This window comes from Desulfovibrio sp. (genome assembly GCA_016208105.1).
In the GTDB taxonomy this organism is placed as follows: Bacteria; Desulfobacterota; Desulfovibrionia; order Desulfovibrionales; family Desulfovibrionaceae; genus Fundidesulfovibrio.
Window position 1 is genome coordinate 1 of sequence record JACQYS010000009.1, and the last position, 230,686, is coordinate 230,686.

212 protein-coding genes, 3 tRNA genes, 1 other RNA gene and 2 pseudogenes (1 of these 218 cut by a window edge) are annotated in these 230,686 nt (G+C 59.9%); 123 read left to right on the forward strand and 95 right to left on the reverse strand.

Annotated elements, in window-relative coordinates; genetic code table 11:
* The first annotated feature begins 206 nt into the window (after positions 1-206).
* A complete protein-coding gene (locus HY795_04095; GenBank protein MBI4804399.1) occupies positions 207-833 on the forward strand; it encodes a helix-turn-helix domain-containing protein in 627 nt (208 codons plus the stop codon).
* Between the two features lie 73 nt (positions 834-906).
* Positions 907-1,758, forward strand: a complete 852-nt coding sequence (panB, locus tag HY795_04100; GenBank protein MBI4804400.1) for a 3-methyl-2-oxobutanoate hydroxymethyltransferase — start codon at positions 907-909, stop codon at positions 1,756-1,758.
* Here the strand turns inward: panB and HY795_04105 are convergent.
* Positions 1,738-2,124, reverse strand: a complete 387-nt coding sequence (locus HY795_04105) for a TraR/DksA C4-type zinc finger protein (GenBank protein ID MBI4804401.1) — start codon at positions 2,122-2,124, stop codon at positions 1,738-1,740. The genes panB and HY795_04105 overlap by 21 nt on opposite strands.
* Before the next feature lie 273 nt (positions 2,125-2,397).
* Between HY795_04105 and HY795_04110 the strand changes: the two genes are divergently transcribed.
* Both HY795_04110 and HY795_04115 read left to right on the forward strand, forming a co-directional pair.
* Complete coding sequence (locus HY795_04110; GenBank protein MBI4804402.1) at positions 2,398-3,726, forward strand: tetratricopeptide repeat protein; 1,329 nt, start codon at positions 2,398-2,400, stop codon at positions 3,724-3,726.
* A 103-nt stretch (positions 3,727-3,829) separates the two neighbouring features.
* Positions 3,830-4,627 carry a prolipoprotein diacylglyceryl transferase gene (locus tag HY795_04115; protein ID MBI4804403.1) on the forward strand — a complete coding sequence of 266 codons (798 nt, stop codon included), beginning with the start codon at positions 3,830-3,832 and terminating at the stop codon, positions 4,625-4,627.
* 10 nt (positions 4,628-4,637) lie between these two features.
* Here the strand turns inward: HY795_04115 and HY795_04120 are convergent, their stop codons facing one another.
* Positions 4,638-4,880, reverse strand: a complete 243-nt coding sequence (locus HY795_04120) for a hypothetical protein (protein MBI4804404.1) — start codon at positions 4,878-4,880, stop codon at positions 4,638-4,640.
* On the reverse strand, positions 4,877-5,629 hold the full coding sequence (locus HY795_04125) for a glutaminyl-peptide cyclotransferase (protein MBI4804405.1): 753 nt from the start codon (positions 5,627-5,629) through the stop codon (positions 4,877-4,879). Before HY795_04125 ends, HY795_04120 begins: the two co-directional genes overlap by 4 nt.
* Before the next feature lie 429 nt (positions 5,630-6,058).
* Between HY795_04125 and HY795_04130 the strand changes: the two genes are divergently transcribed.
* The 3 genes and pseudogenes from HY795_04130 (at position 6,059) to HY795_04140 (ending at position 9,586) form a co-directional block, all read left to right on the forward strand.
* The gene (locus HY795_04130) at positions 6,059-6,628 is read left to right on the forward strand and encodes an outer membrane beta-barrel protein (GenBank protein MBI4804406.1); all 570 of its coding nucleotides are present in this window, start codon (positions 6,059-6,061) and stop codon (positions 6,626-6,628) included.
* Between the two features lie 161 nt (positions 6,629-6,789).
* A pseudogene (locus HY795_04135) lies at positions 6,790-8,805 on the forward strand (DEAD/DEAH box helicase).
* A gap of 34 nt (positions 8,806-8,839) precedes the next feature.
* Positions 8,840-9,586 carry a L,D-transpeptidase family protein gene (locus HY795_04140; GenBank protein ID MBI4804407.1) on the forward strand — a complete coding sequence of 249 codons (747 nt, stop codon included), beginning with the start codon at positions 8,840-8,842 and terminating at the stop codon, positions 9,584-9,586.
* A 164-nt stretch (positions 9,587-9,750) separates the two neighbouring features.
* Here the strand turns inward: HY795_04140 and HY795_04145 are convergent, their stop codons facing one another.
* The gene (locus HY795_04145) at positions 9,751-12,288 is read right to left on the reverse strand and encodes a hypothetical protein (GenBank protein MBI4804408.1); all 2,538 of its coding nucleotides are present in this window, start codon (positions 12,286-12,288) and stop codon (positions 9,751-9,753) included.
* A 3-nt stretch (positions 12,289-12,291) separates the two neighbouring features.
* Positions 12,292-13,347 (reverse strand): hypothetical protein, encoded by a 1,056-nt coding sequence (locus tag HY795_04150; protein MBI4804409.1) that lies wholly within the window; start codon positions 13,345-13,347, stop codon positions 12,292-12,294.
* A 186-nt stretch (positions 13,348-13,533) separates the two neighbouring features.
* On the opposite strand from HY795_04150, the gene HY795_04155 reads away from it, so the two are divergent.
* The 7 genes from HY795_04155 to HY795_04185 all read left to right on the forward strand — a co-directional run bounded on the left by HY795_04155 (position 13,534) and on the right by HY795_04185 (position 22,222).
* Positions 13,534-14,331 (forward strand): type III pantothenate kinase, encoded by a 798-nt coding sequence (locus HY795_04155; GenBank protein ID MBI4804410.1) that lies wholly within the window; start codon positions 13,534-13,536, stop codon positions 14,329-14,331.
* Between the two features lie 32 nt (positions 14,332-14,363).
* On the forward strand, positions 14,364-15,662 hold the full coding sequence (eno, locus tag HY795_04160) for a phosphopyruvate hydratase (protein ID MBI4804411.1): 1,299 nt from the start codon (positions 14,364-14,366) through the stop codon (positions 15,660-15,662).
* A gap of 228 nt (positions 15,663-15,890) precedes the next feature.
* A complete protein-coding gene (locus tag HY795_04165) occupies positions 15,891-16,988 on the forward strand; it encodes a response regulator (GenBank protein MBI4804412.1) in 1,098 nt (365 codons plus the stop codon).
* Between the two features lie 24 nt (positions 16,989-17,012).
* Complete coding sequence (locus tag HY795_04170) at positions 17,013-17,252, forward strand: hypothetical protein (GenBank protein ID MBI4804413.1); 240 nt, start codon at positions 17,013-17,015, stop codon at positions 17,250-17,252.
* Between the two features lie 54 nt (positions 17,253-17,306).
* A complete protein-coding gene (locus HY795_04175) occupies positions 17,307-18,575 on the forward strand; it encodes an Nramp family divalent metal transporter (GenBank protein MBI4804414.1) in 1,269 nt (422 codons plus the stop codon).
* 65 nt (positions 18,576-18,640) lie between these two features.
* On the forward strand, positions 18,641-21,394 hold the full coding sequence (gene uvrA, locus HY795_04180; protein ID MBI4804415.1) for an excinuclease ABC subunit UvrA: 2,754 nt from the start codon (positions 18,641-18,643) through the stop codon (positions 21,392-21,394).
* 93 nt (positions 21,395-21,487) lie between these two features.
* Positions 21,488-22,222 (forward strand): tetratricopeptide repeat protein, encoded by a 735-nt coding sequence (locus tag HY795_04185; GenBank protein MBI4804416.1) that lies wholly within the window; start codon positions 21,488-21,490, stop codon positions 22,220-22,222.
* 369 nt (positions 22,223-22,591) lie between these two features.
* Here the strand turns inward: HY795_04185 and HY795_04190 are convergent, their stop codons facing one another.
* The 18 genes from HY795_04190 to HY795_04275 form a co-directional block, all read right to left on the reverse strand.
* Complete coding sequence (locus tag HY795_04190; GenBank protein ID MBI4804417.1) at positions 22,592-22,942, reverse strand: hypothetical protein; 351 nt, start codon at positions 22,940-22,942, stop codon at positions 22,592-22,594.
* A gap of 301 nt (positions 22,943-23,243) precedes the next feature.
* Entirely contained in the window at positions 23,244-23,636 is a 393-nt protein-coding gene (locus HY795_04195; GenBank protein ID MBI4804418.1) for a CBS domain-containing protein, read from the reverse strand.
* Positions 23,637-23,911: 275 nt separating this feature from the next.
* Positions 23,912-24,799 carry a flagellin gene (locus tag HY795_04200; protein MBI4804419.1) on the reverse strand — a complete coding sequence of 296 codons (888 nt, stop codon included), beginning with the start codon at positions 24,797-24,799 and terminating at the stop codon, positions 23,912-23,914.
* Positions 24,800-24,975: 176 nt separating this feature from the next.
* Positions 24,976-26,343, reverse strand: coding sequence for an exopolysaccharide Pel transporter PelG (gene pelG, locus HY795_04205; protein MBI4804420.1), 1,368 nt, complete (start codon positions 26,341-26,343; stop codon positions 24,976-24,978).
* On the reverse strand, positions 26,331-27,869 hold the full coding sequence (pelF, locus tag HY795_04210; protein ID MBI4804421.1) for a GT4 family glycosyltransferase PelF: 1,539 nt from the start codon (positions 27,867-27,869) through the stop codon (positions 26,331-26,333). Before pelF ends, pelG begins: the two co-directional genes overlap by 13 nt.
* A gap of 2 nt (positions 27,870-27,871) precedes the next feature.
* On the reverse strand, positions 27,872-28,951 hold the full coding sequence (locus HY795_04215) for a hypothetical protein (GenBank protein MBI4804422.1): 1,080 nt from the start codon (positions 28,949-28,951) through the stop codon (positions 27,872-27,874).
* Positions 28,929-30,338, reverse strand: a complete 1,410-nt coding sequence (locus HY795_04220) for a GAF domain-containing protein (GenBank protein ID MBI4804423.1) — start codon at positions 30,336-30,338, stop codon at positions 28,929-28,931. Before HY795_04220 ends, HY795_04215 begins: the two co-directional genes overlap by 23 nt.
* The gene (locus HY795_04225) at positions 30,335-32,101 is read right to left on the reverse strand and encodes a tetratricopeptide repeat protein (GenBank protein ID MBI4804424.1); all 1,767 of its coding nucleotides are present in this window, start codon (positions 32,099-32,101) and stop codon (positions 30,335-30,337) included. The genes HY795_04220 and HY795_04225 overlap by 4 nt, the downstream gene beginning before the upstream one ends.
* 14 nt (positions 32,102-32,115) lie before the next feature.
* Complete coding sequence (locus HY795_04230) at positions 32,116-35,028, reverse strand: hypothetical protein (protein ID MBI4804425.1); 2,913 nt, start codon at positions 35,026-35,028, stop codon at positions 32,116-32,118.
* On the reverse strand, positions 35,025-36,458 hold the full coding sequence (locus HY795_04235) for a hypothetical protein (GenBank protein ID MBI4804426.1): 1,434 nt from the start codon (positions 36,456-36,458) through the stop codon (positions 35,025-35,027). Before HY795_04235 ends, HY795_04230 begins: the two co-directional genes overlap by 4 nt.
* Before the next feature lie 685 nt (positions 36,459-37,143).
* Positions 37,144-37,908: an endo alpha-1,4 polygalactosaminidase gene (locus HY795_04240; GenBank protein MBI4804427.1), complete on the reverse strand. Its 765-nt coding sequence runs from the start codon at positions 37,906-37,908 to the stop codon at positions 37,144-37,146.
* Between the two features lie 119 nt (positions 37,909-38,027).
* Positions 38,028-38,516, reverse strand: coding sequence for a penicillin-binding protein activator LpoB (locus tag HY795_04245; protein MBI4804428.1), 489 nt, complete (start codon positions 38,514-38,516; stop codon positions 38,028-38,030).
* A 677-nt stretch (positions 38,517-39,193) separates the two neighbouring features.
* Entirely contained in the window at positions 39,194-40,210 is a 1,017-nt protein-coding gene (locus HY795_04250) for a DUF4434 domain-containing protein (protein ID MBI4804429.1), read from the reverse strand.
* A gap of 16 nt (positions 40,211-40,226) precedes the next feature.
* Positions 40,227-41,597: a tetratricopeptide repeat protein gene (locus tag HY795_04255; GenBank protein ID MBI4804430.1), complete on the reverse strand. Its 1,371-nt coding sequence runs from the start codon at positions 41,595-41,597 to the stop codon at positions 40,227-40,229.
* Positions 41,594-44,593 carry a tetratricopeptide repeat protein gene (locus HY795_04260; GenBank protein ID MBI4804431.1) on the reverse strand — a complete coding sequence of 1,000 codons (3,000 nt, stop codon included), beginning with the start codon at positions 44,591-44,593 and terminating at the stop codon, positions 41,594-41,596. The genes HY795_04255 and HY795_04260 overlap by 4 nt, the downstream gene beginning before the upstream one ends.
* Before the next feature lie 104 nt (positions 44,594-44,697).
* A complete protein-coding gene (nrfB, locus tag HY795_04265; GenBank protein ID MBI4804432.1) occupies positions 44,698-46,965 on the reverse strand; it encodes a phage adsorption protein NrfB in 2,268 nt (755 codons plus the stop codon).
* A gap of 7 nt (positions 46,966-46,972) precedes the next feature.
* Entirely contained in the window at positions 46,973-48,148 is a 1,176-nt protein-coding gene (gene wecB, locus HY795_04270) for a UDP-N-acetylglucosamine 2-epimerase (non-hydrolyzing) (GenBank protein ID MBI4804433.1), read from the reverse strand.
* A 960-nt stretch (positions 48,149-49,108) separates the two neighbouring features.
* Positions 49,109-49,492: a hypothetical protein gene (locus HY795_04275; GenBank protein ID MBI4804434.1), complete on the reverse strand. Its 384-nt coding sequence runs from the start codon at positions 49,490-49,492 to the stop codon at positions 49,109-49,111.
* Positions 49,493-49,840: 348 nt separating this feature from the next.
* Here HY795_04275 and HY795_04280 point away from each other — a divergent pair, with 348 nt between their 5' ends.
* The 33 genes from HY795_04280 (at position 49,841) to HY795_04440 (ending at position 76,491) form a co-directional block, all read left to right on the forward strand.
* A complete protein-coding gene (locus tag HY795_04280) occupies positions 49,841-50,281 on the forward strand; it encodes a hypothetical protein (protein MBI4804435.1) in 441 nt (146 codons plus the stop codon).
* The gene (locus HY795_04285) at positions 50,278-50,514 is read left to right on the forward strand and encodes a helix-turn-helix transcriptional regulator (protein MBI4804436.1); all 237 of its coding nucleotides are present in this window, start codon (positions 50,278-50,280) and stop codon (positions 50,512-50,514) included. Before HY795_04280 ends, HY795_04285 begins: the two co-directional genes overlap by 4 nt.
* 11 nt (positions 50,515-50,525) lie before the next feature.
* Complete coding sequence (locus HY795_04290) at positions 50,526-52,589, forward strand: DDE-type integrase/transposase/recombinase (protein ID MBI4804437.1); 2,064 nt, start codon at positions 50,526-50,528, stop codon at positions 52,587-52,589.
* A gap of 18 nt (positions 52,590-52,607) precedes the next feature.
* Positions 52,608-53,351, forward strand: coding sequence for an ATP-binding protein (locus HY795_04295; protein ID MBI4804438.1), 744 nt, complete (start codon positions 52,608-52,610; stop codon positions 53,349-53,351).
* A complete protein-coding gene (locus HY795_04300) occupies positions 53,352-53,927 on the forward strand; it encodes a winged helix-turn-helix domain-containing protein (GenBank protein MBI4804439.1) in 576 nt (191 codons plus the stop codon).
* Positions 53,920-54,249: a LacI family transcriptional regulator gene (locus tag HY795_04305; GenBank protein ID MBI4804440.1), complete on the forward strand. Its 330-nt coding sequence runs from the start codon at positions 53,920-53,922 to the stop codon at positions 54,247-54,249. The genes HY795_04300 and HY795_04305 overlap by 8 nt, the downstream gene beginning before the upstream one ends.
* Positions 54,246-54,410 (forward strand): hypothetical protein, encoded by a 165-nt coding sequence (locus tag HY795_04310; GenBank protein ID MBI4804441.1) that lies wholly within the window; start codon positions 54,246-54,248, stop codon positions 54,408-54,410. Before HY795_04305 ends, HY795_04310 begins: the two co-directional genes overlap by 4 nt.
* A 20-nt stretch (positions 54,411-54,430) precedes the next feature.
* Positions 54,431-55,015: a DUF3164 family protein gene (locus HY795_04315; protein MBI4804442.1), complete on the forward strand. Its 585-nt coding sequence runs from the start codon at positions 54,431-54,433 to the stop codon at positions 55,013-55,015.
* An RNA gene (locus HY795_04320) (hammerhead ribozyme type II) lies at positions 55,015-55,081 on the forward strand. Before HY795_04315 ends, HY795_04320 begins: the two co-directional genes overlap by 1 nt.
* A 178-nt stretch (positions 55,082-55,259) precedes the next feature.
* The gene (locus tag HY795_04325) at positions 55,260-55,661 is read left to right on the forward strand and encodes a regulatory protein GemA (GenBank protein MBI4804443.1); all 402 of its coding nucleotides are present in this window, start codon (positions 55,260-55,262) and stop codon (positions 55,659-55,661) included.
* 2 nt (positions 55,662-55,663) lie between these two features.
* The gene (locus tag HY795_04330; protein MBI4804444.1) at positions 55,664-56,083 is read left to right on the forward strand and encodes a DNA transposition protein; all 420 of its coding nucleotides are present in this window, start codon (positions 55,664-55,666) and stop codon (positions 56,081-56,083) included.
* 60 nt (positions 56,084-56,143) lie between these two features.
* Entirely contained in the window at positions 56,144-59,590 is a 3,447-nt protein-coding gene (locus HY795_04335) for a class I SAM-dependent DNA methyltransferase (GenBank protein ID MBI4804445.1), read from the forward strand.
* A gap of 256 nt (positions 59,591-59,846) precedes the next feature.
* The gene (locus HY795_04340) at positions 59,847-60,167 is read left to right on the forward strand and encodes a putative holin (GenBank protein MBI4804446.1); all 321 of its coding nucleotides are present in this window, start codon (positions 59,847-59,849) and stop codon (positions 60,165-60,167) included.
* Between the two features lie 2 nt (positions 60,168-60,169).
* Positions 60,170-60,865 carry a transglycosylase SLT domain-containing protein gene (locus HY795_04345; GenBank protein MBI4804447.1) on the forward strand — a complete coding sequence of 232 codons (696 nt, stop codon included), beginning with the start codon at positions 60,170-60,172 and terminating at the stop codon, positions 60,863-60,865.
* On the forward strand, positions 60,855-61,409 hold the full coding sequence (locus tag HY795_04350) for a hypothetical protein (protein ID MBI4804448.1): 555 nt from the start codon (positions 60,855-60,857) through the stop codon (positions 61,407-61,409). Before HY795_04345 ends, HY795_04350 begins: the two co-directional genes overlap by 11 nt.
* On the forward strand, positions 61,409-61,690 hold the full coding sequence (locus tag HY795_04355) for a hypothetical protein (GenBank protein MBI4804449.1): 282 nt from the start codon (positions 61,409-61,411) through the stop codon (positions 61,688-61,690). Before HY795_04350 ends, HY795_04355 begins: the two co-directional genes overlap by 1 nt.
* Positions 61,687-61,881, forward strand: a complete 195-nt coding sequence (locus tag HY795_04360; protein MBI4804450.1) for a hypothetical protein — start codon at positions 61,687-61,689, stop codon at positions 61,879-61,881. The genes HY795_04355 and HY795_04360 overlap by 4 nt, the downstream gene beginning before the upstream one ends.
* The gene (locus tag HY795_04365; GenBank protein ID MBI4804451.1) at positions 61,882-62,382 is read left to right on the forward strand and encodes a DUF1804 family protein; all 501 of its coding nucleotides are present in this window, start codon (positions 61,882-61,884) and stop codon (positions 62,380-62,382) included.
* Between the two features lie 54 nt (positions 62,383-62,436).
* Positions 62,437-64,029, forward strand: a complete 1,593-nt coding sequence (gene terL / locus HY795_04370; GenBank protein MBI4804452.1) for a phage terminase large subunit — start codon at positions 62,437-62,439, stop codon at positions 64,027-64,029.
* Positions 64,010-65,617 carry a DUF935 domain-containing protein gene (locus tag HY795_04375; protein MBI4804453.1) on the forward strand — a complete coding sequence of 536 codons (1,608 nt, stop codon included), beginning with the start codon at positions 64,010-64,012 and terminating at the stop codon, positions 65,615-65,617. Before terL ends, HY795_04375 begins: the two co-directional genes overlap by 20 nt.
* Positions 65,617-66,861 (forward strand): minor capsid protein, encoded by a 1,245-nt coding sequence (locus tag HY795_04380; GenBank protein MBI4804454.1) that lies wholly within the window; start codon positions 65,617-65,619, stop codon positions 66,859-66,861. Before HY795_04375 ends, HY795_04380 begins: the two co-directional genes overlap by 1 nt.
* A gap of 136 nt (positions 66,862-66,997) precedes the next feature.
* Positions 66,998-67,477 carry a phage virion morphogenesis protein gene (locus tag HY795_04385; GenBank protein ID MBI4804455.1) on the forward strand — a complete coding sequence of 160 codons (480 nt, stop codon included), beginning with the start codon at positions 66,998-67,000 and terminating at the stop codon, positions 67,475-67,477.
* 138 nt (positions 67,478-67,615) lie between these two features.
* Positions 67,616-68,491, forward strand: coding sequence for a hypothetical protein (locus tag HY795_04390; GenBank protein ID MBI4804456.1), 876 nt, complete (start codon positions 67,616-67,618; stop codon positions 68,489-68,491).
* A gap of 494 nt (positions 68,492-68,985) precedes the next feature.
* Positions 68,986-70,167, forward strand: coding sequence for a phage protease (locus HY795_04395; GenBank protein MBI4804457.1), 1,182 nt, complete (start codon positions 68,986-68,988; stop codon positions 70,165-70,167).
* Positions 70,168-71,073: a Mu-like prophage major head subunit gpT family protein gene (locus HY795_04400; protein MBI4804458.1), complete on the forward strand. Its 906-nt coding sequence runs from the start codon at positions 70,168-70,170 to the stop codon at positions 71,071-71,073.
* A gap of 10 nt (positions 71,074-71,083) precedes the next feature.
* Complete coding sequence (locus tag HY795_04405) at positions 71,084-71,359, forward strand: hypothetical protein (protein MBI4804459.1); 276 nt, start codon at positions 71,084-71,086, stop codon at positions 71,357-71,359.
* 3 nt (positions 71,360-71,362) lie between these two features.
* Positions 71,363-71,782 carry a DUF1320 domain-containing protein gene (locus tag HY795_04410; GenBank protein MBI4804460.1) on the forward strand — a complete coding sequence of 140 codons (420 nt, stop codon included), beginning with the start codon at positions 71,363-71,365 and terminating at the stop codon, positions 71,780-71,782.
* Positions 71,775-72,356 (forward strand): DUF1834 family protein, encoded by a 582-nt coding sequence (locus HY795_04415; protein ID MBI4804461.1) that lies wholly within the window; start codon positions 71,775-71,777, stop codon positions 72,354-72,356. The genes HY795_04410 and HY795_04415 overlap by 8 nt, the downstream gene beginning before the upstream one ends.
* A 2-nt stretch (positions 72,357-72,358) precedes the next feature.
* Positions 72,359-72,547 (forward strand): DUF2635 domain-containing protein, encoded by a 189-nt coding sequence (locus tag HY795_04420; GenBank protein ID MBI4804462.1) that lies wholly within the window; start codon positions 72,359-72,361, stop codon positions 72,545-72,547.
* On the forward strand, positions 72,540-74,072 hold the full coding sequence (locus tag HY795_04425; GenBank protein ID MBI4804463.1) for a hypothetical protein: 1,533 nt from the start codon (positions 72,540-72,542) through the stop codon (positions 74,070-74,072). The genes HY795_04420 and HY795_04425 overlap by 8 nt, the downstream gene beginning before the upstream one ends.
* Positions 74,056-75,147, forward strand: coding sequence for a phage tail protein (locus HY795_04430; protein MBI4804464.1), 1,092 nt, complete (start codon positions 74,056-74,058; stop codon positions 75,145-75,147). Before HY795_04425 ends, HY795_04430 begins: the two co-directional genes overlap by 17 nt.
* A complete protein-coding gene (locus HY795_04435) occupies positions 75,144-75,785 on the forward strand; it encodes a phage baseplate assembly protein (protein MBI4804465.1) in 642 nt (213 codons plus the stop codon). Before HY795_04430 ends, HY795_04435 begins: the two co-directional genes overlap by 4 nt.
* A 67-nt stretch (positions 75,786-75,852) precedes the next feature.
* Positions 75,853-76,491 carry a sce7726 family protein gene (locus HY795_04440; protein ID MBI4804466.1) on the forward strand — a complete coding sequence of 213 codons (639 nt, stop codon included), beginning with the start codon at positions 75,853-75,855 and terminating at the stop codon, positions 76,489-76,491.
* On the opposite strand, the gene HY795_04445 is transcribed toward HY795_04440, so the two are convergent.
* Positions 76,486-77,553, reverse strand: a complete 1,068-nt coding sequence (locus tag HY795_04445) for a beta family protein (GenBank protein MBI4804467.1) — start codon at positions 77,551-77,553, stop codon at positions 76,486-76,488. The genes HY795_04440 and HY795_04445 overlap by 6 nt on opposite strands.
* Positions 77,554-77,630: 77 nt before the next feature.
* Between HY795_04445 and HY795_04450 the strand changes: the two genes are divergently transcribed.
* The 10 genes from HY795_04450 (at position 77,631) to HY795_04495 (ending at position 84,402) form a co-directional block, all read left to right on the forward strand.
* Positions 77,631-77,987, forward strand: a complete 357-nt coding sequence (locus HY795_04450; GenBank protein MBI4804468.1) for a phage GP46 family protein — start codon at positions 77,631-77,633, stop codon at positions 77,985-77,987.
* Positions 77,987-79,051, forward strand: a complete 1,065-nt coding sequence (locus tag HY795_04455; protein MBI4804469.1) for a baseplate J/gp47 family protein — start codon at positions 77,987-77,989, stop codon at positions 79,049-79,051. Before HY795_04450 ends, HY795_04455 begins: the two co-directional genes overlap by 1 nt.
* Positions 79,051-79,671: a DUF2313 domain-containing protein gene (locus tag HY795_04460; GenBank protein MBI4804470.1), complete on the forward strand. Its 621-nt coding sequence runs from the start codon at positions 79,051-79,053 to the stop codon at positions 79,669-79,671. The genes HY795_04455 and HY795_04460 overlap by 1 nt, the downstream gene beginning before the upstream one ends.
* A gap of 2 nt (positions 79,672-79,673) precedes the next feature.
* Positions 79,674-80,387, forward strand: coding sequence for a tail fiber protein (locus HY795_04465; GenBank protein MBI4804471.1), 714 nt, complete (start codon positions 79,674-79,676; stop codon positions 80,385-80,387).
* A 3-nt stretch (positions 80,388-80,390) separates the two neighbouring features.
* Entirely contained in the window at positions 80,391-81,101 is a 711-nt protein-coding gene (locus HY795_04470) for a hypothetical protein (GenBank protein ID MBI4804472.1), read from the forward strand.
* A gap of 3 nt (positions 81,102-81,104) precedes the next feature.
* Positions 81,105-81,578 (forward strand): collagen-like protein, encoded by a 474-nt coding sequence (locus tag HY795_04475; protein MBI4804473.1) that lies wholly within the window; start codon positions 81,105-81,107, stop codon positions 81,576-81,578.
* 9 nt (positions 81,579-81,587) lie between these two features.
* Positions 81,588-81,971, forward strand: coding sequence for a hypothetical protein (locus tag HY795_04480; GenBank protein MBI4804474.1), 384 nt, complete (start codon positions 81,588-81,590; stop codon positions 81,969-81,971).
* Between the two features lie 9 nt (positions 81,972-81,980).
* Positions 81,981-83,240, forward strand: a complete 1,260-nt coding sequence (locus HY795_04485; GenBank protein MBI4804475.1) for a hypothetical protein — start codon at positions 81,981-81,983, stop codon at positions 83,238-83,240.
* Between the two features lie 267 nt (positions 83,241-83,507).
* A complete protein-coding gene (locus tag HY795_04490; protein MBI4804476.1) occupies positions 83,508-83,681 on the forward strand; it encodes a Com family DNA-binding transcriptional regulator in 174 nt (57 codons plus the stop codon).
* Positions 83,662-84,402, forward strand: coding sequence for a site-specific DNA-methyltransferase (locus HY795_04495; protein ID MBI4804477.1), 741 nt, complete (start codon positions 83,662-83,664; stop codon positions 84,400-84,402). The genes HY795_04490 and HY795_04495 overlap by 20 nt, the downstream gene beginning before the upstream one ends.
* 165 nt (positions 84,403-84,567) lie before the next feature.
* Here HY795_04495 and HY795_04500 read toward each other — a convergent pair.
* Positions 84,568-84,644 (reverse strand) — tRNA-Arg (locus HY795_04500).
* Between the two features lie 155 nt (positions 84,645-84,799).
* Positions 84,800-85,363, reverse strand: coding sequence for a hypothetical protein (locus HY795_04505; GenBank protein ID MBI4804478.1), 564 nt, complete (start codon positions 85,361-85,363; stop codon positions 84,800-84,802).
* Between the two features lie 368 nt (positions 85,364-85,731).
* Between HY795_04505 and HY795_04510 the strand changes: the two genes are divergently transcribed.
* The 10 genes from HY795_04510 to HY795_04555 all read left to right on the forward strand — a co-directional run bounded on the left by HY795_04510 (position 85,732) and on the right by HY795_04555 (position 96,165).
* Positions 85,732-87,234, forward strand: a complete 1,503-nt coding sequence (locus tag HY795_04510) for an aspartate ammonia-lyase (GenBank protein MBI4804479.1) — start codon at positions 85,732-85,734, stop codon at positions 87,232-87,234.
* Positions 87,235-87,387: 153 nt separating this feature from the next.
* Entirely contained in the window at positions 87,388-88,809 is a 1,422-nt protein-coding gene (locus HY795_04515) for a DegQ family serine endoprotease (GenBank protein MBI4804480.1), read from the forward strand.
* Positions 88,806-89,675 (forward strand): 4-(cytidine 5'-diphospho)-2-C-methyl-D-erythritol kinase, encoded by an 870-nt coding sequence (locus tag HY795_04520; GenBank protein MBI4804481.1) that lies wholly within the window; start codon positions 88,806-88,808, stop codon positions 89,673-89,675. Before HY795_04515 ends, HY795_04520 begins: the two co-directional genes overlap by 4 nt.
* Before the next feature lie 12 nt (positions 89,676-89,687).
* Positions 89,688-89,762, forward strand: a tRNA-Gln gene (locus HY795_04525).
* Between the two features lie 20 nt (positions 89,763-89,782).
* The gene (locus HY795_04530) at positions 89,783-90,739 is read left to right on the forward strand and encodes a ribose-phosphate pyrophosphokinase (GenBank protein MBI4804482.1); all 957 of its coding nucleotides are present in this window, start codon (positions 89,783-89,785) and stop codon (positions 90,737-90,739) included.
* A 32-nt stretch (positions 90,740-90,771) separates the two neighbouring features.
* The gene (locus HY795_04535; GenBank protein MBI4804483.1) at positions 90,772-91,380 is read left to right on the forward strand and encodes a 50S ribosomal protein L25/general stress protein Ctc; all 609 of its coding nucleotides are present in this window, start codon (positions 90,772-90,774) and stop codon (positions 91,378-91,380) included.
* A 74-nt stretch (positions 91,381-91,454) separates the two neighbouring features.
* On the forward strand, positions 91,455-92,063 hold the full coding sequence (locus HY795_04540; GenBank protein ID MBI4804484.1) for an aminoacyl-tRNA hydrolase: 609 nt from the start codon (positions 91,455-91,457) through the stop codon (positions 92,061-92,063).
* A gap of 164 nt (positions 92,064-92,227) precedes the next feature.
* A complete protein-coding gene (locus HY795_04545) occupies positions 92,228-92,740 on the forward strand; it encodes a CarD family transcriptional regulator (GenBank protein MBI4804485.1) in 513 nt (170 codons plus the stop codon).
* 438 nt (positions 92,741-93,178) lie between these two features.
* Positions 93,179-94,426: a transcription termination factor Rho gene (gene rho / locus HY795_04550; GenBank protein ID MBI4804486.1), complete on the forward strand. Its 1,248-nt coding sequence runs from the start codon at positions 93,179-93,181 to the stop codon at positions 94,424-94,426.
* Between the two features lie 272 nt (positions 94,427-94,698).
* On the forward strand, positions 94,699-96,165 hold the full coding sequence (locus HY795_04555; GenBank protein MBI4804487.1) for a M48 family metalloprotease: 1,467 nt from the start codon (positions 94,699-94,701) through the stop codon (positions 96,163-96,165).
* A gap of 51 nt (positions 96,166-96,216) precedes the next feature.
* On the opposite strand, the gene HY795_04560 is transcribed toward HY795_04555, so the two are convergent.
* Together HY795_04560 and HY795_04565 are read right to left on the reverse strand one after the other, a co-directional pair.
* Positions 96,217-97,611: a HAMP domain-containing protein gene (locus tag HY795_04560; protein ID MBI4804488.1), complete on the reverse strand. Its 1,395-nt coding sequence runs from the start codon at positions 97,609-97,611 to the stop codon at positions 96,217-96,219.
* A complete protein-coding gene (locus tag HY795_04565) occupies positions 97,583-98,266 on the reverse strand; it encodes a response regulator transcription factor (protein ID MBI4804489.1) in 684 nt (227 codons plus the stop codon). The genes HY795_04560 and HY795_04565 overlap by 29 nt, the downstream gene beginning before the upstream one ends.
* Before the next feature lie 212 nt (positions 98,267-98,478).
* Between HY795_04565 and HY795_04570 the strand changes: the two genes are divergently transcribed.
* Entirely contained in the window at positions 98,479-98,637 is a 159-nt protein-coding gene (locus HY795_04570; protein ID MBI4804490.1) for a hypothetical protein, read from the forward strand.
* A 97-nt stretch (positions 98,638-98,734) separates the two neighbouring features.
* On the opposite strand, the pseudogene HY795_04575 reads toward HY795_04570, so the two are convergent.
* The 10 genes and pseudogenes from HY795_04575 to HY795_04620 form a co-directional block, all read right to left on the reverse strand.
* Positions 98,735-99,919, reverse strand: a pseudogene (locus HY795_04575) (cobalamin-independent methionine synthase II family protein).
* Positions 99,916-100,683 (reverse strand): OsmC family protein, encoded by a 768-nt coding sequence (locus tag HY795_04580; protein ID MBI4804491.1) that lies wholly within the window; start codon positions 100,681-100,683, stop codon positions 99,916-99,918. Before HY795_04580 ends, HY795_04575 begins: the two are co-directional and overlap by 4 nt.
* 84 nt (positions 100,684-100,767) lie before the next feature.
* Positions 100,768-101,133: a DsrE family protein gene (locus HY795_04585; protein MBI4804492.1), complete on the reverse strand. Its 366-nt coding sequence runs from the start codon at positions 101,131-101,133 to the stop codon at positions 100,768-100,770.
* A complete protein-coding gene (locus HY795_04590; protein MBI4804493.1) occupies positions 101,126-101,392 on the reverse strand; it encodes a sulfurtransferase TusA family protein in 267 nt (88 codons plus the stop codon). Before HY795_04590 ends, HY795_04585 begins: the two co-directional genes overlap by 8 nt.
* A 203-nt stretch (positions 101,393-101,595) precedes the next feature.
* Positions 101,596-102,141 carry a hypothetical protein gene (locus HY795_04595; protein MBI4804494.1) on the reverse strand — a complete coding sequence of 182 codons (546 nt, stop codon included), beginning with the start codon at positions 102,139-102,141 and terminating at the stop codon, positions 101,596-101,598.
* A gap of 185 nt (positions 102,142-102,326) precedes the next feature.
* Positions 102,327-103,049: a hypothetical protein gene (locus tag HY795_04600; GenBank protein ID MBI4804495.1), complete on the reverse strand. Its 723-nt coding sequence runs from the start codon at positions 103,047-103,049 to the stop codon at positions 102,327-102,329.
* Positions 103,049-103,336 carry a hypothetical protein gene (locus HY795_04605; protein ID MBI4804496.1) on the reverse strand — a complete coding sequence of 96 codons (288 nt, stop codon included), beginning with the start codon at positions 103,334-103,336 and terminating at the stop codon, positions 103,049-103,051. The genes HY795_04600 and HY795_04605 overlap by 1 nt, the downstream gene beginning before the upstream one ends.
* A 10-nt stretch (positions 103,337-103,346) precedes the next feature.
* Positions 103,347-103,700 carry a hypothetical protein gene (locus HY795_04610; protein MBI4804497.1) on the reverse strand — a complete coding sequence of 118 codons (354 nt, stop codon included), beginning with the start codon at positions 103,698-103,700 and terminating at the stop codon, positions 103,347-103,349.
* 60 nt (positions 103,701-103,760) lie between these two features.
* Positions 103,761-105,596 carry a translational GTPase TypA gene (typA, locus tag HY795_04615; protein MBI4804498.1) on the reverse strand — a complete coding sequence of 612 codons (1,836 nt, stop codon included), beginning with the start codon at positions 105,594-105,596 and terminating at the stop codon, positions 103,761-103,763.
* Positions 105,597-105,881: 285 nt separating this feature from the next.
* Positions 105,882-106,355, reverse strand: a complete 474-nt coding sequence (locus HY795_04620; GenBank protein ID MBI4804499.1) for a hypothetical protein — start codon at positions 106,353-106,355, stop codon at positions 105,882-105,884.
* A 177-nt stretch (positions 106,356-106,532) separates the two neighbouring features.
* Between HY795_04620 and HY795_04625 the strand changes: the two genes are divergently transcribed.
* A complete protein-coding gene (locus HY795_04625) occupies positions 106,533-107,270 on the forward strand; it encodes a transporter substrate-binding domain-containing protein (GenBank protein ID MBI4804500.1) in 738 nt (245 codons plus the stop codon).
* A 45-nt stretch (positions 107,271-107,315) separates the two neighbouring features.
* On the opposite strand, the gene HY795_04630 is transcribed toward HY795_04625, so the two are convergent.
* The 4 genes from HY795_04630 to HY795_04645 all read right to left on the reverse strand — a co-directional run bounded on the left by HY795_04630 (position 107,316) and on the right by HY795_04645 (position 110,262).
* Positions 107,316-108,119, reverse strand: a complete 804-nt coding sequence (locus HY795_04630) for an L-2-amino-thiazoline-4-carboxylic acid hydrolase (protein MBI4804501.1) — start codon at positions 108,117-108,119, stop codon at positions 107,316-107,318.
* Positions 108,120-108,184: 65 nt separating this feature from the next.
* Positions 108,185-108,817, reverse strand: coding sequence for a hypothetical protein (locus tag HY795_04635; GenBank protein ID MBI4804502.1), 633 nt, complete (start codon positions 108,815-108,817; stop codon positions 108,185-108,187).
* Between the two features lie 126 nt (positions 108,818-108,943).
* The gene (locus HY795_04640; GenBank protein ID MBI4804503.1) at positions 108,944-109,672 is read right to left on the reverse strand and encodes a laccase domain-containing protein; all 729 of its coding nucleotides are present in this window, start codon (positions 109,670-109,672) and stop codon (positions 108,944-108,946) included.
* The gene (locus tag HY795_04645; GenBank protein MBI4804504.1) at positions 109,663-110,262 is read right to left on the reverse strand and encodes a 5-formyltetrahydrofolate cyclo-ligase; all 600 of its coding nucleotides are present in this window, start codon (positions 110,260-110,262) and stop codon (positions 109,663-109,665) included. Before HY795_04645 ends, HY795_04640 begins: the two co-directional genes overlap by 10 nt.
* 60 nt (positions 110,263-110,322) lie before the next feature.
* On the opposite strand from HY795_04645, the gene HY795_04650 reads away from it, so the two are divergent.
* The 7 genes from HY795_04650 (at position 110,323) to HY795_04680 (ending at position 116,359) form a co-directional block, all read left to right on the forward strand.
* Positions 110,323-110,997, forward strand: coding sequence for a metallophosphoesterase (locus tag HY795_04650; protein ID MBI4804505.1), 675 nt, complete (start codon positions 110,323-110,325; stop codon positions 110,995-110,997).
* A gap of 9 nt (positions 110,998-111,006) precedes the next feature.
* Positions 111,007-111,768: an exodeoxyribonuclease III gene (gene xth / locus HY795_04655; GenBank protein MBI4804506.1), complete on the forward strand. Its 762-nt coding sequence runs from the start codon at positions 111,007-111,009 to the stop codon at positions 111,766-111,768.
* Positions 111,769-111,951: 183 nt separating this feature from the next.
* Positions 111,952-112,710 carry a transporter substrate-binding domain-containing protein gene (locus HY795_04660; GenBank protein MBI4804507.1) on the forward strand — a complete coding sequence of 253 codons (759 nt, stop codon included), beginning with the start codon at positions 111,952-111,954 and terminating at the stop codon, positions 112,708-112,710.
* 134 nt (positions 112,711-112,844) lie between these two features.
* Positions 112,845-113,579: a C40 family peptidase gene (locus HY795_04665; GenBank protein ID MBI4804508.1), complete on the forward strand. Its 735-nt coding sequence runs from the start codon at positions 112,845-112,847 to the stop codon at positions 113,577-113,579.
* A gap of 80 nt (positions 113,580-113,659) precedes the next feature.
* Entirely contained in the window at positions 113,660-114,835 is a 1,176-nt protein-coding gene (locus HY795_04670) for an NAD(P)/FAD-dependent oxidoreductase (GenBank protein MBI4804509.1), read from the forward strand.
* 84 nt (positions 114,836-114,919) lie between these two features.
* Positions 114,920-116,104, forward strand: coding sequence for a hypothetical protein (locus HY795_04675; protein MBI4804510.1), 1,185 nt, complete (start codon positions 114,920-114,922; stop codon positions 116,102-116,104).
* Positions 116,105-116,107: 3 nt separating this feature from the next.
* A complete protein-coding gene (locus HY795_04680) occupies positions 116,108-116,359 on the forward strand; it encodes a hypothetical protein (protein ID MBI4804511.1) in 252 nt (83 codons plus the stop codon).
* Between the two features lie 97 nt (positions 116,360-116,456).
* On the opposite strand, the gene HY795_04685 is transcribed toward HY795_04680, so the two are convergent.
* On the reverse strand, positions 116,457-117,626 hold the full coding sequence (locus tag HY795_04685; GenBank protein ID MBI4804512.1) for a PAS domain S-box protein: 1,170 nt from the start codon (positions 117,624-117,626) through the stop codon (positions 116,457-116,459).
* Between the two features lie 157 nt (positions 117,627-117,783).
* Here HY795_04685 and HY795_04690 point away from each other — a divergent pair, with 157 nt between their 5' ends.
* The 8 genes from HY795_04690 (at position 117,784) to HY795_04725 (ending at position 124,702) form a co-directional block, all read left to right on the forward strand.
* The gene (locus HY795_04690) at positions 117,784-118,875 is read left to right on the forward strand and encodes a BMP family ABC transporter substrate-binding protein (GenBank protein ID MBI4804513.1); all 1,092 of its coding nucleotides are present in this window, start codon (positions 117,784-117,786) and stop codon (positions 118,873-118,875) included.
* 57 nt (positions 118,876-118,932) lie between these two features.
* Complete coding sequence (locus HY795_04695) at positions 118,933-119,580, forward strand: adenine phosphoribosyltransferase (GenBank protein MBI4804514.1); 648 nt, start codon at positions 118,933-118,935, stop codon at positions 119,578-119,580.
* Between the two features lie 124 nt (positions 119,581-119,704).
* Positions 119,705-121,204 carry an ABC transporter ATP-binding protein gene (locus HY795_04700; protein MBI4804515.1) on the forward strand — a complete coding sequence of 500 codons (1,500 nt, stop codon included), beginning with the start codon at positions 119,705-119,707 and terminating at the stop codon, positions 121,202-121,204.
* Complete coding sequence (locus HY795_04705; GenBank protein MBI4804516.1) at positions 121,201-122,217, forward strand: ABC transporter permease; 1,017 nt, start codon at positions 121,201-121,203, stop codon at positions 122,215-122,217. Before HY795_04700 ends, HY795_04705 begins: the two co-directional genes overlap by 4 nt.
* A gap of 46 nt (positions 122,218-122,263) precedes the next feature.
* The gene (locus tag HY795_04710; GenBank protein ID MBI4804517.1) at positions 122,264-123,445 is read left to right on the forward strand and encodes a PAS domain S-box protein; all 1,182 of its coding nucleotides are present in this window, start codon (positions 122,264-122,266) and stop codon (positions 123,443-123,445) included.
* Positions 123,442-124,077: a response regulator transcription factor gene (locus HY795_04715; GenBank protein ID MBI4804518.1), complete on the forward strand. Its 636-nt coding sequence runs from the start codon at positions 123,442-123,444 to the stop codon at positions 124,075-124,077. Before HY795_04710 ends, HY795_04715 begins: the two co-directional genes overlap by 4 nt.
* 107 nt (positions 124,078-124,184) lie before the next feature.
* Complete coding sequence (locus HY795_04720) at positions 124,185-124,334, forward strand: hypothetical protein (protein ID MBI4804519.1); 150 nt, start codon at positions 124,185-124,187, stop codon at positions 124,332-124,334.
* Positions 124,331-124,702: a hypothetical protein gene (locus HY795_04725; protein ID MBI4804520.1), complete on the forward strand. Its 372-nt coding sequence runs from the start codon at positions 124,331-124,333 to the stop codon at positions 124,700-124,702. The genes HY795_04720 and HY795_04725 overlap by 4 nt, the downstream gene beginning before the upstream one ends.
* On the opposite strand, the gene HY795_04730 is transcribed toward HY795_04725, so the two are convergent.
* Positions 124,699-124,932 (reverse strand): hypothetical protein, encoded by a 234-nt coding sequence (locus HY795_04730; GenBank protein MBI4804521.1) that lies wholly within the window; start codon positions 124,930-124,932, stop codon positions 124,699-124,701. The two genes, HY795_04725 and HY795_04730, sit on opposite strands and share 4 nt — an antisense overlap.
* Positions 124,933-125,067: 135 nt before the next feature.
* Here HY795_04730 and HY795_04735 point away from each other — a divergent pair, with 135 nt between their 5' ends.
* The 8 genes from HY795_04735 (at position 125,068) to HY795_04770 (ending at position 133,210) form a co-directional block, all read left to right on the forward strand.
* Positions 125,068-125,940, forward strand: a complete 873-nt coding sequence (locus HY795_04735) for a methyltransferase domain-containing protein (GenBank protein ID MBI4804522.1) — start codon at positions 125,068-125,070, stop codon at positions 125,938-125,940.
* Between the two features lie 138 nt (positions 125,941-126,078).
* Positions 126,079-126,999, forward strand: a complete 921-nt coding sequence (locus tag HY795_04740; protein MBI4804523.1) for an ABC transporter permease — start codon at positions 126,079-126,081, stop codon at positions 126,997-126,999.
* Positions 126,996-128,261 (forward strand): insulinase family protein, encoded by a 1,266-nt coding sequence (locus HY795_04745; protein MBI4804524.1) that lies wholly within the window; start codon positions 126,996-126,998, stop codon positions 128,259-128,261. The genes HY795_04740 and HY795_04745 overlap by 4 nt, the downstream gene beginning before the upstream one ends.
* Positions 128,258-128,800, forward strand: a complete 543-nt coding sequence (locus tag HY795_04750) for a macro domain-containing protein (GenBank protein ID MBI4804525.1) — start codon at positions 128,258-128,260, stop codon at positions 128,798-128,800. The genes HY795_04745 and HY795_04750 overlap by 4 nt, the downstream gene beginning before the upstream one ends.
* Before the next feature lie 10 nt (positions 128,801-128,810).
* Positions 128,811-129,350, forward strand: coding sequence for an ATP-dependent protease subunit HslV (gene hslV, locus HY795_04755; GenBank protein ID MBI4804526.1), 540 nt, complete (start codon positions 128,811-128,813; stop codon positions 129,348-129,350).
* Positions 129,350-130,717 carry an ATP-dependent protease ATPase subunit HslU gene (hslU, locus tag HY795_04760; GenBank protein MBI4804527.1) on the forward strand — a complete coding sequence of 456 codons (1,368 nt, stop codon included), beginning with the start codon at positions 129,350-129,352 and terminating at the stop codon, positions 130,715-130,717. Before hslV ends, hslU begins: the two co-directional genes overlap by 1 nt.
* A gap of 10 nt (positions 130,718-130,727) precedes the next feature.
* The gene (gene argB, locus HY795_04765) at positions 130,728-131,618 is read left to right on the forward strand and encodes an acetylglutamate kinase (GenBank protein ID MBI4804528.1); all 891 of its coding nucleotides are present in this window, start codon (positions 130,728-130,730) and stop codon (positions 131,616-131,618) included.
* Entirely contained in the window at positions 131,615-133,210 is a 1,596-nt protein-coding gene (locus HY795_04770) for a hypothetical protein (protein MBI4804529.1), read from the forward strand. The genes argB and HY795_04770 overlap by 4 nt, the downstream gene beginning before the upstream one ends.
* A gap of 136 nt (positions 133,211-133,346) precedes the next feature.
* Here the strand turns inward: HY795_04770 and HY795_04775 are convergent, their stop codons facing one another.
* A complete protein-coding gene (locus tag HY795_04775; GenBank protein ID MBI4804530.1) occupies positions 133,347-133,709 on the reverse strand; it encodes a hypothetical protein in 363 nt (120 codons plus the stop codon).
* Positions 133,706-134,254, reverse strand: coding sequence for a bifunctional pyr operon transcriptional regulator/uracil phosphoribosyltransferase PyrR (pyrR, locus tag HY795_04780; GenBank protein MBI4804531.1), 549 nt, complete (start codon positions 134,252-134,254; stop codon positions 133,706-133,708). The genes HY795_04775 and pyrR overlap by 4 nt, the downstream gene beginning before the upstream one ends.
* A 142-nt stretch (positions 134,255-134,396) precedes the next feature.
* Here pyrR and HY795_04785 point away from each other — a divergent pair, with 142 nt between their 5' ends.
* The 4 genes from HY795_04785 to HY795_04800 all read left to right on the forward strand — a co-directional run bounded on the left by HY795_04785 (position 134,397) and on the right by HY795_04800 (position 137,537).
* Positions 134,397-134,720: an IscA/HesB family protein gene (locus HY795_04785; protein MBI4804532.1), complete on the forward strand. Its 324-nt coding sequence runs from the start codon at positions 134,397-134,399 to the stop codon at positions 134,718-134,720.
* A gap of 361 nt (positions 134,721-135,081) precedes the next feature.
* Positions 135,082-135,252, forward strand: coding sequence for a hypothetical protein (locus HY795_04790; GenBank protein ID MBI4804533.1), 171 nt, complete (start codon positions 135,082-135,084; stop codon positions 135,250-135,252).
* A 126-nt stretch (positions 135,253-135,378) separates the two neighbouring features.
* Positions 135,379-135,768: a response regulator gene (locus HY795_04795; protein MBI4804534.1), complete on the forward strand. Its 390-nt coding sequence runs from the start codon at positions 135,379-135,381 to the stop codon at positions 135,766-135,768.
* A 23-nt stretch (positions 135,769-135,791) separates the two neighbouring features.
* Entirely contained in the window at positions 135,792-137,537 is a 1,746-nt protein-coding gene (locus HY795_04800; GenBank protein MBI4804535.1) for a c-di-GMP phosphodiesterase, read from the forward strand.
* Between the two features lie 287 nt (positions 137,538-137,824).
* On the opposite strand, the gene fabZ is transcribed toward HY795_04800, so the two are convergent.
* From fabZ to lysS, 6 genes are all read right to left on the reverse strand, one after another.
* Positions 137,825-138,277 (reverse strand): 3-hydroxyacyl-ACP dehydratase FabZ, encoded by a 453-nt coding sequence (fabZ, locus tag HY795_04805; protein ID MBI4804536.1) that lies wholly within the window; start codon positions 138,275-138,277, stop codon positions 137,825-137,827.
* A gap of 69 nt (positions 138,278-138,346) precedes the next feature.
* Positions 138,347-138,868 (reverse strand): OmpH family outer membrane protein, encoded by a 522-nt coding sequence (locus HY795_04810; GenBank protein MBI4804537.1) that lies wholly within the window; start codon positions 138,866-138,868, stop codon positions 138,347-138,349.
* Positions 138,869-138,975: 107 nt separating this feature from the next.
* Entirely contained in the window at positions 138,976-141,654 is a 2,679-nt protein-coding gene (bamA, locus tag HY795_04815; GenBank protein ID MBI4804538.1) for an outer membrane protein assembly factor BamA, read from the reverse strand.
* On the reverse strand, positions 141,641-142,324 hold the full coding sequence (locus HY795_04820; protein MBI4804539.1) for an ABC transporter ATP-binding protein: 684 nt from the start codon (positions 142,322-142,324) through the stop codon (positions 141,641-141,643). The genes bamA and HY795_04820 overlap by 14 nt, the downstream gene beginning before the upstream one ends.
* Positions 142,317-143,546: an ABC transporter permease gene (locus tag HY795_04825; protein MBI4804540.1), complete on the reverse strand. Its 1,230-nt coding sequence runs from the start codon at positions 143,544-143,546 to the stop codon at positions 142,317-142,319. Before HY795_04825 ends, HY795_04820 begins: the two co-directional genes overlap by 8 nt.
* Positions 143,543-145,138: a lysine--tRNA ligase gene (gene lysS, locus HY795_04830; protein ID MBI4804541.1), complete on the reverse strand. Its 1,596-nt coding sequence runs from the start codon at positions 145,136-145,138 to the stop codon at positions 143,543-143,545. The genes HY795_04825 and lysS overlap by 4 nt, the downstream gene beginning before the upstream one ends.
* Positions 145,139-145,306: 168 nt before the next feature.
* Here lysS and HY795_04835 point away from each other — a divergent pair.
* Positions 145,307-145,382: transfer RNA gene (locus HY795_04835), tRNA-Asn, on the forward strand.
* Between the two features lie 204 nt (positions 145,383-145,586).
* Here HY795_04835 and HY795_04840 read toward each other — a convergent pair.
* Positions 145,587-146,189 (reverse strand): hypothetical protein, encoded by a 603-nt coding sequence (locus HY795_04840; protein MBI4804542.1) that lies wholly within the window; start codon positions 146,187-146,189, stop codon positions 145,587-145,589.
* A 487-nt stretch (positions 146,190-146,676) separates the two neighbouring features.
* Here HY795_04840 and HY795_04845 point away from each other — a divergent pair, with 487 nt between their 5' ends.
* Positions 146,677-149,751, forward strand: a complete 3,075-nt coding sequence (locus HY795_04845) for a hypothetical protein (GenBank protein MBI4804543.1) — start codon at positions 146,677-146,679, stop codon at positions 149,749-149,751.
* A 30-nt stretch (positions 149,752-149,781) separates the two neighbouring features.
* Here the strand turns inward: HY795_04845 and HY795_04850 are convergent, their stop codons facing one another.
* Together HY795_04850 and HY795_04855 are read right to left on the reverse strand one after the other, a co-directional pair.
* On the reverse strand, positions 149,782-151,209 hold the full coding sequence (locus tag HY795_04850) for a sigma-54-dependent Fis family transcriptional regulator (protein MBI4804544.1): 1,428 nt from the start codon (positions 151,207-151,209) through the stop codon (positions 149,782-149,784).
* On the reverse strand, positions 151,202-153,592 hold the full coding sequence (locus tag HY795_04855; protein MBI4804545.1) for a DUF3365 domain-containing protein: 2,391 nt from the start codon (positions 153,590-153,592) through the stop codon (positions 151,202-151,204). Before HY795_04855 ends, HY795_04850 begins: the two co-directional genes overlap by 8 nt.
* A 517-nt stretch (positions 153,593-154,109) precedes the next feature.
* On the opposite strand from HY795_04855, the gene HY795_04860 reads away from it, so the two are divergent.
* Positions 154,110-156,974, forward strand: coding sequence for a PAS domain S-box protein (locus HY795_04860; protein ID MBI4804546.1), 2,865 nt, complete (start codon positions 154,110-154,112; stop codon positions 156,972-156,974).
* Here HY795_04860 and HY795_04865 read toward each other — a convergent pair.
* A complete protein-coding gene (locus HY795_04865) occupies positions 156,971-157,180 on the reverse strand; it encodes a plasmid stabilization protein (GenBank protein MBI4804547.1) in 210 nt (69 codons plus the stop codon). The genes HY795_04860 and HY795_04865 overlap by 4 nt on opposite strands.
* 113 nt (positions 157,181-157,293) lie before the next feature.
* Here HY795_04865 and HY795_04870 point away from each other — a divergent pair, with 113 nt between their 5' ends.
* Complete coding sequence (locus HY795_04870) at positions 157,294-157,740, forward strand: CreA family protein (GenBank protein ID MBI4804548.1); 447 nt, start codon at positions 157,294-157,296, stop codon at positions 157,738-157,740.
* Positions 157,741-157,855: 115 nt separating this feature from the next.
* Here HY795_04870 and HY795_04875 read toward each other — a convergent pair whose 3' ends face one another.
* Positions 157,856-159,052: an HDOD domain-containing protein gene (locus tag HY795_04875; GenBank protein MBI4804549.1), complete on the reverse strand. Its 1,197-nt coding sequence runs from the start codon at positions 159,050-159,052 to the stop codon at positions 157,856-157,858.
* Positions 159,053-159,482: 430 nt separating this feature from the next.
* Between HY795_04875 and HY795_04880 the strand changes: the two genes are divergently transcribed.
* From HY795_04880 to gpt, 6 genes are all read left to right on the forward strand, one after another.
* Complete coding sequence (locus HY795_04880; protein MBI4804550.1) at positions 159,483-159,986, forward strand: hypothetical protein; 504 nt, start codon at positions 159,483-159,485, stop codon at positions 159,984-159,986.
* Positions 159,987-160,115: 129 nt separating this feature from the next.
* A complete protein-coding gene (greA, locus tag HY795_04885; GenBank protein MBI4804551.1) occupies positions 160,116-160,601 on the forward strand; it encodes a transcription elongation factor GreA in 486 nt (161 codons plus the stop codon).
* Positions 160,602-160,854: 253 nt separating this feature from the next.
* Positions 160,855-161,643 (forward strand): amino acid ABC transporter substrate-binding protein, encoded by a 789-nt coding sequence (locus tag HY795_04890; GenBank protein ID MBI4804552.1) that lies wholly within the window; start codon positions 160,855-160,857, stop codon positions 161,641-161,643.
* A 312-nt stretch (positions 161,644-161,955) separates the two neighbouring features.
* A complete protein-coding gene (locus tag HY795_04895) occupies positions 161,956-162,915 on the forward strand; it encodes an ABC transporter permease subunit (GenBank protein MBI4804553.1) in 960 nt (319 codons plus the stop codon).
* Entirely contained in the window at positions 162,902-163,681 is a 780-nt protein-coding gene (locus HY795_04900; protein MBI4804554.1) for an amino acid ABC transporter ATP-binding protein, read from the forward strand. Before HY795_04895 ends, HY795_04900 begins: the two co-directional genes overlap by 14 nt.
* Before the next feature lie 183 nt (positions 163,682-163,864).
* On the forward strand, positions 163,865-164,353 hold the full coding sequence (gene gpt, locus HY795_04905) for a xanthine phosphoribosyltransferase (GenBank protein ID MBI4804555.1): 489 nt from the start codon (positions 163,865-163,867) through the stop codon (positions 164,351-164,353).
* 188 nt (positions 164,354-164,541) lie between these two features.
* On the opposite strand, the gene HY795_04910 is transcribed toward gpt, so the two are convergent.
* Both HY795_04910 and upp read right to left on the reverse strand, forming a co-directional pair.
* Positions 164,542-165,789 carry a uracil-xanthine permease gene (locus HY795_04910; GenBank protein ID MBI4804556.1) on the reverse strand — a complete coding sequence of 416 codons (1,248 nt, stop codon included), beginning with the start codon at positions 165,787-165,789 and terminating at the stop codon, positions 164,542-164,544.
* 11 nt (positions 165,790-165,800) lie between these two features.
* Positions 165,801-166,427 carry a uracil phosphoribosyltransferase gene (gene upp, locus HY795_04915; GenBank protein ID MBI4804557.1) on the reverse strand — a complete coding sequence of 209 codons (627 nt, stop codon included), beginning with the start codon at positions 166,425-166,427 and terminating at the stop codon, positions 165,801-165,803.
* Positions 166,428-166,728: 301 nt separating this feature from the next.
* On the opposite strand from upp, the gene HY795_04920 reads away from it, so the two are divergent.
* A complete protein-coding gene (locus tag HY795_04920) occupies positions 166,729-168,426 on the forward strand; it encodes a DEAD/DEAH box helicase (GenBank protein MBI4804558.1) in 1,698 nt (565 codons plus the stop codon).
* A 179-nt stretch (positions 168,427-168,605) separates the two neighbouring features.
* On the opposite strand, the gene HY795_04925 is transcribed toward HY795_04920, so the two are convergent.
* The 4 genes from HY795_04925 to HY795_04940 form a co-directional block, all read right to left on the reverse strand.
* Positions 168,606-169,862 (reverse strand): hypothetical protein, encoded by a 1,257-nt coding sequence (locus HY795_04925; GenBank protein MBI4804559.1) that lies wholly within the window; start codon positions 169,860-169,862, stop codon positions 168,606-168,608.
* Between the two features lie 55 nt (positions 169,863-169,917).
* Positions 169,918-171,003, reverse strand: coding sequence for a butyrate kinase (gene buk / locus HY795_04930; GenBank protein ID MBI4804560.1), 1,086 nt, complete (start codon positions 171,001-171,003; stop codon positions 169,918-169,920).
* A gap of 237 nt (positions 171,004-171,240) precedes the next feature.
* Positions 171,241-172,626, reverse strand: a complete 1,386-nt coding sequence (locus tag HY795_04935; GenBank protein ID MBI4804561.1) for a pyridoxal-phosphate dependent enzyme — start codon at positions 172,624-172,626, stop codon at positions 171,241-171,243.
* A gap of 19 nt (positions 172,627-172,645) precedes the next feature.
* Positions 172,646-174,058, reverse strand: coding sequence for a pyridoxal-phosphate dependent enzyme (locus HY795_04940; GenBank protein MBI4804562.1), 1,413 nt, complete (start codon positions 174,056-174,058; stop codon positions 172,646-172,648).
* A 327-nt stretch (positions 174,059-174,385) separates the two neighbouring features.
* Here HY795_04940 and HY795_04945 point away from each other — a divergent pair, with 327 nt between their 5' ends.
* Entirely contained in the window at positions 174,386-175,483 is a 1,098-nt protein-coding gene (locus tag HY795_04945) for a DUF362 domain-containing protein (protein MBI4804563.1), read from the forward strand.
* A gap of 7 nt (positions 175,484-175,490) precedes the next feature.
* Here the strand turns inward: HY795_04945 and phoU are convergent, their stop codons facing one another.
* Entirely contained in the window at positions 175,491-176,159 is a 669-nt protein-coding gene (gene phoU / locus HY795_04950; GenBank protein MBI4804564.1) for a phosphate signaling complex protein PhoU, read from the reverse strand.
* A 119-nt stretch (positions 176,160-176,278) separates the two neighbouring features.
* Here phoU and HY795_04955 point away from each other — a divergent pair, with 119 nt between their 5' ends.
* Entirely contained in the window at positions 176,279-176,872 is a 594-nt protein-coding gene (locus tag HY795_04955; GenBank protein MBI4804565.1) for a nucleotidyltransferase family protein, read from the forward strand.
* On the opposite strand, the gene yqeC is transcribed toward HY795_04955, so the two are convergent.
* The 16 genes from yqeC to HY795_05035 all read right to left on the reverse strand — a co-directional run bounded on the left by yqeC (position 176,845) and on the right by HY795_05035 (position 197,104).
* Entirely contained in the window at positions 176,845-177,573 is a 729-nt protein-coding gene (gene yqeC, locus HY795_04960; GenBank protein MBI4804566.1) for a putative selenium-dependent hydroxylase accessory protein YqeC, read from the reverse strand. The two genes, HY795_04955 and yqeC, sit on opposite strands and share 28 nt — an antisense overlap.
* A gap of 124 nt (positions 177,574-177,697) precedes the next feature.
* Positions 177,698-178,459 (reverse strand): ABC transporter permease, encoded by a 762-nt coding sequence (locus HY795_04965; GenBank protein ID MBI4804567.1) that lies wholly within the window; start codon positions 178,457-178,459, stop codon positions 177,698-177,700.
* Positions 178,450-179,268, reverse strand: coding sequence for an ABC transporter ATP-binding protein (locus HY795_04970; GenBank protein MBI4804568.1), 819 nt, complete (start codon positions 179,266-179,268; stop codon positions 178,450-178,452). Before HY795_04970 ends, HY795_04965 begins: the two co-directional genes overlap by 10 nt.
* Positions 179,269-179,301: 33 nt before the next feature.
* A complete protein-coding gene (locus tag HY795_04975; protein ID MBI4804569.1) occupies positions 179,302-180,318 on the reverse strand; it encodes an ABC transporter substrate-binding protein in 1,017 nt (338 codons plus the stop codon).
* Positions 180,319-180,416: 98 nt separating this feature from the next.
* The gene (gene xdhC, locus HY795_04980; GenBank protein MBI4804570.1) at positions 180,417-180,881 is read right to left on the reverse strand and encodes a xanthine dehydrogenase iron sulfur-binding subunit XdhC; all 465 of its coding nucleotides are present in this window, start codon (positions 180,879-180,881) and stop codon (positions 180,417-180,419) included.
* Positions 180,878-181,756: a xanthine dehydrogenase FAD-binding subunit XdhB gene (xdhB, locus tag HY795_04985; protein MBI4804571.1), complete on the reverse strand. Its 879-nt coding sequence runs from the start codon at positions 181,754-181,756 to the stop codon at positions 180,878-180,880. The genes xdhC and xdhB overlap by 4 nt, the downstream gene beginning before the upstream one ends.
* Before the next feature lie 165 nt (positions 181,757-181,921).
* Positions 181,922-184,192: a xanthine dehydrogenase molybdenum-binding subunit XdhA gene (xdhA, locus tag HY795_04990; protein MBI4804572.1), complete on the reverse strand. Its 2,271-nt coding sequence runs from the start codon at positions 184,190-184,192 to the stop codon at positions 181,922-181,924.
* Positions 184,171-185,013 (reverse strand): EF2563 family selenium-dependent molybdenum hydroxylase system protein, encoded by an 843-nt coding sequence (locus HY795_04995; GenBank protein MBI4804573.1) that lies wholly within the window; start codon positions 185,011-185,013, stop codon positions 184,171-184,173. The genes xdhA and HY795_04995 overlap by 22 nt, the downstream gene beginning before the upstream one ends.
* A 5-nt stretch (positions 185,014-185,018) precedes the next feature.
* Positions 185,019-187,619 carry a hypothetical protein gene (locus HY795_05000; GenBank protein ID MBI4804574.1) on the reverse strand — a complete coding sequence of 867 codons (2,601 nt, stop codon included), beginning with the start codon at positions 187,617-187,619 and terminating at the stop codon, positions 185,019-185,021.
* A complete protein-coding gene (hydA, locus tag HY795_05005) occupies positions 187,580-188,953 on the reverse strand; it encodes a dihydropyrimidinase (protein ID MBI4804575.1) in 1,374 nt (457 codons plus the stop codon). Before hydA ends, HY795_05000 begins: the two co-directional genes overlap by 40 nt.
* The gene (locus HY795_05010) at positions 188,954-190,222 is read right to left on the reverse strand and encodes an amidohydrolase family protein (GenBank protein MBI4804576.1); all 1,269 of its coding nucleotides are present in this window, start codon (positions 190,220-190,222) and stop codon (positions 188,954-188,956) included.
* Complete coding sequence (gene xdh / locus HY795_05015; protein MBI4804577.1) at positions 190,219-192,786, reverse strand: selenium-dependent xanthine dehydrogenase; 2,568 nt, start codon at positions 192,784-192,786, stop codon at positions 190,219-190,221. The genes HY795_05010 and xdh overlap by 4 nt, the downstream gene beginning before the upstream one ends.
* A gap of 237 nt (positions 192,787-193,023) precedes the next feature.
* Positions 193,024-194,220, reverse strand: coding sequence for a knotted carbamoyltransferase YgeW (gene ygeW / locus HY795_05020; GenBank protein MBI4804578.1), 1,197 nt, complete (start codon positions 194,218-194,220; stop codon positions 193,024-193,026).
* Positions 194,221-194,259: 39 nt separating this feature from the next.
* Positions 194,260-195,471, reverse strand: coding sequence for a YgeY family selenium metabolism-linked hydrolase (locus HY795_05025; GenBank protein ID MBI4804579.1), 1,212 nt, complete (start codon positions 195,469-195,471; stop codon positions 194,260-194,262).
* A gap of 65 nt (positions 195,472-195,536) precedes the next feature.
* Entirely contained in the window at positions 195,537-196,031 is a 495-nt protein-coding gene (locus HY795_05030) for a 4Fe-4S binding protein (GenBank protein MBI4804580.1), read from the reverse strand.
* Entirely contained in the window at positions 196,028-197,104 is a 1,077-nt protein-coding gene (locus HY795_05035; GenBank protein ID MBI4804581.1) for an FAD-dependent oxidoreductase, read from the reverse strand. Before HY795_05035 ends, HY795_05030 begins: the two co-directional genes overlap by 4 nt.
* Positions 197,105-197,298: 194 nt before the next feature.
* On the opposite strand from HY795_05035, the gene HY795_05040 reads away from it, so the two are divergent.
* Positions 197,299-198,051, forward strand: coding sequence for an IclR family transcriptional regulator (locus tag HY795_05040; GenBank protein ID MBI4804582.1), 753 nt, complete (start codon positions 197,299-197,301; stop codon positions 198,049-198,051).
* A gap of 69 nt (positions 198,052-198,120) precedes the next feature.
* The gene (locus HY795_05045; protein ID MBI4804583.1) at positions 198,121-200,292 is read left to right on the forward strand and encodes a malate synthase G; all 2,172 of its coding nucleotides are present in this window, start codon (positions 198,121-198,123) and stop codon (positions 200,290-200,292) included.
* A 95-nt stretch (positions 200,293-200,387) separates the two neighbouring features.
* Here HY795_05045 and HY795_05050 read toward each other — a convergent pair whose 3' ends face one another.
* From HY795_05050 to HY795_05060, 3 genes are all read right to left on the reverse strand, one after another.
* Entirely contained in the window at positions 200,388-202,199 is a 1,812-nt protein-coding gene (locus tag HY795_05050) for a carbon starvation protein A (protein MBI4804584.1), read from the reverse strand.
* Positions 202,200-202,447: 248 nt separating this feature from the next.
* Entirely contained in the window at positions 202,448-204,163 is a 1,716-nt protein-coding gene (locus HY795_05055; GenBank protein ID MBI4804585.1) for a histidine kinase, read from the reverse strand.
* Positions 204,160-204,930 (reverse strand): response regulator transcription factor, encoded by a 771-nt coding sequence (locus tag HY795_05060; protein MBI4804586.1) that lies wholly within the window; start codon positions 204,928-204,930, stop codon positions 204,160-204,162. The genes HY795_05055 and HY795_05060 overlap by 4 nt, the downstream gene beginning before the upstream one ends.
* A 269-nt stretch (positions 204,931-205,199) precedes the next feature.
* Between HY795_05060 and HY795_05065 the strand changes: the two genes are divergently transcribed.
* On the forward strand, positions 205,200-206,081 hold the full coding sequence (locus HY795_05065) for a hypothetical protein (protein MBI4804587.1): 882 nt from the start codon (positions 205,200-205,202) through the stop codon (positions 206,079-206,081).
* Between the two features lie 162 nt (positions 206,082-206,243).
* Here HY795_05065 and HY795_05070 read toward each other — a convergent pair whose 3' ends face one another.
* Positions 206,244-207,095, reverse strand: coding sequence for a hypothetical protein (locus tag HY795_05070; protein MBI4804588.1), 852 nt, complete (start codon positions 207,093-207,095; stop codon positions 206,244-206,246).
* Between the two features lie 238 nt (positions 207,096-207,333).
* Between HY795_05070 and HY795_05075 the strand changes: the two genes are divergently transcribed.
* The 3 genes from HY795_05075 to HY795_05085 are packed head-to-tail and all read left to right on the forward strand — an operon-like array spanning position 207,334 to position 213,267.
* Complete coding sequence (locus tag HY795_05075) at positions 207,334-208,923, forward strand: efflux transporter outer membrane subunit (GenBank protein ID MBI4804589.1); 1,590 nt, start codon at positions 207,334-207,336, stop codon at positions 208,921-208,923.
* Between the two features lie 24 nt (positions 208,924-208,947).
* On the forward strand, positions 208,948-210,102 hold the full coding sequence (locus tag HY795_05080; protein MBI4804590.1) for an efflux RND transporter periplasmic adaptor subunit: 1,155 nt from the start codon (positions 208,948-208,950) through the stop codon (positions 210,100-210,102).
* 15 nt (positions 210,103-210,117) lie between these two features.
* Entirely contained in the window at positions 210,118-213,267 is a 3,150-nt protein-coding gene (locus tag HY795_05085) for a multidrug efflux RND transporter permease subunit (protein MBI4804591.1), read from the forward strand.
* On the opposite strand, the gene HY795_05090 is transcribed toward HY795_05085, so the two are convergent.
* Entirely contained in the window at positions 213,232-213,570 is a 339-nt protein-coding gene (locus HY795_05090) for a hypothetical protein (protein ID MBI4804592.1), read from the reverse strand. The two genes, HY795_05085 and HY795_05090, sit on opposite strands and share 36 nt — an antisense overlap.
* Before the next feature lie 300 nt (positions 213,571-213,870).
* Here HY795_05090 and HY795_05095 point away from each other — a divergent pair, with 300 nt between their 5' ends.
* The 5 genes from HY795_05095 (at position 213,871) to HY795_05115 (ending at position 219,107) form a co-directional block, all read left to right on the forward strand.
* The gene (locus HY795_05095) at positions 213,871-214,593 is read left to right on the forward strand and encodes a carbonic anhydrase (GenBank protein ID MBI4804593.1); all 723 of its coding nucleotides are present in this window, start codon (positions 213,871-213,873) and stop codon (positions 214,591-214,593) included.
* 378 nt (positions 214,594-214,971) lie between these two features.
* Positions 214,972-216,366, forward strand: a complete 1,395-nt coding sequence (locus HY795_05100) for an outer membrane homotrimeric porin (GenBank protein MBI4804594.1) — start codon at positions 214,972-214,974, stop codon at positions 216,364-216,366.
* Between the two features lie 232 nt (positions 216,367-216,598).
* Entirely contained in the window at positions 216,599-217,468 is an 870-nt protein-coding gene (locus HY795_05105) for a substrate-binding domain-containing protein (protein MBI4804595.1), read from the forward strand.
* Positions 217,461-218,252: a 4Fe-4S binding protein gene (locus tag HY795_05110; GenBank protein MBI4804596.1), complete on the forward strand. Its 792-nt coding sequence runs from the start codon at positions 217,461-217,463 to the stop codon at positions 218,250-218,252. The genes HY795_05105 and HY795_05110 overlap by 8 nt, the downstream gene beginning before the upstream one ends.
* A 3-nt stretch (positions 218,253-218,255) precedes the next feature.
* Positions 218,256-219,107, forward strand: coding sequence for a radical SAM protein (locus tag HY795_05115; protein MBI4804597.1), 852 nt, complete (start codon positions 218,256-218,258; stop codon positions 219,105-219,107).
* Positions 219,108-219,249: 142 nt separating this feature from the next.
* Here the strand turns inward: HY795_05115 and HY795_05120 are convergent, their stop codons facing one another.
* The 8 genes from HY795_05120 to queF all read right to left on the reverse strand — a co-directional run bounded on the left by HY795_05120 (position 219,250) and on the right by queF (position 226,281).
* On the reverse strand, positions 219,250-219,645 hold the full coding sequence (locus HY795_05120) for a hypothetical protein (protein MBI4804598.1): 396 nt from the start codon (positions 219,643-219,645) through the stop codon (positions 219,250-219,252).
* Positions 219,646-219,705: 60 nt separating this feature from the next.
* A complete protein-coding gene (locus tag HY795_05125; protein MBI4804599.1) occupies positions 219,706-220,932 on the reverse strand; it encodes a histidine phosphatase family protein in 1,227 nt (408 codons plus the stop codon).
* A gap of 4 nt (positions 220,933-220,936) precedes the next feature.
* Entirely contained in the window at positions 220,937-221,857 is a 921-nt protein-coding gene (locus HY795_05130; protein MBI4804600.1) for a serine acetyltransferase, read from the reverse strand.
* Positions 221,857-222,795: a cysteine synthase A gene (cysK, locus tag HY795_05135; protein ID MBI4804601.1), complete on the reverse strand. Its 939-nt coding sequence runs from the start codon at positions 222,793-222,795 to the stop codon at positions 221,857-221,859. The genes HY795_05130 and cysK overlap by 1 nt, the downstream gene beginning before the upstream one ends.
* A gap of 80 nt (positions 222,796-222,875) precedes the next feature.
* The gene (locus HY795_05140) at positions 222,876-223,568 is read right to left on the reverse strand and encodes a DUF1847 domain-containing protein (protein ID MBI4804602.1); all 693 of its coding nucleotides are present in this window, start codon (positions 223,566-223,568) and stop codon (positions 222,876-222,878) included.
* A gap of 136 nt (positions 223,569-223,704) precedes the next feature.
* The gene (gene nifS / locus HY795_05145; protein ID MBI4804603.1) at positions 223,705-224,892 is read right to left on the reverse strand and encodes a cysteine desulfurase NifS; all 1,188 of its coding nucleotides are present in this window, start codon (positions 224,890-224,892) and stop codon (positions 223,705-223,707) included.
* 1 nt (position 224,893) lies between these two features.
* Positions 224,894-225,736, reverse strand: a complete 843-nt coding sequence (nifU, locus tag HY795_05150) for a Fe-S cluster assembly protein NifU (GenBank protein MBI4804604.1) — start codon at positions 225,734-225,736, stop codon at positions 224,894-224,896.
* A 116-nt stretch (positions 225,737-225,852) separates the two neighbouring features.
* Positions 225,853-226,281 (reverse strand): NADPH-dependent 7-cyano-7-deazaguanine reductase QueF, encoded by a 429-nt coding sequence (gene queF, locus HY795_05155; GenBank protein ID MBI4804605.1) that lies wholly within the window; start codon positions 226,279-226,281, stop codon positions 225,853-225,855.
* 84 nt (positions 226,282-226,365) lie between these two features.
* Here queF and HY795_05160 point away from each other — a divergent pair, with 84 nt between their 5' ends.
* The 3 genes from HY795_05160 (at position 226,366) to HY795_05170 (ending at position 229,791) form a co-directional block, all read left to right on the forward strand.
* Complete coding sequence (locus tag HY795_05160) at positions 226,366-227,004, forward strand: radical SAM protein (protein MBI4804606.1); 639 nt, start codon at positions 226,366-226,368, stop codon at positions 227,002-227,004.
* A gap of 182 nt (positions 227,005-227,186) precedes the next feature.
* Positions 227,187-227,879 (forward strand): 7-cyano-7-deazaguanine synthase QueC, encoded by a 693-nt coding sequence (gene queC / locus HY795_05165; protein MBI4804607.1) that lies wholly within the window; start codon positions 227,187-227,189, stop codon positions 227,877-227,879.
* Positions 227,880-227,964: 85 nt separating this feature from the next.
* On the forward strand, positions 227,965-229,791 hold the full coding sequence (locus tag HY795_05170; protein ID MBI4804608.1) for a hypothetical protein: 1,827 nt from the start codon (positions 227,965-227,967) through the stop codon (positions 229,789-229,791).
* A 138-nt stretch (positions 229,792-229,929) separates the two neighbouring features.
* On the opposite strand, the gene HY795_05175 is transcribed toward HY795_05170, so the two are convergent.
* Positions 229,930-230,547 (reverse strand): hypothetical protein, encoded by a 618-nt coding sequence (locus tag HY795_05175; protein MBI4804609.1) that lies wholly within the window; start codon positions 230,545-230,547, stop codon positions 229,930-229,932.
* On the reverse strand, positions 230,544-230,686 hold the final stretch of the coding sequence (gene gluQRS / locus HY795_05180; GenBank protein ID MBI4804610.1) for a tRNA glutamyl-Q(34) synthetase GluQRS. It continues 880 nt past the right edge of the window; only the last 143 of its 1,023 coding nucleotides appear in the window; the start codon falls outside the window, past its right edge; it ends in the stop codon at positions 230,544-230,546. The genes HY795_05175 and gluQRS overlap by 4 nt, the downstream gene beginning before the upstream one ends.

The following is a 230,686-nucleotide window of genomic DNA, read 5'->3' on the forward strand; positions in this document are numbered from 1 at the left end:
CAGGCCTTTTCGGTTCCGAACCGGCGCTGGAATGTAATCAGGTCCATATCGTGGTAAGGTTTGGCCATGGCGAGCCTCCTCAACAGTCTAGATTCTTTCTATAAAGTATGGAAATTGCGGAGCGAAGGCAATAGCCACGTCCATCTATTCGTTGCTAAACTTCATAGAGTTGAGCCTATATCCACGAGCAGTAAGGAGTACGGCCGATGTCTTTCCGTTCCTCGACACCCGGCTTCAACAGCGCCACGACGTCCAAACCCGGGGGAAACGAGTTCACAGAGGGTTTCACCCGCATCGTCAAAGCCTTGAACATATCTACCCAGCTCGAACTAGCAGACATCTTAAACATCAGACAGTCCAGCATTTCCGACGCAAAACGCCGCGGGGTCATTCCCGGGGAATGGGCCTTGAAGCTTTACAAGCAACACAAGCTCAACCCCAGATGGGTTTACGACGGCCTGCCCCCAACCTTCCTCTCGGCCTCGGAAATGAACACAGGCGGCGCAACGTCCGATTCTTCGTCCTTTCTTTTAAAATATCCCGAAGGGTCCTTGGCTGCTGTCAGAATGTCCGACGCGTCCATGGAGCCCTCAATCAGACGAAACGCCTTTGTGGGTATATACCTGCACGACAAAGAGATGTCCCCCGGCGCTTTTCATGGCCTCAATCTTCCTCTGGAGGGCATCACCGTCCGCAGAATCCATCTGGACAGACAAACCGGCATGGCCCTCGTAAGCGCCGACAATCCCAGCATTCCGCAACAGCGAGTCCCGCTCGAGCGCATGCACAGCATCGTCTTGGGCCGGGTAATCTGGATCATGTCCCCGGTTTGAGCTCACCCCGCAAGAGACAATCCGCCCGTATTTGGCTATAGTCTCTCCCCCAAGCCATCTGCCGGGAGGAACCATGCGGGAAAAACGAATCACTGCGCCAGACATCACTGCCGCAAAGGGTGAACGGAAACTCACCGTCATAACGGCCTACGATGCGGGACAAGCCGGACTGGCCGAAGCAGCGGGAGCTGACATCCTGCTCGTGGGCGACTCGCTGGGGATGGTGGTTCTGGGTCAGCCGGACACGCTTGGCGTCACCATGTCCCAAATGCTCCACCACGTATCCGCGGTATCAACCGGAGCAACCAAAGCGCTGGTGCTGGCGGACATGCCGTTCATGTCCTACCAGGCGGACATTGCGCAGGCGGTCCGAAACGCAGGGCGGCTTGTAAAACTTGGACGAGCCCAAGCCGTCAAGCTTGAGGGGGGGGGAGAGATACTGCCTCAGGTTCGAGCCATCGTCGGGGCGGGCATCCCGGTGATGGGACACCTGGGACTCACCCCGCAACATGTCGCCGCACTTGGCGGCTACCGGGTCCAGGCCAAAACCGCCCGTGAGGCCCGGCTTCTTTTAGACGACGCCCTGGCCCTGGCCGAGGCCGGGTGTTTTGCCCTGGTCCTGGAATGCGTTCCGTCCCAGGTGGCCGAGATAGTAACCCAGACCATCCCCATCCCTACCATCGGAATCGGCGCAGGGCCGGCCTGCGACGGACAAGTTCTGGTGTTCCACGACCTGCTGGGGCTCTACGAGGGGGTCAAGCCTCGTTTCGTCAAATGCTACGCTGAACTCGGCGCCTTGGCCCGGGAAGCCCTCGGCCGCTTCACCCAGGAGGTCCGTTCCGGGCGGTTCCCGGCTCAGGAGCACGGCTTCGCCATGGATCCCGAGGAGTACAGCCAGCTCCGCCTAAGCCTGAAAAAAAACTGACGCGTCGACCGCTCTTAAGCGCTCCACATCCTCACGCCGCGACTGACAGTGAACGCACAGGGCGGCCATGGGCTGTGCCTTAAGCCTGGCTATGGCTATCTCGTCTCCGCACTCTTCACATTCACCATATTCGCCGGACTCGATGCGGCTCAGGGCTTCCCGGATGCGCGCAAGGGTTTGCCGGTCCCGCTCTCTCATAAGAAGGGCGAAGTTGCGGTCCGACTCCATGGACGCACGGTCCGCGATGTCCGGGGGCAGGGTTTCAAAACCGGCAAGCTCCTCCACTGTGGCTCGCATTTTGCCGGTGGTCCGTTCCAACATTTCATTGAGGGTCGCACAAAACGTCTGAAGCATCTGATTGGTCATGGCACGCTCCTGGCGCTTATTGGGCGGGGCTCTCAAGCGGCTCCCCAACCTCTTTCGCTAGATGACGTATGACCAACGACCATTGAGGAGCTGTTTCACGAGTGTGACATTCAGGTTTCGCCTCCGCCTTGAATCCTCTCTTTTTCAAACCTTCCTTGCAATTTTTCGTTCTGCATTTAGAATGACGGCGTCAACTCGTCGAAAACCCGTCTATCCCAGGCGTTCGGCGCTTGTTCAACCGACATTTGCAACGCTGCCGGGCGGAGGAATTTGATGAAAGTGAAGGTTTACGATGAGGACGTTCGGGAGTTTGTCCTCCAACACAACGGCGTTTTCCTCGTTCTCAGCCAGGACCCCCTTTTCGACAGGAATCTGCGCGGCACTCTGCTGCGCCACCTGCACATCAAGGACGATTGCATCGTCAACGTAACGACCCCCGACCAGCTTCAAAAACAAATCCGCATCGTATTGGGGAAAGGCCACCGCATCGTTTTTTTTGTGGAGCGGGAAATAAACGGGAAATATACCCACGATCTTGTCCAATTCCTGAAAAACCAACATCCGGACGTACTGATCATCATCCTGACCAATGAAGTCGCCAGGGAGGTGCTCATCTACCTGCACGAGCTCGGGGCGAACAACGTCATCACCAAACCGATTTCCCCGGACACGCTCATCGAGAAAATCGCTTTCACTGTTAAGCCCCGCGGGCAGATTGGTGAACTCATTGATACCGGGAAACAGCTGAACGATACCGAGAGGTACGAAGAGGCTGCGGACATTGCCAAAAAGATACTCGAGATAAAACCTGGCAGCCCTGCGGCCTTGCTCGTTTTGGGGGACAGCCTCAAAGGTCAGGGCAAGTTAGAAGAGGCTCTGGAAGCCTACATGGAGGCCTCCCGCAATGGGAAGCTCTACCTGGAGCCCATCAAGAGAACGGCCGAGCTTCTCAAGGAAACGGGCAATATCAGTGAAGAGACAAAGTACCTGGAAAGATTGGACAGAATAAGCCCCCTCAATGTGGACCGAAAGATAAGCATCGGAGACAACTATCTGAACATGGGGGAGCGCGACAAGGCCGTCGAGATTTTCGACGGGGCCATCAAATTGGCGCACAAAGAAGCCATGGCGCTGGTCAGCCGGGTAACACGCACCATCGCTGAACTGTGCATATCCAGCGCGCCCGAGATATCGGAAAAGTACCTCAGGCAAGCCCTGGATATAAAGAAAGGAATGCTCGACAAAACCGACATCGAGACCTTCAATCGTCTGGGCATCAGTCTGCGCAAACAGGGCCGGTGGGACCAGGCCATCGAGGAATACCGCAAGGGCCTCAAAATCTCCCCGAACGATGCGAATCTTTACTACAACATGGCCATGGCCTGCGGAGAGGGCCGCCAGTTCCAGGACGCTTACAACTACATCGACAAGGCCCTGCGGCTAAACCCTGAACTCTGGTCCATCAATGAGACCGTGTGTTTCAATATCGCCGCAGTGTATATGAGCGCTTCGAAAAAGGATCTCGCTGCCGAATACCTTCAAAAGACTCTCGAGATCAATCCGCATTTCGAAAAGGCCAAATCCATGTTGCGCGATTTATAGCATGACCGTACCAATCTTCACGCGACTTGCCTGGGCTCTAAACGGACAAACCTTCAAAGAATGAAACGTCCATGCCGCTTTCATTAAGGGCACAGCTTCCTCTATGATCATCCACCCCGACTTCGACCCCGTTGCCTTGAACCTGGGCCCTCTCCAGGTCCGCTGGTACGGCCTCATGTACTTGCTGGGTTTTGCCGTCGGCTGGACGCTCGCCCGTTCCCGGGCGTCGCGGCCCGGTTCAGGATGGACCCCGGCCATGGTTGACGACTTCATCACCTGGTGCGTGCTCGGCCTGGTGCTTGGAGCGCGTCTTGGCTACGTGCTTTTTTACGATCTTTCGGCCTACATACGTGAGCCCTTGTCCATACTGCAGGTGTGGCACGGGGGCATGAGCTTCCACGGCGGGCTCATCGGCCTGTGCGTGGTGGTCTGGTTCTTCGCTCGCAAGCACAAAAAGTCCTTCCTGGATATCGGGGACTTTTTATCCCCGCTGGCCCCTCCCGGCCTCTTTTTCGGACGGCTCGGCAACTTCATAAACGGGGAGCTGTGGGGCGGGCCCACGAACCAGCCCTGGGGCGTGGTGTTCCCGGACCCCAGAGCCGGAGCCATAGCGCGCCACCCGTCCCAGCTCTATGAAGCCGGACTCGAGGGTCTGGTTCTTTTTTGCGTGTTGTGGTTGTACTCGTCCAAGAAGAGGCCGCCCGGTGCGGTGATGGGGCTGTTTCTTACACTCTACGGTTTTTTCCGGTTTCTGGTGGAACTCATCCGCGAGCCGGATGCGCAACTCGGATACCTGGCGTTCGGCTGGGTGACCATGGGACAGCTTTTGTCGTTGCCCATGGTGTTCGTTGGGTTGTGGCTGATGCTCCGCGCTTATGCAAAGGCCGGGAAAAAAGCCTGACCCGGCCGTCCTACTCCTTCTGGAGCGGTATCAGCGCGAATTCTCCGCAGACGTCCTGGGCCAAAGTTTCGGGCCACACCGTGATGAATGTCTTTCCCCGGACGGTCTCCACGTTCTCCACCAGAGGACGCGGCGCGTGCCGTTTACAGAAGCCCCATTCGCCCTTGCCCATGTCCTCTGGTGGACAGTAGCGGTTCTCGTAGGGGATCGGCCCCTTCCAGTACCGGCAGTTCTTGCATCTGACTTTCTTCATGGTTTGGGAAGCCCCTCCAGGGCGAGTTCGAACAGTGCGGGCCAGTGTTTCCCTGTAACGTATAGCTTCTTGGCCGCAGCATCCCAGGCAATGCCGTTCAGGTCTGAATCCGGCGGCAGGGGACCGAGCCTGGCTCGAAGCGCGGAGCAGTCGATCCAGGCGGCCACCTTTCCCGAGGCTGGCGAAATGACTGCTATGCGATCCTCATGCCAGACGTTGGCCAGAATGAACCCTTCCACCCACTCCAGCTCGTTTAGCCTGTCCACTGGCCGGGATCCGTCGCTCACATGAAGCGTCCGCGTGGGCCGGAAGCTTAAGGGATCGCGCCAGACAAGAGTGTTGCTTCCATTGCTGGTCACAAGCCCCCAAGGGGTGGATGCGATTCCCCAGCCCTCTGTTTCAAGAGGCAGGGTGCCCTTGAGTGTCAATGTTCCGGCGTCGTAGAGAAACACCTTTTTTGACAACCAGGTAAGCTGAAAAAGGGTGCCGTTCCATAAGGCCAACCCCTCGCCAAAATCGGCCCGGTCGAGGTCGACGCGGGCCAGTATCCTGCCGGTGGACGGTTCGACCTTGCGCAGGCTCGAATGTCCATTCAAGCCAGTGCTCTCGTAAAAGTATCCGTCCGCAAGTATCAACCCTTGGGAGAAGGCATTTGGGTCATGGGGCAGGACGCGTGTGACCGTATACCCCACGCTCCGCGCCCAGGCCTGCGTGGCGAAAAAAATCGCCAGGCATGCCGCGACGGCCACAACTGATACCTTACTTGAATGAACTCGCATTCGTGGATGTGTCTTCAGGCCCAACGCAAGCTCCGTCCGCCGGCCTTCCAGGCAAGCCGTGAAATATATTCGCGATACGTTCCCCGAACTATCTCAACAGGTAGGCACCCAGCAAGCTCCGGCAGCCACACTGCGGGTCTCACTCCACGACTTGAAACGAACCACTCGTCCTCTGCTCCAGTCCATTCCGCCTCTACCTGACAATTCATTGCTCTGCGATAGGAACGTGAACATTCTAAAAAGTGAATATTTTACCCTCGCTTCTATTGATGTTCACCTTGACCGTCCCTTGACGATGACTATTTTGTAATGATGTTTTCATGCAAAGCAGTTTGACATGAGCCCAATGCAGAAAATATATCTCGGCACGGCTGGAGGTTCCAGCTCAAGGAGGAATTTATGAACACATTTTTTAAGAGAACTCTCATCCTGGGTCTGCTCGTGGCATTCGGTCTGAGCGCCGGCCTGGCCCAAGCCAAAACCCTGGACGCCGGCACAGTTTACGTCGAGCCCAAGGTGGGCATGTACGCCAACTCCAACGACCGCATCAGCTCCATGTTCTCCTACGGAGTCGAAGGCGGCTACTTCGTGGCCGATGGTTTTTCCCTGAGTGTGGAGGCGCTGGGGTATGTGATCACCCAAAAGCGCAACCCCTGGTGGTCCGGCAACGCCAACTACGAAACCGTGAACGCGTTCAGCCCCATTGCCTTGGCGCGCTACCACTTCATCAACCAGGAGAAGTTCTCCGTGTTCGGCGGCATCGGCCTGGGCGGGTTCTTCTCGGGAGTGAAGGTGCCCCGCAACGGCTACTCCTCCAACCTGACCGAGGTGGGTGAAGTCGGCATGAACGTGTTCCTGAGCCAGGCCATCAGCCTGCAGCTTGCCGGACGCTGGCAGCACATCGGCGAGTTCAGCAACAAGGGTTCGGACAACTGGGGCGGCAACCTGGCCGTGAAGTACGCCTTCTAGGCTGATACGCCACACTGTGCGAATCGGCTGGCAACAGCTAAGAACAACCAGCAAGGCCCCTCACCCGAGGGGCCTTTTTCTTTTCCCGGAAAGTCTGTACAGCGTAAGGCGCCGCTCGAACCTGCGCGGCATCAAACGATCCTTTTCCAACCAAGGCACACATGGACAACACCAACGATTCTTCCCAATCGCCCGACGAGTTCGAGACTCTCATCGAACCTGAGGCTTCCCTGCCTGAACTCACTCTCTAGGAGCTTCCCGAACAGCTGCGCCAAGCCATGGCCCGAGCAGGATGGGAGACCCTCATGCCCGTGCAGGCAAAAGCCTTGCCCTACCTGCTCACAGGCCAGGATCTCATGGTCCAGTCCCGCACGGGCAGCGGCAAGACCGGGGCGTTTCTCATGCCCATCTTCCACCTGCTCGACAAGGAGAAGCCCCAGACCCAGGCCTTGGTTCTCTGCCCCACTCGCGAGCTGGCCAAACAAGTGGCCATGGATGCCGAGATGCTCTTTTCCGGCACGGATCTGAAAGTGGCCACGGTCTACGGCGGCGTCGGTTATGGCCAGCAGACCGACGAACTGCGCGCCGGAGCCCACCTGGTGGTGGGCACACCCGGGCGCATCCTGGACCATCTGCTGCGGCGAAACCTCACCCTGGACGGAATGCGCGTGCTGGTCTTTGACGAGGCCGACCGAATGCTCTCCATCGGATTCTACCCGGACATGAAGGAAATAAAGCGCTACCTGCCAAAGCGCCGCGTTTCCTCCTTTCTCTTCTCAGCCACCTACCCGCCCTATGTTCTTCGTCTGGCCGAAGAGTTCATGGACAATCCGAATTTCCTGTCTCTCTCGGCCAAACAGGTCCATGTGGCGGACATCCTGCACCAGTACATCGAAGTGCCGGGCATGGACAAAGACCGCTGCCTGGTGCGCCTGCTGGAAATTGAGAACCCCACCTCGGCCATTATTTTCTCCAACACCAAGGCCAACGTTCATTACATCACCGAGGTGCTCAAAGGCTTCGGCTACGATGCCGAGGAACTCTCGGCGGATCTCACACAAGCCAAGCGCGAACAGGTCCTCATGCGCCTACGCAAGAAAAACTTGCGTTTTCTGGTGGCCACGGACGTGGCCGCACGGGGCCTGGACATTCCCGAGCTATCCCACGTGATCCAGTACGAGCCCCCGGAGGACCCGGAATCCTACGTGCACCGGGCCGGACGCACCGGACGCGCCGGGGCTTCAGGCACGGCCATCACCCTGGTGAACATCATGGAAGAAATTGCCATAAAACGCATCGGCCAGCGTTTCACCATCGACCTGATAAAAAGGCCGGTTCCCACGGACGAGGACGTTTCAGCAGTGGTGGGCGAACGTCTGACCGCGCTTCTGGAAGGCGAGCTGCGCAAAATGCCGCCTTTGAAAAAGGTACGGTTGCAGCGTTTTCTGCCCCTGGCTCAGGAGCTTGCCGCCACCGAGGACGCCTCCATATTGGCCATGCTCTTGGACGAACGCTACCAGACCACCCTGTACGCCGTACCGGTGCAACCTGAAGGCGTGTCCCAGGAATCCAGAGGAGAGAGGCGGGAACGCGAGCCCCGTCGCGATCGCGAACCACGCAGGGAGCGTGAGGCATACCGGGAACGCGAGCCCCGCCGCGAACGGGAGCCTCGCATCGAATCCCGTGCCGACGAAAACGCTGGCGACGCACCCAAAGCAGACATTGCCCTGACCGGGAGCGAGATGCCCGCACAGGCCGACGCCGTGCTGGATGCTGCTTCCGCCCCTGGCGGCGAGAACGCGGAGCAGAAGAAGCGCAAACGCCGCCGCCGTCGCAAGAAGAAGCCCGGCTCCCCGGACGCTCCCATGGCTGACGTTGGGGTCGACGACCCGAGTGTAGTCGAAGCACAAGCGGTGCCGGCCGTCGCCCCTCCAGTTGCCAAGGCGCCTTCCCGAAAGGCAACTGCCTCGAAGGCCGCGCCCAAAGCCGCAACGAAGAAGACTGCCGAGATTGCAGCGGAAGCCAAGCCCAAGGCCAAGGCACAAACAAAAGCGGAACCTAAAGGACAAGCCAAAGTGCCGTCCAAGGCGAAACCCAAGACAAAGAGCGAACCGGCTGAGAAACCCGTGGAGCTCGAATACAAGCCGGATGAATACAAGGGCATCGAGTGGGATTAAGGGCAACCCCTGCGGTCTTCACCTGAACTACACCATGACTGCCTGGTCCACCCGTTTCGTCTTTGTTCTGGCAACCCTCCTGGCGTTTGCCTGCGACACCGCCTGCGCCCAGACGAACCCGGCGTCGCAGTCGAACCAGGTGCTTCTCGTCCTGACTGACGGCTGGGAGACGCGCAATGCTCAGATGCGCCTCTTTGAGAGAACACCTGGAAAAACCTGGAAGGCGGTCGGCCCACCCATACCTGTCATGCTCGGCAAGAATGGAATGGGCTGGGGGGCCGGTCTGCATAGCGATACTGGCCCCGGCCCTGTGAAGAGAGAAGGAGACGGCAAGGCTCCGGCTGGGATTTTCCTGCTGGGCCCGGCCTTCGGCACAGCCCCGGCCAGCAAGCGCGCGCTGAAGATCCCCTACACGCAGATGACCGCAGCATACGAGTGCGTGGACGACGCGGCCTCGCAACACTACAATCAAGTGCTGGACACCTCGACGTTGGCTTCCAAGGGATGGACCAGCTCCGAGCAGATGCGACGGCTGGACCACCAGTACGACCTTGGCGTCGTGGTGGCCCACAACGCCACGCCTCCTGTCCCGAACGGCGGGTCCTGCATCTTCCTGCACATCTGGCGGACACCGGATTCCTACACGTCCGGATGCACGGCCATGTCCCGAGAGAACATGGAGCGCGTGGCCGCCTGGCTGGACGCAAAGAAGACACCCTTGCTGGTCCAGCTGCCCAAAGACGAACACGAGAGATTCTCCAAGGCCTACGGCTTACCCTAAACCATCGTCCCATACTCCCCGCGAAGCTACATGGGATTCCAAAGGGCAAAGCCCTTTGGCCGCCGGAGGCCTTCCTCCACCTCTCCTGACGCGAACCAAAGAAAAAGCCCCGACTGATCCCAGCCGGGGCCTTGCTCTGTCGCGACGAAACAACCCGCGTAAGCCTACTCCACCCCCATTCCCGGATGGTGCGCGGCCGAATCCATATCGATGGTGTGGCAGGCCCTGCAGTTCTTGGCGCCACCCAGGGCCCTGGCCTTGTGCTGGTACTGAAGGGGCTGGAGGTTGTCCCGGTCCTTCCCGTAGGGATTGTCCGCCGGGTACACCGCATGAACCGAGCCGTGGCAGGAAGCGCAGGTCAGCGAGTCCATGTCGTCCCGTTTTGCTTTGAAAAGTTCCCCCGCCCCGGACGTCCAGCTGCCATATGCCCGGTCGTTCACGGGAGACTTGTAGCCCACATGGCAGGTGACGCACTTGGGCTCGTTCACCCAGGGTGCGCGGGGCACGGGAGCAGCGTCGCGCTGCTTGATCAGCGCAAGTAAAGGCTTGGCCGCCTTGACCCCTTTCTGCTCCTCGCGCGTGAGCAGGGAAAGGGCGTGATCCTCCAAGGGGCCGTGGCAGTTGGTGCAGTCGAGCCCAGAAGCGGCGTGAGGATCGCGCAAGGCGCGGGTCGCTCCCTTGGGGGCCGTGGGGTGGCACATGTCGCACGCGTCCGCCCCGCGCCCGGCCAGATACACGGCATGCAGCCCGTGCACTGCGGCGGACAGGTTGAGCGAACGGTTGGCGCCCGTGGCCTGGTTGTCGTGGCAGGAGCGGCAGTCCACCTTGCCGGCGTCCTTGGCCAGGCTGGTGAGGCTCAGGCGGTCGTGGGCCTTGAGCACGTCCTGGGCCGTTGCCGGGGCAACGCCCGCCACTTTGTGGGTCCACTGGCCTCCATGACAGTTCTTGCAGCCAAGCTCCGTGGACACGGGCAGCACGGCCTTGGTTTCCGCCAGGAGCTTGCCCGACGCGTCAAAGGCCTGGACCACGGCCACTGGATAGGGATTGAACCCCGACGGGGTCTGAGTGTCTGGTTGACCGGATGCCTGCTCCTTGGCCTGATCTCCTTGTGTGTATGGCGACACCGGGACCACGTCGGCCCGGAAGGCCCTACCCGAAGCTTTGAGACTTCCTCCGGCCTGACCTTCGACCGAGTAGACCACGGTGACGCCTTCGGTGACCAGCTGGGGCGAAGGTCCGCGCCGGATGAGGTGCGCGGTCAGCCCCTGGGCTCCGATATTGAGCGACCACTGCCCCTTGGTGTCGAAAAGCATGTTGATGCCTTTGTCCGCCACCGCGGTGAGCACATAGGGCGCGGCATCTTCGAAGGCTGGCACTAAGTCCAGCGTCCGGTCAATGGCAACGGAAGACGGCGGTCTGGTCCCGTGCAGCCCTTCGGTGAGGTATGCGGCCAGAGCCTTTTTCTCCTCAGCGGTTCCCAGGAAGGGCGGCATGTACTTTCCTATCTTGCCCAGGCCGGTGAGCAGGGCCTCCATGCCAGAGGTGGAATACTTGGCTGAGCGGGGCAGAATATCCAGCATGGGGCCCCCGGTGCTGTGGCAACTGGAGCACTCCAGGTAGAAGAGCTCTCGGCCAGCCTCCAGGCTGTTCTCGGTTGTCACGGTCTTCACCCGGCTCCATTTGGCCGAAGCCAGCATGCCGTTCTGGTTTATGTCCTTGGCCCTTAAGACCGGGATGCCGTTGGAATAGATGTGGCCGGTTATGAGATACGGCCTGCGTGCGGCCTCGCGCATGTACTCGAATGAACCCAGAAAAAGAAACGACGCGGCCAGGGTGAACACGGCCAGAATTCTGGCCAAAGTCCGTGGCAGGCCGCCGGCCAAGAGCGCTCCCCCGGCCACCACGGCCGGCACCGCCCACCAGAACACGCGCATTCCCAGGGCCACTTCAGGAGAGCGGCCCAGGGCCAAGGCCTGCTGTTCCGGGGAGAGCACGGATATGTGCCACCACCCGGCCGCCACCACCAGGGGCACGGGCAACGCGGCCCACAGGGAGCAGAATCGGGACAGACGCTTGCGCATGGTCTCGTCTTCCACCCCCTGTGCGGTCATGAGCCCGAACACTCCGGCCAGCACCGCCGCCACTCCTGTGCGCAGCACAAGCCCCGGGAAGTAGGTCTGGTTGAAGAAACCGTCCCAGAAGCGATGCGTTTCCAGCCATTCGCCAGGAGTGAGCATGAAGGAAATGAAGCCCTGTACCACCGCCAGGGAACCGTAGGCAAAGGCGAAATACATCCAGGCCAGGATGAGCCTGCGTTTGGACTTCTCCGCCTCGAAAGAGCGCATGTAGGTAATAAGGGTGACAATCTCGGCCAGAAAGAAGGTCCACTCCGTGGCCCAGCCCAGCACGAAAGCATGAATGAGCGTCGAGGTGGCGCCGGGAGCGGTGATGGAGATTGAAAACCAGATCCCAACGCCTGTAAGCCCACCCACCACCATGGTGAATACCAGGAAGAACTTGGCGTACCTACGGAGATAGTCCTTGAGGGAAACCAGACCCAGACGCTGCACCCTGGTTTCCATCACCGCGATGAACAGACCACCACCTACTGCGAAATGAGCGATAAACACATGGATGGTCGCAACCAGGGCGATCAGCAGGCCGCCGCCCCAGAAGTCCCAATGCAGAACGGGATATTCCATGGCTTAGGCTCCCTTGGGGTCAATTTTGGGATGTCTTGCGGCCCAGATCACCACGCACAGGCTCAACGCGAAGCAGCCGAAGAACATGGCGGTGGTGGACGGTTCCGGAGTGACCGGCAGGCTTTCGGGGCTGAAATACGACGCCAGATACAGTTGGCGCAGCACCCCGCGCATGGCAATCATAAGCCCCACCGTGAGGACAGCCGATCCGGCGGCAGGCATGAGTTTGCCTTTGAAAGAAAAGGCGATGGACGCCCCCGTGCCTGCCAGCCCTGCCATGAGAAGCGCCGTGGCAGCGTGGTCGCCGCCCATGAAGGCCAGCATGACCGGCCTGGGCAGGCTCATGAGCCACCAGACCCCACCCAGAGACTGGGCCAGGGTGGCCCATCCGAACCAGCTAAGTCCTTCGGCCGTCAGGTTCGCCCCCTGAGGGTCGTGCTGTTTGGCTCGTTTATACCCAAGCATGGCAACCGCCAGCCCGCCCATGGCCACGGACGCAGTCACGTAGTGCAGCCAGCGAGGGATGAGGGTGGGGTCGCCCCAGGCGGTGAGCGTACCGGAAGGATTGTCGAAAAAGCCGCTCCAGAGGTCCGGGCGAATCAGCAACACCGCGTTGTGAGTCTGCACCAATGACGCGTAGAGCATGAGGAGGCTCATGAGGCCCCAAATGATGGTTCCGGGACGCTTGTTTCCATGCAGAGCGTACTTCTGGCGGTATGCAAGGCCGTAGGCGGCCATGACAGCCAGCACCAGGCAAAACCAATACACGGCCATGAGCGTGGAACTAACGTAGAGGAACTGCCCGTAGAGTACCTGCACGAACAGAAGCGGGGCCACGCCGATGTTCACTGTAAGCGCCGTCATGTTGGGCACCAGCGCGGCCTGCTGCGAAAGCGCCTGCCCTCCGGACAGGGAGCGGACAAAGCCAAGCAGGGTGAGCCCCAGCATGGCGTTCATGAACAGTACGTGGACGGTGAAGGTCAGGTCGAGAAGGCCACGAAACAGCCACGGCGCGGCGGGTATGGCGTCCGCCGCTGGGATCAAAGCGTTTGGTTCCATGATTTCATCCCTCTTCAATTTTCACCAATGCGGCAGAAGTAGCCGAGAGAGCCCCGAACCGGACCTGACCGTTTCTTTGCAATGAGTGACTAGGCTATCACCTTTTCAAGTCCGCGAAAATAGGCTAGTAATGGTAGACTATACTTCCATGCAAAATGTCCCGGCGCTTCGCGCCCGAGGAATGAAATGGCCCTTCTGCTTTTCGACATCGGCAACACCAACATCAAGATAGGCATCCACGGCAAGCAGTCCGGCCTGTCCTCCTATGTGTTGCCCACACCGCGCTCCAGCACGGCCGACCAGTTGGGCATGGACCTGGCCGCCCTGCTCGCCAGGGAGGGCCTCGACCCTGGCCAGCTTTATGACATCCTGGCCGTAAGCGTGGTGCCGCCGGTGAATCCCATGCTGCGCCAGGCCTGCAACCGCTTCCTGGGCCAGCCTCCGAGCTTCGTTCCCGAAGACATCCCCGTGCCCCTGGAAAACCTTTACGAACGCCCCGAGCAGGTGGGCGCGGACCGGCTGGTGGCCGCATACGCGGCCAGGCACGCGGCCACCTCCCACTGTGTGGTGAGCGTGGACTTCGGCACGGCCACAACGTTCGATGTGGTGCGCGGCACCAGCTACCTGGGCGGGCTCATCTGCCCCGGCGTGCTTTCCTCGGCCAGGGCCTTGGCCCAGGACACAGCCAAGCTCCCGCAGATCGACCTTGAACCTGAGTCCCTGAAGCTCTCCATCGGGCGGTCTACCGTGGAAAGCTTGAACCAGGGGCTGTTGTTCGGATTCGCATCTCTCGTGGAAGGAATCCTTGACCGGCTGGAGAATCACCTGGGAGAGCCCATCACCGTGGTGGCCACGGGCGGTTTCGCCCCGCAATTGGCACGTGTTTGCCCGGCAATCGCAAACGTCAGGCCCGAACTTCTTCTCGAAGGCCTGCGTCTTGTGTATGAAGGTGCAGCGGCGCGTAAACCTCGCCGCCCATCATAATCCAAAACGAACATCCTTAAGGAGAATCCATCATGAGCACCATCGCTGCTGTCTGGGCACGTGAAATCCTCGACTCGCGCGGCAATCCCACCATCGAGGTGGAAGTGACCCTGGACTCCGGTGCCGTGGGCCGGGCCGCGGTGCCCTCGGGCGCCTCCACCGGCACCCGCGAAGCCCTCGAACTGCGCGACGGAGAAGAAGACCGTTACGGCGGCAAGGGCGTAAGCCGCGCAGTGGAGAACGTGCAGGGCGAAATCGCCGAGGCGGTGGTGGGCATGGAGTCCCTGCGCCAGACCGCGCTGGACAACCTCATGATCGAGCTGGACGGCACCGAGAACAAGGGCCGCCTGGGCGCCAACGCCATTCTTGGCGTCTCCATGGCCAACGCCCGCGCCGCGGCCAACTTCCTGGGTCTGCCCCTCTACAACTACCTGGGCGGCGTGAACGCCAAGGTACTGCCCGTGCCGCTCATGAACATCATTAACGGCGGCGCGCACGCCCCCAACAACCTGGATATCCAGGAATTCATGATCGTGCCCATCGGAGCCGACACCTTCGCAGACGCCCTGCGCATGGGTTCTGAAACCTTCCACGCCTTGAAGAAAATCCTGGCCAAAGACGGCCACGTGACCTCCGTGGGCGACGAAGGCGGTTTCGCCCCCAACCTGAAGAGCCACGACGAGGCCTTCGAGTACATCATCAAGGCCATCGAGGCCGCCGGGTACAAGCCGGGACCCGAGATAGCCCTGGCCATCGACGCCGCAGCCTCCGAGTTCTTCAAGGACGGCAAATACGCCTTCTCGGGCGAGAAGCGCGTGTTCTCCTCCACTGAGCTGGTGGATTACTACATCGGGCTCACCAAGAAGTACCCGCTCATCTCCATTGAAGACGGCCTGGCCGAAGGCGATTGGGATGGTTGGAAGGAAATCACCGACAAGCTGGGCGACACCATCCAGCTGGTCGGCGACGATGTGTTCGTCACCAACCCGGACATCCTGGCCGACGGCATCAACCAGGGCGTGGCCAACTCTATCCTGATCAAGCTGAACCAGATCGGTACTGTCACCGAGACCCTGGACTGCATCGAGATGGCCAAGCAGGCGGCCTACACCACTGTGGTCTCGCACCGCTCCGGCGAAACCGAGGATTCCTTCATCGCCGACCTGGCCGTGGCCGTGAACTCCGGCCAGATCAAGACCGGATCGCTCTGCCGGTCGGACCGCCTGGCCAAGTACAACCAGCTTCTGCGCATCGAAGAGGAACTGGAGGACGAGGCTCTGTACTACGGCCCGGTGATGGCCGCCCAGTGGTTCGAGGAAGAAGAGGAATAATCCCGACACCCGCCCCTTCCCGCTTTCGGCCCGCGACAGCCGATGCGGGAAGCCACGGCAGTGTTTTCCAGGGGGAGCTTCGGCTCCCCCTTTGCATTCCAAGACAACCAAACTGACAATATTTGCCTATGCATCTGATCAGGAACAATTACAACACCATACACGAACTATATCTTGTACAAACCTTTCCTTTCTGTTAATTCTCAATAAAATTATAGGGATTTTTATATGGGCAGCGGAGCGTCATCCTCCCACCGCATTCTCGTTGCCGACGATGAGATATTGAATCTCCGAGTTCTGGCGGCTTTTCTTCGCGATTTTGGCTATGAACCGGTGCTCGTCCAGTCAGGAGCCAAGGTGTTCGAAGTACTCGACGAAAGCATCGACTTGGTCCTGCTCGACGTCCTCATGCCCGCAATGGACGGATTCGATGTCCTGCGGCGTATACGCCTTACGCCGTCCTTCAAGGATCTGCCTGTCATCATGGTCACGGCGTTGAGCGGACGCGAGGAGCGCCTGGCCGCTGTGGAAGCCGGTGCCAGCGATTTCATAGCCAAACCCATCGACAAGACGGAACTCAGAGTGCGCATGGAGTCGCTCCTGCGCGTGAAACAGTCCCAGGACGAACTCAAGCTCTACCAGGCCAAGCTTGAGGAAATGGTGGACGAACGCACCCAGGCCCTGCGTCTGGCCCTGGAAAACCTCCAGCAGATGCAGCTGTCCATTCAATCCTCCCAGCGCGAAACCATCTTTCGTCTGTCCGCCGCTGCGGAGCACAAGGACAGCAACACCGCCAGCCACATACGGCGCATGAGCGAGTATTCGGCCCTGCTGGCAGCGAAGCTTGGTCTTCCCGAGTACGACGTGGAAGTACTCCGCCAGGCGAGCCCCATGCACGACGTCGGCAAGATGGGAATACCGGATTCGATTCTCTTAAAACCCGGCAAGCTCACCCCCATGGAATGGGCAGTTATGAAGGGGCATTGCGCCATAGGCCGGGATATTCTCAAAGACTCCGACTCGGAGCTTCTGCAGGTGGCCCAGGTAATCGCCTACTCCCACCATGAACGCTTCGACGGGACCGGTTACCCTGAAGGACTCTCAGGGAAAGAGATCCCCTTGTTCGGACGCATTTGCGCCGTGGCCGACGTGTTCGACGCCCTGACCACGCCCAGGCCCTACAAAAAAGCCTACTCGAACAAGAAAGCGATCGGCATCATGCGTGAAGAACAGGCTCGCGGACCCCATTTCGACCCTGAAATTTTCGCTCTTTTTCTGGACAATCATGAAGAGTTCCTGAATATACAAAGGAAATTCCAAGACTAGCGTACTACGTAAGGAGGAGTTTCCATGGCCAAGGAAAACGTTCGCAAGGTGTTGGGGGTTACCGCCGCAGTGTTCGCCCAGCTTGGGCAGATTTCCAAGGAGGAAGCCTTGGAGATGAGCGGGCTCGACGCACAAGCCTTCGAAGAAGCCGCGAACCGGGCAAAAAAGGCCGAGGAAGAACTCAAAGCCGGAAAGAAAGAAGCCAGCTTCTACGACATCGTCTCCAAGGCCACGGCCGAGTATATGGACGGCATCCGCAAATAGCCCACGTTCCCGGGGGGGACTCCCTTGCTGGCGTCCCCCTCCCCAAGGTTCACCATGTTTTTTTTCAAGAGCCTCACAGGCCTGGCGGAGCGGCACACGCCCCGCTTCATGGCGTTGGAGATATGGAAGTACATAGGCCCAGGCCTTTTGGTTACAGTGGGCTTCATCGATCCAGGCAACTGGGCCGCCAACGTGGCCGCTGGCGCGGGCTTCGGGTACAAGCTTTTGTGGATGGTGAGCCTCTCCACGTTGATGCTCATCGTTCTGCAGCACAATGCCGCACACCTGGGCATCGCCACCGGGCTGTGCCTCTCGGAAGGAGCGGCACATCATCTGCCCCCAGCCGCGTCCCGCTTCGTGCTGGGAACGGCCGTTCTGGCCTCTATATCCACGGCCCTGGCCGAGCTTCTTGGCGGGGCAATCGCCCTGCACATGTTGTTCGGCATGCCCCTCTGGCTGGGCGCCCTCCTCTGCCTGGCCGTGGTGAGCTGGATGCTCTTCGCCAACACCTACCGCCGTATTGAGAAATACATCATCGGGTTTGTCTCGCTCATTGGCATATCTTTCGTGTTCGAATTGTCCATGGTCCATATCGACTGGGGTCAGGCCGTGTCTGGCTGGGTTGTTCCCGCATTCCCGGCGGGGTCCATCCCCATCATCATGAGCGTTCTTGGTGCGGTGGTCATGCCCCACAACCTGTTTCTGCACTCGGAAATCATCCAGAGCCGCCAATGGAACCTGGACAACGACGACATCATACACCACCAGCTCAAGTACGAATTCACGGACACGCTGGTGTCCATGATCATCGGCTGGGCCATCAACTCCTCCATGATTCTTCTTGCCGCTTCTGCCTTTTATTCTGGAGGGGTGGAAGTCACCGAACTCGAACAGGCCCAGAACCTGCTCTCGCCCCTGGTGGGCAGGTCCGCCGCAGTGGTCTTCGCCCTGGCGCTCCTGTTCGCCGGGGTGGCATCCTCAGTCACGGCGGGCATGGCCGGAGGAGCCATATTCGCCGGCATATTCAAGGAGCCCTACAACATCCACGACATCCACACCAAAGTCGGAGTGGGGATAACCCTTTTCGTGGCCTACCTTATCATCTTGGTCATCCCTGACCCCTTCAAGGGGCTCATAGTTTCCCAGATCGTGCTTTCCATCCAGCTGCCGTTCACCATCGTGCTGCAACTTTATTTGACTTCCTCCAAGAAAGTGATGGGCAAGTGGGCCAACAAAAAATCCACCGTGATCATACTCGGGATCATTGCAGCCGTGGTGATCGCTCTGAACATCCTGCTTCTGGTGGACACTCTGGGGAGTTGAGCCAAAGCTTGCTTTTTCCCGCTCAAGGATTATCTGCCCCTTTCCAGCACATTCCCGGAGCATCCATGAGCGACAAGAGAGTCATCCGCATCGAGGGGGCGCGCCAGCACAACCTCAAGAACATATCCTTAGACATCCCTCGCGACCAGCTGGTGGTGGTTTGCGGCCCGTCCGGCTCGGGCAAGTCCACCCTGGCTTTCGACATCGTGTACGCCGAAGGCCAGCGCCGCTACGTGGAGTCCCTGTCCGCCTACGCGCGCCAGTTTCTGCCCCAGATGGACAAGCCCCAGGTGGACAAGATCGAAGGGTTGTCTCCGGCCATTTCCCTCGAGCAGCAGTCCGCTACGCGAAACCCGCGGTCAACCGTGGGCACGGTCACGGAGATATACGATTTTCTGCGCGTGTTCTTTGCCCGCCTGGGCAAGCCCCACTGCCCCAAGTGCGGCCTGCCCATCGCAGCCCAGACAACGGACCAGATCGTGGATGAGATCCTGGAACTGCCCGAGGGCGCCAAGTTCCTGGTGCTTTCCCCTCTGGTCGAGCACCAGAAGGGGTCCCAGGCCGAGAAGCTCAAAAAGCTCAAGGCCCAGGGCTTCGCCAGGGTGCGAGTGAACGGCGACGTTGTGAACCTGGAGCCTCTGCCGGAACTGGACAAGAACAAGCGCCACACCCTGGAACTGGTGGTGGACCGGCTGGTGGCCAAGCCGGACATCCGCAAGCGATTGGCCGATTCCGTGGAACTGGCCCTGGCCCAGGGCACCGAGCGGCTCATCGTTCATGACGTGGAGAAGAAAAATGATCGGTTTTTCTCCACAACCTCCGTCTGCCCAACCTGCAAGATAAGCGTCCCCCCGCCCACGCCGCAGCTCTTTTCCTTCAACAGCCCCCAGGGGGCATGCCCCACCTGCGCGGGGCTTGGCAGCGTGGAATACTTCGAACCGGACCTTCTGGCCCCCAACAAGGGGCTCTCGCTTTCCGGCGGGGCCATCCTGCCCTGGAAGAACGAACGGGTGTTCGCCCGCTACCGGGACCAGTTGGCCGGATTGGGAAAACGCCACGGCTTCGATCTGGGTACACCCCTCAAGGAATTTTCACCTTCCGCATGGAGCGCCCTGTTTGACGGCGATCCCGACATCGGCTGGAAGGGAGTGACCGCCCTCATGGACCTGGGCCAGGCTATGGGTTCCATCTGGCGAGACGAGCTCTCGCGCTTCAGGCAGAACCGGCCCTGCCCGTCCTGCAACGGGGCCAGACTCAAGCCCGAATCCCTGGCCGTACGCGTGGATGAGCTGAACATCTTTGAATTCTGCTCCCTGCCCATCGAGCGTTCCCTCGCCTGGCTTGGGGCGCGGCGCTTCCTGGGGGCGCGGCAGCTCATCGCCGAACCTCTGGTGAAGGAACTCCACCACAGGCTCAACTTTCTCTCCAATGTCGGCCTGGACTATTTGAGCCTGGGCCGGAACATGTCCACCCTCTCGGGGGGCGAAGCCCAGCGCATCAGGCTGGCCGGGCAGTTGGGCTCTGGCCTTGTGGGAGTCACCTACGTTCTTGACGAACCGAGCATCGGCCTGCACCCAAAGGACAACGAGCGTCTCTTGAGCACGCTGCGCATGCTGCAAAGGCGCGGCAACACCGTGCTGGTTGTGGAGCACGATGAGGCCACAATCGAAAGCGCCGACCACGTGATCGAGCTGGGCCCCGGCTCGGGCCTTCTGGGGGGCGAGATCGTGCATCAGGGAGACGTGCGCAGTCTGCTCGAAGCTGACACCCTCACAGGCAAATACCTGCGCGGAGATCTGTCCATCCCCTATCCCGAGACCCGTCGCGCGGCCCAGGGCCACCTGGTGCTCAAGGGCGCCCGCACCAACAACCTGAAGAACCTGGACGTGGCCATTCCCCTGGGCTGCCTGACCTGCGTCACCGGTCCATCAGGCTCAGGCAAGAGCTCTCTGGTGGTGGATACCCTGTACAAGCACTTGGCTCTGTCCCAGGGCATCAAGGTGGACCTGCCTGGCGTTATAGACGGCATCGACGGGGCCGGACGCATCGAGAAGATCGTGTCCATCGACCAGGCGCCCATCGGCCGCACCCCAAGGTCAAACCCGGCCACCTACACCAAGGTCTTCGACGAGATACGCAATATTTTCGCAGCCACGGCCGACGCGAAAAAGCGCGGCTACAAGCCCGGCCGCTTCAGCTTCAACGTGCGCGGCGGCAGGTGCGAGGCCTGCCAGGGAGACGGGGTGATCACGGTGGAGATGCACTTTCTGCCGGACATCCACGTCACCTGCGAAGTCTGCGGGGGCAAGCGCTACAACCGCGAGACTCTGGAGGTCCGCTACAGGGGGCTCAACATCGCGGAGGTGCTGGACCTGCCGGTGCTGGATGCCAGGCGCCTCTTCGAGAATTTCCCGGCCCTGGCCCGGCGTTTGGAGATACTGGAGCAAGTCGGGCTGGAGTATGTCCGCCTGGGGCAGCCGGCCACCACCCTTTCCGGGGGTGAGGCCCAGCGCATCAAGATCTCACGGGAACTTGGCAAGCGCAGCCTCCCCGGAACCCTCTACATCCTGGACGAGCCCACCACGGGCCTGCACATGCACGAGGTGGGCAAGCTGATCCAGGTGCTGCATCAACTGGTTGCAAGAGGCGCCTCGGTGGTGGTCATCGAGCACAATACGGACGTGATACTGTCCTCGGATTACGTGATTGATCTCGGACCCGGCGGCGGCGAATACGGCGGGCGAATAGTGTCCCGGGGCACCCCCGAGGAGATCATGGCCGACCCTGAATCGATCACCGGGCGGTTCCTTACCCCATAGAAGCACGCCCACACACTCGATCGGTTTTCCCGGTGAGCTATTTTCTCGTTTCCCTTCCTTGCGCTGAAAAATCAAAACAGATATTTTACGATCATGAGTGAGTATCCGGCAATACTTGGCGTTTTTTCCCTACGGCAAAACGAGGAGTTGGGCTCCGGCTCCACCCAGACCAAACACGCCCAGTTGACCTACTGGTACGCCCGGCAGCTCGACCATACCGTGGTAGAACTGCAGCCTCTAAACGTCTACCATGTTCCCTCCGGCATCAAAAAGCAGAGCGTGCTGGACGAATTTCTGCGCGCCTACACCCCGGAACCGCGGTATTACGAGGCCAACACCGTCCCGGCCTTGAAAACCCTAAAATCAAAAATCGACCAGGGCGAGAAGTTCTTCTCCATGGGGTTGCTCGACGATGCGGAAAAGGCCTTTCTCAAGGCACTCATGATCGACGAGATGAGCGTCCCGGCCAACTACGGATTGGGAGACGTGTACACGGAGAAGAAGGACTTTCAGAAGCTGCGCAAGGTGCTCACGGTGCTCATGGGCATGGACGACTCTTTTTCCTTGGAATACCGGCAAAAGCTCAACAGCTTCGGCGTCAATTTGAGGAAACAGGGATATCTGGAAGAATCCATCGCCTTTTTCAACAAAGCCCTTGAGATCCGCAAGGACGACGAGCACATCTATTTCAACCTGGCTCGTGTGCACTTCGACAAGGGCGAGATAGACAAATGCTTGGACATCCTGAACATGGCCACCACTCTCAATCCGGATTTCGTCGAAGCCCGCAAATTCATCAGCTATTGCGAAAAAATGACTGTGCAATAGGACCGTTCCGCCATCGCGCCAAACGAAACGCGGCCCCATACTCCTCTCTTCCTGACGTGGCGTTTGCCACATACGTTCATACTGCTCCCGCAGGTAATGCACGATACCGCTGAACTTTATTTTCTAAATATGTTGAGCTCTTGGGAATCGCGCAACACGAGATAGCCCCGGAAGAGTATCGAAACAAGGGCCCCTCTAGGGATTCAAACAAGCGTGGGGCGCAGTCCAGGACTGCGCCCCACACCAGTGAACTCTCTTGATCAGACAGTCTCGCGACCATCCGTTCCGCTCTGATGTGTCCCCGGTCAGCACCGGGCATCATGCGAATGCCCCAGGCATTGCCTGGCCAACGTAGTCCGGGGAAACTCTCTACACTCCCTTCTCGAAGTTGCGCAGCGCCAGACGCAGTGCAGCCACGACATAGGTGTCGCAGTCGGACTGGGGGTCAATGTATTCCAGATTCTGTTTCAGATCCTCTCCGGAAAACTCCCAGGCCGAATCCACGTCCATACCTTTCACTATCGAGATCAAGGTGCCTAGGCACTGACGGCTATATGAGCACTTCACATCCCCGCCTATCTCCGAAAGGACTCCGTCATGCACAAGAATCTGTACGGAAATCGGGCGCTTGCAGAACGTGCTTCCGTAGACAGCTTTGGCGGAAAACGTCTCAAGCGGTTTCACCAGCCCGTCGTTCTTGTATGTTTTCTTAGTGGACATACTGTCTCCAGTGTCTGGGTCTTCGCGGCAATGCCGGACAAACCGTCATGCAGCCCGAAGGACGCCAGGTTGAAGGAGGGGCGCAACCCCCAAATGGACCAGAGAGTCCCACCAGACTCTGACCCCGCCAACAGATACAAATACGCTTTCAGTCCTGCCATCCGGAAAAGCTTACTGCCCGTTAGCTATCCGGATCATCCTCGGCCGTGTCTTCGCCACGGCGCTCTTTCGTTCTCCCGAGCCACGCCCACGAGGCCAGAGAGAACTCATGGCAATCAGTCCATTCGCCTGCCCTGGCGAATTAGGACACCTTGCAGTGAACGCCCTTGGCGATCATGATATCCCACATGGTGATCACGCCAACCAGCTTCCCGTCATCGATAACCGGAAGACCGGCCACGTTCTTTTCGCCCATGGTCTTTGCCACCGTCAGCAGGTCGTCGCTGGATTTAACCGAGTACAGGGCCACGTTCATGACGTCCGCGACCTTGACCTTGCCCGGGTCGAGTCCGGCGGCGATCACTTTCTGGATCATGTCGCGCACAGTCACTGCGCCGTAGTCGCCGCCCGATGCGTCCTTGTCCACCATCAAGCGGCGCATGTTGTTTTCCGCCATCAGCCTCATGGCCTGGCCGGCCGTGGCATCCTTTTTCACGTACATGATCCTGGTGGACATTGCGTCTTTGACTTTCACCGCTGCCTCCTTGTTAAAAAATTCACAGTTAGTATTTCTCTATGAGCAACACGGAGTTATGTCAACGAAACCCTTTTAGTAGGAGTTCGTTTTTCTCCGAGGGAGGCAGTGTTCGTCCGGGGAATGAAAAGGCCACGGCATGCAGCCGTGGCCAAAAAAAGAATCGAGGGAGGGGTTTCAAAAACTCTCAGCGCGCCACCCGCAGACTATCGCCCAGCAGAGAGTCGCTGCAAGCCAAACTCCAGGAGGACCAAACTCGCGACTGTAGCCCGCCTTTACATGAGAAGCTGCAATGCCAGACGCGGAAGGATATTGGCCTGGGAAAGCATGGCTGTCGCGGACTGGGCGAGAATCTGTCCACGCACGAAATTGGCCATCTCCTTTGCGAGATCCAGATCGGAGATCTGCGCTTCAGCGATCTGGAGGTTTTCCTCTTGAAGCTCCAAGGCCTGGATGGTGTTCTGAAGCCGGTTCTGCAAAGTTCCCAGGTTGGCCCGGATCTTATCCTTGGAGACTATGGCCTTGTTTATCTGATCCAGGGCCTGCTGAGCCAGACTCTGGGTGGAAATCGTTTTGCCATAGGTGCTGGAGGCAGTCATGCCCACCCCAAGCGCGGAGGCCGTGGAGAGACCAATCTGGACGTAATAGTAATCCTCGGCGGCTATGTTGCTTGATCCGAAGTGTATTTTCATTTTTCCCGAGGATTGCAGTGCCGCGCCATTGTGCGTCGCCCCTGAGAGGTTCCCGTTGAGCAGATAGATTCCATTGAAGTCCGTGGCCGTGGCTATCCTGGTGATTTCAGAGGCCATTGCCTGATATTCGGAATCGATTATCAGACGCTGGTCGGAGGTGTATGTCCCGGTGGACGCCTGGGTGGATAGCTCCTTCATCCGGATGAGCTTCTCGTCAATGACGCTCATGGCTCCGTCCGCTGTCTGGAGCATGGAGACGGCGTCGTTGGCGTTGCGGACTCCCTGGGACAATGAGGCAATTTCGGCCCGCATCAGCTCGCGCACCGCGAGCCCGGCCGGATCATCGCCGGCGCTGTTGATACGAAGCCCGGAGGCGAGACGCTGGGTCGAAACCGCGAGGCTGTCGTAGGCATCGGAAAGATACAAGGCACTGCTCATTGCCATGGGACTATGATTAATGAGAAGCGCCATAGCTCTCCCTCCCTGGATGCTCGACGTGAGTAAGCGGAAAACGGACAAGGACTTGAAAAGAATAAACCAGCCCTTCCGGAGTTCTTATCGGAAGCAAGAGGGAAGAGTTTAGGGCAGCGGGCAATAAAACATGATTCGCCCAGGAAATCGTAAATGCTTGTTGACGGATTGCTCGATCAGACCGGTTCGCGGGAGAATGTCACATACTCCAAATCCCTCAGCGCTCTCTCCAGCAGTTGGTAGGCAACGGCCAGACTCACCAGGTTCGATGCGGCATATCCGTAACCGTAGAATTGATACCCAAGGCGGGTGGATAGCCAGGTGAACAGGGCCATGCTCACAAAATAGACAAAGGTGGTCAGCAGAACGCTCTTTCTGCGGTCGAAATAAAAAAGCACCACGACTGTCACCGCCAACAGCGCTTGAATGAAAGTCCCCGCCAGGGCCACACGCATGATGGTCGACTGCACCGGGAACAGTTTGAGCGTTTCGACAAGAGCTGGAGCGAACGCGATGCAGCAACCGGTGATAGCAGACTGTACGACAAACAGGTAGCGCAGGTTCACCCGCAGATCATCCACAAGCAGCTTTTTCTGGGCCAGAATCTGGCTCATGGAGCCCTTGCCAGTGACATGGGCATAATAGGAGTGGATGCGTTCATGAAAACTCGTCTCCACCCGCAAAAGGAAAATGGCCATGCTGGGCACGATGGTCAGATAAGAAAAGAACATCGGGCTGTCATATAAATCGTGCACCCTGAGCCAGCCAATGATCATGCGCGAATCCGGGGCGTTCCAGAAAATGACCTTATCGATCCAAATGGCCGCATTGTAGAATATGCCAACAAGGGCCATGATCCACATCTTGGGGAAATACCCCAGTGTGCCCCAATCCCAGCAGCCTGTTTCCTCGAACTCGGTGAGCATCCTGGAGACAAGCGACATGAAAATGATGCATTGCCCAAGCGTGAATCCAGCCAGATACCCGGTATAACCGAAATATGAACCAAGCATGGTCGCAGCCACCACACCGACCGCGCATCCGCCGAAAAACGAGAACACCACCGCTTGGTAGTCCCGTATGGCGCCGATATAGATCATGGTGATCCAGACCATGCATACCGAAAGCAGGAGGAGCACTCCCCAGAAACTGCACGCAGCGCTCACGTCCAGGGTTGCGTACGCACAGAACCCGACCACAAGAGCCGGGACCAGGGTCACCACGGAATAGGTCAGGAAAGAGGCCATGGTCACCTCATGGCGGCCGATGTAATGCTGGTCCGCCAGATAGCGGGTGACCACAAGCTGCCCGGAACCCACGAGGACCAGGCTCGCTCCATAGGTGTAGACACAGAGGGTCCGGAATATCTCCGCATCCTTGAGAGAAAGTTGCATGGATGCGTACACCGACAGAAGCGACAGGCACAGGATGCTCGCCAGCCAAGGGCCGGATGAAAGCATCGCTGCGTAAAACAGGGCCCCAAGCTCGCCAAGAAAGGTGCGCTTGGCGAGCATTTTGCGCAGTTCGAAGCCTATGCCCGCCATGGATCCTCCGGCAGATCCGGACTCGCCGCGGCCTTTTGGTATATTCCCCTGTACGTGGCGTTCAACTCCGACTCCGTGTAATAGCGGGCAATCCGTTCCCGCCCGGCCTTAACCATGGCCGAGCGCAACTCATGCTTTGTGAGGATGGCGATCATGGCTTCCGCGGTTTCAAGAGGGTTGGCCACCTTGGTGACTATACCCGAGGGACCGAGAGCCTTGTCCTCCTGGGTGCGTCCCTCCAGCAATTCCCGGCATGAGCCGACATCCGAGGAAACCGCCGGAATACCCGCGCAGTTTGCCTCCATGACCACCAAGGGTTGGGCTTCACTTATCGAGGTGAGAACCACCAGATCGAGCTTAGGATACCACTCACGGACATTCACGCGGCCGGTGAAGGTCACTTCCGCTTCCAGCCCGAGCATGCTCACCAGCTCCCGGCACTCCTCGTAGTATTGCGCGTCTTCGGTGCGGGGCCCCATGATGAAGAAGGAGACCTTGCCGGGAATGCGCATGGAAACAATCTTGCACGCGCGAATGAAGGTGTGCACGTCCTTGATGGGTACCACTCGTCCGACAAACCCCACATTGAAATGTGTCTGGTCGAAAGAAGGATAGGTCTCGGGCTTTAGCCCCTGAAAATGTTCCAGGTTGATGCCATTTGGTATCACTTCGGTCTTTTCCGGGTCGGCGCCCTCCTCGATCTCGAGTTGGCGGTTCCCCTCGTACAGACTGATGATGCGTTCGCAGGCACCGTAGGTCAGCCGCCCCAAGGACTCGAACAGCCTGATCCAAAATTTCTGGAAAACGCCCAGGTCGCTCTCCAGGCGAAGGCGCGTCCGGGTCTCCATGTGGATCCAATCCGCCTGAGCGATTTCGATCTTGCGCTCCTTCACGTAGATACCGTGCTCCGTCAGGATGAGCGGGCGGCGATATATGAGCCTGGCCATCACCCCCAGGAACCCGGCGTACCCCGTGGATACCGCATGATAGACTTTTGCCCTGGGCGGAGTGAACCGCAACAATTTGAACAGAGGCAAATGCGTGAAACGGTATGTCCAGAAGTAGTCCAGGAAGGAAGAATCCTTGGCTCCTTCGCTGTAGAATTCATTGACCATCTTCCAGGGAACCCTTCCGTGGAGGTACTCGTGAAGCCCCGCCGCCTTGCCGTTGGCCGTGGCGACCATCAATGTTCTGAGAATCGCGGCGACCCCGGAAGCATCCTTTCGAAGAAGGTCCCCATGCATGCGCCTGAGCGGCTCGTCCAGGGGTCTTAACCGGGGGAAAAGGTAGGACCGCCGCACAGGTTCCCGGTCGTGCAGGTAGATGACCTCATGGCCGACGAAGTTGGAAGGCAGCTCGTACTTGAGCGGCCACTCCTGCGTGGAATCCGGCAGGATGCATACCGCGGAAAACCGGATATCCGGCAATGCCCTGACGAGGTTGTGGACCCATCCCGAGACCCCGCCGGCCACATATGGGTATGTTCCTTCCAAGAGAAGGCAGACGTCGGCTTCCGGAGTGGGAATGCTCACGACGCCCCCTTGGAATGGCTCCAAAAGTTGTACGCAATTTTCTTGGCAGGATCACAGTCCGCACAGTCAGCCATGCTGAGCTTCCTGCGCAGAAGATAGAGGCTGTCGAAGTCACGCATGTCGTAGAAAATCTTGCACAGACCGAGCGCCGCTTCCACGAAGCCTGGGCCCCCCTCAGCCACGTTCTCGAAACACTCGCGTGCCTTCGCGTACTCCCCAATTTCCAGGTACAAGGAGCCAAGCCGGACCTTCAGCATGGCGTCGTCCGGAGACAGTGCCACCGCGTGTGAGAATGCCGAGACCGCCTTTTCCAGAAACTGTGCGCGCATCACTTCTTCCACAAGTCCAGAATCCGCATAACGCATGCAGGCTACGCCGAGCGCGGAAAAGCTTGAACCGTCATGTTCATCCAGCGCCGCTTCAGCGTTTTTGATGTCCTGGGAGAAGGCGTCGTCGATTTTTGTCATGGCGGCGTGGGCGTAGAAACGGACTTCCGAGCTTGTATCGGAAAGCGATTCCTTCAGAAGTTCCACGCACAACGGGGAGTGCATTCCACCAAGGAAACTTATGGCGCCGCGTTTGAGCCCGGCGTCCGATCCCTGCAGTATCTCCCGGATGGGCTCCACGCTGGATTCCTTTTTCAGGAAATCCTCAAGATCCTCTACCCGTTCAATACCCAGCTTTTTGCACGTGGAGTGCATTTCGCCGGACAGAATCTCCACCAGCCCCTTTCGGCGAGAGCGGGCCTTTATTGACATTGCCGTCGCGAACCCGACCAGGCCCACCACGGGAAAAAAGGCAACTATCAACGCTGCCAGGGTGAAGACATACCGCCGGGCCTCGGTTCTGGGATCACAACCTTCCGGCTTATCGGGCCTGGCCTTCCAGATGGACCATGCAGCGGCTAAATGGATGACTATCCCGGCCATGCCCCATGGCTCCCCAGCACCCAGCCAGAAGGCAAGCAGCACTGAGGCGGCCGATTCCAGGGCGATGCCAGGCCAAAGGACGCGTAGGCTGGAGAGCAAGCCCTTGGTCACCTGACGCGAGGTATCAGGATGTGTGGTGGAGGGCATCCAAAGCCTGCTCTAAGAGAGCCATTCCATTGGCTGTCGATTCTCCGGATTCCTGAACCGAGATTTGAAATGCCGCCGGGGCCATAGAGCCTTCCGCCTTGGTGTAGCGGAAGGCCTCCAGTTGTTCCATGAGCTTGCGGCTGACTATCCTGGCACCTTCAGCAGGAGTGCAGGGAAGAAGAAGGATCAGTTGCCCGGCGTTCTCACCAAGGAACAACATGTCTATCTTGCGCAAGAGGGTCCGCAAAAGCGAGCATGACAGCCTGAGGATTTCCTGCCCCTTCTCTTGTTCGTAGAATCCAAAGTCCTCGACCTGGAGCACGATGAGCGACAAAGGCAGGTTGTAGCGCCTGGCCCGGGAAAACTCCTCCTCAAGCCGTTCCTTGAGAAAGGAATACGTGTACGCGCTAGTGATTTCATCCTCGATGAGCAGACTCTTGGTTTCGGAAAATGTTTTTGCTGTCGCCAGGCTCGAACCGCACCAATCCGCCAGCAAGGTGAGCACACGCAAGGTGTGCGGAGTGAGCTTGTGGAACGGTATTTTCTCAATGGCCAGCACACCCACGGGCTGCATTCCGTCCATGATCGGGGCCACTGCGACGAATGGCTCACCATCTCCATTTCCTGGAGGATTCGCATTGACCGACGTGGTCTGCTTGCCGTGTATCGCCTGGCCGGCAAGTCCCTTATGGGCGGGCCTGACCTGGGGTCTTTTCGCGTTTTCGCCCCGAGACTCCTTGAGAACCAGATCCGGCCCGTCGAGAAGATAGACCGACGCAGCTTCCGTTCCGGAATACCGCTCCATGAGATCAAGAACCGCCGGATAGATCTCGTCTTCGGTCATGGCCCGCAGACCTTGGGAAGACTCATACAACATGGAGAGAGTCTGCTCCTGGGTGATGACCGACATATCCAGGGTTTCTTTGGCCTGGCTCAAAGCCTGATACTGTTTGGTGAGCGAATCCAGGGTATGCTTGAGTTCGTCACGCTCCAAACTCATAAGGCTGACCTCGCGCTCCCGGCTCTCCCGAATCTCACCAAGCACGAGCCCCACGGCGAAAAAGAGAAGCGGCGGGCCCCAGTATTCCCAGGAGCGCATGTCAATTGGCGACAAATCCGGCCTGGTGGGGAGCAGCAACGCCAAGTACAAAAGCGAGCAAGCCCCTGCCGCGAAAAGGCCGGCCTTGAAGCCATAACGCGACGCTATGGGGAGAAGCACCAGAAAATACGGATGCGGGGAAACAGTATTGAAGGCTGGCGTATCCCTGAAAACGAAAAAGTTCAGCAACGCGAGCGCCCCGAGACCTATGAGGGTCTCGATCATGTAGCTGCGTCTGACCGAAAGCCCCTGGCTTGGGGGGTGTACGGTCATGGATGTCTGGTTCACATTGTCACCTTGAGGCCGGTATATAAAAGCGTGCTGGGGGCATCATCCCGGATGAGCCGCGTCTCACTGCGGTATTCCCCCCGGGTTTCCCACTCGATGTTTTCACTCGGACGGATGACGAGGGCCGGAGCAAGAAAATAGTAGGGATGGGTACGGTAGAGATCGCGGCCGATTCCTCCGTAGAATCCCAACTGTATCCAGTTGCGCGGTTGCCAGACACTGTTGAGGGACAACTGATGGATGGCTTCGTTCAGTTGAAGCGCTACCGGACGCGTTCCTACCACTATGGTGTCGGCGGAGACCTGAACGTTCTGAGGTTGCGTGAGGTAGTGAGCCTTGGCAGGAGCGAATGTGTAGGCCAGCCAGGTATTGGGAACGCTGAATATCTTTCGGGAGATGGACGCGGTCATGGCCAGGCGGTTGGCGTAGGGCACAGCGTCGTAGAGTTTGTACTGGGTTCCCTGGAACTCCAGGACCATGCCCCAGCGGTCCTGGAAGGTTGTATCCAGGTTGATTTTAGCCGTATCGTAAGAACCTTGGCGTGGCGCCGCTTCGGGCGGATCGTACCAGGGGGAGTTGCGTTCAGCCTGGACCGTAAGCCTGGAACCGGCCCAGGGAGTGTAGCGCACCGTCGCGAACTGCCCGAACTGCCCTCCGCCGCTGTTGAAATAGCCCACCCCACCCTCGAGTTCCCATCCTCCGGGCCCCTGCCATAAAACCGAGGTACGATAGTAATCCATATCAACCGCGATGGGGGGGGAGCCTCCCTGAATGGTTATCCCGGCCAGCCTCTGCACCTCGGTGACATCGGTGAATTGTCCAGTCTGCGTGAACGTGGTGGTCTGGCCCGTTTCAGGGTCGGTGTCGGTAAAGGTTTCGGTGAAGGTCTGGGTCTGGCTGACTCTGTCAGTGACGATAACTGACGTTGCGCTCTGCCCGTAGTTGTTCTTGCCAACAAAGATGCGGTTGTACCCGACTTTCAAGGAGAACCTTCCCCCAAGAGGGGTCTGGCCTTCTGTGCTCGCGGTGCTAATGAGCGTGCCCTGTCCCTGGGTGTATCGCTGGTAGGACGTGCTCACCTTGGGATTGCGGGATCTCTCGATCTCCTGGGCGTAACGGACGAATTCCCTGTTGTCCGGTTCGAGGCTGACGGCACGCTTGGCTTCCTTGATGGCCAGGACAGGGTCCCCTGACTCGGAGTATGCGGAAGCCAGGTCGATGTGGAGAGCGGCATCGTTGGGGGACGCCTCCGAAAGCGACTTGAGTATCGGCAGGGCCCGCCCAGGCATGCGGGCCTCCATGTAGATTCTGGCCTTGAGACGCATCAGGCGAGAATCCGGTTGACCGGCTTTCTCCATCCATGCAAGCGCGGAGTCCAGTTCACGCTGGTCCACAAGAAGTTCGCAGAGAGCTATTATTATTTCCTGGTCGCCCGGATAGTCCGAGGCCAGCTGGAGGTATAATTTCCTGGCCTCGCCGTGCCGGCCCAAACGAGAGAGAACCAGGGCTTCGCTGAGTTTTTTCTGACGCAGAGGAGCGTCTTCGGCTATTTCAGGCAGAGGTTGTTCTTTTGGCTTTGGGATCGACACGGCTGGATTTGCCCCGGGCATCTGGGAGGGCATTCTGGCAGTCGGATCGCTCACGCCCGCCCCCACTTGGGCGTTCGCCAGACCGAAGGAAAATGCCATGGCGGTCCCAAACCCGAGAGCCAGGAGCAGCCGCAGCCCGATTGCGGGAAATATCGCTGTTTGTATGCATTTCATTGCGATTGGCCCGCCTAATTCACAGCCCGAGATGGTTGCCGCAACAGCTTCAACGCCTTCATGTAGTTGGCGTGGGCCTTTGCCTCGTTGCCCAGAGCCGTTTCCAGCTCGCCGGACTGTATGCGCGAATCCGCATCCTGCGGATTGATTTTGTTGTGGGAATCCATGAGCCTGGCTGCATCGTGGCGCTTTCCCTTGTCGGAAAGAACCGTGGCCAGGCCCCTCAGAGCTTGCGGGTTCTGGGGTTGGTCCTTCACGGCCTGCCTGAAGATGTCCCTGGCAAGATCGAGACGCCCTCCCTGGTAGGCAATCTCGCCAACACGAATTAGATCCGCAGGGGAAGACGCGCACCGCTGCGCGAGAGATTCGAGCAAGGGTGTAGCCTCATTCTTCCTGGACGTGTTGTCCAGCGCCTGACAGAAGAGGAGTTGGCCTTCCAGGTCAAGCTTGCCCAGCTTGGCCACCTGATCGAGACGGCCGAGAACTTGCGGCCATTGCCGCAACGCCGCATGCGCCTGAGCGAGGGCGATGTTGTCCTCTGGGGTTAGCGAGGCACGACGCTCCAACTCGAAAAGAATTTCCTGCGTGCTTCTTTGCCTGTTGAGAGACTGATAGGCCTGGGCAAGAAGCCTCAGTGCCTCCACACCTCCCTGCCCGGACGCCCTGGCCTTCTCAAGCCACGGAAGCGCCCTGGTGGCTTCACCGGCCGCCAACCAGGCGGTTCCCGCCTGAAGCTGGTACTTTTCTCCGCCCGGCTTGCCGGCGAGCTTTTCCGAGAGTTCGGCGGCTATCTTCGGACGGTTGTTCCACAGGGCGTAGTTGATGGCCTGGGCCGCCACCTCACGGTTATTCGGGTCTTGCTTCAGAATATCCCGCAGCATTTCCAGGGCAGCGAGTCCCTCCCCAGCGGATTCTTTGAGAGCGGCCAATTGCAAAAGATCAGCCGTGCTGGCATGGCCGGCTGCGGCCAGCCTTGCGAGCATACCGGCTGCTTGGGAGTACCGGTTTGTCCAGGAGTATATGTCGGCCAGTTGCCGCATCCCCCAGGTATTGCCCGGCTCGAGTTTGAGCAGCCTGATCGCCTCTTGTTCGGCCTGGACCAGATCGCTGTTGCCCATTGCAAGTTCAACGGCCTGTCGTGCAAGAGCCGGATCATTGGGCAGGAGCGCACGAGCCAGCTTCACGGCTTCTCGCGCGTCTTCGGAGCGGCCCGAGGACTGGGCCAGCTCGATCATCCGAGAGACATGCGCAGGATCGGGGGATAGCTCCGCCGCCCGGCGCGCGGTCTGATAGGCGAGGACGGGCTTGTCGATTTCCAGATAAACATCTGTAGCTAAATCCAGCGTCTGAGGGGTCTCTCCCACGTATTTAAGGCCCAAATCCAATGCGTCTTCGGCCATGCCTTTCGGATTGGACGACTCGCGCGCTGCGGCCACAAGCTGCGCAAACTCTTCATAGTTGTGGGTGAGAACAAGGGTGCGCCGGAAGAGACCTACGGCCTGATCGGGGCGCCCTCTGGCCATGGCGTTGCGAGCCGCCAGGCGAAGAAGCGTCACATCCTGGGGACTCAAGGACAGCGCCACGGTAAGGGCCTCGGCCATTGCCTCGGGGTTGAAGTCGCGGTTCTCACTGAGCAGGCTCTTCAAGAGCTCAGGAGCCTCCGCTGGAGAAAACTCGTAAAGAACCTTGTATATTTCCGAGACCTTGTTCAGGTCGTGCAAGGCAATGGCCAAACGCACCCTGGCTGACAAGATATCGGGGGCGGGATTATTGACCTTCTCCGCCTCGTTGGACACTTTCTGCATGAAAGGTTCGTCGTTGGAGACGAAGGCCGCGGCCATGACCTGCCTCACGAACCGGACGCCCTCGCCGGTGAACCAGGCCAACCTGTCCATCAATTCGGCGATGCGGTCATAGTTGCCGCTCTCAACATACAGGCCGATCAACTCGGTTTTGTACCGTTCCTGCCTGGGATTCACGCTGGCAAGGCGTTCAAGCACAAGCGTCTTTGTGTCCAGATCGCCCTGCTGCTCTCCCAATTCCAAAAAAGCCAGAAGCGCGTTTTCCTGATCCGGCGCCTTCTTGGCCATCTCAAGCATCACCGGCGGGACGCGGTCGCTCAGGCCGGCAAGGTCCAGGACCGTGAGCAGCTTGAAGCGTTCGGTCAAAGCCAGGCCATTTCCGTCCAGGGCCAGAGCCAAGGCCAAGGCCTCGCCCTCGAAGCCAGATTTGACGTACTCCATGTAGAGCGTTTCGGAATTGGGTGGCGGGAGATCCTCATTACTGTTGAGAATTTTGAACAGGTTGGCCGACATGAAATAGAGCAGATCGTCTTGCAGGGTGGAAACAACGTTCTCCCGAGTGCCTTCTGCGGCGGCAAGCCTGTCTCTGGCTAACGACGCGAGCCCGTTGATCCACGGTTTCATCAGGGGGTTACCGGCCAGCCGCTTGGGGATCGTCCGTTCTTGGGCAAGCCATTTGGCCGACCAAAAACCCGCCAAGTCAGAGCGGTCCAAGTACTTGGCGATGCTGGCGATCTTCATGGCCACTCCCGGCCTGCCGGGATCGCGAATTTCAACTCTTTCCCAAGCGGCCAGCGCGTCATCAAGGCGCATGGCCCACTCCAGATAGGTAGCCTGCAGAATGAGCGCCCGCAGATTGTTGGGCTTTATTGAAACCGCCTTGGCCAAATCGGAAATCGCCGCGTCCACCTGATCATGGGCCCAGTGGAGCTCCCCGGAGAAAACCAATAAATCGAAATCCTCCGGGTCTTTGATCAGGGCCTGCTCCATGAACCGTTTCCCTTGAATGGGATCGTCGCTCTGCAGATGCAGAAGCACCATTTCAGTGTTCGTCGGATAGAGAAAATAGAGAAGGCCCACAAATCCCAGGAAAAAGAGCAGCCTCTTCCACGGAGACAGAATCATTGCAGTCTGATCTCCAGCTCTCCCGAGGAGAGGCCCGAAAGGTCGCCAATGCCGCGCTCATCGGCAACCAACCAAAGCCGTTTTCCACCCACGGCAACGCCTTCAGCCTGAAGCCGCGCCCCGGGACGAAGGCCCCCGATGCTTATGCGGCCTTGAGACTTCGCGAACTCGAGTTTCGCCTGAATAACGCCTGTGGCCGCCTTGAAGCTGCGCACGATGCCACTGGCGGTTTTAAGATACGGTGTCTGCTTGAGCGTGTCCCCAGGTTTGCTCAGAACCAATCGGGCCCTTGTGGCCTCTGGTGCTAGGTGAACGTACATACCTTCGGGCTGGACATCGAAACCCAGGACATTCTCACATTTTGAGAGGTCCGGCTCCGGGGATTCCTTCTCCAGCCGGACGCTCAGGCAAGCGCCATAGTTTTCCACCAGATAAGAGCCTGGCCCGGCCTGGCTCACGCGGACATTCGTCCAATCCATGACGGAACGTATCCAGAAGGAAGTCCAGACCGGGGCAATGGGTTGGGAAAGGACCCAGGCGTAAACCTCCTTCAGAGCTTCGATGCCCGCGACCTTTTCCGCGGTGAAGGTGTGATAGTAGATGTCTATGGGTTTCAAACGACGGGGGGACCCGGTGCGTTTCATGGTTTCGATAATGTTCCGGTAACCGTTGAAAGGGCCGCGCCAAAGGTTGGTAAGTATGTTGTCGTTTGCCTGTCCGATATGGATCTGATTCAGGCCGGGTCTCAACGGCCGGATGAGGGGGGCCACGCCGAAGAGGGAATCGTGGGCTGGGTCCCAGAGGGTGTCTCCTCCGTTGATGGCCAGTATTCCGTTCTCATTTGCCATTTGCTGGTGCTCGGCCAGAGGGTCGCAGGCACCGCTCCAGAAGAGCAGGCGGCAGGACTTTCCATCCGGGCACAGTTCGTCCGTGACGAATTCCACGGAGTTTACGATCTCTTTGAAGGCGTCGAACTTGTATCCCGGAATATCGAAAGCGAAGCGGTCGTCGTAACGGTCCTTTTGCGAACTCTCCGGATCCCAGAAAAAAGGATGAGAGAAGGTGTGTGAAGCGGGCTCAATGTTGTCGAGTTCCATGATCGAACGGGCCACGTTCATGAGGTGCTCGGAACCTTGCACCGCCGGGTCTATCTCCGCCTGAATCACGGAGTAGGAAATGGGGAAGTCGATGGTCTTGAAAATTGCATCCCGCATGATTTCGGCGCAGACCTTCTTCCGGTCGATCTGGTTCGTTCCGGAAAAACCATCAGCATCAACATGGGAGAAGGCGACACGCAGGCCGTTTAACGTCGTCGGGTCCGGGATGGGCGTATTCTTAATATCAAGAGTTCTAGAGAGAAATGCAAAGGGGTCGATGTACCACTTGTGTTGAAATGACAAGGGGTCTTCCCAGTATGCATAGTCTGGCAATACTACCCCTCCAATTGATGAAAATGCCACAACGGAACTTGCTGAACTTGGATTATCTTTCTTCAAGACTGTAACAATAGGGACAGTCTCTTTGCCTATAGGCACAATGCAAGAATACATTGGCGGTGTATCTGGATAGGAACGCTCGAATCCAGTAATTTCATTATTTATGCTTCCATATTGTAACTTAGTACGATCTCTTAGAAGGTCCCCAACAAATCTAAGCCCTAAACGAGAATATATCTGAGAATGTAGATTATTTGCCTCCTGATTTGAGCGGTCTATGCTTGATCCCAATTCTCCTACAATAACAAGTCGTTTCCCATCATCAACATTATTTAGTACCCATTGCAGATAAGGAACTACATCTTCAACTGCAGATGAATTAAGAGCTACGATAATTGCGCGGACACCATCCATAATAATAGCATCTGGCAATGGACGTTGAGAAATATCAACATATTCCGGTAGTAATCCATAATAGTTTAAAACAGTTTGATATCCCTGGCCAACCAAATTGTTCGTGGCGCTCTGCCCGGTGGCGCTATTATACAGTATTACGACCCGCCGCTCGATGGGTTGAGGTGCGGTTTGCACAGCGGCCTGAGGCTGGGACGGGGCCGCAGCCTTCGGTGCGGCCTGAGCCACGGCTGCCAGGCTCAGAGAAAGGACCAGGGCCACAATGCTAATGCGTGAGCGCACGAGTGGAGACCGTATCGAGTTTGGGAGTGCTGACATAGGGGATGAAGCCGTGCTTGCGGGAAAATGCCGTGGCAGCCCTTATCCCTGAGTGGTCTTTGGGCGAAATGTAATCCAGGCTGAGTAAAGTCAGTTCCGGATTAGCCTTCCTGGCCATGGCCGCAGCGGCCAGCAACTGGGCTCTGTCGGGTTTACTGGTCAGCACGAACCGTTTCTTTTTGAAGTCGTAGTCGCCATAGAGGCATTCAGCCAATACAAACTGAACCTTCGGCGCCAACTCCTGCCACAATGGAGCCGCCCGGTTGATACAAATAGGGATTTCCGGGAATCTATCTCTGATAGCCCCCACGAGATCCAGTGCCGCCTGCCGCATTCCGCTGAACTCATCGGGCTTCTGGTCTTCAAGGTAGAGGCTTGAGTCCAGGGTATCCAGAAAGACGCCATCATACCCCCTGGCAAGGACATCAGTAACCAGCCGTTCCAGGACGAAAGCCCGCCACTGGGGCGCGCGAATATCAACCAGTTTCGAATTCCATGCTTCGCTTTTGCCCTGCAGGAAGGTCTCACTCTTGAGGCTGTCCCAGTAGCGGCCATCCATGTCGACTTCGCCCAGGCTTATATACCCCAGGGAAATCGGCTTTCCGCTTTTTTTGGCAGGTGGAGCCAAATGGCCAGATTCCAAAACCACCAGATCGAATCGGGTCAATGAGGGGTTGTCCTTGGAACCATAAAAACACGCCCAGCTGTCCACGCGGGGCAATCCCGCGGCCCAACAGCTGGAAGCCGCTAACAGGAAAGAGAGAGCCATGGCCATGACCATACGAGCCTTCTTGGGCCGCGAAGAGGAGATCATACTCGAATGTGTTGGCGCTATCCGGCTGTACCGGACTTGTGGGCGCCCTTGCGCAAGAATTCTTTCTGAAGGCTGTTCACAAGGTCTTTGCAAACCTTTTGGGCAGTGCTGGAGAGCGTGTCTCCCCCAAAGGAGCAACAACCACCCGCCTTCGATAAGGAGGCACCCCAGAGAATAGTGCCTGTGCCCACGTCCATCAAACGGATGGCCACTCCGACCACGGGCTCTTCGTCGACACCGCGTTTGTAACGATACTCGGTGACCGATCCGAACACAGCGGCATCCACTCCGAGTTGAAGAGCCGTTTGACGCACGTTCTGATGGAGAGCCGCTTCTTCCAGATCCGTCTCTTTGCCCTGAAAGGCCTTCCATGATTCAGCATTGCTCATCACACTGAACTGCTGGACGCTCTTGAGTTCAGTGAAAAGGAGTTCGCCTATTATCTGGCCCGCATACGGATGGGTGGTCAGGTTCGCCATAGGGAACACAGCCACTTTTCGCGGCATTGATCCCAACGCTTCCGTAGAGAACTGGGAAAGACTCGAACTTCCACAGCCTGCCAACATGCTGATCAATAGAAATAAACAGATAATTCGCATATCATCCTATTACGCGAGGATATGATTTTGATCTTGGTCTCTCTCGCCATGTGTGGCGTTAATGTAATCAAATGTGCAATGCAATTCGGCATTTCGTGTAACCCTACCAGTTCAAGAAAAATACATCAGAATAAGCGAACCAGTACGGCTCAAGGTTTCATTTTGTCTATGCACGCACGCACTTTCTCCTGTCGGAGTCGATCACTCTGATCATTCGAGAGTGTGGAGAACCGCCTCAAGATTCAGGGTTCGAAGCAAACAAGCATGTACCGCCTGAACGCTCAAGGTGGCCCCTTCAAGACGGGAATTTGTGGCCTTTCGTATTTTGGGGACTGTTGCAGCCGACACTTTGCCGCCCGAAGAGTCACAAAATCTTTTACTTGCTCCACGTTACGACGAGTCTGTCCACACGTGCATCGGCCGGTAACAGTCCGCTTCATCTGAGAAAACGGGGCGGGAGCTATAGTTCAGCCTCGGGGTTGGGGAGGGGAGCTGCAACGCAACCGTTCGTGAAAACCCTTAACCGGCAAGGCTTCGCCTTCTAGCTGTTGCCACGGCTCGGGCACGAGGCAGTCTGGCCGGTTCTAGCGGCCAGTTGTCAGGTACTGCCGGTAGTCGCGGTAGAAAGCAGCCTGGAGTGGGCCCACTGAGGGCAAGGCGTATTCGGGAAGGGAGAAGGCCGTGATGCCCTGTTGCGCGTAACGCCCGGCCACAGCCAACTGTCTGGCCACCCGGGAGAAGTCCGCCGGTTCGGCCTGGAAGGGTTCTTTGTCCATGGGCTCGCCGTGGGTCTGGGTGAAAATTTCCACCACGGGGCGCAGGGTTCCCCCACCCTGGGCGACGCCCTTGGCCGCTGCCCCAAGGTAAACGGGGAGTTCTTCGAGGCTTAGCTTGCGCACGCCCACCCCGTCCTGAAGAAAGAAGAGTTCGATCCCCGCGGCCGCCGTCAATTCTCGCAACCATTCTTGATAAGCCGCTGGATCCAGGAAGCCGTTGACGAAACCGGAAATCCCCACTGGGCGGCCGGGATCGATGCGCCGCAGCCCTTCCCGCAGTGCTCGCACATGGTCCACTATGAGGTTTCGGCGCGGCCCGTTCCAGTTCACGTCGTCGAGTTCCTGGGGAAGGTACCAGCCTCCGAAGGCGGGCGAATCCTTGAACCGGGCGTGCACTTCCGTGGCCAAACGCAGGTTGTCCTGCTCCAGGCGGCGCAGGTATACCTCCACGACTTCAGGGGAGCGCGTGATCTTCGACCACCAGTCCTCTTGGTGGGTCAAGCCAAGGCGCAGGGTCATGCCGCGCGCCTGCGCCAGTGACAGAAGGTTCTCCAGCAGGGGAACACAGTCGGCCCCGCAATCTCCTTGCCTGAAGAAACGTACCTTCCCGTTGGCGCTCCACTGGACCACCAGCTCTTTGACGCCCAGGGCGGAAAGGTCGTCGAACATACGCTCCCAGCGTTCCTGGGGCCACGCGCCGTGGCCGCTCAGAGGCTGGAAGAAGCTGGCCTCGAAGCGAGGTGGTGGCGTGGGAAGGCTCTGGGCCTGAGCCCCCCAGGAACAGAGGAGGATGGCCAGGGTCGCCGTGAGCGTGCGGAGTGTCATGGCAATGCTCTTTGCATCAGTAGTGCACGATGGTGGTCAGGTACGCGCCGTCGACGTTCTGTTCCGACGTCCTGTTGTAGAGCCGGCCGGCCTTGTACTGGGCCAGTATCTCCAGGTAGGAGCGCGGCGTTGTGTACCGGGTCTCGTTGAAAAGGTATTTGAACGAGATCCCAGCGCCCCCCTCCCAGAGTGAAAGCCGGTTGTCATCCGGTGTCCATATCCGGGCGTTGGCCACCAGATGGGGAGTGATCATGGCATTGCGCCCCACCTTGAAGGTCCACCCCTGGCGCACCTCGCCGTTGAAGAGGAAGCGGCTGGGGCTGTCCAGGTAGCGGTCAGCTTCCAGATAGAGGTAGCTGAAGTTCCAGTTGGAACGTTCTGGGTCCAGGTCGTACCCGTTGGTCCAGGAGCCCATGGCACGCAGGAGCCAGTTGTCCTCGGCATTCTTGCCGATCTTGATCAACCGCTCGGCACCTAAGAAGATATTCTGGCTTTTCAGTGGCTTGTAGCGAAAGCCCACGGCAGCCTGGGTCGAATCGGGGTCGAAGTTGAAGCTTTTGCGCTCAAGAGTCCAGTTGATGCGCCCAACCAGTTGCAGGATGCGGTCGTCGCGCATGCCGATCACGGGGGGCGTCCAGGCCATCTCCAGGCCGCTTGCCGAGGGCTGGTAGATGCCGCCCTGGCCCCCGGGAGTGTCGGAAGCTCCGGCGCGGCTGGTGTAGTAGGTCATGTAGCCGGTGAGGGAGAAGCTCGTGTCCAGCTTTGAGACTTCCTTGCGCAGGCGATGGACGGTCTCGCGCACGGCCTTGGCTTCCTCCTCGGTGCGGGCCGGGTAGAGGGGCTGGTTGTCGATGGCGGACTTGAAGCGCTCCATGGCCGTGCCGTTCTTGCACAGCACCATGTACGCGTAGCCGGCATCCTCCCAGAGACGAAGGCGTTCCGGTTCCAGAGCCAAGGCGCGGTCCCAGGCGGCAACCGCCTTTTGGCGCTTGCCCTGGGCCAGCAGGCAGTAGCCCATGTCCGCCAGATCCTGGGGATCCTCGCGGATGGCCAGGGCCTTGGAATAGTTTTCCACGGCCAGGTCGTTGCGCCCCATCGCCTGGTAGAACTTGGCCAGCTGCGAGAGGCTCTCCGGCGTGGGCTCGATGGCAAGCGATGCTTGCAAGGCTGCCTCGGCCTGTTCCGGCTCCTTGAGCTCCATGAGAGTTTTTGAGAGCTCGTCCAGGAAGAGCAGCTGGTCGCTACGGCTAAGCGATGCGGGGGGCTGGGCCTGGGCATCCTGGGCCAAGGCGCGGGGAGCAATGGCCAGCGGTGCTGCGATCCAGACCAGGGCCAGCAGGAACGCCCTAACAAAGGCCCGCCAGGCGGGGCGACGACCATTTTTCATCGGCCGAACCTCACCAGAAGTCCCTCTGGGGTGTTCTCCACTTTTTGATCGCCCGGTCTGCCCGCAAGGTCCAGCACCACACGCAGCTTGTCCGGGTGGAGGCCCGAGCGGACACCCTGGACGCGGCCGCCCGGACCGGACAACACTGCCTTGTCCTGCATGCGCCACTTGCCTGGAAGATCAAGAACTAGGCGGTTCGGGGATTCAAGGGCGAAGACGGCCGGCCGGACATCAGAACCGACGCCCTTGAAGAGCACCATGGTCCCCGAGGCGTCGTCCGCCACGAGCACCACGGACACTGCCCTGGAGGAGTCCGGCGCCTGGGATGGCTGATCCGGGGGAGCCGCGGCTGGTGGGCGGCGCCCGGTCTGGAGAGCGGGGGCAGGCTGCCCGTCAGGCGATGCCTGCGTGATTCCTGGTCCGGTGGGCGGTGCTGCCTGCGCCGAAGGCACGGGCGAGCCTGAGCCCATTTTCTTGGCTGAAGCAGGCCGGTTCAATCCGGCCTCAACAAAGGACACTTGTTCGGTCCGTACACCAGCCAAGTCCAAGCCGGGCATTGCCTGGGCCTGAACAAGCCGTAAAAGCCGCAAGGCCTCCTGTGGGTTGCCATTTAAGCGTTCCATGCGTGCCAGGCGGAGCATCACCGCCGGGTCCTCCCGAACAGCAAGACTCTGACGGTAGGCCTCGGCGGCCTGGTTGTTGTCGCCGGTCCGGGCATAGAGGTTCCCCAGGGCGAAATAGTATTCACGCTTTTCTTCTTCGGAAAGTCCAGCCTGTTTGGGAAACACTTCCCTCATGTTGTGGATGGCCAGGCCCGGCTTGTCGAGCGCCTCATAGGAGCGGGCCATGGCCAGCGAGACTCGTGGCCCGGGCTTCTCCCCCTTCACCATCTGGAACTGTTCCAGGGCCTGGGCGTAGCGTTTGGCTTGGAAAAGGGCCAAGCCCATGGCGAACCGCGCACGCCATGGCTCCATGCCTTCACGCATGGCCTGCTCGAAGAGTTCCACGGCCTTGGCAGGCTCTGCGCCGCGCTGGGCTATGGTGGCCAGGGACACCAAAACATCAAGGCGCATGGCCTTGGGCAATGCGCCCGTGGCCAGCGCCTGATTCAGTGTCTGCCCGGCCAGGGTCATGTCGCCCTGGCGCAGGGCCAGCATCCCGGATCGTGCCAAGCCTTGGGCGCGCACCGCCAGTGGCAGCCCCGGCAACCGGAGCAGGCGCTCCAGTATGGGGCGGGCTTCTTCATCGCGGCCCGCGTCGAGCAGCTCGCCTGCCGCTCTGGCAAGCAGCTCAGCCCGGCCCGTAGGCATCTTGTCGTAGGAGAGGACGAAAGAGTGCGCGGCCCGCTCGTGGCGGCCGGTCATGGCCTCTAGCGTGCCCAAACGCTCCAGCAAATCGGCTTCCTTCTGGGTGTCCCCGGCGGCCAGGGGCAGTGCCTGACGCAAAAGGTCGGCAGCCTTTCCTGTCTGCCCAGTGAGGGCCAGGAGCACTGCCAATGAGGACGTGGTCTCCAGGTCGGGCTTGGCGTCGCGGGCTGCCTGGGCGTAGCGGACCGCGCCCTGGATGTCGCCCAAGCGCTGGCTCAGGGCGGCCATACGGGAAAGCAGTGCCGCGTCGCCCGGCCGCCTGGACAGGGCCGTCCGCCACGCCTCCAGGGCCTCCCGGTGCTTCCCGGCCTTGTCGAGCAGAAAACCCATTTCCTCCGAAGCGGCTACCCGCGCCTCGTCCGTCAATTCTCCGGCCAGGGCGCGCTCCAGTATCCTGGCCGCCTCGCCGGGGTTGCCGGCCTTGTCCGTGAGCCCGGCCAGTCTGAGCAGACGCTGGGCCGTAGGGGAAGCCTCCAGGGCCTTGCGTTGGGCCAGGGCCGCCTCCTGAAAACGGCCCAGACGCTCCAGGCTGGAGGCGAGTCCTTCCAGGGCGGACACGGGTTTGTCCCCCCCTGCCGCCTGCGCGAAGATTTCCGTGGCGGCCGCATCGTCTCCGGCCAGGGAGAGGGCGTTGGCCTGTCGAATGAGCTGGCGTTCGCGTTCAGCCGGGCCCTTGGCCGAGGAGGCCAGTTCCGCAAAGATTTGCGCCGCCTCGCCCGGCCTGCCCGCCTGGATCAGGGCGTTGGCAAAGAGTTCACGAGCGGCGGGTGTGGTTTCAAGGGATTGTGCCTTACGCGCATATTCCACTGCCTGGCCGGGCTCCTTGCGTCGCATTGCGTTATCAGCCAAGGCGCGAAGAGTCGCGGGAGTATCCGGCAGTATCCGAAGGCTCTCCAGCAGACGCTCCCTGGCCCCGTCCAGATCGCCCATATCGGTGAGCCCTTGAGCCAGAACGGCCAGCGCGTCCGTCTTGTCTTTGGGCGTTTGGGCGCCGGCCAGGACTCGTTCCAGCAGAATCAACGCTTCAGGAGCACGGCCAAGCCCCAGGAGCGCCTGCGAACGCAACAGCATCGCCACGGGGGAGTCCGCCCCGCTCTTCATCGCGTCTAAGAGTTCCAGGGCCTGTGCATACCGCTTCTGGCGCAGCCGTATGGCGGCCAGCCCGGCCAAGGCCTGGCGTGCGGATTCCTGGTCCAGGGCCGGGTCTTGAAGCAAGAGTTCGTAATCCGCTGCCGCCGGGGTGTCGCGGTTCAGGCGGGAAAGAAGGTTGGCCCGCACGAGACGGAGCTTGGCCAAGCCCGGATGATCCTTGAGGATGGCGTCGGCACGGCCCAGGGCCTCGTCGATGCGGCCCTCGTCGGCCAAGAGGTTGACGAAGAGTTCCTGCACCTTGAAATCGGTGGGGACTATCTCCAGGTATTGAGCGAATTCGGCAACGGCATCGGTACGGCGCCCCTGGGAGAGCAGACGGTAGGCCTTGTCCAGGTGCGGGAATGAGCGCAGACGGGTGAGCTCTCGCGTGAACCAGTTACCCTCCAGCACCACCGAGTCCGGTAAAGTCTGGGCCTCGGCAACCGGCACATGGAGAACGAAGAACATGAACGCGGTGGCAAGCGCCAGGAGGGCCATGCGAAAGGCATGACGCCATCCTGTTCGGGCCTGCGGAGTAGGGGCACGGTGAGGGCCTCGCCTCACCATGGAATCCAAAACGTGCATCCGCCTCAGCTCCGCTCCTAGACCTGTTCGCACTTTTTAGCGAGAGCGTCCTTGATGGACGCGTTCTTCACACCCATGCCCTCCAGGATGTCACCCAGGAGGCGTACTTTGGCCGTCTGGATTCGTAACGCATGGTCCAGTTGGCTTTGCGTGATGTAGGAATTCTCTACGAGAAAATTGCCGAAACGGCCAGTGGGGCTTCCACTCTGGAAAAAGTCCGATATGGCTTGCTGGAGCCGCTTGAACGGCAAGAGCCCTTCCATGACAAGTATGTCTCCCAGACGCGAATAGCTCCCTCGTTGTTCTCTGAGGGCGCTGTCCAACTGTTCCGAGGTGATCACGCTTTCTTGCAGCAGGCGTTCCCCCAGGTGGCAGGACGCGGGGACATCCTCGACCTGCAGCCGTTCATACCCGCGTTGCAGGGCAAAGGCCATATTGCTCTTGGATGTGAGAACCATCTCCAGAGGACGCCCCAGGGCCTCTTCCAGGCGGCTGCGATCCGCGCTTCCCAGGGGGCTCAGCACGGCGACCCGCAACGCCCCGGCGGTATCCAGCCCTAGGGGGAAGATGTCGTTTCTCTGGGCTATTTCCTTGGGGATAAGGCCCAGCACATTCAGAGGAACGGCATAGGGGTCGATCTGGGAAGTGCTCAGGCGGAACTGCGTTCCCAGGGTCTGCACCAGGTCGTCCTCCTTTATGAGCCCCAGGGAGAGCAGCACATCGCCCAGGGCGCGGCCGGTCTTTTTCTGTTGTTCCAGGGCCTCATCCAACTGGTGGACCGTAATGTAACGTTTGTCCAGCAGCAGGTCGCCCAGGCGGCGGCGATAGGCACGCATTTCTTCTTCGGAGGGGTAAACGTGGGCCGTCTTGTCCCAGGCGATGATCTTGCCGGTGACCAGGTAGCGGGCATACATGCGCAGTGCGCGCATTGTGGCGCAGAAGTTGATCAAGTTCCCCCAGAAAAGGCGTGGAACAGACAGAAGCCCCTGCCACGGGCCGTAGATGCGCGTGGTGTACAGGCCACGCCACAACATGCGCCAGAGAAGGAAGAACATGTTGATGTACAGCATAATCCAGAGAGGCGAATCCGTGTCCACCAGGGGCGGATACCTGTATCCCTCCGGGTCGAGCGCCCTGTAGAGCCAGAACCCCCCGATGATGGGCACGAGCATGTTGCCCAGCATGTTCACCTGGTTGGTCAGGAGGGACTTTCGGTCGCGCGCGAGCATGTAGCGTGTCCAGAAGTTGCCTTGCCACCCGATGGATGCCCAGCCCTGGAGCGCGATGCCGATGACCCATCTGGATTTCTGCCGGATGGCCGTGCTCAAGGTGCCGGGGAAGAACTCCTGGATGACCACGTACTCGCGGCGAATCCCCTCCCGGGGGCGGCCGAATATCCCGCGTTTCTTGACCTTGCGCAGGATGGCGTGGCGTACGAAAATCTGCTTGAAGCCGTGTTTTCCAAGGCGCATGCCGAAATCGTAGTCCTCGGTGAGGGAATTGATGTTGAAGAGCTGGTTGTTGGATTCCGCGGCCAGAGTATCCAGCGCGCGCCGGCTGTAGGCGCTGCCCACCCCGGCCGAGGGTACGCTCTTGCTCAGCACTTCGCGAACGGTCATGTCCTTGCAGTGGTTCTCGGCGAACTCGTCCAGGTAATGCCCGCGCGTGAGGTTCCACCACACCCCAGGCAATGGAAACACGGGCAACTGCACCATGTCCTTGGCCGGAATCAGGTAGTTGAAGAGCTTGAGGTAGAGCGGATGGACGATGTCCTCGGAGTCGTTCATCACGAAGATTTCGAACGTGAGGTTGTTGTCCTTCTCGAAAACCTTGATGCCCTCGTAGACCCAGTTGAGGCAATCGGCCTTGTTGGTGGGGCCGTCCTTTGGGCAGACGATTCGCTGGACATTGTCGAAACTCTCGCGGGCGATCTCCACCTCGCGCTGGGTGGCCTGGTCGTTGGGATAGGTTCCCACAAAGATATAGTAGTTCGAGTAGTTTACGCTCCGAATGGTGTTGGTGAGCATCTTGCGGATCACTGCGGACTCGTCCCAGCATGGAATCATGACAGCTATCAGCTTTTCGGGCACGGACAGCAGCTTTTGCTCAGTCAGCGGCTCGAACTTGGGCAAAATGAACAATCTGCGGTACACTAAGCGCACCAGGTAGACGAAATCGAAGAAGAGTTCGTCTATGCCGCTCAGGAAGAAGACGATGCTCAGGGCGATGAGCACGAGCTTGAGCCCCAGCAGGGCGAACGGAGCAATCAGATCAAAATCCCACATCATCTTGTTACCAGGACAGCTTCAAATTGAACTGCTCGCTAGGCTCCAGAAGGGGATAGCTGCCGCCGGACCAGCGCAACACCGCCTGGACAATGCGCTCGGAGGCGCGGCCATCGCCGTAGGGGTTGCCTCGCCCGGTCATGGCCTCGCGGGCCTTGGGGTCCGAGAGGATTCGCGAGGCTTCTGTGACGATGCGCGCTCTGTCCACGCCCACCAGGATGGCCTGTCCGTTCAGGCTGGCTTCGGGACGTTCGGTGACCGTGCGCAGCACAAGCACCGGAGTGTCGAAGGTGGGGGCCTCCTCCTGGATCCCGCCGGAATCCGTGAGGATCAGCTCCGCACGCTGCATCAGATGGATGATTCCCGGGTAGTCAAGTGGCTCCACCAGATGCACGCCGGGACAATCACCCAACACGGTCTGCACCACTTGGCGCACATTTGGATTGAGGTGCATTGGGTAGACCAGGGCTACATCCGGGAAGGCGTGGGCCAGGTCGCGCAGGGCCAGGCAGATGCGCTCCAGACCTCCGTCGAAGGATTCGCGACGGTGGGAAGTGACCAACACCAGACGCTTGCCATCCAGGGGAAGCCCTTCCAAAGGCGTCCCGGCAGTGTTGTACGGGATGGCCGCGAGTTCCAGGAGAGCGTCCACCACGGTGTTGCCAGTCACCACGATGTTGCGCTCCGGATAGCCCTCACGCATCAGTTCGTCGCGTGCGCCTGAGGTTGGTGCGAAGTGCAGTTCAGCCAAAACACTGGTTATTTTGCGGTTGGCTTCCTCGGGATAGGGATTGGCCAGGTCGTGGCTGCGCAGCCCGGCCTCCACGTGCCCCACGGGTATCCTTTGATAGAAGGCGGCAAGTGTGGCCGCGAGCACCGTGGTGGTGTCGCCCTGCACAAGGAGCAGTTGGGGCTTGAACTCCTGGAGCGCGCAGGTCATGGCGGTGAGCGTCGCCGCGGTGAGGTCGGGCAGGGTCTGGTTGTCGCGCATGAGGCGCAGGTCCCTCTCTACCTCCAATCCGAAGGGGGCCAGGGCCTGGTCGAGCATCTGCCGGTGTTGGCCGGTGGAGATCACCGACACATCGAAGGCGTCCGCCCGGGCGCGCATGGCCTTGACCACTGGCGCAAGCTTGATGACCTCGGGGCGTGTACCGAGTGCTACGGCTATGCGCAATTTATTCATAATAATCTAGCAACCTTTCTATTGGGAACCGCCGATTGCCGGAGCGCCTAACATTATTTGCTCATGGACTTCTCATCTCCAATGTTCCGGATGAAGTGTCTTCATCAGTACGATTGGAGGTCGGGGTCACTATGAAGCTTTCCCTGATTGATCAAGGATTTGTTTGCGTCCGTAACAATTGACTCCGCTATAGTTTTCTCAGGTTCATTTCCGGTTACATGATCTCGGATGGGCAACTGACAACGGATGGCCGTCAATCCATTCCCTCTTCTCACATGAAGATCGTATTTTTACATGCCAGCCGTCATTTTCTGATCATCTGACCTTCATTTTACGGGGTTACATTTTCAGATGACCTATCCTGAATCATATGACTTGGTTCAATTAACTAGTTTATCACTTCCTTGTTATTCACAAGGTGGGAAACCCCTACTTGAGCCCCCTAAGTAGCCGGAATCTTAGTTGCGGTTTTTTCCGCCCTACCCAATGGGCCACGAAGAGGCGCTCCAATTTCCTTTGTATAAAGGCTCAGGAAACCAAGCACGTGCGCATCTGTAAGCGCGGACGAGATCGGAAAGTTGCCTGTATGGTTTTGGGGCAGAACTGGGGAGGCGAGCAGTTTGGCACTAACAGATGTGATCGAGAAATCGGCGGGAAGCCAAGCCACGCCAGGATTTGTGGCTAGATAGGCGTGGTTATCGGATTTGGCACCGATCAGTCGAAACTGATGCCATTATATTCGGATTTTGCACGAGAAATGGCACTAGTCCGCTAGAGATATGGCTTTTTATGAGAAGGACACCGTTGAATGCGGCAAGCCGATATCAAATTACAACTACCCGTAAACAATAAATAAATTATTGCGTTCAATAACCTGATTCGCTATACGGGCAACCCTGGGAAAATAACTACGTCCTACAAAAAATCTATCAATATAGTTTATATACTAAGCATTTTCCGTTAGGCGCTCTTACGGGCCGCCTTATTGTCGTGCTCATCCGTAGTGTCTACCGATGGAGCCCCACGAGGCTTCAGTTCTGCAACCGCGACGCGCAGATCGGCGTTTTCCTTGAGCAGCGCGCGGTTCTCTTGGCGAAGTTCCCGGTTCTCCTGGCGCAAATCTCGATTTTCCTTCCATAAGGCGTCCATTCCTCCTGCTGGAATGGACGATATTTCTGAACCCTCGTGTGACTGCGCTCCAGCCTGTTCCCCCACATTCATTGGGCCTTCACCCAACAGCAACCAAGCTGGATTGAGGCCGTACTCAGCGCAGATTAGGGCTAATATGTCAGAATTAGGCAGAGAGAGACCTTGTTCATAGTTCCGCAAGGTGTTGACGTTCACGCCGACCCGCCTAGCGAACGAAGCCCTGCTTTCATCCCCGCGAGCCTTTAGAATTCTCGATTTGATGGTCATTATGCAAATGTTCCCGTGGTGAAGTTTTGCGTGAAGCCTTGCGCCATCAGTTTGTCATAATCATATATAATAACTAATTATTCTGTAAAATTTGCCTACATTTAACTTTTGCGCCTATTTTTACTTGCATTTGCTATTAAAAATAGGCAAACAAGGGCCGTGGGCGGTAGACAAAAACACTAGTCAAGTCACCTCTTTCTCTACCTGCCCGTCAACCAAGGGTCAACGTCCAGCGACGAGTCTATTTTGGACGCTGGTTCGAGCAAAAGGTGAACGATGCGGCAGCTCAATCTCTTTGACGACGACACCACCTCGCTGGCCGGTGTTGTTCAAGCCATCAGGGCGGCCATGAACTCCGCCGCAGGTGCGAGCGAAGAGGGCCGCAAGCTCTTGGTGGACCGGCTAAACGCCTTGGCCGGAAGTGCCAACGTCCGTCTGACCTCAGGAAATACCCGCTCCATCAGCAAGGACACCCTGGATAAATGGCTCTCGCCATCGGATCGTGATCACCCGCCATCAATTCTCGCGGTTTTGGCCCTTTGTCTGGCCACCGGGGACCTTAGAGCGATTCAGGCGATGCTTCGTCCCCTGGGCGTGGATGTGATGACACACGAGGACAGGAAACTGCGCGACTACGGGCGCGCTTGCATCGAAAACAAGGCCAGGGCCAAAGCGAAGCGTCGCCTGGAGGAAGAAATTTTGGAGGAACTGCGGTGAGCAACCGGTCGGATAAGAAAAGGAATTTTTGGCGCATCCGTGAATTCCTGGCCTCAAACGGTCTTTCAATGGCCGCTGTTGGTCGCGAGGTGGGCGTGAGCAGAAATCTTGTGAGGGAGACCCTCCTGGGCATGCGCAACAATAAAAAAGTGCTCCTTCACATGCGCTACCTGGGCTGCCCGGCGCAGTGGCTCCATCTGCCTGAATGCTTGACCACGAAGAAAGCTGCTTAACGAGCTTATCCATGGCAGACGCATACACTTCCCAGGAACTTGCCGGATTCCTTAGCGTTGTGGTCAGCTCGGTCCTGCGCCGAGCTAAGCGTGAAGACTGGCAAGCCCGCAAGCGTCAGGGGCGAGGCGGAGGGAATGAATGGCTCCTCGCCTCAATGCCGACTGACACGCGCGACGCCATTGCAGCGGCCATGATTGCATCAGACCCGCAGGATACTTTGGCGCACGCCCCGGCCATCCCTGATACTTTTAGCAAGTTCTCCCAGAAACAGCGGGATACGGCGTTAGCGCGTCTCCTCTTCGTTAGAGAAATCGAACGCGTCTCCCAGGCCGTGCAGAAGGAAAAGGCCATCCGGCAACTTGTGGAGGCTTCCACTAAAGGAAAGCTTTCCCCATCGTTGGCCAAAGCTGTTGCCGTAGCCAATGACCGCTATGGCAACGGTGAGCATCGCGGTCTTTCTCGCCGCCGCCTGTATGAGTGGTGCTCCTTGTTCGCCGAGGGCGGCGAGGCTGCCCTGGTTCCCAGGCACCAGGGCAAGGACATGACCGTGCCCGCCTGGGCTCCAGCCTTCCTGGCCATATTCCAGCAGCCGCAAAAGCCCACCATTGCTGACGCCTACCGGCGGTTCGCCGACGAATACAAGGGCAAGCAGCCCTCAATTTTCGCCGTTCGCCGCTGGCTGGACAAGGTGGCCCTTCCGGACAGGGAAGTCGGACGCGCCACCGGCAACGCTCTGCTTAAGCTTCGTCCGCACAAGCGGCGTAAGACCGATGAACTTTGGCCCGGCGACGTGTACACGGCCGACGGAACCACCTTCGACGGGGAAATTCAGCACCCACTTCACGGCCAGCCCTTCAAGCCGGAAATAACCCTGGTGATCGACGTGGCCACGCGCCGGTGCGTGGGGTTGTCCCTGGGGCTGGCCGAAAGCGCCTTCACCGTATTGGACGCCCTGCGCATGGCCTGCCTGTTCGGCGGGATTCCGGCCATCCTCTACACGGACAACGGCTCCGGCTACAAAAACGCGCTTATGCGAAGCGAAAGTACAGGCATGCTGGCCCGCCTGGGCATCGAAATGCGCAACAGCATCCCCGGACGCCCGCAAGGCAAGGGCCTGATGGAGCGCGCCGTGAAAACCATCTGCGGCCCGGTGGCCAAACGTTTGCCGTCCAGCATGCACGCGGACATGGACGTCGATGCGGGCAAGAAGGTCTACAAGATCACTCGGGCGGAGATCAACAAGCTCGGAAAATCAAATCTGTTGCCCACCTGGGAAGCGTTCAAGACCGCAATGCTGGCCCGCGTGGAGGAATACAACGCCACCCCGCATCGTGGCCTGCCCAAGATCGAGAACAGCTCCACAGGGAGGCGTCGGCATCTGTCCCCGGATGAAGCCTGGCGCAATTACGAACTGCGCAACTGGGAGCCGGTGCGGGTGGCCGAGTCCATCAAGGACGAGCTGTTCATGCCGGGCATTCCTCGCAAAGTGCGCAACGGCATGGTGCAGCTGTTCAACGGCAGCTATTACTCTGAAGATTTGGCCGACTTCCACGGCGATTATGTGGAAGTCCGCTACGACATTTGGGATTCCTCACGGGTATACGCCTGGACCACCAGGGGCGAGAAAATCTGTACCGCCGTGCTCGACGGAAACTCCATCCCCTATTTTCCCCAAAACCAGGTTGAGGCCGCACGTGACAGGCGGGCCAAGGCCCAAATCAGCCGCCTTGCGGACAAAGTCGCACGGATCGCTCCGGGCGCGTCCGTCCAGCTGCCGGAAGCGCCCCAGTACGACACCCTTGTGGCGGACACCCTCAGCGCACCGAAGCCCGTGGTGTTGGACTTGCCCGTCATCAAACCCGCAGAAGCCGCCGCACCCGCAAGACGTCCTCTCTTTACGAGCGTGCAAGAACGTTACGCCTGGCTCATGCGCAACCGGGACCGTTGGACCGGCGCGGATGACGACTGGGCGGCCGAATATGTGCGCTCTCCGCACTACGCGGACCTGCACGATTACTACCGTTACGAAGGCATAGCCTGGGACGGTTCCACCGTTCAGGCCCAAGCGAAATAGACAAACGCGGGAGAAGTCATGCGTAAGCAATTCGTCAAAACCGAAAACTACTCGCACTTTACGGCAGGGATACAGGCCGTGGAACAGCGCGGGGCCGCCGAAGCGGGAATGATGCTTGTTCACGGGTTCCCCGGCTTCGGCAAAAGCTGCATCGTAGAGCGTTGGGCCAGCGAAACCGGAGCCGTGTTTTTGCGCGCCAACGTGGACTGGACCCCGAAATACTTCCTGGTGGAGCTGGCCAAGACTCTCAGGGTGGACCCCAGCGGCACAGCGCAGCAACTCTTCGGCCGCCTACTTGAACGAGTGATTGAGGCGCAGTTGCCCATCGTGATCGACGAGGCCGAATTCACCCTCCACAAGAACGCCGCAGCCCTGGAAAAGGTTCGCGACCTCTCGGACCGGGCCGAAGTGACGGTGGTGCTCATCGGCATGGAGAGAATCCAACAGCTGGTGGCCAGGCACAAACAGATCAACAGCCGCATAGCGCATGCGGTGGAGTTCAAGCCCGCCACCCAGTCGGACGTGGCCCACGCCTGCGAGCAGCTGTCTGAGGTCACCTTGAGCGGCGCGCTCAAGGCCGAAGTGCATCGCATATCGGGCGGACGCATGCGGGAAGTGCTGAACGTTATTGCGACAATCGAGCGCATCGCCAAGCTGAACGGCCTGAAAGGCGTGGACGTCGCCGACTTGGAAGACACTCCCCTCTCCTACGATTGGGTCAGCCGCACCACTAAGAGCGTGCGCAAGGCCGGGGGGCGTTAGATGGCCTGGAACGGGCGTACCATCCTAAACGCCCTAGCGGACGGCCCCCGCCTTACGCGGAAGATCGCGGCCGCCCTGGGCAAGCCCTCACGCGACGTTACCGGCTGCCTGGGCGCGTTGCGCGAGCGGGGATTCATCACCACCGTCGAGGGCGTCCACGAGATCACCCAGGCTGGGCGTGCCGCTCTTGCCACGAGGCGCGAGATCATTTCCGGACCCTGCAACGGATCGGCCATGAGCCGCCAAGGCCAGACACTCCGGGCCAAAGCCTGGCGCTTCATCCGCATGCGCGACGGATTCAGCCTGGACGACGTGTTGAGCACCCTGTGCGACGGCGGCGAACCTTACGCCGCAGACAACCTGCGCAACTACCTCTCGGCTCTTGAGGCCGCCGGATACCTTCAGCGTTTGCCCCGTCGAGGCGAGGCCGGACAGCGCCGTTTCCGGCTCAAGCGCGACAAGGACACCGGACCCGAGGCTCCGGCCTGGAACAAGGCCACCCGCATTTTGCGGGACCACAACACCAGTGAGGAGTTCGCGATACCCAAGCAGAGCAAGGAGGCCATCCATGCGTGATTGGCTGGCTCTTCTTTCCAGCGAAGCCGAACGCTCTAGCATAGCGGCCACGGCCCGGAGGCTTGGGTACTCCCGTCCGTCCATCAGCCTGGCCCTGGCTGGCAAGTATCCCGGCGGCACAGAGAAACTGGCCGCCAAGGTGTTGGAGGTGCTTGGCACCACGGATTGCCCGCACCTGGGTCGGCCGGTGAGCGCGGCCGAATGCGCAGACAATTCCGGAACGATGCCAACCTCCAGCCCCGGAGCCTTGAGGCTGTGGCGGGCTTGCCAGGGCTGCCCCAACAAACCCGAGAACGCTCAACCCGAAAGGAGGGCGGTATGACCCTGCTCAGACTGCGCACCATTCAGCTCATGCTGGTGGCGCTCATGATTGCGACCCCGAAACCCTATCGCCGGGAACTGGAAACCTGCTTCAACCGCCTTGATGACGAAGCCAAGACCATGGAGCGCGACCCCGGCAAAACCAAGGAGGTTATCCAGTGAACCAGATTCCAGACGGATACATGGAAGACGCTCAAGGCCGTCTGGTGCCCGTGGGCATGGTGAAGGACGTGGACAAAGCCCGGCATGAACTGGTGCTCGAAGTGGTGGGCAAGGCGCAGGCCCTCCGGGAGTCCATGGCCCAATTCCGCGACGACGCCATGGGCGACATGGCTGCCTTCGTCCAGCTCTCGGCCGAGAAGTATGGAGCCAAGATCGGCGGGGACAAGGGAAATTTGACCCTGGTGTCCTACGATGGCCGGTTCAAGGTGCAGCGTCAGGTGAGCGAGACGCTGGTGTTCGACGAACGGCTCCAGGCCGCCAAGGCGCTCATCGACGAGTGCATCACCGAGTGGACCGAGGGCAGCCGCGACGAACTCAAGGCACTCATCAACGACGCCTTCCAGGTGGACAAGGAAGGCCGGATCAACACCGGCCGCGTCCTTGGCCTTCGGCGGTTGAACATTAGCGATGCCCGCTGGGTTCAGGCCATGCAGGCCGTTTCGGACAGCCTGCGGGTGGCCGGATCGAAGACCTATGTCCGGGTCTACGAGCGCCGCGAGGATGGCAAGTACATGCCCATCGCCTTGGATTTGGCGGCAATGTGAAGCGAAACCGCCCTGAGTTGGGCGGTCGCCAGGCGGTGGCGCGCCTGGCCTGACGAGCAGCCACATGGAGTAAAGTGATGTTTGGCTTTCCCTACCACTGCCAGCCGGTCGATCCTCCTGACAATCACCCGTGCATGTCCTGCCGGACACACGGTCCGAACTGCACGGACTGTTGCCCGGTTTTGGACGCCTGGCGCGAGGCGCAGGAAAAGCAAGTTCAGCGTAAACCCCCCGAGGTTGCATCATGAAGAGGATCGAGAGCCGAAAGAGCCTGTTGGCTAAGGTCCATATCGCCAAGAAGGACTTGGGGTTGGACAACGACACATACAGGTCCGTCCTGGAACGAACCACGGGCCAGCGTTCCGCCGGGGATTGCGCATATCAGGAGCTGGTGCGCGTGGTTGCCGAGTTCCGCCGCCTTGGCTGGAGCCCGGACAAGAAACCCGCTCCTCCAAAGGGTAAGGCCGCGCTCAGGGGAAAGATCACGGCTCTTCTCGCGGAGGCCAATCGGCCGGACGCCTACGCCGAAGCCATGGTGTTGCGCATGTATAAGCGCGACAAGCTGGCATTCTGCACCCCGAAGGAACTGCAAGGCATCATCGCCGCCTTGAGCAAGGACGCCAAGCGCCACGGAAGAACAGCGTAACTATGCCTTCGGCCGTCCGTTCCTCCTTCATCGCCGACCTGGTTCCCCTGGTAGGGCAGGCCGTCGCCTCCGAGCTGGTGCGCCAGCTCGGAGGCACCACTTTCCCGGTGCCAAAGCGCGAAACTGCACAGGGGGAAATCCGCTACCGTATGCTGGTGGCAGTGATCGGCGAGGCGGCGGCGGACTTACTGATTTACCATTACGGCGGCACGGAACTGTATATCCCGCGCGGGGCCAGAAGCATCCAGGAACACCGTGATGCCGCCATAAATGAGGAAGCCACGGCGGCGATCCGGGCCGGGGTGTCCACCACAGTCATCGTCAACGAGTTGGCCAGGAAGTACCAGCTCACGGACAGGCGTGTTTGGGACATCCTCAAAACCCTACCCAAACCGGAAACGCAAAAGCTTAGCCTGTTTTGAAAGACCGAGCCTGACTTGCTTGATTGACCGGAATTGCGCGGCGTAGCATAAGCGTTCCCTATGGCTGACGATATGGAACGCTTTATCACCGAGTGGAGGGCCTCCAGCGGTTCGGAAAGAGCCAACTCCCAACCTTTTCTCGTAGACCTTTGCCGTCTGCTTGAATTGCCGCCTCCTGAAAAAGCCAACCAATTCACGGAAACCACTTACGGATTCGAGCGCAAAGTCATTTTCAAACACGGCGACGGCACGAAGAGTTCCGGCTTCATCGACTTCTACAAACGAGGGGCCTTCGTGTTGGAATCCAAGCAGGCCCAGGAAGATGCCGTGCAGCAGGTATTCCTTCCCGGCGTTGGTTCCAAGGCCGGTATCAAGCGTGGCACAGGTGCTTGGAAAACCGCCATGGTCCGGGCTAAGAACCAGGCGGAATCCTATGCCCGCGCGTTGCCTGCTTCCGAGGGGCGTCCACCCTTTCTTATCGTGGCCGATGTAGGGCACTGCTTCGAGCTGTATTCGGAATTCACCCTTACTGGCGCTACCTATACACCCTTCCCGGACCCCAAGAACCACCGCATCCAGATAGAAGCTTTGCAGGACCCGACCGTCCGGGAACTGCTGAGAACCGTCTGGCTCGATCCTATGAGCCTGGACCCCAGCCGACGCCAGGCGGAAGTGACGCTCAGCGTCGCCGCGAGCCTAGCCCGCCTAGCTAAATCCCTGGAAATCGAACATGCGCCTGAAGTGGTGTCTGCATTCCTGATGCGCTGCCTGTTCACCATGTTCGCCGAGGATGTTGGACTCTTGCCCAAAGGCTGTTTCTCCAGCCTGCTCGGCGTGCTTCTGGAGAAACCGTCGGGGTTTGTCCCCACATGTGAAGAGCTGTGGACAAAGATGAATTCGGGCGGCTTTTGCGTAGCCCTTCAGGAAGAAGTGATCCATTTCAATGGCGGGCTTTTCAAGGAAGCCAAAGCTCTTCCGCTCAACCGAAACCAGCTCGTGATGCTGCTTGAGGCGGCAAAAGCCAACTGGCGCGACGTTGAGCCCGCCATATTCGGCACGCTCTTGGAGCAGGCCCTCGACCCCAAAGTCCGTCACAAGCTGGGGGCGCACTACACCCCTCGTGCCTATGTCGAGCGTTTGGTGCTACCAACCGTCATCGAGCCGTTGCGGGAGGAATGGAACGGCGTTCAGGCCGCTGCCACGCTGTTGTTTCACCAGGGCAAGCAGCTTGAAGCCTGGGAGGCGGTGAAGGATTTCCATAAGCGCCTCACACAGATCAGAGTACTTGATCCGGCCTGCGGCACTGGGAATTTTCTGTATGTGAGTCTGGAGCACCTGAAACGACTGGAAGCCGAGGTATTGGATTATGAGAGCGATCTGGGGCGGGAGGGGTTATCGCAGGCATTCCTTGCGGAGATGAAGAATCTCACCGTGGACCCCCGTCAATTGCTCGGACTGGAGCTTAATCCCAGGGCTACGGCTATCGCGGAGCTGGTACTTTGGATCGGATACCTGCAATGGCACTTCCGGACCAAGGGCGATGTGCAGCCCCCCGTTCCGGTTATTCAGAACTTCGGAAATATCCAATGGCATGACGCGCTCATAAACCATGGCGGTCTTGAGCCAGTCATCGGCAAGGATGGCTCCCCACTCATGCGCTGGGATGGAATGAGCACCAAGGTGAACCCGGCCACAGGTAAACCCTTGCCTGACGAGACCAAACAAGCGCCTGTCATGCGCTTCAAAGACCCCAAGCCCTTCCAATGGCCGGAAGCGGATTACATCGTGGGGAATCCGCCATTCCTTGGGGGAAAGGATAAGCGCGACGGATTCGGAGAAGCTTACTTTGAAGCCATCCATAAAGCCTACCCGAAGGTGCCGAAATCAGCGGATTTTGTCATGTTTTGGTGGTATAAAGCCGCTTTGGCTGCGCACGATGGCAAGCTCCGGCGTTTCGGTTTCATCACTACCAACTCCATGACCCAGACTTTCAACCGTCGGGTTGTGGAACCTTTTCTTGCCGATGCCAAGCACCCCGTAAGCATTGTCTACGCCGTGCCGGATCATCCTTGGAAAGACGACAGCGGCGCGGCTGACGTGCGAATCAGCATGACCGTGGGGGAGGCGGGGCATTCAGATGGCCGCCTTTGCCGGGTTACTGCCGAGAAGCCGGGCGAACATGGTGAGGTAAGTGTGGAACTGCTGGAATACTTTGGGAGAATCAACCCTGACCTTTCCATCGGAGCTGACCTAACCATTGCCGAGGGGCTAAAAGCCAACGAGAATTTGAGTTGTCCAGGTGTCAAACTTCACGGCGCGGGGTTCATCGTTACCCCAGAGCAGGCCGCAATTCTTGGCCTGGGCAAGAGGCCCGGACTTGAGAAACACATCCGGCCTTATGTCAACGGCCGGGACCTGACGGCAAACTCTCGCGGGGTCATGGTCATCGACTGCTTCGGTCTGAGCGAGAATGAAGTACGCGACCGGTACCCCGAGGTCTACGAATGGTTGCACGACAGGGTGAAACCCGATCGGGATGCAAATGCATCAAAAACCAAGGACGCTGCGGGCTATGCCAAAAAGTGGTGGCTATTCGGGAAGCCAAGGGAAACCTTCCGCCCGGCCTTGGCAGGCCTATCCCGTTACATTGCAACCGTGGAAACAGCCAAACACAGGGTTTTCCAGTTCCTTGACGCAGCGATACTGCCGGACAACATGCTCGTGAACGTCGCCAGTGAGGACGCCTATAACCTGGGTGTGCTTTCGAGTAGATTCCATGGATTGTGGGCAGTTGAGGCAGGTGGACGCTTGGGGGTTGGGCACACCCCCCGCTATAACAAAACCCGTTGTTTCGAGACCTTCCCCTTTCCGCCTACTCCGGCTCCGGGTTTTAAAGCTCGCATTCGAGACCTTGCAGAGCGCATTGACGCCCACCGCAAGGAACGGCTGGCTATGTTCCCGGAGCTGACCCTGACAAAGCTTTACAACGTCCTCGAATCGTTGCGTGAAGAACGTGACCTCACAGAAGAAGAACGCGACATCAAAGAAAAGGGGCTCGTGGGGTTGCTTCTTGAGTTCCATGAAGACCTCGACGACGCCGTGGCCGAGGCCTACGGCTGGCCTGCTGGTCTTGAAGAACAAGAAGTCCTTTCGCGTCTCTTGGCCCTCAATCAGGAACGCCTCGTCGAGGAAGCCCAAGGCCTCATCCGCTGGCTGCGCCCCGAATATCAGGCCCCGCAAGCCCCCAGAACCGTGCAGTTGCCTTCCGGCTTGGTCGCCATGCCAGCCAAGGTCAAGAAAGCCATCATCCCCTGGCCAAATACTTTGCCGGAGCAGGCCACCGCCGTGGCCGCAGTCCTGGCCGCTCAATCCAAGCCCGTGAACGCGGAGCAGATCGCAAAGGCTTTCAAGCGAGCCAAGCGCGAACGCGTGGCCGAACTACTGGAAACCCTAGCCAGTCTGGGGCAAGTTCGTCGCTTAGAGGAAGGCCGGTACTCTGTCGCCTGATACGTCAGCTCAGCAATAAGCCGCCTACTGAACCCTTTCAACTATCACTGCCCCCGTCGGCCGCCTACTTAGGCGGCGACGGGGGCGGGTTCGTTTCCGCCTCAAATGAAAACAATGGAGTGCGGAAATGGAACTCAAACTCATCGCCTTGCTTACGATCCTGGCCGGATTGGCGGCCTTGATACTCCTGGCCAAACGCTACCAGGCCGACATCAAAACCTTCTTCGACCAGCGCGCCAGCGCCAACCCCTTCCGCATGATTCTGTGCGGAGTAGCCGCTGTGGCCGCCCTTGCGGTTGTGGCCCTGTTATCCCCGGCGCAGTTGCCCGTGGCCCTCTACAAGGTGTCCCTGGTGCTGCTGGCGGGTTACCTCGGCTACTGGCTGGACGTGATGCTTTTTCCCTATTCGCGCCCGACCGGCTACCTCGCCCGCAACTGGCAGAACTACCAGGGCTTTAAGGAGTCCGAGGCCGACCACGCCATCGTAGCAGGTTACGAGGCTGTATTCGCTGCCGCCCTGATTCGCCGGGCTCTGGTCATCGGCTTTTGCATGTTGGCTGTGGGGCTTGGGCTGTAGCCATGAGACCGCGTCTTACCCCGTTGCTAGTGGAACTCTTCGCCTGCGTGCTTATCGTCCTTGTGTCGATAGCCTCGGCTGGTCAGTTGTTCGGTGAGCGCGGCGCGGCCCAACTCACCACGTCGTCATCGCCCACCACGAAGATTATCCCCGCACAGGCCGCCCGCTACCGGGCGGACCTGACCAGGTGCGCCCGTGTCCACTGGGGCCTTGATGCCCCGGTGGCCACCTTCGCGGCTCAAATCCATCAAGAAAGCCGCTGGCGCGCTGACGCTAAAAGCCCAGTAGGCGCTCAAGGCCTCACCCAGTTCATGCCCGCGACCGCCAGGTGGATGGGCAACATAGACCCGGAACTTGCCGATGCCCAACCCTACAACCCCGGCTGGGCGCTTCGAGCGCTGGCCGCCTATGACCATTGGCTTTGGGAGCGCGTGGAGGCCAGTACGCCCTGCGACCGTATGGCCATGACTTTATCGGCCTACAACGGCGGGCTTGGTTGGGTGGGCAAGGACAAGGCCCTGGCCCGCAAGCGCGGAGCGGACCCGTTAGAATGGTTCGATTCCGTGGAGCGTTTTAACGCCGGACGAAACCCGGCCGCGTACAAAGAGAACCGGGGATACCCCCGCCGCATCCTGCTAGAGCTGGAGCCGGTCTACGCCACCGCCGGTTGGGGCCGGGGGGTGTGCCGTGTTCGCTAGCCCCTCGGTGCCCATCCTGCTGGCTCTGGCCATCTTCGGCGGCGGGTACTGGGCCGGATATTCCCGTGCCGACATGGCCCGCGAAGCCGAGGTGGCCAGCCTCAAGGAGGAATACGCCGAGGCATACGCCAAGGCGGAGGCTGAGGCCCGCGAGCGTTTGGAGGTCGAAACGAAGAGGGCAAATGGCCTGGCCGTGAAGCTCCAGGGCGCGAAGAAGCAAATTGCCGCCCAGACCCAATCCATCACCCGGAGGATACGCAATGCCGCGCAAGCTGGTGCTGCTGGTTGCAGCTTTGGCCCTGATTTCGTGCGCCTGTACAACGAAGCACTCGGTTACGGCGGCGGTGCTTTGCCCCAAAACGCCGGTGCCGCCGGAGCTGACCACGGCTCCAGACCCGCCCCCGCCCCTGGCCCCGGATTACTTCCGGGACGCCCCGTGACGCCCGAAGACCTTCTGGCCCACGTGCGCGATTACGGGGCCTGGTCCAGGGGCCTGGAAGCGCAGCTGCGCGCCCTGGGTGAATTCGTCAGGGAGGGCCGGTGATGGAAACCGCCTCGCTGGTGGCGCTCATTATGACCGGCCTGTTGACTGTGGCGGGTGGGCTTGGCGGTCTGTGGGCCAAGAATCTGTACGACCAACACAAGCTGTTGGCGGCCAGGTGCGAGCGCCTGGAGCAGGACCTGGCCAGCCACCGCGAAAAGACCGCCGAGGTTTGCGTGCGGCGGGATGACTATCAACTGATGCGCCAAGAGATGCTGGACCAACTGCACGCCATCCGGGAGAAGTTGGACAGGATCGTTGAACGCATGGGAGCACGACCATGACCAAGGCGAAATCGGAAGCACAAACCGAGCTGGAGCTGCTCCGGAGCATTGACGGGAAGGTCGATTCCCTCGGTGACCGCCTGGACAGCGTGAACCGGCGCGCCGTTGTGGCGGGCGGTTTATCCGGCTCGCTCGCGGGCGGCATCGTGGCCACGGCCATCTGCTACCTCAAAGCGAAGTGGGGGCTGTAGATGGCCCACGGCCGCGAGATGCGCGACGCGGTGCGCGCCGCATTCATCTTCGAGCGCCTGCCCATTGAGGCCGCCGCCGTGAAGGCCGGGGTGCCCGCGAGCACGGCCGCGCGCTGGAAGCGCCAGGCCAAGGAGACAGGGGACGACTGGGACAAGATGCGCGCCGCCTGCCTGCTTTCCGGCGAAGGCGTGGAGAGCGTGGCCCGGCAGATGCTGGCCGACTACGTGGTGCAGCATAAAGCCTTAATGGAAATCATCACCACCAGCGCGGACATGAAAGCCGAAGTCAAAGTGCAGATGCTGGCTAGCCTGGCGGACAGCTTCAACAAAACGGTGGCAGCCAGCAAACGCGTGCTGCCGGAAACCAGCGAGCTGGCCACGGCACTCAACGTCCTGGACCGGCTTTCCAATTTCATCCGTGAGCGATTTCCCCAGCACGGCCCGGCCTTCGTGGAGGTGTTGGAGCCATTCGGCGCGGAGATCGCACGAGTGTTCGGGTAGGGAGCCACGTGCGTGAAACTCAAGCGTAAAGACTTCCTCCTCGAACTGACCCGCATGGCCGAGGGCCTGCGCCGGACCATCGAAGCCGAGTGTGAAGGGTTCTCCCCCGATCCGGAAGCCTCCAGAAAGCGCCGCAAGATCGCCATGCGCGATTTCGCCTTTTTCCGTCGCACCTACTTCCCACATTACGTCCGCTTCGGGGATTCCGTGCTCCACACCTGGCTGGACGAAACCTTGCCCGCCCTGGTGAACCACCCCGAAGGCCAGCGCCTGGCCGTGGCCGCTCCGCGCGGCGAGGCCAAGTCCACCCTGGTGTCTCTCATCTTCGTGCTCTGGTGCGTGGTCACCGGGCGCAAACGCTATATCCCCTTGATCGCGGACGCCTTCGAGCAGGCCGCCGCCACCCTGCTGGAGCCTATCAAAGCAGAACTAGAAGCCAACCCGCGCCTGGCCATGGACTTCCCCGAGGCATGTGGGCCTGGCCGCCTGTGGAACGTGGGCGTGGCCATCACGGCGGGTAACGTGAAGCTCCAGGCGTTCGGCTCCGGCAAGCGCATGCGCGGGCTTCGCCACGGGCCGCACCGGCCCGACCTGGTCATTTGCGACGATCTTGAGAACGACGAGAACGTGCGCAGCCCTGAACAGCGCGACAAGCTGGAAAGCTGGCTCAAGCGCACGGTGCTGAACCTCTCCGGCGCGGGCGACACCATGGACGTGATCCTGGTGGGCACCGTGCTGCACTACGACTCCGTGCTTGCCCGGCTCTTGGGCAACAAGCTCTGGCGCTCGCACAAGTTCAAGGCGGTGATCGAATGGCCGCACCGTCTGGACCTGTGGGACCGTTGGGAAGAGATCCTTTTGGCCGAAGGCGAGGAAGCCGCCCGAGCCTTCTATGTGGAGCGCTCCACGGCCATGGAGGAAGGGTCCGTGGTGTCCTGGCCGAGCGCCCGGCCGCTCTACAAGCTGATGCTCAAGCGCGCCCGCGATGGCCACGCCGCCTTTGACTCCGAGCAGCAGAACGACCCTCTCGCCGGGGAAGGCGCGCCGTTTTCGGCCTGCATCACCTTCTGGGTGGAGCACCGCGACGATTGGCTCTTCTTTGGGGCCGTGGACCCTTCCCTGGGCAAGTCCGGCTCCGGGCGTGACCCCTCCGCGATCCTGGTGGGCGGCTACTCCCGTGAGCGCGCCGTGCTGGACGTGGTGGAGGCTTCCATCCGCAAGCGCGTGCCGGACCGCATCATCGAAGACGTGCTGGCTTTCCACGCGCAATACCGTTGCCTGCTTTGGGCGGTGGAGACCGTGCAGTTCCAGGAATTTCTGCGCACGGAGCTGATCCGCCGGGCAGTCGAACGCAAGCTGGTCATCCCGGCCCGTGGCGTCACCCCGATAGCGGACAAGGCCCTGCGCATCGAAGCCATGCAACCCTATTTCGCGCAGGGTCGCATCCGCGTGCATCCCTCCCAGCGCACGCTGGTCGAGCAACTCAAACACTTCCCCAAGGCGGACCACGACGACGGGCCGGACGCGCTGGAAATGCTCTGGCAGGCCGCCACCATGGGCTTTACCGTTATGGAGTTTACCCCTGTGCCCAAAACAGGCGGGCGCGGGATGATCCGGAGGGGTCACGATGATTTCGACGATGATTGATCGGCTCACCGCCGCGTTCAAGGCCTTGAAGGGCAAGGAAGAGATGCAGACGCAAACTGCATCGGTCGCCGCATTGAGCAGGCAGTATCTCTCCAGCCTGACCGGCGGGCTCACGCTTAAGCGTTTGGAAGCTATTCTGCGCGCGGCCGACAACGGGGACATCATAGGGCAGCATGAGCTTTTCGATGAAATCGAAGGACGCGACGAACACATCCACGCCGAGCTGTCCAAACGCCGCCGTGCGCTCTTGGCAGTGCCCTGGAACATTCGTCCCGGTCGGGCCAACGACAAACGCGCTGAGGACGTGGCCGCAACCGTACGCGAGCAAGTGTCCTGCATTCCGGACTTCGAGGACGCCATTCTGGACCTGGCCAGCGGCATCGGCCACGGCTATTCCTGCTCGGAGTTTGAATGGGGCATGGACGGGAAAACCCACTTGCCACTAGCCTTGCACCACCGGCCCCAGTCCATGTTCCAGTTGGCCCCGGACTTCCTCACGCTTCGCCTGCGCGACAACACCCCCGAAGGGCAAGAGTTGTGGTCCTGTGGCTGGATCATCCACCGCCACGCCTCCATGTCCGGCTGGTTCCCCCGCCGGGGCTTGTTCCGGGTGCTGGTGTGGACCTATCTGCTCAAACAGTACGCCCGAAGCGATTTCGCCGAGTTCCTGGAAATTCATGGCCTGCCGCTTCGCGTTGGCAAATATCCTTCCATGGCCAGCGACGTGGAGAAGAAGGCATTGCTCCAGGCTCTAACGGCCATCGGACACGACGCGGCCGGGGCTATCCCGGACGGCATGTTGATAGAATTCCATGAGGCCGCGCGTGGCTCCGAAGCTCCCTTCACTGCCATGCACGACATCTGCGAGAAGGGCCAAAGCAAGGCCATACTCGGCTCCACGCTCACCACGGACACGCAGGGCGTGGGTAGCCAAGCCCTGGGGGAAATCCACAACGAAGTGCGCCTGGACATCCTGGCCAGCGACGCCCGCCAGATTGCCGGGACCCTCACTCGTCAGCTGTGCGCCCCGCTGGCCTACTTGAACGAAGGAGTCACGGACGCAGCCCTGATGCCGGTCTTCGAGTTCGACTGCAACCGGCCGGAGGATTTGAAAAAACTGGCCGACTCCATTCCCAAGCTGGTGGACGTGATGGACATCCCGGCATCCTGGGCGCACCGGCGCGCGGGTATTCCCATGCCTGAGGACGGCGAGCCGGTGCTCAAGCGCAAGAGCCAAGCCAAGATGCAGGAAACCAAAGGCGCACCTGGAGCGAATGCGCAAGGTGGCCGGGAGGGAACGACGGCCGTCGTGGGCTTATCCTCCGAGGGCGCGGGCCTCTTCCCCGATCAAGACGCGGTGGACTCGTCCACGGTGCCAAACGCCACACTCACGGCCTTGGCCAGAGACCTGCTGGAGCCGATCATCACCGAGGCTAAGGACGCGGGGCCGGAGGTGCTGCTTGGCAAGCTGGCCGAGCTGTACCCCAAGATGGACACTTCGGGGCTGGAAGAGCTTTGCGCGCGGGTGCTGTTCGTGGGCGAGCTGTGGGGGCGCTTGAGTGTGCAGACGGAGAGCGGTGACGGCTGATGCCTCAGCCCGTGAACCTTTCCTTCGCCATGGGCCTGCCGCCCAAGGATGCCGTTAGCTATTTCGAGTCCAAGGGCTACCAGATCACCTTCGACTGGAAAGAGATGGACCAAGCCGCCCATGCCCAGGCCTTCACCGTGGCCAAGTGCGCTCAACTGGATATCCTCAAAGACATACGGGAAGCCTGCGCCGACTCTCTGAAAGAGGGAAAGACTGAAGCCTGGTTCCAGAAGCACCTGGAGCCCAAACTGCGCGAGAAGGGCTGGTGGGGCAAACAGCCCATGGTGGACCCGCGCACCGGCGAGGAGCGCCGCGTCCAGCTCGGCAGCCCGGCCCGTCTTGGCCTGATATACCGCCAGAACATGCAGAGCGCCTTCATGGCCGGACGCTACAAGCAAATGCTGGAGAACGCGGACGCCCGGCCCTGGTGGCAGTACGTGGCCATCCTGGACGGCAAGACCCGTCCCGCCCACAAGATTTTGAACGGCCGCACCTTCCGGTACGATGATCCTTTCTGGTCCAGCCACTACCCTCCAAACGGCTTCAATTGCCGGTGCCGCGTCCGGGCGCTCTCGGACAGCCGCCTGGACGCGGAACAGGTGCAGCCGGAGTCCGGCGTGGGCAACATGGTCACGGAAGAGGTGACCACGGTGGACAGCTCTACCAGGCAGGAAGTCCGCCGCACCGTCACCGGCTACAAGGTGCCGGAAACTGGCTACACCGTGTTCACGGACGTTGGCTTTTCCTCCAATACCGGCGCGAGCTGGATCGGGCAGCAGCTTGAGGACGTGGTGCGCAAGATAGAAGCCGCCCCGCCGGAGATCGCCCGCCAGGCTGTGCGGGACATGACGCATGGGCCGCTGCTCCCGGCCTGGTTGGAGAAGCCTGTGGGTAATTTCCCGCTGGTGGTGGTGCCCGAGGAAGACGCAGCGCTCATCGGAGCCAAGTGCCAGGTGGGGCGCTTGTCGCAGCAGACCATGGGGAAACAGGCCAAGAGCCACCCAGAGCTTGGCCCGGCGGACTACCGCCTAGCGCAGGAAGCCGTAGACCATGGGGAGCGGATGCTAGAGAGCACCCGGAAGCTGGATTACGTGCTGGACCAGCCGAACGGCGTGTTGGTGGTGGTGAAGGCCGCCTCCGATGGCGGCGAGCTGTACGTGCAAAGCTTAGTTCGGTTGAGCGGAGACGACGCCAAGCGGGAGCGGGAACTCAGGAGGCTGAAAAAACGGAGCGCCCGGCAGTAAGTCGGGCGCTGGCGTTTGGTGGATGGCGAGGCCTCCCACCCGCTTTCGCGGAAACCTCGCATGGTGCTCCAGGCTGAGTGCCCAGGCTACGGCAGGGAGAGTATCACCGTGTCGCATCCACTAAAGGAATATAAGCATGATCCAGATCGAAGTAAACATCTCAGGGGTGGCAGCCATCCTGTCCCGAATCGTCACCCTGGGTGCGAACATGACGCCTATATCTCGTGCCCTGGCGGGAGTGCTGGCGGACATCCCCGAGCGGGCCTTCGCTGAACAACGCGACCCGGCCACGGGCGCGCCCTGGGCTCCACTCTCGCCGGTTACGGTGAACAAGAGGGGAAGTGCAACACCTATTCTCCAGATGAGCGGGCACTTGGCCAGCTCCATCCAGACCGAACACGGGCCAGACTTCGCCCGCGTGACAACGAACGTCCCCTATGCCCCCACGCATCAGTTTGGAGCCAAGAAGGGGCAGTATGGAAGGACGAAGCGCGGCGCGTCGATTCCGTGGGGGGACATACCTGGCAGGCCGTTCTTCGGCGTCGGCCCGGCTGACGAAGCCGAAATCGAACAGGTGGCCCGTGAACACCTCCAGCGCGAACTCGGTGGTCCGTGATGCAGCCAAAGGCTGCACGAATAATTCTAACGGGACACTAACGGTCAATATGCCGGTTTGTGCGAAACAATCTTGTGCAAAAAAAGCGGTAGGTATAGAGTAGGGATAAAATTCTCACTATTCTCTGGGGAGGCTGCCGTGCCAAGAATGACTTTTAGGCTTTACGCGGTTGAGTGTAACAATGCGAGTGTAACTTTCGGCCAAGCTCTTGAGCATATATTCCGTGAGCTACCTGAGAATAGAATACAAAATGTTGGTGAACACGAAGGCTTTTTGTTTGACATCCGCAGCATATTGCAAATCCAAACATACCTTTTCTCGAAGCTAAGGATGGATGATTTGCCTTCAGCAACAAGTCGCCTTGGTGTCAGAACCCCGTTGAATCTTGCAGCTGACCAAGGCTTAGGTGAAGAAATGGCTATGGGCTATGATGCCGGACTGGGCGTTGTTTCTATACAAGCAAGCGGTTATTCGTTTCGTCCCAGTAGAATTGCACAATATATAAACACATTCTTTCCTGATATAGAAGCTCGTTTCTTACCAATTATTTCTCCTGATATTGTACAACGATTTCGTAGGATGTCTATCCTGAGGAAACTTTCGTTCCGCATAGCAAGCACAACAAATTTGGATTTTCTACAGCAGAGTGGCTTGAGCGCTGCTGAACGAAATGCCTTGCAAGAGTTCCTGCTGGCTCCACACCTTGATATAACTTTAAGTGTTGGGAACGGTAGGCGAGACATTGGCCTCGTTGACAGAGTAAAGCATTTTGCATCTGTATTAAGCCATGCCGCATGGGGTAGAGGCGAAGAAGGCATTGAACGTCTTGTTGTTACTGGGAAGGATGATGAATTTTCGAAGTCAGATACTATTGATCTTCTAGAAAATCAAGTTCAGTACGTAGCAGATGTTCAAAGTCAAGGAAGATCAATTGACATAGATCATTTATGTCGCACTGCTGCTGCTGCGATTAACGACAATCGACAAGTGTTGAGACAAAGAAATGTCACATAGTAAAGAGTACTATTTTGAGAGGTTTATTCCAGAAGCCTGCTTCATTATTGTTTTAACTCTCACATATATTTACTCAGACATCATACCTGTAAATACAAAGGACCTTTCCGGATCATTTGCGGCCATATTTGCTGTCTTTGTTGGCTTTATAACGACATCTATTTCTATTTTTTTCTCGGCACAAGACAAGCAGTTTATCAAAAGTATGAAGAGCTCTGGGTCATTCGCAATGATTGTCAGTTATCACCATATGGCAATCATGTGGTGTTCAGTTGCTGTTGTTGCGTCTCTTGTGTGCACTGTTTTTTGTGATAACTGTTCCAACAACAATTTTGTAACTGCAATAAAAGGTGTAATGTTCTCAACAAGCTTTGCAGCATTTGTTTCTATGGTTCGCGTTGGATATTTCTACAAAAAAATTATTCTAAGAAATTGACCTGCTACTGAAGTCCTTCACCTATCGCACATAGCCCGCCGCCACTAGCGTGGCGGGCATGCGCAACGCGAATCCCACCCCACATAAGGCCACGGCCATAGCAGCCTTGGTCGTACAGTTGGCCACGGACGCCCCTGGTCTGCCCGAGGGCTGCAACGTCCAGCTTTTTCCGGACGGCGAGTTCGCGGCCCGCGATGGTCGTCCCGCCTCCGTGAAGAACTGCGAGGCCGCCGCCTGGCGCATGGACGGGGACATTGCCGCCGCGCTTATCGCACAGGTTGAGTCCCGCGAGACCCCGCTTTTCATAGACTACGAACACCACACCCTCACCGCCAAAGAAGGCGGGCACAAGGCCGTGGCCGCCGGGTGGGTCGAATCCCTTGCTTACGTGCCCACCCAAGGTCTTTTCGCAAAGGTCGCCTGGACCGACACCGCCCGCCAACACATCCAGGCCGACGAATACCGCTTCATCAGCCCGCTTTTCGGCTTCGACCTCAAAACCGGAGCCATCCGCACCCTCATTAACGCAGCCCTTACGAACAACCCGGCGCTGGACGGCATGGCCGCCGTGGCCGCCGCGTTGAAAACCAACCTTACGGAGGAAGACATGAATCCCAAGGACTCTAAAGGCCAGGAAGCTCTCAGCGAGGACCTGGCGGAGCGTCTGCGCTGGATGCTCAACCTGCCCGTGACCGCCACGGCGCAGGAAATCATCGCCGAGTTGGACAAGGTGAAGACCCAGTTGGGCGGTGAGGCAGCCGCATCCACCGGCGTGGACCTGGTGGCCATCCTTCAAACCAAGGATTCCCAGATCACCGCCCTGACCGCCCAAGCGAGCCAGCCCGATCCGATCAAGTTCGCTCCGGTGAGCGCCTTGGAGGCCCTCACCCAGGACAACGCCACCCTCAAGGCCAGAGTGGCCGAGCTGGAGCAACAGAACGGCACGGCGGCCTTGTCCGCCCAGATCGAAGCCGCCCTAGCGGACGGCCGCCTCAACAAGGGCCTGGAGGGCTGGATTAAGGACCTGGCCAAGGCCAACCCCGAGCAAGCCCAGGCCTACCTGGAGAAAGCCGCGCCCATCGCCGCGCTCTCCAGCATGCAGACCAACAACCAAGGCACACCTCCCACCCCGTCCGCGCCGGGCAGCGGCGTTGCCGCCCTGTCGGCCGAGGAAAAGGAGGCCGCACGCCTGCAAGGCAAAACCGACGAAGAATACCTCGCCTGCAAGGAGGGCAAGTAAATGGCACTTCTCACCCCGGCGCTCATCAGGGCGCTGTTCACCGGTTGGCGGGGCGATTTCCAGAGCGCCCAAAAAGGAGCGGAGAGCGTCTACGGCAAGGTGGCCACGCTCATTCCCTCATCCTCGAAGTCCAACACCTACGGCTGGCTGGGGCAGTTCCCCAAGCTCAGGGAATGGATCGGCGACCGCGTGGTCAAGGACATGGCCGCCCACGGCTACAGCATCACCAACAAGAAGTATGAAAGCACGGTGGGCGTGGACCGAGAGGACATCGAAGACGACAACGTGGGCGTCTATGCTCCGCTCTTTGTCGAAATGGGCCGGGCCGTCGGCGTTTTCCCCGACGAGCTGGTTTTCGGGCTGATGGCCCAGGGCTTAACTTCCCTGTGCTACGACGGGCAGAACTTCTTCGACACCGACCACCCCGTCTTCCCCAATGTGGATGGCACCGGTACGGCCGCCACCATCTCCAACTTCGGAGGCGGCACCGGCACCGCCTGGTATCTTCTGGACTGCTCCCGCGCCATCAAGCCCGTGATCTTCCAGGAACGCACCAAGCCGGAGATCACCTCCATAACGGACGTTACCGACCACAACGTCCATACCACCGACAAGTTCGAGTACGGCGTGCGCTACCGCTGCAACGTGGGCTTCGGCTTCTGGCAGTTCGCTTACTGCTCGAAGCAGCCCTTAAACGACGCTAACTTCGACGCGGCCTACGACGCCATGGCCGCCTTCGCGGCTGACGGCGGACGCCCGCTCGGCATCAAGCCCACCCTGTTGGTTGTACCCACCAACCTGCGCACCGCCGCCAGCGAAGTGGTGAAGGTGGCCCGCCGAACCGACGGCTCGGACAACCCCAACGCTGGCATCGTGGACGTGCTGATCACGCCCTGGCTGAACTAGGAGGCGCGGCATGAATAAGGTTGAAAACATCGTCCGCACCCGCAGCCTGCGCGGCGGCCACTACCGCGCCGGAGTGCGGCACGGCGAGGAAGCAAAGGATTGGCCGTCCGGAACCTTCACGGAGGAGCAGCTGGCCGCAATGCGGGATGATCCTGACCTGGCGGTGGAAATGCTGGATGCCCTGGCCGTTGATCCCGATGCATCCGGGGCCGGGAATGGTGATGAATCCAGCAAGGATGAAGGGGCCTCCGAAGCTACCGCCAAGAAGGACAAGAAGAAGGACTAACGCATGTACGCCACGATTCAGGACATGCTGGCCGCCTTCGGCCGGGAAGAGATGGTCGCCCTGACCGACCTCGAAAACACCGGCAACATGGTGGAGGCCGTGGCCCTGGAAGCCATCGCGCGCGCGAGCAGCGAGGCAGATAGCTACCTTTCCGCCCGCTATGTCGTGCCGGTTGCCGTGGTGGACAAGGTCCTGACCGACGTGGTGTGCCAAATCGCCCGCTACCGCCTCCCCGGCGGCCAAGTGAACGAAACCGATCCCATACAGGAGCGCTACGACCGGGCCATCAAATGGCTGGAACGTGTCGCCAACGGCGATGCCAACCTGCCCGGCATGCAGGACCCGGCGGCCACGGCGGGGGACGTGCTGTTCTCCACTGGCCGCCGGGTTTGGCTGCGGGCCAACGAGGAAACCGATGATTAGCGTCATCGAAGAGGCCATCAAGCGCCGCGTTGCGAACGCTGCGCTCCCCTATAAACCCAATGTGGCCACCTACGGAGGTGAATTCGATGACGGCCTGGAGGCCGTGGTCCGCTCCTTCCCGGCCATCTGGGTGTGCTTCGGCAGCGACGGGCCGGGGAAAGCCCTGGCCATGCCCAAGCGCGTCTGGCGTTTCCCGGCCACCTTCGTGGTGATCGTGGCCGCCCGCAACCTGCGCTCCGAGGCGGCCACCCGCAAGGGCGATGCCCGCAAAGTGGGCACGTACTCCATGCTTGAGGATGTGCGCCGCCTGCTTCTCTACCAGGACCTGGGGTTGGAGATTGAAGAGCTGGCTCCCGGGAGAACCCGGACCCTGGTCAACGCCAGGCTAAAAAACAACAGCGTCTCCGCCTACTCCATGGAGTGGCACACCAGCTACGACGTGGTTCTTGGCGAACTGCCCCAAACCGACCCGCCCACGCTGGAGCGCGTGGGTCTCAATTATCACCTGGCTCCGGACGACGGCGAAGCCGACGCCCAGGACCTGGTCACCCTGCAAAACGGAGAACAACCATGACCATTCTCGTGAAAGCCACGCCAGGCGTGAAGGTGCCAAAGGAGGGCGCACCGCGCGAATACATCACCGAAGCCGAGGCCCAAACCGTGCCCCAAAGCGCCTACTACCTGCGCCGCCTGGATGACGGCGACCTGATCCGCGTGGTTGAGTCCACCGCGAAGGCCAAGCTCAAGGAGCAAACCGATGGCTAGCGAAAACATCAGCTTCGACACCTTGCCCGCAAGCATCCGAAAGCCGGGCAAGTATTTCGAGTTCAACACCCGCCTGGCTGTCCGCACCCTACCGACGAACGAGCAGCGGGTGCTCATCCTGGCCCAGGCCAGCCCGGACGCGGAGCAGGCAACGCTCACACCGGTGTCGGTCTATTCAGATGAAGAGGCGTCGCGCCTTTTCGGGCCGGGCAGCCAGGCGCATCTGATGACCCGCGCGGCCATCACCGCCAACGCCTATTTGCGTTTGACCGTGGTCGGACTTCCCGACGATGCCGCCGGAATCGCGGCGAGTTGCACGGCAACCGTCACCGGAACATCCGCCGGACTCGGCGTCGCCGGGATCACCATCGGCAGCCAAACCGTGCAGATTTCCGTTTCATTGGGTGTTTCGGCCGCCGCCATCGCCCAAGCTTTGGCCGACAAGGTGAACGCGCACCCCTCCCTGCCGGTTACGGCTTCGGCCGCTGGCGGGGTCATCACCCTGACCGCCAGAAACAAGGGGGCCGCCGGGAACCAGATTCCCGTGGCTGCCAACTCCGCCGTGGACGGCGTGAGTATAGCCATTACGGCCATGGCCAACGGCGCGGTGGACCCGGATATGACCCAGGCCTTGTCCGTGGTCTTCGCCGACGGGCACAACATCATCGTAACGCCCTACGGCACCCAGGCGGCGCTCACCACTTTGCGCCAGCACCTGGACGCGGTTTCCCATGCCCTGGAACAGCGCGGAGCCATCGGGGTTTGCGCCAGCACAGGCACGCTGGCCGCCGCCGTCACGCTGGCCGGGCAGATCAATGCCGGGCGCATAGGCAAGGTGGCCAGCATGCCGGACGTATTCGGCAAGTTCGCCTCCCTCTCCAACTTTTCGGACCTCTTGCCCCGGTTCTCCCTGAACGCAGACGGCCAGAACAAGGCCTATACCATGACTCCAGCCGCATACTCCGGCACGCCGGTCAGCGGCCCGCTTACCGGGGCGGCGGAAGCCCGGCCTGTCGTGGTGGTGCCGTCCACGTCCGAGGCCAGCCAGGTTTCCTCGCCGGACATGAGCACTCCGTCAGGCCAAGGGCGGGCCATGGCCGCCGCCACCCTCAACCTGGCCAGCGCCATGGCCGTGGCCAACGCGACCTCGAACGTACTGGCCGCCGAGGTGCAGGCTCCCACGCTCACCCCGGCGGAGGTGGAAGCCGCTGTGGGCGTAAGCCGCCAGCGGCTTCAGGATTGCATTGCGGATCAACGGACGCTCTTTCCCACCCACCAAGCCTACCCGATAATTGAAGAGTTGCGCACGTCCGCCCTGGCGGTTCAGGACATGGGCGCGCAAGTCATCCGCCTGCATCCTCCGCTTGTGGTCCAGACCGCCCCGTCGTCCTGCAACCTGCATCTGTTAGCCCACTGGCTCTACGGCGACTATACGCGGGCGACCGAGCTGTCGCGCCTGAATCCAGGCGTGCGCAACCCCAATTTCGTGGCCTCCGGGCAGGAACTCTATGGCTACGCAAAGTGAAGACCGCCTCACCGTGCGCGTGGCCGGGTTGGAACACCGCGACTGGACCTCCTATTCGCTCGATTCCGACCTGCTCACCCCGGCGGACGCCTGGCGCGTCTCGTTGGGCATTCCGGCCGCCAAGATACCGGCCAGCATCAAGCCGTGGGCAAAAATGGAAGTGCTCCTGGGCTCCAACCTCCTTCTCACCGGACGCATCGACCGCATCGAACGCGAGTTGGCCAAGGACACCCAGACGTTGAGCTTGTCCGGCCGGGACAACGCCGCCGTGCTGGTGGACTGCTCCGCGCCGATCTTCACCCAGCGCCAGGCGTCTCTTGAGGAAATCGTGGACCTGGTCGCCCGGCCGCTAGGCATCGAACGCATCGACGTGCGGACCACCGGCCGTCAAAAAAAGGTAGAGATCGAGCCGGGAATAACCGCCTGGGACGCCCTCAAACAAGCCTGCGAGGCCAACGGCTGCTGGGCCTGGATGGAGCCGGACGGCACCATGGTGGTGGGCGGCCCGGATTATTCCGCCGCCCCGGTTTCCTCCCTGGTCGAGCGTTACGACGGCAAGGGCAACAACACCTTGTCGCTTTCCGTGCGTGAGGACGTTTCCTCCCGGTATTCGGAAGTGACGGTGCTGGGACAGACGCATGGCACCGAGAGCGAGGACGGCAAGAACGACATCATGCATCGAGAGACGGACCCGAACGTGCCGGGCTACCGGCCGCTCATCATAGCCAAGGGCGAGTGCGACAACGAGGAGGAAGCCAAGCGCCGGGCCAAAAAAGAGCTTATGGACAGCCGCCTGGCAGGCTTCGAGATCACGGCCAGGGTGCGTGGCCACCGCGTGGGCGGGCAAAGTGGTGAGCCGTGGCGGCCGGGCCAGCGGGTGCATGTGTTGAGCGAACCCCACGGCCTGGATGGCGTGTACTTCCTGATGAAACGCGCCTTTATCGGCGGTAAGGATCGGGGCCGGATCACCGAGCTGACCTTGAAAGAGGACGGCGTGTGGCTGCCGGAATTGGCCGACAAGTCAAAGGTCAAGAAGAAGGGGAAGAAAGGCCCCGGCGAAGTGGTGGACCTGTGAGCGACGTGAATCGCATAGACGCCCGAATAGCGCGGGCTTTCGCTCGGGTGCGGCTGGCCTTTCGGGCTGTGATGACCGCCCTGGATACCAAGCCTGGCGTGCAGCTTCTCCAGGCGGACGGTTTGAGAGGGGAGAAGCTCCAAGCCAGCGAGCTGTTTCAGCACTTCGGCTTTACCTCGGCCCCCCCAGCCGGGACACAGTGTATTGTGCTGCCGCTGGGCGGAAAGACCGCGCACTCGGTCATCGTGGCTACCGAGGCAGGGGCCTACCGGGTGGATGGACTCAAAAGCGGCGAAGTGGCCGTCTACAACCAGTCCGGGGCCAAGATCGTGTTGAAAGAGGGAAAGATTATCGAGATTGAGTGCGACGAACTCAAGGTGAAGGCGGAAAAGTCAATCAGGATGGAAGCCCTGGAGATCGAGGTCCACGCCAGTGAACACTTGGGGATGTATGCGCCCGCGTGGGACATGGGAGCGGAAGGGGAAGGCGACAGTGAGGCTCTGTGGCGCGGGAGCGTGCATTTCACTGGGACTTCACGGGCGGACGTGGATCACGTCACCGAGACGGTGTCCTTGCGACACCATGTTCATCGTGAACATGACGGCGGCGGGCCGACGGAGCCACCAGATAACATATGATCAAGGATGCTTACGAAATGAAGTCGTGCGGCTTGTCAGGTCAAGCCGACTGACTTATAGGGGCTCTATGCGGGACATTGATGTTAGAAAAGCCCTATTCCGTGGACAACTCCTGCGATTTAAGGAGGATGGCCGCTCACGAATTGTTGAGGAACTTTCCCTTTGCCAAGGTGACGCACGTATCGATATCGCGGTCGTAAATGGAAAGCTTCATGGGTTTGAAATAAAAAGCGACAAAGACACGCTCGAACGTTTAGCAAACCAGGTGGTTGTTTATTCAAAGGTTTTTGATCATGTCACCCTAGTTGCGGGAGAAGCGCACCTTGATAAGTCGTTGCAAATTATTCCTTCATGGTGGGGTGTCTGCACCGCTGTAGTCAAAAATGGATCTCCGCAGATTAAAACAATCAGGAAGCCAAAACAAAACAGAAGCATAGATGTACGTGCCGTTGTTCAACTCCTCTGGAAAGAGGAATGTCAAATGTTGCTCGCACGACTTGGAATCAAATCAACGATTACCTCAAAATCAAGATCATTTCTATGGGAACAGTTGGCTGACGAGCTTAATCAGCGCGACCTATGTATGCATGTGCGCGACACAATTAAGCAACGAAAGGATTGGAGAGAGGGCGTTGTAAGACAACACCCTCCCTGTCGGCCATCAAATGGAGTTACATATATTGGCCCATTAGTTTTGACATCATGATGCGTCAGGACATATTTCATTTTGTAGCTGATGAATTACGTATGCTATGTGATGGTTTACGTCGACCGTCACCCAGTTAGTGAGGTTTCCTGGACCACAAGTTCTTTGAGCACACCCGTCAATGTATCCGTCTCCCCATGAGAATGATGCTCCCATGTACTCCTGACGAGCGATGACGTTGGCCGCAAGGTTGTGGTACTGTCCACCATTGCCCTTCATTTGACTACCTTTGAATGTTACCCACACGCGCTGACTTGTATATCGTATTTTTGCAGCTGGTTTCATAGTTAAAGGGTCGAAATCGGTGATCTCAGGATTCAAACAGGTATAATCACCATACGACGGTTTTCTAACGATGCTCGGTCTGGATAAGATGCTAGTCCATAACAGCCAGTCTAGCCTTCTTACCATTGATATTCCTTTTGGAATCCCTGACGACGTAGGAAAGGATGAACTTGCCAGAGTTAATGTTCGAAAACTGGCAATCGCATTAGTTGAATTGATTGTATTTACAATGGCAGAAGCCAACAAGCCTGTTGAGGAAAGATCCGTCGTCCGCATATCAAAAACAATGTCACATGAACCTCTCTCAAGTTGAAAAAACTCTAGCAGTTCATCAATGTCTTGATTTGCTGACTGTTCTTCATCCTCGTAATCGAGAAACAGCCTAAAACAGAGACCTTCCCCTCTCTTAACCACTTCGTTCCGTATAGCCTGTTGATACTGAATTGGCGACCCAGGCGAAATAACCGGAATCGCCCTGACCCCACACAAGTGGAGTTCATTAAACAATACCTCGGCAGGATGTACGCCCGTTGTGATTGTTATCTCTTGCATGTTGCTTGCATCAACAAAACAAGGTTCATCTCGCTGCCAAGCCCGTCTTATTTTATTAGCCAACTTATTTAATGCTTGTTGACTCAAATTATCGTTGTCATCGAAATCTCCAAAGACTTCCCAAAGCGGTGTGACATTGGAAATTTGGCTTTGCAAATTCTCAACTCCGACCAATTCACCTTTTTTTGTTTTAACAATTGGTACATAGTGGCAGAAGTCAAACATGCGTAGTCCTCCTTGTATGGACTGACTGAACCCTTTCATCTTTCTCCAACACCACCACCGCCACTAAAGTGGCGGGCATGGGCATAGACAAAGGCATCGACCCTTACACCGGCGAGTACTTACCCACCCGGATAAACCACCTGGGCAATGCCGTCTATATTCGCCTGGCAACTCCTTTAGGTTCCTGGTGGGCCGATACCACCATAGGCTCGCGCCTGCATGAACTCGCTCGCGAGAAAGACCTGCCCCGTGTGGGCCTCCTTGCCGAGCAATACGCCGAACAAGCCCTGCGCCCATTGATTGAGGATGGCCGGGCGCGCTCCATAACTGTCACTTCCCAACAGCCCCACGACGGCCGTTGCCTCCTTCTCATCACGGTAGAGGACGCCACGGGCCGCGAACAAACCTTCCAGCATCCGGTGAAGGTTTCCTGATGTACACCATCCCCCTGTTCGAGGACATCCGCGCCGCCTACCTGCGAGACATTAAGAACCTCTTGCCGGACGCAGCCACGGATGTGGACTCGGATTTTTACATCCGCGCCACGGCCCTGGCCTCCGCCATCGACGGCCTCTACCATCACCAGCTCTGGACCGCCCGGCAGGTCCTGCCGGACACCTCCGACCCCGAATACCTGGAGCGCCACGCCGCGCTTCGCGGCATCACCCGCAAACCAGCCGTCGCGGCCAGCGGTGAACTTACTGTCCAGGGCACGCCTGGTGCGGTCATACCTTCAGGTGAATCCGTCAGACACACGGCCACCAGCCTCACATTTCTAACGGCCGAGCAAGGCATCATCGGCGCGAACGGTCAGGCCAAGATCGCGGTGCAGGCGTCCCAACCTGGCATCATGCCCGCCTTCTCGGGAGAGCCGGTGCTGTTCACCCAGGCCCCGGCGGGCATCCAATCCGAAGCCGGGCTCACACTCTCCGGTGGCATCGCCGCCGAGACGGACGCCGAGCTGCTGGCCAGGTTGCTGGAGTACATGCAGCACCCTCCGGGCGGCGGTAATATCTACGACTACAAGCGCTGGGTCATGGCCGTGCCCGGCATTTCCAAAGCCTGGGCCTACCCCAACCGGCGAGGCCTCGGCACCGTGGATGTGGCCGTGCTCGGCCCGGACGGCCAGGCCTCGGCGCAGGCCATAGCCGAAGCCCAAGCCAAGGTGGACGCGAACCGCCCGGCCGCCTGCAAGGATGCCTGGGTGCTTTCTCCCACTCCGCTCCTGGTCAATGTGAACGTGGCCGTGCGCCTGGATGCAACGATCACCACCCTGGCCACATTCACCGCACAGCTCCAAGAGGGGCTGGCGTCCATCTTTAAGGACTTGCCGCCCGGTGGCGTGGTCTACCGCTCGAAGATCGAAGCCGTGACATCCAGCCTGCCGGGAGTGATCGACCGCCAGGTCAAGGTGCCGCAGTCCAATTACGTGGCCCTGGTGAATGCCCAGCGGTTGGAGTGGCCCCGCCTCGGGCTGGTGCAGGCGGAGGCGCTCTGATGGCCGGGCACGCCGAACTCCTCGCCCGGCTTCTGCCCGTAAGCTATGCCCTGACCGGCCAGATAGAGTCGGAGCTAGCGGCGGAAGGGACTGCCCTGGATGCCGTCCTGGCCGTAAGCCTTGACCCTCTTCGCGGGCTGACTCCGCTTCAGGCCTTGGAGTGGTTGGAAGACTATGAGCGCAACTACGGCCTGCCAGGCGATTGCCGCCAGCAAGGGCTTTTGCTCCAGGAACGCTTGGCGCTCCTGTCCATCGCCCTCACGGAACGCGCCGCCATCAACCGGGCCTACTACGTCTGGCTGGCGGCGCAGCTCGGCTACACCATCACCATCGAAGAGTACGGCCAGTTCAAGGCCGGGTTTTCTTCAGCTGGGGACCGGCTCACCAACTACCAAACCTTGTTCACCGCCGGATGCCGTGCCGGTCAGCCTTTGGCTGCGGGTGCGCTCTGGCAATACGTCTGGGTGGTTCACGCTACCGGCGAGCCGACAACGCTTTTTCGGGCAGGTCTCTCCGGCGCGGGGGAACCCTTGGCCAGTTGGAGCAACCAATTGTTGGAATGCGCCATCACGAGCGGGGCTCCAGCTCATACAAAAGTACTTTTCGCATACGGAGGATAACAATGCACAGGATCGACGGCCCCGGAGCCGTAAGCAACCTGTTCACCGAGGGCGACCCCTCGGTGCCACAGATGGCCACGGTGGTTTCGGCTGCCTGGCTCAACGACGTGCAAGAGAATCTGGCCCGCGCCATTGAGGCCGCCGGTATCACCCCGGTCAAGGCCGATTATGACCAACTGCGCCGGGCCATCACGCTGCTCTCCGGCTCCGGCGAGATCGGCGAGGTGAAGCTCTGGCCAAGCGAAATCCTGCCCACCAGCGGCGACTGGATGGAATGCGATGGCTCGGCCCTGCCCATCGTGGATTATCCGGCCTTGTATGCCGCCATTGGAGGGAGTGCTTTCGGCTCGGCCCTGAGCGGCTATTTCAGGCTGCCCAATGTTCGCGGCCGTGTCGTTCGTGGCTGGGACCACGGCGCGGGAGTGGACCCCGACGCCGCGCTTCGCAACGGCGGCGACCACGTGGGCTCCACCCAGGAAGACGCCATCAGGAAGCACAACCACCCCACAGGATCGAACACAGGCAAGGCCGATGGTGGGGCGAGCGTGGTTGACCCCGGCACTTGGAACAGCGCCAACGCGCTTATCTACAACGCCTACACCCAGGACTTCAACGTAACCACAGGGAAGACGGCCACCGAAATGAATAACGTTCCCAAGGCGCTGGAAACCCGCATGAAGAACATCGCCTTCATGTTCATCATCCGTTGGAGGTAACGAATGAAGCTTTATATCTACGACGAACAGGGGGCGCACCTCGGAGAGGTTGAAGCCCGTCTGTCACCGGCAAGACCGCAAAACCTGGATGGCAGCCCGAATTACCTCTATCCGGCCAATTCCACGGAGCTGCCCCCGCCGCTGGTCGGAACTGGGCAGGTCCCCATGTTCGACGGGGAGGCTTGGCGCGTGGAGGAAGACCACCGGGGGCAGATCGCCTTCAACACGGCCACCCTCCAACCGGTCTGGATTCAGAACGTCGGCCCCGTGCCCGAGGGCTACACACTCATTACGCCGCCAAGCCTGCTTCACGTCTGGGACGGCTCAGCCTGGCAGCCGAACATGGACGCTATCCGCTCCAGCGCCGAGGCCACCATTGACGCCCAAGCGGACGCACTGCTCGCCCCCTACATGACGCTCACCCCCGGCCGGGCCATGACCTACATGGCCAAGGAAGCCCAGGCTACAGCCTTTCTGGCCGCCACGAACCCCAACCCGGCGGACTACCCGCTTATCGCCGGGGAAGTGGGCATCACCGCCGACACGCCAAAGGCCGTGGCTGAAACCATCCTGTCCATGTCACGGGCCTGGCACGCCATGGGCGCGTTAATCGAAACCGTGCGCTTGACCGCAAAAAAGCGAGTGCGCGAAGCCCAAACCCCCGATGCCGTCCAGGTAATCCTTGACGGCATCACTTGGCCAAAGGCGGAGTAGCCCGTGAGCGCCATCCCCACCGTTGCGGTGACGATCCGCTTCCAGGACAACCAGGGCCAGGCCGTGGAAGGCGCTACCGTCAAGGCCGTGCTCACGGCTCAAGAACGCTACCAGGGCCTGGAAGTCCCCGGCCAGGTTCAAGGCCAGACAAACGCCCTAGGGATTGCCGTTCTGGCGCTGTTCCCCAACGAGCTTGGCAGCGAAGGCAGCTCCTATTCCCTGACCATCACCCCACCGCTGGGCGGCAGCATTGTGCGCTTTGTGGCCATCCCGGATTCCGCCTGCGACGTGCTCATCCGGCCTCACTCCTTTACCGCCATCACCGGACCGCAAGGGCCGCAGGGCTCCAGAGGGGATAAGGGCGAAAAGGGCGAGCGCGGGGAACGCGGGCAGACAGGGCCGCAAGGACTTCCCGGACAATCCAACGGCGTGGCCTTGGCCAGCGTGATGGCGGCCCGCTTGTACCATCACCTTTAGGAGACCGACATGGGTGCGTATCCGAACTTTCCAAACACCCCCGTCCACTTCGGCGTGAAGATTCAAGCCGCCGACCTGACGGACATCAAGGATTTCATAGAATCCCCCGAGGGCGGCTGCCTGATTGGAGTTATTCGAGCTTCCAGCGACAACGGGACTCCGATCACGCTTCGTTTTTTCCGGAGAATCGGCGAGGAAGATTTCCCTCTTGAAGAAGTGATCATCCCCGCAGGGGCTGGCTCCGGCGGCGTACCTTTCGTGGATGTGCTGGACAAGATCAACCAGAGCGAAGCCATGAGCTTCCCCTCCCTGGGCAAGTTGCGAGTCCGGGCCATGGCCCCCGTGGCCAACGAGAAAACCATCTACCTGGTTGCCGAGGGTGGCCAATTCTAGGGGGCGCTCATGATTAATGTCTTTGCTGAGAAGAGCACGCCCACACGGCGACCCCAGCCTTGGGCCGATGTGCTGGCCTTCGGCTCGAATATCGCCAGCTTCTACCAGTCACGGGGGGATGCGACGATCATCGGGCACGAGAAGGTCGCCACGATCCTTGACGGCCCCGAGAAGGTGGTCCTCTACGAGAACCTCACCGTTGGCGACGGCACCACCCCCAGCAGCTTGACTGCCACGCAAAGATGCAAAGGGTTGACCATCATCGTCCGGGGCAATCTCACCGTTAAGAACAACGCCTCCATCAACATGACCGGCAAAGGCGCGCGGGTTGACCGCGCCGATGACCCGCGTTTTCCTTTCATCGACTTCCTCATCCCCAACAAGGTGAGCATCTCTTCGGAAGTGATGCACCACCGCGAAGCCTTGGGCATCATCAAAAAGTACGGCTTCGCCCCTTGGGATCGTGGGCTGTGGGAAGTGGACGGTGCCGGGCTGCTGGGCGTCAATGTCGCCATCGCGGAACCTGGGGAAGCCATTCTTCTGGAGGCCGCAGGATGTGGCATTCCCGACGAGGCGAATCTGAGAGGATATAATGGCGAGCCTGTCGGAAAAGCCGGAGGCGCTGGCAAGAACGGCGCACCAGGTGCGGGTGGAACAGGAGGAGTCTGGTCTGCTGCGTGGAGCATGCGCGGACGTGCTGGGCGAGGTTGTCCATATTCCGGCGGCGCTGGTAGCGGCGGCGTGCATGATTACGGCTCCAACTGGAGCTTGATGGGCCATCCCGCCTCGCGCTTTTCCGGCCCAGGAAGTTCCGGCGGAGGTGGCGCGCCAGCCACAGCGATTTCAGCTCTGACTGTTCAACAGCCCGGCGAGCGGGACTCTTCCCCAACCGCCAACCCCATGTATGGTTGTGGTGGCGCGGGCAATCCTGGCGGCCCGAAAGGCTACCACGCTGCCGACACCCCCGGCGGAGACGGATGCGGCGGTAAGCTGGTCATCATCTGCTACGGCAACATCATCGTGGAAACGGGCGGCAAGATCGAAGCCAATGGCATGCCCGGCGGTTCAAGCGCCAGCACGGCCGCAGGGGGCGGCTCCGGCGGCGGCCACGTTTCGATTATCTACAGGGGAACGTTGACAAACAATGGAACCATCCAAGCGGCGGGAGGCCCCGGCGGAGACGGCTACAGCACTGCCGACGGCGGCGCAGGCGGAGCCGGTTGCGTCGTGACCAAGACCTTCCCCCAAATGGGCACAGCCTGGGTTTAGGAGGCACCATGCAAATAATCCTACTTCATAGCGCGCAGGTCGAGGCCTCGCGCGATATCGTGGGCGGAGTGCGTGGAATTTTTCGACAGTCCGCCCGAGAAAGCGAAGGTTCTTGAACCGGCGCAGAATTGATTGAGGAGCGGCAGGGCGGCGGCAACCGCCCCACCGACGGGTTGCGTTAACAACCCGCCACGGCCGAAGCCGCGCTCCAGCCCGCGCGGGCGTTAGAGGGCTAGCAGCTTCCGGCGCAACCTGTAAAGGTTTGTAATGGCGGAGATTAAGTGCGGAGTTTGCGGACGCTATTTGGCAAAGGGTGAGGTGGTCAGCTTGGAAATCAAGTGCCCACGCTGCAAGACATTAAACCACGTGAGGGTCGAGAACCCCGACCAGAGCCCCCAGGGCCGACATGAGGAGTTCTCGAATGCGTCACGAGGTCTTTGACAACGGAATACTGTACAATGGCGATGCTCTCTCGATTCTGAGGGAGCTTCCGGAAGGGTCGGTGGACGCTGTGCTCACCGACCCCCCTTATTCGAGCGGCGGCGTCCATCAGGCGGCGCGCCAGGCCGATCCGGCCACCAAGTACCAAAACACAGGGACGAAACGAACCTACCCGCCCATGCTGGGCGACCTCAAGGACCAACGCTCCTTCACTATGTGGGCCACGCTCTGGCTTGGGGAGTGTTGGCGCTTGGCCAAGTCGGGAGCGCCCTGCCTTGTTTTCTCGGATTGGCGGCAGCTCCCGGCCATGACCGACGCGATCCAGGCCGCCGGGTGGGCCTGGAAGGGTATCGTCGTTTGGCACAAGCCCAGCGCCAGGCCTCACCTCGGTTCATTCCGGCGTGATACGGAGTTCGTGATTCACGCCGTAAAGGGGCAGGCGAAGATACACACTCGCCAATGCTTCCCCGGCGTGTTCAAACACGCGGTGAACACCGCCCAGAAGGTCCACCTCACCGGCAAGCCTGTTGCCCTGGTGAAGGACCTTTTAGCCGTCGTCCCCGAGGAAACGAACGTGCTTGATCCTTTCATGGGAGGAGGAACCACGGCGCTTGCCTGCGTGGAAACAGGAAGGCGCTTCACAGGGGTGGAATTGTCGGCCGAATACGCCGCCCTCGCGGGGGAGAGAATCCGCAAGACCGAGGCGGCGTTAAAATTGTGAGTTAGCCTGACGGGGCGGCGTGCCGAATCCGGCGCAAATCAGTGCCAAATCGCGCGCCGCCTTACAGCAGAGGGCAATGAAAGAAAACGCGGGGCTGGAGTTGGGTAAAAATCTTTTCCAAAGAATAACGGGTTACGGACAGCGTCCGTAACCCGCTCAATTCTATGGTGGTCCCGACAAGATTCGAACTTGTGGCCTGCCGCTTAGGAGGCGGCCGCTCTATCCACCTGAGCTACGGGACCCCGCGAAGGAAGGTCTAGATAGACAAGCCGCCCCTTGCGGTCAACACTTTCTGGCGCACCACTCCGAGAAGCTGGCCCTTCTTGCGGGTCCTGGGACAAACCTGCCACGGTAATCCTGCCGCAATCGGAGTGTGTTCCTCTCTGGGCGCTTGCTTCTACGGTTTACGCACCGAATATATCGTGTTCTGGGTGTAACGGGTGACGATCTCGTCCCCCTTCTTGATGTACCTGAAATTCTTCACAGTCTCTGGGACGCGGACCATGAACGTATTTCCTGAGGCATCCTTCAGGGTAAGAGTGCGGTTGTTGTAACTAACAGCCGTCACCCAGGCAGTGGTTTCTATGGTGTCCACCACTGTCTTGGTGGGCAAGCCGTCCTCGGTTCCGAATTCCTCAACAGAGTTCTGCTGAACATACGGATAGTCCTCGGACTTGCGCACATACACCGCATAGGATTCAACCACGTCCACATCCACGATATCGCCAGGCGCAACCTTCTCCAGATTCTCAACCTCTTGGCGCACATGGAACGAGAATTCCTTCCCCTGGGCATTCTTGAGGGTGACCCATCTGGTCTTCTGGTTTACCGCCACTACCGTGGCGCTCCAGGAGCTGGTTTCGGCGTTCCAACGCCCAGGTTTGGAGTCGACCTTGGAACATGCGGCCCCGGCAACAAGCAGCATTATGGCGCCAATGGCAAGAATCAGGTTTTTCATCATGGTTGTCTGCACCTCTGGCTTGATTTCCGCCATCAACGCCGGCGGTTGGGAATGATTGTATCATCATATGCTCTGCAAAGCCACCTTGGAGCGCTCGCTGGAACACCCGCACCCTGCCTGGCAGTGGTATTAAGACATCCTCCAGGGATATCACGCCGGGACACCTGGAATATCCACACCCGCCGTCGTGTACCTGCAATCGCAGGCTGTGCGCAGCGCAACATTTTTTCCAGACAAAAGTCCAATATAACTGTCAATTATCGTTGAAATGTGTCACTTTCTCATCGTCTCGGAGCACTTGTTTACAAAGCCGGTTCGCCCCGGAGACGCCCTTCCGAGCGAACCTATCCACCCAGAAAGGAGCAGATATGAACGCTACCCGAAAAAATTCAAGCATCTGGATAACCTTCGGGCTCATCTGTGCCTTGGCAGTGGCATGGTCCGGATCAGCACTGGCCCAGTCGGCCCCGGCCACACGAACAGAAAAGAACTCCATCGGCGAGAAGGTCATCCCCAACACCGCCTATTATGGCGTGGCCACGGCCCAGGCCATCGAGAATTTTCCCTTCAACACCCGGACACTTAGGAATTTTCCCAGCCTTATCGTGGCCCACGCCTACGTAAAGAAGGCAGCAGCCCTGGCCAATGCGGAACTGGGCGAGCTGGACAAGGAAAAAGCCAAATTCATCGCCGCGGCCTGCGACGAGATCATCGCCGGCAAGCTGCATGATCAGTTTCCGGTGGACATGGTCCAGGGCGGAGCCGGCACCTCCACCAACATGAACGCCAATGAGGTCATCGCCAACCGCGCCCTGGAACTCATGGGCAAGCAGAAAGGCGATTACAAGTTCATCCACCCCAACGACGACGTCAATAATTCCCAGTCCACCAACGACGTCTATCCTGTGTCGATCAAGCTTGCCGCCCTTCTGGAGCTCAAGGCCACCCTGGCGGCGATGGAGAACCTCAAGGCGGCCCTGGAGGCGAAGGCGCAGGAAAACAAGACCGTGCTCAAAATGGGCCGAACCGAGATGCAGGACGCCGTGCCCATGACCGTGGGTCAGGAATTCCACGCCTGGGCCGACACAGTGGCAGACTCCATCCGCCAGCTCAAAAGTGTCCAGCCCGCGCTGCTCAAGAGCAGCATGGGCGCCACCGCCATCGGCACCGGCATCAACACCCATCCCCAGTACGCGGCCCTGGTCACCAAGAAGCTGGCTGAAGTGACCGGCATGCCCTGGACCCTGGCGTCCGACCTGGTGGCTGCGACCTCCGAGGCAGGCACGTATATGGAAACCTCCGGAGCCCTGAAGCGCAGCGCCATACAGATTTCCAAGATCTGCAACGACCTGCGCCTGCTCTCCTCAGGCCCCAGGGCCGGTTTCTTTGAGATCGTGCTCCCGGCCACCCAGCCCGGGTCGTCCATCATGCCCGGCAAGGTCAACCCGGTCATACCGGAAGTCTTCACCCAGATCGCTTACCAGATCGCCGGATACGACACGACCATCACCATGGCCGCCGAGGTCGGCAGCCTGCAGTTGAACATGGCCGAACCCATCATCGCCTACGACCTGCTCGACGGCATTGGTCTTCTGGGCCGCGGCTGCACCGTGCTCACGGAGAAGTGCATCAAGGGCATCGTGGTGAACAAGGACCGCCTGGCCGACATGGTGAAAAACAGCATCGGCCTGGTCACCGCCCTGAACCCGGTGCTTGGCTACGACAAATCCTCCTCGGTGGCCAAGGAGGCCCTCGCCACCGGCAGATCCGTGTACGACCTGGTTCTGGAGAAGGGTTGGCTCAACAAGGCCCAATTGGACGACCTGCTCAAACCCGAAAAGATGACCCAGCCGCGCGAGGTCAAAAAGTAGCCCCACCTTTCCGAGAATGAAAGCGGGAGGCCTTTCGGGGCCTCCCTTTTTTTAGGGTTGGCATGCCCCTTGCCAGTTTACATTCCCCACCAGAGGATTATAGTGGCTTTCTCCAACGCCACCCGGGCTCTTTAAGAGCCGCAGGAGTTTTTCATGTCCCGGTTGACCGCAGCCGTCTGCATCGCCCTTTGCCTTTCCCTGGCCATCCCGGCCCAGGCCCGCGTGAACCTTCCCGACTTTTCCGAGCTGGTGGACCAGGCCGGTCCGGCGGTGGTCAACTTGAGCACCACCCGCACGGTAAAAAGCCAGGACCAGATGCGCGAGTTCTTCAAGAACCATCCCCGCAGCGGCCCGTTCGAGGAATTCTTCGAGCAGTTCGAGCGTCAGTTCAAGGATGATTCTCCTTCTCGCCGCCAGCGTTCCATGGGGTCTGGCTTCATCATTTCCAAGGACGGCTACATAGTCACCAACAACCATGTTGTTGAAGAGGCCGACGAGATCAAAGTACAACTGCGCGGCCAGGAAAAGCCCGTAAGCGCGAAAGTAGTGGGGCGCGATCCGGAGCTGGACCTGGCTGTGGTCAAGATCGACAATGGCGGCGACCTGCCTTTCCTTGAGTTCGGCGATTCGGATGCCGTGAAGGTCGGCTCCTGGGTGATGGCCATCGGCAATCCCTTCGGACTCCAGAACACCGTCACCGCCGGTATCGTAAGCGCCAAGGGACGTGTGATCGGGGCGGGCCCCTTTGACAACTTCATCCAGACCGACGCCTCCATCAATCCCGGCAACTCCGGCGGCCCGCTTCTGAATCTGGACGGTAAGGTCGTGGGCATAAACACGGCCATCATCGCCTCGGGTCAGGGCATCGGGTTCGCCATCCCCTCCAGCATGGCCAGGACTGTCATTGCGGACCTGCGCGAACAGAAGGAAGTGAAACGCGGCTGGCTGGGCGTTTCCATACAGGACGTGGATGAGAACACGGCCAAGGCCCTGGGGCTGGCCGAGCCCAGTGGAGCGCTCATCACCACTGTCATGGAGGGCGATCCCGCGGCCAAGGCGGGAGTGCTGGTGGGTGATGTGGTCACCGAGGTTGGCGGCAAGCCGGTCAAGGATTCCAACGGCCTCTTGCGGGCCATTGCCTCCATCAAGCCCGGAGAGAAGGCCGAACTCACCGTATGGCGCAAGGGCAAGAGCGTGAAGCTCGCCGTCACCCTGGGCCAGCGCGACGGAACAAAACTGGCCAAATCGCAGCCCGGCGGCAAGGAAGAGACTCCCGCTCGCAACGACCTTGGGCTCAGCCTGCGCCTTCTCAAACCCGAAGAAGCCAAGGCTTTGGGAATCAGCGGCGGCAAAGGACTGATGGTGACAGAGGTTGTCCCCGGGTCGCCGGCCGAGGAAGTCGAGCTCAAGCCAGGTGACGTCATCCTGGAGGTCAACCAGACAGCGGTGAGCAGCGTGGCTGAATTCAACAAGATTCTGGAGCAGGACGCCCGAAAGAAGGGCGTGGTCCTCCTTCTCATAAAGCGCGGGCAGCAGAACCTGTTCCGCACGGTGCCTTTGCCAGAGAAGAAATGAGCGAGTCCCTGAGGATAGGCTGCAAGGTCAACCTGTACCTGGACATCACCGGGGTCAGGGAGAACGGCTACCACGAGTTGGAGACGCTCTTCTACCCGGTGCCCGAGCCGCACGACACGTTGGAGCTTGAGCTTTCGCAAGAATCTGACGGATTGTTTTTGACCTGCTCGGACACGGCGTTGCAAGGCCCCTCCAACCTGGTTGCCAAGGCCTACGAGGCTTATGCGGCCAGGACGGGCTTCAGGCCAGGGCTCACGGCACGCCTGGAAAAAGGGATCCCCTCTGGAGCGGGTTTGGGCGGAGGAAGCGCGGACGCTGCCGCCCTGCTCGGCTGGTTGAACGCCCAGGCTCAGGAACTGGCGCTTTCCCCGGGCGAGCTTGGTTCCCTGGCGGCGGGACTCGGCGCCGACGTGCCTTTCTTTCTCTCGAACAGTCCGGCTTGGGCCACCGGAATCGGAGACGTCCTGCAAGCGGCCGCCAGCTCTCTTTCAGGGCTCGCCATGCTGATCTGCGTGCCTTCCGTAAGGGTGAACACCGCGTGGGCCTACAAGGCTTGGGACCAGGCCCGGGAACATGGCTCAGCTCTAAGCACGAGCCAACCCTTGACAAGGCTTTCACCTGCGAGTATGCGACCTTTTTGCGTTTCCGGGACGCTCATAGCAAACTGCTTTGAAAGGGTGGTTTTCCAGGCTTATCCCGCAGTGCGCCTCCTTAAGGAGCGCCTGCTCGGCCTGGGCGCCGCCTCGGCCTGCATGAGCGGTTCGGGATCGGCGGTGTTCGGAATTTTCCGGGACGCCGCCAGGGCGGATGCGGCCGCTTCGGCACTTGACGAGCCGGAGGTTGCGGTCTTTTCCGCCCTTTTGTAACGGCATCGCTGTTGGGGAGTCGCCAAGCGGTAAGGCACGGGGTTTTGGTCCCCGCATTCGAGGGTTCAAGTCCTTCCTCCCCAGCCATTTTTTTCATAGGGACACATATGGCAACCCACGGGGATTTGAAGATCATCACCGGCAACGCCAACCCCGAGTTGGCCAGGGCCATCTGCGACCATCTGGGATGCACTCTCCTGCCCTCCATGGTCAGCCAGTTCTCGGACGGCGAGATCAGGGTCGAGATCGGCGCCAACGTCCGGGGTTCGGATGTGTTCGTGGTTCAGCCCACGTGCAAGCCGGTCAATTTCAATCTCATGGAGCTCTGCCTCATCCTGGACGCCTTGAAACGCGCCAGCGCCTCCCGGGTCACTGCGGTGGTCCCTTACTACGGGTACTCCCGCCAGGACAGGAAGGTGGTCCCCCGCGCCCCGATCAGCGCCAAGCTCGTGGCCGACTTTCTCCAGGTGGCGGGCATGCACCGGCTCTTGACCGTGGACCTTCACGCCGGCCAGATTCAGGGGTTTTTCAACGTCCCGGTGGACAATCTCTTTTCATCAGGACTTCTGGCCGAGTATGTGGGCGAGTACGTTTCCGGTGACCTTACCGTGGTTTCTCCGGACGCCGGCGGCGTGGAACGCGCCAGGAGCTTCGCCAAGCGGCTGGGCTGCGGCTTGGCCATCGTGGACAAGCGGCGCGACGCCCCCAACCAGGCCAAGGCCATGCACGTCATCGGCAACGTGGAAGGCAAGACCTGCATCCTGGTGGACGACATGATCGACACCGCCGGAACCATGGTCCAGGGCGCCCATGTTCTTTTGGAGAACGGCGCCAAGGACGTGATGGCCTGCGTCACCCACCCGGTGCTTTCCGGCCCGGCCATCGAGCGCTTGTGCGGTTCGCCCTTCTCCCAGGTGGTGGTCACGAATACCATTCCCTTGACTCCCGAGGCTCTGGCCTGCGGCAAGATCAAGGTCCTCTCCGTGGCTGGTCTTCTGGCCAAGGCCATCCACAACATACACACCGAGTCCTCGGTGAGCGTCCTTTTCAACAAGACAAGCTAGCATCGCCGTCCGGCGGAACAAGGAGATATCCCATGAAGGAACAAATGAGCCTCACCGTGCAGACTCGTGCCGAAAAAGGCAAAGGCCACAACCGCCGCCTGCGCGTAGAAAAGATGGTCCCCGGTATTTACTACGACGACAAGGGCCTCAATATCCCCGTGGTCGTTGCTGATCTGCCTTTCCGCAAGGTGTACCAGAAAGTCGGCTCGTCGCGTGTGTTCGATCTCATCATAGAGAAGGACGGCAAGACCGAGACCCATCCCAGCCTTATCTGGGAAGTCCAGGCCCATCCCTGGAAAAACCAGGTTAGCCATGTGGATTTCTACGGCATCGACCCCAAGAAGCCCATTCACGTTCATGTGGCCCTGGTGGTCACCGGAAAGGCCAAGGGCGTCACCGTGGGCGGCAAGCTTGAAATCTACCGCGAGTCCATTGAGGTCGTCTGCCTGCCCGCCGCCATCCCCGACAGGATCGTCATCGACGTGACCGAGCTCGGCCTCAACCAGCACATCAGCGCCAAGGACCTGGTCATGCCCGAAGGGGTCAAGGCCGTGTTCGAACAGAACTTCGCACTGGTTGGCGTCATCAACCCGGCTGACGAGGCCGAGGAAGAAGGCGAGGCCGCTGCCGCGGCGAAATAACTCCGCCCAAAACGATTCGCCCCATGGCCGGGGCCGCCAGGAGGCGGCCCCGGCCATGACTTTTAAGGCGCGCCATGCCCCCGCATACCCTCATAGCCGGCCTGGGCAATCCCGGCCCCAAGTACGAGAAGACCCGCCACAACTTCGGGTTCATGGCGGTCGACGCGCTTCTTGATGCCGGGTCCATGCGCCAGCTCTCCATGGGCAAGGACGCGGACTTGTACAACCTGCGCCTGCCGGGCATCGACGGGGAAGTGCTGGTCATAAAGCCCATGACCTTCATGAACCTGTCGGGACGGGCCATTGCCCATGCACTGAACTACTACAAGCTTTCCGTTGAAGACCTTGTGGTGGTCCATGACGAGTTGGACCTTCCGCTCGGGCGCATGCGCATGAAAAAGGGAGGAGGATTGGCCGGCCACAACGGGCTCAAGTCCATCGTGGCAGAAACAGGCTCCCAGGATTTCGTGCGGCTGAGGCTTGGAATTGGCCGCCCTCAAGGAAGAATTGATGTTTCTTCCTGGGTTCTCAATGCGTTCCTGCCTGGTGAACGCGTGATAGCTGAAAAAGTCCTTCCAGCCGCCGTGGCCGCGCTTCGGCTCTACCTGAATCAAGGATTATCGGACGCCATGCGCGAGGCTGGACAGTTCAGCGCGGAGCCTTCCCCGGAGGAGTCGGGCTAGACTCTTTATGCCACTTGAGGTAATGATTAAACCGTGCTGTTTTGCGTCCCCGCCAGCGCGCGGCCCATCACCCGCCGGGCCGACGGTTCAAGACCGTTCCCGCCGGACAGGGCATATCCACCGCGTTCCCCCTGGCCGCTGTCACATTAAGGAGTATCGCCCAAGTGTTTTCTTTGGACGAGTTGGTCGTTTATCCAGCCCAGGGTGTGGGCAAGGTCGAGCGCATCGAATCCCAGACCGTAGGCGGACAGGCGGTGGATTTCTATATCGTTCGCATCCTGACCAACAATGTGACGCTCATGGTTCCAGTCAAGAACGCTCCCAACGTTGGTCTGCGCCATGTTTGCCCGGCCAGTGAAGCCCAGGCGATCATGGAATCGCTCAAGGACCGTTCCACCTTTACCGGCTACACCGGACAGAACTGGAACCGCCGCTACCGCGAATATTCCGAAAAGCTCAAAAGCGGCAATCTGGCTGACGTGGCCTATGTGCTCAAGGAACTGCTTCTCATCGGCGGGGGAAAAGAACTTTCCTTTGGTGAACGCCGCCTGCTGGAACAGGCAACCGGGCTTTTGACCCTGGAAGTCGCCCACGCCCTGGACGTTCCGCAGGATGAAGTCAAAGGCGATATTAACACGCTGTTCGAGGACGTCATAAAACCCAAGACGCCTGAATAACGGGTCCTCGCAACCATTTTAGCAGTCTCGCCCAAGCCGCTCTTGACACCTCTTCAAAATGATATATGGAGCCCTTGGGCAAGCCGTTAATACAATCACACCGCACGTCGCAACAAGCTTCCTGCAAAGCGTTGAAGATAGAATGCCTTCGAAACGACTTTGCGGCATGCCATGCAAGCCAAGATTGTTGCGTTGAATCTGCGACGGTCCAGGGTTGACCCCCATTAGGCGGCACGCAATTACGCTCGTTTCGGTTGTCGCAGGCACGAGCAACCCCCTCAACAAGGTGAATCCTCTCGCATTAAAGCGAGTTGCTATGTCCGAGACTGTACCAATACGCCGCTGCGTCGACATTACTGACGCACCATCTTCCCCCGCCGGGCCGGCTGCCTAGGCGGACAACCTCCAGCCTTTGTCAACATCCTCACGGAGTCCTCGATGAATCTCTCCGACTTAAAGCTCAAAAGCATGCCCGAACTCATGGAATTGGCCGTCCAATTCAACGTTGAGAACCCAAGCGGCATGCGCAAGCAGGAGCTCATTTTCGGCATCCTGCAGAACTGCGCCTCTCAAAACGGCTCCATCTTCGGCGAGGGTGTGCTGGAAATCCTGCCCGACGGCTTCGGCTTTCTGCGCTCCCCCATGTACAGCTACATGCCTGGCCCCGACGACATCTATGTTTCCCCCTCCCAGATCAGGCGCTTCGGCCTGCGCAAAGGCGACGTGATCTCGGGTCAAATCAGGCCCCCCAAAGAGGGAGAGCGCTATTTCGCCCTGCTTCGCGTCTCCGAGATCGGATTCCAGCCTCCCGAGGCATCAAAAAACATCGTTCTTTTCGACAACCTCACCCCGCTCTACCCGGACCGCCGCCTAGTCATGGAGAACGGGGACAAGAACTATTCTTCGCGCGTTATCGATCTGCTGGCCCCCATCGGTCACGGGCAACGCGGCCTCATCGTGGCCCCGCCCCGCACCGGCAAAACCATGCTGCTCCAGACCATCGCCAACTCCATCAACGCCAACAACCCCGACGTCTACCTGATCGTGCTGCTCATCGACGAGCGACCCGAGGAAGTCACGGACATGGAGCGCACGGTCAAGGCCGAGGTGGTCAGCTCCACCTTTGACGAACCGCCGCAGCGCCACGTGCAGGTGGCCGAGATGGTCATGGAAAAGGCCAAACGCCTGGTGGAGCGCAAACGCGACGTGGTGGTTCTTCTGGACTCCATCACCCGCCTGGGCCGGGCCTACAACGCCGTGACCCCGTCATCGGGACGCGTGCTCTCAGGCGGCCTGGACGCCAACGCCCTGCAACGGCCCAAACGCTTCTTCGGCGCCGCCCGCAACATCGAGGAAGGCGGTTCTCTGACCATAATGGCCACCGCTCTCATCGACACCGGCTCGCGCATGGACGAGGTGATCTTCGAAGAGTTCAAGGGCACCGGCAACATGGAACTCTACCTGGACCGCCACCTCTCCGAAAAACGCATCTACCCCGCCATCGACATCAACCGTTCCGGAACCCGCAAGGAAGAGCTGCTCCTGCCCGAGGAACAGTTGAACCGCGTCTGGATACTGCGCAAGTTCCTGGCTCCCATGAGCCCCATCGACTCCATGGAGTTCCTCCTGGACAAGATGCGCGGCACCAAGAGCAACAAGGAATTTTTGGACATGATGAACCGCTAGGCGGTCCCTTTTTTCGAGCAACCAAAGAGGCGCCGATCCGGCGCCTCTTTTTATTTTCCAAGCGTACTGAAGCCAACCGTGGTCGGCCATAAGAATCACTCAAGGCTATCGGTTCTCGAAGCGCAAATCCTGACTCGATGACTCCAGCGAATGATCGCGCAACACATTGCCAGGGACGGTTGTAACCTTTTTGGCCTGCATGACGGCTAACCCTCTGGAGCCGCCCTGATTCTCCGGTTGCCAACGCACCCAAAGGATTTATAAACACACTCATGCAGCGACGCTCACATCGTCTGGAAAGCCTGTTCCCGCGCGCCCTGGCCCTGGTGATGGCCCTGGTGATGGTTCTTCCCGCTCCGCTGGCCGTGACACCGGCCAGGGCCAGCATGTTCAACTTCGGCATCAAGGAAGAAAAGGAACTGGGCGACAAGTTCAATGTGCTGATCCGCTCCAAGCTCCCCATGATCGAGGACTCGGAAGTGGTGGAGTACGTGCGCGACATCGTGGAACGCCTTGGCAAGCAGATGCCCCCCCAGCCGTTCAGGTTCTCGGTGGCGGTGGTCAAGGACAATGCCATAAACGCCTTTGCCGCCCCGGCCGGATACGTGTTCGTGTTCACCGGGCTCATCCTCAACATGAACCACGAATCCGAAGTGGCCGGGGTGCTGGGGCACGAACTGGCCCACGTGACCCAGCGCCACATAGCCAAGCGCGTCGAGCAGGGCAGCATGCTGAACATTGCAGCCATCTTGGGGGCTTTGGCGGGATTCGCCCTGGGCGCGGCAACTGGACAGCGGGACGCTGCGGCCGCCGTGATGGTCGGTTCACAGGCCGCGGCGACTCAGACCATGCTCAACTATTCCCGCGACGACGAACGCGAGGCGGATGAGGTGGGCATGAACTACCTTACTGCGGCCGGATACCCGCCGAGAGGCCTGCCTCAGGCCTTCGACGTCATGCAGCGCATGAAGATTTTCAAGGGCTACGGTTCCATTCCGGCCTACCTGTCCACCCACCCGGACATCAACGAACGCATCGGCTACCTGACAGAGCGTGTCAGCCGCATGCCCAAGGACATTGCCTCCCGCCCGGACCGGGACGACCGCTTCCTCAGGGTCCAGACCATCATCCGGGCCCGCTACGGCGACCCGGCCGCGGTCATCGCCTACTATGGCAAAAAGGGTACGGCCATGACGCCTCTGGACCGTCTGGGGCTGGCCATGGCCCTGGGGCGCACCAACGACAACGCCAAGGCCAGGCAGGCTTTCGAGGACGCCCTGAAGGAAAACGGCAGGGACGCGCTGTGGCTGCGCGAGGCTGGGCGCTTCTTTTTGAAGGTGCGTGATTTCGACCGGGCCGGCACAGTGCTGAAGGCGGCCGTGGAAGCCAACCCCAAAGACATGGTGGCCAACGCCGAATACGCCCTGATCCTGGCGCAGGAACGCCGCTTCAACGAATCCTTGAATCTTATGCGAAGGGTTTCCAGCTTCGCTCCCGAATCTTCTGAAGTGCGCCAGCAGTTGGGGCGCATCTACGGTGAAGCGGGCGACATGTTCCATGCCTATCTCAATCTGGCCTATGCGGCGGTGTACGCCAACGATCCACGCCAGAGCAAACACCAGATGGAAAAGGCCAAGAACTATTCCAAGACCGAGGAAGAGCGAAAAGAGTACGCCAAGCTGGAAAAGGTTTATAAGGAAAGAAGCGAGCACTGGCCCAAGGGGCCGATGTTTCAATAGGGACGTTCGGACTCTGTCATAGACATCGGGGCATGTACCGCCGGGGCCGTCTCACGCTGCCGGAAGACTGAACACGAAGTCGCTCCCCCGCCCCACCCTGCTTTTCACCGTTATATTTCCGCCGTGGGCCTTGAGCACGGCCCGCACCAAAGACAAGCCAAGCCCTAACCCCCTGTGGGAGCGGCTCTTGTCGCCGCGATAGAGGCGTTCGAAAATACGCGGGATGTCCTCCTCCGGTATTCCTTCGCCCTCGTCGCGCACCATGACGCGCACCTTCCCTTCCTCCAGCCATCCCTGCACATACACCTGCCCGCCCGGCTTGGAGTATTTGAGCGCGTTGTCCAGAAGATTGGCCAGCACCTGGCGCACCCTTCCGGCATCTGCCATGGCGTAAAGGCCCGGGAACGAGTCCGAAACCAGTATGATCCCCTTTTCCTGGGCCAGATATTCGTAGATTTCCACGCTCTCCTCGATGAGGCCGGCCATGTCCACCCGTTCGATGGCCAGGTGCATGGTGCCCGTCTCGGCCTCGGAGATGTCCATGAGCGTGGTCAGGGTGGTGCGGATACGCTCGTTCTCCTCGGCGATGTCCATGAGCGCTTCGCGCAGGCCCCGCTCCGACAGATTCGACTGCAACGCCGTCTCCACCACGGCCTTGGCCCTGGTCAGGGGCGTGCGCAGATCGTGGGCCACGTTGTCCAAGGCGTCGCGCATGCCCTGGATGAGCGTGGAGATGCGCTCCAGCATGGAGTTGAAGAGGCTGGCCAACTCGTCCAGCTCGTCTCCGGAGCCCCGGGTCGGCACTCTGGCCTCCATGCTGCCCCGGCCGATGGAGGTCACAGTGCCTATGAGGTCCCGGATGGGAGCCAGGGAGCGGTTGGCCAGGACAGCTCCCACCACCACGCCAATAAATATCACCGTGAAGGTTATTCCCGCAAAGATCCGCTTGAATTCGGCGAGAAGCTCCTCGCGCTGCTTGGCGTCGCCCCCCACGATAATGACCCCGCTGCCCAGCTTTCGGGACGAAAAATCGTAGACTCCGCCCCCGGCCCCGGGCTGCTCCCACAAATGCCAGCTGGTGCCTTCCCAGGCCCGCGCATCCAATTGTTCCTTGGGCACGGCATCCCACCCGGAAGGGGCGATGGTAAGAAGCTCCCGCTTGGAAGAATCCAGTATGCGCACGAAATAGTCGGGCTCCTGGTACTCCTCGGTATCGCGCCGGATGAACTCTATGAGCGCACCGAGGCCCTTTGTCCGCTCTATATAGCTATACTCGTTTAGTTTTTCCGTTAGAAGCTTCTGGTCCTGGGTACGCACCACATTGGCCAGCAGCACATAGGCGATGGTGAAAAGAAAAAGTGAACTGACGATGTAGAGAAAGGCGTAACTGGCGGTGAGACGAAAGGTGGTACTGCGTCTAATCCTGCCGAGGAGGCTTGAGGACATAGCCGACCCCCCTCAGGGTGGAGAGAATCTTGGGTTCGAAATCCCGGTCTATCTTGTTGCGCAGGCGGCAAACCAGCACGTCCACCACGTTGGTCTGGGGGTCGAAATGGTAATTCCAGACATGCTCCATGATCATGGTTTTGGAAAGCACCTTGCCCGGGTTTCGCATGAAGAATTCCAGCAGGGCGAATTCCCTGGGCTGGAGGTTTATGGGCGTCTCGTCCCGGTAAACCTCGCGGGTGAGCAGATTCATGGAGAGCCCGCCGACGGAAATGTGTGTTGTTTCGGCGGAACTGGTGGACCTGCGGATAAGGGCCTGAAGCCTGGCCAAAAGCTCGGCAAACGAAAACGGCTTGGCCAGGTAGTCGTCCCCGCCGGTTTGCAGGCCTTTGACCCGGTCGTCCACGGAGTGCTTGGCCGAGAGAATGATCACCGGGGTGTTGACGGAGTTCTTGCGCATCTCCTCAATGAGCTTAAGCCCATCAAGGCCGGGCAGCATCACATCGACCACCGCCGCTGAATAGGACTCGTTCAAGGCCATGTGCAGCCCGTCCTGGCCGTCGTCGCACTGGTCCACAGCGAAGCCGTTTTGCTTGAGGCCCTGGGCAATGAATGCCGAAATTTTCGGGTCGTCCTCGACCAGGAGTATTCGCATGCTTTGCAGGAGATAGTCCCGAGGGTGGATGCTGTCAACGCGGTAACGGGCCGAAACCCTTTCAATTCTGTAACCTGAAGGAAAGGAACCTGTAATGCAGAGACACGTAGCAGAGGTGCAGCGCGAAATGGCCGCGAACGTCACTGTGAACGGCTGTTTGGCAGTGTTTTAAAGACGATTCCAACATGGTCGACAACCCAAGGAGAATTGAGATGAAAAAGGCTGTTATTCTCGCCATTGTTTCCTGCTTCCTGATGAGCTCCGTTGCCTTCGCCTTCCCCACCAAGGACACCTCCGACAAGGGCTCCTACACCGAGCAGATGGCCAAAAAGAAGAAGAAGTCCAAGAAGCCCGCGACCACCCAGTCCTAAGCTATCGCTTCTTACAGCATTCTCGAGGGCCCCATGGGGCCCTCTTTCATTTTTCGAGAACCAAACAAAGACGCGTTGCAGCCTTTTCCGCTCTCTTTCAGGCGCCGTAACGATCACGGAGTATACGTGCCGCTTGGGCAATGCTTGTTATCTTGGCCGCAGCAACATTCTCCACGTTCACGCATCTGTTGGCGAAACAGCCGAAGCCGCAATCCGTGTTCAAAAATACCTGGGACGGTTTGTAGAACCGCAGTGCGGACTCAGCCCGAGACACGATCTCTTGCGGGGTTTCCACTTCCGTGGTGCGCGGATTGACCACTCCCAGGCCCAGCTCGCGCGGGGTGTCCGTTCCCGGAACCAGTCCGGACAAAGCCCGCCCCACCACTTCGATCTCACCTGCCCTGGGTGTGGCATACTCCAAAACGAACTGCCGCACCCGCATGTGAGCCAAGGCGGGCAGCAGGGGCCGATAGTCTCCGGTAAGAAGAACCTCTTCCTTGGTGCTCCAGTTACCCCGGCAGACGTGCAGGCCGATGCGGGGGCCGTCAATACCATCGATCACCTTGTTGATCAGTTCCGCCGCGTAGGCCAGTTCTTCACCCACATCCCGGCGGGTGGCGAGCGTCGCTCACATGAAGGTTCGTCGGCCGCACTCCCCGCTTAAAACCACCTCGGTGAGCACAGGCTCATCGAACTGCACGAATTCGCAGCCCGCCAAGGCCAGGTCGCTCAACTCTTCGCGTAACAGCCGGACCACGGCGTCACCCATCTCACGCTGGCTGGCGTAGGCCTTCTTGGTATAGGCGCTCACCCACATGGACCGGGTGAGCAGGTACGGCCCGGGCAGAGTGATCTTCACGGGCTTGTCCGTGATGGACTTGACGAAATGAAAGTCCTCCAGGGCCAGGGGCTCTCTGCGCTCGAGCCTGCCCGTGCAGGTTGGGTTGCGGATGGCCGAAGCGGGGACATCCAAGGTGGTGAGCATTTCCTCAAACCCGGACTTGTCCTCCATTTCATCGAGCATCTCGGCCAGGGACATGAGCCTGGTGCCATCCACCTTGTCCGTGATGAAGGAATAAAAGTTGTCGCGGCGATGCTCTCCGTCCACCACAACGTCCAACCCGGCCTCTTCCTGAATGCGCACCGTGCGGCGGACCTCTTCGTCAGCGATGCGGCCGAACTCGGCGCGGCCCATCCGCCCGGTGCGCCGGTCCCGCAACGCGCGCAGCATCTCCTTGGAACGGGGCCAGCTGCCGACCTGGGTGGTGGTGAATGCGGTCATGCTATGGCGAAGGAGGTTTTTAATTCCACGGCTTTGGCCAAGGTGGCGGCGAGTGGAGAACGGGCGACCGTTCGCTCCCAGGCGGTTCTGGCTTTTTTCTCATCGTCCAGCGTGGAGGCGAAGCAGCGGACCTCAATGGCGCTGAAGGAGGGATCGCCCTCTTCCATGCCCAGATGAGCCAGGATGTTGTTCAGGCGTCCTTTCACGGTGATCTCGATGTCATCCATCTCCAGGGAGTCCCGCGAACACTCGGTGGCATAGCCCGTGGCCAATGCGGCTCCCAGAGCGCCCAACAACCCTTCCACCGCGCAGGGGTTTCGGTCGCGCTCCTCGAAACTGGCCGGTTGCCCCAGCTTCCAGGAGAAATTTCGGCAGTAGACAGTGCTGGTCTGGTTTTCCCCGGCCCGGACCCGAAGCCGCCATTCGTATTGCCTGGCCCGGGCCTTGTCCTCTTCCAGGGCGCGGCGCTCGGACTCTTCCGAAGCCTCTGGCGAGGCATTGTCGCCACGGCGCAGGAAGTAGCGAACGCCCGTGTCCCCGGGAAGGCTCCCCAGGAAATCGTGCCCGGAAAGCCTGCACCAGGGAGGAAGATCGTCGGCCACGGTGGGTTCGCGGCTTATCATTTCCAGCACCTCTCCGGGAGGCACTTTCAGCATGTGTTCCCTGATGAGAAGGGCCAGCCCGGAGCCGCAGTCCAGATCGCCTCCGTCAAAGATGCGGCTTGGAGCGAGGAGGGCTAATTCATTACTCGCAGATGTGGACATGAGGCATGGCCTTCTTCACATGGGGACAGTCGAGTCATTGGCCCGCCGAGTCCGGCGAGAGACACATGAGCCAAACATACCGGACTAGTAGGCAACGCAGGGCGAACCCGAGCACAGCCACTCCACCAGCACGGCTCCGCCAGCGGGCGTGGCCCCATCGATGAGGTCCGCCTCGGAAAGCCCGCGCTTCTTGAGGCATGGGGTGCACACGAACACCTTTCCTCCAGCGTTCACGAACTTTCCGATGAGTTCCTTGAGGGGTGCGAACGGCGCGCCTTCATCGATCTTCTCCGCCTCGCCCTTCACGGCGCAGTACACGCCGTCGGTGGAGAGAAATACCATGGTGTCCTTATCGCTTCCCAGTGCGGCATTGGCCACAACGAAGCCCAGCGTGGCCTTGTCGCCGTCCGTGCGGCAATGGGTGATGGTGACGCAGAACTTCTCAGCCATGTTCCCTCTCCTTCTGTTCGGGTTTTAGTTCAATCAGGTAGAACGGGTGCGCGCGATCAAGAAGCGTGTTGCGGGTCATGCGGCACCATGCGGGAAACTCCACGGGAGCGGCGGGATCCTTGGAAATGAGCATGAGCCTTGTCCCCGGGGCCAAAGGCTTCACATAGGAATGCAGGTTGATGATGACCCGGCCGCAGGACTCATCCCCGCTGTCGAATTCATCGTCGAAAACCCAATGTTCAGGGTAGGATTCGGTCATAGGCCCCTGGCTCGGTTTCGAGTGTCCGCTTCTGGGAAATGAAAAACAAAGTACGGCAAAGGACAAATCGTTTGTTATCGTCAACAGATATCGGAACCATAGCCGCAGCCTATACGATAGTCATCCATCACCGACTGAGACCAAAAGAAAAGGCCCCGGAACTTGGAGTTCCAGGGCCGTACAGGTCGACTCATTGAGAAGCGTTATTCTTCCACCCGCCCTATCTCGCGCGCCTGGCTGGAGGGACAGGTGTCGCAGGAATGGCAGACTTCGCAGCCGCCCTTGTAGGGATAGGGGGTGAGAACGATGTAGGTGCGGTTTATGGTGCCCTTCTCGTCCCATTCGAGCCCCAGCTTCTTAAACTTTTTCCTGGCTTCCCGGGTGGGAGTTGGGGTGGGCATGCACCCGCCGATGAGTTCGGGCATCACGCTCTGGGCCGCGCACATCACCAGGGTGATGGCCAGATGATGGTAGGCGAAGCCGTGGTGGCTGTTCTCCTCAAAGGCACGCTGCACTTCGGCTTCGGTGTCCGTGTCCAGGTAGACCAGCAGGAAGCCGTCGTCCGCGTCCTTCTTGGTGGGCTCCATCTTGTAGGCTTTGAGCTCGTCCTGCCACTTGAACCAGTACTTCTCCAGGCATTCGGCCAGCTCCTGCTCGATGCGCATGAGCCCGCTGATCTCCATGTAGTATTCCATGTCGAATTCGGGCTGAGTCTGGATCTTCTCCAGGGTCATGTTTTCCTTGCCCATGCGCTGCTCCTTGAGGGGAAATGAGGTGGGCCAGGGGTGTAGCCTGTTTGAGCCCGGGGGGCAACTTCGGGCTAGCCCAGGCAGGACGGGTTTTCCGGACAAACGGGAATGCAAGCTCCCGCCTTGGGCGGAGCGATCCCAAAGGGTTGTCTATGGATTACTCCGCTGGCCGGCGAGTGGCGCGGTCAAAGCCCGGATGGCAAGGTGACGTTTAGAAGCAGGGCTCGCTTGTCCGCCCCGGAAAAAAACATGAGAAACCGGTTCATTCCCGAGGGGTCCGCCAGGTTGAGCTTGTGCGTCCCGGATTTGGGCGTGGCCTGATACAGCCAGCGCCCTCCCGACGCATCCGCGAGGATGACTCCCACATGGTAGTGCTGCAGGGTGTAGCCCTTGCGGCGCCCTGTCTGGCTGAAGCTCACCAGACAGGCCTGGTTGGGACCGATCTGGGAGAAGGCCTTTTTCCAGGCGGCCTGGTCGGACGTCAAGAATCCAAGCATGGTTTTACCGCTCTCCTGGCCGGACACGGACGTGGATTCGGGCAAAAGCCAACGCCGGGGCATTCCCTCGGAGAGGTTCAGTATCAAATCGAACCCGAAATCCCAGTCCTGGCCCATGGCAGCGCCTGGGCCCGAGTCGCCCTGCCTGTCCCGGGCGGCCTGGCGGATGGTGGACGTGACCGGGGCGATGAGGCGCATCAGCGCGTAGTCCAGCCCGGAGCAGTTGAGCCCTGGGGTGGCGAAGCTCTGCTCCGGATGCTCGAACAGGGTCCAGCGACCGGTCTCGTCGCGCACGCCGTCCGGGCGGTAGGGAATGCCCAGGAGCTGGTCGGCCCTGGCCGTGAGGTCCGCTCCGAAGCAGGGGCATGCCGCCAACAAAACAGCCAAAGAGAGTAAAGCGTGCTTGAGCATCAATAGAAAGAGTCGATCACCGACATGGGTATGATGAAGGTTTCCGAAAAGCCCGCGTTGTTTTCCGGCCCGGCTGGTTGCGAAACAGAAAACAGATTGGCCGGTCCGATGGACACGGACATGCCCTGGGCTACGCGAGTCAGGATCATGCTGGAGTTCACCCGGTAGGAGAAGCCGTCAACCGTGGCGCTCAAGGTGACTGATTGGGAGGTCTGGGTTCCTATGGGAGCGGCGAAGGCCGGGCATGCCAGCATGCCCAGAACAAGCAGAGCGATGAAAGTCTTCATGGCGCGCCTCCTAAAAAAACAGCTGATTGATTAAGGAGTCGGGGATTTCCAGAGTAAGCCCTTCGGTCTGTCCCCTCAGGGAACCGGTTCCAGAGAGCGCCGCTGGCGAGAGCACCACCAAAAGTCCGGTCGCTGTCTTGAAGTAGGTGACCGGATTGACCGTCTGGTAGGTGGCCCCGTCTATGACCGGGGTGGCTGTCACCGTGGGCTGAACAGATGTTTGCTGGACCGTGGCTGACTGGGTGGTGGCAGACTGGGTTGATGTGGTCTGGGTTGAGCCGGATTGGAAAGCGACGGTCTGAGCTTGCGCGGCCCCAGCCAGAGCCAATGCCACTACAACGAGAAACAAAACAAGAAGGCGCATGGCTGAACCTCCTAAGTATTGGATGTCCCACTCCATGCGCCTTCAGAAGGTCAACGTCAACTAGCTGGCTTTTTCTTTCTTTCTCTGCCCGTGGAGAAGATGGCGCTTGCCAGCGGACAGTTCCGCCTTGCGAAGCCGGATGGACAGGGGCGTCACCTCCACCAGTTCGTCGTCCCGCACGAAGTGGATGGCCCGCTCCAAGGTCATGGGGCGGATGGGTGTGAGCACGCAGTTCTCGTCCTTGCCCGAGGCGCGCATGTTGGTGAGCTTCTTTTCCTTGCAGGGGTTGATGTCCAGGTCGTTGTCGCGGTTGTGCTCGCCAACGATCATTCCCTCGTACACCGGGTCGCCCGCGGTGATGAACATCTCGCCGCGCGGTTCCAGGTGGAACAGGCCGTAGGCCACGCCCACGCCGGTTCGGTCGGCCACCAGGGAGCCGGTGAAACGGGTGGGGAAATCGCCCCGGTAGGGTTCATACCCCTCCAAAAGCGAGTTCATGATGCCCGTGCCCTTGGTGTCGGTCAAAAATTCGTCGCGATAGCCGATCAACCCACGAGAGGGCACCGAGAACTCCATGCGCACCCGGCCCTTGCCGTGGTTCACAAGATTCACCATACGGCCCTTGCGGATGGAAAGCTTTTCCGTGACCACGCCCAGGAAGGTTTCCTCGCAGTCCACGAACACACTCTCGATGGGCTCCAGGCGCTTGCCGTTCTTTTCCTTGTAGATGACCTCGGGGCGGCTGACGGACAGCTCAAACCCTTCGCGGCGCATGGTTTCGATCAGGATGGCCATCTGGAACTCGCCCCGGCCCTTGACGATGAAGCTGTCCTTGTCTTCGCTCTGTTCCACCTTGATGGCCACGTTGGACAGGCACTCGCGCTCCAGGCGCTCGAGAATCTTGCGCGACTGCACGAGCTTGCCCTCGCGCCCGGCCATGGGCGAGGTGTTGATGGCGAACTTCATGGACACCGTGGGCTCGTCCACGGTGATGCGCGGCAGGGCCTTGGGGGCGGAGGAGGTGCAGATGGTGTCGCCGATCTTCACGTCCTCGATGCCGGAAAGAACGATGGTGTCGCCCGGGGTGGCCTCGGTGGCTTCCACGAGGCTCGGCCCCTTGTAGGTCTGCAAGCGGGTGACGCGCAGCTGCTTCACGTCGCCTCCCTCGCCGATGCACACCAGGGTCTCGTTCTGATGGGCCACGCCGTTCATGACCCGGCCGATGGCCAGGCGCCCCAAAAAGTCGGAATAGCCAAGGTCGGCCACCAGCATCTGGAAGGGGGCGGTGGCGTCGTAACGCGGGGCGGGAATGTGCTCCAAAATGGCGTCGAAGAGCGGGGTCAGGTCCGTGCCTTCGCCTTCCAGGCTGGTCTTGGCCATGCCCTCGCGCCCGATGGCGTAGAGCACGGGGAAGTCCAGCTGGTCCTCGTTGGCGTCCAGGTCGATGAAGAGGTCGTAGACCTCGTCCAGCACTTCCTGGGGGCGGGCGTCCTTGCGGTCGATCTTGTTGACCACCACCATGATGGACAGGCCGCGCTCCAGGGCCTTTTTCAGCACGAAGCGGGTCTGGGGCAGCGGGCCCTCGGAGGAGTCCACCAAAAGGATCGCGCCGTCGGCCATGACCATTGAGCGTTCAACCTCGCCGCCGAAGTCGGCGTGGCCGGGGGTGTCGATGATGTTTATCTTCACGCCCTTCCAGGACACGGCGCAGTTCTTGGCGGCGATGGTGATGCCGCGCTCGCGCTCCAGGTCCATGGAGTCCATGACACGGTCGTCCACTTCCTGGTTCTCGCGGAAGGTGCCGCTCTGGCGGAACATTGCGTCCACCAGGGTGGTCTTGCCGTGGTCGACGTGGGCGATGATGGCAATATTACGGATGCTGTCGTTGGAAGACATGTTCATAAGGATTGATCTCCGGAATTTTTGGGAGGCCCCTCCATACGGCCCGAAGGTTCCGCTGGCAAGCGAAAGTACTGTGACGACAACGCTTCAGACGGTGTTTTTTCGGGCGGGCACCCTCGCGCCGGGCACCGGTTGCATGCGATATGAGAATGGTAGCCTGTTTTGGGGAACAATATCAGGGCCATGCCCTGTAACCGCTCATTCCAAAAAAACTTTTGCATTTTGCCGCAACACGTCGCAATGGACGCGCCCTTGCACTCCGAGAGACCGGACAAACCGTCAGGGCTGAGAGAGGCAATCCTTGCAGGGGGTGACGAGCGTCGTGGAGTTGGCCTGCTCGTATGTGGTCTTGGCTTCGAATATCTGAATGGCCATGTTGCGGTAGAGTTCTCCCGATGGCGTGGAGGCTTGGGAGAAAGTAAGATTGCCTATGAACTGCCGGTCAGCCTGGACCACCTGGGCCAGGGTGGGGTTGGACGTGGAATAGCCAGGTGAGAGATCGTGCTCCATGCAGGCGGCGTCCAGGCAGTCGATGGGGGCGGCATTCGACGATGTGGTCTGGAAGCCGCACCAGTTGCCATACTGGGGAACGAGCGACTTCAGGCTGTCCACGGTGGAGACAGAACTCGTCTGCGTGGATGAAGACATGGCGCTGTAGATGGCCTGCCGGTCGGCCAGGGCGGATGTCTGGGCAAGGCAATAACTGGGGAGACCTAATGCCACAAGAAGAGGTAAGAAACGAATTGTAAACATGGCATCCTTATGTTTCTTTTTTTGGGTTTGATCAAGACGGATCATCCTGCGTTTGACGCGACCAGGACGCCCCTCGGCGCACCAAACGCTCGGAGTAGGTTTCCCGTCTAAAGGATATTGAGCTATATCGCTCTTTGCTAATAATAATGGACGAAAAGTATTCTCGACGGAAGACGTATGAAAAAAACATCCGCACTTGCCATCGTCCTGGCTCTCCTTGCATCGGCCACCTCCAGGAGCGAGCCGATACAGTTTTATTATCCCGCGCGCCCGCCATATAACTTCACCCTCAATGGCAAGCCCACAGGTTTCCTGGTCGAGTTGACCCAAGCCATCCTGCATGATGCCGAAGTCGAGGCCGTCTTCGTCGAGTTGCCCTCGCCGCGCATCTTCTCGGAACTGCAACGCGAAGACAGTCAGTGCTGCCTTTTCGGGGCGCTCAAGGTTCCTGAGAGGGAAGCCTACGGATCATTCACCCTGCCCATCATGGAGGACAGCCCCTTGGTGGCCCTCATTCTGGCCAAGAACGCCGCGCTTTTCTTCGGGAAGACCTCATTCAGGGAGCTCGCGGCGGACAAGAAGCTCACCTTGGGCCTGATACGTTCCTGGTCCTACGGGGACTATGTCGACGGCGTGATCAAGAAGGAGCACGCCAAGGTGATTGGGATTCCGGAAAAGGAGAACCAGGCCCGCATGCTGGCCAGCGAGCGTTTCCTCTATACTCTTGCCAGAGAGACGGAGATCGACGACCTCATCAGGCTCTCCGGAAAAAGCAGGGCGGACTTCGTGAGTATACCTCTCTCCGACACAAGCGAACGAAAAAAGCGTTATATCCTCTGCGGGAAAGGGGTCCCAGGGGAAGTGATCGAGCGGATCAACGCCTCGATTGTGAAACACTGTGATGTCCGCGAATAGATTTTCCACTGGCTGACAGCCGTCAGAAGCACAAAAGAGCTTGTATCATGCTCCTGGTTTGTCAGGAAAACGCGCCACCTCGGTTTCCCAACCCTGCACAACCTCCCTTCCCTGCTTGTAGCGGAAGTCGCACTTCACATCTCCCTGGGCAATGGTCATGCTACGGTACAAGCCGGTTCCCTCGCACCGGGATCTGGGGAAATCGTTCAGGCAGAAATACGGAGCCACGTCCTCCATTTTCTGTGCCTTGAAGAACTTCGCAACCCCGCATTCGAGCATGTCGTAGCCCATGTCGAAATCAGAACCGTCACTGAAAAAGGCCGTGGCCACCCAATCACCCGGATAGAGGCGCTCATGGGTCCACCTGGCCCATTCAGCCAGCGACGCCTTGCTTTCAGGCGAAAAAAACGCAGCTCCGCGCGCCGCAAGCTGGGCGGCAGGAGTTGAGGCAAGTTCCTCCGCGTTCAAGTCGTAGAAAAGCCGCCCCGCATCCTTGGCAGCCATACCTTTGGCCTTCATTGCCGCGTATATGGCCGCCAGCCAACCGGCCTGGGTGAGGTACTGCTGGTTGCGGTTGGAGTCTCCACCGAGATCGGCCATGGAGAGCAGCATGGAGTCGAATGCGGAGATGGCGTCGGCGGATATTGCCGCGGCCTGAGATGCAGGGTGTTTGGCATTGAGATACTGCCTCACCCCTTCGCAGACGCCCTTGAACTCGCCCAGCAGGCGTTCCCGGCTGACCGCGTAGTAGTTCGGCTGCGAGGCAGCTCTGGTGTTCCAGGGGAAGACGCACCCACAAGCTGCCACGCATCCGGCTTGAATGATTTTACGTCGAGAAATCGTCACTATATCTCCCTGTGGAGATGGGTCGTATCAGCAATTGCAAGCTCGCGCATCTCAGGTACAAAATGTTATTAATTGTTCTTAAGCATCCCAGCAAAATCACGCACACTTGGCAGAGAAAGATAATTTATAACTTGCATGATAATCTTCCCATCTTTTTTCAACGAGATATCTTCAACCTCTCTATTGCGATGGTTTGAAATGGTTATGAACCAAGCACCGCCTGCATACAGTGTCATATATGAAACTGACCCCAAAAACCTATGCTTTTCTGGAGGCATTATAATTCTATCTTCGAACCGACGGACAGGATTGACGAGAATAAATCCAAATAGATTATATAACTCAATGTCACGACACTCCAAAATACTTAATCGAAATGAATCAATGTGCTTGCCTAGTGAAATTTTATATGGATTCATTTTTGTAGATATTGCGCACCTAAAAAGAACTGAAAGATGGTACAACTTAAAAATTAAATAGTCTCCGACATCTACCTCACATACTTCGTCGTTAATTACACCAGGGAACAAATCTCCTTTAAACCATAATTTAGCAAACGCATTCTCATATCGACTACTCAAAAGTCCTTCACAACTTTTGCAAAAAAGTCTCTCTTTGATGCCACCCTGAAGAAAAATGGGACTACCACTGTTCGCCTGGTAACCGTGGCACCGACGAGCACCTTTCATTTCCTTGTACATGCTGTTTTTGAAGACATGCTCGGGGATAATGTGCGACTGACATAACTTGGCGACATCATGCTTGCACAACCCGCAAACCATGCAAAATCCTCTCTCAAAAAATCTTTCCCAACTATTTCAGGCTCACTACTTTATCCAAATAAGGCTGGCCTGGCGCCCCGAGTTGGCCTTGTCGCGACGGTAGGAGTGGAACTCCGCCAAACTCACGGTGCACAGGTCCAGGCTGAATATCCTCTCCCGGCGAAGCCCGGCCTGGCGAAGCTGGGCCACGGTGAGCCGCCAGAGGTTCACTGTCCGCGTGGCCGGATCGAAGAAGTCCCGGAACCTGTCCCCGAACTCCATCTCGAAGTTGGTGAATTCGCTTTCGCCTGGCCCCATGCTCGGGCCCCGCACGGCCAGGAGTTCCTCCGGCGCTACCCCATAACGCTCGCAGAAGGCGGCCACCGCCTTTTGCGGAAACTCAAGCACGTTCCCACGCCAACCAACGTGCAGCGCGGCCACGTACTTCCCGCTCTCATGAGCCATGAGGATTGGCTGGCAGTCCGCTGTCTTTATCACTAATGCCTGCCCGGCAGCGCTTGTTGCCGAGCCGTCGGCCTTCAGGCTGGAGCGTTCGTCCATTGCGACAGCAGCCGGCTCGAAAGCCATGCCCGTGCCGTGCACCTGTTTGAGCGAATGCCAGCTCGAAAACCCCAGCTGATCCTTAAGCGACAGCCGGTTGGCCAGCACCGCTTCGGGATCTTTTGTCACAGTATATGCGATGTTCCCCTTCTCAGGCCCGCTCGCGGCAGTGGTGAACACGGCGCACACGCCCGGCAGACCAGGAAACGAGAACGGTATCGACGTCACGGCCATATGATCTCCTCGTCGGTCACCACCACATGCACGGGTTTGTCCCAGGAGTCCTGCGGCAGATGCTCCACCACCTGAAAACTGTGGGCCAGGCCTATAAGGAAGGTGTTGTCGAATTGCGGGCCGGCCAGAAGCCTATCGTAATAGCCCTGGCCAAAACCAAGACGGGCTCCCCTGCGGTCGAATGCCACGGCTGGAATAAGCGCAACTCCGGGGCTGAAGCGCCCAAGCGCCGGGCACCTGTCCTCTTTGGGCTCCAAGATGCCGTATGCGCCGGGTGCGAGGTCGGACAGGCAGGATATGCAGGCCACGTCCAGTATTCCGTCCTCCCACGGACGGCAGCGCGGAGCCAGCACGCGCACCCTCCGGCTCCAGAGACCTTCAAGCAGTTCAGTAGTCTCTATCTCGCCCTTGAAGGACAAGTAGACCATGGCCTCCTTGGCGCCGCGCCATCGTTCAAGGCGTTCGACCAGGGCCGTCGCGGCAAGGCTCGCCAGACGCACCTCTTTCTCGCTCAAGCCCGCCCGCCTGGACAGGATCGTCTGGCGAAGGGCCGCCTTGTCCGGCCTGGATTGGTTCGCGTTGAGTGGCATCGTGTTCCATGCTACCATGTAAGCCGTTGGCGGAAAAGAATCTTTCCACTGGAGTCTTGCATGACAGGCCCCCATCCCTTCTGGGTCGGCATAGGCGACATCCACGGCCACACGGCCAATCTGCGCCGCATTCCGGAGCTTCCCCGGGCGACCGGGGTGATCGTCAGCGGAGACCTCACCATCAGGGGCAAAGTGCCCGAAGCCCGCGAGGTTATCGAGGCCGTATCCGATATTAATCCCCGGGTGCTGGCCCAGATAGGCAACATGGACTTCGCTTCCGTGCAGACATGGCTGAACGAAAGCGGTCTGGGCATACACCTACAGACCAGGGAGCTGGCACCGGGGCTTGGGCTCATGGGAGTTGGCTGGTCGCCCCCCACCCCGTTCGCCACCCCGAGCGAAGTCCCGGACGCCCAATTGGCTGAATGGCTGCTGGAAGCCTACGACAAGGCCCGTGACTTCGAGCACCTCATTCTTGTCTCCCACACGCCCCCTCATGGTACCGCGACCGACGTGGTGAGTTCCGGAACCCATGTGGGCTCCCTGGCCGTGCGGGAGTTCATCGAGCGTGCCCAGCCGGACCTGTGCCTTACCGGCCACATCCACGAATCCCGAAGCATGGACTCCATCGGCAAAACCGTTGTCGTGAACCCCGGCGACCTGGACTCCGGCGGCTACGCCCTCATTGGCTTTGACGGGCAAACCGTGACCGCCACCTTGAAAACCATTTCCTGAAGGCATGTCATGATCCTTTATTCCTGGAACGTGAACGGGCTTCGTGCCGCCGCAGGCAAGGGTTTCCACGACTGGCTCGAATCCTCCGGTGCGGATGTGGTGGGACTTCAGGAGACCAAGCTCCAGAAGGACCATGAGGACGGCTTTCTTGATGCCAAGGGCTACAAAGTCCGCTTCGTCTCCAGCTCGGTGAAAAAAGGGTATTCGGGGGTCGGGGTGTACTATCGCGCCGAGCCCCTGGCCGTGAACGCTGAGTTGCCGGATCCGGCGTTTGGGGGAGAAGGCCGGCTTCTGCACCTGGAATACCCGGATTTTCACTTCTTCACCGTCTACTTTCCCAACGGCCAGATGGGCCCGCACCGTCTGGAATACAAGCTGGGCTACTACGAAGCCTTCCTGGCCCACGCCCAGGAGCTCCGCAAGCAAAAGCCCATCGTGGCCTGCGGCGACTTCAACACCGCCCACACCGAACTGGATCTGAAAAACGCCAAATCCAACGAAAAAACTTCGGGGTTTTTACCTGTGGAACGGGCCTGGCTGGATACATTCGTTGCCGCCGGGTATGTGGACACCTTCCGCATGTTCGAGCCGGGGGGCGGGCACTACTCCTGGTGGGACTACCGTTTCCACGCCAGGGACCGCAACGTGGGCTGGCGCATCGACTACTTCTTCGTGTCCGAGGAACTACGGTCCAAAGTGACCAGGGCCTGGATTGCCGACGATGTTATGGGCTCGGACCATTGCCCGGTCGGTTTGGAACTGGCGATTTAATCGATTCTTGGATAGGGATGTCCTCGTAGGCTTTGGAAATTTTTCCTTTGTCAGGCCTTCCATTCGTAAACGTCTTACGTATAATTCACGGTGATGTCCGATTCACGCATGCGCGGGCATCCTTCACGAACACGAGGGAGCATCACGCTCTCCGCCGGAGGCGCGTACTTGCACCGAACCGAGATGATTCGATCCCTATGCCTTTCGTTTATCCTGATGGCAGGGCTCGCCCTTCCCTTTGGGGCGTTCTCCCAGACCATCGAGGTCGTCACCGAGGAGCTGCCGCCGTTTCAGATGGTGAAGAACGGCCAGCTTGGTGGATTCGCCACGGAAATAGTGCAGGCGTGCTTCGAACAGGCGGGGTTGAGCTACACCATCGCCGCCTACCCATGGGCGCGGGCATACAATATCGCCCTCACAAAGGGGAACATCTGCATCTACTCCATCGTGCGCACCCCGGAGAGGGAGGACAAATTCAAATGGTCCTCCCGCATCGCCCAGTTACGCGCCAGCATGTACGCTTACAGAAAGGACGACCAGCCGGCACCGCAATCCCTCGAAGAAGCCAGGAAGCATCTCGTGGCCGTGGCAAGAGACGATGTGACCCACCAGTTCCTGCTCTCGAGGGGATTTGTTGCGGGCGAAAACATCTTTATCGTGAATAATTCCCAGGAAGCATTTCGGGCCATCTCTTCATTCAACGACATATCGCTCACCATTCTTGACGATCTGACCCTTCCTTACCGCGCGAAGGATGCGGGCGTTCCCCCTGACAATTTGGTTGCGGTATTCGACATTCCAGAGCTGTCGCTCGCACAGTGGGTCGCGTTCAGCAAGGACACTCCTGACGAGGTCGTCACCCGCTTTACCGCTGCCTTCAACAGCCTTAAAAAAGACGGGACCATCGCCAACATTAAGAAGAGGTGGAACGTTCAGGAGTAGCATCACTTCACATGTCACACATGGCCCTCTGATCCGAAATATCTTTCTTTCACTTCCAGCCTTTCCGCCCGTCTCCTGACTCCATTCAACACTCTCCGGCATGGCCCTTGCTTACACAATTCCCGGAGAACCCTATGGCAATAGAGAAGTCCACTCCTGTATCAGCGTCCGTATTTACGCCCCGGATTCTGACCCAAAAGTCCCAGGGCCAGAGCTTCGAGGCGACGCTGGCATCCACCTTGGGCGAAGCCCCGCCATTGGCCACTCTGCCAGCTAAAATCGAAAAACACTCGCGCCCGAAGCCAGCCGTCAACGAGGTCCGGGGCGTGGTCGTGCGCCCGGAGGAAACCTCGCAGGCATGCCAGCCCAGTGGCTTCACCCCTGAGGAAGAGGCCGTTCTCAAGATATGGGCCAAGAGCGTCAACTCCCCGGCACGCACGCCCAAGCCCGCCAAGGTCCCGTCGCTGGACATCCTCCCCTCGGAAGCTGCGGCGCAAGCGGCTGCCGATCCGGACACCGTGATAAAAGCCGCCGAAGCCCAGGTCGGCAAACGCTACGCAGCTGGCGGAGAAACCCCGCGCCAGGGCTTCGACTGTTCAGGCCTCACCAGCTACGCTTATTCCCAAAGTGGCCTGGACATCCCCAGAAATTCCAGGGAACAGTTTCAACAAGGCACCCCCGTGCCGCGTGAGGAGCTGAAAAAAGGCGACCTGGTCTTTTTCGGAAAAAAGGGAGTGAATCACGTGGGTATCTACGTGGCTGACGGGAATTTCGTCCATGCGACATCCTCCAGAGGGGTGGTGAAGATGAGCTCCCTGGATGAACCGATCTGGAACAAACTTTACGCCGGAGCCAGGCGAGTTTTTTAGCCTCCTTCTTATACCGGCCAAAGCACGGCCGGCCTTTCTCCCGACTTGCCCACAGACCAGGGATGGCGTATGATTTTTGGATGCTTGGTTACGATGTCGTCATCATAGGTGCCGGAGCCTCCGGCCTGTTCTGCGCTCTCACCGCCGCCCGAAGGGGCCTTAGCGTCGCGGTTTTCGACCACAACACCCAGACCGGAAAAAAGCTCAAAGTCACGGGCGGAGGGCGATGCAACTTCGGCAACACCCAGGTTGGCCCTGAAAATTTTCTGTCCGCAAATCCGCAGTTCTGCGTCTCCGCCTTGAGCCGCTTCAAACCCTTGGCGTTCAAGGATTTTCTAGAAGAAAACGGGCTTTCGAGCGTGGAAGAGAGCCACGGCCAGCTCTTCTGCCGCGAGGGCGCGGTCAAGGTGGCCGAGCTTCTCGAGCGACTCTGCCGCGAGGCGAACGTGCACTTCTACATGAACGCCCGCATAAAAAACATCGAACGCACCGAAGAGTTCCGCGTCACCTACCCGGGCGGGTCTGTTCCGGGCAAACACCTGGTTGTGGCTGCCGGAGGCCTGGCCTGGCCGCAGGTCGGCTCGTCCTGCTTCGGCTACGGAGTGGCGGAGACCTTCGGTCTTGAGCTTATCGAACCGCGTCCCGCCCTCACCCCGCTGAACATGGGGCCCGGCTGGCAGATGGGGGCCCTGTCCGGTATTTCGCTTCCGGTGCGTGTGAGCATAGGCAAAACTTCCTTCCAGGACGACATGCTTTTCACCCACAAAGGATTGAGCGGTCCCGCCATACTGCAGATTTCCTCCTACTGGCAGCCCGGCACTCCCCTGACCGTGAATCTCACGCCCGGTGTTTCCCCTGAAGAAGTTCTGGCAAAAGCCAGAAGCAGCAAATCGCAGGTGAAAACCATCCTCTCCAGGCTCCTGCCCGCACGGCTCGCCGCCTTGGCGGCCCCGCCTGAGTTCGGTGTCAAGCAGGTGGCGCAGTTACGCAAGGAAGAGACCGCCTGGCTCGTCAAACGTTTGAGCGCCTGGGAAATCACCCCCAAGGAGCTTGCCGGCTACAAGAAGGCGGAAGTCACTGGTGGCGGAGTGGACACCAAGGCTATCTCTTCCAAGACCATGGAAAGCCTTACCGTGCCAGGCCTGTATTTCATTGGGGAAGTCATGGATGTCACGGGGCATTTGGGAGGCTACAATCTCCATTGGGCCTGGGCTTCAGGATATGCGGCAGCGCAATCGATCAAGCAGGGCGGGTAAGAAGATCCTTCCAGCCGCTGCTTCCAGGCTTACCCGTACAGCCAGGATGGGAACCTTCACGGTTTTCCCCAAAGCGAGGTAGGCATGACCCAAGACATCCCCATTTCCAGGTTGGAATTCTTCCGCAAAGAAATCGGCCTCGACGAATCCAAGCTCATCGCCATCCGCCCCTTTGCCGACCAGCTGGCCCAGCGCAGCAAGAAAGCCGGAAAATACCTGGACACCCTCTTCCGCCGGGTGGTTCCACGCACCCGGTTGGAACTCATCCTGGAATACTACGACGGGACACTCAAGAATTTCTGGACGCAATGGTATGCCACCCTCTGGACCAAACCCTGGGATTCCGAGTTCCTTCGTGAACTCTGGCAGCAGGGGATATACTCGGCCAAGATCGGCATCGACCTTCAGTACATGATGCTTGGCGAGGTGAAGTGCCGCCAGCTTTTCATACGGGCAGTGCGCCAGGATGTCCCCATCGACCACCGCGGCCCGGTGGCCTCGGCAGTGAACGATCTTCTCGACCTCTGCCTCATGGTGCGGGCCAAGGGGCACGCATCCTACCGGGCCCGAGCGGCCGAGCCGCTTCTGCAGGGCCTCTTCCACCAGACGCGCAACCCCCTGACCGTTATCGGCGGCACGGCCATGCGGCTCATGCGTTCCGGGGGGCCGGACATCCAGGGAATGGCCCAGGTGATCCTCGACGAAGCCCTGCGTATGGAACGCATGACCCGGGACATCTCCACCTTCAATTCGGTCGAGCTGGCCGACCCAGCCTTTCAAACCATCGCTATCGGCCCTTTTCTGCACCAGACCATCGATGGCCTCAGGGCTGAAGGCCTCTGGCAGCATGGTGTTGAAGCCAAGATATCCATCGATCCAAAACACTCCGAGGTGGACTCTGACCCTTCGCTTCTGAAAGCAATTTTCAAAGAAATCCTTGTGAACGCCCTGGACGCGTTGCCCCCTACCGGGTGCGTGATCGAAATTTCCACCGGTGTGGACCCGGCCACCCCAAGCCATTTGACCGTGTCCGTCTTTGGCGAAGGCGAACTCCCTCGAGGCCAGGAGGTAGACCAGCTCTTCCTGCCCTTCAATTCGACAAAACCCCAGGGCACCGGATTCGGCCTGCCCATCGCCTGGGCCGCTGCACGGAAGTGTTACGGAAAGGTAGCACTGATCCAAACCAAGGACGGGGTTCAGTGTTCAGTGAAACTCCCACTCAAGGGGCAAATTGACGAAACGGGCCTTATGACCCGTCAGGATTTTTAAAGTATGCCAGACAATCGCTGTGAAACGTACTCGAGGCAGTATGCCCAGTTCGTGGCCAAAGAGGTGGTCAAGGCGGCTGCCGCCACCATTTTCGACGACCTGCGCCACACCTTGTCGACCCACTTCAAGGAGAACCCAGGCCAGACAGGTGGCGATCAGGCCCAAAAGGTCATGGAGCTGCTCTCCGATGTGGAGTGCCGCTACTACAACGAATTCAAGCTGCAAGACATTTTCGACGAGGTGTTGGAACGCTAGTGTCGGGATTTTAAAAACATATGCATGTTTTTAAAAATTCAATGATTATAACATTTTGCGCACCTGGGGCATGTGAACGGATTTCGAGGACACCACACTAGGTACGGGTGCCACCCTCGGGCAACCGGACCACAATGTGGGTGCCATCAGGCTCCCCAGTTGTGAAACTTATCTCGCCATTGTGGGCCTTGGCGATAAGAAACGCGCTGTGCGCCCCAAGGCCGGTGCCACCCTCCTTGCCGCTGGTGACGTACGCCTGGAAGAACTTCTCCCGAACCTGCGGGGGAATCACTCCCTTGTTGTGGATGTCGATGATAACGTATCCACCCTCATGGCGGACGTTCACGTCCACCCTCTCCCCTTCGGGAGACGCTTCCACCGCGTTCTTGATAAGGTTTGAAAGCATGTCGTCCAGGAAGGCCTCCTCGCCAAGTAGGTTGCATGCCTGGTCTCCTTTTTTTGCCGGGCCGATCTCGCAGGTGAAGGACACTCCCTTCTCGCGCATGGCCGGCTCGAAGCGCTTGCCCAGATCTTCCAGCAGCTTCACCAAATCCACTGGCTTGGGCGTCACCCGATAACTCCCCTCGTGGATGCGCAGCATGGCCTGGGAGTTGGTCAGCAGATGGTTCATCTGCATGCCCGATTCGTAGATGAGCCTGGCCCACTCCTGCTCCTTTTCGGGCAGGGCCGAGTCCTCCATGAGCAGTTTGGCAAAGCCCACTATGCCCAAAAGCGGAGACTTGAGATCGTGCCGGACAATGCGCTCCACGTCCTCGCGCAGTTTCTCGTAGCGCTTGCGCTCGGTTATGTCGCGGATGAATGCGGCGAAAAAGATGTCCGCCCCGCGCCTCCAACTGGAGTGGGTTATCTCGATGGGAAATTCCACGCCGTCCTTGCGCACGGCCTCGCACTCAAGAGGAGCGCTCGGTTTCAGGGCTTTCCCGGCCTCCAGGGCCTTGGCGAACCCTTCCTCGTGGCGTTCGCGGTAGCGCTCGGGCATGAGCAGGATCACGCTCTTGCCCATGATTTCGCCGGGTTCGTAGCCAAACAGGTTTTGGGCGGCTACGTTCCAGAACACCACTCGCCCTGTGGCGTCCGAAGCGATAATCGCGTCCGGCGCGGACTGAGCCAGGGACAGATACTCCTCGCGCAGATCGTCCAGCATGCGCCGAAGCAGCTGGCAATGACGCTCGCGCCGGGAAAGGTCGGCCACCTGACCGCGGAGGTCGGCGATTTCTTTCGCTGGATGTCTTCGCTTGTCAGCCATGCCATGAACCCTACACTCACCCTGCCGGTTGAAACAAGGTTTTATGACGCAACCAAAGCGCTGGTTCCAGGCATGCCGAGCGATTTACAATCACGTTCAAATGCGGCATCTCACTTGGGCGTTTACGCACACCATCATACACGCTCAAGGAGGCTTCATGCGCAGGCGCCTGCTCATCGTTCTCTTCAGTCTGGCGGTTTTTGCCGCCCTGCCCGGCCTGGCCCAGGCGGCCAAGCTCAAGGTGGCTTTCGCCCTTTTGGGCACCATAAACGACCAGGGATGGAACCACGCCCATTACCTGGGCATCGAAGAGCTGAAAAAGCAGCTGGGTGACAAGATCGAGGTGAGCTACACCGAGAACGTCCAGGCAGCGGACGCCGAGCGGGTCTTCCGCCAGTACGCCCAGGATGGCTACGACATCATCTTCGGCACAACTTTCGAACACATGGACCCCATGCTCCAGGTTGCCAAGGATTTCCCGAAGACCACCTTCGAACACTGCTCCGGCTACAAGACCGCCCCCAACATGGGCAACTACATGGGGCGCATCGAGCAGGGCGAATACCTGGTGGGCTACATGGCCGGGCTCATGGGATACAACAATGTTGGCACCGTGGCCACCAACCCTATCCCGGAGCCCATCCGCGGCATAAACGGCTTCACCCATGGCCTCATCCGCGGCCTCAAGGAATCGGGCACCACATTCAACCCGGACAGCGTGAACACCGTGGTCTGGCTCAAGAGCTGGCGCGACCCCATTGGCGAAACCACCATGAGTGAAGCGTTGGTTCAGCGCGGCTGCACCTTGATTCGCCAGATGGCCGACACACCGGACGCTTCCCTGGCCGCGTGCGCCAAGAACGTCCCCGCCATCGGCTATGGAGCAGACGCCTCAGAATTTGGCGCAAAATGCGTCCTGGTTTCCACCATCTGGAACTGGGGTCAGTTCTACGTGAAGCTCGTGCAAGCCAAACTCGACGGCACATTGAAGCCCGAAGAGCTCTACTGGGGGTTCGAAAAGGACGCTCTCAAACTCTCTGCTTTCAACGAGAAGGTTCCGGCCGCAGTGCGCCAGAAGGTGCTGGCCGAGCTTGAACTCATGAAAAAGGGCGAGGACAACTCCTTCCTTGGCCCCATGGTGGACCAGGCTGGCAAGGTTATGATCCCCGAAGGAAAACGCGCCAGCGTGCAGGAACTCTATACCATGCGCTGGCTCTTGAAAGGCGTTAACGGCAAGCTGCCTGAATAGATGTTGCATCGAACAGGGGCGGTCCCGCAGGGCCGTCCCTTTTTCTTGCGAGAAACCATGCCCTACGAACGTCCTGTCCGCGAATCCGGTGAGAAACACTCCCTTGCAGTCGAAGGGCTGGGCTATGACGTCCTTATCCCCTGGGTCTGGCTGCCAAGCGATGGGGGAGAACTTCGCATCGCCTCCCTGGACCTGGTGGGGCAGACCAGGCTGAACCAGGACCTGGGCCGTCTTCTGGCCTTACGCCTTAAGCCCCTTCTCACAGGGAAAAAGCGCGTGGCCATGCTCACCGCCGTGGAAAAAGGGCTGCAGCTGGCCCAGGTGACCGCCCAGGAACTGGGCCTTGACGAGATCGCCGTGGCCCACAACCGGGTGAAGCCGCACATGGAGCCAAGCCGCAGGCCAGCCGTCCAGGTCGGGGCGGATTCCATCACCAGCGGAGACAAGTTCCTGGCCCTGTACGAGCGTTCGCTCTCCATCGTGGCCGAAGCCACGGACGGCGTCATTCTTTTTGACGACGTGGTCTCCACCGGTTCGACAATGGTGGCCATGCAGGCCCTGGTGGAACAGGCAGCCCGGTTCGCACATCTTGCGTCGCCGCCGCCGGTGCTGGCCATGGCCTGCGCTGCCATAGAAGGCGAGCCTGTGCTTGAGCCCCTGGTGTACCTGGCCAAACTGCCAACTCCGATTTTCAGGGCGTTATAATGCTCGGGGTTCACTGTTTTTCTCCTGAGGATGGGTTGACTCCAGGCCGGTGCGCACAAACGCCAGGCACGGCTTACACGCCCCCCCACCTTCTATGCCCCGGGTGTTCATCAAGGGGAGCGCCGTGAGCGCTGCCCTTGAACTGTGCGGCATCACCAAGCGTTTCGGCACCACACTGGCCAACGACCAGGTGTGCCTGACTGCCCATGCAGGTGAAATCCATGCCCTCCTTGGCGAGAACGGAGCAGGCAAGTCCACGCTCATGTCCATCCTGTCAGGCCGTTACCACCCGGATGAGGGAGAAATTAAGCTCCAGGGCGAGCCGGTGCGTTTTTCGTCCCCAGCAGACGCGCTGGCCCGGGGCGTGGGCATGGTGCACCAGCGCTTCATGCTGGTGGAGGCCTTCACCGTTGCTGAGAACGTGGCCTTGGCCGCCGGCGGAACCGCCATGCTTGATCTGGCCGAAGAATCGAAACGTATCCGCGAACTCTCCGATCGATTTGGCTTGCAGGCCCATCCGGACCGCAAGGTGAGCGAACTCTCCATGGGCGAGCGTCAGCGGGTGGAGATATTGAAGCTTCTGCGTTTGGGCGCGCAGGTGCTCATCTTTGACGAGCCGACTTCGGTACTCACCCCCACGGAGATCGACAGCTTCTGCGACGTGCTGAGGACACTCCGGCGCGAAGGCCGCACCATCGTTTTTATCACCCATAAGCTGGAAGAGGCTCTGGACCTCTCAGACCGCATTTCCATCCTTCGCAAGGGGTGTCTGGTGGCGCGCACCACCCCTGCTGAAGCCGGGGGAAAACGCAACCTTGCCCGCATGATGGTGGGCCGGGAAGTCATTTTCGCCATAGACAAACCCGCTGTGAACCTCGGCCGGGAGGTTCTTCGGACAGAGGGCCTCACCGGCGGAGGAGAACCGGACCGCCCGGCCTTTCAAGACGTGGATCTCTGCCTGCGCCAGGGCGAGATTCTGGCCGTGGTCGGCGTTGCAGGAAACGGCCAGACCGAGCTTACCGAAGCCTTGGCCGGACTCGCACCATGCTTTGCAGGCACCGTTGCCTTCGCTGGAGGCACACACAAGGCTCCCGTCTGGCCAACTGTCTCAAAGGACTCTTTGGCATACGTGCCCGAGGATCGCCATCACGAGGGCAGCATCCCAAGCTTGTCGCTCGTCCACAACTTTCTGCTGACCAGGCTCTCGGCCTTCACCCGGGGGCTTCTCCTCGACTGGACAGGGGGCGAAGCCGCCACCCGCCAGGCCATCGAGCGCTTTGCCATCAAGGCCGAAAACCCGAAACAGGCCTCGGGCGAACTCTCAGGCGGCAACCTCCAGAAGCTCCTCCTGGCCAGGGAGCTCTCCCGCAAGCCCGTGGTCCTTATTGTTCACCAGCCCACCCAAGGCCTGGATGTGGGCGCGTCCGAGGATGTCTGGAAGAGCCTTCTGGACGCGAGGGAGCACGCCGGGGTGCTCATCGTCACTGGCGATCTGACCGAAGCCTTGACACTCGCCGACCGTGTGGCCGTGATGTTCGGCGGCAAGATACTGGGTATTGTCGATGTGGCCGACCCTGACCAGGTGGCGCGCATAAGCCCCATGATGGCCGGAGTGCGCCAATGACATTGCTGAAATCGAATCTGTCGCTATGGTGTTTGGCGCTGGCAATCCCGCTCCTTGCCGGAGCGGCCATCTTCGCTTTCCTGGGGGCCGACCCGCTGTCCGCCTACTCGGTGATGTTCCAAGGCTCGTTCGGCACCTGGGCGAGATTCTCGGAAGTGCTGGTCAAGGCATCGGCGCTTATGCTCACCGGACTGGCCGTAATCCTGGCAGCCCGCATGAACCTTTGGAACATCGGCTGCGAGGGGCAGCTGGTCATGGGCGCGGTGTTCGCATCTGGCCTGGCCCTTTCACTTGGGCCCGTACTCCCTTCGGCGGTTCTCCTGCCCATTCTCTTTCTGGCAGGCGCCACAGGTGGCGCCGTCTGGGCGGCAGGTCCTGCCTGGCTCAAGTCCAGGCTCGGGGTGAGCGAGATAATCACCACCCTTCTTTTGAACTACGTTGCCATCGCAGTGATGGAGCACCTGTTTTTCGGCCCGTGGCGGGATTCCGCCGGATTCGGTTTTCCCGGCACGGCCATGTTCGCGGATTCCGCCAAACTGCCCCGTTTTCCGGGAACCCGGATCCATCCGGGCCTTCTCTTTGGGCTGGCGGGTGCCGGGATCATGGCCTGGGTCCTGGCCAGGACCCGCTGGGGATTCGAGCTCACCGTCATGGGGCTTGGGCCCAAGGCCGCTGGGTACGCCGGCATGAACGCCGCGCGCCGGGGCATGTGGGTGCTCATGCTGAGCGGGGCCATCGCCGGGCTTGCGGGAATGGCCGAGGTTACGGCCATCCACCACCGTCTGCAGCAGGGCGTGGCCGTGGGCTACGGCTACGACGGCGTGATTGTGGCCTGCCTGGCCAGGCTGCACCCGGCCCTGGCCCCGGTGGCCGCCGTGACCCTGGCCGCCGTTTTGGTGGGGGGAGAATACTTGCAGACAAAGATGCGTTTGCCCTCGGCGGCCAGCCTGGTCATCGAAGCGACCCTGCTGTTAAGCCTCTTGTGGCTTCAGACCAGAAAGCCCGGACGCTGACGGACGGGCAACTTGCTTTTGGTCACGTCCTGCCGGATGATGGGCCATGCTTGAACGCGCGACAAATCGACGCAGGCCGTCTCCCTGGTCCTTGAACCTGCTGGCCAGGATGCGCGGGCGGCTCGAGGCCTTCCGGACGGTGGCGGATTTCACCTATGACTGGGAAATCTGGCTCGACCGAAACGGCGCGGTCCGTTACGTCTCCCCTTCCTGCCTGCGGGTGACCGGCTACTCCCGCGAAACCGCTCTTAAGGACCCGCTTTTCTTTCGAAAAGTCATTCACCCCGACGATCTTCCGGGCTGGCTATCCGCCATGCTCACAAGCAGCGGCAAGGACATCGCCTCCCTGGATTTTAGGATACTGCGCAAGGACGGGGTGGAAGCCTGGATAGCCCAGGAAACCACCCGGGTGTTCGGTCCTCGTGGGCGCTACCAGGGGTTGCGGCTCTCCCTGCGCGACGTCACGGACCGGGTGAAGGTCCAGCAGGACCTGCGCGAAGCGCGCGAGAAACTGGAAGAGCGCGTGCGGGAGCGCACCTCGGAATTGGAACGGTCCCGCGAGCGTTACCGGGCTCTTTCCAACTATCTGCAGGAACGCATCGAACAGGAGCGTACGCGCATCTCCCGGGAAATCCACGACGAACTCGGGCAAAATCTCACCGCCCTGAACATGGGGCTGTCCCGGCTGAAGCGCACCGCCCCCGAGAATGACCATGCCGGCCGGCAACGAATAGATGCGCTACGGACGCTGGTCGGAGATACCGTGGAGATCGTACGGCGTATCTCGCGCGAACTGCGCCCGGCGATACTCGACGAACTGGGCTTTTACGAAGCCGTGTCGTGGAGGGCGCGAACTTTCGAGGAATCCACCGGAATCGCGGTGGATATTGTCCTGGAGCCGAGAGCGCCCACATTCTCCTCCGAAGTGGCCACAGCCCTTTTCCGGGTTCTTCAGGAAGCCCTGACCAACGTTGCCCGCCACTCCGGAGCCTCACGGGTGCAGGTCCGGCTCGGGGTGGAACGCATGGTGTTTCGCATGCTGGTGGAGGACGATGGGTCCGGGATATCCCCGAATGCGCTCAATTCCCCGGATTCGCTCGGCCTTATCGGCATGGGGGAACGCATACGGGCCATCGGAGGGAACATGGACATCACGGCTCACGAAAGAGGCGGTACACGCCTGCTGGTGACCCTGCCAAAGCCCCGGCCGCAAAGAAAGAAGCGATGAACCGCCCCTTGACCATCCTGGTGGTGGACGATCACGCCGTGGTCCGGCGGGGGACCATGGATATTATCACGGATATGCCCGGCGAATGCCGGTTCGTGGAGGCCGCCAGCGTAGCGGAAGCCGAGGCGGCTCTCGAAGCCGGTGAGTTTGGGCTGGCGGTGCTGGATATTTCGCTTCCGGATGGAAGCGGGCTGAAGCTTCTGGAGCGCATGACCCGTGAACGCCCCGACATGCCTGTGGTGGTGCTGAGCATGCACCGCGAGGCCGAATACGCCCGCAGGGCGTTGGCCCTTGGCGCAAAGGGATATCTGAGCAAGAATTCCGCGCCCGAAGAACTGGCCGAGGCACTTTCGCTGGTGCTCGAGGGCGAAACCTATGTCAACCCCGCGTTATCGCACCAGCTGTCAGGTTCGGGCGTCACACGGCCGTCCTCTTCCAGACTCTCGCGCCAGGAAAGGGAAGTTGCTTACCGCCTCGGCCGGGGAGAAACGCTCAGCGGCGTCGCTGCGAGCATGGGCGTGAGCGTCAAGACCGCCAGCACCTACCGGGCCAGAATCATGCGCAAGCTCGGACTCAAGACCACTGCGGATTTCTTCCGCTACACCATCGAAAAAGGTGACTTCTTCCTCTAGCCCAATCGTGTCGGATTTTTCCGACAAAGTTGCTGTTACGGACATTGACGGTATCCTTGGCCCATGCATCCAGTGAAAGGGGGATTTTATTCCCTGGAGGTGAGGCCATGGAACGACTTCCAGCCATGTTTGCAATAGCCGCTGTTGTGATTGCTGCGGTCGTGCCGCTGCTTGCTCTGCTCGCGCGCAAGGACGGCGGACGTATCCTTCCCCGCGACTTCGACTTCACCCATTACAAGAGGACCGAACATAAATGAGGGTCCAGAGTGAGGAGCTCACGCTCCTGGCCTTCGACCCGCCGCATATGGGCATTCCTCAGGGCGCGGCATACTCGGCCAAGGTGTACGGCCCCGACGGCCGCTTCGTGGAGTTTTTTCTCGATGTCCAGGAAGGGATCGTGTCCCAGGCCGGCTTCCTCACGGACATCCCCTTTGTGGGAGTCCTGTGTGCGTCGTTCTGGTGCCAGAGCGCATTGGGCGCGGACCTGAAAACGGTCCGCGCCCTCTCACCCCGAAACATCCTGGCCCGCTTCCCTTCCGGCTTCCCCGCGCCTGTGGCAACAGCAGAACTGTGCGTCAAAACTGGCCGCGAAGCCGTGAAAGCGGCGGAAGAGCAAAAGAGCTAATAATACCTCCACTCCCCCGGGCCTTCGCGAAACACCTCGTCCATCTCCTCGGAGATACCCACCCGAATCTCCTTGTCGCCCTCGGCAATGGTGACGTTCTTGGCCGGGTCCAGTCCCTGGTCCAGAGCCACGTCCTCCCAGTGCTTCCGTATGGCTTGCGCGGCCTGCTTCACATCCGCCTCGTTGCCTTCCTTCTTCAACCAGCGAGCCACCCAGATCCATGTGGTCATGACGTTCCTCCCACTTCATACGGATTTTGAAGAACGCCTTCAGCTTACGCCACACGAACCGTTCGAAGTCAATCCGCCTGGCTTGGAAAATGGTCCCCCCCATGCTACCTGGTTCCAGCCTAACCAGGAGACCCCATGAGCGACCGTGCCAGCCTCATAGACACCCTCATCGCCAACACGGCTTTTCGCCGCAACGTCTACGAGATGATTCCCCAAGGTGCGGACCGGATTCTGGACTTCGGATGCGGAGAAGGCGGCCTGGCCCTGCGGTTCATACGCGACAAGGGGTGCACCGATGTCCACGCCTTGGAAATCGATCCAAATAACGCTGAGCGTCTGGAAGGGTTGATGGAGCATGTCTGGCGGGCGGATTACGAGAAAGGGGAGACCCTGCCCGAGAAATTCGCCGGCTATTTCCGCCACGTCATCCTGCACGACGTGGTGGAACACCTTTTCGACCCCTGGGTGACCCTTTCCAAAGTCCGGGAACTGGTGGCGGATGACGGGCGCATGATCGTGTCCACGCCCAACATCCACTACTGGATGTTCCAGTACGAGATCATGCGCGGCAGATTCCACTATGGTCCCGGAGCCTGGCACACCGGCCATCTTCGCTGGTACACCCCGGCCAGTTTGGTCGAGCTATTGACCATCGCTGGGCTCAAGATCGAAACGTTGTACCTGGACATCCCGGACAAGGTCTCCTTTCTGCAAAAGGCCAGCGCCGGCACTGTGAACCAGGTGAGCTTCCCTCCCGAAGAGCTGGCCAACCTCTATCCGGACAAGCAGCCCATCACCGTGACCTATCCTGGGGACATAAAGAAATACTACCCGGCCTTTTTCGCTGGCAAGCTCATCGCGGTATGTTCCAAGGGCAGGCCACCCTTCGAGCTGACCAAGGTCACCTACAACTGCGGCTACCTGGAGGGCATGCGCCAGAAGCTGCGCCTGCGCCACGACATCTACTCCCCGCCGGACATGGTCCCGCTCATCGGGACTTCCCACTGATTTCGGTTTTGTCACACTGGCCTGCCTTTTCTGTGTCGCTGCCCCTTTCTTTCGCGCGTTTCGTATCCAGGCCTGGCATTGCCTGGTCAGGGGCAAAGCTTGGAAAGTGCGCACCTCCATGCTAGAGAAGCCGGGCCCATGAACGACTTCGCCTTCCTCCTTACGCTCACGCTCAAATCCTCCATGGCGGTGCTCCTGGCCGCCCAGGGCGAAGTGTTGGCCGAGCGCTCCGGGGTGATTAATCTCGGGCAGGAAGGTATGATGCTTGTGGGCGCCCTCACCGGGTTCTACGTGGGCTTTTCGACAGGAAGTCCCGTCCTGGCCTTTGCGGCGGCCGGGACCGTTGGCGCCGCCCTGGCCTGCCTGCACGGGTTCTTCGCCATACGCCTTGGGGCCAACCAGCTGCTCTCCGGCATCGCCCTGACAATCCTGGGCACCGGCCTGTCTAATTACCTGGGCCGGGGCCTCATAGGAAAGATCGGCCTGCGGGTGCAGGAAATGCCGGTTCCGATACTTCAGGATATCCCGTTCATAGGTCCCGTGCTTTTTAAGCAAAACGCGCTGGTTTACCTTGGCTTCGCCATCACCCTGGTGTTGTGGTTCATCCTTGCCCGCACGCGTTGGGGGCTCATGGTGCGCGCCTGCGGGGAAAACCCCGCTGCTGCCGACGCCATGGGAGTCCCGGTGGCCCGCGTGCGCCTTGCCGCTCTGGCGGCGGGAGGATTTCTCTCCGGAATGGCCGGGGCATACCTGTCCCTGGTCGTCACTCCCGGCTGGAAGGAAGGAATAAGCTCAGGCCAGGGCTGGATAGCCGTGGCCATCGTCATCTTCGCGGGATGGCGCCCCCTGGCCGCCCTGGGAGGCGCGCTTTTCTTTGGTTTCCTCACCGCCCTGCAGTTCTTTTTCCAGGCCACGGGAATACATGCGGTTCCGCTTTATATGCTGCGCATACTCCCGTACCTGCTGACCATACTCACCCTGAGCCTGGCCGCCTACCTGGGACACCGGGGGCATGCTCCAGCTGGGCTCGGCAAGCCCTATTTTCGCGAGCAATCATGACCCACTACGACCACCGCTTTCACGTATTGGACAACGGCCTGCGCATAGCCACTGAACGCATGGGCAGCGCCCGCAGCGTAAGCTTCGGCATATGGATAGAGGCCGGTTCCCGCCATGAAGCGCAAGGCGAGGAAGGTACGGCGCATCTCTGGGAGCACCTGGCCTTCAAGGGAACAGCCCGGCGTACCGCCTTAGACATAGCCAAATCCCTTGACCTCCTGGGCGGGCACTCCAACGCCTACACCAGCCGCGAACACACCTGCTTTCACGCCCGGGTGGTGGATACCCACCTTGAGGACGCGCTGGACATCGTCTCGGACATCGTCTTGTCGCCCAAGCCCTCCGAGGAGGACCTCCTGCGCGAAAAGGACGTGGTTCTCCAAGAGATCGCCATGGTGGAGGACGACCCGGAGGACTGCCTCATGGAGGCCTTCTGGAGCGCCATGTGGCCGGGCTGCGCCATGGGACACTCCATACTTGGAGTGCCCGGAACCGTGCGCGGGTTCAAGCTTCCCGCACTGGAGAACTGGCGCACCGGACACTACCGCCCGGGCAGGATGCTCATCTCCGCCGCTGGAAGCCTGGAACACGACCAGATGATCGGCCTGATAGAGCGCCGTTTCGGCGGGTTGGAACCCACAGTTCCCAGCCCAGCCCCGTGCCAAGGCAAGTACCATCCTCCACGGCTTTTCAAGGAGCGTGACACCGAGCAGAGCCACGTGAGTCTCTCTTTTCCAGGCATGGGCGCCAGCGACGAACGGCGCTTCGCCATGAGCATGTTAAACGCCGTGCTCGGGGGCAACATGTCCTCGCGGCTCTTCCAGGAAGTGCGCGAGCGCCGCGGCCTGGCCTACAGCGTCTATTCCTTCGCCAACTCGCTTTCGGACCAGGGCGTGCTGCAGGTCTACGCCGCCGTGGAGCCGGACCGCACCGGAGAGCTGCTCGTCTGCCTGCGCGAGGAACTCGCCAAGCTGGCCCGCCACGGTGTCACCCCTGAAGAGCTCGAACACGCTCGGGACCATCTGCTCTCGGTTCTCTACCTGACCATCGAATCCAGCGAGGACCGCATGTCCAGACTGGCGCGCAACCAGCTCATCCTCGGCCGTTACGTGGCGCCCGAGGAGACCGCGGCCCGTTTCGAGGCGGTCACTCTGGACGAGGTGCGCGCCCTGGCCGCTGAGATACTGGACCCCGCCGGGGCTGGCATCGCGGTCATGGGGCCGGTTATCGACGAAGCCTGGACCAAGGCGTTCACGCCGTGACCCGGTTCGAATTTCCTGCCGGCGTCCTGGGTCTGGCCCAGGGAGATATCGCCTCATGGCCCGCCCAGGCGGTGGTGAACGCGGCCAACTCCCGGTTGGCCGGAGGCGGGGGCGTGGACGGAGTGATCCACCGGGCCGCAGGGCCGAAGCTTCCCCATGCCTGCCGCAAGATCATCGCCGAACGGGGCGAGGTTTCCGCTGGCCAGGCGGCCATCACTCCCGGCTTCGATATGATTGCCCAGCACATCATCCATGCCGTCGGCCCCATCTGGCGCGGCGGTCGCTATGGTGAACCCGAGGCCCTGGCCTCGGCTTATCGAACCAGCCTGGAGTTATGCCACATACACGGCATCCTCACCGTGGCCTTCCCGGCCTTAAGCTGCGGCGCTTACGGCTACCCCGTGGAGCTGGCCGCTCCCGTCGCCCTTGGTGAGCTTTCTCACGCCGTTCGCAAAGGCCTCGTCCGCGAGGCCTGGATGGTGCTCTTCTCCGAGCAGGCTTACGAAACCTGGCTGGGCATCGCCCGGCAAATCCTGTAGGAAACCAAACATGGACATTCACGGCACCACTATTCTGGCCGTGCGCGACCCCAAGGGCGTCGCCATGGCCGGGGACGGACAGGTCACCTTCGGACAGGCGGTGGCCATGAAACATTCGGCCCGCAAGGTCCGCCGTCTGTACAAGGACCGGGTGTTGGCCGGATTCGCCGGCTCCACGGCCGACGCCTTCACCCTCTTCGAGCGCTTCGAGGCCAAGCTGGAGGAATACTCCGGCAACCTCACCCGCGCCGCCGTTGAGCTGGCCAAGGACTGGCGCAAGGACAAATTCCTGCGCAAGCTCGAGGCCATGCTTCTTGTTGCGGACGCAACGTCGATTCTTATCCTCACCGGCGCAGGCGACGTGATCGAGCCGGACGACGGCCTGGCCGCCATCGGCTCAGGCGGAGCTTACGCCCTGGCCGCTGCCCGCGCGCTCGCGCGCAACACCGAGATGTCGGCCGAGGACATCGCCCGAAATGCCATGGACATAGCCGCCGAACTGTGCGTCTTCACCAATTCGAACATCGTGCTGGAGACTGTGGACAGATAATGAATACGCTCACCCCCCGGGAGATCGTCTCGGAACTCGACAAATACATCGTGGGCCAGAACGCGGCCAAACGCATGGTGGCCATCGCCATGCGCAACCGCTGGCGCCGCCAGCAGCTCGACCCCGTGCTGCGCGACGAGATAGCCCCCAAGAACATCCTCATGATCGGCCCCACGGGCGTTGGCAAGACCGAGATTGCCAGGCGCCTAGCGAAGCTGGCCGGATGCCCCTTCCACAAGGTGGAGGCCACCAAGTTCACAGAGGTGGGCTACGTTGGCCGCGACGTGGAGTCCATGGTGCGAGACCTCATGGAGATCGGCGTGCAGCTCATCCGCCAGGAAGAGGCCGGCAAGGTGCGCATCAAGGCCGAGCATGCCGCCGAGGAACGCCTGCTGGACCTCTTGCTGCCGGCTGCCAAGCAGTCTCCTCCTTCGTACTCCGCCGGTTCCCAGGCGGCCATTCCCCTGGGTGAATCCGACGAGGCCCAGTCCACCCGGGAGAAGCTCCGCCAGCTCTGGCGCAAGGGAACTCTGGACGACAAGCAGGTGGAGATGGAGGTCACCGTGCCCTCTCCCAGCGTGGAGATCATGGCCATGCCGGGCATGGAGGAACTGGGCAGCCAGTTCAAGGACATGTTCTCCAAGGTGTTTCCCCAGAAGAAAAAGACCCGCAAGCTCAAAGTCCGCGAGGCCTACGACATCCTCATAGCCGAGGAGTCCGAAAAGCTGGTGGACATGGACAAGGTGGCCGAGACCGCCAAGGAGCGAGTGGAACAGACCGGCATCCTGTTCATCGACGAGATCGACAAGATCTGCGGCCGTTCCTCCCAGGGCGGCTCAGGCCCGGACGTCTCCCGCGAGGGCGTGCAGCGGGACCTCCTGCCCGTGGTGGAAGGCTGCGTGGTGAACACCAAGTACGGCATGGTGCGCACCGACCACATCCTGTTCATCTCGGCCGGAGCCTTCCATTTCTCCAAGCCTTCGGATCTTGTGCCCGAACTGCAGGGCCGCTTCCCGCTGAGAGTTGAACTTTCCGCCCTGGGCAAGGACGAGTTCCTGCGCATCCTCACCGAGCCCCAGAACTCCCTGACCATCCAGTATGTGGCCCTGCTGGCCACGGAAGGCGTCACCATCGAATTCCCTTTGGAAGGCCTGGACGAAGTGGCGGGCTTCGCGCAGAAGGTGAACGAGGAGACCGAGAACATCGGGGCGCGCAGGCTCTACACCATCATGGAAAAAATCGTGCAGGACCTCTCCTTCGATGCCCCGGACCGGGGCGGGGAGACCGTGGTCATCGACCGCGCCTACGTGCGTGACAAGCTTCAGGACGTGGCCGAAGACCGCGACCTGACCCGCTACATTCTTTAGGGGAACAGACATGGATAGCTCTGCCGCAAGCCAGGCCCGGGTGCTGCTCGAATCTCTGCCGTATATCCGCAAGTTCCACGGCAAGACCGTGGTGATCAAATACGGCGGCCACGCCATGAAGGACGACGCCCTGAAAAGAAGCTTCGCCTTAAACGTGGTGCTGCTCAAGTACATTGGGGTGAACCCGGTCATCGTGCACGGCGGCGGCCCCCAGATCGGCCAGATGCTCACCCAGCTTGGCATCGAGTCCCATTTCCGCGAAGGCTTGCGGGTAACCGACGACGCCACCATGAACGTGGTGGAGATGGTGCTGGTGGGGCGGGTGAACAAGGAGATCGTGAACCTCATAAACCTGCACGGCGGCACCTGCGTGGGGCTTTCCGGCAAGGACGGCTGGCTCATCAAGGTGCGCAAGCTGGAGATGGTTCTCGCCAAGGAGGACGCCCCGCCCGAACTGATCGATCTGGGCAACGTGGGCGAGCCCGTGAGCGTGAATGCAGGGCTCATAAGGACCCTGACCGATTCCGGGGTCATCCCGGTTATCGCGCCTGTGGGCGTGGACGAGCACGGCACCACTTACAACATAAACGCCGACACCGCCGCCGGGGCCGTGGCCCAGGCTCTTGGGGCCAAGCGGCTGATCCTTTTGACCGACGTGGCCGGAGTGCTGGACGCCGGAGGCACGCTCATCGAGTCCATGGACCTTCGCGAAGCGAGCAAGGCCATCGAGGACGGCGTGGCCAAGGGGGGCATGATCCCCAAGCTCAAGTGCTGCATGGAAGCGGTGCAGTCCGGCGTTGAAAAGGCGCACGTTATTGACGGGCGCGTGGAGAACTCACTCATCCTGGAGCTGTTCACCAAGTCCGGGGTCGGCACCGAAGTCACCCACAAGAAACCGTGACGCCTGTGCGCGTCTTCCTGGCACAGCGGTCCCTGCTGGCCGCCATCCTGGTAGCTGTCCTTCTGTTGCCAAGCTTGGCCAGTGCCGAAGAACGCGCCATCGTCCTTCCCCTGCAGCCGGCTCAAGGCACCGAATACGACGGCCTGGGCCCGGCCGTACAGAACGTCATTGAAAACCTTCTGGCCCTTCACCCGGCTTGTGAGGAAACCTATCTTCTGCGCCACATGCGCCTCCCCTTCCCCACCTCCGGAGATCTGCAATCCTACATCCTGGGCAAGCGCCCCCCCCAGGAACCCCTGGCCGGACTGGTCAGGGAGGGCGCGCGCTTCGTGCTGGGCGGACGCATCCTGCCAGGTCTCCTGGCAGAGGTGTGGATAGCGGACCTCACTACCGGCAAATCCTCCGTTGCCGTCCTGCCCATAGACGCCAATGGGGGGCTCCTGGGACTGCGCCGGGGCGTTATCGACCTGCTGGGCAGAATGGACGGCCTTGCCCTTGCTCCGGCTCAAGCCGCCAAGATGCTCACGCCAGACAAGACCACCGGCAACGCACTACGCGTCTTCGGCCGTTCCTACGGCTCCTATCTGGTCTTGTCCCACCTGGGAACCCGCTCCGCCCTGGATCTTGCGCTCTCCAAACGGGCCGTTGATCTCGCACCGCAATCCTACCTGGCAACCAACATGCACGGCTGGATGCTCTATGCCTCACGAAAGCGTGAGGATGCCATCCATTTTTTCCGTGCTGCCCTGAAGATCGACCCTAACGGCGTGGATGCCCTGGATGGCATGGTACAGACGTCCCTGCGACAGGGTGGCCTCGACGCGGCCCTGCCCTGGACCCTGCGCAAGGCCCGCACCCGCGGCACGGACACCGGACCAGGGCTTTCCGCCATGCACATGGTGCTCGGAAACGCGGCCAGCAACGACAAGCATCAGGCTGAAGCAGCCTGGCACTTCCGAAAGGCGGCGGCTCTCTACCCGCAGGCCGAACAGCCCCCCATGAGCCTGGCCCTGGCCCTGCACGCCCTGGGCAAGGACGTCCCTTCCATGTCGGCGCTCGACACGCGCCTTAACCGTCCCGCAACGCCTGCCGTCCGCTCCATCCTGCTGAACTTCAAGGCCCGTATGCTGCGCTGGACCGCACAGGAGCACCGTAAACAAGGCCAGGACATCGAAGAGAAGCAGGCGCTCGAGCTGGCCTACGCCAGCCTCAAGGCAAGCCCCTTTCCGGATTTGAACGAGCTGTCGTTCACCCTGCAGCGCCTCGCCCTGATCGCCCTTTCCCGGCAGGACTTCACTTCGGCTGCGAAATATGTGGAATTGATTCAGCCTGAAAAGGGCACGGATCCGCTTCTGGTGGATACCATGCTGACCTTCTTGCGCATGCAGACAGCGGAGAACACCGACGCCAAGGAACATGTCAGGATATGCTTAAACGCCGTGGCCGAGCGGATGCGCACCCACGAGCCCGTGCCGCAGACAGTGTATGGGCTGCTGGCGAAATCCTTCGAAATGCTCGGGGAGGAAAAACTGGCGGAATCGATAAAACGCCTTAGCGAAGAACGTACGCCCCCAAAGCCCGACCCGAGCTGACGGACTCGGCGACAGACGTCGCCCTGGGTTGCGCTTCCTGAGCAGTGTGTAAAGGGAACGGCAAACGAACTCACGGTTTGCGCTGCAGCTGACTGTGCCCCCCGGGTGCATGCTTCGCAAGTAGATGCTGAATCGGCTATTTTCCCAACCCGGCTTGTTCCTGGCACTCCGTCACTATGGCCTCAAGCTTTTTCGCTGTCTCGGGATCAATGGCGCTGCCTGAGCGTATGGCTTTATCGAACTTCGCGAACTCATCGTAGGGAATTCGGACCATAACTTTTCTCAGACTGCACTCGCAGTAGGTCTTGGCCTGGTCCTCCGTGTTCTTCCCCCCCGCCTTGTGGTTCTCGGCCAGCTTCTCCCGGGCCGCTTCCAGGCAGCTTGCCATGAATCCTTCTCGGGCGGTCTGCGGATACTCACGGTCCGTGGAAGAGCATCCCCCGGCCAGGCAGAGGCTCCCCCAGGCGATCAGGAGCGCAGGGACTAAACCGCGCTTCACGCTTCCGCTTCCTCGCCAGCGAGGCGGACCTTGTCCTCTCCGTCCAATTCCTTCACGTACACGTCCACCCGTTCCTCAATGGAGGTAGGCAGCTGCTTGCCCATGTAGTCGGCCTGGATGGGCAGCTCCCGGTGGCCACGGTCCACCAGAACCAGAAGCTCGACCTTTTTGGGCCTGCCGAAATCCAGGATGGCCTCCAGGGCGGCCCGCACTGTGCGTCCGGAATAGAGCACGTCGTCCACGAGGATGAGCTTTCGCCCGTCGATTGCGAAGGGGATCTCAGTCTGGTTTATCTTGGGCTGATGAGCCAGATTGGTCCAGTCGTCCCGGTAGAGGTTGATGTCGAGCTTGCCCAATGGCAGCTCGCACCCCAGCCTCGACTCGAGAATCTTTTTCAAGCGCTGGGCAAGTTCCACCCCTCGGCGCTGAACGCCGATAAGGGCAAGCTCGGTGCATTCACCATGGCGCTCCAAAATTTCGAAGGCCAACCGTTCCAAGGTGCGCGACATTTCCTTGCCATTCATCACTATTTTCTGACGCTTCATGGACCTTCCAGATATTGCTGTTTTTTATCGCTCCTATCCAATTTCCCCACACATGGCAAACCAACGCATCACACATTCATATTTGACCGTCCACAACACCGTACTTACTAGTATCGTCAGAATCACTTCCATGGAGGATTACATGGTTACAGTTACACAGCCCGCCAAAGACCAGCTCGACGCATATTTCGCTGAAAACGAGAAAGCGCCCATCCGCATCTTTCTTGCCAGCGGTTCCTGCTCGGGCCCCAAGCTGTCTTTGGCATTGGACGAACCCAAGGACACGGACGACGTCTTTGATACGCAAGGGTATTCCTTCGTTGTGGATAAAGACCTCCTGACCCAGGCCACCCCGCTTACAGTGGACTTCGCCGGTTGCGGTTTCAGCATTGATTCGAGCCTTGAGCTCGGAGGCGGCGGATGCGGCGGCGGATGCTCCTGCTCCAGCGGAGGCTGCTCCTCGTAGACTGATGCGCTGTGCGGGCGCGCTTTGACTTTTCCATGCGCCTCTGCCAGCCTGAGATCGTACTGCCCACAACCAGAGGGCCCGGTCCGGTTCGAAGCCGGATTCGGGCCCTCTGCTTGTGTTGCCAGCCTTCATAGGCTTTTCCAGCATTTGACAAAGCCTCTTATGGAGCTTACCTATTCGAACGACCCCGACACCTCAGGAGGCTCCAATGTTTACGCTTACCGAAGCTGCGAAAAAGCAGCTTGATTCGTACTTCGCGGATAAGGACAAGTCCCCCATCCGCGTGTATCTCTCCTCCGGTGGCTGAGCTGGCCCCCGGCTGGCATTGGCTCTGGATGAGTCAAAAGAAACTGACGATGTGTTCGATACCGATGGCTACAAGTTCATTGTCGACAAGGAACTCATGAGCAAGGCCCAGCCCATTACGGTGGACCTCTCCTACATGGGCTTCCAGGTCCATTCCAGCATGGAACTCGGCGGTGGCGGATGCGGGAGCTCCTGCTCCACCGGCTCCTGTTCCAGCCAGTAGCATAGCCTTACAGGGCGGCGGCGCGAGCCGCCGCCCTTTTTTAAGAATCAGTCGCAGCCCTTCACCTTCCCGGATAATTGTCGTAAGCAGAGATTCCTCCCATGCACCTCTGCCAACGGAACACTGATGCCCGGCAAGATTCTCATCGTTGACGACGAAATCCACATCCGTATGCTTCTTGAGCAGACCCTCGAAGATCTTGAGGAAGAGCAGGGCATAACCATCCTGACAGCTGCCAACGGTCAGCAGGGCTTGGCCCTCATCAAGCAGGAAAAACCCGACGTGGTTTTCTTGGACATCATGATGCCCAAGTTAAACGGCTACGAAGTCTGCCGGAAGATTAAAGAGATGCCCGAGCTCTCCCACAGGCTGAGCATTGTGCTGCTCACAGCCAAGGGCCAGGAGATCGATCGCAAGCTGGGCCTTCAACTGGGTGCCAAACTCTACATGACCAAACCCTTCGATCCCGACGAAGTCCTGGAAACCGCCAGGTCCTTGCTCGGCATATCCAGGTAGCGCCTTCCGGAACGTAACAGCTCATGGTTCTTAGCAGATTTTTTAGAAATCACGACATTACACCACTTTTTGAGAAAGCCAAGGCATTGCTCGAGCCCGGCTGGGGCGTGGGAGTCGTGCAGAGTGGAAAGCTACTAGTCTCTCTGGGACTGACTGATGACCATCTGGATCGTCCCGGCGCCATGCGTTTCAGCTCTTCCTTCTCGATCAACGGGCATCCCGAAGGCCATGTGGTTGTTGCCCCCACCCAAGCCAACGGCGGTCCTTTCCTTGCGGGCGGCGTCCAGCAGGTTGCGGACATCCTTGCTCAAAGCCTGGAGATGCTTCTTCGCCAAGAAGATGCCCGTCGGGCATTGGCTTCGGACACGCTGCAAAAATACCGCGAACTGGCCCTGCTGCATCGTGCCACCGTTGGTTTGAACGCCTCTCTGCGCCTGCGTGAGGTTGGGCGAGAGCTCCTGGCCGAATGCCAGTCCGGCGCGCTTCCCACGGAAATGGGCATGATCTTTCTACGCGACCAGAATGCGAAGGCGCCGTTGCCTCTGGCCTCATTTGGCTTGGCCAAGGAGTGCCAACTGGACCGGATTACCGGCAGCGCGCTGTTCGCCGACATCATGCGAGGGGGCAAAGGCGAGGTCATAAGCGACCTGGGTTCAGACATCCGTTGGAACGGCGAGGTTTCGGGCGTCACAGCCCTGCTCATCGCCCCCATTGTGGCCGGGGATTCCTGGGCCGGAGCGCTGGTGCTGGCCACGACCAAGGATGTCCATATCGAGGCCAAGCATCTTCAATACGTCACCACGCTGGCCTCGGTCGCAGGCACGGCCATGGCCAACGCGTCGCACTTCGAGGGCATCCAAACTCTCCTCAAGGCGCTGCTCCAGGCCCTGGCAACAGCCATCGACGCCCGGGATCCTTTCACTGCCGGGCATTCCCACCGTGTTGCCCGGCTGGCTGTTGCTTTGGCAAGAGTGGTGCATCAGGACCGGTCCTTCTTCCCGGAAGCATCCTTTGATTCCGTGGCCCTGACAGAAATCTATTTTGCGGGACTTCTGCACGACGTGGGCAAGATTGGCGTACGCGAGCAAGTGCTCACAAAGGCGACAAGGCTGCCTTTGCAACATATGCGGATCATAGGCATGCGCATGGCCCTGCGCTCCGAGCTCACAGGCGAACCCTGGCAGGAGGCATTCGCCCAGCTTGAGCGGATCAACCGCTCGGACACCATCAGCCGCGCTGACGCGTCCTTCGTTGTGGACGTATCCAAGCAGGAAATTTCGGCCTACGGCGAGGCTGTACCGATCTTAAGCGAGGACGAAACCCATGCGCTCCTGGTTGTCCGGGGCAACCTGCTGCCTGAGGAAAGGCGTGAGATAGAGCGCCATCCTTCAGAAAGCTTCCGCATCCTCCAGCACATTCCTTTCCCCAAAACCATGAGCAACCTGCTGGACATCATCTGTCAGCACCACGAACGCCTCGACGGTTCCGGCTATCCGACAGGAGTGAAGGCCGACGGGATATCGCTTATGACCCGCATGCTCATGATAGTGGACATTTACGACGCCATCACCATGGAACGCCATTACAAACCCGCCCTGCCCAGGGAGAAAGCTTTGCTCGTGCTCCAGGACGAAGTGGGACAGGGCAAGCTGGACGAACGGCTGGTGCGCCTCATGACGGAAAATATCGACGCCATAGAGGAAGATTCAATGCGGATGGCCATGGAAAAGGACTTCGACTCCATCATCAACCGCAACAGCCCTGCTTAATTTTAGCGCGATTCCAAGCCATTTCCCGCTTATCCCCTGGCACCAATGTGCCTTCGTTTGCCCCTCAAATCTTTATTGTATCAAGCACTTTAGATGATTGAGCCTTCCAGAACCACCAGACTTCATGTGTCGAAAAGCATTTCGCCCACATCCTGATTGCCAGGATGCGGGCGAAAACTGTTCGCGAAACCAGGAAGACGTGCCGACAGCTCTATGAGCACTTGGCCTGCGCCTGACCATCTCCCGCGCGAACAACACTTCAAACGCGCAATGAGAATTCGATTTCTTTAGATCCTTGCTCTGTCCACCACGGCGGCGGTCAGTTCCGCCTGGCAGGCCAGCTCGCCGTTGACCATTGCCCGGCCCTGCATACGCCACAGGGTGAGCTTCTGCTTCACGTCGGTGCAGGTCAGGGTCAACTGATCGCCGGGCACCACTGGTTTGCGGAACTTGGCGTTGTTTATACCCGTGAACATGAAGAGCTTGTCGCCAAGTCCCTCGCGCGACAAAGCCAGGAGCAGAGCCCCGGCCTGGGCCATGGCCTCCAGCAGGAGCACTCCCGGCATGACGGGCATGTCCGGAAAGTGTCCCTGAAAAAAGGGCTCATTGATGGTGACGTTCTTTATGGCCGTAAGCGACGTGTCCTTCTCGAAATCAAGGACCCTGTCCACCAGCAGGAACGGATAGCGGTGCGGAATGAGCTTGAAAATTTCGGTGATTGGCAAGGGCAGTTGGACCATGTTGGCCTCCCGGAGGTAAAAAAAAGGCGGCTCCCCCGGCAGGGAAGCCGCCTGATACAAAGCGGATGACTATTTTCCGCGCTTGGCGGCAGCTTCGAAGTCCTTGGTGATGTCCGCGGTGACGTCCATGCCACTTCCCACGAACAACACGGCCCGGCGCTCGACGATCAGATTGAAGCCGTTCTTCTTGGCGTAATCAGCCACGACCTGATCGAACACCTTCATCAGCGGCTCAAGGACCTTGGACTGCTCCTGTCCCATCTGCTGGTTGAAGTTGTTCTGGTCGTCCATCATCTTCTTGAACTTGGTCTCCATCTCGCCCTGCATCTTGGCCCGGGCCTCGGCGGAGAGTGTGACGCTCTGCTTGCGGAAGTTCTCGTCCATCTTCTTGAGCTCTTCGCTCTGACGGGTCAGCTCGCGCTGCTTGGCGTCGGCCTTGCTCTGCAGGTCCTGCATGGCGCGTTTGCCTGCATCGGAATTCATGACCACATCCTGGGAATTGACCACACCGATCTTGTCAGCCGCCTGGGCGAGGACCGGCATGGCCATAACCAAGCAAGCAAGCAGAACGTATTTCAGCAAGTTAGGCATTTGTCTCTTTCTCCTTTGATAACCGAGCTGTTCGCCGGCACCATCGCCGGACATTCGGCCCTGCGGCGATGCTCACATACCCTTTTGCGTCGAAAGTCAAGTCCTTCCTAGAAGGTGTTCCCCATGGTGAAGCCGATCTGGAAGTGCTGCTGGCTGTGCTGGATCTCGTCCAGGCCATAACCAGCCTCGACGCGAATCAAGCCCATGGGCGAGAACCAGCGCACTCCGGCGCCGATGGACTTCACAAAAGACAGATCGAATCCATCGCGCATGCGCCAGATGCTGTTGCCCGCGTCGAAGAAGCCCAGGCCGTAGACACCGTACTGCTTGCTGATGGGGAAGATGTACTCAATGTTGGTGAAGTACGTGGTGTCACCGCCGATACGCTCGTTGGTGCGGTGGTCCTTGGGGGAGATCTTGTCGGTCTCGTAGCCCCGGACGTTGCCTATGCCGCCCAGGTAGAAGCGCTCGAACACAGGCACGTCGCCGAAGCCGTTCTCGAACAGGAAGCCGGTCTGGGCGCGCACGTGGAACACGGTCTCCCAGAACAGGGGATAGTAATAGTTGAAGCTGTAGTAGGCCTTGATGAAGCCCCGGTCGCCGCCAAGACCAGCGTATTCCAGGGACACATCGTTCAATGTTCCCTTGGTGGGCTTGGTCCGGCTGTCGGTGGTGTCGCGCGCGGCGCCAACCAGCACGGAACTGGTCCAGTGAATGCCCTTGGACTCCTGGATGAGATAGGAGGGATTGATGTTGGTGTGGTACACGTCGTCGCGGGTCAGGCGATAGTCCCAACGGAGGGTGGTATACTCGCCCAGGGGATAGCCGAACCTGAGCACCGCGCCTTGCGACTGTTTGTAGTAGTCGGAGTAGCGGCGGAAGGTGCTGAATGCGTCCACCCCACCCGAGACGTTGGAATCGTAGATGGCCGGGTTGGTGAAGGAGAGCACGAAACGGTTGGTCACGCCGGAGAACATGCCCTGGAACTGGGCGTTGTACCCCTTGCCGAAGAGATTGCGTTCCGTGACCGAGCCGCCCACGAACACGGAGTCGTAAGTGGAGTAGCCCACACCGGCGGAAATGGAGCCGGTGTTCTTGTCCTTGACCTTGACCCGGACGTCCACCTCGGTGGGGTTCTCGGTGGGCACGGTCTCCACGTCAACCTTTTCGAAGTAGTCGAGCTTGTTCAGGCGCTCGTTGGAGCGTTTGAGCTTGGTGCCGGAGAACAGGTCGCCGTCGGAGAGCCGGAGCTCGCGGCGGATGACGTTTTCGCGGGTGCGATCGTTTCCTTCCACGGTCACGCGGCGAACGTAGACCTTCTGGCCTTTTTTCAGGTTGTAGACCACGTCGACGATCTTTTCCTCGCCGCGTTTGTTCATGTCGATGTCGGTTTCGGCGAAGGCATAGCCCTGGTCGGAATACAACTCGTTCAACCTGGTGATGTCGTCACGCACCACGGAGCGGTCGAAGAATTCCTTCTTCTTGGCCAGTTCGGTCAGCTTGGCGGTCTCGCGCAGCTTCTTGTCGTCAAGAAGCAGGTCGCCCTTGAAGTCCACATTGCCGACCTTGTAGCGGTCGCCCTCTTCCACCTGGACGGTGATGTAGATGCCGTCGTCTTTGATATCCACCTGGGGCTGGCCAACACGGGCGTCAATGAAGCCCCGGTTGGTGTAGTAGTTCTCGATGGCGGCGGAGTCACGGTCGAGCAGTTCTTCCTTGAGCACACCGGTCTGCAAGAGCCAGGAGAGGAAGCCCTTTTCCTTGAGCCCCATCTGGTCCTTGAGGTCGGAAGGATCGACCTGCTTGGCACCCTGGATGGTGATCTTCTTGATGTAGAGCTTCTGCGCTTCCTTGACCACGATATTGAGCCTGGCCATGCGCGGGTCGGTCTGCTCGAGCTTGTACTCGACCGACGTCTGGTAATAGCCCTTCTTGCGGTAGAGCTCGCGGACTTTTTCCAGATCGTCCGCCAGAACCTGCATGTTGAGCACCGAACCTGTCTTGGTGCCCATGGCCTCCAGGATGTCGTCCTTTTTGATCTCGGAGTTGCCGACAACGCTGACCGCCTGAATGCGCGGCTTTTCCTTGACCACGAAGACCACGCGCTTGCCGCCACGGGCATCTTCGATGCGTATCTGCACGTCCTCGAAATAGCCGAGTTCATAAAGACGCTTGAGGTCGTCGTTGACGGTCTTGGTGTCGTAGGGTTCGCCAGCCTGGGTCTTGACCTTGAGCAGGACAACGTCCTTCTCCAGGGCGTTGTTGCCCTCCACGTCAAGCTCGACGACTTTGTCGCCAGAGGCGGAAGGAGTGACGTCGGGCTTTAACTTCTGGGCAAGCTCGTCGATGGCCGAAGCCAGGGCCATCACGCCGGGACGGGTGACGTAGGCGGCGGCGGGCTCGCCGGAGCCTGAGACCGCCACGGACTTGGCGTCGATGGAAATGGCGTCGCCAGCCTGGTTGACGGTGCCGAATATGGCTGCCGAGGCGCCGGCGGTGCGCGCCGCCTGGCGGGCTTCGGACACCGAAGTGATGTCCTTCTTGCCTTTCAAAGCAGCCGCGGCCGCGGCGGAATCCACCACGGCCACGCCCTGCTGTTTCAGGCGCTCAACAAGGAGCTGGTTGACGCTTTTGCGCAACGCCTCCTTGTCGCCCGGGGCGTTGACCGCAAAAGGAAGCACCAGCACCTTGCCCCCACCAGCCTGAGCAAACGCCGAAAGGGCAACGCCCAGGAGCGAGGTGGCTAGAAAGGCGAGGATCAAACCGATTCGCTTATGGCCGCGCAAAGAGTTCTCCGCCATGCAATTCCATCCGTCGGCCCATGAGTTGGGCCAGGTTATGGTTATGGGTGACCACTACCAGGGTCATGCCAAGTTCGGCGTTCAAATTTGCCAGCAGTTCACCGACCCGCTGGCCGGTGGATTCGTCGAGGTTGCCGGTGGGCTCGTCGGCAAGGAGCGCCTTGGGACCAAGAAGTACGGCCCGAGCAATGGCTGCACGCTGCCGTTCGCCTCCGGACAGGGTAGTTACCCTGTGATGCAGTCTTTGTTCAAGCCCTAAAAGCCCTAAAGCTTGACGAGCTTTTTCAAAAGCCTCTTCCTTGGCCATTCCGGCTATGAGGCCGGGCATGGCTGCGTTCTCAAGCGTGGTGAACTCCGGCAGCAGGTGGTGGAACTGGAATACGAAACCAATATCTTTGTTTCGAAGCTCCGCTGCTTCCGACTGTTTGAGGGCGGAAATGTCGCGTCCGCAAAATTCCACCGTCCCCCGGCTTGGAACGTCCAACGCCCCAAGGATGTGCAGGAGCGTGGACTTGCCGGACCCCGACGAGCCGAGAACAGCCACTGATTCGCCGGCAGCGATGTCCAAATCTATCCCGCTGAGCACGCGCACGGCCTCTCCCGGCCCGGGATAATCCTTGCCCAGCCCTCGCAGACTGTACAGGGGGCTAGTCATGCCGCAAGGCCTCCACGGGCTTCAATGCGGCCGCCTTGCTGGCCGGATACAGAGTCGAGACGAAGCACAGAACAAACGCCGTGACCCCGATGAGCGACAGGTCGAGCCAGTCCAGGCGCACCGGGATGGTGTCCATGGGATACACGTCCGCCGGAAGCTTGATGAACTGAAATTCCTTGAGCAGGAGCGCGGCGCCGATTCCGAGAACGTATCCCATTACTGTGCCCACAGCTCCTATGATGCATCCCTGGAGCAAAAAGATACGCCTGATGGAGTCCGCAGTGGAGCCCATGGACATCAAGATGGCGATATCGCGGGTTTTTTCCATGACCAGAAGCACAAGCGAAGTGATGATGGAAAAGGACCCCACCAGCACGATCATGAGAAGCACCACGAACATGCCCGCCTTTTCCAGTTTGAGCGCGGCGAATATGTTGCCGTTCATGTCGATCCAGGTCCGCGCGTAGTAAGGCATCCCCCCAAGCGTCTTGACTATCTCCGCCCCGATCCTCGGAGCCTCGTCCGGGTCCTTGAGGCGAACGTCCAGGTACATGGCCGCGTCGGCCTTGAACCCGAGCATCTCCTGGGCAGCGGCCAAGGACACAAAGGCGGAGGAGGAGTCGTACTCGTACATGTGGGTCTTGAATATGCCCACGACCTGGAAGACCTTGACCTTGGGGGAAAACCCCACGGCCGAGCCACGAAGCGAGGGGGTGAGCACGTTGACAGTGGACCCGACCACCAGGCCCAAACGCGAGGCCAGCTCCGATCCCAGCAGGATGCCCGGCACTTCCGCCGGCTTGGCCAGATCCTCCGCGCTGCCGTCCACCATGTCCTTCTGAATGGTCAGGACGTTCCGCGCCGAATCAAGGTCGATGCCCCGAAGGATCACCCCTTTGGGCGCCCCGGCCTTGGCGAGCATGACCTCGGAATAGATGATGGGAGTGACCGCCTGGACGCCCTCGACCGCGCCCACCTTTTCCATCTGGGCAGGATAGTTGCGCAGAGGCGCGCCAGCCACCCCTGTGATGACATGAGAGGAAAGGCCCAGAAGCTTGTCTCGAAATTCAGTGGTGAAGCCGCTCATCACGGACATGGTCACGATAAGCGCAGCCACGCCGAGACCCACCCCCAGCACCGACATGAGCGAGATCACGGATATGAACGAGTGCTCGCGCTTTGTGAGCAGATACCTGAGGGCGATGAAGAGTTCGAATCTCATTCGGTGGCAGCGGCCTCCGGTTTGAGAAGCGGGAAAAGGATCACTTCGCGGATGGAGGCCGAATCGGTCAGGAGCATCACCAGCCTGTCGATGCCGATGCCCTGGCCCGCGGCCGGGGGCATGCCGTATTCGAGGGCCCGGACGTAGTCCTCATCCATATAGTGGGCCTCGTCGTCCCCGGCGTTCTTCTCGGCCACCTGTTCCTCGAAGCGCAGGCGCTGGTCCACCGGGTCGTTGAGTTCGGAAAACGCGTTGGCCATTTCCCGGCCTGCAATAAACAGTTCGAAACGGTCGGTGATCTCGGGATTGGCCTCGTTGCGCCGGGACAAGGGGGATATGTCCGTGGGGTAGCCGTAGATGAAATGGGGCTGCACGAGTTTGGGCTCCACGAACAGGTCGAAGAGCTTGGCCTGGAGCTTGCCCAGCTTCTCACCCTTGAGCACTTTCTCGCCGTGTTTGAGCACATGGGCCTTGCAGGCCTCGTAATCACGGAAAATCTCGGGAGGCACGCCACCGATCTTCTCGATGGATTCATAAAAATCGACCCGCTGCCAGGTTCCGGCCGTCAGGTCGATCTCTTGGCCCTGATACGTCAGCTTGGTGGTGCCGCAGACGGCCTGGGCCAAGCGCGAGAACATCTCCTCGGTGAGGTCCATGAGGTCGTCGAACCGAGCGTAGGCCCAGTAGAACTCGCACATGGTGAACTCGGGGTTGTGCTGGGTGGAGATGCCCTCGTTGCGGAAGTTGCGCCCGATCTCATAGACTTTCTCGAAACCGCCCACGAGCAGACGCTTCAAGTAGAGCTCGGGAGCGATGCGCATGTAGAGCTGCAGGTCCAGGGCGTTGTGGTGGGTCAGAAACGGTTTGGCCGTTGCCCCGCCCGGGATGGCCTGCATCATGGGCGTCTCGACCTCCACGAATCCGCGCTCGTCGAAAAAGCGGCGCATCTCGGACACTATCCGGGTCCGAATCTTAAAAATCTCTGCCGTGCGGGGTGTGACGATGAGGTCCACGTAGCGCTGGCGATAGCGGATCTCCACGTCTTTTAACCCGTGATATTTCTCGGGCAAGGGGCGCATGGACTTGGTGAGCAGACGAACTGCCTTGCATCCCAGGGTCAGCTCGCCTGTTTTGGTGCGGAAAAGCTTTCCTGTAACACCCACTATATCGCCGATATCGAATTTCTTGAACAAGGCGTACGGGCCTTCGCCCATGTCCTCGCGAGAGGCATAGCACTGCATCCGCCCCGAAGCGTCCTGCAGGTGGAAAAAAGCCACCTTGCCGAAGGAACGCAGGGCCACTATGCGCCCGGCCACGGAAAACTCCCTCTCAAGGGCCAGAAGGGCCTCCTCGTCCTTGGCCTCGTTCTCGGCCATGGTGCGGCCGATGTCCGCATCCTTGACGAAGCCGTTCGGATAGAGCGGGATATCGTTGTCCAAAAGCTGGCAGGCTTTGGCCACCCTGCTTTTGAGCACTTCATTCAATTCGTCGCGTTCGGCGAGGGCTTCAAGCAAGGGATAGAACCGCTCAACCTTGTCTGATTTCACTGGCAGCTTGAAATCGCGGCGGCGGGGTTTATCTTGAGATGCCAAAGGATTACTCCGTGGTCAAAAAAGAAGGTCGGATCGAATCGGCTTGACCTAAGACAAAAGGCCTGGAGCGTCAAGAAACGGTAACAGACCGCAAAAAAGGGGTTGACTGAGGGGGCTGCTTTTTCATAAAGGGACCTTCCCGCGCGGGTATCCCGTTCAGCGGCTTGTTCCCCGGTAGCTCAATCGGCAGAGCGGGTGACTGTTAATCACTAGGTTGGGTGTTCGAGTCACCCCCGGGGAGCCACGAAGATCAAGGGTTCCAGACGAAATGTCTGGAACCCTTTTTCGTTAGCAGGGGCGTTTGTCCGATTTCTCACCCGCGTTTGCTTATGAAGAAGGGAACGTATGGTGGAAAACATCACGTTTTCGCTACAACAACTATAGAAGTAGTGGTGATATTTACGGAAACAAATGCAACGTCTCTACATAAGTACGATTCTCCAACAAACTACTTGCCATTCTTAGTAAATGATATCTTCTTGAACGACTTCATCCAAGCTTCTCTGTACTCATTATCCATTATGACGATTGACACCGTGCGCTTGGAGTCTACACTTTGAAGTGTTTGCTCAATATGTTTCTCATAGTAGACCAGAAACACATTCCTGGAAAAATCCTCCCACAGATACCCTGATTCGAATACTCCCTCATCCTGGTTTTTGAACTTTCGATATCCATGAAATACTTTGTCTGGTGGTCCATGCCTGGATGTCAGCCATGAATACGCAGTCTTATTTTTCAAGCCGTCGAAATCAACATCATACAGAGTCTCAACTTCTATGCACTCAACGTTGTTTAGAAAATTCAACTTATAAACAACCTTACGAATCCTGATGTCCTCGGCATAGTATCCAAGCGGGATGTTCGAATTAAAAAGTATCCTGCAATCATACCAAAGATCGTCGCGAGCCGAGAGAGCCAAATGGGCAAGCCTTCTGTCCAGAGCCTTCCCCAGTTTCGTCTCCCGGAAGCCGTCCGGAATTGGCTCGAAAGAAAGCGCCAGCCCAGGTGCGAGCAGCAGGTACGCCAGTAAGAGAAGGCTGTATTTCATAGGCTTGTTCCCGAGTTGTTCTCACCATTCACGCACTACATTTCCCTGGCTGCGCGAGCCGCACCCACCTAACCATACCATTTATCACTTCTCCTCCTTGATTCGCCATTCGGTGTCCTTACCGAAGGCCCTCCATTTTCTCGTAGAAAACCACGAATATCTCATCGGCCAAAACATCTCTTTGATCAGTGTAACAACCTCCCATGCTTTTTTCCACGCCTGCCTGGGACATCATCAGGTTTTGCATTTCCCTCTCACCCCACGGAGTCCACCTGGTCGTATTCATCCACGCCGCGCTCATCGCGCCCGATTCCCCCCTTCGACCCGCCAGTCTGATCACTGTGAATACAGCACGCCACAAAGCCTTGGCCTGGCGCGCCAAGGCATTCGCAGTGTCCTTGCAAGCGCTTGACTTTCAACTCATTCACATGTTTGGTTTTGATATCGGGCTGTTAGATTTCCCAGGAAGGAATCGCTGCAAGAGCCAATGACAAAAACCAACGACAGTTTTTTCGACAGGTTCCTTTTCGACCACAAGGATTACGAGCTCTTAGGCATCGTAGGAGACGTGCTCGGCCGGGAAGACCTCTCCAGCTTCAAACACCTGCTCACCCCATATCTCCATCCCCGCGGCGTGAAGGAACTGGCGGCGACCCAGGGCCTGCGCATCGCATACGCTGCCGCCAATCTTTTGGGATCTCTCGAAATCGGCAAGGCCCATGACCGCATCGTGGCTTTGCGTGCCTTGCGTGACGAAGTGATGAACGCCTCCATCACCTATCTCAGGCGCAACACGGCCCGGGTTCTCATGCAGATCATGAAGGAACTCGTGCGCACCACCGGCGACCAACGCCGCCAACTGGAACTGGCCCACGACTTCCGAATGGCCGCCACGGGCAAGCCGCGCATCATCGCCCGCCAGCTCAAGCTCTACCGCCTCCTGCTCATGCCCGAGGACTGGGTCCAGATCTGCTTCGACAACCATGTCCACGACGCCAACACCAAGGGCCGCAAATCCGCCACGCACCTCATCATGGACGCATGGATCAAGGGTATCCGGCACCTCACGGTTATCTACTACAATTTCGTGCTTCCAAGCGTGGCCGAAGAGCTCCTCCAGGCCGCTGAAACCATGGGCATATCGGTGCGAATCGGCATCGAGTTCACAACAAGGTTCGGGGAGAAGCAGGTCAAGATCATCTGGGTGCCCCGGGGGTTCACCGGGGCTGCGGATTTCCTTGCCTTTCTGCTAAGGCCGGCCATCGCCCAATTCATGGGCCAAGGCAGAAATCTGGCAAAACTGCAGGAAGAGCAGTTGCTCCATATCCTGGAAGTGTTCAACGCCAATGTCCTGCCGGATTTCAACTCCTATTTCGGCCTGGAGATGCCTCCGGTGGACACCACGGGACTCCACGGGTCCATCGGCTCCGGACAGCCGTCGCTTATCCACCTGGGCAAGTACATACACGTCCACCTGATGCCGTTCCTTCGTGTGCGGTTTGAAGAACTGCAGAAGGAATTCTTTCAGGCCTCCTCCGTGGAAGACAAGGCGCGGATCGAGGGTTTGGTCGAAGAGATGAACTTCCTGGACGCCGAGTCCATCGTGGACGACTACCTGGACGAGTTGGTCTTGCCCGACGCGCTTCCCAAAGGGGATACCAATGGGACAGGCCCTCTGTATTGTCCTGTCCAAACACCGGCGGGGTTGATTGACAGCGTTTCCGCGCTTCGCGTCGGAAGCCGCTTCATCCTGAACCTCCAAGGGCTCGACTCGGATGAAGTGATCGAGGTCCTGCATGCTTGTGCGGGCAAGATCACGCACCTCGAAATAGTGAATTTGAAGAACACGGCCCAGAAAAACGTCAAGGACAGCGACCGGATAGCCGAACTCCAGCAGGTCATAAACGCCAAGAGCGTCATCCCGCTCAAACGGTGGGTAATGACTCGGATTGCGGAACTGGGAGAAGACCCGTCTCCCCAGGCCGCCCAGCGTTTGGACAAGATGTCCGCACTCCTGGAAGATGTCCCGGCGCTTCACTCCCATTACCGGGAGCGCCCATTGCGTACGTCCATCGGGTCCGATTCCACGGGCCAGACCTGCCGGGGACATGGCATGGGCCTGGTGGCCAGGGAAACGCTCCCGCCCAAGGCCGTCAGGGAAGACTGGGCGCTCCGCCAGGACATGCACCACGCAATGGTGGTTGGAATGGTTGTGGAACCGAGGGTGATCTATGAACCCAGGGAAAGCACCGACGAATTTCTGCAAGCCCTTTTCGAGTGGGCCCGCCGCCATCCGGCGCTCAGGGCAATAGGCTACAAGTCGAGAAGAGATTTCCGCTGCAAAGAGTTTGTGCCCACTCCCCACGGCGGGAGCAACATTCTCATCATGGGTGGAGTGAAAAAGGGCTGCGGGAACGACTTCGCCCTGCGGAACACGCCTTCCCAGGAAAAACACAAAAAGCTCGCGTGGCCGTACCTCAACAACCGATTCAAAAACATCCTGAAGGTAACGGCCGGTTTTATCCCCGCCTTTCTGGCATTTTTCTTCACCAAGGACTGGTGGGTCCTCAGGTTCTTTGGCGCTTTCATCTGGTTCGCCATCACAGGGCTTCGAAACATCATCCAGTCCGTGCTTGGCGGCGGCGGGTTTTCCCGCACCCCCCTGCTCAGGTGGAACGACTACGTCAGCTGGAGCCGTCTGTCGGATTCCCTTCTCTACACCGGCTTTTCCGTTCCCCTGCTGGACTACTTCGTGAAAACCCTCCTGCTGGACCAAGGCATGGGCATCAATGTCACCACGAACTCCACGGCGCTCTACGCCATTATGGCCCTGGTGAACGGATGCTACATCTCCTCACACAACCTTATTCGCGGATTGCCCAAAAAAGCCGCCTTCTGGAACCTGTTCCGCAGCCTGCTCTCCATTCCCCTGGCCATGGGCGTGAGCGCCTGTCTGGGCTACGTCATCTCGCCCCATGACCCTCTGGCTGCCGGAGAGATTCTGCAGCAGTGGGCCGCGGTGATCTCAAAACTGTCCTCGGACAGCGTTGCCGGGATAATCGAAGGTTTGGCGGACCGCGACAACAACATGCGCCAGCGCCTGAGGGACTACAAAGAAAAGATTGCGCAGATGCTTTCCGTCCAGGAAAAGCTCGAAGTGCTCTTTCCAAAAGCAGACGTGCTGGCCATGCTGGCTGACCCGAAGCAGTTCGTGAACACCCTGGTTCAGACCCGGGGAGATTTGGCCAACGCGGTCATCGTCAATTCCCTGGATTTTCTCTATTTCTGGATGTACCAGCCGCGCGGCCGCAGCGCGCTGGCCCGCATCATGCGCGAACTGGACGCCCAGACCAGGCAGATATTTTTGCTCTCCCAGTACGTTCTTCTGAGAAAACGCGAAATCAGCCAGCTCTTCCTGGACGGTCTGCTTGGAAAAAGCTTCTCCAAGGGGCTGGCATTCTACCTCGATTACGCCGACGGATACCTCGACGAGCTTCAGCGCCTTGCCTCCAGGACCAATTCCGCCGCCAACGGCAAGCCCCACGGACCCAAAACCCCCTGACGAGGTGCCCCACGGACCGGCCCCCTTCTCTCAGTCTTCCTGTGACTCTCCGGCCGGCCTGAACCTGGCCGCATCGATACTTAAGCGTTTGAGTATCTTCTGCAACGACACACGTTCCAGGCCAGACACCCGCGCTGCCTGGGTAACGTTGCCTTTGAACCTCTCCATCAGGTGCAAAATGTAGGTGCGGGTGAAATCGTCCAGCACGCGGTCCTTGGCCGCCAGATACGGCTCGAATCCGGACGACCCAGCCCCTGGAGCCTTCACCTGGGCGTCCATGAGGCGCAACTGCGTTCCGGTGATGAAATCCCCTGTGGAAAAGACTGCCGCTCTTCGCACGAAGTTCAACAGTTCGCGGACATTGCCTGGCCATTGCCTGGAGCAGAGGAAATCCATGGCGTCAGGGGTCAGCTCCTTGCGGCAGGCATCCAGCTCACCGCAGGTGCGTTCCAAGAAGTGCATGGCCAGCAGGGGAATATCCTTGGAGCGCTCCCTAAGCGATGGGACATGAAGGGTGAGCACGTTCAGGCGGTAATAAAGGTCCTCGCGGAACCCCCCCGTGGTCATCTTGGCTTCCAGGCGTTGGTTTGTGGAAGCCAGGATGCGCGCGTCCACCCGGATGTTCTCGCTGCCTCCCACGGGCCTCACTTCCTTTTCCTGAAGGGCGCGCAGGAGCTTGGGCTGGATGTGCAAGGGGATATCCCCGATCTCGTCCAGAAGAAGGCTCGATCCGTCCGCGGCAAGAAACAGCCCCTGCCTGGCGCTCACAGCACCGGTAAAAGCGCCCTTCACATGGCCGAACAGCTCGCTTTCGAGAATCTGTTCGGACACCGCGGTGCAGTTCAAACTTACCATGGGCTGGTGACCACGCCTGCTCAACCTGTGGATGGTCCGGGCCACCATCTCTTTGCCAGATCCGGATTCACCGAGGATGAGCACCGTGTAGTCGTTCTGGGCAACGGCTTCTATTTCTCCGCGCAGTTGGCGGATTGCCGGACTCTCGCCAATAAGGCACTGACGCTGGTCTCCGGCGGCCACGGCCTCCCGCAGCTTCAGATTCTCCCGGGCCAGCGCCGCCCGGTCCAGGGCCTTGCCCACGGCCCGATAGAGTACGTCCTGGTCCACCGGCTTGGAGAGAAAATCATAGGCCCCGCTCTTGAGAGCCTTCACCGCGCTTTCCACGTTGCCGTACCCGGAAAGCATGACCACCGTGAGCGCCGGTTCCATGGTTATGGCTCTCTCCAGCAGTGCGAAGCCGTCCTGGTCCGGCATGCGGACATCCGTGAGCAACAAGGCGCAAGGTCGCTCCTCTATCACTTGCAGAGCTTCATCCGCATTGGAGCGCACCACCACGGGATGGGACGGGAACCCTTTCTGGATCAACCGGGCGATGCCTTTGGCGAAATGCGCCTCGTCGTCCACCACCAGGATGGCGTCGCTGAAAATGCTGTCAGTCATCGATTACTTCCTTACCCACCATGAGGTGGATGGTGAACACCGCGCCGTGATCGCTCGCCACCTCGATATGCCCGCCCAGATCGCGCACCAGGCCGTAGACCACGGAGAGCCCCAGGCCAGTGCCCCGCCCCACGCTCTTGGTGGTGAAGAACGGATCGAAGAGGCGATTGACGTATTCGGCAGGGATGCCGGGACCGTTGTCGCGCACGATGAGCAGCACCTCAGTTGCGTCGCTTTGTTTTGCTTCGATGCGAATGCGCCCTGGCTCCGACCGTTCCTGTTCCTGCTGCTCTTCAAGGGCGTCCAGGGAATTGAGGATGAGGTTGCTGAGAATCTGCTCCAGGGCTGACGTATTGGCCCGTACCAGGGGCAGTCCCTCGGACAGGTCAGTTTCAATTGATATGCCTGTTTTGGAAGCTTTTCCCCGAAAAACCCTGGCGATGAATTCAACGGTCGCCGTCAGTTCCACTTCGCCGACGGTCTCGGGTTTGGGTCTGGCGAAACGCATGAGGTCTTCCAGTACCTTCTGGGCCTGGAGGGTATGGTGGATGATGATGTCCAGGTCCTTGGCGTGAGGGCTCAAGCCGTCATCCCACAACAACCTGGCGTAGCAGAGGATGACGCCCAGGGGATTGTTGATCTCGTGGGCCATGCCGGCCGCAAGCATGCCCACGGCAACGGATTTCTCACTCTGCTGGAGCTTGGCCATCATGGTCTTTTCAGCGGTGTTGTCCCGGGCGTAGACGATGGTCCGCCCTGGTCCGGCTAGTCCCCCCATGGGATAGGCCCGAAGAGTAAGCGACCGCCCCCCCGGGAGCAGAGCCTCGCGCTGGATGGTGAGTTCCGGAGACCGCGCGGTCTCCGCGGCGAGGCTCGAAAATCCAAGGGCATCAACGCTTTTCAACTCAGTGAGCAGCTGTTTCGCGCTCTCGTTGGCGTGGATCACATCGCCTGAAAACGAAAGCAGGAACACCGGGTCCGCAATGCCCTCCAGTATTGACTGCAACACGGTCTTCTGGCGCAGGAGATTTTCCATGGCTTCCAGGTTTTCCAGGGCGATGCCGAGCTGATGGCCGAAGGCCTTCAAGACCTCGCGCTCCTGGGATGAAAGCTCCACAGCGATATTCCATTGCAGCACCAACGCGCCGCGGACCATCCCCGCCGCATGAACGGCCACCACGGCCTTCCGGGCAGTGAAGGTCCCGCCTCCTTCGAAAAGAGCCGCGCGCTCCTCTTCCGCAAGATGCTCACACGGCTTGCTGAGCGGCCAGGAACGGGCATTCATGGAATAGAAGCAGCTGAAACTCGCTCCATCGGCCCCGAAGCGGCCGGCCGCCGCTTCCAGGGCCTTGTCCAAAAGGCTTGTCCGGTCGGTTCCTTTCACGAAGAGTTCCAGCACGTAGAGGAACAGGCGCACGTCCGACCCCCGGGCCTCGGCCTCGCGTCTGGCTTCGGCAGTGCGTTTGGAAACCTTGTCCTCCAGATTGCTGGCATAGTCGCGCAACTGCTCCTGGGCTTCACGCAGGTAGTCGGCGAAGCGTTCCATGTCCTCGATCATGCCCTCGATGTCGTCGCCGCGCCTCCCGGGCCTGCTATCCAAGGTTTTTCCCGCCTCGGCCGGGAAACGGCTGCGCATAAGCGCCGCCAGCCTGCCGATGTTCACCACTGTCATCCGGTCGAAAAAGAGATGGTTGCTGCCCAGGATAATCAGCGTTCCGCAGGCGAAGACCAGAATAAACCCGAAGAGAACTCGGTTGATGGCGTTGGCTTCGGTGTCCACGAGCATGATGATGCTGTCCAGGCCGGCTATTTCGCCTTCATGCCGGCCGAAGCCTCTCGTTTCGCCATAACGAAGCAGCAGCACCTTCGGCGCGTCCGCCGGGTTGCCGTGGCAGGCCAGGCAGCTCTCATCGAAGACCACCGGCCGGGCCGTGATGTAATATTCCTCGTTGCCCACACGGTAGTACTTCTGCGTCTCCCGCTGCTCCGGGTTGTCCTTGAAGTGGGCAATGAGGCTCCGCTCCATCTCGTTGGCACCATATTCGGGGTTGCGCGAATCCAGTGCCACGCGGCGATAGGTGAATTTGTCCTTTGCGGTATTCAGGTCGCTCATGACCTTGCGCGTGACGTAGGAGGTGGACATGGCCTCCATGACAAACCCGTCATGGGGGAGGATTTCATACATGGTGGGGCGCAGGGTCTCACGCACGTAGGTCTGCATGGCCTGGAGGTTGGAAAAGATCATGTGCGCCTTATCAGCCACCTCGGTCTCTAAAAGAACCCGCAGGTAGTGGTTCAGTGATACCGCGAACAGCAGGCCGATGCCCAACAGCACAGCCAGCAGGCGCACATAGAGTCTCGTTTGAAGGGTGACGCGCTTCACGAAACAGGGTTCTCCAACATCATTTTAGTATCCCGCTTCGCCCCCGTTGACATGCACTCGGATCATCACCGTGAGCGTCTGGGCTTATCGAAACTAGACAGGGGGGTGACCTCCCTGTCTGAACAGGCCAGACTCAGTGTCGTGGCCGTGATGGGTTCATGACGGACCGTGCAAGAAAACACCCCCCGCACGGGGGACTGTGTCATAGTGAGGCTGCAAGCCGCCTTCGTCAACACCCAGCCCGACCGCCAACTACAGTACACGCAGCAAATCGCGCGCCAACCTGCCCCCATCATCCAACCACTTGATTTAGCATGACAATAGTACAAGTTGAAGCTGTGAGAGGTGCCAATTGGAACAGGCGTTGGCGCCAACACGAGTTAGCACCACGACACACGTTGGCCTCATCCTCTCTTGTTTGCATTCCGAACGTTTTCAAATATATGCTTTCAACGATGATTTGAGCGAACTTGGCCCTTCACGTTGATCGTTGAATCAACCCTGACATCGGGGCGTCATGCGGGAGCTCATCGGATACCAAGGCGACTTCAATGCCTGCTTCTGGAACCTTTTCGACAAGGTGCCGGACGCTGTTTGCGCGTGCGCCGCGGACAACACCATTATCGCTGCCAACCCGGCCTTCGTGCGCCTCTTCGGGTATTCCCAGGAGGAGATGTCTGGCAGGACTATTTCCGACTTGGTCATCCCTCCAGACAAGAAACACGAAGTAGCTGGCTTGATCGCGGACATTGACCAGAACGGCATAGGCAGGGTCGAAACCACCCGTTGCCGCAAGGACGGCAGCCTCATCCAGGTGTTGGTCACGCGGTTCAAAGCTTCGAACACGCCAGACGACCGAACCCATTTCGTCGTCTATACGAATATTCAAGAGCTGCGCGACACCAAAATCAATCTAAAGCTGGCGCAAGACAAATACAAAGCCATCTTTGAGGAAGCGGTGGACGGCATCTACCAAACCAGCCTGGACGGCCGGTTTCTCGCGGCCAACCCGGCCCTGGCCAGAATACTCGGCTACTCGTCGTCCCAGGCGCTCATGGAATCCTCATTCGACATCCGGACGCAATTCTACCTGGAACCAGGCCGCAGGGACGAATTCGCAAGGATCATAGCCGAAACCGGGAAAATCAGCGGGTTCGAATCCCAGGCTCGCCGGCTGGACGGTTCTGTCGTGTGGGTCAGCGAAACGGCCCGAATGGTCTATGCAGACGGCGAAGTGGCCTACTACGAGGGCACACTCAGAGACATCACCTCCCGCAAGCAGGCCGAGGAGGCTCTCAAGGCCAGCCGGGAAAGATACCGGTCCCTGATCCGCTCCGCGCCTGATGGCATCCTCACCATCAAGGATATGATGATATCCGGGACAAACCTCAAGGCATTGGAGATGTTCGGCTACTCCGCTGGCGACATGCTCGGGCTTTCCATCATGGACATCTCTCCGCCGTTTCAGGCAGGAGGCATACCCTCATCCGAGTTGGCCACCTTATTAGAAGAGCAAGCCATGTCCGGGGAGACGCATAATTTCGAATGGATCCATAAACGCAAGGACGGTTCAATCTTCTCTGCCGAGGTTTCCCTCAACCGATTCGACGCCCACGGCGAATCGTTCCTGACGGCTGTCATCAGGGATGTTTCCGCCAGAAAAAGAACCGACAGAGCCTTGGAACGGGAGCGAGCCCACCTGCGCATGCTTTTCGAGGCCTCGCCCCAGGCCATGGTGTTCCTGGACCCCGCCGGGAAAATCGTCAACGTCAACCAAGCCTTCACCAAACTGTTCGGCCACTCAAAAGAAGACGCATTGGATAATGATATCCGCAAACTCATCCTTCCCCAGATGTTGGAGGCGGAGGTCGAGGAGTCCCTGCGAACCGTGCGCACTGGCGCACCGGTGAGCAAAGAGACCGTGCGTTTGTCCAAAGCCGGGGGGCTCATTCCCGTATTCATTCACGGTTATCCCATTGTGATCGGCGCCGTGTTCGAAGGAAGCTACTTCATTTACGAGGACATTACGGAACGAAAGAGTTTCGAAGCACAGCTGACCCATCAGGCCTTCCACGATTCCCTGACCGGCCTTCCCAACCGCAACCTCTTTCTCGAACGCCTGGGGCGAGCAATTGAACGCGGCAAACGTCGCCAGGGATACCAGTTCGCAGTGCTGCTCTTGGACCTTGACCGGTTCAAACGTATAAACGACAGCCTGGGGCATTTGGCCGGAGACCTGCTGCTTAAGGGAATTGCCCGGCGGCTTGAAGCTTGTCTGCGCTCCGTGGATACGGTCGCACGTCTCGGTGGAGACGAGTTCGCCATACTTTTGGAGGAATTCGCTTCCGCCAGGGAGGTCATTCAGGTTGCGGACCGGATCCGCGAAGCTTTGGACCGCCCCTTCCAGGTATCAGGGAACGAGGTATACTGCGCGGCGAGCATAGGAATCGTGCTCAAGACGATGGGCTACACCAGCGCGGAAGAGATACTGCGCGACTCCGACATCGCCATGTACCGCTCGAAGGAATCCGGCAAGGACCGCCTGGCCTTCACCCGCAAAATGCACGAAATGGCCGTGGAAAACATGCGCATGGAGAACGAGCTGCGCCACGGCCTGAAAAATGGTGATCTCACTCTCCACTACCAGCCCGTGGTCAGTGTGAACGACGGCAAACTGCAGGGCTTCGAAGCCCTGGTCAGGTGGCACCATCCGCAATTCGGCCTGATCCCCCCGGCCCGGTTCATTCCCCTGGCCGAGGAGACAGGGCTCATAGTTCCCCTGGGAGAATGGGTCATCAATCAGGCTCTGCGCCAGTTGTACCAATGGCGCAAGGAGACCGCCGACATCGAGAACCTTTTCGTGAGCGTCAACATCTCCAGCAAACAGTTCCGGCAACCCGACCTGGTGGATTCCATCCGGCGCAGCCTCATCGGCCACCATGTGGACTCTTCACTCCTGAAGCTGGAGATTACCGAGAGCGTGATCATGCAGGATGCGAAAAACTCCGTGGAAAAGCTCAACAAACTCAAGGCCCTTGGCGTCGAACTTCTGGTGGATGATTTCGGCACCGGCTATTCGTCGCTCAGCTATCTGCAGCGTTTTCCGATCAGCGGACTCAAGATCGACCGGTCCTTCATCAGCGGGGGGGGAGACGAACGCGAGAACATGGAGATAGTCCGGACGATTATTGTCCTGGCAGCCAATCTGGGACTCGCCGTTGTAGCCGAAGGAGTGGAGACAAAGGAACAGTTGCAAAGGCTTCGGGCGCTCGGCTGCAGCAGCGCCCAGGGCTACTTTTTCTCAAGGCCGCTTGACGGGCCATCGGCAAGACGATTCATGGTGGAAGGCAAGCCCCCGCCTGAGTACGCACAGCGGGCCTAAGCCGTATCGCCCTCGGGGAAAGCTCTCGAGGCCAGCTTCTTGCGTTTCTCCGCCAGCTTACCCAAGGCTGGTTCCCTGTCAGGAAGAACCTCCCGTCTGAGGATATCGCGAATCTCCGCCTGCAATGACCTTCCATTCGATGACGCCCTCTGCCTGAGTGCCCCCAGAAGCTCGTCTTCGAGCAACTCGACTTTCATTCCGGCCATGGCGAACCTCCCTTTCCGTTTGCCATAGTATCTAAACGCAGACGGTCAAGCCCTCGACCTAAATGCCGCGAAACGCTACAAGGATTCCATGTTTCGCTAATTCTGGAGGGACCATGACCAAGCGGATTCTTGCTGCATTATGCCTTCTCTTGACCACCACAGCGGCCAGCGCCGAGGAGATCGACTGCCTTACCACTGAATGGAAACTTCTGGGGGCCAACCACAAGGTCTGCGTCTACGCCTTCGACGATCCGGACTTCCCCTGCGTCACCTGTTACCTGAGCCAGGCCCGCAAGGGCGGTGTCTCGGGTGCGGTCGGACTTGCGGAAGATCCTTCCGAATTCTCCCTGGAATGCCGCCAGACCTGCTCTTTCGCGCTTCCGGACAAAATGCCGAAAACCAAAAAGGTTTTCTCCGAGGGGACTTCGGTGCTTTTTAAGGACACGGAGATTACCCGCATCTACGACGCCAAGCGCAAGACCCTGGTCTATCTGGCCATCAGCCGCAAGGTGATCGCCGGCTCGCCCAAGAACGCCATCTCAACGGTGGTTGTCCGCTGACGCCGTTCCATGGCGGGCACTGGTGCGCGTCAGGTTGGACACACGACGCGAACGCTTTATTATCACTCACCGCAGGGTGATGCCCGCCAACCCCAGGTTCTTTGGGAGCGCAGGCTCAGGCGGTGCCTTCGAGCGAGTCGATCAGTTCCTGCGTCTGCTCCCCTGCCTGCATATAGAGCTTGGCTCCCAGACTCAGCGGGACTCCGACGCCATTGAGCAGCGACCGGGCCCCGTTCCAGTCGTTGCGCCAGATGGCGTCCAGCAGCATGACGAAACGGGACATGGGTTCCCTGGCGTCGCGCAGCAAGGCGCTTTTGATGGTGGGCAAAAGTGGCATGTCCTCCACCACTTCCTTCATTTTGAGCCCCATCAGGGCGTCCACTTTGCTCAGAAGACCAAGCAGGGAGAGAGTCTCGCGTTCCAAGCACATGCCATTGCAGTTGTCTGCCAAGAGCCCGAGAAACAAGGCTCCGTGCATGGTCCGGTAGGAGAGTTCGCTCCCCTTACCGCTGGTGTCGAGATCGGAGAGCGCTGCGGTCATGGCCCATTTTTTTAATGAATTCACGCCTACCAGCGAAGCGGCCCGTTCCAGGGAATCGACCCTGTTTCCCCGTGAAAACGCGGCGGAGTTCACGAAATGCAAAAGCCTGACGCTCAGCGCCTGGTCCGTTGAAATGATGCCCACGATGCGGGAGAAATCGGCATTTTCGTCTGAGAGCACCCGGAGAAGGTTGAGCCTGGCCGCTTTATGGGAACTGAGCCTTCTTCCGACAATCTCTTGGGGGTACGAGAAAAAAAAGCCTTGAAAGTAATCGAAGCCTAGGAATTTGCACCCTTCAAACTCTTCCCAGGTTTCGATCCGGGATGCCACTAGCTTCCCCTCCCACCCGGGAAACGCCTTGCGGACTTTGGCCACGCCTTTCCCATCCAACCCCGAAACCGGCACCTTGATGTAATCCATGAGTGGCACCAGTTCTTCCAGGCCCGAGCTTTTCGGGCCGTAGTTATCCAGCAGAAAACTATACCCCTTGTCCTTGATTTCCTTGCAGGCGCTCAAAAATTTCCCGGTGGGCTTCGCATCGCTTGGGATTTCGAGGATAGCTCGGCCGGCTGGAAGGGCCATCACGTTTCCGCTCAAGATGTTTCCGCTGCCAACGTTGACAGTCACTCTCCCGGCAGGACCGAGCCGTTTCGTGGCCAAGGCGAAACCATCCGCGATTATCTGATTGGTTGCGTCATTGAAATTGCTGATCACAGCGACATCGTCGTCGCTGCATTTGCGAAAGAGAAGCTCATGCGCAAAAACGTCCATTTTTTTTGAAAAAATAGGCTGGGAAGCAATCACAAAGTCTCGGGCCAAGGCTCCTTCTCCAAACGTCTGATCGATGCACGCACTTTTGGTCATACCACTGCCCTCTGAATCAAATACGGATGAGTCATGCGCAATTCCCCTGTATTTCCCTATCGCACTCTTAGCCGCAATATCTCTACAATGACTCGCGTGCGGTCAAGAAAAAACCAACTCAGCCTTTCCGGAACGATTGGGCGCCGCACTGAGAAGCCGACGCCCGGATTCCCAACTGGCATGCGTCCCCAGCCGGTGGATCCCGGTAGGCAGTCGTGCGACTGGACGCATTTTTTCTGGATACCCTCCATCCGCGTCGCCCCCGTGTTCCTGGGGTTGCCTCGGTCGGCACGCTACGTTAGTTTTTGGGCTCCCAACAACAAGGAGACCTTCTCACATGGATCCTCGCCAGGCGGTTTTCCGCCTTCATATTCACAAAGTCCTCTATCAGCGTACGCTCGATTCCCAAGACGGACGCCAGGAAGCCATTCGGGAATTGCTCGGAGCCGTTCGGCCGGATCTCTCCCCGGACGCGGCGGCATGCGTGGCGGAGACAGTGCCGCCGCTTCTGCCGGAGCTGCACAGGAAATGGATCACCATGTTCGTGGACAAGCTCTTTGAAACCGCCGAACAGCAACAGGTGGAAATACTCTGCGACGGGACAGAGGAAAATAACGCTGCCCTGGCCCTGGCGTATGTTATGTTTCTGGAGTCCGAACGGATGGAAAAGGTGATCGCGCAGGATCTGGAAAGCCTGGAGTCGCTTGGCGGTCAAGGCATGGCCGAAATCGCGGCCTCGCTGTGCGCCCGGCTTTCAAGGGTCGAGGAATCCATCCTGGAGGCCAGACAGGCAAAAGCCAAAGAGTACCAGGAACGGATGGGCTCCCAAAAGACCCATTGACCGGGCGGCTCTTGACCCAAGGTTCTTGCTGAGCTATTTTAAAAACCGGTCAAGCCCGGGGCCGAAAGGCTCCGGGCCACCCTTTTTTTATTTTCGCGTCCCCACGTGGGACTAGCCGAGGAATCGACCATGCAACAGATACCTATCTCCATCGAAGGCTTCAGACGTCTGGAAAAAGAACTCCATGACCTCAAGAATGAACGTCCTGCCGTCATACAGGCCATTGCCGAAGCCCGCGAAGAGGGCGACCTGAAAGAGAACGCCGGGTACGACGCCGCCCGCGACCGCCAGGGCATGCTTGAAGCCCGCATCCGCTATGTGGAGTCCCGCCTGGCCACCAGCCGGGTCATCGACCTGGCCACTCTCGAAGGCGACAAGGTCATATTCGGGGCCACAGTCGAGATAGAGGATGTGAACACCGGCGAGGTCAAAACATGGACCCTGCTCGGTCCGGACGAATCCGACCCCGCCAAGGGCAGCATCTCCATCCTCTCCCCTGTGGGCCAGGCTTTGATCGGCAAGGAAGCGGGCGACGAGATCACTGTGGAAGCCCCGCGCGGCAGAATCCAATACGAGATTGTTTCCATCTGCTTCAACGGCCCTCAGCCCTGGTAGGCACTTCCCAGCTCACAACAAGGCCCCGGCAATTCCGGGGCTTTTTTTTGCCCGGCCAATACACGTTCTGGCAAGCCAGAGTACAAGAGCCTGCCTCTGATCATGACCACCCCAAAGCGCTGCCTGAAATAAACGGAAGCCATTGTCACCCACTTGCCACATTCACCCCCTTCCTATACGGGTTTTCGGTTTGCCCGCACCACCGGGCCTAAAGTGGACGGATTGGCACCATACAATCTCTGAGGAGGCTTTCATGAAACGTATCTGGATTCTCGCTCTGGCACTTCTTTTGTGCGGCTTCACCGGTATGGCCCAGGCCGGCGACGGCTCCTGGGACAAGGTCAAGAAGGAAGGCAAGCTGGTCATCGGCCTCGACGACTCCTTCCCTCCCATGGGTTTCAAGAAGGATGACGGAAAACTCGTCGGCTTCGACATCGACGCCGCCGAGGAGTTGGGCAAACGCCTGGGCATCCAGATCGTCTGGCAGCCCACCGCATGGGACGGCGTGATCCTGTCGCTCGATTCCAAGAAGTTCGACTGCATCTGGAACGGCATGACCATCACCAAGGAACGCGCCGAGAAGGTGCTCTTCACCAACCCCTACATCATGGACGGCCAGATCGCCGTGGTGAAGGCCGACAGCAAGCTCAAGGGCTTTGATGAACTCGGCGGGAAGGTCGTGGGTGTGCAGAAGGGTTCTCCCGCGCTGGAAGCCGCCAAGAAGCTCCCCAAAGCCGCTTCCGAGGTGAAGGAGTACGACGTCAACCCCAAGGCCTTCCTGGACCTCGATTCCGGCCGCCTGGCCGCCGTGGTCATCGACAACGTTTCCGGCCGCTACTTCGTGGCCACCACCCCCGGCAAGTATAAGGTCCTGCCCGGCTTCATCACCAAGGAGCCCTTCGGTATCGCCTTCCGCAAGGGCGAGGCGGACTTGAAGGACATGGTCCAGAAGACCATCGACCAGATGGTTGCCGACGGCACCATGGGCAAGATCAGCAAGAAGTGGTTCGGGGAAGACATCACCAACCCAAAGAAGTGGTAAGAGTAAAGAATCGAGTATAAGAGAAAGCGGGGGGAAACTTTTTGAAAAAAGTTTCCCCCCGCACCCCCTTCAAAAACTTTCAATGAGCTTCGCGTCGTGAGCGTCAATACCGTGGACCGCATTCCCGCAACTGCTTCCGCTCTTTTTACTCGTCGCAAAAACGACACGGCGATATCCGCTCACCCATCCGGGACGCGGGACGCGGCCCTATTGCGGGGTCCAGGGGGATCATCCCCCTGGCGGGTGCAGGGCGGAGCCCTGCCAAGGCGCCGAGCGACGCCCCGTCTCATCCTCACCGTGCTCCTTCTTCTCATGGCTTCTCTGGCCCACGCCACTGACTCCGAGACGCTCATGCGCCAGGGCCGCGACGCCATGGCCGAGGGACGCCTGGAAGAAGCCGAGGCCGCCTTTCTCCAGGTTCCGGCTCCGACATCCGAAGCCGACGACGAAGGCCTCTACGCCAATGCCCGCATGCAGGTGGCCCGCCTGCGCATAGCCAGCAAGGACTACGACGGAGCCATCCAGGCCGCCCGCGACGTGCTGGCCCACTACACCGAACACGCCGAAGCCAAGAACACCATCGCCTCCATCGAACGCGAACGCTTGCCCGCCTGGAAGCGTTTCTTCGAAGACTGCTGGCGGTTCTTGCCGTCGCTCCTTTCGGGCGCCGGCATGACCCTTCTCCTGGTGTTCTGCACAATTCTCATTTCGCCCATCGGCGGACTCATCATCGCCCTTGGGCGCATAAGCTCCATCAGGATGCTGCGCATCCCGTGCTGGTTCATCATCTGGCTTTTCAGGGGAACCCCGCTTCTTTTGCAGCTGTTCTTCATTTACTATGGTCTGCCATCGCTCGGGATAACCCTGAAGCCTCTGTCGGCGGCGCTTATCGGCCTTGGGGTGAACTACTCGGCCTATCTCGCAGAAATCATCCGCGCTGGCATCGAATCCATCTCGCACGGCCAGATGGAAGCGGCCAAAGCCCTGGGAATGACTTACGGCCAGGCCATGCGCCGGGTCATCGTGCCCCAGACCTACAAGAGGCTCATCCCCCCAATCGCCAATGAATTCACCGCGCTCATAAAAGACACCGCCCTGGTGTCCACCATCGCCATGGTTGAGCTCATGCGAGCGGCGGACCAGATGTTCAACACGTATTTCAACGTCACGGCCATCATTCTGGCCGGCGTGATCTACCTCTTCTTCACCACCGTGTTCACTTTCGTGTTCGAGCGCGTCGAGGCAAAGGTGGGAGTCTATGAACAGCGCTGACCCAAACGCCCTTATCGAGTGCATAAGCCTGCGCAAACGCTTCGGCGAGCACGACGCCCTGGACGATGTTTCCATCACCGTTTCGCGCGGCGAGAAGGTGGTTATCATCGGACCGTCCGGGTCCGGGAAATCCACCCTGCTTCGGGCAATGAACTTTCTGGAAACCGTGGACTCTGGCGAGATCCGCTTCGAGGGAAAAAGCGCGGGCTACCGGCACGTCGGCGGCAAGCTCGTACTGGACAAGCAGGCCAATCTCTGCGCCCTGCGCACCCAGATAGGCATGGTTTTCCAGCAGTTCAACCTCTTCCCGCACATGACCGTGGCCGGAAACGTCATGGAAGGGCCGGTCACGGTTTTAGGCCAGAACAAGTCTGAAGCCAGGGATCTGGCCATGGAAGTGCTCGGCAAGGTGGGCATGGCCGACAAGGCGGACCGGTTCCCGGCCACCCTGTCCGGCGGGCAGAAGCAGCGTGTGGCCATCGCCCGGGCCCTGGCCATGCGCCCCAAGCTCATGCTTTTCGACGAGCCCACCTCGGCGCTGGATCCGGAACTGGTCGGCGAAGTGTTCGAAGCCATCAAGAATCTGGCCCATGAAGGCATGACCATGGTCATCGTGACCCACAACATGGGCTTCGCCCGCGAAGTGGCGGATACCGTGGCCTTCATGGAGGCCGGGCGCATCCTGCTGGCGGACCCGCCGGCCAAGTTCTTCGGCCACGACTGCGAACTGCCAAGGATTCGGGCCTTCATCGACAAGATCATGTAGCCAGGCCTTCGTCTACCGACAGCTTGGCCGACTCATTTTCCCTTCTTCCCTTGAAAATGCCTTCGCCGCGTGACACGTGGCATCCCAGACAAGAGACCTCCGCGTTCCTGAAACCTGGCCTTGAACAGTGAATCGAAATGCCTTACTGACGCGCCATCTTTCTTGCCTACCAGGAGCACACGCATGGCCGATTCCGAACGCTACCACCGCATGTACCCCGTGAGCTGGGACCAGCTTCACCGCGACTGCAAGGCCCTTTCCTGGCGCCTCATGTCCCTTGGTCCCTGGAAAGGCATTTACGCCATCACCAAGGGAGGGCTCATCCCGGCGGCCATCGTTGCCCGCGAATTGGACGTGCGCATCATCGACACCATCTGCGTGGCCAGCTACGACTGGCAGAGCCAGGGAGACAAGGTGGACGTTCTCAAGGGCGTAACAGGCGACGGAGAGGGATGGCTTCTGATCGACGATCTGGTGGATACGGGCAGGACGGCCAAGGCCGTTCGCGAGATGCTGCCCAAGGCCCACTTCGCCACGGTGTACGCCAAACCCGAGGGAAGGCCCTTGGTGGACACCTTCATCACAGAGGTCAGCCAGGACACGTGGATACTGTTCCCCTGGGACTCCGAGCCCCAGTTCATCCAGCCCATCGCCAAGGCTACTAAGGCGTAAAAGCCTCCGGCGGCCAAAGGGGCAGTGCCCCTTTGGAATCCCATTTAGCGAAGGGCCTTTCGCCGGTTTACCGGCGAAAGGCCCTTCGCGCTAATGCGGGTCCAGGGGGATCATCCCCCTGGCGGGTGCAGGGCAGAGCCCTGCCGGGGTCCGGGTCGAAGCCCCGGCAGAAACTCATCTTTTCGTCGTCAACTCTCGGCCCTGTCGCGTGGCAGCAGGGCATTGAGCAGCACACCGGCCACGCCTGCCAGGCCGATGCCTTCAAGGTGCACACCCCAGAACGAAAAGCTCATCTTGCCCATGCCCAGCACCACGATAAGGGCCACGATAACCATGTTGCGGGGCTTCATCAGGTCCTGGCCGTCCTGCACCAGGGAATTAAGCCCCACCACCATGATGGCCCCGAACAGAAGCAGCATGATGCCGCCCATGACCGGAGCCGGGATGGTGTGCAAGAGCGCCCCCAGCTTGCCGATGAAGGCCAGGCCCACGGCGGTGATGGCGGCCCAGGTCATGAGCGCCGGGTTGTAGATCTTGATGAGCGACACGGCGCCCGTGACCTCGGCGTAGGTGGTCAGCGGAGGCCCGCCCAGGAAACCGGCCAGGGTGGTGGCCACGCCGTCTCCCATGAGGGAGCGGTGCACGCCCGGATTGTCGATGTAGTTCTTGCCGGTGACCGACCCGATGGCCAGGATGGAGCCGATGTGCTCGATGATGGGCGCGATGGCCACGGGCATGATGATGAGGATGGCCTCGGCGCTGAACGTCGGGGCTACGAAGTCCGGCAGCTTGAACCAGGGGGCCTTGGCCACAGGGGCGAAGTCCACGATGCCAAGAGCCAGGCTGGTGGCGTACCCGGCCGCGATGCCGCAGATGATGGGGATGAGCTTCAAAAGCCCCTTGCCCTTGATGGCCACCAGCACGGTGACGGCGAGCGAGACCATGGAGATCAGCATGGCCTGGTTCTCGGGGTAGAGCACCACGGCCCCGTCCCCGGTCTTGCCCATGGCCATGTACACGCCCACCGGGGCCAGGATAAGACCGATGACCATGATCACCGGGCCGGTGACTATGTGGGGCAGAAAGCGCAGCAGAAAGGCGGTGCCCTTGGCTTTGATGATGAGCGCGAAGAGCACGTACATCACGCCCACGGAGGCCAGGCCGCCCAGTGTGGCCGCCATGCCGTAGCGCTGCATGCAGAGCATGATGGGGGCTATGAAGGAAAACGAAGAGCCCAGGAAGATGGGAATCTGGAACTTGGTGAGCACCTGGTAGATGAGCGTGCCTATGCCCGCGCAAAAGAGCGCCACATTGGGGTCAAGCCCGGTCAGAAGCGGCACCAGCACCAGCGCGCCGAAGGCCACGAAGAGCATCTGGGCGCCCACGGGAAAATCGCGCACCCTGAGTTGGTAGTCCGTGGGAAGAGCCTGCGCCATTGAAAACTCCTTTATTTCGTTCCGAAGATTTTATCGCCCGCGTCGCCAAGGCCGGGCAGGATGTACCCCACGTCGTTCAAGCGCTCGTCGATGGAGGCCACGTAGATCTGCACGTCAGGGTGGGCCGCCTCCAGCTTGGCCAGGCCCTCGGGCGCGGCCACCAGGAAGAGTCCCTTGATCTTCTTGCACCCGGCCTCCTTCAAGAGGTCGATGGTGGCGATGAGTGTGCCGCCCGTAGCCAGCATGGGGTCTAGAATGATGGCTGTGCGCTTGTGAATCTCCTTGGCCAGCTTCACGAAGTAGCGAACAGGGGCCAGGGTTTCCTCGTTGCGGTACATGCCCACAACGCTCACCTTGGCGCCGGGGATCATGTCCAGAACGCCGTCCATCATGCCAAGTCCCGCGCGCAGGATGGGCACCACGGTGACCTTCTTTCCCTTTATCTGTTCCACTTCGACGTCGCCGGCCCAGCCCTTGATGGTTTTCTTTTCGGTCTTCAAGTCCTTGGTGGCTTCATAGGTGAGCAGCATGGACACTTCGTTGGCCAGGTCGCGGAAGTTCTTGGTGCTCACACCGTCCTCGCGCAAAATGCCCAGCTTGTGCCTTACCAGCGGATGATCGACCACGGTTACCGGCATGATCCGCTCCTTGGTTCATAATGTTTCAGTTTCGGCAAAACCTTCGGTTTGTTGCAGATGGGACCGGCAGGGGTCAAGGCCGGAGTTGACAAGTTTCAAAAAAGGACTACATACCGCCCTGGCGCTCAGGCGCCCCCGGCATGCCTGCCTGCGAGGCGTGGGCCAGCTGCAAGCCCCGCCCGTCCCAATCAGACTGTTCTGCCGCACCAACTTGTTCCCCGAGTGAGCCTTCTTGACCGTGTATGCAGCTTTGCGCGGCACGCCTGCTCATCGCTTTGCAACACGAACCCAAGGATCTCCTTTGTCATTCGACGCTTTTGATTTACACGCTTCCATTACCGCCAACATCAAGGCCCTGGGCTACGAAGCCCCCACCCCCATCCAGCGCGAAGCCATTCCGCATGTGGCCAGCGGCCGCGACGTCATGGGCCTGGCCCAGACCGGCACCGGCAAGACCGCGGCCTTTTTGCTGCCAATAATCGACAGGTTCTTAAAGAACCCCAAGCCGCTCAGGGGCTCGTGCCGCGCCCTGGTCATCGCGCCCACCCGCGAACTGGCCGAACAGATCCACGAGAGCGCCCGCGAGTACACCAAGGGCCTTCGCTTCCGCACCGTTACCGTGTACGGCGGCGTGGGCATGGGACCTCAAACCAACAATCTGCGCCGCGGCGCTGACATCGTGGTGGCCTGCCCGGGACGTCTGCTCGACCATGTGAACCAGGGCAACGCCAACCTCTCCTTTGTTGAAGCCCTGGTGCTGGACGAAGCCGACCACATGTTCGACATGGGCTTTTTGCCAGACATCAAGAGGATTCTGGAGAGGCTTCCGAACGAGCGCCAGACCCTGCTCTTCTCCGCCACCATGCCCGATTCCATCAAGGGCCTGGCCAACGAGACCCTGAAGGACCCGGCCCTGGTGCGCATCGGCCGCTCCGGCCCGGTCCAGACCATCGAGCAGTGCCTGTACCCGGTGCCCCAGCACTTGAAGACCAAGCTTTTGCTGAACATCCTGGGCGACGCCAACGAAGGTTCCGTGCTGGTGTTCACCCGCACCAAACACCGCGCCAAGCGCCTGGCCGAGCAGCTTGGGCGTTCCGGCCACCAGTCCGCCTGCCTGCAGGGCAATCTGTCACAGGCCCAGCGCCAGAAGGCCATGGAAGGCTTCCGCTCCGGCCGCTACCGGGTGATGGTGGCCACGGACATCGCGGCCAGGGGCATCGACGTGTCCCGCGTGGCCCACGTGGTGAACTACGACCTTCCCGACACCCCTGAGACTTACACCCACCGGGTCGGCCGCACCGGCCGCGCCGAGCGCGAAGGCCAGGCCCACTCCCTGGTGACCAGCGAGGACGTGTCCATGGTCAGGGCCATTGAGCGTCTGTTGGGCAAGTCCATCGAACGCCGCAAGATCGAAGGGTTCGACTACGCCTGCGCCGCGCCCGAGCGCGACTCCGAATTCCACCGCCCGCCGCTCAGCCAGAACCGCTACGGCCAGCCCCGTAACGGCCGCAACTCCTCCGAGCCCCAGCCCAGGTCCGGCAGGTACGCTTCCGGCAGCCAGGAGCGCGTCTCCGCTTACGGCGACCAGCCCAGATCTGGCCGCTACGCTTCCGACAGCCAGGAACGCGGCTCCTCTTACGGCGACCAGCCCCAGGCCAGGAATTCCAGGCAGGGCGTTTACGGCAACGCCGGCCGCTACGGAGCCGAGGGTTCAGGCAACGCTCCCAGGCAGTACGCTTACTCCGCCGAACCAGGCCGCGCCCGCCGCGACCAGGACGGCAACCGCGCCGCGACGGACAACCGCGATGGCGACCACTCCCGCAACAGGCAGCCCCGCGCCGCCAAGAGCTCCGGCGGCTTCTACGGCCGGGCTCCGGAGTCCGCTAATGGCAGCCGCAGTGGCGGCCAGGAAAGGACCTCGGGCAACTACGGCCAGTCCAGACCTCGCTCCCGCCAGGGTGGTGACCGCCAGGGCAATGGCAGCGATCAAGCCGCCTAGCGCCCAATAAAGCATCCAAAAAACAGGAAAGGGAGCCGTACGGCTCCCTTTTTTTGTGCTGTGCCCCCTGCATATCCCGGAAAAACCTGCTCTGCGCCGGGTTCGTCCGCATGGCAGTGCCAACTGTTTTGTCCCGACGGGATGAAACGGGCGGGAAAAACCGTTTTCATGTTTTTTGCTTACATTTTCTCTCCCAAAAGTTCCTGGCCAGCCCCTTCGCGCACAACCCACTTGCGCTCCGAAAGCGCCTGCTTGGCCCTGGCGCTCACCGTCCCGGTGACCCACAATTCCACTGCCGCTGGCTTGAATTTGTCCACCGCAACCTCGATTCCCCCGGAGAGTTTGCCCAAGGCCTTGGTCCAGCACAGGTTGTCCAACGGGAAACAGAGCACCAGCTTGCCCTCGTTGGTCAACGCCCCGACCAGGGTGCCCAGCTTCACGAAGCCCCGGATGGCGTTCACCTTGCGATGAAACCCCGCATACATCAGGGCCATGCGCTGCCTGAAAAAGGCCTGATCCTGGTTCTCCGTGCGCGCGGCAAGGCGCACGAACGTATCCCGCCCTCCAGCCCGCCCCAGGTCCGACAGGGCCTTCACCAGAAGCGATTGCTGGGTGGGGGTGAACTCGTCATTGTCCATGAAGAACCGTGAGGATTCTTCCGGTATGCCCATGGCTTCAAGGGTCTTGCGATTGTGTATACGCAGATCCTGAGGCGGCTGGGCCAGATCGATCTGCCCCAGCCAGTTCACGCCGCTCACTGAGGATACCGCAATGCCCACTCCGCCGGGTATCAGGGCCTTGAGCCCCATGGTGGTGAGCCCTCCGGCGTAACCGGGCGCAGCCACGGCGCGCAGCTTCTCCTGGAGGCGCTCATTGGTGGAATAAGGGTCCACACCGAAGGCCACGGCGTACTCGCGCCGGGTGGACGCGAAACCGGTGAGCTTGGCCCCGGTGGAATCCTCGTACTTGCTGGCCTTGGATCCGGATATGCTCTCGCCCGCCCGGCTGAACAGCTTGCCCACGCCGGACGCAGCACCCTCGAGGGTGTCCACCGGTGCCGTCACCAGGTTCTTGACCCCTTCCACCATGCTCACGCCGCCTTCCCAGACACCCTTGCCGTACTCTTTGGCGCCGTTGGCCTTGTCCATGGCGTGCATGGCCGCGAATTCGTCCACTCGTGTGGCCAGAAGCGCAGTGGATACGATTCTGTAACTGCCATAGCGGGAACGAACCGTGTAGATGTTCATGTAGCCGTCGTTCTCGACAACCTCTTCCACGCGATGGTGCGGCCCTGAGAGCAGGGCTTTGGGAAGGATGCGGGAGGCAGAAAGATTGTAGGGAATCTCAAAGGAATCCGCAGGCTGGCCCTGAGCATGGATGTCATGACTCCAGACCAAGACCAAGAGGAGAAAACTGGAGGCGGCGAGCCATTTCATGCGGGTCCCCGGGATTGTTCGCATTTCTAGGGATAGGCGATGGACACCGCGAGAGTCAATTCTTGGGATCCCCCTTTTTCACAGGGGGATACGTTTGAACCTCGAGCTCTCCGGCAAGGGCCAGCAGCGCGCCCCTGGCCATGGCCTGCATCTCCTCCACTCCAGTGACCACCACCACGGGCCCCAAATAGGCCACCAGACGGGTGAGCTCATGGGTGAGCCGGGTGCTGCGGGCCATGCCGCCGGTCACCACCACGGCCTCCACCCGGCCCTCCAGGGCCGGAGCCATCGATGCCACGGCCTTGGCGATGTTGTAGACCATGGCCTCGAAGACCAGCCTGGCCTTTTCGTCGCCCGCATTGATGCGGGCCTCCACCAGGCGCAGGTCGCTGGTTCCCAGATGGGCCAGCAGCCCCCCTCCCGTGGTTATGGCCGCCTCGAGCTGCCCGATGGAATACTGTCCACTCTCGAGAAGGCGCAGCACAGGTAAAAGAGGCAAGGCGCCGGAGCGTTCCGGGCTGAACGGACCCTCTCCGTCCATGGCGTTGGTCACGTCCACCACCCTGCCCTTCAGGTGTGCGCCAACGGAAATCCCACCACCCAGATGGGCCACGATGAACCGGCCGTGCCCGTAGTCGATCCCCAGACGCGAAGCAGCCTCACGCGCGGCCCCGCGCTGGCCCAGGGCATGAAAGATGGTGCGTCTGGAAATATTCGGGAATCCGGTCAGCCGGGCGACGTCCATGAGTTCGTCCGTAGCCACCGGGTCCACCACCAGGGCCGGACACTGATGTTTGTCGGCGAACTTTCTGGCCAGGAAGGCCCCCAGGTTGCTGGCGTGTTCGCCGTGCGGGGCCTGGCGCAACTCGTCGAGCATGGCCTCGCTCACGGCGAAGACTCCTCCAGGCACGGGCGCTAGAAACCCACCGCGCCCAACCACGGCATCTAAGTGGCCAAGATCGCCCAGTCCGGCCCGCAGGCCGGAGGTCCTGTACTGGAGCTGGTCCATCACCCGTTCGAATCTGATCATCTCATCGCGGGTGTGCTCCAACTCAACGGTACGAACCGCCACGTCGCCCTCGAAAAGCACGGCCTTGGTGGAGGTGGACCCCGGGTTTATCGTCAGTATGCGTTTCTTCATGGTGTAAGCGTGTTAGTTAAGCAAAGCGCCTGCCGGGTCAATACGTTTCAAACGTAGAGGCCCAGGATCCGGGGCAGTCCCACATGACGAGACATACCACACCAACGACAGACGACTCACCAAACATGGGCAGAATAGCGGAGTTTGACCAAGATAATACACGGCCACAAAAAAGCGCGCCGAGCGAGGGGATGTGTCCCCTGCCCGGCGCGCACGCCTCGGTATCGCCCCGTGCGCCTAGCCTTTCCGGTAACTCTCGATCAGCCGGTCCGTCTCGCTCACAAAAGCCCGTTGTCCTGCCCAGAAGTCCTGAGACTTGAGGGCATCGAGTTCCGCCACAGTCTTACCCTGTTGTTCGACCCATGTGAAGTATTTGAGGTTGTGCCAGCGAAGTCTGGCCTCGCGCGTGCCTTCCTGAATCCAGTCCTCTTTCTGGCCGTGGAAGATGCTTGTCAGCCTGTGCCCGGCTTCGGCTGAGTCCATCGCCCCTTTTTCCTGGGTGAGGTTTTTCAGCACCGAGTGGTATCTGGCGATGTTGTCCGTGCACACGGTGACCACCACGTCGTCCTTGCTAAAGCCATAGTGCTTGGCTGTCTTGATGGCCCCCAGGATGTTGCACACGCCTGAAATTCCAGTAATGGACGCCAGCTTGTCTGCCTGCCCGGGGGTGAGACCAGCAGCCTCCAGGACCTTGCGTCCTGCCTCCTCGACCAGGAGCTGTAAGCCGAGCTTGCACTCCAAGTCGTCCACACAGATCATGGCGTCCATGTTCATGACATTGTGGATCCAGGTGACGTGCTTGTCGCCGATACCCTGGATGTCGTGCCCGCCATGGCCGTTGATAAAAAGCGTGGGGCACTGGATGGGTTCGAGACCAACGATCTTGTGATCCGGCCAGCGTTCCTTGAGGGCGTCGCCTGCGCCGATGGTACCCGCCGAGCCCATGGCCGAGACAAAGGCCGAAGCCTTGCCTCTGCCAACTCCCTTGGCGGCCAACTCCTCCATGAGGGCAATGATCGTGGGACCGGTGACGCACGAATGGAAGCGATAGTTACCGAACCGCTCGAACTGGTTCATGATCCGTATTTTGTCCGGATCACCACCCGAGAGTTCGTGGCACTTGTCGTAGATTTCCTTGACGTTGGACTCGCAGCCCGGAGTGGCGATGATGCGCGAACCATAGGAACGGATCATCTCGAAACGCTCGGCGCTCATCTCCTCAGGGAGAACCACCACGGAGTCGAAGCCCATGCGTCCGCCAACCCATGCGCCGCCGATGCCGTAGTTGCCGGTGGAGGGCCACACCACTGTGTGTTCTCCGGCCTTCACCGCGCCACGAACCAGCTGTTCGATGAGCACCGAATAGGTGGCCCCCACCTTGTGGCTGCCGGTGGGGAAATCCTTTCCGTAGATGACCACAATCTCCGCGTCCACGCCGGTCAGGGCCTTGGGCAGCACCATGTGGCTCACCTGCCCGGCAGCGTCGCGCCAAGTGATGTTGAAGAGGTTCACGGGATCAAGCGGAGCGTCCGTCCTGGCGGCCAGGGCTTTGCGGCGGATATCCGGGCCGATCTTCGAAGGATCGAGCATCTCGGCGAAGGTGGGGCCTGCGATTCTGGGCATGTATTGGTTCCTCGCTGGTTTAGCGGTTTATTCCGGTAAAGAAGAGGCCAACCCGGGCGGAGTCCTCCACGGCTCGGGCTTGCTTGAGAGCCAGAAGCCCGGCCAGGCCGGCCGACCCTGTGGGGGAGACGCTGACGGGCGTATGCTTAAGCGCCAGCTCGTGAGCCCTGGCGATCAGGGATTCGGAGGCGATCACGGCCCGGCCGCCGGTGCGAAGCATGGCCCGGGCCAGAAAGTACCAGTCGTAGGTCTCATCGTCCAAGATGCCGTGGGCCAGGCTGTGCGGGGCCGGGCCGGGCCAGGCGCGCATGAAGCGGAGCGGTTCGTCAGCCGCCAGATCGAAGACGTTGCGAACCGGTTCGGAAGCGTAGTTCAGCCGGGCGTGCTCGACGGCTTGCGCAATAAGCCCATCGCGCTCCGACAGAAAAGCTTTCACCCCGTCCAAGCCTTCAGGCAACGGGAAATCCATCCCGGCGACTTTCGAAGTTTCGGCCAACAGAGCGAGCCAGGCCCGCACGAAGGGGAATGCGCCTTCGGTCTGGCAGGCATGAATCCTGGGCAGGTTTTCGAGAATTCCGAGAGAGTGAAGGGTTTCGAAGGCCTGGGCCACCGACCTGGCCAAGGCCCCACCGCCGATCTGGAGTACCAGGTGCCCAGGCTCTCCAGCCAGGGCCCGCCATTGCAGCGCAGCTTCATACCCCAGACTGCGCCCGCCCTCGATGTTGGACCAGTTGTCGCGCCCGGAGCAGCAAAAGGGCACGGCTCCGTCGCGCACCGCCTCGCGAAAGGCAAGATAGCACGGGTCTCCGCCCCCTGTGGACAGGCGCGGCACCACGACCACATCGGCCCCGCGCTCGCGCAGAAGCTCCGCCACTTCCGGGCTCACGTCCTCGGGAACGAAGGTTTTCAAGCCATAGCCCGCGGCCCGGGCCACGCAGGCAGCAGCCAGGGCCGCGTTGCCGCAGCTGGAAATAGCCAGGGGACGTTTGGGCCTACCGCCCCGCAGGGCTTCCAGATAGAGCATGGTCCCGGCCAGATGGCGCACCTTGTGGGAACCGCCGGGCTGGCCCGTCTCGTCCTTGACGGCCAGAACGCCTCCGTGTCCGATAGCCTTCCCCAATTCCGGGACCGGCAGCAAAGGCGTTACGGCCAGGGACCGGCTTTCCAGGCGTGACAGGCCTTCCTGAAGATCGGAGCGCAACCCGGCGAACCGGGGTCCGGCAACGCTTGACGCCGCGCCAAGGCAGGCGAAAGCCGCCAGAGGGTCCTGGCCGTGCCTGGACCAGGATGTGAGGAGTTCGTCAGCAAGCCTGGAGCTGGCTTCAATGTGTACATCGAGAATATGTTCCCGCCCATCCCCATATCCGGGGCAGGCGAAAAGGCCCTGTTCGAGTCCGTAGTGTTTCCGGCATGCCGGACAATAGGCATGCATGAGGTTCATTCCGGGGGATGGATGAAGAATGTGGCTCTCATGGTTATCATTATTCCATGTTCTTACCTTTCAAGCAATTTTGTACTTCCCATCCAAGAAAGCTTGGCCCGCCCCCAGCACGTAAATCTTAAATAATTACCGAATGTTAATGACTTTCATCGAAAACAGCACGCCTCGGTCCGTCCTATGCGAACCCCATGGATGTTTTCATGGATCACTCATGAGCGATGAGAGCATGGGGCGGTCCCGGACAAAGGTCCTTGGCATCTGCCCGGCCCCGCAGTATCCAAAACAAAGGATTACTAAGTGCTAGCAGGAGACAGGGCGATGAGTACCGTTCTTATCCACCCCGCCGATTACCAGGACTGTCAGCAGGCTGTGGAAAGGGCTTTCGAGCTTTTCCCCCAGAACATCGCAGGCAGGAAGGTGCTTATTAAGCCCAACGTGCTTCGGCCCTCCCGGCCGGAAGAGGCCATCACCACCCATCCGGCGGTGCTGGAAGCGGTTGTCCGCAGTGTGGAGGCCCGCAACCCGTCATCGATAGTTGTGGGCGACAACCCCGGGCTCATGGCTTACGGGGCCAACGAACAGAGTTTCGAGCGCTGCGGCCTCACGGCTGCTTGCCGCGGGCACTACCGCAACATCGGCATCGAGGCCGAGGAAGTCCCCTTCGATATGGCCTATGGCGGAAGCCTCTCTGTGTCCAAGGACGTACTGGACGCGGACGTGGTCATCTCCGTGCCCAAATTCAAGACCCACGGTTTGACCGGCATCACCGGGGCGATAAAGAACAGCTACGGGATTCTTCCTGGCGCCCAGAAAGCCCAGTTGCACCGCCTTTCCGGAAACCAGGCCCGCTTCCACGAACTCATCGTGGAGGTCTTCAGGCTTCGGGTTCCTGACCTGTTCATCATGGACGCCGTGCTCGGCATGCAGGGCAATGGCCCGGCCTCCACCGAGCTTCGCTGGATCGGACGGATACTCGCCTCGGACAACGCCGTGGCCATGGATGCCGTGATGGCCAGGATGATGGGGGCCGACCCTGAGCATCTGGGATTTTTGAAAAGGGCCAAGGAGTTGGGGCTTGGCGATTATGAAGCGGACTCCATCACGCTGGAAGGCGAACTCATACCCATCGCGGATTTCAAGGTTCCGCCGCTTGGTGAGGACGCCCTCTCCCATCTGTGCCATATCCAACGGCTCCTGGACGATCGCGCGGCCAGCAGGCCCGAAGCCGATCCGGCCCGGTGCACCGGCTGCGGCACATGCGTGGAGCAATGCCCGGCCCAGGCCCTGACCCAAGAAGGAGGGATTCCCGTGGTGGACGTCCAGGCCTGTATCGCCTGCTTCTGCTGCCAGGAGATGTGCCCGGAAAAGGCCATCACCCTCAAAAAACCACCCTGCGGATCCGGACAAGGCGCCTGAGTTCCGATCAGGACTGGGGCTGGCAAATCCTGTGCTTCACGTCCAGGCCTTTGACAATGAAGATCACGCTTTCGGCGATGTTGAAGCACCGTTCGCAGATGCGCTTGAAGCTGTAGGACATGAACGAGAGCTGCAGTGCGCGTTCCACCGTGCGCTCCTTTTTGATCATGGCTTCTGTGAGGTCCCTGAAAGCCACCACGTGCCGGGTGGAGGCCAGCTCGAACGCTTCGCGGACCTCCATGGCCTGTTCAAAGGAGTTGTCCGCGAAGGACCGAGCGGCCTTGTCGAGCAGTTCCAGGGATGTCTCCCCCATGCTCCACACCGAGGGGATGTCGTCGAACTCGGGGCGCTCCATGAGAATCAGGTTGCGGTCCACCACGTTCACCGCCTCGTCGCCCATGCGCTCCAGGTTGGAGGCGATGCGCATGCAGCCTATGATAAGGCGCAAGTCCCGTGCTACCGGCTGTTTGAGAGCGAGCAGCCGAAGTCCGAGAGCCTCGTTCTGGCATTCCAGGAGGTCGATGTCCTCGTCTCCATCCATCACTTCCTGGGAAAGGATCCTGTCGCGCTGCCTGACCGCGCGCAAGGATTTGTCCACTGTCTCGCGAACCATATAGAACATGCGCAGCGTGTCGATGCGCAGCCGGTCCAGCTCATGATCGAATTCGGTAACCATGTCCCACCCCTTGGAAATAACTGCCCTGCGGGAGCTTCGCTCCCTCATCCAGGTGGAAGAATTCCTGGCATCCTGTCAACCACATCGAACCATCAATCGCGTACTTGCTGGAAAAAAACATGAAATTCGGACTCGCAGCCGTGGTGCTAGCCGCCGGGTTCTCCAGACGTATGGGGGTGGACAAGTTGAGCCTTGCCTGGCGGGGCAGGACGGTCCTCGACTGGGTCCTGAACGCCGCGTGCGCCCTGGACCACGTGGTGCTGGTGGGTGGTCCGGACAATTTAAGATACAGGCGTTCGAGCAAAGGCCAGGACTCGCCGTGCGCCATCGTCAGGGTTGAGAGCCCACTTGCCGGGAGCGGCCAGGCAGAGTCGCTGAAGTCCGGCCTGGCCGCGCTGCCGGAGGGAGTCCCCGGAGCAATGGTCCTGTTGGGAGACATGCCTTTGGTCACGCCTGAGCTTGTCGTGAGGTTGGCCGAAGGTTTCCGGGCGGGCCGTTTTCTCGTGCCATTATGCCAAGGGCGCAGAGGAAACCCGGTGACCATCCCGGCCGAGTGGTTCCCGAAGGTCATGAACCTTGCGGGCGACATCGGGGCCAGGCCGTTTCTGGAATCGCCCGGTGCCCCGGTGGATTTTCTGGAAACCAACGACCAGGCAGTCCTTAAGGACATCGATACGCCGGACGACTATTCCCGGCTCAAAAACCAGCCCTGATGGGCCGAGCCGGACACTGTCTCCCAAACAGGCTCCTGGGCACCCTTTTTACCTGGTGCCTGCTCGGGGCGATCACTCGCGACGAATTCATAGGCGTCGGCCTTGTTGTAAAAGGCCACTCTTCTGGCCTTGGCAGGGGTGTTCTTGAAGAGTCCTTCCGGATGAGCCGCGAGAGCCTTCAGGGAATCCGGGCCGATCTCCTCAGACGGGGCAAGCCCAGTCACATTGAGGAAGTGCTCAAGCCTGAAGACCATCTCCTCCTCAGCCGGACTTCCCAGAGCGTCCAGACCCATCACTCCGACAACCAGGTCGGCCGAGGACGGAACCACGGGTTCATGCCCGGCAGGAGCCTTGACCGGCCGGCCGGCCGCACCGTCGGCTTCCACCAGCACGAACTGAGCCGCGAACCGTTCACGCAAGTGTGGAATCTCGTCCGGGTGCACGCCCAGAAGCTTGCCGCTTTCCGGGTCGATGCATTTGCCCACGGTGAGGTGCTTGTAGAAGGGAATCGTGTTCACGCTCTCCAAGAGGAGGAGGTTGCGCGCGGGGGGATGCATCTTCGTGGTGGTGGTTACGAGCACCTTGTGCCCCCAGCCGGACAGCTGCCTGGCAAGGGTGTAGATGAGGCTCGTCTTGCCGCCCGCTCCCACGAACGCCACCACCCGTTCGTGCTCCTTGAGGAATTCCCGCAGGGGTCTCATTCTCCGGCCCTCATCCGGGTCACTCCTACCACGCCCAAGCACGGAGCAACTCCGGCGAAGAGAGCAATGGCGAGGTCTTCTTCGAGACAACCGGAGCGAAGATGCGCCAAAAAGGAGAAAACGATCATCCTCTATGAGCCCAGGAGGTGAACCGGCGCTCCAGCATGGCGAAGAATTCATACATGCCCACGCCCATGGCCGCGATGACCATGAGCCCGGCGAACACCAGTGGAACGTTGAACTTGGAACTGGCCGACATCATGAGGTAGCCGATGCCGGAATTCGAGGCCACGGTTTCGGATATGACCGAGCCCACAAAGGCCAGCGTCACCGCTATCTTAAGAGAGGCGAAGAAGAAGGGGAGCGAGCGGGGAATGCCCACCTTGAGGAGCACGTCCATTCTGGTGGCCCCGAGCACGCGCAGCACGTCCTCGAGTTCCGGCTCCAGGGTGGCCAGGCCCGTGGCCACGTTCACCACCACAGGGAAAAACGAGATGAGAAACGCCGTGAGGATGGCCGGAACCGTGCCTATGCCGAACCAGATGACCAGGATGGGCACCAGGGCAACCTTGGGCACGGAGTTGAAGCCCACCAGCACGGGGTAGAAAGCGCGGTACACAATTTTCGAGGAGCCAACGGCCACACCCAGGAACATGCCGAAGCCAACGGCCAGGGCGAACCCCACGGAGGTGGTGTACAGGGTCTGCAGGGCGTGTTCGGCTATCGGGCCCTTGTAGGTCCACCCTTCGGCCAGAGACTGGCTTGGAGCAGGCAGAATGTAGTTTGGTATGCCAAAAAGCCTGACGACAAGTTCCCATAAGGCGAACAGCCCCAGGGTCACCAGCCAGGGGGAGAGGCTCTCCAGGCGCTTGCGGCTCAGCGGCATGGGACGCACTCCCTGCTGCCGGGTGCACAGCGTACGGCCTCGATCTGGTCGCGAAGCTCATGGACTATGTCCACAAACGATTTGTCATAGCAGCCGGCAAGGCTTCTCGGGCGGGGAATGTCCACATGCCTGGTGTGCACGATGCGCCCCGGGCGGCTGCTCATAACGTGCACCGTGTCGGCCAGAAACACCGATTCCCGAAGATCGTGGGTCACCAACACCACTGTAAAAGGCTTTGCCTCCCAGAGGTCGCGCAGCACGCACCAGAGCTCCTCGCGGGTAAAGGCGTCCAGGGCACCGAAGGGCTCGTCCAGCATGAGGAGCCTGGGCTCGTGGATAAGCGCCCGGCACAGGCTGGCGCGCTGCTGCATGCCCCCGGAGAGCTGCCAGGGGTACTTGTCCTCCTGGCCCTCAAGGCCCACGGTGCGCAAAAGCTCGCGGGCCCGCTCCTCGTACAGCGCCCGCTCGCCACGCAATCGGGACCGGTGGGGCTCCACGATTTCCAGGGGGAGCATGATGTTCTCAATCAGGCGCCGCCAGGGAAGAAGCGTGGGGTTCTGGAAGGCCATGCCCACGAAAGGCAGCGGTCCGGAAACCGGTTGACCTCCAACTTCCACGATACCTTTGGTTGCAGGGCTCAAACCGGTAACCAGCTTGAGCAGGGTGGACTTGCCGCACCCCGAAGGGCCGACAACGGCCACGAACTCGCCTTCGCCAATGGCCAGGTCGAGCCCCTGCACGGCCAGGGAAGCGGCATCCCCGTCATAAGCGAGGTCCACGCCACTTAGCCGGACGAACCGCTCATTCATTCAGAGGTCCTCACGGATGATCTCGTCACTCGCCTAGAAGACCTTCCGGTCTTCCCTGGCGGGCATGAAGGAGGCATCGAACACGTCCTCGGGCTTGGGCACTGCGGAAAGACCGAAGCTCGCCGCGGCTTCCTGGGCGGCTTTGGCCAGGCGATCCTTGTCCACCTCTCCCATGCCGTTTTGCTTCACGAAGTCCGTGGCGATGCACATGTCCACGCAGAGTTTCAAGCGCTTCTCTTCCAAGGCGGGATCAATGAGTCCGTCACGCTCCTTCACGTAGGCGATGGCGGCCTTGGGGTCGGCTATGGCCTCTTTCCACCCCTTGGCCACGGCGGTGAGGAAGCCTTTCACCAGCTCGGGCTTCTTGGCCAGGGCCGGACTGATGATGATGGCGTTGCCGTAGAGCTTCACGCCGAAGTCCGGGTATTTGAACACCGTGACATCCTCGGCCTTCACCCCGGCCTTTTCCAGGTTCAAGAGGCTTGTGAAGTAGAAGCCGGAGATGGCGGCCACGTCGCCTCGCATGAGCATGGGTTCGCGAAGCGGCGGGTCCATGGTCTGCCAGGTGACCTTGGCGGGGTCCAGGCCGGCGGCCTTGCAGAAAGCCGGAAAGGTCTTGCGGGGGGCATCGAAGATGGGCGCGCCAAGGGTTTTGCCCGCCAGGTCAGCGGGTTTGGCAATGCCTGATTTCTTGAGCGAAAAGATGGCAAAGGGAGGATAGTCGTACACCATGAACACGGCCTTCAGGGCCTTGTCCGGGTTCTGGGCATTGAATTCAATAAGCGAGTTTATGTCCGCGAAACCGATGTCGTAGGCACCGGTGGCCACCCGGTTCACCGCCCCGGAAGAGCCGTTGCCGGAATCGATTTCCACCTTGAGCCCCGCATCCTTGAAATAGCCCTTCTTGTCCGCGATGAAATACGCGGCGGCAGGACCTTCGAATTTCCAGTCCAGGGTGAACTTGACCGGGGTCTGGGCCAGGGCCAGGGAGGACAAACAGTTCATGGCGGCCACAAGACAGGCCAGCCCGCGGATGGTCTTTCGGATCATGTGTCAGGAGCTCCTCGTGTTGGAATCTCGTAAGCGTATTCGACAGAGCCTTGCCTGGCAAGGTGCGCTGCATATGGGGCGCAGGTCAGCCCCCCCGGTCACTTCTTGAGACAGCGTTCCACCGCGTCCACGATGGTTGTATAGCCCGTGCAGCGGCAGAGGTTTCCGGCGTGCCCGCGCCGGATGTCCTCGCGGCTCACGGTTTGGCCTTGATGCTTTTCCACAAACGCCGTGGAATTCATGATGAGCCCTGGAGTGCAGAAACCGCATTGAACAGCTCCGGCATCCAGATAGGCCTCCTGGACCGGAGAAAGAACGTTGCCCAGGGCTTCGCCCTCAATGGTCCGCACCGCCTTGCCTTGGGCCCATACGGCAAGGAAAAGGCAGGAATCCACAGGGAGCTGGTTTACCAGCACGGTGCAGGCCCCGCACTCGCCCACGCCGCAGCCCTGCTTGGTGCCCGTAAAGCCCTGGTCGCGCAAAAGATCAAGGAGCGACGTCCCGGGATGCACTCGGGCGCTCAGGGTCTGGCCGTTGACTGTGAAGGTTATTTCCACATTCATCTGATTCCTCCCCCGGCGCGTTGAACGGCCGTGCGCATGGCGCGTTCGGAAAGTTCGCGGATGATGTGCATACGAAAATCAGCAGGAGCCCGCCAGGATGTTCGTGGCGCCACGTCCACTTCCACGGTTTTTTTCACGGCCTCGACGGTTTGGGCCGTCAACGGTTTGCCGGAAGCGGCCGCTTCGGCCGAAGGGCAGCGAACCGGAGTGGGTGCGGCCACGGAAAAGGCCAGCTTGAGCCAGACAATGCTCTCCCCGTCCAGCAGCACGGAGGCCGCGCAGCCAATGGTGGTGATGTCCATGGCCCGGCGCATGGCGTATTTTAAACTCGCCGCTGCGAAAGCGCCTCGGGGCGGCGCAGGCACAAGGACCTTCGTGAGAACTTCGGCCTGGCCCCTGGCCACAATGCCAGGGCCTGTATGGAAACCGCGCAGCGGTGTTCGTCGCAGGCCCTCAGGACCGGCAAGCTCCAGTTCGGCATCCAGCACCAGAAGCGGCGGAACGGAGTCGGCGCAAACCGATCCGTTGCAGATGTTGCCGCCTATGGTGCCGACGTTTCGTATCTGTGGCCCGGCCACCCAGGAAGCCCCTTCGGCCAGCACCGGGGCATGCTCACGCACCAGAGGCGACTCCATCACCTGGGTGAAGGTGGCCCCGGCCCCGACACACAGCGTTCCGTCCGTATCCAGGATGATGGACTCAAGCTCGGCCAAGCCGTGAACATCAACAAGGTTGGCGTACTGGCGATGGCCTTCGCGCAACTTGACCAGGATGTCCGTGCCGCCTGCGATTGGTATGGAAAATGGGTCTTCGGCCAGCAGTCGAACTGCATCAGCCACGCTTTCCGCTCTTCTGTACCGCTCAACCGCGAACATGATGTCCGCTCCTTGCCCGCAGAGCTTTCGCCCCACGCGCCACAAAACCCGTCCCTTCCAGACAATAAGCTAACCCATTGCGGGGTCTGGGGGGATCATCTCCCCAGCGGGTGCAGGGCAGAGCCCTGCCGGGGGTTTGGGGGCGGCGCCCCCATCTCTCGCGGTTCATATCAACCCCGCCTGCTTGAAATGCTTAAAAAGCGCCTTGGGCGTCATGGGTATTTCGTCCACCCTTACTCCCGTCGCATCCCACACGGCGTTGCGGATGGCCGGAGCCGGGGAGAGAAGCGGCGGTTCGCCGAGCGACTTGCTGCCGAAGGCGGAGCTTGGCTCGTTGGTCTCCACGAAATCCGCGCCCAGGTCCGGCAGGTCCATGCAGGTGGGCACCTTGTAGTCCAACAGGTTGTTGTTCAACACCAGGCCCGTCTTCTGGTCCACCAGGAGTTCCTCGGCCAGGGCCCAGCCGATGCCCATGGCCACGCCGCCATGCACCTGGCCTTCGGCCAACTGGCGGTTCATGACCATGCCCGCGTCGTGCACGTTCAGGATGTCCGTGACCCGGGCCCGGCACAACGGGATGTCCACCTCCACCTGGGCGAAGGTGCAGCCAAAGGATGGCGGATTGGCCTGGGCCTTGTGCGAGCACTCGCCGAACAGCTGACCACCCCGGTGGACGTGATAGAAGGCGTCCATGGCAACTTCCTCAAAAGAGGCCAGGGCCTGCCCGTCGCCGACCACCACCGCGTCTTCAATGTCCAGGGAAGAAGCGTCGTGCCCGGTCATCTTGGCGGCGTGTTCCAGGATGCGATCTCTCAGCTGCGAGGCCGCGCCCTTGACCGCCGGGGCCGCTGTAAAGGTCTGGCGGGAGGCAAACGCGCCGGGATCGAAAGGCGTGAGGTCCGTGTCCTGGGTGGACACGACATTCACATGCCCTACTGGCACCCCGAGGACCTGGGCGGCCATCTGGGCAAACACGGTGTCCGCGCCCTGGCCTATCTCCGTGGCTCCGGCCATGAGCTGCACGGTGCCGTCCTGGTTCAAAAGCACGCGCGCACCGGAGATTTCGGCGGAAATCGGATACACCCCGGTGTTGAAGCTGAAGCAGGCTACTCCCACCCCGCGGCGCAACGGGCCCGAGCGCTGGCAGGCAACGCGGCGTTCATCCCATTTGAAGGCTTCGCGCCCCTTGCGCAGGCACTCTGCGATGCCATGGGTGGTAATGACCCGTTTGTTGAGCGGATTTGGCTCTCCCGGAAGCCCCACATTTTGAAGCCTGAATTCAAGCGGATCCATGCCGAGCTGGCGGGCGGCCTGCTCGGCCATGCAGTCCAGGGCGAAATGAACCTGGGGCGAGCCGTAGCCGCGCATGGCCCCAGCCACGGGCAGATTGGTGTAGACCGTGGACGCCTTGAAGCCAAAGGCCGCGCGCGGATAGAGCGAAGGACACTTAGCCCCCCCGGCGGACACGATGGAATGGCCATGGGAGGCGTAGCCCCCGGTGTTGGAGACAACGTCCAGGCTCACGGCGGTGATGCGGCCCTGGCTGGTAACGCCCAAACGGCCGGAAATGTCGAAGGCGTGGCGGGTGCGCGTGGCCAGCATGCATTCTTCCCGGGAAAGCGCCATCTTCACGGGCAGACCACCCAGCTTCACAGTAAGAAATGCCACGATGGGCTCGATCAACACGTCCTGCTTGGCCCCGAACCCGCCGCCCACGCAGGGTTTCACCACGCGGATCCGGCTCCAGGGCAGCCCCAAGGCCTGGGCCACCACCCGGCGGCAAATGTGGGGAATCTGGGTGGAAGACACTATGGAGATGCGCTTTTCGTCCTCCATCCAGGCATAGGCGGTGTGGTTTTCCAGATGGCAGTGTTGCACCACCGGAGTGCGGTAGAACCCGGACACCGTCACCTCCGCCTGGGCAAGCAGGGCTTCGGGATCGCCACCGCAGACGAACTGATGGGATTTGAGAAGATTCCCTCCCGGATGGATGGGCGAAGCCCCAGGAGCCAGAGCAGCTTCTGCAGTGGTCATCACCGGCAGTTCTTCGTACTCCACTTCCACCAGACGCGCGGCCTGTTCGGCCGTCAGCTCGTCGCGAGCCACCACCACGGCCACCTCGTCTCCGTGATGGCGGACGTGGCGGGTGAGCAAGAGCTTGTCCGCAACGTCGCGGTGCCCGGGATCAAGATGCCAGGGGTGGCCAGCGGTGGGAAACACAATGTCCGGCACGTCCTCGAAGGTGAACACCGCCTCCACCCCGGGCAGTGCCAAGGCTTTCGACGTATCGATTCGCCGGACCATGCCGTGGGCGATGGGGGAACGCACGAACTTGGCATGGCGCATGCCGGGCATGGTCAGGTCGTCGGTGTAGCGGGCGCGGCCGGTCACTTTGGCCGGACCGTCCACACGCCTTACGGAATCGCCAACGGCCATACGGCCTCCTCCTCGCTGTTTTGGACGCCCGGACCTGAGTTGAACCTTTCCAGGACAGCTTCCAGCACTCCGCCGCCAACGGCCAGGGCCTTGTCCGAAACCCGGTCGCAGGCGACCTGGTCCCCCCTGGGGTCCACGTCCCCCACCTTGAGCCCGGCGGTAACCGGCGACAGATTGGGCAGTATACCCCTCAGCACCCCGGAGATCACCGAGACCACGGGCCTTCCGGCCACCAATCCGACGGTTTCACCCGCCCTCACGGCGTGGCCGACATCCAGGCATGTCTCGAAAATTCCTTCAACGGGCGCACGCAGCACGCGCTCTGTGGTGTAGCCCATCACCATGCCGGGGATTCCCGTATTAGGAAGGGCCGCGCCAGTGGCTACCACCCGGCCCAGGCCGGACCCCCGATGTGTCTCAACGACACGGTGGCAGTCGCTCCCCGCTGTAAAACCAGGGCCCAGACCGACCACAAGCGGCGCGTCCCGCATGGATGTCCCCAGGTTGCGCTTGGCCATGACCGCGTCCACCAGCACGTCGGGCTTCAGGAGTTCAAGCGAAGCGGCAAGTGGGTCCACCAGGATGGGCAGGTTTCCTTCAGCCAGCACTCTGTTCACGTCCTCAACACCATGGGCCAATTCGGCCGTCATCCCTTCCACCGTGTGCCGCCCCAGACGTACGGCTTCACTAAACGATGCCATGCGCCGCACGGCCATGGGGTTGTCGCGCTCCAGCATAACCAGGCGGGTGAACCCGGAACGAACAAGGCGCAGGGCCACTCCGGTGGCCAGGTCGCCAGCGCCACGGATGACTATACGCAGTTTGTTCAGCACGGCTCTCCCAGTGAAAAGGGCAACGCCCTGGAGGCGAGAACATACAGAACCGCCGTCTGGGCCGCCAGGGCCAGATCAGCCTGTTCGACGCCAGGAAGAAGCTCCACCCGCAGGGCCTGGAACGATCCGTGGGACAGCAGCGCACGGGCCTCGGGAGTTGCCACGAGCAGGCCAGCAGCATCTTCATTGACGGTTACGCACCGCCTGTCCAGCAAAGCCTCCATCCGGCCTGGCCCGCTGAACCACGCGCCCTCGCCCGATGCCTCGAAGCTCGCCTTGGAGAGGTGCATGCGGAATTTGTCCTTGTAGGGCGCACCAGCAGTCGGGCAGAAACTCGCACAATTGCCGCACTCGTTGCAGAAATCCGCCAGGTTCACCACCTGATAAAGCTGCGCTGCCGAAGCGCTCCCAAGGGTTTCGACACGCACTCCATCGCTTGATTGCACCGCCCGTTGCAGTGGGTAGACCAGGTTCCCGCCCGGCAGGGCGATGTTGGCCCTGTTGGGGCAGACGGTCACGCAGACGCCGCACACCTTGTCGCACCCCAGGCATCGCGAGGCCTCCATGCGGACATCGTTCGCTGTGTCAGCGGCTTGCCCGGCAAAACGGCGGGTAGCCTTGGCCAATGCCAAACCTTGGAAGTCAATGGTGGAATCTTCTCGTGGGGCCTCGGGCAAAACAGCAAGCAGGCCACGAGATTTCAAAAAACGCACGGCCGTTTCCCGCCCTCTGCCAACTGCCGCGGCCAGCCCTCCCGGCCCGTTGGCTGTGCCGAGAGTGTCCAGGGCGTTCTCGGGAGCGTCGCCCTGGCGTAGGGCGATGCCCAGGGACACGATGGCGTCCTTATCCTTCGCCCCCTCAGCGCCAGCCAAAAGCTTCGCGTCGCGAGACGGACATGGCCCGTACACGGTCACGTCCACCCCGGCCAAGGCGAGATAATACGCGCAACACAGACCCTCGATGCCTGAGCCTCTTAAGGCAACGGACACACCCGCCGGCTCGGCCCTGCCCTGGCGGGCGTCGTGTTCTTTAACCCTGGCCACACCCTTCTTCACCGCCCGGATGCGCAACGGTTCGTCGTAGTTGATGCGGGTGCAGCGCGGCTGGCAGAGCCGATCACACACGGAGCCCAGAAGGTTCGGGAACGGATTGGTGGCCAGTATGGTTGCAAGGGCCAGGTCGAACCGCCCCGCAGCCGCAAATCCCATGTACCGGGGAATATCCTGCCCGGCGGAGCATCCCTGCACGCACGGAGCCTGGGCGCAGTCGAACCGGGTGAGTTTCCGGCCTGATTTAATGAGCGGATACGGGTGAGCACTCTTGCGGTAGCGCGGGTCCTTGGCGGCACTCTCGGCATAGGCCGCAAGGTCCACCGGAACCGTTCCGCGCATAGTCTCCACGCACTGGCGCAGGCGGCCGTACCCTCCGGGTTTTAAAAGGTCCGTGCAGATGGTCACGGGGGTGAGCCCGGCTCCGACCACCTGAGCCACGTTGAAGGCGTCCACCCCGGCGCAGAAGGAGATGTCGAGATCGCCCGCGAAAACGTCGCGGAGCTTGGCGGCCAGGGCGATGCTCACCGGGTGCAGGGCGCGCCCCGAGAGATAGAGCATCTTCTCGTTCTCAGGCAGGTTGCCCGGATTGACCACCTCCAGGGTGTTGGTGAGCTTCACCCCGAAATGCACCCCGGCTTTTCGAGCCACCTCCTTGAGCGAGGCGATGAGTTCCACTGCCTGGGCGAACTTCAGGTCGTGGGCAAAGGCCTGGTCCGGTATCTCCACCGGATAGCCCAGCTCGCCGATCACGAGCCCACGCACCTCGTCCGGCCCCAGGAGCGTGGGGTTTAGCTTAACGCAGGTGTGAAGGCCCCGGTCCTCAAGGAAATAGCGGGCGATGCGCTCTATCTCGTCCGGAGGGCAGCCGTGCATGGTGGACAGGGTGAGGTTGTCCGAAACCTTGTCAGGAAGGTCCATGCCAGCAAGCCCAGGATAGATGGGCGCCAAGCGATCCTTGAGTTCCCGGACCGCGTCCGGGCAGTGGGTCATGGCGTCCAGGAATTGGCCCATGGCAGGGCTTTTCACCCCGGCAAGATCGTAACCGGCGCTCATGTTCAGAATGAAACCAGCCTCGGGGCCCACATGGCCAAGATGCTCGCGCAACACATGCAGCAAGACCATGGCCGTCAGGTACTGCCCGAAGGACTGCCCAAGCGTAAGTTCCTGGGACCACTCGCAGTTGTAGCCCTCGTCCTGGGCCGCTATGCAGGGTTTGGTGACGTTTTGTTCATCCAAGACCTGAACGGTCTTGAGCTCGATGAACCTCGCCCCGCACAGCCAGGCGCTCACGATGTTCTGGGCCATCTGGGTGTGCGGCCCGGCAGCCACGCCGAGCGGGGTTTCCAACAACCTGCCGTAGCGCTGACACCGGAAGGGGTCGGAAGCCTTGGGCGTAAAGAAAAGACTTTGCGCCATACCGAAGATTTCACCCTGCGAAAGACCGGAAAGTATCCAACGCAGAAGCGTTTCAGGAGACGCCGGGAAAAAAGCGTCGCGCTTTTTCACATGGCCTCCAGCGAGCGGGGAGTGAACCTCCCCCATGCGGGTTCTCCGGCAAACACTCCCTCCGAAACCACTTTCTTGCCGCGTGAGAGAACGTGGCGCGGCCACCCACGCGCAGCCATGCCCTCGTATGGAGTGTAGTCGACCGCCTGGGTCAGGTTCGCAGCCCGTATCACCCTTTCGCTGTCAGGATCGAGCACGGTGATGTCCGCGTCGAAACCGGGCTCCAGCCATCCTTTCCTGGTCAACCCCATGATGCGGGCTGGCGAGGTGCAGCATATGTCCACGAAACGCTCGAGCGTGATGCGCCGGGTCAATACCCCGAACGTGAAGAGAAGCGGCAATCTGGTCTCGACGCCCGGAACCCCGCCGGGACAAGCGAAGACATCGCTTGCTCCCAGTGCGCGCTTGTCCTCCAGGGAAAAGGCGCAGTGATCCGTGGCCACCACGGAGACCGTACCGTCCGCAACCCCCTGCCACAGGGCCTCTTGGTCGGTTTTTTTGCGCAGCGGCGGGGCCATGGCGCAAGCGAGCCCGTCCGGCTCAAGGTATCGGGAATCGTCTAGAAGCAGATACTGCGGGCAGGTTTCGGCGATCACCTTGAGCCCGGACGCCCTGGCTTGGCGCACTGCGTCCACCCCATCGGCAGTGGACAGATGCACCACGTAGAGCGTGGCCCCGGCGGTTCGGGCAAAGGCTATTGCCTGCCTGACAGCCAGGGATTCGGCATAACCGGGCCGAGAGAGCGCAAGACTCATGGGGTCGGACCAGGCAGTGGTCCGCAAGCGGCGTGTGAGATATTCAATTACGGCGTGGTCTTCGCAATGGACCGCCACCAGAAGAGGTTCGGGCGACTGCGCCGCCGCATCGAACAGAGCCAGAAGGTCTTCTTCGTTCAGCCTGCCAGCGTAGGTGGTATACGCCTTGAGCGAGGCATACCCGGCCTGGGCCAGCCTGGGAACGTCCGCCAGCACGCCCTCGCCTGCCCGCTGGGCCACGCCGTGGAAGGCGTAGTCGATGCAGCACTCGCCATCGGCTAATTTGCGAAACGCGTCCAGCTGATGAAAAAGCCCGCAGCCTTGCGGGCCAAATCCGGGATGCTCCACAATGCAGGTGACCCCGCCCATGGCCGCGGCCTTGAGACCCTGGCGGAATCCGTCGCTTACCTTGGCGAACCCAACGTCCAGCCCGAAATGCGTGTGCGCGTCCACCCCTCCGGGAATGACCAGGCAGCCTGAAGCGTCCACGATTTCGGCCCCGGAGCGGGAAAGGCTGTCCCCCACTTCGAGAACAACCCCGTTCTCGGTCAGCACGTCTGCCGTGAACGTGGCTTCGGCCGTGGCCACAGTGCCACCGGCCACCAGCAGCCGCACCTAATTTTCCCCCAGCTTGGCCCACAACCTGCGAGCCTGCTCCCGGGAAAACCGCAGAATATCTGACTCGTCCGCGCCCACGAGCTTGCGGTCCTCCACCACCACCTTGCCCTGGGCGATCACCGTGCGCATATGGCGCGAGCGCAGCCCGTAGATGAAGTGGCTGGTGAAGTTCGTGGGGGTCACGTCCGTGGGCGGATCGTAATCCAGCACCACCAGATTGTTGCCTCCGTCCCCGGGTGCGCCCATGCCCGCCACGTAAGCGTGCGTGGCCCGAAAGCGCAGGTAGGCGCCCATGGGGGTCACGCCGTCCAGGCCCTGGCCCACCAGATAGGCCACCTGGACTGAGCGGAACATGTCCGAGTGCATGCCGTCGGTACCGAGCATCACGCGCGGGCCGAAATCGGAATACCCGGTCAGGCCCACGGCGTTATTCAAGTTGCTCTCGGCGTTCTGCACCACCCAGGCGGATGAGCGGCGGATGATCTCGCGCTCGGCGTCGTCAAGATGGACGCAATGAACGAGAAGTGAACGAGGCAGGTCCAGCACGCCGTTGTCCTTCAGCCGCTCTATCACCCGTTTCCCGTACGTTTCCTGGCAGTGCTGCTGGTCGCAGGCGTCTTCGGCCACGTGCATGTGGATGCCAGTGCCGTGCTTGTCGGCCAGGTCCACTGCCCGGGCCAGGAGGGCGTCGTCCACGGTGAAGGAGGCGTGCAGGCCAACGTGGCCCATGCGCCCGGATGAAAGATAGGCGTCGGTTTCAGCGAGCCCGGCCTCGCTTGCGGCTTCGCCGTCGCGGCCGCTTATTTCATAGCAGAGCAGATGGCCCAGGCCCACCTTGTCGAAGGCCTTGGCGATGGTCTCCAGGCTGCCGGAAACCGCGTTTGGCGACGAGTGGTGGTCGATGACGAAGGTGACGCCGGACTTGGCGCAGGCCATGGCCGTGGCCAGGGCGGACGCCTCGATCATGTCCTTGTCCAGACACTTGTCCAGGCGCCACCAGACCTGCTCCAGAATCTCCCTGAAGCTGCCGGGCTTCTTGCGTGCCTGGGGCATGCCCCGGGCCAGGGCTGAATAAATGTGGTGGTGGCCGCAGGCAAAGGAGCGCATGACCGTCCTGCCGCCGCAATCCAGGCTTTTGGCACCCTCGGGGATTTCGCCCACCGGGGTCACTCCACCGGTTGGGCCCTCGTCCACGGCCAGATGCGTGGGTTTCATGGTGAAGCCGGCCGGGTCCAGATACATGGCGTCGCGCAGATAGAGCGTCACTGTGCGGTTTCCTCCGGTTTAGCCAGGGGCAGGCTCCGCCTGGGCTTTGAGTCGAAGCGATAGAACGCGTTGGCAACCGCCGCCGCGGTGGGGATGGAACCTATCTCCCCCACACCCTTGGCCCCGTAAGGGCCTTCGGGGTCCTCGCCCTCGATCAATATCACGTCGATGTCCGGCACGTCAGCGATTTTCAGCATGCCCAAAGAGGCAAGCTTTTCCGAAACCAGACGCCCGCCTTCCACTGGTAGCTTCTCGCTCAAGGCGTATCCCAACCCCATGACCACACCGCCTTCCACCTGGCCCTCGCACAGGAGCGGGTTGATCACCCGCCCGGCGTCATGGGCCGCGACCACCCTGCTCACCTTTCCCGAATCGTCCAAGATGGCCACATGCGTGGCAAAGCTGTAAGCCACGTGGCTGCGCACCTGGCCAGGCTCCCCGTCGGCGGTGGTGTTCCCGCTCACGTAGCGCCCCTCGAACGTTTGGCCCTCCAGGCTTTCCACATCACCGGCCGCGCGTATGGCCTTGCTTAGCGCAAGCCCTGCCTCGATAACCGCCCGGCCGAGCTGGAAGGTTCCCCTGCTGGCCGTTGTGGATCCGGCCACGGCCCCGGAGCAGGTGTCCGCCACCACCTCGATACGCGAAAGGTCCGTCCAGCCAAGTGTCTCGCTGAGCACCTGGGCAGCAACCGTGTCGATCCCCTGGCCCATCTCGGTCCAGCCATGGTCCAGGCGCACCCGGCCCCCCGGCAGCACAGTGAGCCTGACGGCGCATTCCTCCAGAACGCCTCCGCCTATGCCCGAATTCTTGATGGCGCAGGCCAGCCCGGCGTGCCTGGCCTGCCTGTACACATCCTTCACCGCCTCCAGGGTCTTTCGCAGGCCGATGCCGCCGCCCAAACGCTGGCCGCTGGCCGTGAGCCTTCCCTCGTCCAGGGCGTTTTCGTACCTGAATTCCCAGGGGTCGAAGCCGCCCCTGGCGCAGAGTTCCTCCACCAGACTCTCCATGGCGAAGGTCACCTGGTTCACGCCGAAGCCGCGCATGGCTCCGGCCGGAATGTTGTTGGTGAAGACCGCCAGGGATTCTATGTCCACGCAGGGCACGTCATAGGCTCCGGCGGCGTGGTTGGCCGCCCGGGCCATCACCGGGCCGCCAAGCGATGCATAGGCGCCGGTGTCTCCGATGATACGGGCTTTCAGCGCGGTCAGGCGGCCCTGGTGGTCGCAGCCCAGGGCGTATTCCATGCGCATTGCATGGCGCTTGGGATGAAAGCGGAGAGACTCCGGACGGGAAAAGCGCACCTTGGCCGGGCGGTCCAGCAGATAGGCAATGAGAGCCGCGTGCCCCTGGGCGGAAAGGTCCTCTTTGCCGCCGAAGGCCCCGCCGGTGTCCACGTGGGCCACCCGCACCCTGTCCTTGGGAATACCCAGCATGCGGGAGATGTCCTCCTGGTCATGCCAGATACCCTGGCTCTGGCTGTAGACGCGGATGCCACCGTCCTCGGGATGCGCCAGACCGCACTCGGTCTCCAGAAAACCGTGTTCGATGGCCGGGGTGGTGAACACGCCCCGGGCCACGCAGAACGAAGCGGAAAGGGCCTCCTCCACGGGCATGCCGCGACGGATAACCTTGCGCGAAAGCAGGTTTCCGCCCGGATGGATTTCGACCTCGCCAGAAAGGGCCTGATCCACGTCCGTGACGGGTTCAAGCACCTCGTATTCCACCCGGGCAAGCCCGGCAGCGGCGCGAGCCTGGGCCTCGGTTTCCCCGGCCACCAATGCCAACACGTCACCGATATAGCGCGTGGTTTCGCCCTGGGCCACCATTATGGGCCAGTCCTGCTTGAGCATGCCCGTGGTGCGTTCGCCTGGAATGTCAACAGCCGTTAACACCCGGATCACACCCGGGGCCTTCTCGGCAGCACTCACATCAATTTTTTTCACCACTGCCCGGGGATGCTCGGAGAACACCAACGCGGCGTGAACCATGCCCGGGAAATTCATGTCGCCTGTGAAGGCCGTCACGCCCAGGGCCCGATCCACTGCCCCCAGCTTTGCATGACGCCCACCCACTCTGGCATCTTTCGGCAGGGCAGGGTCCGTGCCCTCTCGCAGGGCTTTCGCCGCCTCAAGCACCGCGTCCACGATCTTCACATAGCCGGTGCAGCGGCACAGGTGGAAACGCAGGGCGCGGACGACCTCATCGCGCGTAGGATCAGCGTTGGAGGCCAAAAGTATCTTGGTGCGGGTGAGAAACCCAGGCGTGCAGAAGCCGCACTGCACAGCGCCCTTGGCCGCGAAGGCCAGGCCCAACGTGCGCTTCAAGCTTTCCGGAAAGCCCTCGATGGTGACGACGCTTGCGCCCTGGAGCTTCTCCATGGGCGTGGAACAGGACAGAATTGCCTTGCCGTTCACTTCCACCAGGCAGGCGCCGCACGCGGCCTGACCCGAACAGCCGTCCTTGGGCGAGGTGATGTTTTGCTCGTCGCGCAACCAGGAAAGCAGCGGAAGTTTTGGATCGCCGTGGTAGGTGGCGGGCTGGCCGTTCAGTATCAGGGTGATCATACGTGCTCCGCAGGGACGAGAAACGGCCGTCCCGGCTTATTCCGGGGCTTCGCCCCGAACCCCACCAGGGCTCCGCCCTGGACCCGCCAGGGGGATGAACCCCCTGGACCCCGCAATCATTCGTAGCGCTGGGCTTAAGTCTCGCACGTACCCCGCGAAGCCCATCGAAAAGTTTTTTGGGGATGGGGGTCCGGGGGGAACCCTTTTTGTTCACAAAAAGGGTTCCCCCGGTTCAAGCTATCTCACTCTCGGCCTTTGCTCTTCAAGCAGCATTTCCAGCGTCTGGGCCGGATTTCTCTTCTTGGCCAGAAGCATCATGGCCGCGATGACATAGGGCTTGTAGCTGGCTTGCCGGTAGAGCGGCACGCGGTACTTGTCGAACACGCCAGAAGCAACTTCGCCCTGCTGGCAGGAGACGCCGGTAATGTCCGCTGGCAGGCAGTGCAGATAGAGCCCCTGGCCGTTCTTGGTGGTGGCCATGAGCTTCTCGTCGCACTCCCACTTCTTGTGTTTGGCGTTCTGGGCCAGAAGCTTCTTCTCCAGCGCCTTGATGCCGTCCCAGTCGTTCTTCTCATAGAGCTTGGTGCGCTCCTCCATGGCGGAAAAGGAGGCCCAGCTCTTGGGGTAGACGATATCCGCGTCCTTGAAGGCCGCCTCCATGGAATTGGTCACGGTGAACGAGCCGCCGGAAGCCTTGGCGTTGCGCTCGGCCACCTCCATCACCTCGGGCATGACCTCGTAGCCCTTGGGATGGGCCAGGGAGACTTCCATGCCGAACCGGCTCATGAGACCGATGACGCCCTGGGGCACGGACAGAGGCTTGCCGTAGGAGGGGGAGTAGGCCCAGGTCATGGCGATTTTCTTGCCTTTCAAGTTCTCCACGCCGCCGAAGTGGTTGATGAGGTGCAGGGTGTCGGCCATGGCCTGGGTGGGATGGTCGATGTCGCACTGCAGGTTCACCAGCGCAGGGCGGGTGGGCAGCACGCCTTCCTGGAACCCCTCGCGCACGGCTTTGGAAACTTCGCGCATGTAGCTGTTGCCCTTGCCGATGAACATGTCGTCGCGGATGCCGATCACCTCGGCCATGAACGAGACCATGTTGGCGGTTTCGCGCACGGTTTCGCCGTGGGCGATCTGGGACTTGCCCTCGTCCAGGTCCTGGGGGGTGAGTCCCAGGAGGTTGGCTGCGGAGACGAAGCTGAACCGGGTTCGCGTGGAATTGTCGCGAAAGATCGAGACTGCCAGGCCCGAATCGAAGACCCGGCAGGAAATGTTCAGTTCACGCAAACCGCGGAGGATTTCGGCAGTAAGGAAGGTGGCCTGAATCTCAGGGTCCGATTTTTCCCAGGTGAGAAGGAAATCCTGGTCGTGCATGCCCGTGAAGTTCAGCCTTCCCAGGGCCCGGATGAGTTCTTTCACGCGAACCGCGTCCATGATCGCTCCTTTGTCTTAATCTAGTGGCTCAAGCCCTGCTCATTTTCCGGCGTAGGCGTGGACCATGCCGGCGTACATGGCGGCGCAGCGGACCAGGTCCGCCTTCCAGGTCTTCTCGTTGGGGGCGTGGGCCTGGTTTTCCTTGCCCGGCCCGAACCCGACCACCGGAATGCCGAACAGCCCCATGATGGACACGCCGTTGGTGGAGAAGGTCCACTTGTCCACGCGCGGGTCCTGGCCGAAAAGTTCTTTGTAGGCGCTCACTGCGCGCGTGCAGACCTCATGGTCCTCGGGCAGCACCCAGGTGGGGAAGTAGCAGTCCGTAGGGTAGACGAGCCCGGTCCAGGAGGGGCGCTCGTAGGTGTACATGGACACCGTGGCCTTTTCTCCGGCCGCTTTTACCGAGGGCAGCTCGCGAATCTGAGAGAGGGCCAGCTCCTTGTCCTCGCCGTCGGTGAGGCGGCGGTCGATGGACACGGAGCACCCGTCGGCCACGGCGCAGCGAGAGGGGGAGGTGAAGAATATCTCGGACACGGTGAGGGAGCCCTTGCCCAGGAAGGCGTCGTTTTTCAGCCTGGGATGAAGCTCGGCCAGTTCGCCAAGAATCGCGCCCATGCGAAAGATCGCGTTGTCGCCGCGCTCTGGTGCGGAGCCGTGGGACGAAACCCCGGTGACGTCCAGGCGGATCTCCATGCGCCCGCGCTGGCCTCGGTAGATGCCCCCGTCCGTCGGTTCCGTGCAGCAGACGAATTCCGGCTTGAGCCCGACTTCCTTGACCAGATACTGCCAGCACAGGCCGTCGCAATCCTCTTCCTGCACGGTGCCGGCCATGACCACGGTGAAGCCTTCGGGCACGCCGATCTCTTTAAGTATCCTGCCGGCGTAGACCATTGAGGCCATGCCGCCTTCCTGGTCGGAAGCGCCCCGGCCACCGATGGTTTCATCATCCTCGTAGCCGTCGAAGGGATCGAAGTTCCAGTTGGCGCGATTGCCCACACCCACGGTGTCCACGTGGGCGTCGAAGGCGATGAGGCGCGGCCCGCTTCCGATGTACCCAAGAATGTTTCCCATGGGGTCAATCTCAACCCGGTCGAACCCCACGGCCTCCATCTCGGCCTTTATGCGGCGAATGACGCCCTCCTCCTGGCAGGACTCGCTGGGGATGCGGATCATGTCGCGCAGGAAGCGGGTCATGGCGGGCAGGGATAGTTCAGCCAGTTCGCGGATGCGTTTGGAATCGAACGTGCTCATTCTCTCTCCGGAAAATGTTTGTGCTTGAAAGCGCCCAACGGAACAGAAGAAAACCAGGCGGCCCCTTAATCCTTCTTGGAGGGAGGACGGATATGCGCCAGAACCCTGGCTTCGGCGTCCTTGGCCTCCTGGGTCTCGAGATTTTCCAATTCAGTTGTCTCCACGAAATACACCGCGCCACAGGGACACATGTCCGCGCAGGCCGGCTCCATGCCCCTGCCCCTGCGCTCGGAGCACAGGTCGCACTTGGTGAGCATCACGCCCTTGTCGGTTTCGAACATTGCGCCGAAGGGGCAGGCCAGCATGCAGTTGCGCCCATCGCAGCCACGGCACAGGAGAGGCTTTAAGACCATGGCTCCTTCGCTGTCGCGTTCTATGGCGCCGCGTTTGCACACCCTGGCGCAGTTGGGGTCCTGGCAGTGACGGCAGTACAAGGGCATCATGACCCCGTCCGTGGTCCGGGTCATCATGATGCGCGGGGTGGTGTGCACGAAGCGGCAGACGAATTCGCAGGTCTCGCAGCCGATGCATTTCGAGTAATCGATGTACAGGGTTTTCATCGGGCCTTCTTCCTGAACACCGGTTCATCCTTGGAGACCAAGTCGTCGTAAGCGTACTCGCCGAGGCGGTCCTGGGCCTTCAGGTCCAGCCAGTTGGCCAGGGACCGCGCGGCGCGAAGCCCTGAATAGACCGCCTTGCCGATCTTGCTTGGCCCGGTCAGGGCGTCGCCTGCCACGAAGACGTTCTCTATGGCGGTCATGTGCAGCCAATGGATCTCGCCCTTGCGGACCTCCTCCAGGCCGAGCTCCTTGGCAAACGGCGGAGTGGCGATCTCGCCGATGGCAGCCACCACCATGTCCACGGCAACAACGGCGTTTGCGCCGTCCTGGCTGATCTCCAGGGCTTCGACCCTGTCCTTGCCCAGCACGCGCAAAGGCGACGCCTTCTCGCGCCATTCCACGCCCATGTCCTTCAAACGTTCGATTTCGTAGGTGCCGCACGGAGCGTCTTTGGCAGTGCGGCGATAGAGCATGACCACCTTGGCCGCTCCCAGATGAACCGCTCCGTGGGCCGCGTCCACCGCCGAATGGCCTGCCCCGATAACAGCCACGGCCTTGCCTTTGACGTCCGGTGTTTTCACCTTTGCCGAGGCGTAGCGGGCCGCGCGTATGGGAAAAAGGAACTCCAGGCCGGAGTGCACTCCCGGCAGATCCTCGCCTTCGATGCCCATTTTGCGGGATTTCCAGGACCCTGTGCAGATGATGCTGGCATCGTGGCGCATCACCAGGTCCTTAAGCCCCAGGACCTCCTTGCAGAAGTGGTCTCCCTCCTCCTCGAACATGGGGGCGGAGCAGCAGATCTTGGTCTGGGTATGAAAGATGACCCCGTGGTCGCGCTCCATGCTGCGAGTGGCCTCGGCTATTCGCTCGCGGGGGATGCGGTGCCCGGGGATGCCAAAAAGCATGAGCCCGCCGGGTTTGGGAAGCTTGTCGTAGACGTCCACCTGATACCCCTGGCAGGAGAGGTGCCCCGCAGCGGCCAGGCCTGATGGCCCGGCCCCGATGATGCCGACGCTGCGGCTGACCGGCTTGGCAGGACCAGGACAGAGGAAATTGAAATTCATGGATTGCACTTAAAGAGGCTCCTGAAAGCGGAGAGCAGTCGATGAACAATAAATACGGGCATGAAGACCCAAGCGCAAGGGGTTTTCCCTGGCTGCATCATGGGCTTCTTGACGACCTTTCTGGGCTGGATTAATAATTCCAGAAGATAAAATGTTATTCCAATATATGGAATAACCTCTCGCCACTTCTCTTAGGATGTACCATGACTTCTTTGGACAAAGCCCTCACCCTCATCGACGCCTTGGGCCGACGCGGCCGTGCCGGGATAAAAAACCTGGCCCAGGCCACCGGGTTTCCTCCCCCTACGGTGCACAGACTCCTGGGAGTGCTCGCCCAAAAAAGCTATGTGCGCCAGGATCCCCAAACCAAGGAATACCTGCTTTCGGTCAAGCTTTTGGAACTGGGCGCCAAGGTCCGGGGCCAGCTCGACCTCATCACCCTTGCGCGGCCGTTCATGAAGGAAATCATGGAGACGAGCGGAGAGACCGTGAATCTGGTGGTCTTCGATAATTTCGAGGCTGTTTACGTGGAGCAGGAGGCCAACACCCGCGCCATGCTCCGGATGTTCACCCGGGTGGGTGCTAGAGTGCCCCTGTACTGCTCGGGTGTTGGCAAGGCCTACCTGGCCGCCCAGGACGAGGCCAAAGCCATGGAGTACTTTGTGGCCCAACACAAGACGCGCCACACGGACCGGACCATCGTGGACAAGCAGGCGTTTCTGGACGAGTTAGGCACAATACGAGGCCAGGGCTATGCCGTGGACAACGAGGAAATGGAGGCTGGCGTTCGTTGCGCGGCCGCGCTGATCCGCCAGTTCAAGGGGCAGGTGGCCGGGGCCATGAGCATCTCGGGGCCCAGCGCACGGCTGACTCTTGAAAAGGTTGCGGAGATGGGGCTTGCGCTCAAACGCGTAACGGGTCTCATTTCCGCTGAAATGGGCTTTGTACAACCTTAGGAATGAAATGGGAAAGCAAGCGGCTCGTGGAATCGAGCCTGTAATTCACTCATACGAAAGGAGACATCCATGAGCGACCGAGTGCAGCTGTCCGGTCTTGACGTATCCAAACCGCTCGCGGACCTGATAACAAAGGCTGCGGAAGGTACCGGCATCTCGCCGGAAAAATTCTGGCAGTCCCTGGCCGGGGTGCTTACCAAGCTGGCACCGAAAAACCGCGAGCTCCTGGCCAAGCGAGACCGGCTCCAGGTCCAGATCGATGCCTGGCACGCTGGACGAAAGGGTCAACCTCACGACCAAGCCGCTTACAAGGCGTTCCTGACGGAAATCGGCTATCTGGTGCCCGAAGGTCCGGACTTTTCCATCACCACCAGCAACGTGGACCCTGAGATTTCGGTGATCGCCGGGCCGCAGCTGGTGGTGCCGGTCACCAATGCGCGCTATGCCCTGAATGCCGCCAACGCCAGATGGGGCAGCCTCTATGACGCCCTGTACGGCACGGACGTGGTACCGGAAAAACCGGGCACGGAAAAGGGTCTGGGCTACAACCCCAAGCGCGGAGCCGAGGTGGTGGCCTACGCCGCGTCCTTCCTGGACAAGGCCTTCCCCCTGGCCAAGGGTTCCCACGCCGATGCCGTGGCCTACAGCGTAACCGGTGGCGCACTGGCCGTGAAACTCAAGGACGGCACGAGCCAGGGGCTCAAGAATCCCAAACAGTTCGCTGGATACTCGGGTGCGCCCGAGCCAACCACGGTGCTTTTGACCAATCATGGCATGCACTGCGAAATCCGTATCGACCGCTCCCACCCCATCGGCAAGGACCACGCCGCCGGAGTCAAGGACGTGGTGCTGGAGGCTGCGGTGACCACCATCCTCGACTGCGAGGACTCCGTGGCCTGCGTGGACGGCTTCGACAAGGCCCAGGCCTACGCCAACATCCTGGGTCTGTTCACGGGCGAGCTTGCAGCCACGTTCTCCAAGGGGGGCAAGGCTGTGGAGCGCCGCCTGAACGCGGACCGCCCCTATTTCGCCCCGGACGGCAAGACCTTCAGCCTGCCCGGACGCAGCCTCCTGCTCATCAGAAACGTCGGCCACCTCATGACCACGGATGCGGTCAAGATGGACGGCAAGGAGATTCCCGAAGGCATACTGGACGCCATGGTCACCGGCTTCCTGGCCATCCATGATCTGAAAGCCCTGGGCAAGCACAGAAACAGCCGGGCTGGTTCGGTATACATCGTCAAGCCCAAGATGCACGGGCCAGAGGAAGTGGCCTTCACCTGCGAACTGTTCACAGCCGTGGAGGACGCGCTGGGGCTTGCCCGCAACGCCATGAAGGTGGGCATCATGGACGAGGAGCGGCGCACCACCGTGAACTTGAAGGAGTGCATCCGGGCCGCCAAGGACCGCCTCATCTTCATCAACACCGGATTTCTGGACCGCACCGGCGACGAAATACACACCAGCATGGAGGCCGGGCCCATGGTTCCCAAGGACGCCATGCGCAAGGCCCGCTGGATTTCAGCCTACGAGGACTGGAACGTGGACGTGGGGCTTGTCTGCGGCATGCACGGCAAGGCCCAGATCGGCAAGGGCATGTGGGCCAAGCCGGACATGATGGCGGAGATGGTTGAAGTGAAAATCGGCCACCCCAAGAGCGGGGCCAACACCGCCTGGGTGCCCTCGCCCACGGCCGCCACCCTGCACGCCATGCACTACCACTTCGTGGACGTGCTTGACGTGCAGAAGGCCATGATCGGGCAGCGCCGGGCCAAGCTCGACGATCTGCTGGTGGTTCCTCTCATGGAAAAGGTGACGCTCTCAGCCGAAGACATTCAGCGTGAGCTGGACAACAACTCCCAGGGCATCCTGGGCTATGTGGTGCGCTGGGTGGAACAGGGAATCGGCTGTTCAAAAGTGCCGGACATCCACGATGTTGGCCTGATGGAAGACAGGGCCACCCTTCGCATCTCCAGCCAGTACCTGGCCAACTGGATTCTCCACGGCGTCTGCACCAAGGAACAGGTGCTGGAGACCCTGAAACGCATGGCCGGAGTGGTGGACCGTCAGAATGCTGGTGATCCGGCCTACCGCAACATGGCTCCGAACTTTGACGACTCGGTCGCCTTCCAGGCCGCCTGCGATCTGGTGTTCAAGGGCCGCGAGCAGCCAAGCGGCTATACCGAGCCCATCCTGCACGCCAAGCGGCGGGAGGCTAAGATAAAGCTCAAGCAGCTCTAGCGCCTCCACGCAGCCTCGCGAAAAAAAGACGAAGGCCGCCGGGTGTCCAACCGGCGGCCTTCTTTAGGAGGATCCCCCGAGAGGGGATGAGCGCCTTATTCCTGAACCACTTCCAGAACGGGATCGCCGTACTGGTCGGGCACGGTCTTCTCAACTTTCAGAAGCTTGGCCACGCGCCTGAAAGCGCCCACCATGACCACGAGCATCAAGCTGATGACGATGATGGCCAGGGTGGAGAGCAGATAGAGCTTCTTGGGCAGGAAGTTGTTCATGATGGAGAGGTATCCGGCCCACATGGTCATGCCCGCCAGGGCGATACCAGGAACGCCGGTCACCCAGGCGTACTTGGCCTTTCCGATGCGGATGATCATGACGGTTCCGATTATAAGCCCCACCGAGGCCAACAGCTGGTTGGACATGCCGAACAGCGGCCAGATGGTGGAGATGTCGCCGGTGTAGACCAGATATCCCCAGGAACCGGTGAACAGGAACGACGTGATGATGACGCCAGGCCACCAGCGCTTGTCGTTGAACCTGGGCGCGATGTTGCCGATCATCTCCTGCAGGAAGAAGCGGCCCACGCGGGTTCCGGCGTCGATGGCGGTGAGAATGAACACGGCCTCGAACATGATGGCGAAGTGGTACCAGTAGGCCACCAGCTTTTCCATGATGGGGATGGAGGCGAATATCTGGGCCATGCCCACGGCCAGCGACACCGCGCCGCCGGGACGACCCTGGAGCTTCTCGCCAACGGCCACGGAGATGTCGTTTAAGTGCACGGTGGCCATGCCCAGCTTCTCGAACACCGCCGGGGCGGAGTTGATGGCGAAGTAGTCGGCCGGGACCATGGTGCAGGCCGCGATAAGCGCCATGATGGCCACGAAGCCCTCAGTGAGCATGGCCCCGTAACCCACAAACAGCATGTTGCGCTCGGAATCGAGCATCTTTGGCGTGGTGCCTGTGGAAATGATGGCATGGAAGCCGGAGATCGCTCCACAAGCGATGGTGATGAACAGGAAGGGGAACACCGGCCCTGGAATGATGGGGCCGCCGCCGCTGACGAACTTGGTCACGGCCTCCATCTGCAGGTCCGGGCGGACCCAGAAGATGCCGATGGCCAGCATGGCGATGGTGCCGATCTTCAAATAGGTGGACAGATAGTCGCGGGGGCACAGGAGCAGCCACACCGGCAGGATGGACGCGGCCACGCCGTAGATGGGCACGGCCAGGGACAGGGCCGGCTTGGACAAGGTGAATATCTTGGCCAGGGTTTCCTGCTGTCCCACCCAGTGTCCGCCGATGACTGCCGCGGCCAGAAGGGCCACGCCCATCACCGAGGCTCCCTTCACGTCGCCCGGGCGGATGTACTGCATGTACACGCCCATCAGGATGGCGATGGGGATGGTGGCGAACACGGTGAAGGTGGCCCAGGCGCTGTCGTGCATGGCGTTCACGCAGGCGATGGACAGCCCGGCCAGGGTCAGGATCAGGATGAAGAGCACAGCGAAGGACGCCACGGAGCCAGTGAACTTGTCCACTTCCTGGGTGGCGATGTAGGCCAGACTCTGGCCCTTGTGGCGCACCGAGGCGAACAGAACCACCAGGTCGTGCACGGCGCCGGCCAGCACGCAGCCCACCAGAATCCACAGGGCGCCCGGCAGATACCCGAACTGCGCGGCCAGCACGGGCCCGAGCAGCGGCCCGGCTGCGGCGATGGCCGCGAAATGGTGCCCGAAGAGCAGGTATTTGTTGGTTTCCACATAGTCCACACCGTCAGCCATTTTCATGGCCGGGGTAAGGCGGGTCTCATTCACCCCCAGCACCTTCTTGGCTATGAACAAGCCGTAGAATCGGTAGCCGATGGCGAAGACGCATAGTGCGGCAAACACAAGGGTCAACGCGTTCATACAGTCCTCCTCCGAGATGGTGGCTCCTGTTTGGCAGCGTTTCCATCTCTGGAACAAGACTTGCGGCGCGAAAGGGATGTTCGGGGGGACAAGACGTCGATAAAGAGGATTGAAACGACGGACCGCGACCCGGCCCCGCGAAGCTCTCGGGGGGTCCAGGGGCGAGCCTCGCCCCTGGCCGCCGGAGGCGTTCCTTCCGGTGGCATGAGAGCTACGAAACTTACTCTAGCGAGAGGATACTCAGAGGGCTACTGCTGGGGGATCCTCAGCGTGATGCTCGTTCCTTTCCCGGGCGCGCTGACCACGTTGAGCCCGTAATCCGGCCCGTAGAGCTGCACCAGGCGCTGGTTGGAATTGCGCGCGCCTATGCCGTCCGTGAGAGACTCCAGAGTTCCGGTGGAAATCAGGGTTTTCACCTGTTCCTCGCTCATGCCCGCGCCGTCGTCATGCACCTCCACCAAAAGATGCCCGTTCTCACGCCAGGCAGTCAGACGCACCAGACCACCCTCCTGCTTGGCCAGAATTCCGTGCCGGACGGCGTTTTCCACAAGCGGCTGAATGATAAGAGGCGGGGCCAGGCAGTCCTCGGCTCCGGGCCCGAGGTCGATTTCCGACCTTATGCGGTCCCCGAACCGGGCCTGCTCGATGGCCAGATACGCCCTGGTCTGCTCGACCTCCTCGGAGAGCCGTATGAGCCCCCGGCTGGAATCAAGGTTGCGGCGCATGTAGCTGGAGAGATCCAGCAGGAGCTCCCTGGCCTGGGCCGGAGCGGTGCGGCAGAAGCTGGCGATGGTGTTTAGGGAATTGAACAGAAAGTGCGGGTTGATCTGGGCTTGGAGCCGCCTGATCTCGGCGTGGGCCAGCAGCTGGTTTTTGATGCCTATGTCCTCAAGCTCCAACTGGGTCGAAAAAAGATCCGCAAGACCTTTAGCCAGCTCGAAAAGGGTTTCGTCCAGTGGGAGGCGCCTGGTTCCGTACAGCTTGAGACAGCCCAGGATATCGGTCCCCTTGCGCAAAGGCACGATGATGGCTTCGGACAGGGGGCAGCCTTCCTCCGAGCAGGAGATACTCTCCTTGCCGCGCACGAACAGAGGCACGCCGCTTTCGAAAACGTGCTGGGTAGCGCGGGTGAGAACCTCGCCACCGCTCAGGTGATGGTCCTCAGCTTCCCCCACATGCGCCAGGATGGTCTGGCCCGAGGTAACGGCCACTGCGGCCACCTGGGCCTCCTTCATGATGATGGCGGCCGTGGCCCTGGCCGAGGCTTCGGTCAAGCCGGCCCGCAGATGGCCCACGGTCTGGTTGGCTATGGAGAGTATCTGCCGGGCCAGATCGCGGTCCTGGGCCTGCTTGAAACGCATCTGCAGGTCCAGAGCCTTCACGAAGATGGCCGCTCCAAGAGAGTTGAACACGATCATTGGCAGGGCGATCACCTGCACCAGGGCCACGGCCTCGTACAGAGGCTGCGAGAAAAGCAGCACCAGCCCCATGTGCATGGTTTCGCCAGCCAGACACAGTCCCATGGCCAAACGCCAATCGAGGCTCGTGCCGGGAAAGCGCCTGGCGATAAGTCCCGCCACTGTGCCCTCAAGCAGGGTGGCCAGACCGCAGGGCAATGCGGAGAACCCGCCGATATCGATGAGATACCGGTGAGAACCGGCTATGAGTCCCACGCTGAAACCGACTCCGGGGCCGCCGAACAAACCCGCGGTGATGACAACCATGGCCCGCAGGTTCGCAAACGACTTGAACACCGCGTTGCCCGTATAGGTGCCAAGAACCCCGAACAACCCGAACAATGCCACCAGCACCACCGTGGCCCACAGGGGCCTGTCTCGTCTGGGCCCGATCTTGTCCAGGGAGGTGACGGCCATGATGGCGAACCCCCCGGCCAGCAGAAGCCCGAAGCGTTGGGAGAGGTTCAGGAAAAGCTCAGGAACCTCGGGGTTTAGCATGTAGCTCATATGCCGAGCCTCACTTTGAAATCGCGCACCCGGTTGCGGCTCACGGTCACCTCCGTCCGGGCCGGATCGTTCAGGGTCACGGTGTATTTTCCGCCGAACCAAGGCGCGAACTCAGCTATCCGCTCGAGGTTGATGAGCTGCGAACGGTTCACCTGAAAGAAAGGAAGCCCGTCCAGACGCTCGCAGGCCTTGGCCAGGGTGGGCAATCCGTGGCACGTGAGGCTCCCCAAGTCAGTAAGCGCCACCACCCGTTTTTCCTCCGCTTCGATGAGCAGCACCTTTGTTGTGGGGACGAGGCTGATTCGCCCCCCCTGCTCCACCGCAAGTCTGGCCAGAGGTTTGGAGCGGCCAACCGAGGTAAGAAGCCGTTCGATGGTATCGTTTAGAGGCGGGGCTGCGGATTCAGCCATCTGTCTGCGGACCCTGTCCAGGCTCTTGGCCAGTCTGGCCGGGGACACGGGTTTGAGAAGATAGTCCGCCGCGTTTTCCTCGAAAGCGCGGATGGCGTGCTGGTCAAAGGCGGTGACAAAAACGAACAGCGGCGGCCGCTCCATGGCTTGCGCCTCGGCCAACACGTGAAACCCGTCCTGGCCCGGCATCTGGATGTCCTGGAAGACCAGGTCAACATTTCCTTGCCGGATACAGGCGAGCGCTTCCTGTGCAGTGGACGCCTGCACGGCGGACACATCCGCGTGTGGTTGCAGGAGATAGGCCAGTTCGTCCCTGGCTGGAGCTTCGTCGTCGACGATGAGCGCACGGATAGGCATGGCTTTATGGCCGATGGCTATCCAGGAAATCGTACGGTGTAAAGGCCATGTCCAAGGGGGACCCTACTCCCCGTTACTTCCTACCCTCGGCGGGTAGAGCCCAAATCAATAGTAGGGGTTCGCGAAAAACCCACCCCCCTCCTGAAGATCATTCTCTGCAATATTAAATGGATACCCGATAAACATATCCAGTTTTGCCCTTTTGGGGCCATTGCATTGCGCCTTTTTATCAATACATTTGTCTCAAATACTTACTTTGGGGGCGCGCCATGCTGCTCACGATAAGAACCATATCCCGGCCGATCATCAGGGCCACCCTCCTGCTCACCGGGATCACCATATTGGCTTGGGGCGGGTATTCACTCGTCAGTGCATATGAAGGCCATCTGACCACTCAGTTTGTTTCCCTGCTCGCCTATTGGTCCGGCGGGCTTCTCGTAGCGGCCACCGGTGTGATGCTGGTGACCCTGGCTGCGCAAAGGCGCTCGCGCGCCGGACGAACCGAGGAGACCCCTTGGGCGGACATTCCGGATGACCTCCCCATGGTGGCCCAGTTCGATGCGTCCGTAAGGGCTTCCCGGGACGGCCAGCTGGCTGAAGACGTTTCCTTGGCTGATATTGGGGACGACCTGCCCATGGTGACACAGTTCGATGCGGCAGTCAGGGTTTCTCATCAGGATGAACTCATGGCTGAGGCCACACCCTGGGCGGACTTCCCTGACGACCTCCCGGCAGTGGCCCAGTTCGATGAGTACTTGAGGACCTACAACCAGAACGCGGCTTCTGCTGACGCCAGCCCCTGGGCAGACTTACCGGACGACCTTCCGGCCGTGGCCCAGTTCGACGAGTACCTGAAGACCTATAGCCAGGAGACCGCTCCCGGCCGCAGTTGGAAGAGGGCATTGCTCCGCTGGATTCAGGAAGTGCCGGATGCCGCCCTGGCCAGGCGCGAATTTCTGCGAAATACCGAGGCACAGGAATCTCTGAGGTTTTACGGAAGCGCAGGACAACTCGCCACAGCGGAAGTGAACGCCCTGGCTGCAAATGGCCACCGCCCGAAATCCGTGGGCGACGAACAAGCCCTTGGCCAGCGTTCGTTCGCTCGCCGCATATACATAAGAAGGTCTTCGGATTCACAGCTCCTTCAGTAGCAAGCCTCACAGGCACATGTGGACACTGGCACAACACGCAATCAAAAAAGCCCCGGGAGTAGATCCCGAGGCTTTTTTCTTGAACAGGCGAGTCTTTTTCGTTGGCTTTTCTGATGGCGAGGACGGCAGGAAAAGATACCTTCCCAAGACTTCAAGGCACGGTCAGTTGAAAAATTTGCTTACGGGAGTCACACTGTTAACTGTCACCGGACTGCCTTTCGGGATTATGAACTCACTTCCGCCTACCACGTCCGTGGCCACGGGATTCCAATCGTAGGTGTACCCCAGACCGGTCCAGGGGTAGGGGCCGCCCTGAATGGCGGGAGAAAAGATAGCGCTTTCCCGGTTCAAAAACCACGTCGTGTAATCGGTGGTGGGACCAAAACCCGGAGCGGGCGCCTCTTTGGGAACAGTGGCAGTGGCGGTCAGCGGCACTGACTGCATGGTAACCGGAAAGGACGTTTCCAGCTCATGGTTGGTAATGGTCGGATCGATTGCCGGCCTGACCAGGTTCGCCGGGCTGACCCAAAGCGACACCACGGAATCGTTCGAGTTTGTTGGCGGCAGCCCGAGGTACTGGGAAAGCGCCAGCTTAGGATTCGTGGCCACGCCATAGGGATCTTCGGCTTTTACATCTCTATAGGCCTGCGGTGCCGGGGTCACCCACAAATCCGCCCCCGCGGAAAGCGTCTGCCCTGTTTGATACGAGGAATAGTATGATGCTTTGGTGAAACTGGTCACCAGGACCTGGCTTTTTCCAGGCTCGCCGCTCCAGAGAAGATTTTTGTTGTCCGCTGTGATGTCCCATATGTCGGGATTGGCTGGCGGATTCTGGATGTGCAGCAGGTTTGCCTGGGCATTCACCACCGCGGTCTGATACTCGAGATTGAGGGGAGCCAGGAGCAGGGCCTGGACGCCGTCCTGGCTGGAGACTGTCTGGGAGAAAACTGGAACGCACGAGAGAATCCCTGCTAGGAGCACGGAGAACATGACCGCGAACATCCTGCGCTTCATAGAATATCCCCTCTTGATGATTTGTATTTTCATATATCTTTCCAGGGGAGATGTTTCAAGCGGATTGAGAACTCATCTCCGTTTTGCTCGTATCGTCGGGTGTGGCATCGGAAACTGGAGTATCCGCCCGTGTTTCGCCATGGCGTCCATCAATTTTCCTGTTGCGCAAAGTAGCCTCGGTAATGTTTAATATCTCAGATAAAGCAGTTTACTCTTTCACTCTCTCTCGGGACGGATCATGCCAATACGCCTCCTGCTGACGCTCTGCTGCCTGGCCGCCCTGCTTCTCTCCGGCTGCATGAAGGTTGGGCCGGATTTCAAAAAACCAGCGGCCGCCAAGCCTGACTCCTGGCTGGAAGCCGAATACGCCCAATCCCGCCCTGACCTGCCTCCGGTCGAAGACTGGTGGAAACTCTTAAACGACCCCGTGCTCGACAACCTGGTGGCGATGTCGCGCCAGCAGAACATCCCCCTGCACGTCGCAGGCGTGCGCATCCTGCAAGCCAGAGCGCAACTGGGCATCGCTGTTGGCAATATCTACCCGCAAACCCAGCAGGCCGTGGGCACGTATACGTATAACCAGGTCAGCCAGAGTAGCCCCTCAGCCCCCCAGCCCGGCAACCAGGCCGGTGTGCAGTGGCTCTACTGGCAGAACAGTGTGGGCCTGCAGGCAGCCTGGGAGCTGGACTTCTGGGGGAAATTCCGCCGGGCCATCGAGTCCGCTGACGCCAGCCTTGCCGCCAGCGTGGCCGACTACGACAACGCCCTGGTGACGCTGGCTTCGGACGTGGCCAGCACCTACGTGTCACTTCGGGTGAGCGAGGAACGCCTGCGCATCGCCAAGGAAAACGCCGTACTGGAAGCCGAGGCCTTGAACATAGCCGACATCCGCTACAAGCTCGGCGCCACAAGCGAACGCGACGTCATGCAGGCCAAGACCCTGCTCGAGTCCACCCTGGCCCGCATCCCGCAGCTCACCAATTCCATACAGAAGTCGCGCCACGCCCTGGCTCTCCTTTTGGGCATGCCCCCCGCGGACCTTGCGGCGTTGCTCGGGGAGAATTCGCGCATTCCGGTATGCCCGGACCAGATCGGCGTGGGAATACCGGCAGAACTTCTCAGAAGACGCCCGGACATCCGCCAGGCCGAGTACCAGGCCATGGCCCAATGCTCCCAGATCGGCGTTGCCAAGGCCGACCTGTTCCCCTCCTTCAGCCTGACAGGCAATGTGGGCTGGCTGTCTTCGAACATGCTGGCCTTTTCCCTTGCCGACCTCCTTACCGCCAAGAGCTTCACGGCTTCTTTTGCCCCGTCCGTCTCCTGGAATATCTTCAACTACGGCCGCATCATAAATAACGTCCGCCTCCAGGACGCCAAGTTCCAGGAAGCGCTGCTCACCTACCGCAATACCGTTCTCAAGGCCCTCAAGGAAGCCGAGGACGGGTTCTCCGACTACCAGCAGTCCCGGGCTCAGGCCGGCTCCCTGGCCAAAGCCGCGGAATCCGCAAAGCGTGGCGCGGAACTGGCCTTCCTGCAGTACCGGGAAGGCAAGACCGACTTCACCACGGTTATCGTGGCCCAGCAGGATCAGCTCAATCAGCAGGATTCCCTGGCCCAGGCCCAGGGCAACATCGTGCTCGGCATGGTGGGCCTGTACAGAGCCCTCGGCGGAGGTTGGCAGGAACGGCCTGACCCTGTGGTTCCAGCAGAGGTCAAGGAAGAGATGACCAAGCGGACGTGGTGGGGCCCGATGATCAAGGAGAACCCCTCCAAGGAGGAGGATCCTTCCAAGGCCAGCCCGAGCCGTTACGTACCGAATATTTTCTAGCAAGAGACCACAAGGATGACCCGCATGCCACAATACGCGAAGCGTTCCCTGATCCTCTTGGCCGCCCTGGCCGCTGCGGCCTGGCTGGCGGCTTGCGACAAGCGCAACGCCTACGTGCCGCCCCCGGCTCCCAAGGTCACGGTGGCCAAACCCGTGCGCAAGAGCGTGGTGGACTACCTGGAGTTCACCGGCAATACCCAAGCCGTTCAGTCCGTCAACCTTGTGGCCCGCGTGGAAGGCTACCTGCAGGCCATCAAGTTCAAGGACGGCCAGCATGTCAAAAAGGATCAGCTGCTCTTCGTCATCGAGCAGGAGCCCTACAAGGCCAAGGTGAAAGAGGCCCAGGCTTCCATTGACGGCTACAAGGCAACCCTGGCCCAGGCGGAAATCGAATACAACCGGTCCAAGAAGCTCTTCGCCGAAAAGGCCGGGCCGGACACCGAAGTGGTGAAGTGGCAGACCACGCGCGACTCCACCATTGCCAGCCTGGAATCGGCCAAGGCCCAGCTCGACATAGCCAAACTGAACCTAAGCTACACGCAGGTCACCGCGCCCTTCGACGGCCGCATGGGCCGCCACCAGGTGGACATTGGCAACCTGGTTGGCGCCGCGGGCCAGCAGACCCAGCTTTCCACCATTATCCAGGATGACCCGCTCTACGCCTATTTCACCATCAACGAACGTGAATTGCTTCGCCTCATCCAATCACATCCGAACAAGAGCGACGACCCCAAGGGCAAAGTCGTGGTCGAATTGGGGCTCTCCAACACAACCGGCTTCTCACACAAGGGAACCCTCGATTACACCGACCTGGGCGTTGATCCCCAGACGGGCACGCTCCTTATGCGCGCAGTGTTTCCCAACCCCAAGCTCGACCTGCTGCCCGGTCTGTTCGTGCGTCTTCGCGCCCCGATGGAATCTCGCGATTCTCTCCTGGTCCCGGAATCCGCCGTGGGTGTGGCCCAAGTGGGCACCTACGTGCTGGTGGTAGGCGAGAAAAACGTCGTGGAGCAGAAACCGGTGACCACAGGTCCGGTCATCGACGGCATGAAGGTCATTGAAAAAGGGCTGGACGGTTCTGAGCGGGTGATTGTGAACGGCATCCAGCGAGCCAGACCCGGCGGGGAAGTGACCCCGGAAGAAGCCGCCCCGGGCAAACCCGCAGCGGCCAAACCCTAGGAAACCACGCCCTCCATGTTCTCAAAATTCTTCATCGAACGCCCAGTCCTTTCCAACGTTCTGGCCATCGTCATGATGCTTTTGGGCGCCGTGTCGCTCTATACGCTCCCCGTGGCCCAGTACCCGGAGATCACGCCGCCCACGGTGCAAGTGTCCGCATCGTTTCCCGGGGCCAGCCCCGAGGTCCTCGCCGAAACCGTGGCCGCTCCCATCGAGCAGCAGGTCAACGGCGTGGAAAAGATGCTCTACATGTCCTCCAAGTCCGCCAGCGACGGGAGTTACACCCTCACGGTCACTTTCGAGGTCGGCACCAACCTCGATATAGCCACCATGCTGGTTCAGAACAGGGTGAACATCGCCCTCCCCAGCCTGCCCCAGCAAGTGCAGAGCCAGGGCCTGACGGTTAAGAAAAAATCCACGGCCATCCTGCTGGTCATCTCCCTGACCTCTCCGGACGGCACATTTGATGATCTGTTCCTCTCCAACTACGCCACGCTTCGCATCAAGGACGCGATCGCCCGATTGAACGGTGTGGGCGACCTCTCCATTGTGGGCGCGGATGACTACGGCATGCGCATCTGGCTGGACCCCGGCAAGCTGAAGTCGTTAAGCCTCTCGGCCCAGGACGTGGTGAACGCCATTTCCCAGCAAAACGTCCAGGTGGCTTCAGGCCAGCTCGGCCAGGCCCCTACCCCGCCGAACCAGCAGTTCCAGCTCACCGTTCAGACCCAGGGGCGGCTGATCACTCCTGAGGAATTTGAAAACATCATCGTCAAGAGTTCCTTCAACCAGACCGGCAAGGTCGTGCGCGTGAAGGACCTGGGTCGGGTGGAGCTCGGAGCCAAGACCTACACCCTTTTCGGCGAGAAGAACGGCCAGCCCGCGGCTTGCATCCCGGTCTATCTGCTGCCCGGGGCCAACGCCCTGAATGTGGCCGAGGCCGTACGGGCTGAGATCGCCAAGCTCTCCAAGGACTTCCCCCCAGGGCTCGTCTACTCCATACCCTTTGACACCACGCTTTTCGTCAAGGCATCCATCCACGATGTGTACAAGACCCTGTTCGAGGCCGGCGTCCTGGTGCTTATCGTCATCATGGTCTTTTTGCAGAACTTCAGGGCCATGCTGGTGCCCGCCACCACCGTTCCGGTGACCATACTGGGCGCCTTTGTGGCCATGTCCGGCCTGGGGTTTTCGGTGAACCTCATCACGCTTTTCGGCATCATTTTATCCATCGGCATCGTGGTGGACGACGCCATCATCATCGTGGAGGGCGCGGCACACCACATGGAGATGGGAAAAACACCTAAAGACGCCGCCATCGCCGCCATGACAGAACTGCTCGGCCCTGTCATCGGCATCACCCTGGTGCTTTCTGCGGTGTTTCTGCCCGTTGCTTTCCTGCCGGGCGTTACTGGGCAGATATACCGGCAATTCGCCCTGGTCATCGCTTCCACGGCGCTTATTTCCGCCATCAACGCCGCAACCCTCAAGCCCACACAGTGCGCCCTCTGGCTCAAGCCTCAAACCGGAGAGAAGAACGCCTTCTTCCGGGGCTTCAACAGCATCTACGAACGTTTTGAGCACGGCTATGAACGCGTGGTGCGCTTCATGGTGAACCACAGCAAGGTGGCCATGCTGGGATACGTAGGACTCATTGTCCTGACACTCTGGCTTTTCACCAGCCTGCCCACTGGTTTCTTGCCCGAGGAAGACCAGGGGTACTGCGTCATGTCCGTTCAACTGCCTCCGGCCGCCTCGCAGGTCAGGGCCAGACAGGTGAACGAGAAGATAAACGCCATGCTCAAAAACGTTCCCGGCGTGGCGGACTGGATCACCTTCGGCGGCATGTCCATCCTCGACAACGCCAACCAGTCCAACATGATCACCACGTTCGTCACCTACAAAGACTGGAGCGAGCGCGGCAAAAATGAGACCCAGGCGGCAATCCTGGGGCACATAAACATGGGGCTCATGCAGATTGAAGAAGCCATAGGCTTCGCCTTCGCTCCCCCGGCCATCCAGGGTCTGGGCCAGGCAGGCGGCTTCGAGATGGTGGTGCAGGATCTTGGAAACCTGGGGCCACAGGCGCTGCAGGATGCCATCCGCAACGTCATCATGGCCGCGCGCAGTCAGTCGGGCGTCGCAGGTCTGAACACGACCTTCTCGGCCTCCACCCCCCAGGTATGGGCTGATGTGAACCGTACCCAGGCCCTTACCTACGGTGTGTCCATCCAGGATGTGTTCTCCACCCTGCAGACGTATCTCGGCTCGGCATACATAAATGATTTTAATATGTTCGGGAGAACATACCAAGTTCGTGCCCAGGCAGATACCTCTTTCCGCCTGACAGCCGACGACATCATGAGGCTGGAGGTGCGCAACCAGCAGGGCAACATGGTGCCGCTTGGGGCGTTGATATCCGCCAAAGACATCGTCGGTCCGGCCATCCTCACCCGCTACAATCTTTTCACAGGCGCGTCCGTGTTCGGCGGCGCCGCCCCGGGATTCAGCTCCGGCGAGGCATTGTCGCTCATGGAGCAGATCTCCAAGGCCAATCTGCCCACTTCCATGGGCATATCCTGGACCAACATGGCTTATCAGGAAAAGAAGGTGGGCAACGAGGCCTACTTCATCTTCGCCCTGGCCGTGCTGCTGGTTTATCTGGTGCTGGCCGCCCAGTACGAAAGCTGGTTCTTGCCCACCTCGGTCATCATGGTCGTGCCCTTGGCCTTGCTCGGTACGGCCATGGCCGTTTTTGTCCGGGGGATGGACAACAACGTCTACACCCAGGTGGGCGTGGTGCTGCTTATTGCCCTGGCCAGCAAGAACGCCATTCTCATCGTGGAATTCGCGCGTGAACTGCGCGAGAAAGGGTATTCCATCGCGGACGCCGCGGTGTCTTCGGCCAAACTACGCTTCCGCCCCATCCTCATGACAAGCTTCGCCTTCATCCTGGGCGTGGTGCCCTTGCTCTCCGCCAACGGAGCAGGCGCAGCCAGCCAACGGGCCGTGGGCACGGCGGTATTCGGCGGCATGCTGGCCTCCACCTTGCTCGCGGTGCTGGTGGTTCCGGTGTTTTACGTGCTCGTGCAGGGACTGATTGAAAAACTCTACCCGCCCGAACACGATTCACTCCATCAGGATGGAAATTCTGACGCGCACTAGCGGGGCCTCGGGGCTGATGTGAATCACCCGGCAATTGAGCCGGGCGCCCTGTTCCATGAGCCTGGCCACATGACCCCCCTCCTGGCCGGACAAAAAACCGGCTGGGCGGTCCTTACGCATGGCCTCCACGCGGCCGCCCACCTCCCGCAGGGTCAGCTCGGTCCCGACTGAGAGCTTGAGGAGCAAAACCGAGTCCACCCCTTCGAGGCCGCAAGTGGTAACGGACACCTCCCCGCCGCGCCCCTGTGCGGTGGGTCCCGATCCGAACATATCCCGTATTTTTTCCCAGATCGTCATAGGCATAGCAAAACCCGCCTTTTGACAGTGCGAACCAGGCATCGCGTTGTCCTTTGAATCTTCTCCGCGAAGCCCTCTTCATCAAACTCTCCTAGCCCAAAAAAAGAAAAGCACCGGCCACTCCCGGCCGCTCGGTACTGGAGCTTAGCATCTCACTTCCAGATCGACAGGCTGCAAGGTGACAAACCACCGGAAAGCATGCCGCAATTGACTTTATGCCGATAATTATCCACATACTCAAGATTATCGAAGTGGTATTCATTTCATCGTTCATACAAAGAAACCCAAGAGACGAGGAGTTACGGCATGAAACGCATTCTGGTTCTTTCTCTCGCAGTGGTGGCCCTTTGCGCGGCCATGGTGTGGGCTTCGGCTCCGAAACCGACTCTCACGCCTGACCAAGCTCTGGAGCGCCTGCAGCGCGGCAACGAGCGTTTCGTTGCCTCCAAGTTCATCCATCCCAACCTCGACCCCTTCCGCCGTACAACCACCGCCAAGGAAGGGCAGAAGCCCTTCGTCACCATACTGGGCTGCGCTGACAGCCGTGTCCCCCTGGAACTGGTATTCGACACTGGTATCGGAGACATCTTCGCCGTTCGCGTAGCGGGCAACGTCACCTATTTCGACCAGGCCGGCACCATCGAGTACGGAGCCGACCACTTGGGTTCGAATCTGCTGGTGGTGCTCGGCCACACCAAATGCGGTGCAGTGAACGCGGTGATCAAGGGCGAAGAGGCCCACGGCAACATCCCGGCCCTGGTCGCCAATATCATTCCTCCCGTGACCAAGACCAAGGCGGACAACCCCGGTTTAAGCGGCGAGGAACTGGCCAACAAGGCCATTGAGGCCAACACCTGGCAGTCCATCGCGGACCTTTTCAAACAAAGCCCCATGATGCGCGATATGGTCAAAGCCAAACAGGTCAAGGTGGTTGGCGCCATTTATGACGTCGAATCCGGCAAGGTGAAGTGGCTGGGCGAGCATCCCGGTCAGAGCGAGCTGCTGGCTCTTACGGGCGGAGCAAAATAACCGGCTTCAGTCGCGGGGGAGGGACGCCTCCCCCGCCTTTTCCACGCCTTCACATCCTCGACTCTTCCCACTCCCTCCTCTCCCAACTCTCCTCTCTTTGCCATCCTGCATTGGCCGAGCACGGTTTCCCGGCTCTTCCGGAGAGAAGACCGGGCATTCCCAATTGAGACACGCAAGAATGAGAAACCGAATATACAAAAAATTGGACCGTAAAAAATTTTATACTTTAGTCAAAAAAACAGCAGAATTTTGTTGCACTCACGTTTAGGCAGCGCTAAAAGGCAGTCATGGCAAATCGGGAAAGGGCTTCCCTGGTACGAAAGCCCGACCCCGTAAAACGTCCGGCAAACTTTTTTAAGAGCAAAAGGAGAAATGGAAATGAAGCGCATTGCTACTCTGGCTCTGCTCGTCTCCATGGTGTTCGGCTGTGTGGCTATCGCCTCCGCCGCCACCGAGGTCAAAATGACCGGTGACGCCCGCATCCATGCTAACTTCTGGAGCAACAACAACTACACCGGTTGGAACCCCAAGGGCACCAACACCTTTGACAACCTGACCATCTGGGAGCGCTTCCGCCTTCGCTCCGACTTCATCGCCAACGAAGGCCTGAAGTTCCGCTTGGGCATCCGCGTGAACAACAAGGCTTGGGGTAACGACACCTTCACCGTGGACAACCCGGCCGTGTCGATCGACGTGTACCAGGCCTTCCTGCAGTTCAAGTGGCCCGGCTCCGACGTTGAGTTCACCGTGGGCCTCCAGGACCTGGATCTGCCCATCTCCGCCCCTGGCATGCTGAACTCCAGCCCCGTGCTTGGTGGCACCCGCGCCGGCGCCTTCGTCGTCGCCATCCCCGTGGTCGACCAGTTCAAGATCGTTGCCGGCTTCGCTCGCCTGCTCGACACCAACAAGGACTTCGACCCCACCACCACCCAGGTGCCTGACGAGTTCGACGGCTACTTCCTGGTGCTGCCCATCACCCTGGACGGCTTCAAAGCCACCCCCTGGGGCATGCTGGCCGTTGCCGGTAAGAACGCCAACTACGCCACCGCGGTTGGTTCCTCCCCCCGCATGTCTAACCAGTCCCTGGCCACCAACCTGGCCTCCGCTGGTTACGCACTGGCCCCCGCCGGCTTCAAGCAGGCTCAGACAGTGTACTGGTGGGTCGGTTCCGCCTTCGCGGTCACCGCTCTTGATCCTTTCAAGTTCTACGCCGACGTGATGTACGGTGAAGGCGCCGCCGGCCAGGGCAGCCGCGCCCGTCGTGGCCTGTTCTTCGACGTTGCCGCCGAATACACCGGCTTTGACATGCTGACCCCCCAGGTGACCTTCTGGTACTCCACCGGTGAGGACAGCTCCATGCGTAACGGCTCCGAGCGTATGCCTTCCGTCGTCCAGTCCTGGGGTCCCTCGACCTCCTTCCTGTTCGACAACGCGGTCTCCCTGAACAAGATCTCCTTCATTCAGGACCTGACCCATCGCCTGACCTTCACCTACGCCAATGGTACCAACAGCGCCCGCGCCCTGCGCCAGGCCAATGCCCTCTGGGGTAATGGCAACTACGTGCAGATGGGTCGCGACCTGACCACCAACGAGTACGTGATGGGCATCAACTTCGACAACCAGTACAACATCTATGAGAACCTGGCCGCCATCGTTGAGACCGGCTGGGCCCATGGCTCGTTCGAGAAGGGTGTCTGGGGCCGTCGCCTCGTGAACCAGTCTCAGAACGGTGATGCTTGGAAGGTCGCTTTCGGCCTGCAGTACAAGTTCTAAAGAAGTTTAGCCGGACTAAGCCATACGGCCGGGACGAAAGTCCCGGCCGTTTTTTTTGTTCTCCTGCCCCCCCGTTACACGCTCAGCCGATACGGCACGCCCCACGCCATAAGATATTTCGATTTTACGCATCAGCTATTCAAATATAGACTGTACTCTGACTGCGGCCGTTTCGTCCCTCTGGGACCGGACACACTGCGGCATTCATCTACGTACTGGCACCGGAGGGACAATGGGCAACGAAAAGGACGCGAGCGGGCGCAGAGTATTCCTGAAAACAATGGCCGGTACGGCAGCGGCCGCTCTTACGGGTGTGGCCGCCAGCGAATGCGGAGCCCAGCCCGGCGCGTTTGGCGGCAAGATACTCAATGTCTGGTCTTGCGGCGGGCTTGCCGAAGCCATGGCGCCCGCCAACGAACTTTACGAGAAAAGGACCGGGGTCAAAATAAGCTACACCGGGGCTTTTGCCGCGGCACTTGGCAAATCTTTACTCGGTAGCGCCCAAACGGATGTATTTGCTGGCCGGGTGCTCGACCTGGCCAAGAAGCTCCGCCAATCCGGCAAGATGGCCTCCTTCAAGCCACTCTGTTTCACCAGCTACGTCATGGTCACTCCGAAGGGAAACCCGGCCGGAATCAAAACCCTCGAAGATATGGCCCGGCCGGGGGTGAAAGTAGTGCTTGCGCCTGAAGCGTCCCCGCCTGGCGGTGCAGCGGCCTTGAATCTCCTAAAGAAAGCCGGGCTCCACGACGCGGTTCTGAAAAACTGCGTGACCTTGGGTTCCTGTGTGCAGCGCACCATGGACGACATTCTGGACAGAAAGGGCGACGTCTCCATCGTTGAGAAGCGCGTCAGCCGCATTCCCGACTTCAAGGACAAAATGGACGTTGTGGAAATACCCGAGACATTCTTTCCTCCGCCGCCACTGACATTCACTGTGGGAGTGATGAAAAGCGCCAAAGACCGGGCCCTTGCCGAGGATTACGTGACCTTTCTCACCTCGCAAGAAGGCCAGGTATTTTTTGAGCGCGGAGGATTCATACCAGCCATTTCAGACAAGGGGCTGGCGCTTATCGAAAAGCTCGGGGTGAAGGATGTCTGATCAAACAGCCTCCGCGATCGACCTTGGAGCGCAGGGTTCGTCTGGCACAGCCTTTAAGCGCCTGACACTTGTTCGCAGGATTTCCCAGCTGGCCATGATTGTCATGATGGGGCAGTGGTCATTTTATGGCATTTTTCGTTGCCCGTTCATTGTCCCCTACGTCAGTTGCCAGAACTGCCCTGTTCTTACCTGCCATGGCCGCCTGCTCACACTCTTCTGGGGGGCCTGGATACTTTTGCCCGTCAGCGCCTTGCTGGTCGGACGCGCCTTCTGCGGCTGGGCATGCCCGGGGGGATTGCTGAATCAGCTTGTCGGAAAAATCGCTCGCTTCAAGGCCAGCAACCGGGGACTCCTCCCGAAGCTGGCCCCATGGGGAGGCTATGCAGGGCTTGCGGTATGCCTGTACGTCTGGCTGATCATGGGCCAGCCCCGGACAAACGTCCCCATCCGGGTGGGAGAATTTTTCGGCGCCGTGGCCCTGACTTTCGAACACGCGGACACGATCTGGCTCATAAGGACGTCCATCGTGCTCGGTCTTTTGGCTGTGGGGCTTGTCGCAGCCAATTTCTGGTGCCGCTTCGCCTGTCCGATGGGTGGCGCACTGGAATTGGTGAAGCGGTTTTCACTTTTCAGGATTTTGAAAACCAACGCGTGCAACGGCTGCGACAAATGCCTGAAGGTCTGCGAGATGGGCACACGCCCGGCCGAAACCGGATGCACCAACTGCGGGGACTGCCTAGGCTCCTGCCCTGAAGATGCCATCACGTTCAGGCGGATGCGCTAGGCCATGCTCGCTGCATCGCTTGCGACTTCCAATCCGTCCGCCGAGGCGATGCACCCCTGCTTCAATGCCCAAGCGAAAGGGTCCTACGGCAGAATCCACCTTCCGGTGGCGTCGTCGTGCAATATACGTTGCGGATACTGCGACCGCCGCCACGACTGCGTGAACGAATCCCGCCCGGGTGTTACGAGCAGGCTCATGACCCCGGCGCAGGCCGTGCTGTACGCCCTGGAATCCTTGGACCGTTTTCCGTTCATCACCGTGGCGGGGATAGCGGGTCCCGGGGATCCGTTCGCCGATCCGGAAACCACCCTGGAGACTTTTTCCCTCTTACGGGAACGCTGTCCCTCCCTCATCGGGTGCGTCTCCACCAACGGCATGAACCTCCTTGAACATGTGGACCGTCTCATTGCCACCGGTGTCGGATTCGTCACGGTGACTGTGAACGCTGTCGATCAGGCGGTTGGCGCGCTCGTCTATGACCATGTCCGCTGGGAAGGGGATTTGCTCACGGGAGAGCACGGGGCCAAAGTGCTGCTCGACCGGCAATTGGCGGCCATCGCTGCCCTGACGAAACAGGGAATCACCGTCAAGGTGAATACCGTGGTCATCCCTGGCCTGAATGACCATCATGTTGACGAAATCGCCAGAACAGTAGCGGCACTTGGGGCGGACCGCATGAACCTCATTGGCCTGATACCGGTGAAAGGGACACGCCTTGGCACCTTACGGGCACCTGACCCGATTTTCTTGGCTCGCCTTCGCGTGGCGGCTGGCCGCCATCTGAAGCAGATGTCTCATTGCGCGCGCTGCCGGTCCGACGCGGTCGGACTGCTTGGGGGCTGCCGAACGGCTTAAGCTCCCTGCACAGGTATTCTCCCCATACAAAAATTTTATGAGCGTCGAGGCGCTTGTTCAGACTTGAGTGTGCCCCTAAAAAAGCAGGGCCGAGGAGCAACGCCCCCGGCCCTTCAGGTAATAATTCGTTCGCCAATAGTAATTACTTGGCAGCGTCCTGCTGAATCGACTTGAGCATCTCTTCCACCTTGGCCAGGCGTTCCTGGTAGGAGGCGTCCAGTTGTCCCTTGAGGGTGCCCACCTTGTGGGAAACCTCGTTCAGAGTGCTGGCGACAATGACCTTGCGGGCCATGTCCTTGGGCGCGTTCATGGCCTCGGTGACCTTGGCCTCCATAGCGGCCATTCGAGCGTCATAGTCGCTCATCTTCAGTGCGTATTTTCCCTCCAAGGAAACATACACCCCGAAGGCAACCACAATGGCCACCAGGGCCAGCATAATACCCGTGGTGGCGGCTGAACGGGCCGGTCCTTGGGGCTCGGTTTTGGTCGCCCCCTGCATTTCTCTGACAGCGTCGATTCTTTTTTCCAATCCAAGCATTGTGACCTCCGATGGCTTAACGCCCCCTGTATTGTGTTATGGCACGAGGCAGCCTTCTGATCAACCCATGAATTTCACCAGCTCGAAAAGTTTGCGCCACTGGGTGGTCACGATGTGGAAGTAGCGGTCCTGAGGGATGAAGATGTAGGGCACGTCCTCGGTCCGCCGGTACAGGAAATGCGAAAGGATCATGCGGTTCACGGCCTGGTGTCCGATGATCATGATGTGGTCCGCGTTGCCCGAGAGGTACAGGGCTTTTTTCACGCCGCGCTCAACGCGCTCCTTCAATGTGGCGTAGCCTTCGCCCTCGGGATAGATGTAGTTGTACTTGTCGCGGGTGCGGGCCGCATGCACCTGGGGCATGTCCCGGGCGATCTCGTCGTAGGTCATGTTTTCGCAGATTCCTGCGTCAATCTCGTCAAATTCCGACAGGGCGATGACCCGGCAATCGGTACGGCCGTCGCAGAGGCGCTGGGCCATCTGCTGGGTGCGCTTTTTCATGCTGGTGAACACGTACGGCAGGGGCGTTTCCTTGAAATGCCAGGCCAGCTCCTGGGCCTGAACCAAGCCCCGGGTCGTGAGGTCCGGGTCGCCGCCGATGCGGTTGTCCAGATTGAAGACCGTCTCGCCGTGGCGAGCCAGATACAGGTTCTGCACCCAGTCAGACACCAGCAGGTCGCGCACGACGCGGTAGTGCGGCAGCACCGCCTGAACCCGCTCCCGCTCGATCTTCTTGTTCAATGTATCGAGCACCACGAAGTTCTCTTCATTGCCAAGGGGCTCGTAAATCCTTTCGTAGTAGCGCCTGCGCTCCCTGAAACTTTCCTCGGCCTTCTCCGGAGAGAGGTGGGCGAAATCCGGCAGGTTCACCTTTCGCGAAATACTGGCCGCGATGAGTTCCGGGTCATCGTTGACGCATTCGATGAAGAAGATCGGATAACCGGGGAAGAACGCTTTTATGGCCTGCCGGCGCTTTCTTGACACGTTGGTGGCGTCCAGCACGGCCACCTCGCCCTTCCCATTGAAAAAATCCGCGGCCCGTTCCAGGTTGATGCGGTTGATCTTCTCCCGGATGGCTACGCCGTCCATGTTCTCGGGCGCGTAGAATTCAGGGCAGGAGGTCTCCTGGGCTCCACACATTTCCCGGCGCACGTCGCCGTTGTTGAAAACCCCGACCTCGACCCCTTCGGACACGAGGCACTTCTTGATCTTGGCGGCCACCGTGGACTTGCCCGATGCGGGCAGCCCCACCATGGCGATAACGAGCTTCAGAGCCTGAGCTGACATAGGTCTACCCCTTTTCGATCTTCGCCTTCATGACCTTGGCCCCGGGAGCCACGTCCGAGGTGACCCACACGTTGGCGCCAATCACCGAGCCCTTGCCCACGGTGATGCGCCCAAGCACCGTGGCGCCTGAATAGATGGTCACATCGTCCTCCACAATGGGATGGCGTGCCAGGCCTTTCATAGGGTTTCCCTGCTCGTCCTTGGGGAAGCTCTTGGCCCCAAGGGTCACGCCCTGGTAGACGCGGACGTTGTCGCCAATGATGCAGGTTTCTCCGATGACCACTCCGGTACCGTGGTCGATGAAGAAACTCTTGCCGATCCGAGCCCCGGGATGGATGTCGATGCCGGTTTCCGAATGGGCCATCTCCGTTATTATGCGCGGGATGATGTCCACGTCGAGCTTGTGCAGTTCATGCGCGATGCGCTGGTGGATGAGCGCCGTGATACTCGGGTAGCAGAATATCGTCTCGCCCGGGCTCTTGGCCGCAGGGTCTCCCTCGTAGGCGGCCTTGACATCCAGGACCAGCTTCTCGCGGATATCCGGTACGGACTTCAAGAAGGCGGTGGCCTTCTCCATGGCCCTGTCTTCGCAGCCGGTGCAGGCCTTGTTCTCCCCCACGCACACGAAGCAGTACCCGCGCTTTATCTGGTCCGCCAGCTTGCGGAAGATGACGTCCAGATGAGTCCCGGTATGATAGGATATGGTGTCGGGCGTCACCTCGGAATCACCGAAATACCCAGGGAACAACACAGCCTTGAGCCGGTTCACCACCTCAGACAGGGATTTCAGCGAGGGCATGGGCGAATCCGTAAGCTTGCGGCAGGCGAATGCCTGGTACGACGAAGGAGCGCACAGCCTGCCCACCACATCCTCGATCACTTCCTTCTCCGGGGTCAGGCTGGCCAGCACATGGCGTTCGTGCATCACTTCGGGTCCTCCATGTCAGTGAAAAGGGCGGTGCTCAAGTAGCGCTCGCCCGTGTCGCACACTATGAAAACGATCATCTTCCCTTTGTTCTCCGGGCGTTTGGCAATCTCAACCGCAGCGTGGCAGATGGCCCCCGAGGAGATGCCGCACAGGATGCCTTCCTCGCGGAGCATGCGCCTGGCCATGGCCAGGGCCTGTTCGTTGGTTACCCTAAAGACCTCGTCGATGAGTTCACGCTTCAGATTGTCCGGAACGAATCCTGCGCCTATGCCCTGGATGGCGTGCGGCCCGGGATCGCCGCCGGAGAGCACCGGGGATGCGTCCGGCTCAACAGCCACGATGGAGACTTCCGGCTTCTTGGCCTTGAGCACCTGGGCCACTCCGGTGAGTGTACCGCCGGTGCCCACCCCGGCCACGAACATGTCCAGGCGGCCATCGGTGTCCCGCCAGATTTCTTCGGCCGTGGTCAGGCGATGGATCTCGGGGTTGGCCGGATTGGAAAACTGCATGGGCATGTAGGCCTTGGGCAGCTCCTTTACCAGCTCGCTGGCCTTTTCGATGGCCCCCTTCATGCCCTTCTTGGCGTCGGTGAGCACGAGTTTTGCCCCGAATCCTTTGAGCAGGGTACGTCGTTCAATGCTCATGGATTCGGGCATGGTCAGCATGAGCTTGTAGCCGCGCACGGCGCACATGAAGGCCAGACCAATGCCCGTGTTGCCGCTGGTGGGCTCAACGATCACGGTGTCCTTGTCCACCAGACCCCGGCGCTCGGCGTCCAGGATCATGTTGAACCCGATGCGGTCCTTCACGGAAAAACACGGGTTGGCCGACTCCAGCTTGGCCACCAGCTGCACGTCAAGCCCCGCCCCGATTCGGTTCAAACGCACCAGCGGGGTGTCCCCCACCAGTTCGATCATGCTCGATGCGATTTTCATATGTTCCCTCATGCCGCTCATTGCGGCTTGTCTAGGAGGATTCTATCCTCTCCAGCGCCTTCAATCCAGGCGTTTGCGCGTCAGGCCAAAGGCTTTTTCAAATACCGGTAGTAGCCGTCGTACTCCCGTACCGCGGCCAGCGGGTTGTGTCCAAGCACCCTGTCCTTCACGGCCAGCACCGTGCACGGAGCCTTGGCGTACCTGAAAAAAAGCGAATCGTGCCCCACGCACAGCCCGAGCAGCACATTGAAGTCCGTTCCCATGGCGTTCAATGCCTCGGCCTGAAACACCGGGTTGCACATGCTCTCGTGCGCTGCAGCCGGGTCCACCTGCTCGGAAGGGCCAAGCCCCATTGCCGATTTGGGAACCGCTCCCGCCTTGCAGGCCACGGACACAGTGGCGAAACCGTTGGTTTCAAATATTTCCTGCACAATGGCGGCGTCTTTTCGCAGTCCGATACAGAAGGCCAGGCCGAGTTTCTGGTAGCCCAGGCGCCTGGCGAATTCCACGATCTCCACGATGCGGGGCTTGAGCGTTCGAACCGCAGCATAACCCAGTTCCCGGCCGCCGTAGCATTCGCACTCCTGGATGGATGCCTGACGCGCGAATTCTTTGTTTTCCACAGAAAGGGTCGCGGCAACGGCTTCGGTGGAGAGTTCCCTTAAGCGCGTGGATGGGCAGTTGTTCGGAGCCTTGCCCTTGGCGTTGCGGCAGAAGCGTTCGGACCAGTCGTACGGGCATGCGGCACAGGTGGGATACTCGGGCGTGGGCATGGACACTCCAAAACCGGCTGGCTTTACGCAAAGCCAATGATACGAAACGTAGCGCCCAATGAATACTCAAAAAAGGGCCCGGGAGGAAAGCATACTGATATGCCTTTCCCCGGGCCCATCCCTCTTCAAGCTTTTTCTAGCAGGTGCAGGCAGGCGCTTCGCCCTCCCCTCTCTTGAACGGGGATATCTCGCGCAGGCGGGCGATGATCTTGGGCAGCTCCGCCAGCACAAGATCCACCTCAGCTTCGGTGTTGAAACGCGACAGGCTGAACCGGATGGAACCGTGGGCAAAGGTGAAGGGAACTCCCATGGCCCGCAGCACGTGCGAGGGTTCGAGCGACCCGGAGGTGCAGGCCGAACCGGAGCTGGCGCAGACCCCGAAGGCGTCCAGCATGAGCAGGATGGACTCGCCCTCAACGTACTGGAAGGACACGTTGGTGGTGTTGGGCAGGCGCGAATCCTTGGTGCCGTTGATGCGCACATCGGGCACCGCGGCTACGAGGCCCTTCTCCAGTTTGTCGCGCAGCCCCTTCACTACTGAGTTCTCGTGGCCGATGTTGCCCATGGCGATCTCACAGGCCTTGCCCAGGCCGATGATTCCCGTGGTGTTCTCGGTGCCGGCGCGGCGGCCGTGTTCCTGGTGGCCGCCCATCATGAAGGGCCTGAACTGCACTCCCTTGCGCACGAACAGCGCCCCGACCCCCTTGGGGGCGTGCACCTTGTGGCCGGATACGGCCAGAAAATCCACGGGCAGCGTTTTCAAGTCGAACGGCACCTTGCCCAGCACCTGCACGGCGTCGGTATGCATGAGCACGCCGCGTTCCTTGGCGATCTCGGCGATCTCCTGGATGGGATACACCACGCCGGTCTCGTTGTTGGCGTACATCACGGAGATGAGCGCCGTGTCGTGGCGGATGGAATCCTTGAGCTCGTCCAGGTCCAGGCGGCCCTGCTCGTCAACGCCAAGGTACGTGGCCTCGTACCCCCACTTTTTCTCCAGATGCTTCACCACGTTGAGCACCGCCGGGTGCTCCACCCTGGTGGTGATGATGTGGCGCTTCTCAGGCTGGGAGCCCAGGGCCGAACGGATGGCTGTGTTGTCGCCTTCTGTGCCGCAGGCGTTGAAGATCACCTCGCCCGGGGTGCAGCCGAAGGCCTGGGCCACGCGCTCGCGGGCTTCGGACAGTTTGCGTCCCACCTGGCCGCCGAAGGTGTGCATGCTGGACGGGTTGCCATACTGCTCCGAAAAGTAGGGCAGCATTTCTTCCAGCACGGCCGGGTCCACCTTGGTGGTGGCGTTGTTGTCCATGTAGATCACAGGCATGTCAGCGCACCTCCTCCACGGTCAGGTCCGGCTCCACCGCGTCGCGCAGGCGCTTCTCCACGAACTGCTTGAGCGTCAGCTGGCTGGACTTGCAGGAGGAACAGGCCCCGCGCAGCTGCACCAGGACCTTCTTGCCGTCCACGTCCACCAGCTCGATGTTGCCGCCGTCCTTTTGCAGGCTGGGGCTTATCTCTTCGTCGATGATCTTGGAGATGAGCTTCATGCGCTGCAGATTTGTGAGCCCCGCAGGCCTTTGCGCCACAGGCTCCAGAGGCTTTAGCTTCTGCCCCTTCATCTCGGCCAGGATGTCGGCCAGCTTGTCCAGGCACTTGCCGCAGCCGCCACCGGCCTTGGTGTAGTCGGTGATTTCCTCCACCGTGTTCAGCTTGTTCTCGGCAATTGCCCTCTTGATGGTCTCGTCGGTTACGCCGAAGCATTCGCAGACGACCTCGCCTTCCTGATGCGGGGCCACTGCCTGGCCGCGCAGGTTGGCCACGGCAGCTTCCAGGGCCTCCTTGCCCATCACGGAACAGTGCATCTTCTCCTTGGGCAATCCGCCCAGGAATTCGGCGATGTCCTGGTTGGAGACGTCCAGGGCCTCATCCACGGTCTTGCCCTTGATCATCTCGGTGAGAGCCGAGGAGGAGGCGATGGCGCTGGCACAGCCGAAGGTCTGGAACTTGGCGTCCACGATGCGGTCTTGCTCGTCCACCTTGAGGTAAAGCTTCAGCGCGTCGCCGCAGGCCAGGGAGCCCACTTCGCCCACGCAGGAAGCGTCTGGTATTTCACCCACGTTCTTTGGGTTTATGAAGTGCTCGCGCACTTTATCAGTGTATTCCCACATGATATTCTCCTGTTCTGTAGCTGTCGTAGGCAACGAAAGGTAACTATAACACCTGATTGCACCCTATGGAAGGGCTAGCCGATCAATTTGGGAGGAAATAACCAGAAAAGGCTCGTCTACTCGTCCTGGAAATTGGCCTCGTAGGTTGCCTCCACCACTATGGCTATGCCGCCGCGAGGGCGGAAGTTCCCGGTCACCATCATCCGCCTGGGCTGCACCGCAGCCACCAGATCATCCAGGATGGTGTTGGTGAGGGTCTCCATGAAACAGGCCTCACCCCGGAAGCTGAAGAGATAGAGCTTGAGCGACTTGGACTCGATGCAGCTCTGGCCAGGCACATACGTGATTGTAATGGAGCCGAAATCCGGCTGGCCCGTTTTGGGGCACAAGCTGGTGAATTCCTCGGTTTCAAAGGTGATCTGGTAGTCGCGTCCCGGGAAACGGTTGGGGAAGGTTTCCAGCAGCCCGGAATCGGCGTGGTCGGGGTATTCGGTTTCCATGTGGCCCAGGTGGGTCAGCTTGGAAACGTCGTCTTTGACTTTCATGAAATGCTCCTTGCCCCGGCCTCTTTTGACGCCGGGCTACAACTGGATTAGGCTTTCGCCCGATTCGCGTCAAATGGTGGTCTTATGCCGCTTACGGTTACGGAAATCTTCCACTCCATCCAGGGGGAGTCTTCCCATGCGGGAAGGCCCTGCACCTTCGTCCGCCTGACCGGGTGCAACCTGCGCTGCTCCTGGTGCGACACTCCGTATTCCTGGGAGGGCGGCCAGGTCATGGACCTGGACGAAGTGCTCGGCTGCGTGGCCGGGCACGGCTGCACGCTGGTGGAAATCACCGGGGGCGAACCCCTGGCCCAGGAACAAACCCCGGAGCTCGTCCGCAGGCTGCTGGACGAGGGCTACGAGGTGCTGGTGGAGACCAATGGCACCTTTGCCGTGGATGTTCTGGATGAGCGCGCCGTGGCCATCGTGGACGTGAAGTGCCCCTCCAGCGGCATGCACGAGCGCATGGACTTGGGGAGTCTGGCGAAGCTTAGGCCGCAGGATGAATTGAAATTCGTGATCGCCGACAGGGGGGACTTCGACTATGCGGCCGACGTGGTGCGGACGCTGCCGGTGATGCCGCGCCACATCCTTTTTTCGCCCACCACGACTCTTCTGGCCCCGGCCGATCTGGCCTCCTGGATTGTTGAGTCGCGCCTGCCGGTGAGGCTTGGGCTGCAGTTGCACAAGATCATCTGGGACCCGGAGGCAAGAGGGGTCTGAGTGGGGCTGGCGCCGGGCCATCCTGCGAGGGCTCGGATCGATCTGAAGACGATTCTTCACCCTCTCGGACAACCCGGCCCCAGCCCTGTAAGTCACTCAGGTGTTTGCGGGAACTTTGAAGAGCCGCTTGTGCGGTGTTCACCGGGAATGACTACTATGAATGCCTATGAAGAGGTGAGTGCGTGAAAAACGCGATAATTTTGTTTTCCGGAGGGCTCGATTCCTCCACCTGCTTGGCCATCGCAAAGTCCCAGGGGTTCAAGGCCTACGCGCTGAGCTTCCGCTACGGCCAGCGCCACACCGTGGAGCTGGAGGCAGCCAAGCGGGTGGCCAAGCACCTGGGCGCGGCCGGGCACCTTATTCTGGATGTGCCGCTGGGGACCATCGGCGGTTCGGCCCTCACTGCGGACATCGACGTCCCCAAGGACCGGGACGTGAACGAGATGGAGGACGAGATTCCCGTTACCTACGTTCCAGCCCGGAACACGGTGTTTCTGTCCCTGGCCCTGGCCTGGGCCGAAGTGCTGCCAGCAGCGGACATCTTCATCGGCGTGAACGCGCTGGATTATTCCGGATACCCGGATTGCAGGCCCGAGTTCGTGGCCGCGTTCGAGAACATGGCGAATTTAGCTATCAAAGAGGCCGTCGAGGGACGGCTTACGATGAAGATCCATACCCCGCTCATGCAGTGGCATAAGGCCAGAATCATTGAGGAAGGGATGAAGCTGGGGGTTGATTACGGGCTTACGCACAGCTGCTACGACCCAAGCCCCGAGGGGCTGGCCTGCGGGAGATGCGATTCGTGTTTGCTCAGAAGGAAGGGGTTTGAAGAGGCCGGGGTGAAGGACCCGACGGGGTATGTAACTGCAGGATAAACCATGCTATTTGCTTTACGAGTCAGACGGAAACAGTTATGGGACATATGATTCGGGGCGCACATATATTCTGAAGGGCGATCATATGTCTTGGGATAAAGTTAATGCTCATATACCTTACGCCATTGCGGGGGCCATTGGTGGAATAGCAGCAATCCTTTTCCTTATACTCTTAGCGTGTATTATTCCTGTTATCGAAATATTAAAAACATATTCCATCACAAAATTTGACGCCATACTCTTTTCCGCTTCAGTATTTGGGATACTATCACTCGCTACGTTATATTATATCAAATCAAAAACTGGCGATAAAAAAACTTGTACATACTTACCCTGGCTAAAATTATCTCACTTTTTTTGTCTCTTCTTTTTCGGAATTGTACTGTTATCACTCTTACATACTACACTATTAGAACTAAACAACAACGTAACCAGCATAATCAACACACAAACACTTTCTATAGAAACAAACAACAACGTTCACGACTATGCAATAGAATTTGTTGACGATAAAAAGGTAAACATTTCAAACACGAAACTAACCCTTGCAACGATAGAGAATGTCAAGAATAAAGTTAATGAGAACTTTGACAGAATCAAGTTTCATGCGCTTAACACAGAAGATTTTTTATACAATAACCACAACGCCATAGAGAAACATATTAAAGAGGATATTAAAACCACAGAATGTGAACATGATGCTGCAGTAGCATTCATAGGCAAAGGCAGATTCTCTATTATGTGCAAAGAAGATAATATAACTATCGCCCTTAACACTACAGTCCAAGAGTCTATAGCAAAGTACATTTCATCATACAAGAACTACTCAGAACCCGAAAAGAAAGCCATCGCGGATAATATCAGGACATACATCGACAAGAGATTTTACTCTGGAGAACTATACGGACAGTTATATAAAGCATCCATAAACATTTCTTTCATCATCATACTTGCGACAATAGCTTTCTACACAACCAACCTCATCATCCTGGAACACAGAAACATTAACTCGCAAATAGCAGACAACAGTAACAACAATAATGGTTCGCACAACCTAACTAGCCTGCAGCTCAGTCTCGACAGGTCAATTCTCCGCTACAACACCCTCGGGTTCGTCCTATTTTTCGTCACTATCGTTGTTGTTTTAATAAGCGGAATACTCGCATTTTCGTTATTTTCGAACACCATCAATGACATCAAGAGTTTCACAAACGAGAAAAATTACAGCGCAAGTATCGTATTGCTCTACATAATGAGAACATCTTTGTTAACTGCATTCCTAACAACAACAATAATAGTTTTTTATAAATTTTCTCGCTCAGCAGTAGACCAATCGGCAAGATTCCTAAAGAGAAAGCATGCGACAAAGTTCTTACGGTACCTAATAGAGAAGATAGAATCTGAAAAAACACTTGGGCTTAACCAAGGGTACATGAAGAAATTCTATAACACTGAAACGATGTTTAAGTACCTTCCCGGCGATGCCCCTCCGGAAACATTTGAAAAAGCGGTTTCGGAATTCCTGGGAGGTGACAAGGGCATGAGACTTAATATAAACAACGCTCTTGACTCTATAAACTCAATAATAAACACCTTTCGCAGGATCCATCTTTTGCCAGAACTTGACAAAGCACACTATGTCACACCTGCAGATATCTATTTCAAATCCAGTACTTGTAAAAAGTTCAAACTCATTCCTTTTGGTACTTTCGTAGAGTTAGTCTACATTCGCAGCATAGCTGGCATTGACAAACACGACAACAAGCTAAACATCGATAGTTTTGAAAAGTTAATGAAGGCCTTTGAGTCATGGAACACGGACATAGGGTCTGCATTCGGCGAGGGCAGTGCTCAAAAGAAATCTCCAGATTCATCAAGTATAAACCTGAATATATTCAGAAAGAACTTGTAATCCAGCCTTTGTAATAGGTTTATTTTCCTTCTTTATGAGACACTCTATAAAAGCACAACAGACATTTCATTCACACAGAATGGAGCTAACGCACCTTGGAGCAGCTCTACAGTTACTAAACTTTAGCGTTAGGTCCAATTACTGCACTATAAACCCCAAAGCCTTCAAATTCTTCCCCCACTTGCTCCATTGCCCGGTGCGCATGGTGAGCAGTTTCTTGTGCTCGTCGTACCCGGCCAGCACGTCGGTCTCCAGGCTGCACCGCCGGTCGTAGTTGGTGTGGGAAAGCGTCAGCTCCCACTGGCCTCCCCCGGCATCCTTCACCTTCTCCACCACGAACACGTGGCCCGTGTCCATGCGGTGTTTGGAGTTGTCGCCGAGGATGAAGATTGCACCGGCTGTTGGCGTTGGGGTGGTCTTCTTGTTCTGGTCCGCGCACTTGTACCAGCCGATGGGGGAAAGCTCGTAATTGCCCCGGCAGCTCATGTTTCCGGTGCGGCAGCGGCCATAGGGCAAACTCTGGGGCTCGCAGCGGTGGAAGAGCCTACCCGGACTCAGCTTGTAGCATGTTCTTCCAGGCGCATTGACGTCGATAGGCTCGCTCGCTTCCTGCGTCTCCTGCGACTTCTTTTTCTTCTCGCTCTTTTTGGCGGCCAGGGCCGGGGCGTCAGCAAAAACGAGGAAAAGACCCAACACAGCCGCCAGCACCCAGATTGCCTGCACTGCCCGCACCCCTGAAACCAAACACCGCGTCATCTAACCACCTCCATCCAACCTTCCTCCACCACCACAGGGCCGGCAGGGAGTCCGCCGAAACTGAAATTTCGGATCAGGTCATAGGGTTTCGCCGGGCGCGGCGCGTCCAGAAGCCCGGCCTTCCAGGCCAGAAAGCCGA

What these genes read in the sequence shown, in the direction of transcription:
- HY795_04095 (MBI4804399.1), top strand. Translation starts at nt 207, where the DNA reads ATGTCTTTCCGTTCCTCGACACCCGGCTTCAACAGCGCCACGACGTCC.
- panB (MBI4804400.1), top strand. Translation starts at nt 907, where the DNA reads ATGCGGGAAAAACGAATCACTGCGCCAGACATCACTGCCGCAAAGGGT.
- HY795_04105 (MBI4804401.1), bottom strand. Translation starts at nt 2,124, where the DNA reads ATGACCAATCAGATGCTTCAGACGTTTTGTGCGACCCTCAATGAAATG.
- HY795_04110 (MBI4804402.1), top strand. Translation starts at nt 2,398, where the DNA reads ATGAAAGTGAAGGTTTACGATGAGGACGTTCGGGAGTTTGTCCTCCAA.
- HY795_04115 (MBI4804403.1), top strand. Translation starts at nt 3,830, where the DNA reads ATGATCATCCACCCCGACTTCGACCCCGTTGCCTTGAACCTGGGCCCT.
- HY795_04120 (MBI4804404.1), bottom strand. Translation starts at nt 4,880, where the DNA reads ATGAAGAAAGTCAGATGCAAGAACTGCCGGTACTGGAAGGGGCCGATC.
- HY795_04130 (MBI4804406.1), top strand. Translation starts at nt 6,059, where the DNA reads ATGAACACATTTTTTAAGAGAACTCTCATCCTGGGTCTGCTCGTGGCA.
- HY795_04140 (MBI4804407.1), top strand. Translation starts at nt 8,840, where the DNA reads ATGACTGCCTGGTCCACCCGTTTCGTCTTTGTTCTGGCAACCCTCCTG.
- HY795_04145 (MBI4804408.1), bottom strand. Translation starts at nt 12,288, where the DNA reads ATGGAATATCCCGTTCTGCATTGGGACTTCTGGGGCGGCGGCCTGCTG.
- HY795_04150 (MBI4804409.1), bottom strand. Translation starts at nt 13,347, where the DNA reads ATGGAACCAAACGCTTTGATCCCAGCGGCGGACGCCATACCCGCCGCG.
- HY795_04155 (MBI4804410.1), top strand. Translation starts at nt 13,534, where the DNA reads ATGGCCCTTCTGCTTTTCGACATCGGCAACACCAACATCAAGATAGGC.
- eno (MBI4804411.1), top strand. Translation starts at nt 14,364, where the DNA reads ATGAGCACCATCGCTGCTGTCTGGGCACGTGAAATCCTCGACTCGCGC.
- HY795_04165 (MBI4804412.1), top strand. Translation starts at nt 15,891, where the DNA reads ATGGGCAGCGGAGCGTCATCCTCCCACCGCATTCTCGTTGCCGACGAT.
- HY795_04170 (MBI4804413.1), top strand. Translation starts at nt 17,013, where the DNA reads ATGGCCAAGGAAAACGTTCGCAAGGTGTTGGGGGTTACCGCCGCAGTG.
- HY795_04175 (MBI4804414.1), top strand. Translation starts at nt 17,307, where the DNA reads ATGTTTTTTTTCAAGAGCCTCACAGGCCTGGCGGAGCGGCACACGCCC.
- uvrA (MBI4804415.1), top strand. Translation starts at nt 18,641, where the DNA reads ATGAGCGACAAGAGAGTCATCCGCATCGAGGGGGCGCGCCAGCACAAC.
- HY795_04185 (MBI4804416.1), top strand. Translation starts at nt 21,488, where the DNA reads ATGAGTGAGTATCCGGCAATACTTGGCGTTTTTTCCCTACGGCAAAAC.
- HY795_04190 (MBI4804417.1), bottom strand. Translation starts at nt 22,942, where the DNA reads ATGTCCACTAAGAAAACATACAAGAACGACGGGCTGGTGAAACCGCTT.
- HY795_04200 (MBI4804419.1), bottom strand. Translation starts at nt 24,799, where the DNA reads ATGGCGCTTCTCATTAATCATAGTCCCATGGCAATGAGCAGTGCCTTG.
- pelG (MBI4804420.1), bottom strand. Translation starts at nt 26,343, where the DNA reads ATGGCGGGCATAGGCTTCGAACTGCGCAAAATGCTCGCCAAGCGCACC.
- HY795_04215 (MBI4804422.1), bottom strand. Translation starts at nt 28,951, where the DNA reads ATGCCCTCCACCACACATCCTGATACCTCGCGTCAGGTGACCAAGGGC.
- HY795_04225 (MBI4804424.1), bottom strand. Translation starts at nt 32,101, where the DNA reads ATGAAATGCATACAAACAGCGATATTTCCCGCAATCGGGCTGCGGCTG.
- HY795_04230 (MBI4804425.1), bottom strand. Translation starts at nt 35,028, where the DNA reads ATGATTCTGTCTCCGTGGAAGAGGCTGCTCTTTTTCCTGGGATTTGTG.
- HY795_04245 (MBI4804428.1), bottom strand. Translation starts at nt 38,516, where the DNA reads ATGCCGCGAAAAGTGGCTGTGTTCCCTATGGCGAACCTGACCACCCAT.
- HY795_04250 (MBI4804429.1), bottom strand. Translation starts at nt 40,210, where the DNA reads ATGACACTCCGCACGCTCACGGCGACCCTGGCCATCCTCCTCTGTTCC.
- HY795_04255 (MBI4804430.1), bottom strand. Translation starts at nt 41,597, where the DNA reads ATGAAAAATGGTCGTCGCCCCGCCTGGCGGGCCTTTGTTAGGGCGTTC.
- HY795_04260 (MBI4804431.1), bottom strand. Translation starts at nt 44,593, where the DNA reads ATGGCCCTCCTGGCGCTTGCCACCGCGTTCATGTTCTTCGTTCTCCAT.
- nrfB (MBI4804432.1), bottom strand. Translation starts at nt 46,965, where the DNA reads ATGTGGGATTTTGATCTGATTGCTCCGTTCGCCCTGCTGGGGCTCAAG.
- wecB (MBI4804433.1), bottom strand. Translation starts at nt 48,148, where the DNA reads ATGAATAAATTGCGCATAGCCGTAGCACTCGGTACACGCCCCGAGGTC.
- HY795_04280 (MBI4804435.1), top strand. Translation starts at nt 49,841, where the DNA reads ATGCGGCAGCTCAATCTCTTTGACGACGACACCACCTCGCTGGCCGGT.
- HY795_04290 (MBI4804437.1), top strand. Translation starts at nt 50,526, where the DNA reads ATGGCAGACGCATACACTTCCCAGGAACTTGCCGGATTCCTTAGCGTT.
- HY795_04295 (MBI4804438.1), top strand. Translation starts at nt 52,608, where the DNA reads ATGCGTAAGCAATTCGTCAAAACCGAAAACTACTCGCACTTTACGGCA.
- HY795_04300 (MBI4804439.1), top strand. Translation starts at nt 53,352, where the DNA reads ATGGCCTGGAACGGGCGTACCATCCTAAACGCCCTAGCGGACGGCCCC.
- HY795_04305 (MBI4804440.1), top strand. Translation starts at nt 53,920, where the DNA reads ATGCGTGATTGGCTGGCTCTTCTTTCCAGCGAAGCCGAACGCTCTAGC.
- HY795_04310 (MBI4804441.1), top strand. Translation starts at nt 54,246, where the DNA reads ATGACCCTGCTCAGACTGCGCACCATTCAGCTCATGCTGGTGGCGCTC.
- HY795_04315 (MBI4804442.1), top strand. Translation starts at nt 54,431, where the DNA reads ATGGAAGACGCTCAAGGCCGTCTGGTGCCCGTGGGCATGGTGAAGGAC.
- HY795_04325 (MBI4804443.1), top strand. Translation starts at nt 55,260, where the DNA reads ATGAAGAGGATCGAGAGCCGAAAGAGCCTGTTGGCTAAGGTCCATATC.
- HY795_04330 (MBI4804444.1), top strand. Translation starts at nt 55,664, where the DNA reads ATGCCTTCGGCCGTCCGTTCCTCCTTCATCGCCGACCTGGTTCCCCTG.
- HY795_04335 (MBI4804445.1), top strand. Translation starts at nt 56,144, where the DNA reads ATGGCTGACGATATGGAACGCTTTATCACCGAGTGGAGGGCCTCCAGC.
- HY795_04340 (MBI4804446.1), top strand. Translation starts at nt 59,847, where the DNA reads ATGATTCTGTGCGGAGTAGCCGCTGTGGCCGCCCTTGCGGTTGTGGCC.
- HY795_04345 (MBI4804447.1), top strand. Translation starts at nt 60,170, where the DNA reads ATGAGACCGCGTCTTACCCCGTTGCTAGTGGAACTCTTCGCCTGCGTG.
- HY795_04355 (MBI4804449.1), top strand. Translation starts at nt 61,409, where the DNA reads ATGGAAACCGCCTCGCTGGTGGCGCTCATTATGACCGGCCTGTTGACT.
- HY795_04360 (MBI4804450.1), top strand. Translation starts at nt 61,687, where the DNA reads ATGACCAAGGCGAAATCGGAAGCACAAACCGAGCTGGAGCTGCTCCGG.
- HY795_04365 (MBI4804451.1), top strand. Translation starts at nt 61,882, where the DNA reads ATGGCCCACGGCCGCGAGATGCGCGACGCGGTGCGCGCCGCATTCATC.
- terL (MBI4804452.1), top strand. Translation starts at nt 62,437, where the DNA reads ATGGCCGAGGGCCTGCGCCGGACCATCGAAGCCGAGTGTGAAGGGTTC.
- HY795_04375 (MBI4804453.1), top strand. Translation starts at nt 64,010, where the DNA reads ATGATTTCGACGATGATTGATCGGCTCACCGCCGCGTTCAAGGCCTTG.
- HY795_04380 (MBI4804454.1), top strand. Translation starts at nt 65,617, where the DNA reads ATGCCTCAGCCCGTGAACCTTTCCTTCGCCATGGGCCTGCCGCCCAAG.
- HY795_04385 (MBI4804455.1), top strand. Translation starts at nt 66,998, where the DNA reads ATGATCCAGATCGAAGTAAACATCTCAGGGGTGGCAGCCATCCTGTCC.
- HY795_04395 (MBI4804457.1), top strand. Translation starts at nt 68,986, where the DNA reads ATGCGCAACGCGAATCCCACCCCACATAAGGCCACGGCCATAGCAGCC.
- HY795_04400 (MBI4804458.1), top strand. Translation starts at nt 70,168, where the DNA reads ATGGCACTTCTCACCCCGGCGCTCATCAGGGCGCTGTTCACCGGTTGG.
- HY795_04405 (MBI4804459.1), top strand. Translation starts at nt 71,084, where the DNA reads ATGAATAAGGTTGAAAACATCGTCCGCACCCGCAGCCTGCGCGGCGGC.
- HY795_04410 (MBI4804460.1), top strand. Translation starts at nt 71,363, where the DNA reads ATGTACGCCACGATTCAGGACATGCTGGCCGCCTTCGGCCGGGAAGAG.
- HY795_04415 (MBI4804461.1), top strand. Translation starts at nt 71,775, where the DNA reads ATGATTAGCGTCATCGAAGAGGCCATCAAGCGCCGCGTTGCGAACGCT.
- HY795_04425 (MBI4804463.1), top strand. Translation starts at nt 72,540, where the DNA reads ATGGCTAGCGAAAACATCAGCTTCGACACCTTGCCCGCAAGCATCCGA.
- HY795_04430 (MBI4804464.1), top strand. Translation starts at nt 74,056, where the DNA reads ATGGCTACGCAAAGTGAAGACCGCCTCACCGTGCGCGTGGCCGGGTTG.
- HY795_04440 (MBI4804466.1), top strand. Translation starts at nt 75,853, where the DNA reads ATGCGGGACATTGATGTTAGAAAAGCCCTATTCCGTGGACAACTCCTG.
- HY795_04445 (MBI4804467.1), bottom strand. Translation starts at nt 77,553, where the DNA reads ATGTTTGACTTCTGCCACTATGTACCAATTGTTAAAACAAAAAAAGGT.
- HY795_04450 (MBI4804468.1), top strand. Translation starts at nt 77,631, where the DNA reads ATGGGCATAGACAAAGGCATCGACCCTTACACCGGCGAGTACTTACCC.
- HY795_04455 (MBI4804469.1), top strand. Translation starts at nt 77,987, where the DNA reads ATGTACACCATCCCCCTGTTCGAGGACATCCGCGCCGCCTACCTGCGA.
- HY795_04460 (MBI4804470.1), top strand. Translation starts at nt 79,051, where the DNA reads ATGGCCGGGCACGCCGAACTCCTCGCCCGGCTTCTGCCCGTAAGCTAT.
- HY795_04465 (MBI4804471.1), top strand. Translation starts at nt 79,674, where the DNA reads ATGCACAGGATCGACGGCCCCGGAGCCGTAAGCAACCTGTTCACCGAG.
- HY795_04470 (MBI4804472.1), top strand. Translation starts at nt 80,391, where the DNA reads ATGAAGCTTTATATCTACGACGAACAGGGGGCGCACCTCGGAGAGGTT.
- HY795_04480 (MBI4804474.1), top strand. Translation starts at nt 81,588, where the DNA reads ATGGGTGCGTATCCGAACTTTCCAAACACCCCCGTCCACTTCGGCGTG.
- HY795_04485 (MBI4804475.1), top strand. Translation starts at nt 81,981, where the DNA reads ATGATTAATGTCTTTGCTGAGAAGAGCACGCCCACACGGCGACCCCAG.
- HY795_04490 (MBI4804476.1), top strand. Translation starts at nt 83,508, where the DNA reads ATGGCGGAGATTAAGTGCGGAGTTTGCGGACGCTATTTGGCAAAGGGT.
- HY795_04495 (MBI4804477.1), top strand. Translation starts at nt 83,662, where the DNA reads ATGCGTCACGAGGTCTTTGACAACGGAATACTGTACAATGGCGATGCT.
- HY795_04505 (MBI4804478.1), bottom strand. Translation starts at nt 85,363, where the DNA reads ATGATGAAAAACCTGATTCTTGCCATTGGCGCCATAATGCTGCTTGTT.
- HY795_04510 (MBI4804479.1), top strand. Translation starts at nt 85,732, where the DNA reads ATGAACGCTACCCGAAAAAATTCAAGCATCTGGATAACCTTCGGGCTC.
- HY795_04515 (MBI4804480.1), top strand. Translation starts at nt 87,388, where the DNA reads ATGTCCCGGTTGACCGCAGCCGTCTGCATCGCCCTTTGCCTTTCCCTG.
- HY795_04520 (MBI4804481.1), top strand. Translation starts at nt 88,806, where the DNA reads ATGAGCGAGTCCCTGAGGATAGGCTGCAAGGTCAACCTGTACCTGGAC.
- HY795_04530 (MBI4804482.1), top strand. Translation starts at nt 89,783, where the DNA reads ATGGCAACCCACGGGGATTTGAAGATCATCACCGGCAACGCCAACCCC.
- HY795_04535 (MBI4804483.1), top strand. Translation starts at nt 90,772, where the DNA reads ATGAAGGAACAAATGAGCCTCACCGTGCAGACTCGTGCCGAAAAAGGC.
- HY795_04540 (MBI4804484.1), top strand. Translation starts at nt 91,455, where the DNA reads ATGCCCCCGCATACCCTCATAGCCGGCCTGGGCAATCCCGGCCCCAAG.
- rho (MBI4804486.1), top strand. Translation starts at nt 93,179, where the DNA reads ATGAATCTCTCCGACTTAAAGCTCAAAAGCATGCCCGAACTCATGGAA.
- HY795_04555 (MBI4804487.1), top strand. Translation starts at nt 94,699, where the DNA reads ATGCAGCGACGCTCACATCGTCTGGAAAGCCTGTTCCCGCGCGCCCTG.
- HY795_04560 (MBI4804488.1), bottom strand. Translation starts at nt 97,611, where the DNA reads ATGTCCTCAAGCCTCCTCGGCAGGATTAGACGCAGTACCACCTTTCGT.
- HY795_04565 (MBI4804489.1), bottom strand. Translation starts at nt 98,266, where the DNA reads ATGCGAATACTCCTGGTCGAGGACGACCCGAAAATTTCGGCATTCATT.
- HY795_04570 (MBI4804490.1), top strand. Translation starts at nt 98,479, where the DNA reads ATGAAAAAGGCTGTTATTCTCGCCATTGTTTCCTGCTTCCTGATGAGC.
- HY795_04580 (MBI4804491.1), bottom strand. Translation starts at nt 100,683, where the DNA reads ATGTCCACATCTGCGAGTAATGAATTAGCCCTCCTCGCTCCAAGCCGC.
- HY795_04585 (MBI4804492.1), bottom strand. Translation starts at nt 101,133, where the DNA reads ATGGCTGAGAAGTTCTGCGTCACCATCACCCATTGCCGCACGGACGGC.
- HY795_04590 (MBI4804493.1), bottom strand. Translation starts at nt 101,392, where the DNA reads ATGACCGAATCCTACCCTGAACATTGGGTTTTCGACGATGAATTCGAC.
- HY795_04595 (MBI4804494.1), bottom strand. Translation starts at nt 102,141, where the DNA reads ATGGGCAAGGAAAACATGACCCTGGAGAAGATCCAGACTCAGCCCGAA.
- HY795_04600 (MBI4804495.1), bottom strand. Translation starts at nt 103,049, where the DNA reads ATGCTCAAGCACGCTTTACTCTCTTTGGCTGTTTTGTTGGCGGCATGC.
- HY795_04605 (MBI4804496.1), bottom strand. Translation starts at nt 103,336, where the DNA reads ATGAAGACTTTCATCGCTCTGCTTGTTCTGGGCATGCTGGCATGCCCG.
- HY795_04610 (MBI4804497.1), bottom strand. Translation starts at nt 103,700, where the DNA reads ATGCGCCTTCTTGTTTTGTTTCTCGTTGTAGTGGCATTGGCTCTGGCT.
- typA (MBI4804498.1), bottom strand. Translation starts at nt 105,596, where the DNA reads ATGTCTTCCAACGACAGCATCCGTAATATTGCCATCATCGCCCACGTC.
- HY795_04620 (MBI4804499.1), bottom strand. Translation starts at nt 106,355, where the DNA reads ATGTTTACAATTCGTTTCTTACCTCTTCTTGTGGCATTAGGTCTCCCC.
- HY795_04625 (MBI4804500.1), top strand. Translation starts at nt 106,533, where the DNA reads ATGAAAAAAACATCCGCACTTGCCATCGTCCTGGCTCTCCTTGCATCG.
- HY795_04635 (MBI4804502.1), bottom strand. Translation starts at nt 108,817, where the DNA reads ATGTACAAGGAAATGAAAGGTGCTCGTCGGTGCCACGGTTACCAGGCG.
- HY795_04640 (MBI4804503.1), bottom strand. Translation starts at nt 109,672, where the DNA reads ATGGCCGTGACGTCGATACCGTTCTCGTTTCCTGGTCTGCCGGGCGTG.
- HY795_04645 (MBI4804504.1), bottom strand. Translation starts at nt 110,262, where the DNA reads ATGCCACTCAACGCGAACCAATCCAGGCCGGACAAGGCGGCCCTTCGC.
- HY795_04650 (MBI4804505.1), top strand. Translation starts at nt 110,323, where the DNA reads ATGACAGGCCCCCATCCCTTCTGGGTCGGCATAGGCGACATCCACGGC.
- xth (MBI4804506.1), top strand. Translation starts at nt 111,007, where the DNA reads ATGATCCTTTATTCCTGGAACGTGAACGGGCTTCGTGCCGCCGCAGGC.
- HY795_04660 (MBI4804507.1), top strand. Translation starts at nt 111,952, where the DNA reads ATGATTCGATCCCTATGCCTTTCGTTTATCCTGATGGCAGGGCTCGCC.
- HY795_04665 (MBI4804508.1), top strand. Translation starts at nt 112,845, where the DNA reads ATGGCAATAGAGAAGTCCACTCCTGTATCAGCGTCCGTATTTACGCCC.
- HY795_04670 (MBI4804509.1), top strand. Translation starts at nt 113,660, where the DNA reads ATGCTTGGTTACGATGTCGTCATCATAGGTGCCGGAGCCTCCGGCCTG.
- HY795_04675 (MBI4804510.1), top strand. Translation starts at nt 114,920, where the DNA reads ATGACCCAAGACATCCCCATTTCCAGGTTGGAATTCTTCCGCAAAGAA.
- HY795_04680 (MBI4804511.1), top strand. Translation starts at nt 116,108, where the DNA reads ATGCCAGACAATCGCTGTGAAACGTACTCGAGGCAGTATGCCCAGTTC.
- HY795_04685 (MBI4804512.1), bottom strand. Translation starts at nt 117,626, where the DNA reads ATGGCTGACAAGCGAAGACATCCAGCGAAAGAAATCGCCGACCTCCGC.
- HY795_04690 (MBI4804513.1), top strand. Translation starts at nt 117,784, where the DNA reads ATGCGCAGGCGCCTGCTCATCGTTCTCTTCAGTCTGGCGGTTTTTGCC.
- HY795_04695 (MBI4804514.1), top strand. Translation starts at nt 118,933, where the DNA reads ATGCCCTACGAACGTCCTGTCCGCGAATCCGGTGAGAAACACTCCCTT.
- HY795_04705 (MBI4804516.1), top strand. Translation starts at nt 121,201, where the DNA reads ATGACATTGCTGAAATCGAATCTGTCGCTATGGTGTTTGGCGCTGGCA.
- HY795_04710 (MBI4804517.1), top strand. Translation starts at nt 122,264, where the DNA reads ATGCTTGAACGCGCGACAAATCGACGCAGGCCGTCTCCCTGGTCCTTG.
- HY795_04715 (MBI4804518.1), top strand. Translation starts at nt 123,442, where the DNA reads ATGAACCGCCCCTTGACCATCCTGGTGGTGGACGATCACGCCGTGGTC.
- HY795_04720 (MBI4804519.1), top strand. Translation starts at nt 124,185, where the DNA reads ATGGAACGACTTCCAGCCATGTTTGCAATAGCCGCTGTTGTGATTGCT.
- HY795_04725 (MBI4804520.1), top strand. Translation starts at nt 124,331, where the DNA reads ATGAGGGTCCAGAGTGAGGAGCTCACGCTCCTGGCCTTCGACCCGCCG.
- HY795_04730 (MBI4804521.1), bottom strand. Translation starts at nt 124,932, where the DNA reads ATGACCACATGGATCTGGGTGGCTCGCTGGTTGAAGAAGGAAGGCAAC.
- HY795_04735 (MBI4804522.1), top strand. Translation starts at nt 125,068, where the DNA reads ATGAGCGACCGTGCCAGCCTCATAGACACCCTCATCGCCAACACGGCT.
- HY795_04740 (MBI4804523.1), top strand. Translation starts at nt 126,079, where the DNA reads ATGAACGACTTCGCCTTCCTCCTTACGCTCACGCTCAAATCCTCCATG.
- HY795_04745 (MBI4804524.1), top strand. Translation starts at nt 126,996, where the DNA reads ATGACCCACTACGACCACCGCTTTCACGTATTGGACAACGGCCTGCGC.
- hslV (MBI4804526.1), top strand. Translation starts at nt 128,811, where the DNA reads ATGGACATTCACGGCACCACTATTCTGGCCGTGCGCGACCCCAAGGGC.
- hslU (MBI4804527.1), top strand. Translation starts at nt 129,350, where the DNA reads ATGAATACGCTCACCCCCCGGGAGATCGTCTCGGAACTCGACAAATAC.
- argB (MBI4804528.1), top strand. Translation starts at nt 130,728, where the DNA reads ATGGATAGCTCTGCCGCAAGCCAGGCCCGGGTGCTGCTCGAATCTCTG.
- pyrR (MBI4804531.1), bottom strand. Translation starts at nt 134,254, where the DNA reads ATGAAGCGTCAGAAAATAGTGATGAATGGCAAGGAAATGTCGCGCACC.
- HY795_04785 (MBI4804532.1), top strand. Translation starts at nt 134,397, where the DNA reads ATGGTTACAGTTACACAGCCCGCCAAAGACCAGCTCGACGCATATTTC.
- HY795_04795 (MBI4804534.1), top strand. Translation starts at nt 135,379, where the DNA reads ATGCCCGGCAAGATTCTCATCGTTGACGACGAAATCCACATCCGTATG.
- HY795_04800 (MBI4804535.1), top strand. Translation starts at nt 135,792, where the DNA reads ATGGTTCTTAGCAGATTTTTTAGAAATCACGACATTACACCACTTTTT.
- fabZ (MBI4804536.1), bottom strand. Translation starts at nt 138,277, where the DNA reads ATGGTCCAACTGCCCTTGCCAATCACCGAAATTTTCAAGCTCATTCCG.
- HY795_04810 (MBI4804537.1), bottom strand. Translation starts at nt 138,868, where the DNA reads ATGCCTAACTTGCTGAAATACGTTCTGCTTGCTTGCTTGGTTATGGCC.
- HY795_04820 (MBI4804539.1), bottom strand. Translation starts at nt 142,324, where the DNA reads ATGACTAGCCCCCTGTACAGTCTGCGAGGGCTGGGCAAGGATTATCCC.
- HY795_04825 (MBI4804540.1), bottom strand. Translation starts at nt 143,546, where the DNA reads ATGAGATTCGAACTCTTCATCGCCCTCAGGTATCTGCTCACAAAGCGC.
- HY795_04840 (MBI4804542.1), bottom strand. Translation starts at nt 146,189, where the DNA reads ATGAAATACAGCCTTCTCTTACTGGCGTACCTGCTGCTCGCACCTGGG.
- HY795_04845 (MBI4804543.1), top strand. Translation starts at nt 146,677, where the DNA reads ATGACAAAAACCAACGACAGTTTTTTCGACAGGTTCCTTTTCGACCAC.
- HY795_04850 (MBI4804544.1), bottom strand. Translation starts at nt 151,209, where the DNA reads ATGACTGACAGCATTTTCAGCGACGCCATCCTGGTGGTGGACGACGAG.
- HY795_04860 (MBI4804546.1), top strand. Translation starts at nt 154,110, where the DNA reads ATGCGGGAGCTCATCGGATACCAAGGCGACTTCAATGCCTGCTTCTGG.
- HY795_04865 (MBI4804547.1), bottom strand. Translation starts at nt 157,180, where the DNA reads ATGGCCGGAATGAAAGTCGAGTTGCTCGAAGACGAGCTTCTGGGGGCA.
- HY795_04870 (MBI4804548.1), top strand. Translation starts at nt 157,294, where the DNA reads ATGACCAAGCGGATTCTTGCTGCATTATGCCTTCTCTTGACCACCACA.
- HY795_04875 (MBI4804549.1), bottom strand. Translation starts at nt 159,052, where the DNA reads ATGGACGTTTTTGCGCATGAGCTTCTCTTTCGCAAATGCAGCGACGAC.
- HY795_04880 (MBI4804550.1), top strand. Translation starts at nt 159,483, where the DNA reads ATGGATCCTCGCCAGGCGGTTTTCCGCCTTCATATTCACAAAGTCCTC.
- greA (MBI4804551.1), top strand. Translation starts at nt 160,116, where the DNA reads ATGCAACAGATACCTATCTCCATCGAAGGCTTCAGACGTCTGGAAAAA.
- HY795_04890 (MBI4804552.1), top strand. Translation starts at nt 160,855, where the DNA reads ATGAAACGTATCTGGATTCTCGCTCTGGCACTTCTTTTGTGCGGCTTC.
- HY795_04895 (MBI4804553.1), top strand. Translation starts at nt 161,956, where the DNA reads ATGGCTTCTCTGGCCCACGCCACTGACTCCGAGACGCTCATGCGCCAG.
- HY795_04900 (MBI4804554.1), top strand. Translation starts at nt 162,902, where the DNA reads ATGAACAGCGCTGACCCAAACGCCCTTATCGAGTGCATAAGCCTGCGC.
- gpt (MBI4804555.1), top strand. Translation starts at nt 163,865, where the DNA reads ATGGCCGATTCCGAACGCTACCACCGCATGTACCCCGTGAGCTGGGAC.
- HY795_04910 (MBI4804556.1), bottom strand. Translation starts at nt 165,789, where the DNA reads ATGGCGCAGGCTCTTCCCACGGACTACCAACTCAGGGTGCGCGATTTT.
- upp (MBI4804557.1), bottom strand. Translation starts at nt 166,427, where the DNA reads ATGCCGGTAACCGTGGTCGATCATCCGCTGGTAAGGCACAAGCTGGGC.
- HY795_04925 (MBI4804559.1), bottom strand. Translation starts at nt 169,862, where the DNA reads ATGAAATGGCTCGCCGCCTCCAGTTTTCTCCTCTTGGTCTTGGTCTGG.
- buk (MBI4804560.1), bottom strand. Translation starts at nt 171,003, where the DNA reads ATGAAGAAACGCATACTGACGATAAACCCGGGGTCCACCTCCACCAAG.
- HY795_04935 (MBI4804561.1), bottom strand. Translation starts at nt 172,626, where the DNA reads ATGCCCAGAATCGCAGGCCCCACCTTCGCCGAGATGCTCGATCCTTCG.
- HY795_04940 (MBI4804562.1), bottom strand. Translation starts at nt 174,058, where the DNA reads ATGCATGCCTATTGTCCGGCATGCCGGAAACACTACGGACTCGAACAG.
- HY795_04945 (MBI4804563.1), top strand. Translation starts at nt 174,386, where the DNA reads ATGAGTACCGTTCTTATCCACCCCGCCGATTACCAGGACTGTCAGCAG.
- phoU (MBI4804564.1), bottom strand. Translation starts at nt 176,159, where the DNA reads ATGGTTACCGAATTCGATCATGAGCTGGACCGGCTGCGCATCGACACG.
- HY795_04955 (MBI4804565.1), top strand. Translation starts at nt 176,279, where the DNA reads ATGAAATTCGGACTCGCAGCCGTGGTGCTAGCCGCCGGGTTCTCCAGA.
- yqeC (MBI4804566.1), bottom strand. Translation starts at nt 177,573, where the DNA reads ATGAGACCCCTGCGGGAATTCCTCAAGGAGCACGAACGGGTGGTGGCG.
- HY795_04965 (MBI4804567.1), bottom strand. Translation starts at nt 178,459, where the DNA reads ATGCCGCTGAGCCGCAAGCGCCTGGAGAGCCTCTCCCCCTGGCTGGTG.
- HY795_04970 (MBI4804568.1), bottom strand. Translation starts at nt 179,268, where the DNA reads ATGAATGAGCGGTTCGTCCGGCTAAGTGGCGTGGACCTCGCTTATGAC.
- HY795_04975 (MBI4804569.1), bottom strand. Translation starts at nt 180,318, where the DNA reads ATGATCCGAAAGACCATCCGCGGGCTGGCCTGTCTTGTGGCCGCCATG.
- xdhC (MBI4804570.1), bottom strand. Translation starts at nt 180,881, where the DNA reads ATGAATGTGGAAATAACCTTCACAGTCAACGGCCAGACCCTGAGCGCC.
- xdhB (MBI4804571.1), bottom strand. Translation starts at nt 181,756, where the DNA reads ATGTTCGCGGTTGAGCGGTACAGAAGAGCGGAAAGCGTGGCTGATGCA.
- xdhA (MBI4804572.1), bottom strand. Translation starts at nt 184,192, where the DNA reads ATGGCCGTTGGCGATTCCGTAAGGCGTGTGGACGGTCCGGCCAAAGTG.
- HY795_05000 (MBI4804574.1), bottom strand. Translation starts at nt 187,619, where the DNA reads ATGGGGGAGGTTCACTCCCCGCTCGCTGGAGGCCATGTGAAAAAGCGC.
- xdh (MBI4804577.1), bottom strand. Translation starts at nt 192,786, where the DNA reads ATGATCACCCTGATACTGAACGGCCAGCCCGCCACCTACCACGGCGAT.
- ygeW (MBI4804578.1), bottom strand. Translation starts at nt 194,220, where the DNA reads ATGGACGCGGTTCGCGTGAAAGAACTCATCCGGGCCCTGGGAAGGCTG.
- HY795_05025 (MBI4804579.1), bottom strand. Translation starts at nt 195,471, where the DNA reads ATGAGCACGTTCGATTCCAAACGCATCCGCGAACTGGCTGAACTATCC.
- HY795_05030 (MBI4804580.1), bottom strand. Translation starts at nt 196,031, where the DNA reads ATGAAAACCCTGTACATCGATTACTCGAAATGCATCGGCTGCGAGACC.
- HY795_05040 (MBI4804582.1), top strand. Translation starts at nt 197,299, where the DNA reads ATGACTTCTTTGGACAAAGCCCTCACCCTCATCGACGCCTTGGGCCGA.
- HY795_05045 (MBI4804583.1), top strand. Translation starts at nt 198,121, where the DNA reads ATGAGCGACCGAGTGCAGCTGTCCGGTCTTGACGTATCCAAACCGCTC.
- HY795_05050 (MBI4804584.1), bottom strand. Translation starts at nt 202,199, where the DNA reads ATGAACGCGTTGACCCTTGTGTTTGCCGCACTATGCGTCTTCGCCATC.
- HY795_05055 (MBI4804585.1), bottom strand. Translation starts at nt 204,163, where the DNA reads ATGAGCTACATGCTAAACCCCGAGGTTCCTGAGCTTTTCCTGAACCTC.
- HY795_05060 (MBI4804586.1), bottom strand. Translation starts at nt 204,930, where the DNA reads ATGCCTATCCGTGCGCTCATCGTCGACGACGAAGCTCCAGCCAGGGAC.
- HY795_05065 (MBI4804587.1), top strand. Translation starts at nt 205,200, where the DNA reads ATGCTGCTCACGATAAGAACCATATCCCGGCCGATCATCAGGGCCACC.
- HY795_05070 (MBI4804588.1), bottom strand. Translation starts at nt 207,095, where the DNA reads ATGAAGCGCAGGATGTTCGCGGTCATGTTCTCCGTGCTCCTAGCAGGG.
- HY795_05075 (MBI4804589.1), top strand. Translation starts at nt 207,334, where the DNA reads ATGCCAATACGCCTCCTGCTGACGCTCTGCTGCCTGGCCGCCCTGCTT.
- HY795_05080 (MBI4804590.1), top strand. Translation starts at nt 208,948, where the DNA reads ATGCCACAATACGCGAAGCGTTCCCTGATCCTCTTGGCCGCCCTGGCC.
- HY795_05085 (MBI4804591.1), top strand. Translation starts at nt 210,118, where the DNA reads ATGTTCTCAAAATTCTTCATCGAACGCCCAGTCCTTTCCAACGTTCTG.
- HY795_05090 (MBI4804592.1), bottom strand. Translation starts at nt 213,570, where the DNA reads ATGCCTATGACGATCTGGGAAAAAATACGGGATATGTTCGGATCGGGA.
- HY795_05095 (MBI4804593.1), top strand. Translation starts at nt 213,871, where the DNA reads ATGAAACGCATTCTGGTTCTTTCTCTCGCAGTGGTGGCCCTTTGCGCG.
- HY795_05100 (MBI4804594.1), top strand. Translation starts at nt 214,972, where the DNA reads ATGAAGCGCATTGCTACTCTGGCTCTGCTCGTCTCCATGGTGTTCGGC.
- HY795_05105 (MBI4804595.1), top strand. Translation starts at nt 216,599, where the DNA reads ATGGGCAACGAAAAGGACGCGAGCGGGCGCAGAGTATTCCTGAAAACA.
- HY795_05110 (MBI4804596.1), top strand. Translation starts at nt 217,461, where the DNA reads ATGTCTGATCAAACAGCCTCCGCGATCGACCTTGGAGCGCAGGGTTCG.
- HY795_05115 (MBI4804597.1), top strand. Translation starts at nt 218,256, where the DNA reads ATGCTCGCTGCATCGCTTGCGACTTCCAATCCGTCCGCCGAGGCGATG.
- HY795_05120 (MBI4804598.1), bottom strand. Translation starts at nt 219,645, where the DNA reads ATGCTTGGATTGGAAAAAAGAATCGACGCTGTCAGAGAAATGCAGGGG.
- HY795_05125 (MBI4804599.1), bottom strand. Translation starts at nt 220,932, where the DNA reads ATGTCAGCTCAGGCTCTGAAGCTCGTTATCGCCATGGTGGGGCTGCCC.
- HY795_05130 (MBI4804600.1), bottom strand. Translation starts at nt 221,857, where the DNA reads ATGCACGAACGCCATGTGCTGGCCAGCCTGACCCCGGAGAAGGAAGTG.
- cysK (MBI4804601.1), bottom strand. Translation starts at nt 222,795, where the DNA reads ATGAAAATCGCATCGAGCATGATCGAACTGGTGGGGGACACCCCGCTG.
- HY795_05140 (MBI4804602.1), bottom strand. Translation starts at nt 223,568, where the DNA reads ATGCCCACGCCCGAGTATCCCACCTGTGCCGCATGCCCGTACGACTGG.
- nifS (MBI4804603.1), bottom strand. Translation starts at nt 224,892, where the DNA reads ATGCCTGTGATCTACATGGACAACAACGCCACCACCAAGGTGGACCCG.
- nifU (MBI4804604.1), bottom strand. Translation starts at nt 225,736, where the DNA reads ATGTGGGAATACACTGATAAAGTGCGCGAGCACTTCATAAACCCAAAG.
- queF (MBI4804605.1), bottom strand. Translation starts at nt 226,281, where the DNA reads ATGAAAGTCAAAGACGACGTTTCCAAGCTGACCCACCTGGGCCACATG.
- HY795_05160 (MBI4804606.1), top strand. Translation starts at nt 226,366, where the DNA reads ATGCCGCTTACGGTTACGGAAATCTTCCACTCCATCCAGGGGGAGTCT.
- HY795_05170 (MBI4804608.1), top strand. Translation starts at nt 227,965, where the DNA reads ATGTCTTGGGATAAAGTTAATGCTCATATACCTTACGCCATTGCGGGG.
- HY795_05175 (MBI4804609.1), bottom strand. Translation starts at nt 230,547, where the DNA reads ATGACGCGGTGTTTGGTTTCAGGGGTGCGGGCAGTGCAGGCAATCTGG.